Origin of the sequence: Sphingomonas radicis (genome assembly GCF_051400635.1) — a bacterium.
Taxonomy (GTDB): domain Bacteria; phylum Pseudomonadota; class Alphaproteobacteria; order Sphingomonadales; family Sphingomonadaceae; genus Sphingomonas.
This window is the reverse complement of record NZ_JBLFFG010000001.1, coordinates 784,698-1,011,225: the sequence shown is the minus strand read 5'-3', so window position 1 is coordinate 1,011,225 and position 226,528 is coordinate 784,698. Positions and strand designations below refer to the sequence as shown.

Genomic DNA, 226,528 nt, shown 5'->3' with positions numbered 1-226,528 from the left:
AGCCGCGAGCCACGCCTATTTCGGCAAGGAGCTCGATCAGCTGACCCTGCCGCAAATGGCCTATCTCGCGATCCTGCCCAAGGGCCCGGCCAACTATGCGCCGGAGCGCTACGAGGCGCGCGCGCTCGAAAGGCGCAACTGGGTGCTCGGGCAGATGCTCGAGAACGGCTTCATCACGCGTGCCGAGCATGACTCGGCGACCGCCGCGCCGCTGGGCACGATCCCGCGCCAGACTCCGCGCTACGAGCGGGTGGGCGGCTATTTCATCGAGGAAGTCCGCCGCCAGCTGCTCGACAAGTTCGGCGAGAACAGCGAGACCGGCCCCTACAGCGTCTATCAGGGCGGGCTGTGGGTGCGCACGTCGCTCGATCCCCGCCTCCAGAAATTCGCGCAGAAAGCGCTTCGCGACGGCCTGCTGCGCTACGATCGCGGCCGTGGGTGGAGCGGATCGCTGGTGCCCAAGCCGCTCGACATCTCGCGCGGCTGGCTCCAGCCTTTCCTCAACACCAACATCGGCGTCGATTACGAGGACTGGCGCGCCGCCGTCGCGATCGAGCGGCAGGGGAACAGCTGGGAAATTGGCTTCGACGACGGCAGCACCGGCACGCTGCCGCGCTCGGCGGCGACGATGCCGGTGCGCGGCAAGGGCGGCGAGGCGTTCGCCGCGATCGAGCCCGGCGACATCATCGTGGTGGCTCCCAACGGCGGCAGCTATGCGCTGCGCAGCATCCCGCGCGTCTCGGGCGGGATGGTGGTGGAGGATCCGCGCACCGGCCGCGTGCTCGCGATGCAGGGCGGGTTCGATTCGCGCATCCAGTCGTTCAACCGCGCCACCCAGGCGCAGCGCCAGCCGGGCTCGACGATCAAGCCGATCGTCTATGCGGCGGCGATGGAACAGGGGCTCAACCCTGCCTCGATCGTCGTCGACGGTCCTTTCTGCGTCTGGCAGGGCGCAGGTCTGGGCAACAAATGCTTCCGCAACTTCGGCAACCAGCGCGGCGCCGGCCCGAAGACGCTGCGCTGGGGCGTCGAGCAGTCGCGCAACCTGATGACGATTCAAGTCGCCAACCAGATCGGCATGGATCACGTCGTCGATCTGATCCAGCGGATCGGCGTGTCGCGCCAGAAATACCCGCCCTATCTCAGCTATGCGCTCGGCGCCGGCGAGACGACGGTGCTGCGCATGGTCAACGCCTATTCGATCCTGGTGAACCACGGACGCGCACTCAATCCCACGCTGATCGATTTCGTCCAGAACCGCCGCGGCCAGGTGATCTGGCCGGAGAACTGGAGCGCGTGCAACGGGTGCAACGCGCCCGATTGGAACGGCGGCCCCATGCCGCGCCCGGTCGCCCGCACGCGCCAGGTGATCGATCCGATCAGCGCCTATCAGATCGTCCACATCACCGAAGGCGTGATCCAGCGCGGTACCGCAACCGTGCTGCGCGATCTCGGCCGGCCGCTGATGGGCAAGACCGGCACGACCAACGGCCCCACCGACGTGTGGTTCGTCGGCGGTGCGCCGCAGATGATCGCGGGCCTCTACCTCGGCTATGACAGCCCCACCAATCTCGGCGGCTATGCGCAGGGCGGATCGATCGCCGCGCCGATCTTCAAGCAGTTCGCTGTTCCGGCGTTCGAAGGGATGGAGGTGCTGCCCTTCACGGCACCGCGAGGCACCCGCATGATTCGCGTCGATCGCGGCAGCGGGCGCCCGGTGACTGCCGGCTGGCCGAGCAACGAGCCGCTCGCGTCGGTGATCTGGGAAGCGTTCAAGCCCGCGGTCGAGCCGCGCCGCCAGCGCCGCACGCTCGAGGAAGAGAAGCGCGCCGAACAGGCCAAGCAGGTCGAGAAGAAGGCTGCTCCCCAGGCCGAAGGCCCGCGCGACAGCGACTTCTTGCAACGCGAGGGCGGAATCTACTAGCGCCGCACCTATATAGGCTCACCACCGCCAAGTCTGCGGGCCCGGGATCACTCTCTCCTTTCATCGGCGAGCATGCTTCCTGCCCGGGGGAACGGCGGCAGAACGAAGATCCGGAGTAATTTATGCGCGCCGAAGCGCAGGCATATGTGGACAAGATCAACGGCGCGCTGGCGCTGCTGCGGCGCTCGCTCGACTGGGACCGCGCGCTGCGGCGGCTCGACGAGCTCAACGCGCGCGTCGAGGACCCGGCGCTGTGGAACGACGCCAAGCAGGCGCAGGACGTGATGCGCGAGCGCCGCCGGCTGGACGAGGCGGTCTCGGCCACGCGCGCGATCGAATCCGAGCTCAACGACACCGCCGAGCTGATCGAGATGGCCGAGGCCGAGGGCGACGAGGAGATGGCGTCGGACGGCACCGCCGCGCTCGCCGCGCTGGCCGATCGCGCCGAGAAGGACAAGGTGATGGCGCTGCTCTCGGGCGAGGCCGACGCCAACGACACCTATATCGAGATCAACTCGGGCGCCGGCGGCACCGAGAGCCAGGACTGGGCGGGCATGCTCCAGCGCATGTACACCCGCTGGGCCGAGCGCCACGGCTACAAGGTCGAGCTGATCGACTATCACGCCGGCGAGCAGGCGGGCATCAAATCGGCGACGCTGCTCGTCAAGGGCGAGAACGCCTATGGCTATGCCAAGACCGAGAGCGGCGTGCACCGCCTGGTGCGCATCTCGCCCTATGACAGCGCGGCGCGGCGCCACACCAGCTTCTCTTCGGTATGGGTCTATCCGGTGATCGACGAGAATATCGACATCGAGATCAACGACAGCGAGCTGCGCATCGACACTTATCGCGCATCGGGCGCGGGCGGGCAGCACATCAACACCACCGATTCGGCGGTGCGCATCACCCACTTGCCCACCGGCATCGTCGTCCAGTGCCAGAACCAGCGTTCGCAGCACAAGAACAAGGCCGAGGCCTTTAACCAGCTCCGCGCGCGCCTGTACGAGCGCGAGCTGGCCGAGCGTGAAGCCGCGGCCAATGCCCAGAACGCCAGCAAGACCGACATCGGCTGGGGCCACCAGATCCGCTCCTACGTCCTCCAGCCGTACCAGCTGGTGAAGGACCTGCGCACCGGCGTGACTTCGACCGCGCCGGGTGACGTGCTCGACGGGGCTCTCGACCCGTTCATGGCAGCTGCGCTATCCCAGCGCGTGACCGGCGAAACGGTCGAGGTGGAGGACGTCGATTGAGGCAAGCCCGCGCTCGCGCCTGGATGTTGCTCCCGCTGCTGCTGCTCGCAGCATGCGAGGGTGGGACGCGGGCCGAGAACGCGGAAAAGCGCGAGCCGCAAACCGGTTTTCCGGCGGCCGACCGACCGGTGGCGACGATCGTCTCGTCGCGCTGGTCGACCGAGGAGGCGCGCGACCGGCTCAACGAAGCCGAGCAGGTGATGGACCTGGCCGGGATCAAGCCCGGCATGACCGTGGCCGACATCGGCGCAGGTGAGGGCTATTACACGATCCGCCTCGGCCAGCGCGTGGGCGAGGAAGGGCGCGTCGTCGCCGAGGACATCGTTCCCGAAGTGATCGAGACGCTCGGCAAGCGCGTGCTGCAGGAGCGGCTCGACAATGTCAGCGTCCGGCTTGGCCTCCCCGCCGATCCGCGGCTGCCCGAGGCGAGCTTCCACCGCGTGTTCATGGTCCACATGTACCACGAGATCGCGTCCCCTTACGAATTCCTCTGGCGCCTGCGCCCGTCGCTGACGCCGGACGGGCAAGTGATCGTGGTCGACGCCGATCGCCCGACGCAGAACCACGGCACCCCGCCCGATCTGCTCAAGTGCGAGTTCGGCGCGGTCGGTTATCAGCTCGTCTCGATGCGGCCGATGCCCTCCGCCGGCGGCTATTTCGCGGTTTTCGAAGCGCGCGGGCCCCGGCCCGAACCGGGCACGATCAAGACCTGCCGATCGGGCTCCACCGCGGTGCCCGCCCGAGTCGATCCGAGCAAGGGCTCAGAGCAGCCCTAGCCGCCGGAAGCTGGTGACGCCGCCCGCGGTGATCACCAGATGATCGAGCAGCCGCACCTCGAGGGTCGCCAGTGCGCGCGAGAGGAGCCGCGTCGCCTCGCGGTCTGCCGCGCTGGGCGTGGCATCGCCGCTCGGATGGTTGTGCGCCATCACCACCGCCGCGGCATCGAGCGCCAGCGCATGTGCGGCAACCTCACGGATGTGGAGCGCGACATGATCCTGCGCATGTGATCGCGTGTGCCGCAGCCCCAGCAACCGGTGGTCGCGCGCCAGATACGCATAAGCCACCGTCTCGGTGCGCTGCCGTGCCAGCGGCGCGAAGAACGCCCCGGCCGCCCCGGCGTCGGTGAGGTGTCGCGACCTCGCGCATGGCTGGAGCAGAGGCATGGCCGAACATGACTCGGGCAGCTTGTCGCACGAAGCGCATCCCGATCCGTTCCGGAGCAAAGCCTGCAGTGCTTGGCGCGGGGCCCGGTCACCGCTAGGCTCGCGCTATGCGTCAGTATCTCGACCTCATGCAGCGCGCGCTCGATCACGGCGCGGAGACGATGGACCGCACCGGCACGGGCACCCGATCGGTGTTCGGTCACCAGATGCGCTTCGATCTGGCCCAGGGCTTTCCGCTGCTCACCACCAAGAAGCTCCACCTGCGCTCGATCATCATCGAGCTGCTGTGGTTCCTGCGCGGCGACACCAACGTCCGCTGGCTGCAGGAGCGCAAGGTGAGCATCTGGGACGAATGGGCCGACGAAGCCGGCGAGCTCGGCCCCGTCTATGGCAAGCAGTGGCGCGACTGGGAGGCGCACGACGGCCGCCACATCGACCAGATCGCCGAGCTGATCGAGACGCTCACGACCAACCCCGCCTCGCGCCGGATGATCGTCTCGGCGTGGAACCCGGGCGACCTCCACGCGATGGCGCTGGCGCCGTGCCACTGCCTTTTCCAGTGCCATGTCGCCAACGGAAAGCTCTCGCTCCAGCTCTACCAGCGCTCGGCCGATATCTTCCTGGGCGTGCCGTTCAACATCGCCAGTTACGCGCTGCTCACCCATCTGCTCGCCGAGCAGACCGGACTCGAGCCCGGCGAGTTCGTCTGGACCGGGGGCGATTGCCACCTCTATTCGAACCATCTCGATCAGGCGCGCGAGCAGCTCGCCCGCGCGCCCGGACCGCTCCCCCGGATCGAGATCCTGCGCAAGCCGCCGTCGATCGATGCCTATGAATATGAGGATTTCGTGATCCACGACTATGCGGCCCAGCCGCACATCAAGGCACCGGTGGCGGTCTGAGGGGTGATGCGCAACAAGCTGCTCTGGCTCGCCCTCGCCGTGATCCTGCTCCTCATCGCCGGCTGGCTGTTCCTCGCGCGCGGCGAGGCTGACGCTCCGCCGCAGGTCCAGTCGGTCGAAGTGGTGCGCAGCTATCCGCACGATTCGCTCGCCTTCACCCAGGGGCTGTTCTTCGCGGACGGCGCGCTGTTCGAGGGCACGGGCGAGGAAGGCACCTCGGGCATCCGCAAGGTGACGCTCGAAACCGGCGAGGTCACCGCCCAGCGCGATCTGCCGCTGCCCTATTTCGGCGAGGGGATCACCGGCTGGAAGGATCGCATCTATCAGCTGAGCTGGAAGGACCAGAAGGGCTTCATCTACGCGCGCAAGGATTTCGCCCCGCTCGGCGAGTTCGCCTATCAGGGCGAAGGCTGGGGGATCACCCATGACGGCAAGTCGCTGATCATGAGCGACGGCACGCCCACGTTGCGCTTCCTCGATCCCGAGACTCAGGCGCAGCAGCGGACGCTCACCGTCACCGCCGCCGGCTGCCCGGTCGACGAGCTCAACGAGCTCGAATGGATCGACGGGGAAATCTGGGCGAACATCTGGCGCACCGATCTGATCGCGCGGATCGATCCCGCCACGGGCAAGGTAAAGGCCTTCGTCGACGTGGCGGCGCTTGGCCCGCCAGCGCCGAGCGTGGACGAAGTGCCCAACGGCATCGCCTATGATGCCGCCGCCAAGCGCATCTTCGTGACGGGCAAGATGTGGCCCCAGCTCTATCAGGTCCGCCTCTCGGACGCCCCGCCTGCCGGCGTCGCCACCGATCAGGCCGAGGCGCTGATGCGCTGCGACCATCGCTGATGGCGCAGCGCATCACCTTCCACCTCGCGCGTGCCGACAATGGCGTGATCGGCCGCGACGGCAAGCTGCCCTGGCACCTCCCCGCCGACCTCAGGCGGTTCAAGGCGCAGACGATGGGCAAGCCGATGGTGATGGGCCGAAAGACTTTCGAGAGCTTCCCATCGCCGCTTCCCGGCCGCCGGCACATCGTCCTCACGCGCGATCATAACTGGAGCGCGGACGGGGCCGAAGTCGCGCACAGCCCGGCCGAAGCGCTTGCGCTCGCGGGTGAAGGGGAAGTGGCGGTGATCGGCGGCGCCGAAGTGTTCGCGCTGTTCACGCCCGATCGGATCGAGCTCACCGAAGTCCATGCCGCACCCGAGGGAGACGCGGTCGTTCCGCCATTCGGGGTTGAATGGCGTGAAGTTGCGCGCGAGGATTTCGCGGAAGAAGCGGGGCGCCCTGCCTATAGCTTCGTGACGCTGGAGCGGGTGGGATGAAAGCGAAGATCGCCTGGGGTCTGGGGTTTCTGGTGGGCGCGGCGCTCGCCATCTTCTTCCTGATCGCCCCGGGGCTGGTCGAAAGCGGAATGAACAAGGTCGTGGCGAGCCCGATGCCGCGCGTGACCGATTCCACCCGCGCGCTCCACGCGTCGCTCCAGATCGCCGACATGCACGGCGACACGTTGCTCTGGAAGCGCAGCGTGCTCACAGCCTCCGACCGCGGCCAGATCGATCTGCCCCGGCTGATCGAGGGCAATGTCGCGCTCCAGATCTTCTCCTCGGTCACCAAGACGCCCAAGGACCAGAACTACGATTCGAACGATGCGGACAGCGACAACATCACGCTGCTCACGGTTGCCCAGCTCCAGCCGGTGCGCACCTGGAACTCGCTGCTCGAACGCTCGCTATGGCACGCGGCCAAGCTGGACCGCGCTGCGGCAGCGTCGGGCGGCCAGCTCCGCGTGATCCGCACGCCCGCGGTGCTCGATACGCTGCTCGCCGAGCGCACGGCCGGACGGAAGACCGTGGGCAGCATGCTCTCGATCGAGGGGCTGCAGAACCTCGAAGGCAAGCTCGAGAACCTCGATCGCCTTCACGCTGCGGGTTTCCGCATGGCGGGTCTCGCGCATTTCTTCGACAATGAAGTCGCCGGCTCGATGCACGGCGTGAAGAAGGGCGGGCTCACCCCGCTCGGCCGACAGGTGGTGCAGCGGATGGAAGCGCTCGGCATGATCGTCGACGTCGCGCATTCGAGCCACCAGTCGGTAGCCGAAGTGTTGGCGATGGCGCGCCGCCCGGTGGTATCCAGCCACGGCGGGGTGCAGGCCACCTGCAAGGTCAACCGCAACCTCACCGACGACGAGATACGCGGCATCGCGCGCACCGGCGGGCTGATCGGCATCGGCTATTGGGATGCCGCGATCTGCTCGACCGCACCCGCCGAGATCGCCCGCGCGATCGCGCATGTCCGCGATCTCGTCGGCGTCGATCACGTCGGGCTGGGATCGGACTTCGACGGTGCAGTCACCACCGGCTTCGACACGTCGCAACTCGTGGCGGTCACCCAGGCGCTGGTCGACCGCGGCTTCACGCCCGACGAAATCCGCAAGGTGATGGGCGGCAACCTGCTCCGCCTGCTCCGCGCCGGGATCGCGCCCGCGCGGCTTAGTCCCTACCCCGTTCGCCCTGAGCTTGTCGAAGGGCGCTAGCCGAACGCGGTTCGCCCGCGGATAGACGCCCTTCGACAAGCTCAGGGCGAACGGCAGTAGTATGCTTAGGATTGATCAGCCGAACTCGACCGCCTCGAACCGCAGCGGTATGCCCGCCGCAGCGCTGGCGAGCTCGGCTTCCCACATCACGCGGTTGCCGCGGATGATCGTTCCTACCGGCTTGCCGGTCAGCGCCATGCCCGTGAACGGCGACCAGCCGCAGCGCGACGCGAGCCAGCTTTCCTCGATCGTCCAGCGCACATTGAGATCGACGACCGTGAAATCGGCGTCATAGCCCACGGCGATCCGCCCCTTGCCGACCAGCCCGAACACGCGCTGCGGCCCCGCGCTCGTCATGTCGATCAGCCGCTGGAGCGTCATCCGCCCCTCGGCGACATGGTTGAGCATCAGCGGCAGCAGCGTCTGGACGCCGGGCATGCCGCTCGGGCTCGCGGGATATTCCCTGGCCTTTTCCTCGATCGTGTGCGGCGCATGATCCGATCCGATCACGTCGGGCACGCCCTGGCGCAGCCAGTTCCACAACCCTTCGCGATGCGCGCGCGATCGGATCGGCGGGTTCATCTGCGCATAGCTGCCGAGCGTCGGATAGGCTTCCTCGCCCGCCAGCGTCAGGTGTTGCGGGGTGACTTCGCAGGTGGCGATATCCTTGTGCTGCCCCAGCAGCTCGAGCTCGGCGGGGGTAGTCACGTGAAGCACATGGATCCGCCGCCGCGCCTCACGCGCCAGCCGCAGGATCCGCCGCGTCGCCAGGATCGCGCTCTCGTCGTCGCGCCACACCGGGTGCGAGGCGGGATCGCCCGCCACCCGCTCGCCCAGGCGCGCGTTCATCCGGGCTTCGTCCTCGGCGTGGATCGCGACGCGCCGCTTTCCCGACGCGAGCACGCGCGCCAGCTCGCCATCCTCGGCCACCAGCAGATCGCCGGTCGAGGCGCCCATGAAGATCTTGACTCCCGCGGTCCCCGGCAGGCGTTCGAGCTCGGCAAGTTTCTCGGCATTGGCCGCAGTCGCGCCGACGTAGAAGGCGTGGTCGCACCACATCCGGTCCTTCGCGCGCGCGAGCTTGTCAGCGATCGCCGCTTCGCTGTCGGTATTGGGCTTGGTGTTCGGCATCTCGAACACCGCGGTGACGCCGCCCAGCACCGCCGCGCGGCTGCCGCTCTCCAGGTCTTCCTTGGCCTCCAGCCCCGGCTCGCGGAAATGGACCTGGGTGTCGATCACGCCCGGCAGCACGTCGAGCCCGGTGCAGTCGATCGTCTCGCCTGCGTCGCCCACGTCGCCGATCGCGACGATGCGCCCCGCAGTGACACCCACTTCGACTTCGGCAGGACCGCCGGGCAGGTGCACGCGCCCGCCCTTCAGCTTCAGATCGACGCTCGCCATAATCGCCTCTTTCACCGGAACCGCCTGCCTCCTACCTGTTCGGCATGAGCGACACCAGCCCGGCCACCCGGCTTTCCGACCGAGCCCTGATCCGCATCGCCGGCGAAGACGTCCGCGGCTTCCTCCAGGGCCTCGTCACGCAGGACCTCGCTGCGGTGACCATGGAGACTCCACAATGGGCCGGCCTGCTCACCCCCCAGGGCAAGGCATTGTTCGACTTCATACTCTGGGCAGAGGACGACGCGATCCTGATCGACTGCGAGGCCGCGCAGCGCGACGTGCTGATCCGCCGCCTGTCGATCTACCGCCTCCGCCGCCCGATCACGATCGAGCCTGTCGAAGGCGGCGTCCACTGGTCGCCCGATGGCGATCGCGGCGTGCCCGACCCGCGCCTCGCCGCGCTCGGCCGGCGCTGGCTCGGGCCGGGCGAAGGCGCCCCGGCAACCGGCTGGCTCGCCCACCGCCTCGCGCTCGGCGTCACCGAAGGCGTCGCCGAGCTCGGCCAGGACAAGACGCTGTGGCTCGAATGCAATGCCGAGGAGCTCAACGGCGTCAGCTATTCCAAGGGCTGCTATGTCGGCCAGGAGAATACCGCGCGGATGCACTATCGCGCCAAGGTCAATCGCCGGCTGGTGGTCGCCCCGCTCGGCGAGCCCGGCGACCGCACTCGCACCACCTATCCCGAGCTCGGGCTGATGGTCGAGCTTCGCCGCACCGAATCGCTGGGCGACGCGCTCGTGCCGGAGTGGCTGCGCGATTCGCTCGACAGGCCCGAGGCGCCCGCCGAAGCGGCAAACTGAGCGCCCGCGAATCAGCGGATCGGCGTGACCTGGATATAGGTGACGCGCCACTTGCCCCCGCTCCGCACGAAGGTGTCGGCGAACCGGAACCGGCTCGAGAAGCGCTTTCCTCCCGACGTACCGCTGAGCGTCGCTTCGGCGCTGACCACTGCGGCATCGGGCCCGAGCGGCACCACCACGCGGTCGGTCAGCACCACCGGATCGAACCGGTCGCCGGGCGCGGACCAGCCGGCGATGAACGCCTGTTTGTCCTGCCGCTTGCCGCTCGAATCGACGAAGACCAGCGTGTCCGCGACCATCTCCTCCAGCGCCGCGACGTCCTTGGCGAGCTGCGCACGGTCGAAGGCGTCGGCGAAGGCCAGCACATCCTGCTCCGCCTGGGGCGCTGCCCACGCGAGCAGCATGGCCGCCAGTGGCGCTGCTGCGAACGGCATCAGAACACGCCCTGCGGTGGATCGGGCGGCGGCGTGCGGAACAGGCCGCGCGCGATGAAGCCGACCAGCCCGATCGCGGCCACTGCCGTGCTGCCTACCAGCGTCGCCAGGATCTCCACCGGCAGCGCGAAGCCGCCCCAGCCGAAGCCGGAGGCAAGCACCATCAGCCCCACCGCTCCCGAATAGAATTGGAGATAGAGCAGGATGCGGCCCGCATAGGTTTTGCGCATCTGCCGATCGGCCTCGACGTTCTTGATCTGCGAGCGCGCCAGGCGGTTGCGCAGCCGCACCGTCTCCAGCTCCTCGCTTTCGAGCAGATCGTTGAGGTCCGGCCTGGTCTTCGCCTCGACCAGCGCCGCACCGGCTGCGATCGCGTCGAGCGTCGGCTCAGGCGGCTTGGCGGGAGGCAAGGTCAAGGAAATACTGCCGGATCTGGTCAGGAGCGATCTCCCGGAAACGCCCGCCGCCATCGGCATAGACATGAGTCCAGGGCGTATCGGGTTCGTGGGTGAGCGCGGAGAGCTTGAAGGCGTGGAAGCTCCCGTAGTTCCGATAGACGCTGTCGATGATCGCGCGCTCGTCGTCGTCGAGCTGCGCGCGCGCTGGCAGCGCCGCGGTTTGGTCGTCCAGCATCTCGGGCAGATATTCGCCCTTGCGGATCTCGCGCGTCACCGGCCGGCGGCCATAGGCCTTCAGCGCTTCCCAAAGGTCGCGGTAGACCGGGCCATAGTCCCACGCTTGCGGATCGTCGTGCGTCAGCTTCTCGCCGTTGATCGCCAGGTTCCAGCCGTGCGCGATATAGACGAGCTTCTGGAGCTGCATCTGGGTGAGCGCACGCCCTTCCTCCGCCGCGCGGCGGATGAACTCGTTGGCGATTTCAGCCGACCAGGCCGTCATGCTCCCGCTCCTTGGTTGCCGACCGCTATATAGGAACTCGTTGCGAAACGGAAACGCACGCGCACTTCGCCCGGTCCGGAGAGGCAAGCGATCCTATCCCATCGATTGCAACCGGACCGTCCCCGCAGCAACCCAATCCTCCCCCGCCAGGGGGAGGTGTCGCCGAAGGCGACGGAGGGGGAGGAAGCACGCCGCTCATGTTCTGGCATCCGCCCCCTCCGTCACGCTGCGCGTGCCACCTCCCCCTGGCGGGGGAGGATTGGATGGAAAGCTGCAAACGCCCTCCGCGGTCGACATACCAAAGAAAAAGGGAGGCCGGTTTCCCGACCTCCCCAATTCCAGTTCCGAAGAACCTGCGCGGCTTACATGCCCGAGCCGGGCCCGTAAGTGATTTCCACGCGGCGGTTCTGGAGCTCGCGGACGCCGTCGGCGGTCTCGACGCGCGGACGGCTTTCGCCGAATGCCTGGGTCGTGATCACACCGTCGCCGATGCCACGCGAAGTCAGGTAAGCGCGGACCGAGTCGGCACGACGCTGCGAGAGCCCGACGTTGTAGCTAGCCGAACCCGAACGGTCGGCGTGGCCCGCCAGCATGACCTGCGAGTTACCGCAGTTCTGATAGTTGCTGATGGCGTTGTCGAGGATGCTCGCGGCCTCCGGCGTGATGTCCGACTTATCCCAGTCGAAGAACACGATGTACGGTCCGGGCGTGCAGACCACCGGCGGCGGGGTCGGCGTGGGCTCCGGAGTCGGAGTCCAGGTCGGCTCGGGTGCCGGCGGCGGGGGCGGAGGAGCTTCTTCCGGCGCACCGAAGTTGAAGATCACACCACCCAGAATGCTGTGCGACCGGAAACGGCCATACCATTCGCGGCCCGCGGTATCGACCAGCGTCACGCCCGGGGCGTTGAAGAAGCGATACTTGAGCGAGACGTCGATGTTGTCCGACAGCGGTGCACGCACACCGGCGATACCCTGCCATGCGACGACCGTGTCCGAGTCGTCCAGGAAGTCGCCAGCCGTGGTCAGGCCGATGCGGTTCTTTACGCGCGCAACGCCGAGGCCCGGGCCGATGAAGCCCTGGACGCCGTCGTCATCGCCGAAGTCCCACAGGCCGTTGACCATGAAGCTGAGCACAGACGACTTGCCACCGGCATAGTCGAATTCGCCCGGCCCGATCAGGCCGATGCCACCGCCCGTGGTCGGGGTGGTGGTGCCGCTGCGGAACGAGTCCACGTTGGCAGCGCGATAGCCGACTTCCGCTTCGAGACGGAACGGCCCCATGTCGTAGCCGACAACCGCATCGGCGTCGTAGCCATAGCGCTTGTGGTCCACGGTCGCGACGTCGATCAGACCGCCGACATCGAAATCGATATCTTCGACGATCATCACACCGCCTTCGACGCCCACGTACCACGCATTATCGCGGGCGAGGGCGGGCGTGCTCAGCGCGGTGGTCGCAAGCGCCAATGTAACGGCAAGCTTCCGCATCTTAATCCCCTTTCTTGGTTGTCACTACGGACAGCGACAAACTCACTACCGAAACGAAAGTTTCCGCGCAAGCGCACAAATCGGCCACTGTTGCATTAACGTCACAGTTTAATCACTCGCGATAAGCCCATGTGAACGCAATGCTTCCAGCAGCGCAACGATCGCCGTTCGCGCTTCGCCATCAACCACCATCCCTCCCGCGGGTTCCGGGATCGCCGGGCTCCGAATGCCAACCACTTGTTGTCCCTCGACAAATAATTTGCCGTGCGCTTCGCCGAGCCGCCACTCCCCGTCCGCGAACAGCGCGAAGCCGCGCGCGAGGCCGAGCCACAGCCGCATGCCCTCCTGCGGCGCGACGAAACGCCAGCCACCAGCCGTCCACCCCGCCACGCAGCGGGCACGCCCCGCCCATTCGCCGCTCGGCGCAGTGCCGACGATCCAGCAATCGCCCGGTTGGGGGTCGGCGGGTGGCGCGTCGAGCGGCCCGTCGGCCGATCCCTGCACGGCGATATCGAGCAGTGCCAGGGCCTCGTTGTGAAACATCTCTTTCTGCGCCTGGCCGGGTTCGAGCAGCGGCAGCGCCAGTCGCGGTGTAGGTTCGGTCATCAGCTTTCTCCCATCGGCGTCACGATCAGCGCGGCGGCGGGCGAGAGGCCGCGCGCGCCGATCTGGCGGACTTCGATCGCCGCACCGGCCGCGTGTTCGGCGGGCGTCAGCTCCAGCTGCGGCACGGCCGTCTCCACGATTCGGCTCGTTCCATCGGCAAGGATCGTCACGCGATAGCGCTCGGTCTCCTCGCCCAGCGGCGCGTCGACACCGTCGATCCAGTCCCAGCCGGTGCGGCTTCGCCGGACCCAGCGGATCGTGCCGCCGCCGTCCGCATGCGGCGCGAAGGCGAGCTGCGCGGGCGCCGGCGGCAGCACCGAAATCCCCGTGATCGCCGCCTCGGCCTCGGCGGCGCCACTGTCTCCGGAGCCCTGCCCCAGCAGGCGCACCGTCCCGCCGAGCGACGCCGCCGAAAGATCGAGCACCGCCATTGTCTCTGCGCGCAGGAGCACGAAACGGTCGCCCGCTGCCTGCGTCCCCGCTGCCGCCTCGGTTCCGCGGCGTCCGCGCCACAGCCCGCTCAGCTGCCAGTGATTGCCGCCGATCGGCGTGGCGCGCGCGAACTGGATCAGCTCGTCGCCGATCAGCGCCAGATTGGCTCCCGCGGCCATCGCCGCTTCGTCCGCGTCGCCCAGCATCATCTCGTCATGCGCCAGCTCGATCTCGATCCCGTGAATCCGGTCGACCAGCGTCGCAGGCGCGGGCCCTGGCGGCACGATCAGCGTGCCGAGCACCGCCGGAGCCGCGGTCATGCCCGCTTCGCTCCAGCTCTGCCCGCCGTCGCTGCTCAGTAGCAGCGCGGCGCTGCGCCACCCTGCCGCGCTCCCTGCCGCCGCCACGCCCAGCCGCGGCGTCGCCGCTGGCGTGTCGCCCAGCGGCGGCAGCTCGAAGGCATGAAGGATCGTCGTCCCGAGCAGCCGGTCGGGCGCCCCCAGCACGCGTCCCGGGCTCGCCGGCACGGGGGCGGGCGCCGGTGCAACGGGCACGCATTCGAGCGCGACCACCATCGCCTCCAGCGACCAGCGGTCGACGCGCCATACGCCCGGCGCGCCTGCGATCGTCACCCGCTCGCCCGGCCGCACCGCCATCGCGCGCCAGGGCAGCGTCACCGTCCGCCGCTCGCGTTCGAGCTCGAGCCGCGCCAGGGTGCCCTCGGCAATCGCCTTGGCGCCCGAAGCATCGACCGCCGCCGCCAGCTCGAGCCGCAGCTCGCGCATCCCGGCGCCCGACCGCGCTGCCCGCTGGATGCCTGCCTGATGATCGCGCGCCGGATCATAATGGCTGAGCGAAACCAGCGACGGCACGCTCTCCGCCGATGCGATCGAGCGTTCTTCGCGCGCACGCCCGCGCGTGCTGATCTTCTGGTCTTCCACCGCCACCGCCGCGCCGGTTCCCGCCAGCAGCGTCAGCCCCTCGCTGTCATTGCGGAACCAGCCGCCCGCCGCCCCGGCCAGCGTCTCGACGGCCGCGCGAACGCTCGTGCCCTGCGCGGCGAAGCCGGTGAGCGCGGGCCCTCCCGCAGCGGCCACCGCCCCGCCGGCAAGCGCCTCGATCACACTCCCCGCCGCCACCGCCCCGGCATCGGCGATCACTTCGAAGCTCAGCGAAGGGATGCGATTGCCGAAATCGGCAAGCTCCAGATTCTCGAACACGGCATAGGCGATCCCGCGATGCGCAGGCGCGAGCCCCGGTCCTTCCGCCGATGCGATCAGCGGATCGGGCATCTGCGCCTCGCCGCCCAAATGCAGCCGAAAGCCGGTGCGCACCTTGAAGTCCCCCGCCGCGCCGCGCAGCAGCTTGCCGTCCGCCCAGATCCGCCCCACGCGCAGGATCGGCCGGCCCGAGAGCGCAACTGCGAATGACGCCGTATAGCTATAGCTCGTGGTCGTAGGCCGGCCCTTGCCGCCCTGGCTGCTGCGGTGCTCGACCAGATCGGTCGCCCAGATCACCGAACCCGCGATGCGCATCGTCCCGAACACCTTCGGGATCTGCGTGCCATAGGAGGATGTCTGCACCCGCAGCTCGGCCAGCCGCGGCCCTTCGCGGCCCTTGGGCTTGAAGAACAATTCGCGGTCGATCGCATTGCCCGCCGCCGCGCCGATCGCAGCGCCCAGCGGACCGAACATCCCGCCGACCGCGGTCAGCACCAGAGTCGCCATCGTCAGTCCTCCCCCAGCCGCCAGCGCCCGATCACCGGCCAGGGCGGCTCCCCCGGCCGTTCGACCACGCGCCGCAGCATCGCGTCGGCGTGGATGATCCCGTTCCCCGTATCGACCGCGAAGTGGAGCTGCCCCGGCCCTGCCGCCAGCAGCAGCAGGTCCCCCGCCCTGGGCGCGCGCCCCTCCACCAGCCCCGCTGCCAGCAGTGCCGCCCGCACCCGCACCGCATCGCCGCTGCGCAGCGCATAGCCGCTCGGCACGAAACCTTCCCAACCCGCGGCCTGCAGCGCCAGCGCCGCCAGCCCCAGGCAGTCGAGCCCGCTCGTTCGCTCACGCCCATGCAGCCGGAACCGCACTCCCACCGCGCTCCGCGCTGCCGCCAGCGCGCGTGCTCCCGGCGTCATGCGCCCGGGTAGCGCGTCAACAGGTCGATGCCCGGCAGATAAGGCTCGCCGCGAAAATTGAGGGCGTTGCCGAACCGTCCCGCGCAGGTCGCCAGGCTCTTGTCGCATCCCTCGATCAGCTCGACGAGCGCGCCGGCGCCTTCGAAGCGCGGTGCCCGCCGCAGCGTCACGCTCGCCCCCTCGGACCGCGCGACGGCATCCTCCAGCCCCGAATTCGCCCCGCCGAACCAGCGCAGCCGTCCCCCGCCATAGGCATTCGCCACCGGCTCCGCCCGGTCGAGCGTCACCACCGCGTCGGCCACCGACACCACCCGCGCGAACCGCCGCCGCCCGGCCATCGCCACCCGGCACCGCCGGTCGCCCAGCTCGGCGCGGCATTCGGGCGAAGTCTCCTCCACCACCGGCCGCTCGAGCGCCGAGGCCGCGCCGCGCAGCTCGGCGGTCAGCATGCCCCCCGCCATCTCGACTGCGCCGATCGTCCCCTCGCTCAGCGCCGCCCGCTCCCCCGGCGCGCGCCAGTCGATCGCGAACAAGGTCACCCGCGCCCCGTCCCAGCGCCCCGCGAGCAAGTCGCGCTCGGAGATCGCCGCGCTGGTCAGCGCACCCGTCACATCCATGCTGTCGGCATCCAGCCCTGCGCCGCGCACGATCGCGCTCGGCGTCATCCCCGGCGCCGCGCGATAGACGAGCCCGTCGATCCCCAGGTCGCGGTCATGCGCCGTGAGCCCGATCGTCACCCCATCGCGCCGCTCCACCCGCCAGCACAGTGCGACCGTGGTGAGATCCCCGTCGAGGAAGCTCATTCCCGCACCTCCACCAGCGGCACGCTCGGCGCCGCCCCCGCCAGGAAGGTCGCGCGGCTCACGCTCAGCCGGTCCTCGGCGAAGCGCACCGGCACGTCGAAGGCGAAGCTCGCCGTCACCGCCGCCCCCGCCGCGGGCGGTGCATCGAGCGTCACCACGCCCCCTGCCCCCAGCGAAAACGCCACTTCCACGCCGTCCACTTCCACCCGCGCGGTCCTCGGCCAGCGCCGTCACTCGGTCGACATCCACCGCCAGCGCCGCGTCCGGAAACCACCCCGAAAGCCCCTGCGCCAGAGCGTCGAGGATCCGTGCCGCCAGCGGCAGGATCGCCAGCCGCCACAGCGCCCGGTTGGCCTCGCGGTAGTTGGCATAGGCAGCGTCGCCCGGCAGCCCCATCAGCGCCGGGGGCACGCCGAACGCCAGCGCGATCTCGCGCGCCGCCGCCGCCTTCAGCCCCACGAAATCCATGTCCGCCGGGCTCAGGCTCATCGCCTGCCATCTGAGCCCGCCCTCGAGCAGCATCGGCCGCCCGGCGTTGCCCGCGCCCGCGAACCCCGCCTCCATCTCGGCGCGCAACCGCTCGAACTGGTCGGGCGCCAGCGCACTCCCGTCGCCGGGGTCATAGACCAAAGCGCCCGAGGGCCGCGCCGCGTTGTCGAGCAGCGCCTTGTTCCAGCGCGTCGCGGCATTGTGAGTCGCGATCGCCCCGGCCGCCGCGGCCAGGCACCCCAGCCCATAATGATCGTCGAGCGGCGAAAAGGCCTTGATGTGCACCACCGCCGGCCGCCCGCCCGCATCCTCCGCCGCCAGCCGCGCCACATGCGCGCCCACCCGGTAGCGGTACGCCACCGGCCAGCCCGCCGCATCGGCCTCCACGCACACGCGGTCGGGCCGGAGCGCAAACAGCTCGCGCACCGCGCCGGCGCTGTCGGCCAGTATCTGCACATAGGCATTGCCGTGGAGCAGCAGCTGCGCCGCTACGCTCTCGACCAGCACCTGCCCGCCGCTGCGCGCGCGCACCAGCGCCACCAGCGCCGGATCGCTCCCCGTCAGCGGCGCCCCGCCCACCCCTTCGCTCACCAGCCTGACCGCGCGCTGCGCCACCGCATTGCGGCAATAGCCCTCGCGCACCTGCGCCTCATAGCTCAGCGGCCATTCGCCCTGCGCGAACAGCCCGCCGCCATGCGACAGCGCCGGCCGCGCCTGGCCGCGCCCCGCGGCCTTGCGTCCGAACCATTTCATCCATTTCCCTTTCGCTCAGAGATTCTCGGCGCAGCCGCGCACTCTCCCCTCCATGCTTGCAGGGAGGGGCCGGGGGTGGGTGCGCGCGTCTGCGCGCCCAAAAGACTCAAATGCTGTCCGGCAAAAAACAGCAGGGGCGAGGCATCGAGCCTCACCCCCGCTAACACCCTTTCAGGGAGGGGCGGTATTCAGGTCACCGCCCCGTAGCGAACCAGATCACGTGCCGCGGCCCCTTGCCGCTCTGCCGCGCGCGCACCGCGACTTCCTCGACCGCGAACCCGGCATCCTTCAGCCGCCGCGCGAAGCGCGCATCGGGCGCTGCCGACCACACCGCCAGCACGCCCCCGGGCCGCAGCGCCGCCTTCGCCGCCGCCAGCCCCGCCATCGCATAGAGCCCGTCGTTCGCCGCGCGGGTCAGCCCGTCGGGCCCGTTGTCCACATCGAGCAGGATCGCGTCATAGCCACCGCGCCCGTCACGGATCGCCGCGCCCACGTCGCCCAGCACCACCCGCACCCGCGGATCGTCGAGGCACCCCGCCGCCAGCTCGGCCATCGGCCCGCGCGCCCAGTCGATGATCTTGGGCACCAGCTCGGCGACGGTCACCCGCGCATCCGCCCCCAGGTCCTTCAGCGCCGCGCGCAGCGTGAACCCCATGCCGTATCCGCCGATCAGCAGGTGCGGCGCCCTGGCCGCGCCCAGCCGCGCGATCGTCATTTCGGCCAGCGCTTCCTCGGACCCGCTCATCCGGCTGTTCATCAGCTCGTTGCGCTCGAGCACGATCATGAAGTCGCCCCCGCGCCGAAACAGCCGCAGCGGCTCCCCGCCCGGCACCTCGGCCGTATCGATCAATTCGCGCGGGACCATCATGCCTCCTGGAGTCGCGTGCGGCCCTACACGAATGGCGCTGAACTGTCCCTCTCCCGCCTTCGGGCCCCTCCCCCAATCCTCCCCCGCCAGGGGGAGGTGGCACGCGCAGCGTGACGGAGGGGGAGGATGCCAGAACGCTTGCGGCGTGCTTCCGCCCCCTCCGTCGCCTACGGCGACACCTCCCCCTGGCGGGGGAGGATTAGGAGATCCGCTCTCCCCCCTCACAACCCCCTTACCCCCGGCTCCGCCTTCCGCCCCAGCATCAGCTCGCTCAGCGCCCACACCAGCGCATCCGCCCGGTCCGGCGAGCGGCCGGGACCTTCATAGCCCCCCGCCGCCTGCAGCCCGCACAATTCGTCCTCCAGCTCGGGCCAGGCGCCGACGTGCGCCACCTTGCCGCGTTCGTAGAGCGCCGCCACCGGCTCGGCGCGTGCGCTCTTGCCGCGGCTGGCGCTCACCAGCCCGATCGGCATCGCCTGGTCGGCGGCGCGCAGCACGCTCTCCACCATGTCGCCGCCCTGGTTTTTCTCGGCGATCACCCGGTCGGCGCGGTGCCGCGCAGCGCATGCTGTCACGGCGCGCGCCCAGCCCTCGGGCGAGCGCCCCGCGACGCTGGCATCCTCCAGCACATAGCCGCGGCCGTCCGCGCCCAGTCCCACTGCCACGATCCCGCAGGCGTCGCCGCCCGCGCTCGCCGGCGGATCGACGCCTATCACCACGCGCCGCAGCGCCGGCGCCTTGCGCACCCGCCCCGCCTCGATGGTCGCGCGCTGCCACAGCGCGTCCTCCACCGTGTCGATCAGCTCGCCGTCGAGCTCCTGGCGCCCCTGCAGCGTCCCGCCATATTCGGCCAGCATCGCTTCGAGGAAGCTCGCCGGCAGGTGCGGATTGTCCGCGGTCCGCCCGCGCGTCAGCGCATTGCCCGCGCGTGCCAGCGCCTCCACCCGCCGCACCAGCCGGTTGGCCCGCGGCGTCGTCGTCACCAGCACGCGCGGATGCGCCCCCTTGCGCATTCCCATCATCAGATTGTCCCAGGCGCGTGCCGAGCAATGCGGGCGCCATTTGCCCAGCTCGTCGCACCAGGCGGCGTGATGCTCGGGCCCGCGCAGCGCCTCCGCCGCCTCGGCCGAATAGGCATATGCCACCGCGCCCGATGCGAAATGCACTTCGCCCTTGCTCGCCACCCAGCGCACCGTCTCGCCGGTCCGCGCGACTGCGATCAGCCCGCTCGGCCCCTCGATCATCACCCGCTGCACTTCGCCGATCGTCGCCCCCACCAGCGCGAAGCGGCCGTCGGGCGTGCGCCGCGCCATCTCGCTCAGCCATTCGGCGCCCGCGCGGGTCTTGCCGAAGCCGCGCCCCGCCATCACCATCCACACCATCGGATCGCCGCCGGGCTCGATCTGCCCGTCGTGCGCCCACATCGGCCAGCGCTCGAGCAGCTCGCGCGCCTGGGCAAAGCTCAGCTTGCGCACCACGCGCGGCAGCTCGGCCTCGGGCAGCATCGCCAGCCGATAGAGCAGATCGCGGTCCTCGCGCAGCTCATCCGCGTCCATTGCCGCGCTCCGCCTCGCGCCCGATCCGCCGCCGGACGCCTTCGATCGCCTTGAGCAGAGCCGCGTTGGTTTCCTCACGCGTGGCGTTGCGCCGCGCGCCTCCGGTGGGCTTGCCCTCGCGGCGCGCCTGATATTGGCGCAGCAGCGTGAGCGCGCGATCGAAGTCGAACGGCCGGGGATCGGCATCCGCCGCGCGTTCGCCCTCCGGCGGATCGAGCGGCTGCGCCGCGCCGCTGTGCTCGAGCAGCAGCCCCTCCAGCCGGTCGTATCCGGCCGCGATCGCCTCTTGCCAGCGCGCACGGAACGCCGAATCGCGCAACCGGTGCTGATATACGGTGACCGTGCTCACATCGGCATGCTCGGCGGACACGGCGACGTTGCAGGTGTGCGCCAGCGCGTCGAGGAAACGCTGCTGCTTGTTGGCCGTGAACCGGTTGGTCGTCGGCCTGCGCTTTTGAACCCGCCCTCCGCGCTGCACCAATTCCAGCTCCAGCTCGTCCATTTCTCCCTCCTTCCGGAAACCAAGGAACGCGCCCTGCAGCGATCCAATCCTCCCCCGCCAGGGGAGGTGCCATGCGAAGCATGACGGAGGGGGAGGCAAGCGACCAACCAACGGCGTGCTTCCGCCCCCTCCGACGCCTTCGGCGCCACCTCCCCCTGGCGGGGAGGATCGAACGGCGCCCAGGCGCCCGCCCCTGCAGTCGACACGATCACCAACGAAAAGGACCGGCGCATCCCGCGATGCCCGGCCCGCAAAGAGCTCCCCTTCAGGAGGGTGGGCGGATCGACATTCAGGCCGAAGCGCACCGTATCCGCTCATACCACCCGTCACCCCGGACTTGTTCCGGGGCCCACTCCGCCTCACCGGCTGCCATGGAGCCTTTTGTCCAGCCCTTGTCTCCCGGCGGACCCCGGAACAAGTCCGGGGTGACGGTGTGCTTTGGGAGGCTCAACCCCTCGCCCGGCGCTGTGAGAGGGGACTTCGACCCCCCGACTCGCAATTCCTCAGCGTGCCTACCTAGTGCCACATCAGCGTGACGATGTCAAGCATTTTTATCCTATTTGGTTCGTAATCGTCAAATTTGCGTGAATGCGCGGCTACGCAGAATCCGGATATTCCCTCCGTTCCGCCCTCCCCCTAAGCCTGCGCTCCCCGGCAGGTTCCGCTGCCCCGTTTCTGCAGCTGGAGCAGCAAGACCGTCGATGCGCCTTCGTGAACTTTCCATGGCGAGCCGGCCGCTGCTCCTCCTCCTCTGGTCCGGCACCTTCCTGCTGCTCGCGCTGCTGGGCACGGTGGTGGTGCTCGAGCTGGGTTCCGAGCGCGACCGGGCCGAGACTTCGGCGATCCGCGAGAACCAGAACCGCGCGATCGCGTTCGAGCAGTTCGTCACCCGCACCTTCGAAGCCGCCGAGCTCGCCGCGACGCACCTCGGCCCGCATTACATCGGCCACGTGCCGCCGGGCAGCGCGCCGCGAGCGATCACCGATCCAGTCGCGCGCAACCCTCTCTTTGCGGGCGTCGTGATCGCAGACGCCGCGGGCAACATCGGCTGGACTACCTTCGGCCCCGCCGCCAGGCGCAACGTCGCCGATGGCGCCGCCTTCCGCGCGCTGCAGGGCGGCACCTCCCGCTATGCGATGGTCGTCGGCGATCCGCTGCACTCGCCTACGCTCGGCCGCGCGGTCATCCCGCTGACGCATGCGATCCGCGATCACGACGGCAGCTTCGGCGGGATCGTCACCATCCTGATCCCGGTGCAGGCGCTGACCGGGTTCAACCAGGGCGCGGATCTGCGCGCGCTCGATCTCATCTCGGTGCTCCGGCTCGACGGGATGACGCTCGCGCGCCGCACCGGCGGGCGCGTCACCTGGGGCGAGGACCTTGCCGGCCGGCTGGTGATGCAGCGCCAGCTCGCCGATCCCAACGCCTCCTATCTCGGCCCCAATTCGGTCGACGGCACGATGCGCTATTTCAGCCAGCGGCGGATCCCGCGCTACGGCATCTTCGCCACCGCCGGAGTCGGTCAGGCGGACGTGCTGCGCCCGGTGGAGCGCCGTGCGCGCATCTATTGGGGTGCTTTCGCGCTCCTAGCGCTCGCCGTGGTCGCCTTTTCGGGGGCGCTCAGCTGGGCGCTGCGTCGCCGCGATCGCGCGGTGGCGGCGATGGCCCAGTCCAACGCGCGGCTGCACGAGGCACAGCGGCTCGGGCGGATCGGCGACTGGACGTTCGAGATCGAGTCGGACCGGCTGATCTGGTCGGAGCATCTGTGCGAGATGTTCGGGCGCGATCCCGCCGACAATGTCCTCAGCCGCGACGAAGCGCTCGCCTATCTCGATCCCACCGGCCGCGCCGAGCTGCTCGCGATGATCGATGCCGTGTGCGAAACGCGCGAGGCGCGCGAATGCGAAGTCACCGTTCGCGAGAGCGGGTGCGAGGGAATCGGGTGCGAGGGCGGTGGGCGCGAGAGCTGCCACCGCATCCGCGTGATGCCGCTCCGCGCCGCCGGCGGCCCCGCCCCCGGCCTGTTCGCGACCGTGCAGGACATCACTGCCGAGAAGCGCCACGAGCGGCTGCGCGACGAAGTCGCCCAGATCGCCCGGGTCGAAGCGATGAACATGGTCGGCGCCACTGCGGTGCACGAGCTGTCGCAGCCGCTCACCGCCGCCTCCAACTATGTCGCCGCCGCGCACGCGCTCGCCGTCCGTCAGGCGCCGGGCGATGCCGTGCTGGTGGTCGGGCGGCTCGAGGAGGCGGGCCGGCACATCGGCTTCACTCGCAACATCGTCCAGCGCGTGCGCGACATGGTTTCGGATCGCACCGACATGGTTCCCGGCGCGAGCGTCCGCGACATCGTCCAGGATGCGATCGCGCTGGTCTGGCTCGCGGCGCCGGGGTGGAAGGGCGAGATCGCGCAGCGGCTGGGCGTCGTCGAATCGCGCGTCGCGGCAGACCAGATCCAGGTCCAGCAGGTGCTGCTCAATCTGCTGCGCAACGCCTGCCAGGCCGCCGCGCACACCGGCGCGCCGCAGATCGTCCTGTCGAGCGCGCTCCACTGCGGGGAGAGCATCCTGTTCGCCGTCGAGGACAACGGCCCGGGCATCGCGCCCGAGCTGGGGGACATCTTCTCCCCCTTCGCCTCGTCGAAGCGCGACGGATTGGGCCTCGGGCTGGCCGTGTCGCGCGCGATCGTCCAGTCCTACGGCGGCCGCATGTGGGTCGATCACGCCCACGCCCCCGGCGCGCGCATCTGCTTCACGCTGCCGCTGGAGAAATAAACCAATCCTCCCCCGCCAGGGGGAGGTGGCACGCGAAGCGTGACGGAGGGGGAGGAAGCACGCTGTGATGGCGCGGCCCGCCCCGAATCGAAACCGGCACGGAGCGGGGCGCTCCGTGCCGGCCCGGCTGGTTACTGCGAGCCTGCGTTCGCGTTGGCGAGCTTGTTCATCGCCGCCTCGAGCGCGACATGCACGCTCAGCGTGTCCGCGGCCTGGCGCGGCGGGTACTTCTTCAGGCTCTCGAGATGCTCCTTGATGATCGGCGCACCGGCGGTCGGCGCCCACATCTTGGCGGCGAAGAACTTGCGCCCGGCATAGCCCCATTCATGGCTTTCCGGATCGATCTTCTCCATCGGATCCATCAGCAGATTGAAGAGATAGGGGACGCTGGGATAGGATTTCTCATTCCACCAGCTCCCTTCCTTTTTAATCCCGATGTGCATCTTCCAAGTACCCACGCGCACCGCCATGAGATCTGTTTCGTCATAATAGAAATAGTGCTTGCGCGCGGACTGGTCGGTCTTGCCCGTCCAGACTTCCATCTGGTTGTAGCCGTCGAGGTGCACTTTATAGGTAGCGCCGTTCATCTTGTGGCCGTCGAGCAGCTTTTCCTTGATGTCCGGCACGCCCGCTGCCGCTGCCAGCGTCACGAACAGGTCTTCGTGGCTTTGCAGTGCGTTGGAGGAACTGCCGGCAGGGATCTTGCCCGGCCATTTGATCAGGCACGGAACGCGCACGCCGCCTTCCCAGGTGGTGCCCTTCTCGCCGCGGAACGGCGCATAGCCGCCGTCCGGCCAGAGCATCAGCTCGTTGCCGTTGTCGGTCGAGTAGATGACGATCGTGTCCTCCTCGACACCCATCTCCTTGAGCTTGGCGAGCAATTGCCCGACGTGCTCGTCATGCTCGAGCATCTTGGCGCGGACGACGTCTTCCTCGGCGCGACCCTCGGCCACGGCCGCTTTGACGTACTTCTCTTGCGGGTGGGAATAGATGTGGATCGCAGTGGTGTTGAACCAGCAGAACCAGGGCTTGTCGTCCTTGCCGACGCGGTCCATCCAGTCGAGCGTCTTTTCGAGTACTTCCCCGTCGAACGTCTCCATCCGCTTGCGGGTGAGCATGCCGGTATTCTCGATCTTCTGCTTGCCCCGCTTGCCGAAAACACCGTCCTCGGTGGAATCGTCCTCGTCGGTCGCCCAGGCGTGGAACGTCCCGCGCGGGCCATAGGTCTTGGTGTATTCGGGGTTCTTCTGCCCCGGATAGTCGAGCTCTTCGGGCTGCTCTTCCGCATTGAGGTGGTAAAGGTTCCCGAACCATTCGTCGAAGCCGTGAACGGTCGGGAAGAACTCGTTGCGGTCGCCCAGGTGGTTCTTGCCGAACTGTGCAGTGGCGTAGCCTTCGTTCTTCAGCACCTCGGCGAGCGTCGGATCCTCCTTCTGGATGCCGAGCTTCGAGCCGGGCTGCCCGATCGTGGTCATGCCGGTGCGGATGGGCAGCTGCCCCATGATGAAGGCGGCGCGGCCGGCGGTGCAGCTCGGCTGGCCATAGTGATCGGTGAAGATGCAGCCATCCTTGGCGATGCTGTCGATGTTGGGCGTGCGGCCCATCATGCCGTGCGTATAGGCACCGACATTCCACATTCCGATATCGTCACCCCATATGACGAGAATGTTTGGCTTTCCGTTGGGCATGTTGGACTCCTGATTCTCGATGCGCGCGGGTCGGGCCGCTGCGCAGGTTCAAGCACCGGGGGCTTTTCGAAGGTATCGGGAGAATCCACCGCACGCGGGGGGATACACCCTTAGATGCTGCGGCGAGCGGTTCCCGTTGCGCGAGAAGGCGCCGCCCGGTAGTTTCATACCCGCAGGGAGAATGCGGCAATGACACCGGCTGACGCTTCTTTCGATGACCGTCGCGGCGCGCACACGCTCGGCCGCAACTGGGGATGGTTCGTGCTGCGCGGCGTGCTCGCGCTCCTGCTCGCGGTGATCGCCTTCGTCTTCCCGCTCGGCACGCTGTTCGGCTTCACGCTCCTGTTCGCCGCCTGGGCAGGCGCGGACGGGATTCTGTCGATCGTCGCCGGCGTGCGCGGCGCCAGCCACGGTCAGGAACGCTGGTGGCTGCTGGTGCTGCGCGGCGCGCTCGGCGTCGCCTTCGCGGTGCTGTTCGCCCTCATGCCCGGAATCGCCACCCTCAGCTACGCGCTGCTCACCCTCACCGCAGTCATCATCTGGGCGATCGCCGTCGGCGTGCTCGAGATCGCGACGGCGATCCGGCTGCGCAAGGAGATCCGCGGCGAGTGGCTGATGGCGCTCTCCGGATTGCTCTCGATCCTGCTCGGCGTCGGCCTATGGGTGCTGTTGCTGGTCAGCCCGGTGACGAGCATCCTTTCGGTCGCCTGGGCGATAGGTGTCTGGGCGCTGATCGCGGGAATCGCCCTGATCGCGCTGGGTTTGCGGCTCCGGCGGCACGCCGCACGCGCCTGAGCGCCTTCAGGCGGCCTCAGGTTCGGCGAGCGCAGCCACCACGGCGTCCCACGCCCGCACCTCGTCCTCGCGCCGGGCATGGACCACCGGCACGCCTGCGGTCGCGGTCGCCGGGTCGACTTCCACCGCAGCGTCATAGAGGAAGGTCGCGTTGCCGCTGATCGTCACGACGCGGTCCCCGCCCGCGCGCGCGCGCACCAGCCCGCCCTTGTTGAACACGCGCACGTCCGCGCCGAACGGCACCCGCCCGGTCAGCGCCGCGGCGAGCACCGATGCCGCCATCGCGCTCCCGCAGCTGTCGGTCAGCCCCACGCCGCGCTCATAGGTGCGCACGTACAGCGCGTCCGGCCCGCGCGGCTCGACGAAGGAGACGTTGGCGCGCCCGGGGATCAGCGGCGGCGCCGATTCGCACCAGCTGCCCAGCGCCACCAGCGCGGCCTCGTCGATCCGCTCCTCGAAGGCGATCAAATGCGGGTTGGGCATCGCGATCGCCGTGAAGCGCCGCTCGCTGGGCAGCTCGGGAATCCGCGCGTCGATGAATTGCTCCGCTTCGGTCCGCAGCCCCACGTCCGCCGCATCGATCGAAGCCGGCCCCACGGTCGTGCGGATCGTCACCACCCCCGGCGCCACTGCCTGCTCGCGCGCGACTTCGGCGGTGCTGGTCTTGAGCTTCACGCGCGCCGCATCGATCCCAAGCGCCTCGAACCCCGCGCGCGCGACGCAGCGCAGCCCGTTGAGGCAGGTCTCGGCCTCCGATCCGTCCGAATTGAACATCCGCATCCCGAACGCGCACTCGGCATCGCCTTCGGTCAGCAGCAGCAGGCCATCGCCCCCCACCGGTCCCTCGCGGTCCGCAAGCGCACGCGCCACGCCCGCCCATTCGGCGTCGCTCAAGCTGAGCCCGCGTGCGTCGATCAGCGGGAAGTCGTTCCCGGAGCCATGGCATTTGACGAAGGCGAATTGCATGGCCGTGCATCTAGGGCCCACACACGGCACCCGCAACGGCCGAGGAGATCAGCGGAGTCCGCTGATCCAATCCTCCCCCGCCAGGGGGAGGTGGCGCCGAAGGCGACGGAGGGGGCGGAGGCACGGCGCCAAGTTCTGGCATCCTCCCCCTCCGTCAGGCTGCGCCTGACACCTCCCCCTTGCGGGGGAGGATGGGCGGCGGGCTCGCCCGCCCCCGGCAACGCCTCTCAGGCAGCCGCCGGAGTCGCGCGCACTGCGCCGCCCATCGCCGCCACCACTGCCTGGTCCCTTGCGACGATCGCCGCGAAGCTCGGGCGCGCCAGGATCGTCTCCAGCCAGGCGGCGGTGCGCGGATAGCGGTCGGCCGGCGCCTTGACTCCGATGCAGCCCAGCGTGGCGAAGGGGCTCGCCACCGCGATGTCGGCCAGCGTCAGCCGGTCCTCGACCAGATAACCGCTCTCCGGGATTACCTTCTCCAGATAGTCGAGCAGCGGCGGCAGCAGGTCGCGCTCGGCGGCGTCCGCGGCGGCATGGTCGCATTCCTGCTTGAGCACGCGCGGCCGCACGAAGCGCTGGCCGAAGATCGCGCCGCCCGCGGCCATGATCAGCGTGTCCGCCACTTCGTCGAACCAGATGGTCTGCGCCCGCGCGCGCGGCTCGGCGGGGATCAGGTTGGGCTCGGGATATTTGGCTTCGAGATAGGTGACGATCGCGCTCGAATCGGCGATCCGGAAGTCGCCGTCCTGGAAGCCCGGCATCTTGCCGAAGGGGCTCGCCGCGGCGAACTCGGGCCCGCCATGCCCCATTCCCGCTGGCCGAAGCTCCAGCTCCACGCCCTTTTCCGCCCCGAAAACCATCACTTTGCGGACATAGGGGGACAGGGTCGAACCAAATACGATCATCGGACATTCCTCTCCATCATGAAGCGAACGTCCCCGCCTGGCTCAACCAGACCGCACGTCCGCCGCGACAGCGCGAACCCGATGTGCCAAGGGTGAGCGAGTGACTGGATTCGTCCTTCTGCTCGCACTTGGCGGCGCCGCGGCCCTGTTTCTGATATGGCGGCGTCTCGCCTTTGTGGAACAGGAGCTTCGTCGCGTCGAGTCCGAGTTTGCCCGGCTCGAATCCCGGATTGGACAGGCCGCCCCGCCCGAGCGCCCAGCCGAGCCGCGGCCGGCAGCGGCGGCTCTGGTCGAAAGGGCGCGCACCCTCGCCGCCGAGCCTCGCGAACCGGCGCAGACAGCCGCCGAACCGCCACCTGCGCCGCCGCGCGAACCCGCTCCCGAACCCGCGCCCGATGCGCCCGGCCTCAGCCTCGAAACCCTGATCGGCAGCCGCCTTCCGATCTGGATCGGCGGCGCCGCGCTCGTCCTCGCCGGCTTCTTCCTCGTCCGCTATTCGATCGAAAGCGGGCTGCTCGGCCCCGCGACGCGCACCGTCCTCGCCGCGCTGTTCGGCCTGGCGCTGATCGCCGCGAGCGAAGCCGCGCGCCGCTTTCCCGCGACCGCGGACGATCCGCGCGTCGCCCAGGCGCTGTCGGGCGCCGGCATCGCCAGCCTCTACGGCACGCTCTACATGGCGGCGGCGCTCTATCATCTGATCAGCCCGCTCACGGCCTTCGTGCTGGTGGTGATCGTCACCGGGATCGCCATGGCGCTCGCACTTCGCCACGGCCCGCCCACTGCGGTGATGGCGCTCGTCGGCGGTTTCGCCGCTCCGCTCGTAGCCGGCTTCGACGCTGCCGGGATCGGCCCGCTGCTCGTCTATCTCGCCATCTTCATCGCCGCGCTGTTCGGGCTCGCGATCCGCCGCGGCTGGGGCTGGCTCGCGCTCGCCGCCGCCGTCGCGGGCTTCGCCTGGATCAACTTCCTGATCGCCGCGCTGGCAGGCCGCGAGCAGGATCTGTCCGCGGTCGGCGCCTTCACCATGCTCCTCGCCGCGGGTGCCAGCGCGGCGCTCCCCGCCGCCGGTGCGCGCAATCCCTGGCTCCGGCTCGCCCCGCTCGTCGCCGGCTTCGTCCAGCTCGTGGCGCTCGCGCCCGCGCTCGATTTCGGCCCGCTCGCCTGGAGCTTCTATCTGGTGCTCGCCGCCGCCGCGCTGTTCCTGTCGTGGCGCGATTCGCTTTACCTGCCCGCCGCCCTCGCCGCGCTGGCCTTCCTGCTCGTGCTCCAGGGGCTTGCGCTGCTCCAGCCCGAGCGGAGCGCGACGCCGGTCGCCGCGGTGCTCGCGACTCTGCTCTTCGCGATCCCCGGCCATCTGCTGGCGACCCGAGCGACGCGCTGGGCGCTGATCGCACTCGGCGGCAGCGCCGGCCCGCTGTTCGTCGCACATCTCTGCGCGCCTTCGCTGCTCCCCGACTTGGGCTGGGGCCTGCTCGAGCTGCTCGCCGCGGCCGCCTGCGCCCGGGTCGCCTGGCTCCTCCGCAGTCCCGAGAATTCGATCGCGCTCACCACCGCCACGCTCGCCACGGCGCTGCTCGCTGCGCTGGGCCTCGCGCAACTCGTCCCCGACAGCTGGCTGGCGCTCCCGCTCACGCTGGTGCTGCTCGGCCTCGCCGCCTGGGCGCGCACCGCTCGGGCACCGCAGCTCTACGAGCTCCCCGTGCTGCCCTTCCTCGCCGCGCTGCTCGCCGCGGCGCTGCCGATCATCGCGCTGCTCGAGCTCGTCTTCGCCTCGGCGACCGGCGATCGCCTGCCCTATCTGCGCCTGCCGGAGCTCGGCGACCTGCTGCCCGCGCTCGTGCTCCCCGTCGCGGCACTGCTCGTGCTGCTCCTCGATTCGCGCCAGCTCGGCCGCGCGCGCCGCGCCGCCGGCACCGCTGCGATCACGCTCGGCATCCTGCTGCTCTACGCACTCGCCAAGCAGCTCCTCGCGATCGGCACGCTGCCGCGCTTCGCCGCGCTGGGCTTCGTCGAACGCGCGCTGCTGACCCAGGCCTGCCTCGCCGCCGGATGGCTGCTGCTGCGCCGCGGCCGTTTCCTGAGCCTCGCCGGCGCGCTGCTCACGCTCGGCCTGTGCCGGCTCGTCTGGTTCGATCTGGTGGTGCTCAACCCGGTGATCGAGCCGCAGGCAGTCGGCGGCATCCCCCTGCTCAACGCCGCCGTGTTCCATCTCGGCCTCGCCGCCTTCTGGCTCTGGACCGTCGCGCCCACGCGCACCACCCGCGCGGGCGCCGCCGTGCTCACCATCGTCACGCTGCTCGCCGCGGTCCGCCAGGCGACCCACGGCAGCCTGCTCACCGGGCCGATCGGCACGCTGGAGAACACCGGCTATTCGGCCGTGCTGCTCGGGCTCGCGCTGTTCTGGCTGTGGCGCGGGATCACCGCGGGCGCGCGCGACCTGCGCCTCTACGGCCTCGCGCTGCTCACGCTCGTCACCTTCAAGGTCTTCCTGATCGACGCCGCCGCGCTCGAAGGCGTGCTGCGCATCCTCTCCTTCCTCGCGCTCGGCATCGCGCTGATCGGGATCAGCTGGGCGTACAATCGGTTCTTGGGAAGCGGCGCAGCGGAGCCGATGGCGGCGAACGAATAATCCTCCCCCGCCAGGGGGAGGATAAAAGGCCACGCCCTCCAAAATCAAAGGTCAGCGCTACTGACCTACTCGACACGGCCTTTGAAATTTTATAACAAGGTTCGGAAATCGATTCCGTGCGTTCTCCGGGGCGACACGGGCTGCAATCCGGAGAGACCATGGACGCCCCGCGCGCCAATCTGCCCCCACTTTCGCTCCATGTGCCGGAGCCCCGATTCCGCCCCGGCGACGAGGCGGACTTCAGCGACGTCGAGGTTCCGCCCGCGGGCTCGGCGCGCCGCCCCGACACTGCCGATGCCGCCGCCAGCTTCCACGAGCTCGCCTATACGCTGGTCCGCGTGCTCGACGAGCAGGGACAGGCGGTCGGCCCCTGGAACCCCCGGCTCGACGCCGATGCGCTGCGGCGGATGCTGCGCAGCATGGCGCTCACCCGCGCCTTCGACGAGCGCATGTTCCGCGCTCAGCGCCAGGGCAAGACCAGCTTCTACATGAAGTCCACCGGCGAGGAGGCCGTCTCGGTCGCCGCCGCGATGGCGCTCGCTGCCGACGATATGTGCTTCCCCTCCTATCGCCAGCAGGGGATCCTGATCACCCGCGGCTATCCGCTGGTTCAGATGATGAACCAGATCTATTCGAATAGGGGAGATCCGCTCCAGGGACGCCAGCTCCCGATCATGTATTCGGCCAAGGATCACGGCTTCTTCTCGATCTCGGGCAATCTCGCGACCCAATATCCCCAGGCGGTCGGCTGGGCGATGGCGAGCGCGGCCAAGGGCGACACGCGGATCGCCGCCACCTGGTGCGGCGAGGGCTCGACTGCCGAGGGCGACTTCCACTCGGCCATGACCTTCGCGACGGTCTACAAGGCGCCGGTCATCCTCAACGTCGTCAACAACCAATGGGCGATCAGCTCCTTCTCGGGCTTCGCGGGTGCCGAGGCGACGACCTTCGCAGCGCGCGCGATCGGCTATGGCATCGCGGGCCTCCGCGTCGACGGCAACGATGCGCTCGCGGTCTATGCCGCGACGCAATGGGCCGCGGAGCGCGCACGCACCAACCAGGGCCCGACGCTGATCGAGCATTTCACTTATCGCGCCGAGGGTCACTCCACGTCCGATGATCCTACTGCCTATCGCTCGGCCGGTGAGCCGACCGCCTGGCCGCTCGGCGACCCGATCCGCCGCCTCAAGGACCATCTCATTGGCTTGGGCGAATGGGACGAGGAGCGTCACGCCGCGATGGACCTCGAGCTCGCCGAGGAAGTGAAGCGCGCGCAGAAGGAAGCCGAGAAGAACGGTATCCTCGGCCACGGCATGCACCAGCCCTTCGAATCGATGTTCGAGGGCGTGTTCGAGGAAATCCCCTGGCACCTCAAGGAACAGCAGCAGCAGATGCTCGACGAGCGCAAGGCGGCGGGCCTGTGAGCGAGAGCGTCGAAGAACAGGGTGCCACCACCCGCATGAACATGATCCAGGCGATCAACTCCGCCATGGACGTGATGATGGCGCGCGACCCGAACGTCGTCGTGATGGGCGAGGACGTCGGCTATTTCGGCGGCGTGTTCCGCGCCACCGCGGGGCTCCAGGCGAAGTATGGCAAGACCCGCGCCTTCGACACGCCGATCACCGAGATCGGCATCGTCGGCGTCGCGATCGGCATGGGGGCCTATGGCCTGCGCCCCGTCCCCGAGATCCAGTTCGCCGACTATATCTACCCCGCGCTCGACCAGCTCGTGTCCGAGGCCGCGCGACTGCGCTATCGCTCGGCGGCGGACTTCATCGCGCCGATCACCGTCCGCTCGCCCTATGGCGGCGGCATCTTCGGCGGGCAGACGCACTCGCAGTCGCCCGAGGGCATCTTCACCCATGTCTCGGGCATCAAGACGGTGATTCCCTCGACACCCTATGACGCCAAAGGCCTGCTGATCGCCGCGATCGAGGACAACGACCCCGTCCTCTTCCTCGAGCCCAAGCGCATCTACAACGGCCCCTTCCACGGCCATTATGACCGACCGGCCAAGACCTGGGCGGGCCATCCCGGCGGCGAGGTGCCCGAGGATTATTACCGCGTCGAGCTCGGCAAGGCTGCGGTGGTCCGTCCCGGCGAGGCCGTGACGATCCTCTGCTACGGCACGATGGTACATGTCGTCGCGACCACGGTGGAGGAAATGGGCGTGGATGCCGAGATCATCGACCTGCGCACGCTCGTGCCGCTCGACATCAGGACGATCGAGGAATCGGTGAAGAAGACCGGCCGCTGCATGATCGTCCACGAGGCGACCCGCACCTCGGGCTTCGGCGCCGAGCTTTCGGCGCTCGTCCAAGAGCGCTGCTTCTACCATCTCGAAGCCCCGATCGAGCGCGTCACCGGCTTCGACACGCCTTATCCCCACAGCCTCGAATGGGCCTATTTCCCCGGCCCGGTCCGCATCGGCGAGGCGCTCAAGAAACTCCTCAAGGACTGATCCGAATGGCCCGCTTCACTTTCCGCCTCCCCGACATCGGCGAAGGCATCGCCGAGGCCGAGATCGTCGCCTGGCACGTCAAGGTCGGCGACCGCGTGTCGGAGGACCAGCAGGTCGCCGACATGATGACCGACAAAGCCACCGTCGAAATGGAATCCCCGGTCTCGGGCACCGTGATCGAGCTCGCCGGCGAAGTGGGCGAGCAGGTCGCGATCGGCTCGGCGCTGATGGTGATCGAAGTCGAGGGGGAGGCGGCAGAAACTCCCGTCGAGGAGCAGGTCGAAGCGGAGAATCCAGGCATCGAGGAAGTGGCAGAGCAAAAGCCCTCTCCCCTCCGGGGAGAGGGCTGGGAGAGGGGCAGTGAGGAACAGCCTGCGCTCCCGGCTCAGGCCCCTCTCCCCAGCCCTCTCCCCGATGGGGAGAGGGAGAATAGGCACATCCTCGCCTCCCCCGCAGTCCGCGGCCGCGCGAAGGATCTCGGCATCGACTTGGCCAGCGTAAAGTCCGACGGCCACCACATCCGCCACGCCGATCTCGACGCATACCTCCGCTACGGCAGCGCGCAGGGCTACCAGCCCCCGCACGCATCCCGCGCCCGCGACGACGAGCCCGTCAAGGTCATCGGCATGCGCCGCCGCATCGCCGAGAACATGGCCGCCTCGAAGCGCGCGATCCCGCACTTCACCTACGTAGAGGAGATCGACGTCACTGCGCTCGAAGCGATGCGTGGCGACTTGAACGCCAATCGCGGCAACCGCCCCAAGCTGACGATGCTCCCCTTCCTGATCGTCGCGATCTGCCGCACGATCCCCGATTTCCCGATGATCAACGCCCGCTACGACGACGAGGCCGGGGTGGTCACCCGCCACGGCCGCGTCCATCTCGGCATGGCGACGCAGACCGACGCCGGGCTGATGGTCCCGGTGATCCGCGACGCGCAGGACAAGAACGTCTGGCAGCTCGCCGCCGAGATCACGCGCCTCGCCGAAGCCGCGCGCACCGGCAAGGCGAAGTCCGAGGAACTGAGCGGCTCGACCCTCACCGTCACGTCGCTCGGTCCGCTCGGCGGCATCGCCACCACCCCGGTCATCAACCGGCCCGAAGTCGCGATCATCGGCCCCAACAAGATCGTCGAGCGCCCGATCTTCCAAGGCGACGACATCGTCCGCGCCAAATGCATGAACCTCTCGATCAGCTGCGACCACCGCGTCGTCGACGGCTGGGACGCGGCGAGCTACGTCCAGGCGCTCAAGAAGCTGCTCGAAACCCCCGTGCTGCTGTTCGCCGACTGATGCGCTGGCGGGCGATGCGCGCGGCCGACCTCGACGGAGTCGTCGCGGTCGCGCGCGTAGCCTTCCCCGATCACCCCGAGCGCCGCGCCTGCTTCGCCGAACGGCTCGCGCTCGCGCCCGACACCTGCTTCGTGCTGGCGGACACCGAACACGTCGCCGGCTATCTCATCGCCTATCCCTGGCCGATCGAGGCGATCCCGCCGCTCGACACGCTGCTCGGCGGCCTGCCCGAGCGCCGCGACGCCTGGTATCTCCACGATCTCGCGCTGCTCCCCGAAGCCCGCGGCGGCGGCCACGCCCGGGCCGGGCTGGCGCTGCTGTTCACCAGCGTCGACGCGCCGATCGCGCTCGTCTCGGTCAACGCATCCGCCGCCTTCTGGCAGGCGCAGGGCTTCGTAGCGCGCGACAGCCCGGCGCTACGCGCCAAGCTCGCCAGCTACGGCCCGCAGGCACGATACATGGTGCGGACTGTCACGAAACCGGTCTAGACGGGCGCCATGCATTTCGATCTGGTCCAGTCGCTCAGCCTCGCCGGCAACCCCGCAATCCCCAACGACGACCGCGCAGGCAGCCGCGACCGGCTCGCCTGGGTGATCGACGGCGCCACCGACCTCAACCCGCCCGGGCTGGTCGGCCCGCGCGGCGGCGCCGCCTGGCTCGCCGACGAGGCCGACGCTGCGCTCACCCACGCCGCCGACGCACCCGCCGACTCGCTCCTTCCCGCGCTCGCCGTCCGCATGGCCGAGCGCTTCGAAGCGGCGCGCACGCGCGACCCGATCGGCCGCTGGGAGCTGCCGATCGCCGCGATCCTGATCGCTTGCCTGGCGGACGACGCGCTCGAATGCGGCTGGCTCGGCGACTGCGCCGGGCTGCTCCGCCGCACCACCGGCGAAGTGGTCCGCCTCGGCCGCCCGCCGGTCGAGCGCGATCGCGAGACCGAGCTGGCGAAGAGCCTCGCCCAGCACGGCCTCGGCAGCATCAAGGGTCGCGACGATCCGGTCATCGACACCCTCCGCGCCTCGCGCGAGCGCCCCGGCCTGGTCGTGCTCGGCGTCGAAGGCTCGACCGAGGGCGCCGAATATCAGCGCATCCCCTGCGCCCCCGGCGACGAGCTGCTGCTGATGACCGACGGCTTCGCCGCGCTGATCGACAGCTACGATGCTTTCGATGCAGAGGCGCTGATGGCCGCGCTCCCCGGCGAGGGCCTCGCCGGCCTCGCCACGCGCCTCCGCGCGATCGAAGCCGAGGACGCCGCCTGCACGCGCTACGTGCGCTTCAAGACCTCCGACGACGCGACGGCGCTCTGGCTGCGGGTGGGGTAAGCTCGCCCAGGGCCTATCTCACCAAGACGGAAACTCCCGTTCGCCCCGAGCCTGTCGAAGGGCGCTTCCCAATCGCCTTCACTCGTGGATGGTTGCCCTTCGACAAGCTCAGGGCGAACGGGGATGGCTCGGCCTCCAGCCCCTCCCTTGCAGGGAAGGGAGAGTAGTTACCGCGGCGTCCGAAATCCGTTCGCCGCCAGCCAGCGCATCGCCAGCCCGCCCAGCACGGTCTTGATCGCCGCGCCGATCAGGAACGGCTGCACGCCGCTGGCCCAGGCGCGCGCCACGCCCGAATGCCACGCCATCCACCCCGCGCCGCCCCCCAGGCACACCGCATTGCCGATCGCCATCGCCGCGATCGCCAGCGGCCAGCTGCGCGCCCAGCCCGTCATCAGCGCACCGGTCGCCGCCGCCGCGAACGGAAAGGCATAGAGATAACCCGCGCTCGGCCCCCAGAATTTCGCCAGCCCCGCGCTGCCGCCCGCCAGCACCGGCAGCCCGGCGGCGCCGCACGCCAGCCAGATCGCCACGGCAATGGCGCCATGCCGCCAGCCGAGCAGCGCGCCCGCCATCGTCACGGCGAAGCTCTGCAGCGTGATCGGCACCGGCGTCATCGGGATCGTCACCCGCGCGGCGAGAGCGAGGAGAACCACCGCCGCGGCGGTGGTCAGCAGCCAGGTGAGAATGCGCATCGTCCGCCTCCTAGAGTCCCCGCCGGACAAGGCAATGGCTTGGCGCACCAACGCCGAAAGCCTAGCCTCGCGCCATGCCGCACTTCCTCCTCACCTATGATCTGGCGCCCGACTATCTCGAACGCCGCCCCGCCTTCCGCGACGCGCATCTCGCGCTTGCCTGGGCCGCTGCGGACCGCGGCGAGCTGCTCCTCGGCGGCGCCGCGGGCGACCCGGTCGACAGCGCCGTGCTGCTGTTCGAAGCTCCCGACGCCACCGCCGCCGAAGCCTTCGCCCGCGCCGATCCCTATGTGCTGAACGGCCTCGTCACGCACTGGCAGGTCCGGCCCTGGGCCACCGTGGTCGGCGCACGGGCCGCCGCACCGGTCCGCCCCGCCGGCTGAACTGCGCCCGCCGCGCGGCGTTGGAGTGAGCGATGGCCCAGGTCCACCACCGCCGCATCGACGTCGACGGAGTCGATATTTTCTACCGCGAAGCCGGCCCGCCGGACGCGCCCGTCCTGCTGCTGCCGCACGGCTATCCCTGCTCCTCGTTCGCCTACCGCAACCTGCTGCCGTTGCTCGCCGATCGCTGGCGGCTGCTCGCCCCCGATTTCCCCGGCAGCGGCCACAGCGCCACCGGCGAAGGCTTCGCGCATGATTTCGACGGCTATGCCCGCTTCCTCGCAGCCTTCGCGGCGCAGGCCGGGGCCGATCGCTACGCCCTCTACCTCCACGATTTCGGCTCGCAGATCGGCTTCCGCCTCGCGATCGCCGATCCCGCGCGCGTCACGGCGCTGATCATCCAGAACGGCGACATCTACGAAGACACGCTCGGTCCCGAATACGCGGGGCTCCAGGCCTATTGGGACGATCCGACGCCCCAAGCGAAGGCGAAGCTGGGCGAGGCGATCACCGAGGAGGGCTTCCGCAAGGAATTCCTCAACGGCGCGGACCGGGTCGCCGATCGATTGCCGCCGGACCTCTGGAAGCTCCACTGGGCGCTCACCGACGAGAAGCGCCGCGCCCTTTATCTCGAAGCCATCGCCGGCCTGCGCGAGAACCGCGACTGGTTCCCGCGCTACCAGGCCTATCTGCGCACGCATCGGCCCCCGGCGCTGATCCTCTGGGGCCCGCGCGACGGCTATATGCCCGCCGAAGCCGCGCGCGCCTATCTGCGCGACTTGCCCCACGCCGAGCTGCATCTGTTCGACGATGCCGGCCATTGGCTGCTCGAAACGCATCTCGACCGCGCGACGCTGCTGATCCGCGACTTTCTCACCCGCACGCTCGGCTGAGCTTTGTGCCGCGATAGCCGCGCTTGCTTGCGCTGGGCGCCCGCAACGGCAATGGCAGGTCGGTGACCAGCAGCTCCACTCCCGATCGGGCCGGCCTCATCTTCGGCGCCGGCTGCTACGCGCTCTGGGGCGTCCTCCCGCTCTACATCCATCTGCTTCAGGACGTGCCTGCGCTCCAGGTGCTCGCGCACCGCGTGCTCTGGTCGCTGCTGCTGCTGGTCGTCGTGATCGTGCTGCTCCGCCGCGCGCGCCCGATCCTTGCCGCGGCGCGCGGGCGCACGTTGCTCTATCTCGTCGCCAGCGCCGCGCTGATCGCGATCAACTGGCTCGTCTACATCTGGGCGGTCCAGCACCATCATGTGCTGGAGGCGAGCCTCGGCTATTTCATCAATCCGCTGGTCAACGTCGCGCTGGGCGTGGCGGTGCTCGGCGAGCGGCTGCGACGGCTCCAGGGTATCGCGATTGCGGTCGCCGCAGTCGGCGTCGCGATCCTCGCGATCAGCGGCGGCGGGGCGCTGTGGATCAGCCTCGCGCTCGCCGCCAGCTTCGGACTCTATGGGCTGGTGCGCAAGGTCGCCGCGATCGACGCGCTCGGCGGGCTCACCGTCGAGACGTTGCTGCTCGCGCCCGCCAGCCTCGTGCTGCTCTTCCATGCCGGCCAAGTCGGCGAAGGCGCGTTCGGCCAGTCGGCCAGGCTCGATTGGCTGCTGGTCCTCGCCGGCCCGGTCACTGCCGCGCCGCTCCTCCTGTTCGCCGCCGCCGCGCGCCGGCTGCCGCTCGCGACGCTCGGGCTGCTCCAATATATCGCGCCGTCGTTCCAGTTCGCCGAGGCCGTGCTGTTCTTCGGCGAACCCGTCCGGCTGGTCCACATCGTCACCTTCGCGCTGATCTGGACCGGCTGCGCCCTCTACGCGCTCGACGGCCTGCGCGCCGCCCGCGCAAAGCCGAAACCCGAACCGGCCTGACCCAACTATAATCCTCCCCCGCCAGGGGGAGGTGGCGCCGAAGGCGACGGAGGGGGAGGAAGCACGCCGATAGTTGGACGCATACCTCCCCCTCCGTCATGCTGCGCATGCCACCTCCCCCTGGCGGGGGAGGATTGAAGATGCCCTTAGATCCCCCACGAACCCGCTTCCAAAATAGGATTTCGCTTGCTCTGCTCGGGCCATGCCCGACTCGAAGCGCCCCCGCCCGGCCACCGTCACGCCCGCCGCCCTCGCCGAAGCCGAGCGCGCGCGAGATGCTTACTTCGCGAACAAAGCTGCGAATCGAGTCAAGCAAGTCAACCAGCCTCCAGCACCGGAACCTCAGAAAACCGCCAAAAATTATTCAACCGATCGGTTGACTATCGATTCAAGCAAGCCGATATTAAACCATATGGTTGAATATCGGCTCGACGCCACGTTCCACGCGCTTGCGGACCCCACCCGGCGCGGCATGCTCGCCAGCCTCGCGAGCGGCGAGAAGTCGGTGGGCGAGCTCGCCGAGCCCTTCTCGATCAGCTTCGCGGGCGCCGCCAAGCATGTGAAGGTGCTCGAGGGCGCTGGGCTGGTCGCGCGCCGCAAGGTCGGCCGCACCCAGATCTGCAGCCTCAACGCCGAGCCGCTCGCCCAGGCCGAGCAATGGCTGCGCCAGTGGGAGCGATTCTGGAACGTCCGCCTCGACGCGCTCGAAGCGCTGATCCGCGCGGACAAGGAGAGGAAGAGATGAGCTATATCGACGGCTATGTGCTGGCGGTGCCCAGCGCCAATCGCGAGCGTTTCCGCGCCATGGCCGCGCGCGTCGCCGAGGTCTTCGTCGCGCACGGCGCGTTGCGCGTGATGGAGAACTGGGGCGACGACGTGCCCGACGGCGAGCTGACCGATCTCAAGCGCGCAGTCCAGGCCAAGCCCGATGAGACGGTGGTCTTCTCCTGGGTCGAATGGCCCTCGAAGGAGGCGCGCGACAAGGGCAATGAAGCGGTGGCCGCCGATCCCCGGATGGCCGAGCCCCACCCCGACGAAACCGACATCATGGACCCCAAGCGCATGATCTACGGCGGCTTCACGCCGGTCGTCGATGTGCGCGGCAAGGAGTAGAGCCGATGACCAGCATGAAGCCCTTCCTGATGTTCCAGGGCGCCAAGGCAGAGGAGGCGCTGCGCTTCTACGTCGAGACCGTGCCCGACAGCCGCATCGACAATCTCGAGCTGTTCGGCCCCGAAGGCCCGGGTCCCGAAGGCACGGTGCTGCGCGCCTATGTGACGATCGCCGGCCAGCAGGTGATGGCGCACGACAGCTTCATCAAGCACGGCTTCGATTTCACCCCGTCCTTCTCCTTCTTCATCGACTGCGCCGACGAAGCCGAGTTCGACCGGCTGTTCGCAGCGCTCTCCGACAGCGGCGCGGTGCTGATGCCGCCCGACAACTACGGCTGGAGCCGCAAGTTCGCCTGGGCGAGCGATCGGTTCGGCGTGTCATGGCAGCTCAATCTCGAATGAGCGCGCCAGCCGGACGATGATCCTCGAAACCCTCACGCGAACCATGGAGAGAGAGACGATGGCTGATTTCGAACGCCTGGCCGCGGACACGCTCCGGATCGAACGGCTGCTCGACGCGCCTGTCGAGACGGTGTGGCGCTATTTGACCGATTCCGATCTGCGCAGGACCTGGTTCGCCGCGGGGCCGATCGAGCCCCGCGTCGGCGGCAAGGTCGAGCTCATGTTCGACCACGACAATCTCTCGGACGAGGATGTTCCCTATCCCGAGCCCTATGCGCAGTGGAAAGGCGCGACGAGCGAGGAACGGGTGGTCGAGATCGATCCGCCGAACCTGCTCGCCTTCACCTGGGACGGCGGCAACGAAGGCGTCGCGCGCTTCGAGCTGTTCGCGGAAGGAGAGCGCACCCGGCTCGTCCTCACCCACAGCGGCATCACCGGCCCCGCGCCGATGGCCAATTTCGGCGGCGGCTGGACCTCGCACCTCGATGTGCTCCAGGCGCGTCTGGCGGGCGGCGGCGTCCCGAACTTCTGGGCGCTCCACGCGCGTTCGGAGGCAGCGGTCAAGGCAGCGCTCGAACGTCTCCCCAACACCGGCTGAGGCGTGTAAGCAGGACGGCATGACCATTCGCAAGATCGACGACGCCATCAGCGTCGCCCCGCAGATCGCCCCCGAAGACATCCCCGGCCTCGCCGCCGCGGGCTTCAAGGCGATCGTCAACAACCGCCCCGACGGCGAAGATTTTTCGCAACCCGAGGGCGAGGATATCCGCCGCGCTGCCCAGGAGGCCGGGCTCGGCTATGCCGCGATCCCGGTGACGCACGCCGGCTTCTCCGCCGCCCAGGTCGAGGCGATGGTAGAGGCGCTCGACGCCGCGGGCGGGCCAGTGCTCGCCTATTGCCGCTCGGGCACGCGGTCGTGCAACCTCTGGGCGCTCGCCGAGGCGAGCCGCGGCGGCGATCCTGCCGAGCTCACCGCCAAGGCGGCGGGCGCAGGCTATGACATTTCGGGCATCCGCCCGCTGCTCGACCAGCTCGCCTCACGGCGATGAGCGTGGCGGGTGCCCGTCTCGCGGCCCTGCTGGCGCTCGCCACGCTGGCCGGATGCGCTGCCGGAGGGCCACCGCCAGGTCCTGCTCCTGCCGCCCCGGCGGAGCGGATCGAGATGGAAACCCGCTCCTGGGGCAAGCTGGTGTCGCGCTGGTCGGTCGGCGCCGACGGCAAGGGCAGCCAGACGACGCCCGAGCCGAACATATTCGATGCCCGCACGCTGGCCACCCGGCGCTTCGACGCCGGGCCCGTGGGTTTCTCCGAGCTGCAAGCCGAGCTCGCCGAGGCCGAACGCCACGCCGGACAGCAGCTCCCCTGCACCAACCGCATCACCGACCAGCATTATGGCGAAGTCCGCTGGCTGCGCGGCGCGACGCCGGCCAAGCTCAACTTCGATACAGGGTGCCGCGACACCTCCACCCAGGCAGTCGTGACCGTCCTCAGGGCAGCCGACGCCCGCGTCACCGGCTGGGCCAAGGCAGCACCGGTCGCCGAACGCCAGCCGGTCCAGGAATAGGGGGCTAGACCAGCTGCAGCCCGGCCCGCTTGATCGCCCCGATGTAGCCGCGCATCCCCTCCAGCCCCTTGGAGCTCAGCGCGATATAGGCGCGGCGGCGGTCGGCGGGGTCGGGCTGGCGCTCGAACAGCCCGGCGTCGTGGAGCGTGCCGATCCAGCGCAGCGCGGTGGTCGGCGGCACCGCAGCGGCGATGCACAGGCTCGATACCGAAACCCGCCGCCGCTCGAGGTCGGCGGCGAACAGGTCGAGCAGCATGTCCCAGGCGGGGTCGGCGAACAGCGCCCCATCGAAGAACTGCGCGCGCATCCGCCGGGCACGCAGCACCGCCCGCAGCTCGGCGCTCGTCACCCGCACCTCGTCCTCGTCCGGGCCGCGGAAATCGAGCCCCGGCGATCGCACCGGTCCGCTGGCGCGCGGCAACATTTCCTCGCCCCGCGTCATCCGCGCAATCGTATCGGCGATCCGCGCCACTTCCTCGTGAAGCCGCTCGAGCCGCGCCCGTTCGGCATCGCGCGACACGTCGTTGAGCCGCCCCGCCACCAATCCGGCAAACCCCAGCGCCAGCGCCCGCTCCCCCACATCCGGATCGCACAAGATCTGCCGGTTGCTCCCGAACAGCGTCGCCGCCGCGAGATCGATCTGGTCCTGATCCACGATGGCCACCACGCCGATCCGCGGATCGGCCGCCAGCGCATCCAGGCGCGTCAGCAGCGGTTCGAGCCGATCGGCGGCGATGCGCTCCGCTTCGATCACCACGATGTCGAGTGCGATCTGGCCAAGCGCTTCGGCTGCATGCGCGAAATCCACGCTCGCGGTGACCCGCAGCCCAGCCCGCTCCGCAGCGCGCTCGGTCTTGTGCGCACGCTCCGGATCGTCGGCGATCACCAGAAGATTGGGGGCCATCGAATAGTCTTCGCCCCACGCGTTCATGCCCTGCTCCGCCATTCCAGCCCCCTTGCAGTTCATCTTCTGTTCCAGAGTGCCGCATCACTCCGAAACGGTTGAGTCGAGCTTCCTCCATTCCGGAGGTTTCGGATCGGATGGGGCGGCCGGGCGGTTGGCAAATGCTCCATTCCGGAGCCTTCGCCCCGCGCGCCTCAATAATGTCCCTCTTCTTCAATCACCTGCGGCTCGTCCTCGGCCTCAGCCAGATCGCGCGCGGCAGTCGCCAATGCGCCTGACCAGAGCGCGAGCAGCAGCGTGTTGACCGCCACGCTCGCCGCCAACCCCAGCAGTGCGCCCGGCGCCAGCGCGGCCAGGCCGCGTATGTCGAACGGCTGCATCGTGCTCCACGATCGCATGCCGCCGCTCGCCATCTGCTGCACGTGCACCCCCGCGACCGGCAGCATCACCAGCATCACCAGCGCGAAGGAGATAAGCGCGAGCAGGATGTAGGTGCCGAGCAGCGACCAGAAATGGCCGCGCGTCGCCTCCCAGCTGTCGTCGATGGTGATCCGGCGTCGAAGCAGCACCAGCGGATAGACCAGCGAGAGGCGCACGAAGACGAATATGAGGGCGCCCAGCCCGGCGAGCACGAGCAGCGATGCCAGTGTCTGCGCGGCCGTCTGGCTGCCGGTGACGAACCCGATGAGGGCGACGAGAAAAGCGAAGCCCGCCGCGCCGACGATGCCCACGACGATGGTGATTACATAGAGCAGCAGCGTCAGCCCGATCATCCGCGCCTCGTCACGCCCCAGGCGCAGAAAGGCGAACCCGCCCGCCTGCGGCCTGAGTACCGCGCGAAAGGCGGCGGCGGAAAGCACGGTCGAGATGACGAGTGACAGCAAGCCGAGCAATGTCCCCAGCGCGCCGCGGCCGAGAAGGCTGGCGGCGCTCGCCTCGTCGGAAGCCGGCACGCCGAGCCGCCACTGTACCCAGCCGATCGCGACGCCGCTGACCGCCGAGATCGCGCCCCATACGAGCACGGGCCCGGGATGGCGGCGGATCAGCCCGAATCCACCGCCGATGATTGCGCCTATATTCGCCATTGCCGCCCCCTGTACTGTGGCGCGCGACGAAGCTTCCCCCTGCCTAGTCGAGCGCCTTCACGATTTCCTCGACCATCTTCTTCGCGTCGGCGAGGAGCATCATCGTGTTGTCGCGGTAGAAGAGCTCGTTGTCCACGCCCGCATAGCCGACGCCGCCCATCGATCGCTTGATGAAGAGCACGGTCTTGGCCTTCTCCACATCGAGCACGGGCATGCCATAGATCGGCGAGGACTTGTCGGTCTTGGCCGCGGGGTTGGTCACGTCGTTCGCGCCGATCACGAAGGCGACGTCGGTCTGCGCGAACTCGCTGTTGATGTCCTCGAGCTCGAACACTTCATCATAGGGCACGTTCGCCTCGGCCAGCAGCACGTTCATGTGCCCAGGCATGCGGCCGGCCACCGGATGGATCGCGTACTTCACCCGCACGCCATGCTCCTTGAGCTTGTCGCCCATCTCGCGGAGCACGTGCTGCGCCTGCGCGACAGCCATGCCGTAACCGGGCACGATGATCACCTGCTCGGCCTGCTGCATCAGGAACGCCGCGTCCTCGGCCGAACCGCGCTTCCACGGTCGATCGGTAGCCGCTGCCGCAGCGCCCCCGCCGCTGTCGCCACCGAAGCCGCCCGCGATCACGCTGATGAAGCTGCGGTTCATCGCCCGGCACATGATGTAGCTGAGAATCGCGCCCGAGCTGCCCACCAGCGCGCCGGTGATGATCATCGCGGTGTTGTGGAGCGTGAAGCCCATCGCCGCCGCCGCCCAGCCCGAATAGCTGTTGAGCATCGAGACGACCACCGGCATGTCCGCGCCGCCGATCGGGATGATCAGCAGGAAGCCGATCACGAAGCTCAGCGCCGTGATCGTCCAGAACACCCAGGGGCTCTGGTCGGTGAGGAAATAGCCGATCAGCCCTATGATGCCGGCAAGCACGGCGAGATTGATGACATGCCGGCCGGGCAGCATGATCGGCTTGCCGCTCATGTTGCCGTTGAGCTTCAGGAAGGCGATCACCGATCCGGAGAAGGTGATCGCGCCGATCGCGACGCCCAGCCCCATCTCGATCCGGCTCACCGGATTGATGCTGGCGAAGGGCTGGCCGATCATCGGGATCACGAGGTCGGCGATGCCGAACGCCTGCGGGTTGAGGAACGCCGCGGCCGCGACGAGCACCGCCGCCATGCCGACCAGCGAGTGGAAGGCCGCGACGAGCTGCGGCATCGCTGTCATCGCGATCCGCCGCGCCGTCACCCAGCCGACCGCGCCACCAAGTATGATCGCGGCGCCGAGCTCGATCGGGCTCGCGATCTCGTGGGTGATCAGCGTGGTGATCACCGCTATGGCCATGCCGATCATGCCGAGGCGATTGCCCCGCCGGCTGGTGGCCGGCGACGAGAGGCCGCGCAGCGCGAGGATGAAGCAGACGCCCGAGATCAGATAGGCGAGTGCCACCCAGGAATCGAAGGAGGAAGCCTCGTGCCCCAACTCAGCGCTCCTTCTTCTTGTACATGGCGAGCATCCGCTCGGTGACGGCGAACCCGCCGAAGATGTTGACGCTGGCAAAAGCGACCGCGACCAGTCCCAGCCATTTCGCGATCTCGGCCCCCGCCGCCATCGATGCGATCAGCGCACCGACGACGATCACCGAGGAAATCGCATTGGTCACCGCCATCAGCGGCGTGTGCAGCGCCGGCGTGACCGACCAGACCACGTAATAGCCGACGAAGCACGCCAGCACGAAGATCGAAAGGATCGAGATGAAGTCCATGAGTTACTCCTGATCGCGGAACCGCTGCGCGGCCCGATCGACGATCCCGCGAACGACGCCGTCGAGATCGCGAAGCACTTCGCGCGCCGGCACGCGCAGCACGTCGAGACCGCGGGCTTGAAACCAATTGTCCCTGATCGCATCGCGTCGAGGACGGTCACCAAAATTATGCCCGTCGCCATCGACTTCGACGATCATCCGGGCCTGATGACAGTAGAAATCCGCGAAATAGGGCCCAGACGGATGTTGCTTGCGGAACTTCAAGCCTTGCGGACGCGTCTTTAGTGCCCCCCAAAGCAAAACCTCGGGCAACGACAGCTCCTTGCGCGCCTCCTTCGCACGTCGGTTGTTTTCAGGCGTACCTTGCAGCATCGCTCAAATCCTCCCCTGCAAGGGGAGGGGGACCGCGCCGAAGGCGTGGTGGAGGGGTGTCCCGGTCGAAAGCGAAGTGCTCCAGCGCGAAGGGGGACACCCCTCCGTCGCGCTTGCGCGCGCCACCTCCCCTTCCAGGGGAGGATTGATCATGCCAACAACCTCTCGTTCACCACCTTGCCGCCCTGCGTCAGGCGGATCGCGTTGCCGATCTCGTCGTCGAGCACCGGTTTGCCGGCTTCCTTGTCCCAGAAGGCCGAGAGGAAGTTGAACAAGTTGCGCGCGAACAGCGCCGAGCTGTCCGCCGCCAGCCGCGACGGCACGTTGCGGTGGCCGACGATCTTGACGCCGTGCACGGTCACCACTTCGCCCGCGACTGCACCCTCGACATTGCCCCCGGCTTCCACCGCGAGATCGACGATCACGCTGCCGGGCTTCATGCTCGCGATCTGCGCGTCGCTGATCAGCCGCGGCGCCGGGCGCCCCGGGATCAGCGCCGTGGTGATGACGATGTCCTGCTTGGCGATGTGGCTCGAGACCAGCTCGGCCTGCGCCGCCTTGTACTCGTCGGACATCTCGGTGGCATAGCCGCCGGTGCCTTCGCCCTCGATGCCCTTCACATTCTCGACGAAAATGGGTTTCGCGCCGAGCGACAGGATCTGCTCCTTGGTCGCGGCGCGCACGTCTGTCGCCGAGACCTGCGCCCCCAGCCGCCGCGCGGTAGCGATCGCCTGGAGTCCTGCGACGCCGACGCCCATCACGAAGACCTTGGCGGCGCTTACCGTGCCCGCCGCAGTCATCATCATCGGGAAAGCGCGGCCATATTCGGCCGCCGCATCGAGCACTGCCTTGTAGCCGGCGAGGTTCGATTGCGAGGAAAGGATGTCCATCGATTGCGCACGGGTGATGCGCGGCATGAACTCCATCGCCAGCGCCTCGGCGCCGAGCGCGGCATAGCGGTCGACTCGCGCGCGCTCCCCGAAAGGATTCAGCCCCGCGACGATCCACGCGCCCTGCTTTAGCCCCGGCAGCGCATCGGGATCGGGGCCCTGCACTCCGAGCACGATGTCGGCGTCCTTTAGCACCTCGGCGCGCGACCCGAGCGTCGCGCCCGCATCGGCATAGCCCTGATCGGCGATCGACGCCGTCTCGCCCGCCCCGGCCTCGACCGCCACCGTGGCACCCAGCCCGATGAACTTCTTGACGGTCTCGGGAGTCGCGGAAACGCGCCGCTCGCCGGCGGCGGCCTCCTTGAGCACCGCGATCTTCACGTCAGCTTGCGATCGTGAGGACGACGAAGGCGGCGACGAGGAAGCACCCCACAGTGCCCCACAGCATCATCTTGGTGAAGCCGTGGTAGGTGCCCTCGTGCACGTTGAGCTCGGTGGTGTTCTCGCCGTTGTCGGCCATGCCTTCTGATCCCCTGGACGCAAGTTCTACGCAATGCTGGTCGACGTGTAGCCGCCGGGCCCATAGCTCTCAAGCCCAGGTGCACGTCGGAATTGTATAGACGCTTAAAAGGAATTTTACTGTTATCGTCTACTGGGGGAACGATCCGCTTGGGTCGTTGGGGACGGGAACATCTGAATGACGCGCACTGGGCAGCGCCTTTTGATGCTTATCGACGACGAGCCGGCGCAGCGCCGACTCGTCGCGGCGATCACTGCGCGCCGGGGCTGGCGCGCGCTTTTCGCAGACGCGGCCGAGGCTGCGTTCGACGCGCTGGACACGCCGGCGGGGATGGCGCTCGAAGCGGTCATCCTCGATCATCCGTCCACCGATGCCGACGCTACCGGGCTGATCGCCGAGCTGCGCGCGCGGCGGCCGCAGCTGCCGATCCTGGTGCTCACTGCCAATGGTTCGGTGTCCGCCGCGGTCAATGCGATGCGTGCCGGCGCCACCGATTTCCTGGTCAAGCCGGTCGCCGCCGAACGGCTCGTCGCTGCGCTCGAGGCGGCGGTGGGCGGCAAATCGGCCGGCGAGCTGCGCCCGCTCACCGAGAAGCTCTCCGCGCCGCTCGGCTTCGACGAGATCGTAGGCTCGGCGCCGCAGTTCCGCGCCGCACTGGCGGTCGCGGCCAAGGCGGCGCGCGCGCGCGTGCCCGTGCTGATCGAGGGCGAGAGCGGCGTCGGCAAGGAAGTGATCGCCGAGGCGATCCATGCCGCCTCGCCGCGTGCCCGCAAGCCGCTGATTTCGATCAATTGCGGCGCCATCCCTGCGAACCTGGTCGAATCGGAGCTGTTCGGGCACGAGAAGGGCGCCTTCACCGGCGCATTCGACCGCAAGATCGGCCGCTTCCAGGAAGCCGACACCGGCACGCTCTTCCTCGACGAGGTCGGCGAGATGCCGCTCGATGCGCAGGTGAAGCTGCTGCGCGTGCTCCAGTCGGGCGAGATCCAACCGCTCGGCGCCCGCCATGCCCGCGAAGTCGACGTGCGCGTGATCGCCGCAACCAACAAGAACTTGCTCGCGGAAGTCGAGGCGGGCCGGTTCCGCGAAGACCTTTATTACCGGCTCAACGTCGTCCAGGTGTCGATCCCGCCGTTGCGCGATCGCGCCGGCGACATCCCGGCTTTGGCTCGTCACCTGCTCGGCCGCATCGCCCAGCAGCCGGGCCTACGCGAGCTGGGCATCACCGACGACGCGCTCGCGCTGCTCGGCGGCTATGACTGGCCGGGCAACGTCCGCCAGCTCCAGAACGCATTGTTCCGCGCCGCGGTGCTGTGCGAGGGCGACGGCCTCACCCGCGCCGACTTTCCGCAGATCGCGCAGCTCGCCGCCGGCCGCTCGGGCGGCGAAGGCACCGCGCCGCAGGGGTTCGCGCACGCCGGCATCACCCTGTTCCGCCCCGACGGCCATCTACGCGCGCTCGACGAGATCGAAGCCGACGTCATCCGCCTCGCGATCGGCCATTATCGCGGCCGCATGACCGAAGTTGCGCGGCGCCTCGGCATCGGCCGCTCGACACTCTACCGCAAGCTCGGCGAGCTGGGGATCGACCAGAGCGCAGCCTGATCGCTCAATCGCGCCGGCGCAGCGGCGGGATCAGCGGCAGCATCCGGTGGAGCACCAGGTCGCGATTGAGGAAATGGTGCTTGAGCGCGCCCGCGACGTGGAGCGCGAGCACGAGATAGACTGCCTTCACCAGCAGCTTGTGCGTGTCGCCCAGGGTGTCGCCGAGATCGTCGGATCGCGGAACCGGCAGGTTGGGCGCCGGCACCAGCCCGAACCAGTCGACGGGGGGCGCACCGCCTGCCGAGGCCGCGGCCCAGCCAAGCAGCGGCACCGCCAGCAGGAGCAGGTAGAAGGCGATGTGCGTGCCCCGCGCGAGCACGCGCTCCCAGGTCGCCATATTGTCGGGGAACGCCGGCCAGGGATGGGCGATGCGCCAGCCGATCCGCACCAGCGTCAGCGCAGCCACCGTCATGCCGATCGATTTGTGGAACATGAAATAGCGCAGCTTCTCCGGCCCGTCCGCCTCCTCCATCCACCCGCCGACCGTCGCATTGGCCAGCACCAGCGCGAAGATCGTCCAGTGGAGCAGGATCGAAACGTTCGAATAGCGTCGCTCGGATTCGCGCATGCCCGCCTCCGTGGCTGTTCGCAGCCGCCGGGCTCGGATATCCCGGCGCGATGGGAAACAGATTCGACGGCAAAACGATCCTCGTGACCGGCGCGGCCTCCGGGATCGGGCTGGCGGTCGCGCGCATGCTCTGCGCCGAGGGAGCGGCACGGCTGGTGCTGGTGGACAGCGCGCCTCTGCCCGCCGATTTCGGCTGCGCGACAACGCCGGTCCGGGGAGACGTGCGCGATGAGGCGCTGTGGGATTCGCTCGACCTGGCCGGGCTCGATCATGCCGTAGTCAACGCCGGGGTGGCGGGCGCGGGAACGATTGCCGGCCTCAGCTTCGACGAATGGCGCCGCATCCTCTCGGTCAACCTCGACGGCGCCTTCCTCACGCTGCGCGCGGCGATGCGCGCCCTGCGCGGCCGCGGCGGGTCGATCGTGCTCACCGCCTCGGCTGCGGGCGTGAAGGCCGAGCCGGGAATCGCCGCCTATGCCGCGTCCAAAGCGGCGCTGATCCAGCTCGCGAAGGTAGCCGCCAAGGAAGGCGCACCCGACAATATCCGCGTGAACGCGATCGCACCCGCGGGCGTCGAGACGCCGGTGTGGGATGCCGTGCCGATGTTCGCCCAGCGCGCCGCCGAGATCGGCCGCGACGCCGCCTTCGCCGAAATGGCCAGGCTCGCCACACCGCTCGGTCGCTACGCCAAGCCCGAGGAGATCGCCGCGCAGATCACCTTCCTGCTTTCCGACGATTGCGCCTTCATGACCGGATCGACGCTGGTGAGCGACGGCGGCTATACGCTTTGAGGGCCCTCTCCCGCTTGCGGGAGAGGGCTTTTCGGTCGCCGCGAAGAGGTGTGCCATGTCGAAGCTCGAAGATGCTCTGGCCCAACTCGATGCGCTCGGCCGTCCCGGCGCCGTGGAAGCCATGGCGCGCTACGGCATCGTCACCCGCCAGCGCGCGCTGGGTGCTGGGGTCGGCGACATCCGCGCACTGGGGAAGCGCATCGGACGCGACCAGCCGCTCGCCGAGGCACTGTGGGGCGCCGGCATCTACGAAGCGCGGCTGCTCGCCTGATTCGTCGCCGACCCGAGGGCGATGACCCCGGCGCTGATGGACCGCTGGGCGGCGGGCTTCGACAATTGGGCGACCTGCGACACCGCCTGTTTCCACCTGTTCGACAAGACCCCGCATGCGCTCGCCAAGATACGCCAATGGGCTCCGGACGAGCGCGAGTTCGTCCGCCGTGCCGCCTTCGCGCTGCTCGCCAGCCTCGCCACCCATGCCAAGACGCTCGACGACCGCGAGCTCGCCGCGCTGCTGCCGCTGGTGGAACAGGCGGCCGTCGACCCGCGCAACTTCGTCAAGAAAGGCGTGAGCTGGGCACTGCGGGCGCTGGGCCACCGGCGCGGGCTCCATGCGGAGGCGCTGGCGATGGCGGAAGCACTCGCAGCCTCCGACGACCGCACCTGCCGCTGGATCGGCAAGGACGCGGTGCGCGACCTCACGCGACCGCTCGTCGCCCGGAAGCTGGGGCTATAGCGCCACCAGCGCGGCGTCGCGCATTCCGCGCCACACGCGCAGCGCCTGCGCTGTCTCGAACACGTCGTGGACGCGGATCAGCTGCGCGCCCAGCTCGGCGCCCTTGAGCGCGAGCGCGATCGAGCCACCGAGCCGCGCGTCGGCCGGCGCCTCGTTCGAAAGCGCGCCGATCATCCGCTTGCGGCTCGCGCCGAGCAGTATCGGGCAGCCGAGCCCGTGGAACAGCGCCAGCCCACCCAGCAGCGCAAGATTGTCTTGCAGCGACTTGCCGAAGCCGATCCCCGGATCGACCACGATCTTGGCGCGGTCCACGCCTGCGGCCGCCACTTCGCCGATGCGTCGTTCGAGCCAGTCGTAGACGTCGAGCAGCACATCGCCATAGTCGCCGGTGCCGTGGCCGCCCTTGGCCGGATCGGGCGAGTGCATCAGCACCACGGGGCAGCCCGCGCGCACCACCATTTCGAGCGCGCGGTCGTCGTAGAGCAGCGCCGCGACGTCGTTGACCAGATGCGCCCCCGCCGCGAGCGCCGCCTCCATCACCGCTGCCTTGCGGGTGTCGATCGAAACCGCGGTGCCGCTCCGCGCGAGCCGCTCGACCACCGGAACGGTGCGCGCGATCTCGTCGCCTTCCCACACCGGCTCCGCGCCGGGTCGAGTCGATTCGCCGCCGACGTCGATCACGCTCGCGCCCGCCGACGCCATCGCGATTCCGGCGGCGGCCGCACCTTCGGCGTCGGCGGCATGGCGGCCGCCGTCGGAGAAGCTGTCAGGCGTCACGTTGAGGATGCCCATCACCTGCGGCTGATCGAACCGCAGCACACGCTCGCCGAGCTGGAGCGGCGCGCGCGGCGCCGTGATCCGCGCTGCCAGCGCCTGGAGCCGTTCGTCGTCGGGAAGCTCGGCGACGGGAATCGTCCGCTGGAGCACCCGCCGGCCGTCCTCGACCGCGATCAGCTCATAGGCGCTGCACCAGCTCAGACCGCCGGCGATCCGCGCAACCTCGCCGTCGCGGCCGACTGGCGTGTCGGCGAACTGGACGGGGCGAAGATAGAGCCGGGCAGCGGCGGGAAGGTTCATGTGTCGGGCCCTACTCGATCCTCCTCGGCAAGGGGAGGGGGACCAGCCGTAGGCTGGTGGAGGGGGTTCTCCACCAGCGACGCCCCCTGCGACGAGCCCCCTCCACCACCGCCTTCGGCGGCGGTCCCCCTCCCCGTGCCGGGGAGGATCGGATCAGGGCTGCGTAGCAAGCAGATAGGTCTGGCGCAGAGCGTCGATCGGCTTGAGCCCGTCCTCGGCCTCGTAATGCCAGAAGGTCCAGCCGTTGCACGACGGCGCGCCTTGCAGCGTGGCGCCGACCTTGTGGATCGAGCCCGCCGCCGCGTCGCAGCGCAGCGACCCGTCGGCGCCCACCACCGCGCGCCAGCGGCGCTTGCTGTCCATCAGCACCGTGCCCGCCGCCAGATAGCCGTTCTCGACGAGCTGGCCGAAGGCGACGCGCGGCGCGGCCTTGGGCGCCTGCATCGTGGTCAGCGCCGATTCGTCGAGCGGCAGCGCCGCGTCGATGCGCGCCTGCGCCGCCTCGACATAGACGCCCTCGCGATCGATGCCGATCCAGCGCCGGCCGAGCCGCTTGGCGACTGCGCCGGTGGTGCCGGTGCCGAAGAAGGGATCGAGCACCACGTTGCCCTTCTTGGTGGTCGCCAGCAGGATCCGGTAGAGCAAAGCCTCGGGCTTCTGGGTCGGATGGATCTTGACGCCGTCCTTCTTGAGCCGCTCCGGGCCGCCGCAGATCGGGAACTCCCAGTCCGAGCGCATCTGCAGCTCGTCGTTGAGCGTCTTCATGCTGCGATAGTTGAAGGTGTAGCGCGCCTTCTCGCCCTTCGACGCCCAGATCAGCGTCTCGTGCGCGTTGGTGAAGCGCGTGCCCTTGAAATTGGGCATCGGATTGGCCTTGCGCCAGATGATGTCGTTGAGGATCCAGAAGCCCAGATCCTGGATCGCCGACCCGACCTTGAAGATGTTGTGGTAGCTGCCGATCACCCAGATCGAGCCGTCGTCCTTCAGGATGCGCCGCGCCTCGGCCAGCCATTCGCGGGTGAACTTGTCATAGGCCGCCAGGCTGTCGAACTTGTCCCAGTCGTCGGTGACTGCGTCGACATGGCTGCCGTCGGGGCGATTGAGGTCGCCGCCGAGCTGGAGGTTGTAGGGCGGATCGGCGAAGATCAGGTCGATCGACTTGGCCGGCAGCTCCCGCATCCGGGCGATGCAGTCGCCCCGCAGGATCTGGTCGAGCGGAAGCTCGGCGGGCGCCTTGGGGGCAGCCGAACGGCTCCGTTCATCGATCTTTACCAGCACGCCCATCAGCCTCAGCTCCCTTTTCGAGCGGCGGTAATCGTCGGCCGCGGACTCCGCCGTCAAGCAAACATTGGTTAACGAAAACGCCTGCCAAACGGTTAACGCCGCGGAACATTCCGGCACCCGCCCAGATGTTGAGTCCGAAACTTATCCACAGGCTCAAGCACTGGTGGTGTGACCCGAAAGACTCACCAAATGCCGATCCGGAATACGGCGGGCGTGGGCGTTGTCATCCCGCTCTTCCCGCTTCCCAGCCGGGAAGCTGGCGAAGGCATAGCCAACCAGAAGGTTGGCAAATGCGGACGCGCCAACCTTTTAGTTGGATTGGAAAAGCACGGATTTCTGCGGGTTTTTTGCGTTTTCGGCGGTCCGCCCGTTGACACTTGCTTGACACGTATGCGCATTTCCGAGCCGGTCAAGCGACCGGGATGAAGCGCCATGGCGCGGGGATTCTGCTGCTCGTCCATGCCTGAACGAAAGCAGAACAAATCCTATTTTGCCAGGCAATAATGTGGAGCTTCGATCCGGCTGCAGCCGCTTTATCCTCCCCCGCCAGGGGGAGGTGGCGCCGAAGGCGTCGGAGGAGGCGGATGCCAGAACATGACCGGCGTGCTTCCTCCCCCTCCGTCATGCTTCGCATGCCACCTCCCCCTGGCGGGGGAGGATTGCGGGTGGGTCCACTCGCAGACCCCCTACCGCGCGATCAGATAGTTGAGCTGCGCGCGGGCGATCGGGCGGTCTTCCTCGTCCTGCCAGGCGATCGCGTCGACATTGGCGATGCGCTTGCCGAGCCGCGTCACCGTGCCGCGCGCCCGCGTGGGCTTGTCGCGGCCGCCGCGCATATAGTCGACGGTCAGGTTGATCGGCTTGACGCGCCCGCCGCCTTCGGCCTCCAGCGCCTGGTGGAGCGCCGCAACCGCCGCCATCTCGAGCAGCCCGCCGATCGCGCCGCCGTGGAGAAACCCCGGCCGGCCGACCACATCGGTGCCGAAGGGCATGACGAGCGTCGGCGCGGGATCGCCCGGCTCGACGGTCAGGCCCAGCAGTTCGGCATAGGGCGGGATCGTCACCAATAGCCCTCCGTCGCCATGAAGGTGCCCGCGACATGCGCGATCGGATCCTCGGGATCGCCGTCGTGCGCCTGGCCGCGGACGAACGCGACCGAGCGTGCGATCCGATAGCATTCGCCGCGCCCGATCACCGTCTGCCCCGGCCGCGCGGGCCGCAGATAATCGATCCGCAGATCGAGCGTGGCATGCGCGCGGAAGCCCTCCAGCTTGAGCCACACCGCGACGCTGGTCGCCATGTCCATCAGCGCGAGGATCGGGCCCGATGCGAGCACGCCCGAGCCGGGATCGCCGACCAGATCGGGCTTGTAGGGGAGCGCCAGCGCGCACCAATCGTCGCCATGCGCATGATAGGCGATGCCCAGCCGCCCCCCGTGCCCGCCGAAGCGGCCGTTGAACAGGAGCCTGGGATCGAAGCCGCGGACGGGCGTTTCGCTCATGCAGCGCCCGTAGCGTGGCCGGTCCCCGCGCGCAAATCCGCCCACCGTCCGAGATTACAGAGATGTAAGGTGACGCCGCGCGTGCCCGAGCTAGCCTCGGCCGGTCACAACAAGGGGGGACCGACCGATGGAAATGTTCCGCATCGACGCTGCCGATATCGCCGAGCTCGAAATGCCGGTGGCGGTGCACGGCAGCTTCATCGATATCGAGGCGAGCGGCGTCGACGGGCTGTTCGAAATGATCATCGGCATCGTCGAGCTGATCTACGAGCTGGCCCCGGTCTGACGCGCGCGTGCCAGGCTTTCCCGAGGCTCTACGCGGGGCACTGGCCGACTCGCAGGCGCATTCGCGTGAAGTCGCGCGCCGCTGGCTCGCGCTTCCCGAGGCCCGGGCACTGCGCCGCGCCTTCGCCGATTGCCCGCTTGATGATGCCGAGCCCGCGGCCGAGCGCGCCGAGCAGCTGCTTGCCGACGGCCGCTGGATCGCGGCGCTGCTCGATCCGCTGCTCGCGGCGCTGGCCCGCGATCCGTTGTTCGAGCCGCCGTTTCGCCCCCGCCGCGATGCGGCCCGGACAGGATTCTCGATCCACGAGAGCCCGGCGGTGTCGCTGATCGCGAGCGTCACCCACGCCGCGGCGCTCGCGCGGCTGCCGGCACCGCGCACGATCGTGCTTTCCGGCCGGGTGACGGTGACGCGGGTGCTGCGTTCGGGCGGCGCGCACTGGCGCCGCTGGCGCGCGGACGATCGCGGCGAAGCTTGCACCGGCGCGCCGCCGGTCACGCTCGCCGAGGGGGCGGTCGAGCGGATCGACGGGCGGCGCGAGGCACGGCTGCTCGCGGGTGCCGGCAGCGACGTGGTCACGCTCACCGCCACGATCCGCGCGGGCGCCGCACCGCTGCTGCGCGAGTTCGATCTCGAGACCGGCCAGCTGGTCCGCGTCGCCGACGGCGACGATCGCAGCTCGCGCGCCCAGATGCTGCTCGCTTTCCTCCGCGCCTCGGGTCGCGCCGACGCGGAGCCCTGCTTCGACAAGGCCACGCGCGACGCCGCGCACCAGCTGCGCTGGGCAGCGATGCGCGAGTGGCTGATGCTCGATGCGGGGGCGGCGCTGCCGCGGCTCGCCCGGATGGCGGGGGACGACCCCCACCCTCAGGTGCGCGCCGCGGCGCGCCGGACGCTCGATACGCTCGCCGCGCATCCGGAGCGGATCGCGTGCCGCGCCTGATCGATCCGGGCGAGGGCGACACGATCGGGCTCGCCGAGCTGATCGAAGCGCTTACCGCCACCGATTGCGACGTGCGCGACGAGGATTCTTTCGCCGCGCTCGGCCCGCTGCTCGCCCGGCTGGGGCGCAACCGCAGCTTCCTGGCTGAGCTGGCGATCGACGAGCTCAAGTCGCGGTGCCAAGGCCAGCATGGCGGCAACGGCTATGGCGCGCAGGTCTTCCTGCTCCATCCGCCCGACGGGCGCTTCCTCGTCCGTGCGAACTTCTGGCCCACGCGCGCCGATCCGCTGGTGCGCGCGAGCGGCCCCGCGGCCTTCTTCTACGATCTGCCGCACGACCATAATTTCCCCTTCCTCACCTATGGCTATCTGGGGCCGGGCTATTGGAGCGATTATTTCGAGTATGACGTCGACGCGCTCGCCGGCCTTCCCGGCGAGGATGCGCGGCTTCGGTTCGTGGAGCGCGCGCAACTCGAGCCGGGGCGGCTGATGCTTTACCGGATGCGCCGCGACATCCACGTCCAGCTTCCGCCCGACGCTTTCTCGGTCTCGCTCAACATCCTCGGCGCCGATCCGGCCCAGCCCTGGCTCGATCAATATCGCTTCGACATCCGCCGCGGCGTGATCGCCGAGGGGCTGACCTGCACCGCCGCCGAGGCGCTGCTCACGGTTGCCGTCCACATCGGCAACGGGCGCGATCTCGCCGCCGCCTTCGCACGCGACCACCCGTGCGACCGGATGCGCGTGACCGCGCTCGACGCGCTCGCCGGGGCGGGGCCGGACGGAGAGACGCAGGCGCTGCTCGAGCGCGCGTGCGATTCGCCGAGTGCCTATGTCGCCGGTCATGTGCGCCGCCGCGTGGCGGAGATGGAACGCGCGCTTTCGCCTCCATAACGGAGCAGTTCGCAACCAATTCGGAGGTTTGCCGGACTAGCCTTTCTGCGTGACTGCGATCGTGGCCTCGTCTCTCCACATCCCGGGCCTGCGCGAGGCGGCGCAGGCGCGGGGTTTCGCGCTGCTGCCAGTGCCGCGGCCGCGCCTGGCCCGCAGCGGCGCGCAAGTGGCGGTGGTCGGGATCGGCCCGGGCGATCCCGCGCGCTGCGTCGCCGATCTGCGCAGCGAAGGCTGGCTGGGGCCGGTGATGCTCGTGCTCGGTCCGCGCAGCCGCACCAGCGTGGTGCAGGCGCTCGATTCGGGTGCAGACGACGCAGTCGCGCTCCCGGCGAGCCCGGCGGAGATCGCCGCGCGGCTCGCTGCACGGCTGCGCCACAGGCCCTCGCCGATCGCAGTCGGGGCGCTCCGCATCGATCCGATCGAGCGGCGCGTGACGCATGAAGGCCGCCCGCTCCGGCTGCTGCCGCGCGAATATGCACTGCTGCTTCATTTGGCGCGCGAGACCGATCGCTGCGTCAATCGCACCGAGCTGCTCGAAGCCGTCTGGGGCCTGCGCTTCGATCCGGGCACCAACGTGGTCGAGGTCCATGTCTCGCGGCTGCGCGCCCAGCTCGCGCACGCGGGCGCGGCGGCGATGCTCCGCACCGAGAAGGGCCGCGGCTATCGGCTCGCGCCCTGAGCGCTTCTATTCTATCCCATGCATCCGAAGGCGCGAGAGGAGGCGGCGATGGACGAGCAGCGGGTCAGGATCGACATCACCGAGGGCGTCGCCGATGTCCGGCTCGCGCGGCCGGACAAGCTCAATGCGCTCGACCCCGCGATGTTCGCCGCGATCATCGACGCGATCCGCCAGCTGGGCGAAATGCCCGGGCTGCGCGCGGTGGTGCTCTCGGGCGAGGGCCGTGCCTTCTCGGCCGGGCTCGACATGGCGAGCATGGCGGCGGGCGGCTCGGGAACCGACCTCGCCGCGCGCACCCACGGCCTCGCCAATGATTTCCAGCAGGTCGCCTGGGGCTGGCGCATGCTGCCGGTGCCGGTGATCGCGGCGGTGCACGGCATCGCCTTCGGCGGCGGGCTCCAGATCGCGAGCGGCGCCGACGTGCGGATCGCCGCGCCGGGCACGCGGCTGTCGGCGATGGAGATGAAATGGGGAATCGTGCCGGACATGGCCGGCTTCGCGCTGTGGCGCACAACGGTGCGCGACGACGTGCTGCGCGAGCTGGTCTACACCGCGCGCGAGTTCGACGCGGAGGAAGCGCAGGCGCTGGGCTTCGTCACCCGCATCGCCGAGGACCCGCACGCCGAAGCGCTGGCGCTCGCCCGCGCGATCGCCGGCCGCAACCCCCACGCGATCCGCGCCGCCAAGCGCCTCGCCAATCTGGAGGGCGATGCCGCCGCGACGCTCGCCGCGGAAAGCGCCGAGCAGGCGGCGCTGCTCCGCACGCCCAACCAGATCGAAGCGGTGATGGCCAACATGCAGAAGCGCGCGCCGGTGTTTCGGGATTGACGCGGCTCATCGAGAGCGGCAGCGATCACTCACTTGCAGACATTCGCACGATCTTGTTTGTTACGACTTTGGGGGATCAAGACGTGCGGCCACAGACCATCATTTATTTCGAGTGGATCATTTTCGCCACGCTCCTGCTCGGTTTTGTCCAGAGCTACCTCGCGTGGGATCACACGATTGCAGTCACCGGTGCTTCCCCGGCTTCCTTGAAACTGTCGCAGATCTTCACCGCCGCAATCATCGCCACGCTGACGCTTCTCGTGTCACGTCGCCGCAGCAAAATCGCGATGTGGGTGTCCATCGCCATGTTCGCTCTTGGGCTACCGGTGTTCATTTCCTTCTTTGCTAGCGGCCTTGTCGGTGGATCCGGGGTAATCTCGGCGGTGCAAGTCGCTGGACAGCTTGTCGCATATGGCCTGCTCTTCACCGCAAGTGCCCGACGCTGGATGAACAAGGGCGACCAACAGGTGGAGCAACATCTTTCCGCGGAATAACCGCGAACCGACCGCGCCGGACTTTCGGGATTAACGTCAACCGCAAGGCGGATTTCGGTGCAGCTGCGCCTATCCGCTCTTTCTTCTTCGTCACCCCTGAACTTGTTTCAGGGTCCAACTCGCCACAGGCGACGCCGCCGCTTGCGGCACGGTGGATGCTGAAACAAGTTCAGCATGACGCAGTGTTGGAACGTTCTCCTGACGCCCCCGGTAGCGAACGTCCGCAGGCGTCGCTAATCGTCGACCAATGCGACATCGTTGGCTCCGGCCCGACAGCTATTTGTATCTGGGACTGCTAGGAGCAGCGGGGGGCGGCATGCTCGCCACCGTGAGCGCAGGGCTATTCTTCTTCCGCGATCAATGTGAGCCAGTCTTGCGCTGGCTCTTGCCGTTGATCGCCGGAAGGCACTCGCATTTCAGGTACGATCCGGACAGCTATTACTTCTGGGCAGGATTGGCAGGCGTCCTTGCGCTTCTTTGGATTAGCCTTTTCAGTATGGCCGCCTTGCGAAAACCTGCTGATGATCGACGCATCGACGCTGCATTACGTGCGAGACAACACAGATCGGCACGGGGAGCGCCGTTGGAGCCGGACTGAGAGGGAAGCCAATTACCAGTTCCGGACTTCAATGGCCGGCCGTAAGTCACCTCGCGTAAGCGGAAAGCGTTGAAGCAGCCCCTCAATGCCCCCGGCAGCCGAGCGCTTCGAGGATTTCCTCCACGCGCGCCGGATCGCCCGCAGCGATCACTTCGCCGTTGCTGCCGGCGTGGAGCGGGTCGCCCTGCCAGTCGCACATGCGCCCGCCGGCGCCCTCGACCACCGGCACCAGCGCGGCGAAGTCGTGGAGCTTGAGGCCAGCCTCCACCACCACGTCCATCCAGCCGCTCGCCACGCAGCCATAGCTGTAGCAGTCGCCGCCCAGCACCGTGCTCATCACCTGCGCGTCGAGATGCTCGAAGGCGTGGAGCTGGCCATCGTCGAACAGCGCTGGCGAAGTAGTGCCGAGCACCGCCCCTTTGAGCTCGCGGCAGATGCGCGTCCGCGCGGGCGTGCCGTTGAACAGCGTCGGGCGGCCGGCGACACCCAGCCAGCGCTCGCCGATGATCGGCTGGTCGATGATCCCGAGCAGCGGCCAGCCATCCTCGACCAGCGCGATCAGCGTACCGAAGATCGGCCGGCCGGCGATGAAGGCGCGCGTGCCGTCGATCGGATCGAGCACCCATTGCCGTCCGCTCGTCCCCTCGCGCGTGCCGAACTCCTCGCCGATGATCCCGTCCATCGGCCGCTCCGCGACGATCAGGCGGCGCATCGCCTCTTCGGCCTCGCGATCGGCGAGCGTGACGGGCGACAGGTCCTCCTTGGCCTCCAGACCGTGCTCGGCGCGGAAACGGGGGCGGATCGCCGCGCCCGCGGCATCCGCGAGGCGTTCGGCAAGGGCGATGTCGGTTTCGGAAACGGGCATGCCCCCGGCCCTAGCGGGCGGATTTTGACTCGCCAAGGTCACAATCCGCTGCCACTCCGTGCGCCGATGCGCCGCCTGTTGCTGACCCTCGGATTCCTGATCGCCGTGCCCGCCGCCGCCCAGGTGCGCGCGGTGCCCGAGCAGCCCGCTTCCGAGCAGGAGGCATTGCGCGGCGTCGAGGTGTTCCTGGTCAACGAGGGCGAAGCGCCGGTCGCGGAGGCAGGGCCCCGCCAGATCGAAGTCACCGCTGCCGACGGCACGCGGATGCTGCTCGAGCGCGTGCCCGGGCCCACCCGCACGATCGCCCCGGGCGGCTTCGCCAAGGCGCGCTACGTGCCCGTCGGCGTGGCGCAGGTGACGGTGCCGCCATCGCGACAGCACCCGCCCGCGGACATCCCGGCGCAGGAGACCGTCGTCCAGAGCTCTACCGGCTCCTCCTCGGCGTTCGTCGACCGGTTCGAGCCGCACGAGCCGGTCTATGGCGCGTTCGGGCTCGGCGATTCGGGCGCCAAGCTGCAGATGAGCTTCGCCTTCCGTCCCTTTGCCGAGGATGCGCCGCTCCAGCTCGGCAATCTGCGCTTCGCCTATACCCAGACGATGTTCTGGGCGCTCGATCAGCCGTCCGGGCCGTTCCGGTCGACCATCTACAGCCCCGAAGTCTATGCGGACATTCCGTTCGATGAGACCACCAGGATCGCGCTGGGCTGGCGGCACGATTCGAACGGGCGCGGCGATCCCGACTCGATCGACGTCAACCGCATCTTCCTGCGCGCCGAGAAGAGCTTCGATCTCGGCAGCGACTGGCGGCTCGACGTCGCGCCCCAGGCGTGGTTCTACGTCGGCCGCGCCGGCAATGCGCCCGACGTGAAGGACTATTACGGCTACACGTCGCTCGCCGCGGCGATCCAGCAGAAGGACGGGCTCAAGCTCGCGCTAACCGGTCGCGGCAATTTCGAGACAGGCCGCGGCGGCGCCGAGCTGTTCGTCTCCTATCCGCTCGCGCCGATCGGCGGGGGCATCGGCTTCTATCTCTTCGGCCAGGCCTTCACCGGCTATGGCGAGGCGCTGGACGATTATCGCGTCAACGATACGCATGCGCGACTGGGCATCGCACTGACGCGCTAGGGCCTGCACCCTAGCGCCGCGCCTCCGCCCGGCGTAGGATGCACCCGTCCACGGAGAATTGCCGATGCGCGCACGCCTGCTCCTCGCCGCCCTTGCCCTTTCGCTGGGCGTCCCCGCCACCGCCGCGCTGGCGCCCGGCGCAGCCGCGCCCGACTTCACCGCCAGCGGCGCGATGGCCGGCAAGCCCCTGACGGTGAACCTCAAGGCCGCGCTCAAGAAGGGGCCGGTGGTGCTCTATTTCTTCCCCGCCGCCTTCACCAAGGGCTGCAATATCGAGGCCAAGGCCTTCGCCGACGCGCTTCCCGAGTTCCAGAAGGCCGGCGCGACGGTGATCGGCATGACCGCGGGCAACGTCGACCAGCTCCAGCGCTTCTCGGCCGAGCATTGCGCGGGCAAATTCGCGGTCGCCGCGGCGAGTGCCGCGGTGATCAAGGGCTATGACGTGCTGCTCAAGAAGGCGGACGGCACCGCGACCACCGTCACCAGCCGTACCAGTTTCGTGATCGCGCCCAACGGCCGCGTGATCTTCGCGCACACCGACATGAACCCCAACGATCATGTGCGGATGACGCTAGACGCGGTGCGGAGCTACCGGCCGCGCACCTGATCGTCTCAAACGCGACGAAATCCTGCCCGGCGGGGCTTTTGCTCACGCAATATTAGCAGTTGCCCCGCTAGTCCGATCCCGACGCAAGCATGCTGCGGAAGGGTCGACGGGGTAAGCGAATGGCGGGAACCAGTGCCGTCAGGGCGGGGACAGCAGGCGATCCCGCGCGCGACCTTTACGAGCGAATCGGCAGCTTCCTGTTCGAGCACGGACTCGATCCCGACCCCGCCAATTTCGCCTTCGCCCATCATCTGCTCGCCGATCCGGAGGGGCCGCTGGCGCGTGCGGTCCGGGCGTTCACGCAGGGCGGCGCGCGGCTCACCCGGCGCGACGTGGAGGCACTGGGCGGCGAAGCGCGGGCGATCGACAGCGATCATGGCGCGGACCGCCACGCCGAGGGGCTGGTGGCGCAGACCCAGGTCCATGTCGAAGGCTTCGCCGATATCGTGACCGCGATGCGCGCCGAGACCGAAGGCTTCGGCCGCGATCTCGCCGCCAGCGCCGCCGCCATTTCGCGCTCGGCCGACAAGAACACGCGGTCGATCATGATCGACGAAGTCGCGAGCATCACCGCGGCGATGCTCCAGCGCGTCCGCACCGCCGAAGCCCGGCTCGACTCGGCGACGCGCGAGGCGAACGAGCTGCGCAAGAAGCTCGAAGAGGCGCGCGACAACGCCCGGCGCGATCCACTGACCGGCCTCGCCAACCGCCGCGCCTTCGAGGAAGCCTATGCCGTGCGGGCGAGCGCGGGCGAGCAGCTGTGCATCGCGGTGTGCGACGTCGACCACTTCAAGTCGGTCAACGACCGGTTCGGCCACGCCGTCGGGGACCGCGTGCTCAAGGCGATCGGCGAAGCGCTCGCGGCCGCGTGCGACGGCCAGCTCGTCGCGCGCTACGGCGGCGAGGAATTCGCGGTGCTCTTCTCGGGGCTCTCGATCGACATGGCGCGCCGCACGCTCGACGGCGCCCGCGCCAGCGTCGCCACCAAGCGCTACCGGCTGCGCGAGAGCGACGAGCGGCTGGGCGAGATCACTTTCTCCGCCGGGCTCACCGCCGCGCGGGGCGAACCCTATCCGACCGTCTACCAGCGCGCCGACCGGCTGCTCTACGCGGCCAAGACCGCTGGGCGGAACTGCCTCCACGTCGGCTGATAAGTTCGCTGACCGATTCCGAACAGTCACTGTCCGCTTCTGTTGGTAATTTACGCCAACTCTGCGCGTAAATTTCACCAACCGAGAAATGTGTCACACGCCACCTGACGCAATTTCAATAACTTAGAAAACTGGCACGCTCCCTGCAAAACATCTGGCATCGGCTACCGGATGGTCCGGACGCCGATCTACAGGGAGTAACTGCAATGACCGCTCGTCTCGAATCGATCCAGCACTCGGTGGCCCTCTTCGGCGCAGTCGTCTTCACCGCCGCGATGGTCCTCTTCTCCACCACCGTGATCCCCGCCATCGCATGATGCGCGCGCGGGACAAGGAGAGGATAGGCATGGCGATAAGCATGCTCGCGGCGCTGGCGCTCACTGCGCTGGTGACCACCGCCGCCGGCGGCGCGCAGGGCTCGGCCTTCTTCGGCTGAACCTGCCGCCGCAGCGGCAAGATGCGGAACTCAGGGCGTTCCGCACCGGTTTCCCCGGCACACTCCATGGGAGCCAGCCGATGAGCGAGACCGAAACCATCGAAATGATCCACGAGGACGCGCTGCCCGGACACGAGAGCGCGCTCGAGCCCAAGCCCGATTGGGAACCCCGCTACCCCGGCTCCGGCCGATTGAAGGACAAGGTCGCGATCGTCACCGGCGGCGACAGCGGCATCGGCCGTGCCGTCGCCGCGCTCTACGCGCGCGAGGGCGCCGACGTCGCGGTCCTCTATCTGTGCGAGCACGACGACGCCGAGAAGACCGCCGAGATCGTCCGCCGCGAGGGGCGCGAGGCGCTCACCATCGCAGGCGACCTGGGCGACAAGGATTTCTGCGACCGCGCCGTCGCGCAGGTGATCGAGAAGTTCGGCCGGATCGACGTGCTGGTGAACAACGCCGGCGAGCAGCATCCCGACAAGGACATCACCGGCATCACCGAGCAGCAGCTCAAGCGCACCTTCCAGACCAACATCTTCTCGATGTTCTTCCTCGTGCAAGCCGCGATGCCGCACCTCAAGCAGGGCGCGTCGATCGTCAACTGCACCTCGGTCACCATGTACCAGGGATCGAAGGAGCTGCTCGATTATAGCGCGACCAAGGGCGCGATCACCGCCTTCACCCGCAGCCTTTCCGAAAATTTGATCGAGAAGGGCATCCGCGTGAACGCCGTCGCCCCGGGACCGATCTGGACTCCGCTCAACCCGATGGGGGGCGCGAGCCCGGAGAAGCTCAAGGATTTCGGCAAGAACACCCCGATGGGCCGCCCGGGCCAGCCCAACGAAGTCGCCCCCAGCTTCCTGTTCCTCGCCTGCGAGGACGCGAGCTACATGTCGGGCCAGGTGCTCCACCCCAATGGGGGAACGGTGATCAACGGGTGAGGGGCGGCTGATGAACCCGATCCTCCCTCGCCAGGGCGAGTGTCAGGTTGACCGTGCCCCGCACGGTCAACCTGACACTCGCCGAAGGCGTCGGAGGGGGAGGATTCCAGAACCCGACGGCGTGATTCCTCCCCCTCCGTCAGGCTACGCCTGACACCTCCCCCTTGCGGGGAAGGATTGGCGATAAGCTACCGCCGCAGCACCCAGTCGATTCCGCCCTCCAGATGCTTCACGAACCACGGCTCGGCGAAGCTCTCCGCCGTGTGCCCCATCGCCGTGTAGAAGACGCGCCCGCCTTCGAATTCGTGCGCCCAGGCCATGGGCTTGGGGTTGACCTGCTTCTCGCCGATCGACGCCGGATCGAGAGTGGCGATCAGTTGCGCGGTGGGGTCATAGTCCTCGAAAAAATACCATTCGTCGGTGCGCCGCTGGGGCGATGCGAGCCCGCGCGCCGACGGATGCCGCGGCTCGGCGAGCGTCACGACTCCGCTGGGCGTCCCCTTGGGGTGGCTGCGGAACCAGCCGCCGATCATCCGCCCGTACCAGGGCCAGTGATAGTGCGAGTCGGCCGCGGCATGGATGCCGACGATGCCGCCGCCGCCGCGCACGAAGGTCTGGAGCGCGTCGCGGCGCGGACCGACGAACCATTCGGATGCGGGATCGTCGGGTTTGGTGGTGGTGCTGACCAGCACGATCGCCTTCACGCCGCGCAGACCTTCCGGGCTGAACACCGCAGGATCCGCGCTCGCCACCACTTCGAAGCCGCGGCGCTTGCCCATCGCCTGGAGCGCCGCCACCCCCGGCTCGATCGAAGTGTGGCGAAAGCCGGTCGAGTGCGAGAAGACCAGCACCTTGGGCTTGGGTTCCGGCGCCGCGGTCGCCGCCGAGGCGGCAAGGCCGAGCAGCGCCGATAGCGCTAACAACAGACGCGCGACGAACTTCGGCATGGATGTGATCCTCCCCTCACTATGTCCTGCAGAGCCTAGGACGTATCGGCTTTCGCTCCCCGCTGGAAGGGAAGAAGACAATCGGCTGCCCCGGCACCACCCAATCCTCCCCCGCCAGGGGGAGGTGGCAGGCGTAGCCTGACGGAGGGGGAGGTAAGCGACCAACTATCGGCGTGCTTCCGCCCCCTCCGACGCCTTCGGCGCCACCTCCCCCTGGCGGGGGAGGATTGGGGCCAAACTACCCGCCGGCATCCTCAAGCCACCGCGCCCTCGCCCGTCGGGCCGACCATCGCTTCCTCGCCACGCGAATAGATGCCCGTCAGCAGCCCGGCGGCGAGCACGCGCCCTGCCATCGCCTTGAGCAGCGCGCCGCGTCCCGGCGAATCCGCCACGTCCGGGCCCGGGCCGAGCGCAAAGAGCTGGAAGGCATAATGGTGCGGGCCGTGGCCGGTCGGCGGATCGGGCGGCAGCCAGCCTTCGCCGAGGTACGAATTGCGCCCCACGTCGCTGCCGCTGATTTCGCCGGCGCCGTCGGGCCGGATCGCGCCTTCGGGCAACTCACCATCGTGCGGCGGCAGGTTCCACACCAGCGCATGGACCAGCGGCTGCGGCGTCGGCGCGTCGGGATCCTCGACGATCAGCGCGATGCGCTCGGTCCCCTCGGGCACGCCGGTCCAGAACAGCGGCGGCGACACGCCATCACCGTCCGCGGTGAAGCGTTCGGGCATGCGTGCACCATTTGCAAAGGCCGGACTGGCAATATGCAAAGCTTCGAAGGCGCCGAGCTCGGGATGCGCGATCGCCAGCTTGTCGGCGCCGGCGCGCAGCCCCTTGAGCGCGCTCCCCAGCCAGTGCGGGACATGTTCGAGCATCGGCTCCTCCCATGCGGACGGGCCTCGTGCCGCAGTCCGCCAGCACCGGAACCAGCCGGAGCGCGTCTCGTTCCGGCGGCGCGCAGCTTACCCGTTCATTCGCGCCGGTAGTCGATCCGGATGCTCACCCAGGCGCCCACCATCTCGCGCCCGCCCTTGCGCGGCGGCCGCACGCGGAACTGCCACGCCGCCTGGCGCACCGACCCGGCATAGCCCGATCCGCGCGGCGATTCGCCCAGCTCCTGGCAATCCTCGACGCGGTAGCCGGCAACCGTCCGACACGCGATCAGCCCCCAGCCGGGGCCCCGCGCACGCGCCGAGAGATAGCCGGCGAGCTGCGCGTTGGTCGGGCGGGTGTGCCATTCGGCCGCATAGAGCGGCTCGCCATTCGGACCCCGGCCCCCGGCGAGCGGACTGTCGCCCACGCTGGATCCCGCGCCCTCCGCCTCGCGGTTCGACTCGGCAGCCGGGCCCGGCGGCGCCGGCCGCAGCCGGGCGAGATCGGACGCCGCATAGTCGCGGCGCGTCATCGGGATGAAGGGCAGCGGAAGCTCGGGCTGCTCGACGACCGGCGGCGGCGGCTCGACCTTGGGCGGCTCGGGTGGTGCGGGCCGCTCGGCACCGCCGGCGGCGCGCCCGGCCTTGGGCTCGGCAGTGTCGCGCTCGGGCGCAGCCGGAGCATCGTCGCCCTTTACCTCGATCCCGAACACCGTCGGCACCGGCGCTTCCTTCTTGCCGGTCAGCACCGGCGCGAGGAACAGCAGCAGCAACAGCGCGAGCAGCAACTCCACCGCCAGCGCGAGCAGCAACGCCGCACCCCTGCGCCCGAGCGAGAGCCGCCGTCCATCCAGGCTCGAGCGTATCGCCAACCGTCAGCCCCTCCCGAGCACCGCGGACGCGGCGGTCCGAATCCTCGCCCGATGCCCCGGCCTTGGGGCGGCAGCGCGTCCGAAACATGTCCGGAAAATATCGCCCAGAATATAGCCTCGCACCGAAATCGGGTGGCAAAATAGGATTTCGCCTGCTCTACCCTGATCGATGCGAGATCCTTCCACCCTCGGCCATGCGCAGCCTGACTCGCTCCGCGCAAAAACGTGCAAACGAGTCAAGCAGGTCAAGCTGGATCGGCCATTTTTGGCGGAAATCCGTGCTTTTCATTCAACCATCCGGTTGAACGATGGGCAGCCGCAAAGCGGGAGTCAGCCGCACGTTCAACCATCTGGTCGAATATCTCGGGTCTCCGGCGGGCGCCGCGACTCAGGCTGCGGGTTCAGCCTCGGCGTCGAGCCCATAGGCCGTGTGCAGGATGCGCACCGCCAGCTCGGTCTCGTCCTCGTCGATCAGCACCGAGACCTTGATCTCGGAGGTGGTGATCGCCTGGACGTTGATCCCGCGATCGCCCAGCGTCTTGAACATCGTCGCGGCGACGCCCGCATGGCTGCGCATGCCGACGCCGACGATCGAGACCTTGGAGACGCGCGTGTCGTGCCGCACTTCGGCATAGCCGATGCTGTCCTTCTCGCGGTCGAGCACGTCGAGCGCGCGAGCGAGCTCGGCAGTGGGCACGGTGAAGGTCACGTCGGTCGAGCCCGTCGAGTGCGCGATGTTCTGCACGATCATGTCGACGTTGATCGAGGCATCGGCGAGCGGGGTGAAGATCGATGCCACCGCGCCGGGGCGATCGGGCACGTTGGTCAGCGTGACCTTGGCTTCGTTCTTGTCGTGGGCGATGCCCGTGATCAGCTGGCGTTCCATTTCGTCGATCTCCTCCTCGCCCACGATCATCGTTCCGGGCAGGCTGTCCGCACCGGGCCCGTCGATGAACGACGAAAGCACCTGGATGCGGACCTTCTCCTTCATTGCGAGCCCCACCGAGCGCGTCTGGAGCACCTTGGCGCCGACGCTCGCGAGCTCGAGCATTTCTTCATAGGTGACCCGCTTGAGCTTACGCGCCCTGGGCACGATGCGCGGGTCGGTGGTGTAGACGCCGTCGACGTCGGTATAGATGTCGCAGCGGTCGGCCTTCATCGCCGCGGCCATCGCGACTGCGCTGGTGTCCGATCCGCCGCGGCCGAGCGTGGTGATGCGCCCCTGTTCTCCTTCGGCGCCCTCGGCGAGTCCCTGGAAGCCGGGGATCACTGCGACTTCGCCCTTGGCCAGGCTCGCGTCGAGCGCTTTGGTGTCGATGTCCTCGATCCGCGCCGATGCGTGCGCGTCGCTGGTGCGGATCGGCAGCTGCCAGCCGAGCCACGAGCGCGCCGGCACGCCGATCGCCTGGAGCGCGATCGCCAGCAGCCCGCTCGTCACCTGCTCGCCGGATGCGACGACGACGTCATATTCGCGCGTATCGTACAGCGACGATGCCTCGCGGCAGAAGCCCACCAGCCGGTCGGTCTCGCCCGCCATCGCCGAGACGACGACTGCAACCTGGTTGCCCGCATCACGCTCGCGTTTGACGCGCGCCGCGACGTTCCGGATACGCTCGATGCCGGCCATCGAGGTGCCGCCGAACTTCATCACGATGCGTGCCATGGCTGGTTGCTTGTTTCCGGGCCTTGGGGGAGATGGGGCGCCCTGATAGGAGGCACGCATGGCTAGCGCAACCAAAGCAACGATTGACCCCGCCCAAGCTGAGCATTTCGGCAGGCTGGCGAAGGACTGGTGGGATCCCAGGGGTTCCTCGGCGATGCTTCACCGGCTGAACCCCGCCCGGTTGGCCTATGTGCGCGAGGCGGTGGACGCGCATTGGGACGGTGACGGCGCCTCCTTCGCCCCGCTCGCCGGGCGGACCGCGCTCGACGTCGGCTGCGGCGCGGGGCTGCTGACCGAACCGCTCGCCCGGCTCGGCGCGCGCGCGACGGGAATCGACGCCGCTCCCGAGAATATCGGCGCCGCCACTGCCCATGCCGCCGCGATGGGCCTCGACATCGAATATATCGCCGGAGGGATCGAGAATCTGGCCGGGCGCCAGTTCGACCTGGTCGTGTCGATGGAAGTGATCGAGCATGTCGCCAATCCGCCGAGCTTCGTCGCCGGACTGGCCGGCGCGCTCGCGCCCGGGGGGCTGATGATCCTCTCGACTCCCAACCGCACCGCGCTCTCGCGCCTGGCGATGATCACGATCGGCGAAGGCACCGGCGCGATCCCCAGGGGCACGCACGACTGGCAGGCCTTCCTGACCCCCGACGAACTGACCGAGCTGCTTCAAGGCGCGGGGCTCCAGGTCAGCGACCTCCGCGGACTGGGCTTCTCCCCCGCGCGCGGCTTCGTGCTGAGCGACGACACCAGCCTAGATTATCTGGTCACGGCGCGGCGTGCGGGGTCGTGAGCCGGCCTCTTATCCTCCCCCGCCAGGGGGAGGTGTCAGGCGCAGCCTGACGGAGGGGGCGGAAGCACTCGGGTTCGCCGAGAGGGCATCGCCGTCCTCCCCCTCCGTCGCCTTCGGCGCCACCTCCCCCTGGCGGGGGAGGATCAATGGGCACCTCTCACTGCCCCATGTTCAGCACCGCAACCGGGCCGAGGTCGATCACCTGCTTGCCGGTGTTGAGGTGGAAGGCGGCCGAGAGCGCGCCCGCGGCATAGTCCTTGTCGGCCCTGCCCGCCACCTGAAGGAACTGCCATTCGGGTGTGACCTCGAACGGCTGGGTGAAGAGCGCGGTATAGGGCGCGGCGGAAAGCTGGATCTGCGCCCCCGCAATCCTGGCGGTGGCGGCCCCGTCCGCGGGCTTGCTGACCCGGGCATAGAAGGCGAGCACGAGCCGGTCGCCTGCCTTCACCGGCTGGAGCAGCGGCACGTTGACCCCCATGCTCCACGGATCGCCCGTGCCGGTGACCGGCAGCCGCAGCGCCTTGCCGCCCTGGACGGCGCCGTCCTTCACCACCTTGGGCGGCGGCGTGAAGCCATAGGCCTGGAAACTCGCCGGGTTGGTGTTGGTGATCACCTTGTCGGCGAGCGCCTCGTCCGACTGCGTATCCTGCGCCAGCCCCGGAACGGCGAACGCCGCCGGCACCGCCGCGGCGAGCGCGAGCGCGACTCTCAACTGCATGAATCCCCTCCTGTTTTTATGCAGGGGAGACTATGCCGACGGGTGCCGCCGTCAACAGCCTGCGCTCAGAAGAGTCTGCCCCCGTTCGGGACAGGGCGGCTCGGGTGGAACAGCATTACCTTACCGTCGGCATCGGGGAAGCCGAGCGTCAGCACTTCGGACATCACCGGTCCGATCTGGCGCGGCGGGAAGTTGACGACTGCCGCGACCTGCATCCCCGGCAGGTCCTCGAGTGCGTAATTCTCGGTGATCTGCGCCGAGGATCGCTTGCGGCCGATCGCCGGGCCGAAATCGATCAGCAGGCGATAGGCGGGCTTGCGCGCCTCCGGGAAAGGCAGCGCCTCGACGATCGTCCCGACGCGGATGTCGACGCTAAGGAACTGGTCGAAGCCGATGGTCTCGGCGGCGGGGGCGGCGGGATCGTGCGTGACGTGCATGGACAAGCCTCTTCGGGGAACGGGAGCGGCACGATCCCGGTTGATGCCGTACAGTCAAGGAGCAACGAAATGCCTGCCAAATCCGCAGCCCAGCAAAAGGCGGCCGGCGCCGCCCTTTCGGCCAAGCGCGGCGACACACCCAAATCGAAGCTCAAGGGCGCATCGAAGCAGATGGTCGAATCGATGACCGAGAAGGAGCTCGAGGAACTCGCCCACACCAAGCGCAAGGGCAAGAAAGAGCATGTGAGCAAGAATTAGGGTCTGTACCCAATACCCGCAACGGCCGGGATCGCCCGGAGAAATGGGCAGGCAAGGAGCGACGCGCAGCGCGGACCGGTGCGTCCGTGCAAGCGGTGCGACGCAGTCCTGCGCGCTTCTCCGGGCGACCGCGAAGCGGCGGACGGATTTTGGCGCAGGGCAGCGTCGCGAGCCAAGGGTTCCTTGGGGTCACGATGGCACCGCATCGCTCCCTCCTCGTTCCTCCCCCTGCGCCAAAATCCGCTCCGTCACGGCCGTTGCGGGTGTTGGGTACAGACCCTAAGCGCTCATCCGAGTCCTCGATCGGGCGAACGGCCGCAGCGAGCCGGTTGCACGCGATTCGGTCCATGCTAAGGACCGGATATGCCCGCAGTCCGCATCGCCCCCTCGATCCTCTCCGCCGATTTCGCCAGGCTGGGCGAGGAGATCCGCGCGATCGACGCCGCCGGCGCCGACTGGATCCATGTCGACGTGATGGATGGGCATTTCGTGCCCAACATCACCATAGGCCCGGGAGTGATCAAGGCGCTGCGCCCGCACACCGCCAAGCCGTTCGACGTGCATCTGATGATCGCGCCGGTCGACCCGCTGCTCGCCGCCTTCGCCGATGCGGGTGCCGACACGATCTCGGTCCATCCCGAAGCCGGCCCGCACCTCCACCGCACGCTGCAGACGATCAAGGCGCTGGGCAAGCGCGCGGGCGTAGTGCTCAACCCCGCGACTCCGGTCGACGTGGTCGAGCATGTGATGGACCTGGTCGACCTGATCCTGGTGATGAGCGTCAACCCGGGCTTCGGCGGGCAGAAGTTCATCGAGAGCCAGCTCCCCAAGATCACCGAGCTACGCCGCCGCATCGACGCGAGCGGCCGGGCGATCGACCTGGAAGTCGATGGCGGCGTCGATCGCGAGACTGCGCCGCGTGTGATCGCCGCGGGCGCCGACGCGCTGGTCGCCGGCACCGCGACCTTCACCGGCGGCCCCAGCCAATACGCCGCGAACATCGCCGCGCTAAGGCGCGCGTGAACGACACCAGGCCTGGTCCCGGCGCCGACGGGATCGAGGAGGGCAAGCGGCTCATCCGGCTGGCCGGCGGTCACGGGCTGAGCCTGGGCGAGCGGATCGCCGAGTGGCTCCAGCGACTGACCTGGGGCACCCCGCTCCATTCGATGCGCCTCACCGGGCGCTATCCGCTCAAGCTGATCACCGTTCCCGACGATCCCTTCCTCGGCGATGCCGAGCGCGGCAAGGCACTGCTCGAAGGCATGATGCTCTTCCAGGGCGAATTGCGCGAGATCGAGGGGCTCGATTTCGCGCGGCCGGATTGGACGCGGCGCTTCGACGACTATCTCCAGAGCTTCGCCTGGCTGCGCGATCTGTCGAGCGTCGCGCTGCGCGTTCAGGGCGCGCCGATCGCCGAGGCGATCATGCAGCGCTGGATCGCCGTCCATGGCGAGAAGGTGAGCGACGCGGCGTGGCGACCCGATCTGTGGGGCCGCCGCATCCTCTTCTGGATCGCCCACGCGCCGCTGATCCTCTCGTCCACCGACCTGATCTATCGCTCGAGCGTGCTCCATGCGCTCGCGCGCGGCGCCCGGCACCTCGACCGCTCCGCGGAACGTGCACCGGCGGGCGTGGCGCGGATCGCGGCATGGTGCGGCGTGCTCGCGGCGGGGCTGGTGATGCCGGGTGGCGACCCGCGGCGCGCTTTCGGCGAGGCAGGTCTCCGCCGCGCGATCGGTCAGTCGATGTCCGACGACGGCGGCGTCGTCTCGCGCTCGCCCGCCGACCAGTTCGAGGCGATCCAGCTCCTCACCCTGCTGGTCGAAACCTACGACGCCCGCCGGCTGGAGGCACCCGACTTCGTGCTGGCAGCCCGCACCCGCGCGGTGGCGGCGCTGCTCGGCCTTTGCCACGGCGACGGCGGGCTCGGCAGCTGGCAGGGCTCCGCTCCCGTACCGAGTGAAGTGATCGAGCAGGCGATCGAAGCGACCGGCGTGCGCACGCGTCCGCTCAAGCAGGCGCGCGAATGGGGGTATCAGCGGCTCGCTGCCGGCGGTGCTGTGCTGATGATGGACGCCGCGCCGCCGCCGGTGACTCGCGTAGCGGCCACTGGCTGCGCTTCGACGCTTGCATTCGAGCTTTCCGACGGCCCCGACCGGATCATCGTCAATTGCGGCGGCGCGCGCGCGGGATTGCGCCAGCTTCCGCCTGCACTGGTCGAGGGGCTGCGCACCACTGCGGCGCACTCGACGCTGGTGGTCGGCGACAGCAACTCGACTGCGATCCTCCATGACGGCACGCTGGGCCGCGGCGTGGTGGAAGTCGAGCTCGCGCGGCAGGAGACCGAGAACGGCAGCCGGATCGAGGCGAGCCACGACGGCTATGTCCGCCGCTTCGGGCTGCTCCACCGCCGCGTGGTGACGCTGTCGCCCGACGGCCGCGACGTCCGCGGCGAAGACCTGCTGCTGCCCGCCGGCCGGGTGCGGCGCAAGGGCGAGACTCCGTTCGCGGTACGCTTTCACCTCCACCCGCAGATCGAAGTGACGCCCACCGCCGACGGCCAGGCAGCGATCCTGCGCACCCCGCGGGGCAGGCTGTGGCAGTTCCGCTGCAAGGGCGGCGCGCTCGCAGTAGAGGAAAGCGTCTGGATCGACGCACGCGGCCGCGCGCTTCCCTCTCGGCAACTGGTGATGGCCGCTCAGGCGCCCGCGGGCGGCGCAAACATGAGCTGGCTGTTCCACCGGGCCAAATAGGGGCTTGCCCCGGCGCGTCCGATCCGGAAGAGGGCGCGGCCATGGACCAGGTCAAGATCAAGCGCGCACTCCTTTCGGTCTCCGACAAGACCGGCATCGTCGAACTCGGCCAGGCATTGGCCGCGCAAGGAGTCGAGCTCGTCTCGACCGGCGGCACTGCCAAGGCGCTGCGCGATGCGGGGCTCGCGGTGCGCGACATCTCCGATCTCACCGGCTTTCCCGAGATGATGGACGGCCGAGTCAAGACGCTCCACCCCAAGGTGCACGGCGGGCTGCTCGCGGTGCGCGACAACCCCGAGCATGTCGCATCGATGGAAGCACATGGCATCGGCGCGATCGACCTGGTGGTGGTCAACCTCTATCCCTTCGCCCAGACCGTGGCGCGCGGCGCGGGGCGCGAGGAGATCATCGAGAATATCGACATCGGCGGGCCCTCGATGGTCCGCTCGGCCGCCAAGAACCACGAATCGGTCGCGATCCTGACCGATCCTGCCGACTATCCGCTGGTCCACGGCGGCAGCACCACGCTGGAGCAGCGCCGCCGCTTCGCGATGAAGGCCTATCAGGCGACCGCCGCCTATGACGCCGCGATCGCCGGCTGGTTCGCGCACGTCGACCAGGGCGAGCGCTTCCCCGAGAGCGTGAGCGTGCCGATGATCAAGCAGGCCGAGCTGCGCTATGGCGAGAACCCGCACCAGATCGCCGCGCTCTACACCCAGGCCGCGGGCGGGGTGAACGGCATCGCTCAGGCGAAGCAGGTGCAGGGCAAGGAGCTCAGCTACAACAACTACAACGACGCCGATGCGGCGCTGGAGCTGGTCAGCGAATTCCGCGACGGCCCGCCGACGGTGGTGATCGTCAAGCACGCCAATCCGTGCGGAGTCGCTTCGGCCGATACGCTGATCGAGGCGTATCAGGCGGCCTTCGCCTGCGACACGGTATCGGCGTTCGGCGGGATCATCGCCGTCAACCGGCCGCTCGACGGCCCGACCGCAGAAGCGATCTCGGGCATCTTCACCGAAGTCGTCGCGGCGCCCGACGCCGATGAAGCGGCGCGCGAAGTGTTCGCACGCAAGAAGAACCTGCGGCTGCTGCTCACCGGCGAGCTGCCCGACCCGGCACGGCGCGGCCGCGCGATGAAGTCGATCGCGGGCGGCTTCCTGATCCAGTCGCGCGACAACGGCATGATCACGCGCGAAGACCTCAAGATCGTCACCCGGCGCGCGCCGACCGAGCAGGAGCTCACCGACTGCCTGTTTGCCTGGACGGTGGCCAAGCACGTCAAGTCCAACGCGATCGTCTACGCCAGGGGCGGTAGCACCGCAGGCATCGGCGCGGGCCAGATGAACCGGCTGGAAAGCGCGCGGATCGCGGCGTGGAAAGCCAAGGATGCCGCCGACAAGGCGGGCTGGGCCGAGCCGCGGACTATCGGCAGCGCAGTCGCCTCCGACGCCTTCTTCCCCTTCGCCGACGGGCTGCTCGCAGCCGTCGAGGCGGGCGCGACCGCAGTGATCCAGCCGGGCGGTTCGATCCGCGACGAGGAAGTCATCGCCGCTGCCGACGCGGCCGGGCTGGCGATGGTCTTCACCGGAATGCGCCACTTCCGGCACTGATCTGCCTTTCGGGGCGCGCCCGCCTGTCCCGTTCGCCCTGAGCCTGTCGAAGGGCGGTTCTCCACTTGCCGGTGCTCGCCTGAGCACGCCCTTCGACAAGCTCAGGGCGAACGGAAGGAATCGACCGCAGGCCGGATTCGCAATAGAATAGCGCTTCCGCGTGACTGGCGACTGGATGGAGCGCCATCGGGAAGCGCGGATCGCGAAGCTGCATCGCCTGGGCGCACCCCGTCGATCCCGGAGGACCGTCATGCCCGAACTCGCGCCGCTCCATATTGCCTTCCTGCTCTATCCGAACGTCACCCAGCTGGACCTGACCGGCCCTGCGCAAGTGCTCTCGCGGCTCGGCAATGCGAAGCTCGACCTCGTCGCCCGCACGCGCGACCCGGTGCCAACCGATGCGCAGTTCGCACTGACGCCCACTGCCACCTTCAGTGAGGTGACGCGCACCGACATCCTCTGCGTGCCCGGCGGATTCGGCACCGTGGCGGCAATGGAGGACGAAGCGACGCTCGCCTGGCTGCAGCAGGTGGCGGCGAGCGCCCAATGGGTGACCAGCGTGTGCACCGGATCGCTGCTGCTCGCCGCCGCGGGACTGCTCGACGGTTATCGCGCCGCCTGCCACTGGGCTTCGCGCGACCAGCTCGCATGGTTCGGCGCCGAACCGGTGGCCGAGCGCGTGGTGTTCGATCGCAACCGAGTGACCGGCGGCGGAGTGACCGCGGGAATCGACTTCGCGCTGGCGCTCACCGCAGCGATCCGCGGCGAGGAGCATGCGCGCTTCGTCCAGCTGAGCCTCGAGTACGATCCGGCCCCGCCCTTCGACAGCGGCTCGCCCGAGCACGCCGACCCGGAGACGCTCGCGCGCTACCATGCGATGGTCGATCGCTTCGCGCCCGGCCGTGCGGAAAAGGTGCGCGCGATAGCCGCGGCGCGCGGCTTCGACTGAGTTGCGCGCGTCAGGCGATTGCCTTCGCCGCGCCCTTCAGGTCTTCGACGAAAGCGGCGAATTCCTCCTCGGCGCGGCTCCTGTCGGGCATGCGCAGCAGGAAGCTGGGGTGGATCGTCACCCAGCCAAGCCCACCCTCCGCGAGATCGAGCGCGTGGCCGCGAGTCGCGGTGATCGTCACGGCCTTGCTCAGCATCTGGCGCGCCGCGGTGGCCCCCAGCGCGACCGTCATAGGCGGGCGGATGAGTTCGCGCTCGTGCGTGTACCACCAGCGGCATGCCGAGATTTCGCCTGCATTGGGTTTCGAATGGATCCGCCGCTTGCCGCGCCGCTCGAATTTGAAGTGCTTGACCGCATTGGTGACATAGACCGAGGCGCGGTCGATCCCGGCGGCGGCGATCGCGCGATCGAACATCTGCCCCGCCGGGCCGACGAACGGGCGGCCGGCAAGGTCCTCCTGGTCGCCGGGCTGTTCGCCGACGAAGACCATGCGCGCATCGACCGGCCCTTCGCCGAACACGGTCTGGGTGCCGCATTTGTAGAGATCGCAGCGGGTACAGTCCCGCGCCTCGTCGCGCAGTGCCTGCCATGCCGCCGCGATATTGCCGCCCGAGCTCCCTCGCGCCATCTGCCGTCTCCTCGCAGAGCCCAACGCAGACGCGCGCCCAGCTTTCCCGCCGATCAGTGGAGCCCGTAATGATCGGCGACCCGATCGAGCGCGAAGCCGAGCACCAGCTTCCCGGCTCGGCTCGGCCAGCCGAGCGCCTTTTCGGCGACGGTGAGCCCTTCGCCCGCGCAGACGACGCGCCACAGCACATCGTCCAGCCCCGGCCCCGCTGCGCCGATCGCGGCGTGGAAGCGGCGCTTGGCGGATATCTGCGCCAGCGTCGGATCGAGCGCTTCGGGTGGGCCCTGCCGACCCTTGGCAGCCGGCGCTGGATCCCAGCGCATCGTCACGCGCGGGCCCAGCGCTGCGGTCTCATAATCGGTGCGCAGCCGCTCCCCCGCCTCGAACTGGCGGGGACTGACATGACCCCGCGCGCGCAGCCAGGAGAGCGGCGATTCGGCAAGATTCACCGTCACGCTGCGGCCGCCGGCTGGCCCGCCGGTATTGGGATCGATGACGCGTTCAACGAGCTGGCGCATTTTTGATCTCCTTTTGTTCACACGACTCGCTCTTGCCACAGCGGCTCAACTGTAGGAAAGAGGAAAACCGATTTGGTTCACCGGGAGGCACGCGATGATCACGGCGATCCGGGAAGTGCGGCGCGCGAAGGGGCTCACGCTTGAGGAAGTCGCGCAGCGCTGCGTACCCCCCACCACCGCGCAGACGATCGGTCGGCTCGAGACGGGCACGCGTACCGTGTCGGTCGGCTGGCTCAACCGGATCGCAGCGGCGCTGGAGGTGGATACCTCCGACCTCGTCCGCCTGCCCGAACGCCCCGAGATCGCAGTCGCCGCTGTTCTCGACGCGAGCGGCGCGCAGGCCCCGCGCCGCGCCGCGGCGGTGGTGCCGCCCCGCGCAGAGCCCGAGCTGGTGGCAGTTACGGTGAGCGGCGGGATCGGCGACTATCGCACCGGCGACGAGATCTGGTGCCGGCGGATCGCGCCGCAGGACTTCGCCCAGGCGCTCAACCGCGACGTGCTGGTGCCGCGTCCGGCCGGACGCTTCCTGTTCGCCCGGCTGATCGGGCGCGAGGCGCTGGCGGGCGAGGACATCCCTGGCAAGCTCCACCTGCTGCCGCTCGGCGCAGGCTCGCGCCAGCAAGTGGTGACCGATCCGCCGTGGATCGCCTTTGCCGTGCGGCTGGTGCGGGCACTCTAGAAAGGGCGCCGCGCGCCGTCAGACCGAGCCAAGCCTTGCCCCTTGCTCCGCGCCGACAACAGGCGCAGTCTCCCCGTCAGAAAAGGGGCGCGCAGGAGGGGAAATGCGATGAAATGGCTGGTTGCAGCAGCGGCGACGCTTGCCTTGGCAACGCCGGCGCTGGCCGAGGACTGGGACTTCATGCTCACCAACAACGCCGGCAAGACGATCACGACGATCGAGCTTGCGCCGGCGGGCAGCGGCACCTGGCAGCCCAACAAGGTGGATGCCGAGATGCGCAAGGACGCGACGATAAAGAACGGCGCCAAGACCACGATCCATTTCGACAAGGGCAGTGGCTGCAAATACGACCTCAAGGGCACGTTCGAGGACGGCACGAGCGCAGTGTGGAGCGGCTTCGACGTGTGCGCCAACTCGTACATCACGCTCACGTTGGCGAACGGCAAGCCGAGCTTCAAGGCGCAGTGAGGCCGACATCGGCGACCGATCAACGGCAACGCGCGATCGTGAAGCCGATACAAGCCCGGGCCGTCTTGTTGTGCGCAAAGACCGATACGCCATGCATGGGCGACAGCCATGGCGATGGCGACCCCAAGCCGTGCCGGTCATAGCCAAGGGATGGAGCTAGCGACGCCCCTCGGGCCCGACGCTGACTTCAGGATGACAACCGCCAGGGAACCGCTTGCTTCAACCGGGTGGAGCAAACTCCAGGAGGCGAGACGACTGCCCGCTTATTCGGGCACGTACACGAGATCGCCGCTCGGCAGTCGATAGGTCACGCCGGCCTTCACACCACCACCCTGCCCCATCTGCTCCGATGCCGTGTAGCGTTCCAGCTTCTCCCCGTCCTTGATCGTGATCGTCATGTCCTTTGCGCCCGGGTTCTCCACGACCACGACTCGCTTGGATTGAAAGGGGTTGAGCGGATTTCGGACGATCAGGACCATCAGCACCGCGGTGATCACCAGGAACAGGTCGACCAGATTGACCACCGACAAGATCGGATCGTCGCCCTCGTCGTCTTCGATGAACCGCATCAGACCGCTCCCGTCTCGATCGCGCGCAGCTCCTCGAGCAACCATCGGCGACGGATCGTGTAGACGAAGAAGGTGATCGAGGCCGCGACCAGCGCCAGGACTACCGAGGAGAAGGCGACGACGAGGTTCTCTCCCACCGCCTGCCCATTGTTGCTGCCTAACGCGAGCAGGGCCGGCCCCATCGGGATCATCGTTGCAACCAGTCCCAGCATCGGCGCGGCCCGCGAAACGATCCGAAGCCACTCCAGCCGACGCAGCACCACGAGCTCCAGATCGTCGACAGCGCAGCCGGTGCGCCGCTGATGCGCAAGCAGCCGCGATGCGCGCTGACCGCGGAAGCGCTGCATCGCTTCGACGGCGAAGCTGCCGAGACTGGCTGCCGCATAGGCCAGCGCCGCAAGTATCAGCACCATGACGGGGACAAGGAAAAGGCGCGACACGTCATACAGTGTCGCCTCTAGCGCAGGCATAATATCATCCTCTGGGGTAAGCGATGGCCCGGCCGGTCCGCCACTCGCGAGCGGCGCCGAACAGGAACAGGAGCAGCAGGGCCAGCAGCATGGGCACGACATTCTGCGTTCGCAGCGCCGGTGGCGGTGGCGGCACCACGCGCTTCAGCACAATTCCTTGCGGTGCCGGCCCTTGCCGTGCCGGAGCAATGGCCGCGGAGCGCCGCGCGGCCGGTGCAGCTGTGGCCGCCGACGCCATAGCGGGTGCTGCGCGCGTTCCGAAGCCCTGCTGGTCCGCTGCGCGCTCCCGCGCAGCGCCGGGCGCGCCGGCGGCCGAGAGCTCTGCCCGTTTCGCCGCCAGAGACCGGCGGGTGATCTCGTCCGCCTTCCAATAGCCGCGCGCGATCGCCTCGATCATCCGGTCCACGATCCGCGCCTGCGCGGTGGGGTGGACTTCCGCGAAGAAACGATCGAGGCCGAGATTTCGAACGTCGCGTATATAGGTGTCGTGCATGGCCTGCCACTGATCCTCGCGCACGCTCGCCGGATCGGTCACCTGCCAACCCCATAGGTTGTTGACGATGCCCAGGATCGCATTGGCCCCGGCATAGCCCTCTGCCTGCATCGCGCCGATCCACTGCGGATTGAGATAGCGGCCGCGCAGCTCGTTCGACAGGAATGCGCCGGTGGTCGCCACCTTGCTCTCTGCGCCGCGCAGATCTGCGACATAGAGGTCGGGCGTCTTCCCCGTCAGGCTCCGCACGGCGAGCGAAAGTCCGCCAAGATATTCGAAAGGGTGATCGGTCGAGAGCAACCCATGGAGATTGGAAGAACGCGAGAGCACCGCCGCATCCACCCCGCGCAGCTGTTCGGCGAACAGGTTTTCCCCTCGCGTGGCGGTACCCCATTCGCGCGCGCCATAGGCGTATTGCAGCCGCTGAAGGAAGGGATCGGCGAGTTCGGTCTCCGCCTTCCAGTCCTTTGAGCTGGTCACCTGTTCGGGCAGACCGCTGCCGTAATCGCCTGGCGCGTTGCTGAAGATGCGCAAGCGCGAAAGTGCCTCCGCACGTTCACGGACCATCCCGCGCGCAATCAGCTGCGTTTCGAGTGCTCGCGCGTTGGCTGCCGGGCCCGATGTTTCATCGAGCGCTGCCAGCCGGTCGATGCCCTCCGCGAGCTTGCGCATGAAACCGTCGAACTGGTCGCGATAGACGCTGCTCGCCTGCACCACGACATCGATGCGGGGACGACCCAGCTCGGCCAGTGGGACGATCTCGAGCCGCTCGAGCCGATCTCCCCGTCCCCACACCGGCCGCAGCCCCAAGGCGTGGAGGATCTGCGCCTCAGCCACGCCGAGTTGGCGGATCGTCTCACCCGAGAACATGACAAAGGCCAGCTTTTCAGGGGCCCTGCCGTGGTGCTTCGCCCGGTATGTAGCCACGAGCTGGTCGAGCATGATGCCGCCTTGCGCGTAAGCGGCCCTGGTCGGCACCTTGTCGGCCTCGAACGCGAAAAGATTGCGCCCGCTCACGATATCGGGATTGCGCACCGGGTCGCCGCCGGCGCCGGGCAGCACGAAGCCCCCGGCCAGGCCTGTGAGCAGTGCCTCCGTTTCTCCAGTGTCGGCCAGCCGCTTGTCCAGCACCGCCGCGCGCTCGATCTGCGCGCGAAGCGCGGGGTTTTCGGTATCGCTGATGTTACCGCCCTCGCGCAGATAGGCCGTCAGGGTGCGGAACGGCTGGCCGGCCCGAATGGCATCAAGATCTTCGGCGAACGCTTCGGCGGGATCGAGCCCGAGCGCCTTGAGATAATCGGGCCCGAGCTGCTGCATCACGGTCGTCAGCCGGTGCGCGGCCGACGCCGGTTCTCCGAAGCTGTGCAGCCCGAGCGGGATGCTCATACGGGCGACCTCGTGCAGATGGTCGTGCAGCGCCGCGTAGAAGGACGGGAAGTTCCGCTCCGCGGCCGCCGCATCCCAGCCGATATCGCGGTCGAGCTTCGCCGCCGCGGCCTTTGCCCGAATGTCGGCTGCCACGCGGGCGCGAACACCGCCGTCTTCGAGCTGCGCATATTCGTGGATCAACGCATGCAGGTCACGCAACTCGTCGTACAGCCCGGACGGGCCGAATGCCGGCGTCTGATGACTGATCGTGACTGCCCTGCCGCGCCGGCGCGCCTGGATCGCCTCGGCGACATTGTCCTGGATATAGGGATAGAAAACCGGCACGTCGCCGACGAGCACGAAGGGATAGTCGCTCGCCCAGAGTCCTCGGTTCTTGCCGGGCGTCCACTCCTGGGTCCCGTGCGTGCCGAAGTGCACGATCGCGTCGGCCTGGTTTCGTACCCACAGATAGGCCGCCAGATAGATGTGATCGGGCGGCATCTTCTGGTCATGGTAGCTCTTGCCCGGATCGCCGCCGCGCGGTGGCTGAGGCAGGATCGCGAGGCGGCCGGCCATCAGCCGGGGAATGACGAAGGCGCCGTTGCGCAGCCAGCGGCTGTCCTCCGGGCTTCCCCAGCGCGCCACGATCTCGTCGCGTCGCACCGGCGTCAGGCTATTCAGCCATGCCCGATAGTCGGCCAGCGGCAATGCCGCCGCCAGACCTTGCTCGCGCAGGCTGTCCAGCGTCTCCGGTCTGTAATAGCCGCCGAGCATCGCCTGCGCATCGGCGATGAAGCGCTTCTCTTCCTGCGGAGTGACGCGGTAGCCCGCCTTCGCCATCTCTGCGGTCAGCCTGGCGATGCTCCTGGGAAGGTTGAGGTTGGAGGCGGCCAGGTTCTTCTCGCCCGCCGGATAGTTCCAGAAGAACAGCGCCACGTTCTTCTCCGCGGCGGGTTTTGTCCGCAGCACCGCGAGCCGTTGCAGCTTGGCCGCCAGCAGCGCCACTTGCTCCGGGATCGGCACCGCACGCCCCTTCTCGACCGCACTCACGACCAGCGGGTCCGAGATGCCCCAGCTTTCCGGTACGCTGAGCGCCACCGCCGCGCTCTGCGGCGAGATGCCCGAACTGTCAGTGCGCCACCCGGCGAGGTCGTTGGTACGATCGGCCACTGCCTGCAGCACCGGGATGCCAAGCGCCGCAAACTCGGCGCGGCGCGCATCGGCATTCTGCATATGGGTCATGTTGACCAGCGCCACCGCGTCCAGCGGCGCGACAACTTTGGTGAGCGCCTCCGGGTCGGCTTCGTCGTACCAGAAGGGCGCGGCGAGCAATTCCTTGTCCTCGATGGCAGCGACAACCGCATCGAGGGTGTCGGTCTGCATGTCGCGGATCAGGCCCTCGGACATCGCGATCGCGACCACCGGCCGCCGCTGCTTCCCTTCGGACCTCGCCCAGCCCGCGAACGCTGCCGCATCGGGGAAAGGAGCGGAGGCCCGCGGATGATAGAGGCCGCTGGCTCCCAGTCGAGTGGGCAGGGGGAGCGCATCCAGACTTCTTCCCCGCAGCGCGAGCGGTACAGCGCTGGTGAAGGCGCGCAGGTTCGCGACACCCCCGCCGCCATAATAGCCGATCAATCGCCGTGCGGCCGCCTGATCCAGGCCGTCCGCCCGCGGCGCCCCCCCGCCCACCGCGATCCACGGCACCGGGAGCGCATCGCCGATACCCCCTACCGCCCGATCGATTGAAGCCATATCGCCCGGACGCGGCCCGTCGAATATGAGAAGATCAGCGCCACGCACCAACGCATCAGGCTCGGCCCTATCTTCGACATAGCGCCATTCGAGCCGATAGCCCGCGTCACGCGCCCAGCCCGCCAGCCGCTCGAACTTGGCCGGCAGGGTGAAACGCGTGGCGATGACGCGAACTGTCGGCGCACGGTCGGGCTGCGACTCGGTTGCCGCCAGGCCGAAGACAAGCGCCAGAAGCAGGAGGAGCAGCCGGTGCACGGTCAGAAGTTCGCGCCCATCCCGACGAAGAAGATACGACCGGGCTCGGCAAAGCTGTAAAGCGCCGAGGTTTCCGCCAGCCGTTGCTTGAACAAATTGTCGATCCCCGCCTTAAGCGTCAGCCGCTCGGTGAGATCGTGGCTGACGTCCACCGACCAGAGGCTATAGTCGTCGAGGCGGACCGGCACGTCTGTCTGATAGATCGTCTGCTGACCGACATAGCGCCCGCGCAGGTTGACCTCCGTCGTGTCGATCGGCTGCCAAGCCAGCTTCAGGCTGGCAGCGTGGTTCGGCCGTTCCGCCAGCTCGCGATCGGCGGCAAGGTCCCTGGGCTCGACATAGGTGTAGCTGGCGGCCAGCGACACCGTCGGGACGGGCGTGACCTGTCCCGAGATCTCGACGCCGCGCACCCGCGCTTCGTCCACATTGACATAGGCCCGGCGCTCGCGGCCGCGGATGCCGCAGAACTCGACGCAGGTCGTCTGCACCAGCCCCTCGAGGTCGTTCTGGAACAAGGTGGCGCCCAGGTTCCAATCGCGCCCGTAATAGGCGCCGCCAAACTCGAAGGCGGTATTGGTCTCCGGCTCGAGGTCGGGATTGCCGGTGATGATGAACCGGCCGCCGGCCGCGACGGTGATGTAGCCGAGCGACAGCTGCTTCAAGCTCGGCGCCTTGAACGCCCGCCCCACACCACCGCGCAGCCGCAATCCCTTCACCGGCTCGACGATCAGATAGGCGCGCGGCGAGGTTTCCCATCCATAGTTCGGATGATGGTCGAAACGGCTGCCGAGCGTCAGCGACACACCATCGCGGATCGACCATTCGTCCTGCACGAACAGCGCTGCGTGGTTGACGCCTGCCTCACCCTCGCTGTTGACCGTGGCATCCCGCAGCTTCTCGTGCCGATGCTCGGCACCAGCGGTCAGCCGGTTGCCCGCGAACAGGTTCACCGTGACGCGGCCGTCGAACACCGTGTCGGTCGCCTTCGTCGGCTGCGTGGGGGTCTGGTTCTGGTCGCGCTCGTTCACGCGCTCCAGCACCGAACGATAGGCACGCGCCTGCACCTCACCCCAGCCGAATTGGCCCGTATAGCTTCCGTGCGTCTGAGCGCGGGTGATATGGTCCTGATATTCATAGTAGATCGGCCGGGCGCCGGTCGTGATGGTATCGCGCGCACGATCGTCGTCGCTGGCTGCCTGCCCGATCTCGATGCGATGTCCCTCTGCCGGCTCCCACCAGCCGATGATGCTGCCGCTGATCGCCTCGCGCGCTTCCAGTTCGCTCTGCTTCGAATCGAGCAGGCTCTGCGTGCGATTGCGGACGCGGTATTCGCCCCAGACGACCAGACCGGCGCGCTCGGAGATCGGCCCGCCCACCAGCGCTGCAATCTGGGCGTTGTCGCCGCCGCTGCCGTCGCGAAGGCCGAGCATAGCCAGCCCGCTCGCCTCCAGCCGCTCTTCGGGGCGACGCGTGATGACGTTGACGACACCCGCCAGCGCCTCCGAACCATAGAGCGCCGAAAGCGGGCCGCGCACCACTTCGATCCGGTCAATGGCGATGCTCGGCACCCAGCCGAGATCGAAATCGGCATGCGCCATATTGGCAGCAGCATCGTTGATGCGCCGGCCATCCACCAGCGTCAGCAGATGCTCGTTGGACATGCCGCGGATCGAGATTCCGCGGCGAGTCATCCCGATGCCGTTGATCACGATGCCCGGCTCGTTCTCCAGCGCTTCGGCCAAATCTTGCACAGGCCTGCGCCGGAGCTCGGTCCCGGTCACGACCGACATGGTAGCCGGCGCATCGGCGATCTGCTGTTCGGTACGGGTGGCGGTGACGACGACTTCGTCGCCTCGCGCCGCAGCTTCGCGCTCCACGCGGGCGCGCTGCGCCTCTTGGCTCTCGGAGGCCCTTTCCTCGGCCTGCGCAGGGGCGCTCAGAGCAGCAGAGAAACAGGAAACCAGCAGAACCGCACGACGCCGCATCGGCATTAGCCCCAAAGATGATGTGAGATGCGCCGCCCTCCCCGCCGCGCAGATGCGACTGTCTAGGCAGGCTCGCATCCCAATGCAATGGTATATCGTCTCACGTTCTACACTTCGCGATTATCTAACCTTCTAGCCAGCGCCGTCAGCCTCCGGTGCCTCCTCGGCTCGGAAAGCGGGTGCCCGCGCGAAATCTTCCTTTCCGAACGGGCGGTCGAGGAAGAGATAGCCATAGTAGAACTCGCGCAACTCTCGATGATACGCTCGAATGCGGTCCTGATAGGCGAGCTGCGCCTGAAGGTCGGTTGCAGCCAGTCGTGTCAGCAGTGCCTGCACGCCGACGGAGGGAAGGACCCAGCCGAGCGCCCGGCCAGCCGCATCGCGCCTCTCCAGCCCGGAGCGATAGGCGCGCACCTTGTCCGCGACGCTTTCGTCACCGACCTGGTGAAAGGCAAAATACCATTTGTAGTGAAACTCGGGCGTCAGCGGTGGCGAGCCCGCCCAGTGGGGATGGCTGGCGTAGAAGCGCCGCATCGTCTCTTCGCGCGGGATCTCCCAGGCGCCGTTGACCCGCTCGCGCTGGGCAAGGGCAATCTCTGCCCCTTGGGCGACCGGGATCGCGCGATTGATCACGACATTGGAGAGGGTCGGCAGCACCAGCACGAGCACCAACCAGCACGCGGCCAGCGCGGCCGCGTTCGCCACCGCGCTCCACCGCAGCCGTTCTACCAGCGCGGCGAGCGCTATCCAGAAAAGAAGATAGCCTGCGATCACCGCGAGTACGATCAGGATCGAAGCACCGTCCACCGCGGAGGCTGTCGCCGCCACCGTAAAGGGCAGCGCGAGCGCGGCCCAGAGCAGCACGAAACGCAGCAAGCGGCGACGCATCATCAACGCCGCGCCGCCGCGCGGCAGTGCATCCAGCGTGCGCAGCCGCCCCGCCTCCCGCTCACCTGAGACAAGGTCGTGGAACAGGGCGATCACGAATAGCGGGGCCAGGAACACCAGCACGAAGGCGAAATCGAAGCGGCCCGGCAGCGCCAGCTCCGGATTGAACGTGTCACCATCATAGATCTGAGCTTCGAGGCCGAGCGCCCGGACGCGCAGAATATAGGGCGAAACATCGCGCATCCCCAGTGCGGCGAACGCAAGAGGCGTGGGCGGGTCCCAAGTCGGATGGAAGCTGTAATAGCCCGCGCTTCCGGCGTCCTTGCTGCGGTCGACATATTCGGCGACGGCAGCAATATCCTCGGCCTGCGCGGCAGGAATGGCTGCGATCGCGGCGCGCTGATGCGCCACCTCAGCCAGCCCCGCCGTGATTGCAGCCGCGCTCAGCCCCGCGAGCAGTGCGAGCGCAACCACGCTCAGCCGCGCGCGCAACAGCAGGCGCAGCTCGTGCATCCACAGCGTCATCAGCGTGCTCCCAGCCGGCGGGTGGTACGCGCAAGCAGCAGCGACGCGACCACAAACCAGGCGAGCACCGTGGCGAGCCCGGGCAGCGCACCTGCCGCGAGCTGCGCGCCGGAGGGTCCTCTATAAGCAAAGTCGGGCATCTTCCCCCAATTGCTTGCCGACACTCGCTTTCGCCGGTCGGCACCAGCACCTTCCGCGGTGTCGTCGCGATAGCTCACCGCCTCGGCTTGAAGGCGGTTCAGGCGCTGGACCAAAGCGTAGCGATACGCTTCCGCCTGATCGAGGAAGCGGCGATGGCCTTCGAAGTCGGTGCCGGCGGCGGCCATCGAGAGCGAGCGGAGCGCGATCGCCGGGCTCAAGATTCCCGCTGCCTCCACCATGGCGTTCTGCGCCTTCTGCGCGCCGTAGCTCTCGCCCGCATAGCGGTTGAACAGCTCGGAAGTCAGGCGCTCTCCTTCCATGCTGACCACGCCTTTGTAATTGACCGGCAGATCCTCGATCCGGGTCACGCCGTAGCGACGCAGGACCGACTGCTTGAAGGCAGCGAAATGCGGATCGTCGGGATTGTGGCTGTCGCCCATTTGCCGCAGATCGCGGGCGATCGCGACGTCCGTCTGGAGCCGGTTCTGGAGCGGTACTATCGTGCCCGCTACGTCCGGCATCACGCGCGGCAGCAGCACAACGGCGACTGCCCATAGCGCGATCAGGGCAAGCAGCGCATCGCGGCTGCGGCGCGCGAGCGTCGAGACGAGCACAATCAGCACCACCCAGAGTGCCAGGTAAGCCGCATAGCCGAACACGATCACTGCCATCGGCAGCGCAAGGGCGCCGGGTTGTCCCGCGATGGCGATAAAGCCGATCATTGCGGGCAAGGCCGTCAGCAGTGCCACGACGCCGAGCGCCAGCAGCTTGCCGCGGACCACTTCGCTGCGCGAGGCACCCTGCAGCATCAGCAGCCGAAGCGTGCCGCGCTCCGTCTCGCGGGCTATCCCGCCATAGCCGAGGAAAATCAGCAGCAGCGGCGCCACGACTTGCAGCACGAAGGCGGGGGTCAGCTGGCCGAAGCGTACGAGCAGCGAACTCTGCCGCACGTCACCAAAGTTGGCGGTGTTCTGACGGTGGCCTTCCAGGAACATGCTGTTGCCGGTGAAGGCATCCACACCAGGATCGAAGGCCGCGAGCGGCCCCAGCGGCCGGAAGATGAAGTGCCCATAGTGAACAACGCGGTGCGGATGCCGGTCCGGTTGCCCATCGAACGCGACCTCCGCGGCATGCTGGTGCCGGGCGCGCAGCTCCGCGATACCGCGCTGATGGGACCAGGAGCTGAGTACGGCGACGAGCGTCAGGAGAAGCAGAAGCGCAAAGGCAATCACTGCGACCCGGTTGCGCACCATCAGGCGCAGCTCGTCGCGCGCAACGAGGCGGATGGGAGTCATGCGGCGAGCGGCTCCGCGGCGCTGGCGAAGCGCGCGTGAAGGGCCCGCACGTCGAAACGGTCGGCGCCGCTGGCCTCCACCACCTCGACGATCTTGCCCGCCTCAAGGAAGCAGATGCGATCGGCGACATCTGCGGCCGACAGCAAGTCATGCGTCACCATCAGCACCGCCGTGCCGCGATCGCGCACGGAGCGCACCAGCGCATTGAAATCCGCAGTGGCGCGCGGGTCGAGACCGGAGGTCGGCTCGTCGAGCAAGAGGACCGGCACCTGACGCAGCAGCGCGACGGCGATCGCCACCTTCTGCCGCATGCCCTTCGAGAAACCGCCGAGCCGCTGGTCCCATGCCCGCTCCTGGAGCCCCGCGGCGGCGAGTGCGTCCGTGATCTCCGGCCGCGCCTTGCGCTCATCGGAAAGGGCGAGCAGATAATCGGCGTTCTCGACCGCACTCAAATGCTCATAGAGCGCAACGTTCTCCGGTAGGTACGCGATGCACCGCCGCGCCAGGTCGGGATCGACGCTGGGGTCGGTACCGGCCACGAGGATCGAGCCGGACTGCGCGCGCACGAACCCCAGCAGGACGGCCAAGGTCGTCGACTTGCCCGCACCATTTCCGCCGAGCAGGGCGGTGATGCTTCCGGCCGGAACGGACAAGGAGAGACCATCGAGAACGCGATGATCGCCATAGACGATCGTTAGTGCTTCGATTGAAATCGGCATCCGGACGTCGGCTGGCATGATACTCGTCCCCAGGTGAACGCCGACCGTCTGGCCATCCACGACCACGCAGTCAATAGATATGTTACATCATATCTGTCGTTGTGGCACTCAGCTGCCCGGTGATCTGCCGCGCAGGCGCCATTGCACCGTTCTGCGAAGCGGAATGTCGCCTGTCGGTCAGCCTCGCGCGACCCGCAGTAAATGATATTCTATCACATTGCGCTCTCGCCAACGTGCCGCTAGCCATGCGGCCATGCCAATAGATCTCGCCAGAGGTGCATTCGCCCTCGCCGCACCTTTGCTCCTCACCGCCACCACCGCCGTCGCGCAGCAGAATCGCGAGGCGCCGCTCCCCCCGACCCTGCCCTGGTCGGGCGCGAGCGAGCGGCTGATCGTGCCGCCGACCGATCCCTGGATCACGCCCGCGGAGCGGATGGGGTTCGCCGACACGCCCGACTATGCGGAGACCCGCGCGTGGCTGGACCGGCTGGTGTCCGCGTCTCCGCTGCTGTCGATCGAGTCGTTCGGCAAGACGGGCCAGGGCCGCGAGCTCTATTTCGTGCGTGCCAGCAAAGGCGGAAGCGGCAAGCCGGTGCTGCTCGTCCAGGCCGGCATTCATTCGGGCGAGATCGACGGCAAGGACGCCGGATTGATGCTGCTGCGCGATATCGCGCTCAGGGGAAAGGATCACCTGCTCGATCGCGCCGATCTCGTCTTCGTACCGGTCTTCAATGCCGATGGCCATGAGCGGGCATCCCCGTTCAATCGCCCGAATCAGCGCGGGCCACGCTCGCAGGGATGGCGGACCAACGCGCAGAACCTCAATCTCAATCGGGATTATCTCAAGGCCGACAGCCCCGAGATACGCGCGATGCTGGGGCTGATCGAGCGACTCGATCCCGCGCTCTATCTCGACCTGCACGTGACCGACGGCACCGATCATCAGTACGATATCACCTACGCCTTCTCCGGCTGGCGCGGCTATTACGCCCAGTCGCCCGCGATTGGCCGCTGGCTGGATACGCAGTTCCGTCCCGCCATCGATCGTGCGCTGCACGCGGGCGGGCACATTCCGGGCTATTATGTCAGCGCGCGCGACAATCGCGATCCGGACGCCGGCATCGTCCATGATGCGGATTCGCCGCGCTTTTCCACGGGTTATGGCGATCTGCGCCGCATGCCCACCGTGCTGCTCGAGACTCATTCGCTCAAACCGTATCGCCAGCGCGTGCTCGGCACCTATGTGTTCGTGGAGGCCGCGCTTCGCCTGCTCGGTGAGGAGGCGGCGACCGCGCGGAGCGCCATCGCGCGCGACCGGGCCGCGCGCCCGAAGCGTGCGGTAATGAGCTGGAAGATGCTCGACCGGCCGATCTATACCGTCGACTTCCTCGGTGTCGCGCACGATCGCTACCGGTCGCGCGCGTCGGGTCGTGACGAGGTTCGCTGGCTGGGCCGTCCGATCCGGCAGCGGATGCCGGTCTTCGGTCAGGAGCCGGATATCACCGTCCGCTTGCCCAGGGCCTGGTGGGTTCCTGCGAGCGAGCCGCAGGTCATCGAGCGGCTGAAGCTGCATGGCATCGCCTTCGAGACGATCGACGCCCCCCGTACGCTCAAACTCGATATGGTGCGTCTCGCCGACCCCAAGCTCGGCACGCCCAGCGAGGGCCATGTCCCCATGTCAGCGAAGTTTATCCACCAACCCCGCGAAGAAACAATGCCACCCGGCTCGGTGCGCGTTCCGGCGGCACAACCGCGCGCACTCCTCGCCGCGGCGCTGCTCGAGGCGGAGAGCCCGGATTCGATGCTGGCATGGAACTACTTCCCGGGCATGCTCCAACGTACCGAGTATATCGAAGGATACGCCATCGCACCGCTTGCCGATCGCATGCTTGCGGAAGATCCGGCACTGCGCGCCGAGTTCGAGAAGCGTCTCGCCGCGGACAAAGCTTTCGCGGAGGACGGCGACGCTCGGCTCGCCTGGTTCTACGAGCGCACGCCCTATTACGACCAGCGCTACCTGCTCTACCCGGTGGGGCGCGAGTTGCCCTAATTGCCCGACGACGAGCGGGGCGGTGTGTAGCGCCGGAGCGTGCACCTGTTGAGCGCGCGGCGCATTGGGGGGGAAGCAGTGGCCAACGACGCCACAACAGCGCCGCCGGAATATGGTGGGCGCTGACGGGCTCGAACCGCCGACCCTCTCGGTGTAAACGAGATGCTCTACCAACTGAGCTAAGCGCCCGGCGCGTGGCCGTGCGCGGTTTCTAGGCATTTCTGGCCGCGGGTCAATCGCCAGGGTTTCAGGCGCGCAAGCGCACCTGCATCGCGAAGCGGCGTGCCTCGCCGGGTGCGAGGCGGAGCATGCCGGGCTTGTCCCAGATCTCGCCTCCGAAGCCCGTGGGATCGGCATGCCCCTGCCAGGGCTCGACGCAGAGGAAACGCGCACCCGGCTTGGTCCACAGTGCGAGCGTGGGCATGTTGGGAAAGGCGATGTCGAGCTGCGGCCCACCTTCGACGCCATAGGAGAGCGCACGGCTACGCGGGGCTTCCCATACCAGCGCATCGGATTCGAACAGCGAATCGTCGAGACGGAGCAGGCGCCCCTCGACCGGGCTCGGTCGATCGGCGGGGCCGATCAGCCCGCCTTCGATGCGGTTGAGCGGCGCAGGCTCGTCTCCGGCGAAGACGATGCGGTGATCCTCCTTCGCGCCGCCATAGGGAAGCGGCCAGGCGAAGGCGGGGTGGAAGCCGAAGCTCGCGGGCATCGGCACGTCGCCGGTATTGGTGGCAGTGATCTCGATCGAGAGCGTCACGCCTTCGATCGCATAGGCAGCGTCGAGGGTGAATTCGAACGGATAGCAGGCGCGCGTCTCGTCGCTGCTCGCGAGACGGAGCACCGCGCGCGAGGCCGATCGCTCGATCGGCTCGAACGGCTGGCGCCGCGCGAAGCCATGCTGGGGCAGCGGATAGTCGCGCCCGTCGAGGCGGTAGCGATCACCGTTCAGGCGGCCGACGATCGGGAAGAGCAAAGGCGCGCGACCCGACCAGAAGGCCGGGTCCGCATCGGTCATCAGCTCGCGACCCTCGGCGTCGCGCAAATGGCTGAGCTCGGCGCCGAAGGGGTTGATCGACGTCGACAGCGTATCGCTCGCGATCTCGATCATCGGCGCGCCTCAGCCTTCGCGGTGGACGAGGAAAGGCGACCAGGCCTGGTTGACCGGCATCAGCTCGAGCGAATTGATGTTGAGGTGCGGCGGCTGCTCGGCGACCCAGAGGATCGTCTTCGCGATATCCTCCGCCGTCATCGGGTTCACGCCCGAATAGAGCTTGTCCGAAAATTCCTTGCTGCCGGTGCGCACCAGGGTGAACTCGGTCTCGACCATGCCGGGCTCGATCGAGCAGATGCGCACGCCGGTGCCGATCAGGTCCGAGCGCAGGTTGAGGCTGAACTGGCGGACGAAGGCCTTGGTCGCACCGTACACATTGCCGCCCGGATAGGGATAGTTGGCGGCAACCGACGACAGGTTGATGATCGCCCCCTTGCGCTCGATGAGCTGCGGCAGGAGCTTGTGCGTGATCGAGACCAGCGCAGTGATGTTGGTGTCGATCATCGTCGTCCAGTTGGCGAGATCGGCGTCCTGCGCCGGCTCGAGTCCCAACGCGAGACCGGCGTTGTTCACCAGCAGATCGATGCCGCGGAACGCTTCAGGCAATGAATCGAGCGCGGCGTCGCGCGCCGCATCGTCGCGGACGTCGAAGACGAGCGGGTGGACGCGGTTCTCGCTGATGATCGTCGCGAGCGCGTCGAGCCGATCCTTGCGCCGGCCGGTGGCGATCACGTGCCAGCCGGCAGCCGCGAAGGCGCGCACCGATGCTTCGCCGATTCCTGCGGTTGCACCCGTCACCAACACCGTGGGCATATGCGAGTCCTCCTTGCCGTGTGCCGTGCCTATGCGCACTCGGCCGCCACGGGGCAATGGTCTGGCGCGCGCTTGCGGCCGAGGGCCAAGCTGGTACGGCGGCCGCATGGAATTGAGCGTCGAGCTGCTGGCCCTGCTGATGGGCGCCGCCTTCATCGCCGGGACGATCGACTCGATCGCGGGCGGGGGCGGGCTCATCACCATCCCCGCGCTGCTCGCCGTAGGCGTGCCGCCGGTCTCGGCGATCGCCACCAACAAGCTGCAGAGCTGCTTCGGGACCGGCGGCGCCGTGATCGCCTTCGCGCGCAAGGGACATATCGACTTCCGCCGCTTCGCGCTGCCGGCACTGGGATCCTTCTTGGGCGCCGGGCTGGGCGCCTATATCCTGACCCGGATCGATCCGACTTTCCTGTCTGGATTCCTGCCGCTGCTGCTCGTCGCGATCACGCTCTACTTCGTCTTCGGGCCGCGCATGAGCGACGAGGACAGGCACAGCCTGCTGGGGCCGCGCGCGCTGGTGGGCGTCACCATGGTGATCGGCTGCTATGACGGCTTCTTCGGGCCCGGCACGGGTTCGTTCTTCACCACCGCGCTGGTCGCGGTGTTCGGGCTGGGGCTGATCCGTGCGGTCGCGCACACCAAGCTGCTCAACTTCGCGAGCAATCTGGCCGGGCTGGGCGTGATGATCCTGGGCGGCCATGTACTGTGGCTGATCGGCCTTGCCATGGCCGCTGCGAACATGGCGGGGGCGCAGCTCGGCGCGCATGTCGCGATGCGCTTCGGCGCCGGCGCCGCGCGCCCGCTGCTGATCCTCGTGTCGCTCTCGCTCACCGCCAAGCAGCTGGCGGACCCCGCCAACCCGCTGACCGCCACCGTGCTCGGCTGGTTCCGCTAGGGTTGGATCGGCACTCGGATCGTCCGCTCAAATCCTCTCCCCTGAGAGGGACAGAGCGGAGCAGAGCTCGGCGCACTGCCTGCGGCAGCGCACTCCCGTCCTCCGGCCAAAGTCTATTTGGGTGGAGGGGAACGGGGGAGGGTTCAACGTGAAGAGGACAGCGACCAGTTCCAAGTGAGCAGCGGGCCGCGCCGTTCAGGGCATGCTGGGGCATGGCCGACCGGGAACTCCCCTCTTACAGAGGGGCGAGGGAGAATGGCTTGCCGAATGCCGGTTGACCGAAGCGACGTGCTACACCGTCTCGGTCACCCCCTAAGCGTGGCCCCGAGCTTCGATGCCGCGGCCACGATCTTGTCGGCGATGGCCTTGAGGTCGGCGTCGGTGAAGCTCTTTTCGGCGGGCTGGAGCGTGACTTCGGCCGCGAGGCTCTTTTGTCCCTCGGGCACGCCCTGGCCGGTGAAGACGTCGAACAGTCGCGCATCGACGATCGCTATCTTGTCGGCGCTCCTGACCGTGCGAACGAGGTCGCCCGCGGCGAGTTCGGCGGGGACGAGGAAGGCGAAGTCGCGCGTCACCGGCTGGAGCGCGGGCGGCGCATAGGCGGGGCGCATAAAGCCCACGGTCTTGTCGGCGCGCTTGGCCGGGAGCGCATCGAGGTAGAGTTCGACCGCGGCGACATCGCCGTCGAGATCGAACGCCTTGAGCGTCTCCGGGTGCAGCATGCCGAAGGCGGCGAGCACGGTCTTGGGGCCCAGCCGCAGCGTTGCCGACTGGCCGGGATGATAGACGTCGCCCGCCTCCCCCAGCACCTGAAGGTTGCCGACCGGCGCGCCCGCGGCTTCGAGCAGCGCGAGTGCTTCGGCCTTGGCATCGAACGCACCGTAGATCTGCGCCTTGCCGCTCTGCCAGCCGCGCGGGCTGCGCGCACCGGCGAACACCACCGCGAGCGTCAGCCGCTCCTGATCGGCGAGATAGCGGCGGCCGATCTCGAACAGCCGGACGCCGGTAGCGCCGCGCTTGAGGTTACGTTCGGCAGCGGCGAGCAGGCCGGGGAGCAGCGAGGGGCGCATGACCTTCATGTCCTCGCTGATCGGGTTGGCGAGGGTCCAGGCACCGCCGCCGAAAGGCGCAGCTTCGGCTTCCGAGATGAAGCTCCACGTCACGGCCTCGTGCAGCCCGCGTGCGGCGGCGGTGCGGCGCAGGCGGCGTTCGAGCTTCTGCTCGGGCGTGGCGGTCGGGCGGGCGACGCCGGGTGCGCGGTCCAGCGGCACCGGCGGCACCTTGTCGATGCCTTCAATGCGTATCACTTCCTCGACCAGATCGGCGGGACCGTCGATGTCGCGGCGCCAGCTGGGCGGGGTGACGTTCCAGTCCGAATCGACGGTGAAGCCCAGGCTTTCGAGGATCGCCTTCTGCCGATCGGCCGGCACCGCGAGGCCGCCGAGCGTCTCGGCACGCGCCGGATCATAGGCATAGCTGCGCGTGCCCAGCGGCGGATCGCCCGCGCGGGTGACTTCGCTCGCGGTGCCGCCGCAATGATCGAGCACCAGCCGGGTCGCGATCGCGAGCCCGGTTTCGACGAATGCCGGGTCCACCCCGCGCTCGAAGCGCTGGCGCGCATCGCTGGTGAGGCCGAGCTTCTGGCCGGCGCGCGCGATATGGTCCGGATCGAAAAAGGCGCATTCGATCAGCACGTCGGTGGTAGCATCGGTGACTCCCGAATGCTCGCCGCCCATGATCCCGCCGATGTCGTGCACGCCGGCATCGTCGGCGATCACCGTCATGCTCGCGTCGAGCGTGTAGGTCTTGCCGTTGAGCGCGACCAACTGCTCGCCGTCCTTCGCCTTGCGGGCGACGAGCGGACCCGAGAGCTTGGCCCGGTCGTAGACGTGGAGCGGGCGGCCGAGATCGATCGAGACGAAGTTGGTGATGTCGACCAACATCGAGATCGGCTTCTGGCCGATCGCCGCGAGCTTGCGGCGCATCCATTCGGGCGACTCGCCGTTGGCGACGCCCGACACTGCCTGCGCGAAGAAGGCAGGGCAGCCAGCGGGGTCGTCGGTGCGCACTTCCGGCGCGGCGCCGCTGCCTTCGACTGGAGCGATGCCCGAACGATAGACCTGTTCGAGCGGCTTGAGCGTACCAAGTCCTGCCGCGGCGAGATCGCGCGCGATGCCGCGCACGCCCATGCAATCCTGCCGGTTGGGGGTGATCGAGACGTCGATCACCGGATCGTTGAGATCGGCATAGTCGGCAAAGGCGATGCCCACCGGCGCGTCGGCGGGAAGCTCGATGATCCCCTCGTGATCCTCGCCGAGCTCGAGTTCGCGTGTCGAGCACATCATGCCGTTGGACTCGACACCGCGCACTGCGGCGACCTTGAGCTGCATGCCGTTCGCGGGAACGACCGCGCCCGGAAGCCCGAGCACGCCGACCAGCCCTGCACGCGCGTTGGGCGCGCCGCAGACGACCTGGAGCGGAGCGCCTTCGCCGCTGTCGACGGTGAGGACCTGGAGCTTGTCCGCCTGCGGGTGACGCTCGGCGGTGAGCACGCGCGCCACGCGGAAACCGGCGAGCTTCTCGCCGGGGTTCTCGACGCCTTCGACTTCGAGCCCCACGCGTGTAAGCGCCTCCGCGACCTGATCGATCGTCGCGTCGGTCTCCAGATGCTCCTTGAGCCAGCTCAGCGTGAACTTCATGCGCCGACTCCCCCGCTCAGCGTGGGCACGTCGAGCGCCGAGAAGCCATAATGCCTGAGCCAGCGCAGATCGCCGTCGAAGAAGGCGCGCAAGTCATCCATTCCATATTTGAGCATCGCCAGCCGATCGACGCCGGTGCCGAAGGCGAAGCCCTGCCATTCCTCCGGATCGAGCCCGCAGGAGGCGATCACCTTGGGGTGCACCATCCCCGAGCCGAGCACTTCCATCCAGCCCTCGGACCCGCCGATCACGCGCTTGCCGTTCACCACCGAATAGCCGACGTCGACTTCGGCCGAAGGCTCGGTGAAGGGGAAGTAGCTCGGGCGCAGCCGAAGCACGATGTCGTCGCGCTCGAAGAACGCCTTGAGGAAGGTCTCGAGCGTCCATTTGAGGTGGCCGAGCGTGATCCCCTTATCGATCACCAGCCCTTCGATCTGGTGGAACATCGGGGTGTGGGTCGCATCCGAGTCCGAGCGATAGACGCGGCCCGGCGCGATGATCCGGATCGGCGGCTTGTTCGCCAGCATCGTGCGGATCTGCACCGGGCTGGTGTGCGTGCGCAGCACCATCGGCTTTTCATGCTCGCCGGCCAGATAGAAAGTGTCGTGCATCGCCCGCGCCGGGTGGCTCTCGGGAATGTTGAGCGCCGTGAAATTGTGCCAGTCGTCCTCGATCTCGGGGCCGCTCGCGACCGAAAAGCCCAGGTCGGCGAAGATTTCGGCGAGCTCGTCCATGACCTGGCTCACGGGATGGACCGAACCGGCGCCCAGCGAATCGACCGGCAGCGTCATGTCGAGCGTCTCGCTGGCGAGCCGGGCGTCGAGCGCAGCACGTTCGAGCACCGCCTTGCGCTCTACCAGCGCGGCGGTGACTGCTTCGCGCAACCCGTGAATGCGCGGCCCCTGTTCCTGGCGCGCTTCCGGGCTCATCCCGCCGAGCGTCTTGAGCAGGCCGGTGATCGTGCCCTGCTTGCCCAGCGCCTGAACCCGCAGCGCCTCGACGGCGTCGAGTTCCGTCGCGGCGTCGATCGAGGCGAGCAGATCGGTGCGCAGTTGTTCGAGATCGCTAGTCATGGAAAGGCCCGAACCCCAGAGTGCGGGCAAGGTCAAGCCTCGCCCGCAAGATTCGCATGCCCGAGCGTCCTGCCGCGAGCGCGGGGCGGCACGGCGCAGCCCGCTTCTCGCCTGTCCCGGATCATGAGACCAACCGTAAAGCCGAATGAATGCATGAGGCGAAGCCATGTTGATGCAGGCGAAGCTCGAAACGGTCGATTGCCCCTGCTGTGAGAGCGACGGGCACAAGCATTGGGCGTCGGAGAACGGCTATAACGCCGTCAAATGCACCGGCTGCGGCACCGTCTATATCCGTGAGCGCCCGCGATCGGAGGATATCTCGGCCGCCGCTCGGGACGGGGTGCACCCCACGGACGATGGCGTGCTCGATCAAAGGCTCCACCGCCAGGGCTGGAAAGTGCCCTTCTACGCAGGGATCGTGCGGCGCTTCTACGAAGGCGAGAAGGGGCTGAGCTGGCTGGATGTTGGCGCGGGCAATGGCGAGTTCGTCGAGGCAGTGCAGCGCGCGCTTCCCGACGTGCAGGCGCTTGGCATCGATCCGATGCAGGTGAAGGTCGAGCGCGCGCAGAAGCGCGGGGTTCCGATCACCGCGCAGACGCTGGAGGAAGTCACCGGCAGCTACGACGTGATCTCGATCATCAACGTCTTCTCGCACATTCCCGATTTCCAGCATTTCGGCGGGCTGATCCGCGCCCGGCTGAAACCCGGCGGCTCGCTGTTCATCGAGACGGGGAACGGCGGCGACCTGCCCACGCGCGCCGATTATCCGGGCGAGCTGCTGCTGCCCGACCACCTCGTCTTCTCGGGCGTCGAGCAAATGAAGCAGACGCTCGCCAGGCTGGGCTTCGGCCGGGTCGAGCACTGGAGCCGCCGCACCGACCATCCGCTCTGGGCGGCCAAGCAGATGGTGAAGTCCACGCTCAGGGGAAGGCCCAAGGTGGTGATCCCCTGGACGCGCAGCTTCCGCACGGTGTTCTATCGCGCCTGGCTCGACGGTTAGTCCCCCGTCTAGCCCCCCGTTCGCCCTGAGCTTGTCGAAGGGCGCCACCTGCCACCGCCCTTCGACAAGCTCAGGGCGAACGGTTTCGGGATTCGCTGCCCCGCTAGACCCGGCTGCCGAGCAGCGCGCCGCCGAAGCCGATGAACATCAGCCCGGTCGCGCGGTTGAACAGCCGCTGCCGGTTGGCGGGCGCGAGCCAGCGTGCGAGCGATCGCCCGCCGAGCGCATAGACCGAGTACCAGAAGGCCTCGATCACGACGAAACTCGCCACGAGGATGCCGAGCTGGGTCCAGAACGGCCGGGCCGTGTCGATGAACTGCGGGAAGAGCGCGGCGGCGAAGATGATCAGCTTGGGGTTGGAAAGCCCGGTGCCGAGCCCCGCGGCGTAGAGTGCGCGGGCCGAGGGTAGCGTGCGCGGATCGGCGGCATCACCCGTGCTCACCGGCGCGCGCCACGCCTTGATGCCCAGCCAGACGAGATAGGCGACCCCGGCATAGCGCAGCGCGTCGTAGAGCATCGGCGCCGCCTTGAGCAGCGCGCCCAGCCCCGCCGCGGATGCGAGCAGGCACAACAGCACCGCGCTCATCAGCCCGGCCATCGAGAAGAGCGCGCGCGGGCCATGATGGATGCTCTGCACCATGACATGGAGCATGTTCGGTCCCGGCGTCGCCGCGATCAGGAACACGGCGGTGACGTAGAGCCACCAAGTCTGCAGTGCCATCGAATCGCTTCCTTCCTTCGACTGGGGCCCGGTTGCGGTCTGGTACGATCTTTCTCACGCGGAGGCGCGAAGGCGCGAAGAAATTAATTCGCGCAGAGGCGCAGAGGACGCAGAGAGGAAAATCGTCGCTTTGAGATGCGCCGCGAGCGGGTCTAGCGGCGAGAGATTCTGAGGCTGGCGCCTCTAACGACATCTCTGCGTCCTCTGCGCCTCTGCGCGAAACTCCTGAATCCCCTCGCGCCTCCGCATGAGAAAAGAAAAAGGGCGCCGGTGTTGCCACCGACGCCCCTTTTGTTCGCTTGTGCTGGCAGGTCGCCTCAGGCGGCCTGGGGCAGCGCCGCCTTTGCCTGCGCGACGATGGCGCTGAACGCCTCCGCCTCGTGCATCGCGATGTCGGCCAGGACCTTCCGGTCGAGTTCGATGCCCGCGAGCTTCAGCCCGTGCATGAACTGCGAATAGGTCAGGCCCTCGGCGCGGACGCCGGCGTTGATGCGCTGGATCCACAGGCCGCGGAACGTGCGCTTCTTAACCTTGCGGTCGCGATAGGCATACTGACCGGCCTTCTCGACGGCCTGGCGCGCGATGCGGATCGTGTTCTTGCGACGGCCATAATAGCCCTTCGCCTGATCCAAAATGCGCTTGTGCTTCGCCTTCGTGGTCGTGCCACGCTTAACTCGTGCCATTGTCTAGGCCCTCCTTACTTCAGGCCGTACGGCGCCCACAGGCGCACGTGGGCAACATCGGCATCGGCGAGCACGGAGGTGCCGCGATTCTGGCGGATATACTTCGCGTTGTGCGAAATCAGGCGGTGGCGCTTGCCGGCGACTCCATGCTTCACCTTGCCAGTGGCGGTGAACTTGAAGCGCTTCTTCACGCCGCTCTTCGTCTTGAGCTTGGGCATTTTCGTCTCCTTGTAGTTCGACGATTGCGGATACGCGCGGCAGCCCATTCAGCCGGCGCATCCCTACGATCGCGGAAAGCGGGGCGCATAGCCGCTACCGCGCTGCAATGCAACCGCAGTCGGAACCCTCGGCGGCGACAGGCTTTTTCTCCCAATGGCCGACCGGGACTCGCCCATCGAAGCTGCGAAGGCCGCTTCCCCGCCAAGCGACTCGTCTGCGCGGCCCGCACGGGCGCTGGGCACGCCACTCGCCAGCGCGATCGCCGTCGTCACCACGATCATCGGGCTGATCGTGCTCGCCTGGGCGATATTGTTCGTCACCAAGGGCCGCTTCCTCAAGGGGCCGTTCGAGCGAATCGTCGCCGCACAGACGGGCCGTGAGGTGAAGGTCGCTGGGGACTTCCAGCTCTATTTCGCGCCGTTCAACGTCAAGTTCCTGGCCGAAGGGCTCACCGTTTCCAATCCCCAATGGGCAGGACGCGGCAATTTCTTCTCGGCGAAGAAGATCGACACCCGGATCTCCACCTGGAGCCTGATCACCGGCAACGAACGGGTCAACTGGCTGGGGCTGCAGGACGGGCATGTCGATCTGCAATGGGACAGGTCGGGCCAGCGCAACACCTGGACCTTCGGCGAGAAGAAGGGCGAGCCGCTCGACCTGCCGATCATCCGCCGCGCGATCGTCCAGGGCACGCAGATCCGCTACGTCCATCCGCAGATGCAGATCGAAGCTGCGCTTCGCGTCCACACGGTGGAGGCCCGCGATACGCGGTTCGCCAGCCGGATCGGCTTCGACGGCAACGGCACCGCGCGCGGCACCCGCTTCACCCTGTCGGGCGCGCTGCTGACCCCCAACGCCACGGTGGCGGGCGGGCGCAACCAGCTCCAGCTCCACATAGAGGGTGTCCGGACCCGGATCGACGTCGCGGGGACGCTGCCGGGCGCGACCGAGATCGAAGGCGCCGACCTGCGCATCGATGCGCGCGGGCAGAACCTTGCCGACGTCTTCACCGTCGCCGGGATCGCCGTGCCCGACACGCGCAGCTATCGCCTTCGCTCGGCCTTCACCAAGCAAGGCGCGGAATGGCGCTTCACCGGCCTGCGCGGCCGGTTCGGCGAGAGCGACCTTGCCGGGCGCTTCACTGTGACGATGCGCGAACCGCGGATGCTGCTGACCGCGAACCTGGCGACGCGCGTGCTCGACATCGTCGATGCCGGCCCGTTCATCGGCTATAACCCGGACAAGCTCGCCGCGCAGGGCAAGGCCGGCGCAGTCGAGCGGGTGGGCGGCACCCCGCGCGTGCTCCCCGACGCACCGCTCCGGATCGAGGCGCTCAGGAACTTCGACGCCAAAGTCGACTGGACCGTGCGCACGGTGCGCGCCGACAATTTCCCCGTCTCCAACATCAAGCTGGGGCTCGACCTGGAGGACCGGCTGCTCGAGCTCTCGCCGCTCAACTTCTCGATGGCGCGCGGCACGGTGAGCTCCGACATCACGATCAACGCGCGCCGCCAGCCGGTCTTCACCGAATATGACATCCGGCTGTCGCCCACCCCGATGGGAGTGCTGCTCGCGGGCTTCGGGGTTGAACAATCGGGCACCAGCGGCACGCTCAAGGCGCGCGTGCAGATGACCGGCGCCGGCAACAGCGTCCGCGATTCGCTGGCCAATTCGAACGGGCGGATCGCCGTCATCATGCCGCGCGGCACCTTCTGGACGCGCAATACCGAGCTTTCCGAGCTCGACATCGGCGTGTTCGTCCAGAAAATGTTCGAGGAGCGACTCAAGGAACCGGTGCAGATCAACTGCGGACTGATCGGATTCAGTGTCCGCAACGGCATCGCCGCGGCCGATCCGATCCTGATCGATACCGCCAAGAACGTGATGCTCGGCCGCGGCGGGTTCAGCTTCAAGAACGAGACGATCGATCTCGCCTTCCGCGCGGACAGCAAGAAATTCAGCCTGTTCTCGGGCCAGTCGCCGGTTGGGATCGGGGGCTATTTCGCGGCGCCCAGGATCGACGTGATCACCCCCGAGCTGCTGGGCCGCGCGGGCGCCGGGTTGGGGCTGGGCGCGCTGGTGAGCCCATTGGCGGCGGTGATCGCCTTCGTCGACGTAGGCGACGCCAAGGCGGCCGACTGCGGACCGGTGCTCGCCGGCGCATCGGCGCAGGCGCAGCGCGACGACAAAGGCCGGCCGCGCGACGACGTGGGCCGCGGGACGACGGCGAAATCGGAGAGCGGGAAGGCGTCAGGGGAAGAAAAGAAGAAGCAGCGCAAGAAGTTCCTGGGGATTTTCTAAGGGGCGCCACCGTTCACCACGAGAGCCGTTCGCCCTGAGCTTGTCGAAGGGCGGCTATCCGCATGCACGCCGGCTTGGGCCGGAGCCCTTCGACAAGCTCAGGGCGAACGGGGGCGGCCGCCTTGACACTCTCAGTTCGCCACCCGCTCTTTCGGCATCGTTGCGATCCACTCCCGCAGCAGAGCCACGCCTTCCTTGTGCACCGCCGCACGGCCGAGTTCGGGCATGGCGATGCCTGGATCGATGCTTTCCATCCGGTAGATGAGAATCGACGCGTCGGGGTCACCGGGCGCGATCGCGAAGTCGAGGTTACCGCTTCCCCGCCCGGCTGCGACCGGGCGCTTGCCGATGCCCAGCGTCACCGGGCTGGTCTCGCGCCAGCCGAGGAACAGCCCCGAGTTGGACGCGCCGCCCTGCGGATTGTGGCAGTGCGCGCAGTTGATCTCGAGATAGGCCCGCGCACGGGCGTCGAGCTGCGCGGCAGGATCGTCCCAGCGCGCGATCCGCGGCGCGTCGGCAGGAGCGCGGTCGAGCAGGCCAGCTTTCGCCAGCGTCTGAAGCTGGCCGCGATGGTTGAGATAACGCGCCTTGGTGCCGATCGGAACGATCGCGCCGCCGAGCGAATGGCAGTCCTTGCACTGGTTCTGGTTGGGCACCGCATAGCTGATGCGCTGGGTGGCGCCCGAAGGATCGGTGAAGGTCACCGGGATGCGGGTGCCCGCGCGCTTGAGCATCGCGTCGGTCCCCTCGGCGTTCCAAACATAGGGAAGCGCGACCCAGCCCGAGGCGCGGCGGAGCAGCAGCCGTGTCTCGATCGAGCGGAATGTGCCTTGTTGCCGATAGCCGAAGGTCTTGATCAGCGCGCTGCCGACGGGAAAGTCGAACGCCGCCTCGCCATCGTAGCGCACCTTGGTGCCAGCCGGGACGTAGAGGAAGCGGCGCTTGTCGGCATAGTCCGAGAAAAGCGGCGTCTCGAGATCATAGCCGACAACGCGGCCCGCTGGCGCCGCCGCGGCGAGAGCGGTGAAGAAACCATAGTCGGAAAGGCGCGGTGCATAGCCCTCCCCCGTGATGGCACTGTCGTTGACCTCCCCGGGCCGGGCGGCGAGCGCGGTCAGGAACAGCAGCGTCGCTGCGGCGAGCGCCTTCACCTGGCCGCAGCCTCCATCGCCGCGGGAAGCACCACCGCCGCAGGTGCAGGCACCGCCGGCCCCTCCAGCTTCACCGGCGCGGGCCTGGCCTGCTCGGGCGGCACGCCCGGCGCCATTCCCATGCTCAGCACCGTCACCTCGTCGGCAACGCGCAACCCCAGATCGGTGCCGCCGACCCCGTCCCACAGCACCGGCGGGATACTGCCTCCGAGCGCCGAGGCAAGCTGGTCGCCGCCGGGAATCTGAGGCGCGAAGCCGGCGCGGCCGTGCTTGTTGCCCGATACGATGATCCGCCGCGGCAGCGGGTTGTAGTTCGCGTCCTCGAACTTCTGCGGATAGGCGATGATCATCACGTTGCTGGTGGCGTTGTCGCGCAGCTCGTTGCCGAAGACGTGGACATTGTCGTTCGCCATCACGAGCACGCCCGTGCCCATCGGCACCATTGCGACGATATTGCCTTTGGGAGCAAAGTTGGGGGTGTCGTTGGCGAAGACGCGGTTGTCGAACACGCGCACTTGCCCGCCGCCCATCTTGGGGAGATTCGGCATGTCGAACACCAGGATCCCGCCCGTGTTGCCGGTGGCGGTGTTGCCGAACACATCGGCGTGTCGGCTGTTCTCGATCTCGATCCCCGCGACATTGGCGGAGACGGTGGAATTGCGCACCACGATCTGCTCGGACTGGCCGACATAGATGCCTGCGTCCGACGCGCCCTTCACGGTGACGCCATCGACCAGGATCGTGGTGCTCGACACCGGATAGACGCCGTACGCGCCGTTGGTCGGCTTGGGTCCGCCGGTCCATTCGACGCGGATGTCCTTGTAGACGATCCGATCGGCGCCCTTGGACTTGATCCCGTCGCCCTTGGTGTCCTCGACCGCGAAGCCGCGCAGCACGACATCGTCCGAAGTGACGAGCAGCCCCTCGCCCGCGCCGAGCTGGCCCTTGAAGCTCAATATGGTCTTGTCCGGTCCGGCGCCGCGAATCGTCACGCGATCGACCGCTAGCGAGAGCCCGTCGGTGAGCTCGAAGCGGCCGGCGCCGACTTGGACCGTGTCGCCCGGCTTGGCGTCGAGCAGCGCGGCCTGGAGGCGTTCCTGGGCGTCGGCGCCTGCCTCGACGCGGATCGTCTCCGCAGCCGCGGGGGCGGCGAGCAGCAGCAGCGCGGCGAGCGCAAGCGTCCGGTCCATGATCCTCTCCTGCATTTTTGTGCAGCATGCCGCGAAGCGGCACGCCGGTCCAGTCTTGTTGACATGAATGTAAGCTATTCGCGCGTGGACGCCCCGCGCGGGCCCCGCTAGTCAGGCACGCATGGGGTGGGCTCTGCCAAGAGATGCGGACTGGCGGCGGACGGCGCTGTGGCTGGCGCTGCTGCTCACCTGCAGCGCAGGCTGGCTGTTCAAGGGGCATTGCGTGCCCGGCGGCTGGACCGAGGGCGAGCAATATACCACCGGCTGCTACAACGACGTGATGCCGTTCTGGGAAGGGCGCGGGGTGGCGCAGGGCCGCATCCCCTATCTCGAGCAGCCGATCGAATATCCGGTGCTCACCGGCGCGCAGATCGGGATCGAGGGCGCAGTCACTCGGCTGCTGTTCGGCAAGCGAGCGCGGGACGGGCATTTCCTGGGCGTGGTGACGATCGCCAATGCGCTGATCGCCGGGCTGATCCTGTGGATGTTCCTACAGGCGGGGCTGGAGCATCGCCGGCTGTGGGCCTGGGCATTTGCGCCGCCTCTGGTGCTCTATCTGGGGCATAACTGGGATCTGGCGGCGGCTGCGCTGGCGGTCGCGGCGATGCTGCTGGCGCGGGAGAACCGGCTGGCACAGGCCGCGGCGGCTGCGGCGTTGGGGGCGGCTGCGAAGCTGTTCCCAGCGCTCCTGCTGCCGCCCATTGGGCTCGCCGCGCTGTTCGAGCGGGGGCGGAGCTGGCGGCAGCGGATCGTGCGGGCTGCCGGTGTGACCGCTGCGGCGATCGGGGCCTGGGCGCTGGTCAATGCGCCGATCGCGCTGCTCGCCCCGGACAATTGGCTCCAGTTCTACCGCTTCTCGCAGGAGCGGGCGGGCACCGCGGCGGCGAGCTGGGAAGTGCTCAACAACATGGGCTGGTGGTTCACCTGGATCGCCGAGCGCAACTTCTACGCCGCCGCGCTTTTCCTGGGCGGCGCGGCGCTGATCCTCGGGCTCGGCTGGCGGCAGCACCGCGAGCGGATGTGGGTGCTCGCCACGCCGATCCTCGCCTGGTTCATGCTCACCAACAAGGTTTACTCCCCCCAGTTCGACCTTTGGCTCTACCCACTGCTCTTACTGACGGCGCCGCGGCTGCTGCCGGTGGCGTTCTTCGTGGCGGGCGACGCCGCGGCCTATTTCGCCGAATTCTGGTGGTTCGCGGGCAATGACGGCAGGTGGCCGGCGACGACCTATACTCATATCGCCATCTCCGCAGGCTTTCGTGCCGCAGCGATGCTGTGGCTCATCTTCGACTGCACGCTGCTCAAGGCGCCTGGCTGGATCGACCGCCGGGAGCGCTGAGGCAGATCAGGGCAGCGGCAGGTCGGTCTGGGCTTCCTGCCGCTGGCGTGCTTCGGCCTTGGCGCGGGTCGCCTGCTTGACGAAGCAGCCGGTTCCGCCGCCGGCGCCGGTGGTCGAGCAACTTCCGGTGCCCATCTGGCCCGCCTCGAGCGCCGACTGCGAGCGCACCGCCCAGCTCTGGTTCGCCTGGGGCCGCCCCTCGGTCTCGCGCAGATTCGGGGGGATACGGAAGCGCTCGGCCTCGTCGAGACGCTGGCAGATGACGATCTCCTCGCCATTTTCGTTGGTGGGGCATTTGTCGTCGCCGTAGATCACCAGCACGCCATTCTGCGTCTGTGCCTGCGCCGCCGAGGGCACCAGCAGCGGAGCGGTGGCGAACGCCGTCGCAATCGCGATCCTCTTGAGCATCATGGCTTCTCCTCGAGCGACCTGTGCAGCGTCAACGCTGAACACGGCCTTTCATATCCGTTTCGATAGCGCAATGGCAGCACGGCAGCCCATCCGGATCAACCCGAACATCACCGGATAGCCGAAGGTATTCTCCGCGCCCGACGCGAGCGCGGTGTCGCGATGCTCGATCTCTTCCTCGCGGAACTGCGCCACCGCGGCGCCAAGCTCGGGATCGTCCTGCCCGAGCTGTTCGAGCTGCTGCTGATAATGGAGATCGATCTCGGTCTCGATCGCCGCGGTGCAGGCCATCGCGGCATCGGGGCCGATCGCCGCAGTCGCCGCGCCCAGCGCGAAGCCGGCGACGTCCCAGAAGGGCTGGAGCACGGTCGGCCGCACGCCGCGGCGCGCGATCATCGCATCGAAGAAGGCCCGGTGGCGCTCCTCCTGATTGGCCATGCCGTTGATCGTGCGCGCCGCGGGGGTGCGATCGCCCATCACTGCGAGCTGGCCGGCATAGATCCGCGTCGCGCCATATTCGCCGGCCTGATCCACCCGGATCATCGCGGCGCGGCTCTCGCGGCGGTCACCGGGCTTCCAGCTCATGCGCGCGCCCTCCGCGGTGCCAGTGCGAAGATCGCCACTGCGCCGCCGAGCGACAGGATCGCGTTGAACCCCGCGAGGCTGATTCCGAACATCGTCCATTGCGCAGCGTCACAACGCACGAAGGGCTTGCGAAGTGCCTCGGTGAGCATCGCCATCGGATCGGGGTTAGCCGCGAGGCCGGAGGTGCAGGCGGTCACCCCTTGCCACCAATGATATTCGACGCCCGCGTGGAACACCCCGATCGCGCCGCTGACGACGATCAGCACGCCCGCGAACAGCACGAAGAGCATCCGCGCGGGACGCGAGGGGACGACGAAGGAAAGCGCCGCGATCACGACTGCCGCATAATGCGGCCAACGCTGCCAATGGCACATCTCGCACGGATAGAGCCCGCCCAGATATTGCGAGCCGAGCGCACCGCCGAGGAGCGCGAGCGGAAGGAGCAGCGCGATCCAGCGCGCCGCGGCGAGCCCGTCGGTCCGCATCCGGATCAGCCGCCCTTCTTCGCGACCTGGGGCAGCTTGCCGCCCGAGCGGGCGATCGTCTGCAGTGCATAATGGAGCTGGAAGTCCTCGATGCCCTTCTTCTTGAGCTCGTCGGCCGTCGCGGCGAAGCGCGGATCGGTGCGCGCGTCTTCCTCGAGCGTCGCGTCGTCGACCTTCTCCGAATTGATCAGGTGGCGGCGCAGGTCCGCCTCGCGGATCACGGTGCGGTCCTTGTAATCGGGATCCGAGATCTGCGGCACGAGCAGATCGGGCTTGATCCCGCCTTCCTGCACCGAATGGCCCGAAGGTGTATAGTAGCGCGCGGTGGTGAGGCGCAGCGCCGAACGATCGCCCATCGGCAGGATCGTCTGCACCGATCCCTTGCCGAAGCTGCGCACGCCCATCACCAGCCCGCGGTGGTGATCCTGGATCGCGCCCGCGACGATCTCCGATGCCGAAGCGGTGCCCGCATCGACCAGCACGACCACCGGCAGCCCGCGCGCGAGATCGCCCGGGACCATCGATTCGGCATAATAGCGCTCGATATCGGCCTTCTCGCGACCACGCTGCGAGACGATCTCGCCGTGGCTGAGGAACACGTCGGACACGGCGATCGCCTCACCCAGCAGCCCGCCACCGTTGGCGCGCAGATCGACGACATAGCCGAGCGGCTTGCGGCCGAGCTGCTTCTCGATCCCCTGGATCGCCTTGATCGTGTCGGCGCCGGTCTGCGCGGTGAAGGTGTTGATGTTGATGATGCCGACGCCGTCCTTCACTTCCCACTTCACGGGCTTCTGGACGATGATCTCGCGCGTCAGCGTGAACTGGAGCGGCTTGTCGGCGCCGGGGCGGACGATCGTGAGGTTGATCTTGGTGCCGGGCTGGCCCCGCATCTGCTCGATCGCTTCGTCGAGCTCGCCGCCGACGATGAACTTGCCGTCGAGGTGGGTGATGAAATCGCCCGACTTGATCCCCGCGCGCGCGGCCGGCGTGTCCTCGGTGGGCGCGATCACCTTCACCGCGCCGTCTTCCTGCGTGACGGTGAGGCCCAGCCCGCCGTAATTGCCGTCGGTCTGGATCTTGAGATTGTCGAAATCGAGCCCGTCGGCGAAGCTCGAGTGCGGATCGAGCGCGGCGAGCATCCCCTGGATCGCGCCCTCGACTAGAGTCTTGTCGTCGACCTTCTCGACATAATTGGCCTTCACGGTGTTGTAGACTTCCATGAAGGTATCGAGCTGGCGATAGCTGTCGGTATCGACCCCCGCCATCGCACCCGAGGCGATGGGGACCAGAGCGAGCGCGCCGACCGCGGCGGTGACCTGAAGAAGCGAACGGTACATCAGAACTACTTTCCGAAAGGCGGCACGACCCGATCTGCTGGCCCTATCTAAGCGCTGAATAGCGGCATTTCCACGGCGCGAACAGCCTTGCGCCCCGCGGCGGCGGGGCGAGGCCGGTTGACTTGCTTGACTCGATAACGCGTTTTTTCGGCGAAGCAGCAGCAACGCGGCGGCGAAGCGACAGCGACGCGGCACTGAAGCGCCACCCACGCGCCAGTGATGCTACACCCACGCTCCACCAAGGCGACACCGACGCCACACCCGCGCGCCATCGAAGCGACACTGACGCGACACCGACGCCACAGCAACGCGACAGGCACGCGCCAACTCCGCGACACTTGCGCCACGCCGGCATGACGGAGAGAGAATCTGCCGCTCGACATGCCTGGAACGAAAGCAGGCCAAATCCTACTTTGCCAGCTTTTTAGATCCTCCCCCGCCAGGGGGAGGTGTCAGCCGCAGGCTGACGGAGGGGGCGGATGCCAGAACACATCGGCCGGCGTGCTTCCTCCCCCTCCGTCGCGCTGCGCGCGCCACCTCCCCCTGGCGGGGGAGGATTTGGGGCCCTACAGCAATTGCGCCAGATCGAACGGCACGCCGTGGCGGCGGAGTTCGACGGTGATGCGGGGTGCGTCGCCACTGCGCGCGCGGCCGATCGGGCTTCCCTGCGCGACGCGATCGCCTTCGCGGACGGCGACGCCGCCGAGGCCGGCGACGAGGGTGGTCCAGCCCTTTCCATGATCGAGGATCACGATGCCGCCATAGCCGCGGAACGGGCCCGAATAGAGGATTCGGCCCGCCGCGGGGGCGATGACCGGCGCGCGCGGCGCACAGGCGAGCGTGAGCCCGCGCGAGCGCACCCCGGTTTCGGATATTTCGCCGAGCCCGGTGACCACCTGCCCCACGACGGGGAGGCGATAGGCCGGGGCGAAGCGGGCGCCCGGCGTGGCGGCGCCGGACGGCGCCGGACGCGGTAGCGGGCCGGGGAGCGCGGCGAGATCGGCCTCGATCTCCGCAGCGGCGCCGAGCGTCTCCATCTGGTCGACGAGGTCGCGAGCGCGTTCGCCGAGCGCCAGCGCGCGATCCGATTCGACCAGCGCGCTGCGCCCCAGCGCCTGCGAGCGCGCACGATATTCGGCTTCGAGCCGGACGAGCGCGATCCGCTCCTGATCGTGGCGGGCACGGCTCTGGCGCAATCCGTTCGCCGCTGCCTGGGCGCCGGCGCGCAGCCGCCGGGTGCGATCGAGCTCGGCGCGGACGGCAGCGGTGCGCGCCTCGACCTGCGGCAAGGTGGTGGCGAGCACGGCACGGACATGGACCATGTCCGCGGTCGAGCCCGGCTGGACCAGCCCGAGCATTGCAGGACGACGCGCCATCGACTGGAGCGCCGCGATAAGGCGCAGCACCGGCGCCTGATCGCGCGCGAGCCGGCCGCGCTGGGCGGCGAGGATTCGGTCGACGATCGCGATGCGTGCCTGCGATGCGGCGATCTGGGCTTCGGCGGCGCGGATGCGCTCGGCGGCTGCGGCCTGCTTCGCCTGCGCCTGCGCCGCCTGGTCACGCGCACTCGCGGCGGCCCGTTCGAGCGCACGGGCGCGGGCCTCCGCGGCTGTCACCGCGGCATTCGCGGTGCGCAGGCGCGCCTGCTGCTCGCCAAGACTGGGCACCTGCGCGCCCGCGACCGCGCCGGCACCCAGCATCGCCAGCAATGCGGCGGTCAGCGTGATGCTTCGCGCAGGCCCCATGGTTCATCCCCCATGGCTCATCCTTCGCGATGATAGGGGTGATTGGCAAGGATCGAAGCGGCGCGCCAGAGCTGCTCGGCCAGCATTGCGCGGGCGAGCATGTGCGGCCAGGTCGCGCGGCCGAACGAAAGCAGCAGATCGGCGCCCGCGCGCGCCTCATCGTCGAAGCCGTCGGCGGCGCCGATCAGAAAGCGCGTCTCGCGGATGCCGTCGTCGCGCCATCGGCCGAGCTTTTCGGCGAGCGTGCGCGAGGGCAGGTTCTCGCCCTTCTCGTCGAGCATGACGACGCGCGTGGCGCCTTCGATCGCGGGCATGCGCCCGCCGCTGTCGGGAAGCTCGGTGACGCGCGTGGGCCAGGGGATGCGCTTCAAATAGCGCTCGACCAGTTCGGCCTCGGGACTGCGCCCAATCCGCCCGCGCGCGACGATGTGGAGCAGCATTATGCCGAAATCGCGGCGCGACTGCTCAACGAATGTTCACGCCTGGCCGGCGGGTTCGACGAACGACCACATGCGCTCGAGATTGTAGAAGCTACGCACTTCGGGGCGGAAGAGGTGGACGATCACGTCGCCTGCGTCGATCAGCACCCAATCGGCGTTGGGCAGACCCTCGACGCGTGGGCTGCGGCCGAACTCCGCCTTGATCTTCTCGGCGAGCTTCGTCGCCATCGACGCGACCTGCCGCGTCGACCTGCCCGAGGCGACGACCATGTAATCGGCGATGCTGCTCTTGCCCGCGAGCGGGATCGAGACGGTCTCCACCGCCTGATCGTCGTCCAGCGAAGTCAGCACGAGCCGATGCAGCGCCTCGACGCTTTCGGCGCCGGGGACATGCTGGACGTTGGGGGATGTGGCCAAGGTAACTCCTAAGGGTTGAGCGAGTCTGTGCGCGAAGGTGGAAACGGCACGGACGCGCCCGATATAGGCATGGTGGACGCGTTCATGAAGTGCCGGTGCCAGGCAGGGTCGGCGGCCCGAAGGCGCGTCGCCGAAGTAGGATCGGGGCGGAAGCGCAACAGCACCAGGGCCGGCAAACTCCACTTCGTCCAGTTCTTCGCCTGGCCTGCGGGCCGCACAGCGCGCCGCAGCCAACCCATCGCAACGCTTGCGTGAGCCTCGCGATTATATCCCGGGCGCGCGATCACCGCAATCGGAACCTGCCGGGCGATCCTCCGCCAGTCGCGCCAGCGGTGGAACTGGGCGAGATTGTCGGCGCCCATCAACCAGATGAAGCGGCGCCGGGGGTGGCGCCGCACGAGCTCTGCGAGCGTATCGGCGGTGTAGCGCGTCTTCATCCGCACCTCGACGTCGCTGGCGCGGATCGGCGCGTGCCGGGCCATGCGCCGGGCCGAGGCGAGCCGCGCGGCGAAGGGCGCCATGCCGGCATCGGGCTTGAGCGGGTTGCCCGGCGAGACCAGCCACCAGACCTCGTCGAGCCCCAGCGCGCGCATCGCGTGGAGCGAGAGGCGGCGGTGGCCGCGGTGCGCGGGGTTGAACGAGCCGCCGAGGAGGCCGATTCGCTTCAATCCGCCGATCCCGCGCGCCAATTTTCGTGCGCATGGTGCATGCGCAGTATCTCCACCCCATCCACGCTCAGGCGATAGAGGAGTACATAATCGAACGACCGGACGCGCCATTTTCTCACCGGTTCCTCGATGAGGGGACCGGCGTGCGGATTCTCCGCGAGGAAGCGCGCCGCGCGCAACGCGGCTATGCCCAGGCGATCCGCGAACTCAGGGGAAAGCCCCTGATAATATTTGTCGATTCGCTCAAAATCAGCCCGAGCGATCGCCGTCCATCGCGCGCGCCTCATTCGGCGGCGGCTCGATGCCGACGACCCTCAAACCACGCTTCCATCTCTTCCTGGCTGATCAGCTCGCCTCGATCAGCGGCGTCGATACCCTCCTGGACGAAGGCCCAAAATGCGGTCTCTTCTTCGACATAGCGCTCAATGGCCAGCTGCACGACCGAGGCGCGCGATCGGCGCATCCGTACGGCGAGCTTGTCCAGATTTTCCGAGAGCGCCTCGTCGATGCGCGACGTGATGACCACGCTTTTCGTCATGCATCAAATGTATACTTGTGCAGCGCGCTCTTCAAGGCCGCGTCTGGCCGCTCCCGCGGACGACCCATTTGTAGGTCGTCAGCCCTTCGAGCGCGACGGGGCCGCGGGCGTGGAGGCGGCCGGTGGAGATGCCGATCTCGGCGCCAAGGCCGAACTCGCCGCCATCGGCGAACTGAGTCGAGGCGTTCCACATCACGATCGCGCTGTCGACGGTGTTCAGGAAACGCTCGGCAGTGGGCGCATCGCCGGTGACGATCGCGTCGGTGTGGTGCGAGCCGTGGCGGGCGATGTGATCCATCGCGGCGTCGACGCCGTCGACGAGCTTCACCGAGAGGATCGCGTCGAGATATTCGGTGTCCCAATCCTCTTCGCTGGCGGGCTTCACGAAGGGATGGAGCGCCTGGACCTCGGCGTCGCCGCGCAGCTCGCAGCCGGCCTGGTGGAGCGCCTCGAGCATCGCGACCGGATCCGCGAAACCGCGATCGATCAGCAGCGTCTCGGTCGCGCCGCAGATGCCGGTGCGGCGCATCTTGGCGTTGACCGCGAGCGCTAGCGCCATCTCGGGATCGGCCGCGCGGTCGAGATAGGTGTGGTTGAGGCCGTCGAGGTGGGCGAGCACCGGCACGCGCGCCTCGGCCTGGACCCGCGCGACGAGGCTCTTGCCGCCGCGTGGCACGATCATGTCGATCGCACCCTCGGCGGTGAGCATCGCGCCCACCGCGGCGCGATCGGTGACGGGCACGAGCTGGATCGCATCGGCCGACGCCCCGCCCGCTTCGAGACCGCTGGCCAGCGCGGCGTGGATCGCGCGGTTGCTGTGGATCGCCTCCGAGCCGCCGCGCAGGATCGCGGCGTTGCCCGACATCGCGCAGAGCGCCCCGGCATCGGCAGTCACGTTCGGGCGGCTCTCGTAGATGATGCCGATCACGCCGATCGGCACGCGGACGCGCGTGAGCACCAGCCCATTGGGGCGCTCGACGCGATCGATCACGCGGCCGACCGGATCGTCGAGCCGGGCGACGGCCTCGATCCCGGCGGCCATCGCCTCGACGCGATCGACGTCGAGGCGCAGCCGATCGAGCAGCGCGCCGGTGAGGCCCGAGGCTTCGCCTGCGCGCATGTCCTGGGCATTGGCGGCGATGATCGTGTCGCGCGAGTCGCGGATCGCCCGGGCGGCAGCGAGCAGTGCGCGACTCTTCTGCGCGCTCGACATCGCTGCGAGCTGCTGCGAGGCGGCACGCGCCCGGGCAGCCATATCGGCGATCAGCATGGGAATGTCAGCGTCGGCCATGCTGCACCCGCTAGCACGGCTCGGCGCAAGCTGGTAGCCAGTTGCCATGGGGGAAATCGACGCAGCAGGCGAAATGGTGACAGGCGCGCTCATCGGCCGCGCAGTCGAGCCCAAGACGGGCGAGGCGCACGGGCCGGATCATTCGGACAATTGCCTCAATTGCGGAACCGCACTGATCGGGACGCACTGCCACCAATGCGGCCAGACCGGGCATGTCCACCGCTCGCTGGGCGCCGTGGCGCACGAGATCGTCCACGGCGTCCTCCATTTCGAAGGCAAGTTCTGGCGCACCCTGCCGCTGCTCGCCTGGCGGCCCGGCGATCTCACCCGCCGTTACATCGCGGGCGAGCGCGCCAAGTTCGTGTCGCCGATGGCGATCTACCTCTTCTCGATCTTCGCGATGTTCGCGGTCTTCTCCTTCGCGGGCATTTCCGCGCCGACCGACATTTCCGGCGTCACCGCCAAGCCCGCGGCGGCGATCCAGCAGGCCAGGAAGGACGCCGAGGAAAATCGCGCCGAAGCCACGGCGCGGCTGCGCGAGCTCGCCCCCGGTGACGCCAAGCGCGAAAAATACGAGCAGCGCATCGCCACTGCCAACAGCGATCTGGCGGAGCTGACCGAAGCCGCGAAGCATGTCGCGCCCGACAGGGTCGACCAGATCGCCAACATCCACACCGGATGGAAGGCGCTCGATTACGGCATCGACAAGTGGAACAAGAACCCCTCGCTGATGCTCTACAAGCTCCAGTCATCGAGCTATAAATTCTCGTGGCTGCTGATCCCGCTGTCGCTGCCGTTCGTGTGGCTGCTGTTCTTCTGGAAGCGCCAGTACAAGCTCTACGACCACGCGATCTTCGTCATCTATTCGATCGCGTTCATGTCGCTGCTGTTCATCGCGCTGACGCTGCTCGGCGCGATCGGCGTGCCCTCCGCAACGCTGGGGACGCTCGGGACATTCGTGCCGCTGATCCACATCACCCGCCAGCTCAAACAGGCCTATAGCCTGCGCTGGCGCAGCGCGATCCTGCGCGCGATCGTGCTGAGCTGGTTCATCGTGATCATCCTGACGCTGTACCTGCTGATCCTGCTGCTGCTGGGCATGTTCTGAGCGGCGGCTTTCTCGATCCTCCCTCGCCAGGGCAGGGCAATCGCTTATGGAAATTCCGTTTGCCCTGAGCTTGTCGAAGGGCCGCTTCTTCTTCGCTGCGAGCAACCAGCCCGAAGAAAAGGACGTCCTTCGACAAGCTCAGGACGAACGGAGATTTTGCCGAAACCCTTTCCGGACCCGCAACACATTCCATATGCAACCGCCCTGCCCGCCGGGGAGGATTGAATTGCTACCGAGGCGCCCGCGTTCGCAACCGACACGAACACCAAAGAAAAGGCCCTCCCCCGATCGTTCGGGAAAGGGCCTTTTGTTGGCTGGGGGCTGAACTCAGGCGCCTTGCGGTGCCGGGTTGCCGAAACCCTTGGGCTTGCGGATCTTCGGGATCGAGGTGCCTGCGACCGCGGCCGGCTTGGCGCCCGCGCCCGGATCGGGGCGGCCGATATCCTCGCCTGCGATCAGCCGCTTGATCTCCTCGCCGGTGAGCGTCTCATATTCGAGCAGCGCCAGCGCGATCGTGTGGAGCTGGTCGACATGATCGGTCAGGATCTGGCGCGCACGGGCCAGCCCCTGCTCGACGAAGCGCTTGACCTCGCTGTCGATCAGCCGCGCAGTCTCGTCCGACATCGGCTTGGAGCGCGACATGACATAGCCGTAGCTCTCCTCGCTCTCCGAGAAGTCGAGCGGCCCGACATTGTCCGACAGGCCCCATTTGGTGACCATCGCGCGGGCGAGACGCGTCGCCTGCATGATGTCGTTCGACGCGCCCGACGACACCTTGTCGTAACCGAAGATCAGCTCCTCGGCGACGCGGCCGCCGAACGCCACGGCGATGTCGGCGTGCATCTTGTCGCGGTGATAGCTGTACGAATCGCGCTCCGGCAGCGGCTGGACCATGCCCAGCGCGAAGCCGCGCGGAATGATCGTCGCCTTGTGGATCGGGTCCGCGGTCGGCTCGTGCGCGAAGACCAGCGCGTGGCCCGCCTCATGATAGGCCGTCATCCGCTTCTCGTCGTCGGTCATCACCATGCTGCGGCGCTCGGCGCCCATCAGCACCTTGTCACGCGCGTCATCGAACTCCTGCGCCGCGACCAGCCGCTTGCCGCGGCGGGCGGCGAGCAGCGCAGCCTCGTTGACCAGGTTGGCGAGATCGGCGCCCGAGAAGCCCGGGGTGCCGCGCGCGATGACTCGCGCGTCGACGTCGGGCGCCAGCGGCACCTTCTTCATATGGACCTGGAGGATCTTCACCCGGCCTTCGATGTCCGGGCGCGGAACCTGGACCTGACGATCGAAGCGGCCCGGGCGGAGCAGCGCCGGATCGAGCACGTCGGGGCGGTTGGTCGCCGCGATGATGATGATGCCTTCGTTGGATTCGAAGCCGTCCATCTCGACGAGCAGCTGGTTGAGCGTCTGCTCGCGCTCGTCGTTCTGGTTGCCGAGGCCGGCGCCGCGCGAGCGGCCGACGGCGTCGATCTCATCGATGAAGACGATGCACGGGGCCGATTTCTTGGCCTGTTCGAACATGTCCCTGACACGAGACGCGCCGACGCCGACGAACATCTCGACGAAGTCCGAGCCCGAGATGGAGAAGAACGGCACGCCCGCCTCCCCCGCGATCGCGCGGGCGAGCAGCGTCTTGCCGGTGCCGGGCGAGCCGACGAGCAGCGCGCCCTTGGGAATCTTGCCGCCGAGGCGCGCGAACTTGGTCGGGTCCCTCAGGAACTCGACGATCTCCTGCAGCTCCTCGCGTGCTTCGTCGATGCCGGCGACATCGTCGAAGGTGACCTTGCCTTCCTTCTGGGTGAGCAGGCGCGCGCGCGACTTGCCGAAGCCCATCGCGCCCGAGCCCGAGCCCTTCTGCATCTGGCGAAGCACGAAGAAGGCAATGCCGAGGAAAAGCAGGAACGGCAGCGACTGGACCAGGATATATTGCCAGATCGACGGGCCCTCCTCCGGACGCGCGTTGATCCGCACGCCCTTGTCGCGCAACGTCGAGATGAGCTGCGGATCATTGGGCACGTTGGTGCGGAACTTGGCGTCGCTGGAGAGGGTGCCGGTGACGACGCCCGAGCCCGTTGCGATGTTGACGTCCTTGACCTCGCCTGCCTCGACCTTGTCGAGGAAAGTCGAATAAGCGATCGTATCGCCTGTCGCAGTGGTGCTGCGGCCTTCGAACATCATCACGAAGAGCCCGAGTGCGGCAAACATGCCCACCCAGATCAGCAGGCTCTTCATCCAGGGATTGCCCCCGTTCTCGGGACCCTGCTGCTTGTCGTTGTCGTTCATGTGGCGATCGTACCTTTCCGCCCTGCAAGATAGGGACGGGCAAGTTAATGGCAATGGAACAACGCGGTTCTTTAGGTCGATCAGTGTGATCGCCGCGCCGGAGCCAGGCTGAAACGCCATTCACCATGTTTCGCGGCGGCTTTCACCCCCGCAATCGTACCGGTGCCGTCGCCATCGAGCGTGGTGACGAGGCGATCGAGTCCCTGCTCGTGCCAGGGCTCGTGAATCCCGCCTTGGTGCCGCACATGTTGGACGGCGAGCCGCACCAGCCGGCGGCGCAGCTCATAGGGCAGTTCAACCGGGTCGAACGTCGCTGCGGCGCCATCCGCGCGGAACCGCGCCGAGAGCTCGCGCTGCAACGCCCATTCGAGCGCGTCCTCCGCATGGCGCAGATTCTGCGCGGAAAGCGCCAGGCGCGAGGGGACGAGGTCCGGCGTCGACTGGATCAGCGCACGAATCCGGCTGCGGTCGTAGCGCGGATCACGGTTGGACCGGTCCTCGACGAAGGGCACGCGCTTGCAAACCGCGAGCCCTTCCAGCTCGGCGCGTGACCAGTCGAGCAGCGGCCGCACGAGCTCCAGCCCGGGAGCAAGCTGCCGCGAACGGCGCATCGCTGCGAGCCCGCCCACCCCGGATCCGCGGCGCGCGCGCATCAGGAAAGTCTCGGCGACGTCGTCGCGCTGGTGGGCGACGGCGATCCAGCCGGCGCCGGCGAGCGGCCCCCGGGGGGCCGCCCATTCGGCGAGCGCGGCATAGCGCAGCGTCCGCGCGCGCTCCTGCACATTGCCGGCGAAACTGTAATCGGCGGGAGGCGCAAGCGTCGTGTGAGGAACGCCCAATTGGGCGCAGACCGCGGCCACCAACGCCGCTTCGTCCGCGGCCTCTGGGCGCAGGCCATGGTTTACGGTGGCGGCCCGCACTGCGCCGGGATAGGCGGCGGCGGCGAGCAGCAGCAGCGCCATGCTGTCCGGCCCGCCCGAAACGCCGAGCCCGAGCATTCGCGCGGCAGTGGGAGCCTCCCCGGTCAGCGCTTCCAGATCGCGCCGGAAACGCTCGATCTGCTCCGCCGGGGGCGTCAGCTCATTTGCACTTGTTGTCGGCACGGCCCTGCGCGACCCCGGCTTTGATCCCGGCCGAGAGACGGTCGCCATAGAGCTGGGTCAGCTCGTCATAGACCTTGCAGACTTCGCTCGCCGGCTTCTTGAGCTTGGTGAGCGACTGGGCGAGATAATAGAGGCTGTCGGGCGCGCGCTCGCCGTTCGGGTTCTTCTTGAAATTCTCGTAGAACGCCACTGCGGCGAGGCTCGGCGCACCTGCATCCAGATAGGAGCGGCCCAGCAGATTCTGCGCATAGCTGGCGCGGCGATGCTCGGGATATTTGGTCACGACCGCCTCGAGCGCCTTGCGCGCCTCGGGGTAGAGCTTCGCGCTCCACAGGCGATAGCCGTAGAGATAGCCGTCCTCGGCAGGATCACCGCTCTTGGGCTTTTCGATCGCCGCGAGCTGCTGCGCGCGCGAGCCGCTCGGCTTGGCAGCGGGCTTCTCGGCGGCCGGGGCGGCGGCCTCGCCCAGATCGACCGGGGCGATCTCGGGGCCGCCGGTGCCGAGCTCCTCGGCGGGCGCCGCTGGCGCGGTGCGGTCCTCGATCGCCTTCAGCCGCGCATCCGTCGCCGCCTTGTAGGCGTTGAACGCTTCCTCGAGCTGGCGGAGGCGATATTCGCTCTGCTCGGCCTGGCCGGTGAGCGAGGTGAGCTGGCCTTCGAGCGCAGCGACGCGCTGGGTGAGATCGGTGAGCGGCGTGGAGGCAGGCACGCCGGGGACCGTCGTATCGAGCTGCGGCGTGATCTGGGGCTCGACCGTCTGGCCGGCGCCGCCCGGGAACACCTTGCGCTGCACCGCGCGCATCTCGCGCTCGAGCCGGTCGACCCGGCCCTCGACCGACGTCTGGGCGTGGGCGCTCCCTGCGGTTGCGATCGCGATCACGAGCGTCGCGGCGGCCATCAAATTTCGCATGTTCAATATACCAGGTGCAAAGCGGATCGGTTGAAGGGCTCGTCGCGCCATAGCTGACACGCCTTGCCTGTCGCCAGCCTTAAGGCCGGTCTTAAGGAACGCCGAGAGTGTTTGCATCAGGAGCGGCGGCGGCGGAACCGGCAGGCTCGGCGGGACGTGCCTTGAGCGCGGCGGCGCCCACTTCGGCGTCGATCGTGCGCTCGCCGGTGCCCAGCGGCGGCACGCTCGAACCATTGATCAGCACCTGAAGCCGATCGGGACGACCGGTGCGCAGGCGCGGGCGATCCACACCCGGTGGCACGTCGTAGCGCTCGCCCGGCGCCATTTCCTTCTCGTAGAGCCGCTGCCCGCTGGCATCGTTCACGCGGACCCACACGGTGTCGAGCGCGACCAGCGTCACCTGATCGCCGCCGATGGGGGCCGGGGCGGGCGCGGCGGTATTGGCCAGGGCTTCGGTCGCTTCGGGAGCAGCTTCGGTTTCGGCCGGCGCAGCGACTTCGGTCGGGGCTTCGCCGCGGAACAGGCTGGTGCCGTACCACAGGCCCGCGCCCACCAGCAGCAGCACCGCCACGATCACGCCGGCCCAGACGATGCCCCGGGAAGGAACGCGGGTGGGGTCCTCCATCGGGTAGGAAGGCACGGGCACGACGCGTTCGGGGCTGTTGCCCAGTTCCTGGCGCAGCTCGCGGCCGATCTCGACCTCGTCGACGCCCACCGCGCGGGCATAGGCCTTGGCGAAGCCGTACGCATAAGTGACCGAGGGAAGCCCGGCGTAATTGCCGTTCTCGATCGTCTCCAGATGACGCTGCGGAATACGGGTGCGGCTGGCGATTTCCGCGAGCTCCAGGCCCTGCGCCTCACGCGCGGCGCGCAGCTTCTCTCCCACGGTTGCGGGAAACAGCGTCGGCTCCTGGGCGATTTCGCCTTCCATGCCTAACCTCCGGCGGGAGGGTTGCGGCCCATTGGGCTCCCGCCTGTGCCCCGCGGTGTCCCTCAGGGCGCTGCGGCTGTCAACGGCGGGTGACCGAAATCTACGCTTTATCAGGCCAATTCGACGCGATGTTCAGCAGCCCAGGCAGTGAGCGTGTCGCGCAGCGGCAATTGCGGGGCGGCGAGCGCCGCTTCCAGCGTACAGCGAAGCGCGGCGCGATCGAGCGAGCGGATCATCGCCTTGACCGGGCCGACCGCGGCGGGGGTGATCGAGAGCCGGTCGATCCCCAGCCCGATCAGCGCCATCGCCTCCAGCGGGCGCCCGCCCATCTCGCCGCACACGCCCACCGGGACCCCGGCCGCATGCGCCTGATCGGCGACGCGCTTGATGAAGCGCAGGATCGAGGGACTGAGCCAGTCGTAACGCAGCGCGAGCTTGGGATGCGCGCGGTCCGCGGCGAAGAGGAACTGAGTCAGATCGTTGGTGCCGATCGACAGGAAATCGAGCCGCGGAAGCAGCATGTCGAGCACTTCGGCGAGCGCGGGCACTTCGAGCATCGCGCCGTAGCGGATCTCGGCGGGCATCTTGCGTCCGCGCGCGGCGAGCCAGGCGCGCTGCGCTTCGAACAGCGCGCGTGCCTCATCGAACTCCCAGGGCTCGGAAACCATCGGGAACATGATGTGGAGCGTACGCCCCGCCGCCGCCTCGATCAGCGCGCGCGCCTGCGCCTTCATCAGCCCGTCGCGCTCCAGCGCCAGCCGCAGCGCGCGCCAGCCCATCGCGGGATTCTCTTCGTCGCCCGCCTCGTCGTGGTTGAGATAGGGCAGCGCCTTGTCGCCGCCGATATCGACCGTGCGGAAGATGACCGGGCGCTCGCCGGCGGTGTCGAGCACGTCCTTATAGAGCCGGCGCTGCGCCTCGCGCTGGGGCAGGGTCGCCGAGACGAGGAACTGGAACTCGGTGCGGAACAGGCCGATCCCGTCCGCGCCGGTCAAATCGAGCGCGGACACGTCGTCGCGCAGCCCGGCATTGACCATCAGCGTGACGCGGTGCCCGTCGCGGGTCAGCGGCGGCTCGCCCTTCAGCCGCGCGAAGGCTGCGCGGCGCTTCTGGCTCAGCACGAGCTTGGCCGAGAAGGCCTCCTGCATCGCCGTGGTCGGGCGGACGAACAGGCTCTCCTCGCCCACGTCGAGCAGCAGCATGTCGCCCTCGGCGATGAGCTGGCGGACGTTGCGGACGCGGCCGAGCACCGGCACCCCCATCGCGCGCGCGACGATGGTGACGTGCGCGGTGAGCGAGCCTTCCTCGAGCACCACGCCCTTTAGGCGGCGGCGATCATATTCGAGCAGCTCGGCGGGCCCCAGGTTGCGCGCGATCAGGATCGAATCGTGCCGCAGCCCTAGCTGCGCCGCGGTGCCGAGCTGGCCCGAGACGATGCGCAGCAGCCGGTTGGACAGGTCCTCCAGATCGTGCATCCGATCGCGAAGCAGCGGATCGTCGATCTCGCGCATCCGCTGGCGGGTGCGCTGCTGGACGCGCTCGATCGCCGCCTCGGCAGTGAGGCCGGAGTCGATCGCTTCGTTGATGCGGCGGCTCCAGCCTTCGTCATAGGCGAACATCTTGTAGGTCTGGAGCACTTCGTCGTGCTCGCCGCCCACGCCGAACTCGGCCTGGCTGGCCATCCGGTCGATCTGCTCGCGCATCTTGTCGAACGCGGCATAGACGCGGTGGCGCTCGGCCTCGATGTCTTCGGCCACGGTGTGCTCGATCACGATGCGCGGCTGGTGGAACACGGCCAGGCCCTGCGCCATGCCCTCGACCAGCTTGAAGCCGCTCGCGCGCGTGGCCCCGGTCGCCTGGGGCCGCGTCGATGCCGCACCCGCGGCGTCGATCAGCCCCGCGTTGGCGATGAGCTCCGACAACACCATCGCGACCGTCTGGAGCGCTTCGATCTCGACTTCGTCGTAGCGTCGCGGCTCGGCATGCTGGACCGCGAGCACGCCGACCGCGCGCTCGCGCCGGATGATCGGGACGCCGGCGAAGCTGTGGAACCGGTCTTCGCCCGTCTCAGGCCGATAGGCGAAGTCGGGATGCGTCGCCGCCTCGGCCAGGTTGAGCGTCTCGACGTTGGCGGCGATCGTACCGACCAGGCCTTCGCCCAGGGCGAGCTTGGTGACGTGGACCGCCTCCTGCGCCAGTCCGCGGGTGGCGAACAGCTCGAGCACGCCTTCGCGCAGCAGGTAGATCGAGCAGACCTCGCTATCGAGCGCGGTGCCGATGATCTCGACCACGGCATTGAGCTTCGATTGCGCCGGCAGACGCTTCGCCATCACGTCGTGGAGGCGCGTGAGTATCTCGCGTGCGGAGGCGGCAGCAGCAAGGGCCATGACCCGGGGCTAACAGATTGCGCGAAGCGGCGCCATTCGGTCGGCACAAAATATACCTTGCGTCACACAGTACCATGTGACATACAGTGTATGTCACATACTATACGAGACACCGCATGCCGATCGAAGACGATCTATTCGAGAAGCTACGCGTCGAGCTGCGGCGCGGTTCGCTAGTGCTGGCGGTGCTCGGGGCGCTGCGCGAGGAGCGCTATGGCTACACGCTGCGCACCAGCCTGGAGGAAGCGGGCCTGCCGATCGACGAAGGCGCGCTCTACCCGCTGCTGCGCCGGCTCGAGGCACAGGGGCTGCTGACCAGCGAATGGCGCGAGGAAGCCAAGCGCAACAAGCGCTTCTACCGGCTCTCGCCCGACGGACTCGAGATACTCGCCCAGCTGCTCGGCGAATGGAACGCGATCTCGGAATCGATCCTGCGGCTTACCGGAAAGGACAAGTGATGGACCTGATCGAACGCTATCTCGCGGCCGTCCGGCAGAACCTGCCCGCGGACAAGGCCGACGACATCATCGCCGAACTCGCCGATGAGCTGGCGACCCGCAAGGAGATGCGCGAGGAGCGCAAGGGCCGGCCGCTCACGCGCGACGAAGTGACAGCGCTGCTGCGCGAGTTCGGCCATCCGCTGGTCATCGCGTCGCGCTATCGCAGCCAGCAATATCTGATCGGGCCCGAGATCTTTCCCTTCTATCTGTTTGCGCTGCGCGTGGTGCTCTCGATCGGTGCCATTTCGTTCGTCGCGATCGGCGTGATCTCGGCATTGCTCGGCGATCGCAATATCGTCGAGATGCTCGTGCGCATCACCGGCAACCTCTGGGAATTCTTCTTCATCGCGGTCGCAGTGGTGACGCTCGGCTTCGCGCTGTTCGAGCGCTATGGCGGCCCGGTCGATCAGCTGATCCGCTGGACGCCGGAGCACCTGCCCGTGCCGCTCGCCCGCCGCAAGGGACAGTGGGAGGCGGCGTTCGAAGTTGGATTGAGCATCGCCTTCCTGCTCTGGTGGATCGGCGCGGTCCGCTTCCCGTCGATCGCGGCGACCAGCACCGTCCGCATCGAGCCGGCTGCGATCTGGGACCAATATTATCTGCCCATCCTGATGCTCGCCTGCGCGCAGCTCGCGGTCAATCTGATCGAATGGCTGCTGCCGCGGCTGTGGCGGCTCGAGGCACCGCTGTCGATCGCGGTCTCGGTGGCGACCATCGCGGTGGCCACGGGGCTCTACGAGGCGGGTGCCTGGGTGACCGTGGTCGCGGCCGGCGGAGGCAGCGAGAACCTCGCCGGGCTCACCGAAAGCCTGAACCTGGCGATCCGCATCACGCTGATCGTGATGATGGTGATCATGGCGGCGCAGGCGCTGGGCGAGCTGTGGAAGCTCGCCCGCGGGCAGCGGATGGCCACAAGGGTGGTGGTCTGAGCCTTCAATCCTCCCCCGCCAGGGGGAGGTGTTGCCGAAGGCGGCGGAGGGGGAGGAATCACGCCGCTATCGTCGTGATTCCTCCCCCTCCGTCATACTGCGCACGCCACCTCCCCCTGGCGGGGGAGGATTGAAGGCTCCTAGGAGGCGCGTTTTTCCAGTGCGTGCGCGGCCTCGGCCATCAGCGAGGCGATGATGTCGGCGGTCGGCTCTTCCTTGCTGACCATGCCCACCGACTGGCCCGCCATGACGCTGCCGTGCTCGACATCGCCTTCGATCACTGCGCGGCGCAGCGCACCGGCCCAGTAATGCTCGATCTGGAGCTGCGCCTCGGCCATCTCGACCTTGCCCTCGTCGAGCAGCTGGGCGACTTCGCGCTGCTTGGCGGTGAACAGCTCGCCAGCCGCGTTCTTGAGCGCGCGGACGGGGATCACCGGCAACCGCGGATCGATCTGGACGCTGGCGGTGGCATCCCGTGCCGAGGCGCGGATGAAGGCCTTCTTGAAGTTGGCGTGCGCGATGCTCTCGGTCGCGCAGACGAAACGAGTGCCGAGCTGGACGCCTGCGGCGCCCATGTCGAGATAGCCGGCAATCGCCTCGCCGCGGCCGATTCCGCCGGCGACGAAGACGGGCACCTGGCTCGCGACCTCGGGCAGGATCTCCTGCGCGAGCACGCTGGTCGAGACCGGGCCGATATGGCCGCCGGCCTCCATTCCCTCGACCACCAGCGCGTCGACGCCCGAGCGGATCAGCTTCTTGGCGAGGCTGAGCGCAGGGGCGAAGCAGATCAGCCTGGCACCGTTGCCCTTGATCGCGTCGAGGCTCCCGGCAGGGGGCAGCCCGCCCGCGAGCACGACATGGCCGACCTTGTGCTTCGCGCACACTTCGATCAGCTCGAACAGCTGCGGGTGCATGGTGATCAGGTTTACGCCGAACGGCTTGTCGGTGAGCGCCTTCGTGCCCGCAATCTCCGCGTCGAGCTGCTCGGGATTCATCGCGCCGCACGCGATGACGCCGAAGCCGCCGGCGTTCGAGATCGCCGCGACCAGGTTGCGCTCCGAGACCCAGGACATGGCGCCGCCCAGGATCGCGACCTGCGAACCCAGGAATTCGCACCCGCGCGCCATGCGGCGGGCCAGGCGTTCTTCGCCGATCGTCATGCTGGCTCCTTCATAAGTCGCGCGGCCTTAGACCTGGCTTCAACGGAGTTCAACGGCGACCTCCGGCTAAGCCCCTCCCCTTCAGGGAGGGGTTGGGGGTGGGGGCTGTCCACACGCAGGTCGGCCTCGATGGAGATTTACATGCCCCACCCCAACCCCTCCCCTGAAGGGGAGGGGCTTCAGGTCGTTAGCTCAAAGATCCAGCTTCTCGTAATCCGCAGGCGGCGGGATGCCTTCCATCCGCTCCGACAGCAGCGGGCGGAAGCTCGGGCGGCTCTTCATGCCGATGTACCAGCGCTTGGCCTGCTCGTGGCTCTTCCAGTCGATCCCGCCGAGATAATCGGCGATCGAGATCTGCGCAGCGGCGGCGAGATCGGCGAGGCTCATCGTCGGTCCTGCGAGCCAGGTGCGGTGATCGAGCAGATAATCGATGTAATCGAGGTGCGCGACCGCGGACTTCATCGCCGTGCGCAGCGCCTGGCCGTCGGGCGCCTGCTTGTAGACCAGCCGCTTGAGCATCCGTTCGTGGAGCAGAGGCGCAGTGATCTCCCCGAAGAAGTGATTGTCGAACCACACCACCAGCCGGCGGATCTCGGCGCGATCCGTCGCGGTGCCGTTGATCAACGCATTCTTGCTGACCGTTTCCTCGAAGAATTCGCAGATCACGCTCGAATCGATCAGCGTGACGCCGCGTTCGGTGTCGACCATCACCGGCACCTGGCCGGTGGGGTTCAGATCAAGGAACTCGTCGCGCCGCTGCCAGGGCAGCTCGCGGACGGGCTCATAGCCGATGCCCTTCTCGCCCAGCAGCAGCCGGACTTTCCGCGAAAAGGGACAGAGGGGAAATTGATAGAGTTGCCACATGGCACCCTATCTACCGTGGGCGCGCAAGGCGTCCAGCGGATGCGTCAATAATCGTCGTCGTAGCCCTCTGCCTGCGACGCGAGCACGCCCGCCAGGGGCGCCATTGCTGCCTCCAGGCGTTCAGCAGTGCGCTGGAGCTCGCCGCTCATCGCCGCCGCGCCGACTGCGGCCGAGCCGGCGGTGGCGACCGCGCGGCGCGTGTCGTGCTGCAGCTTCGCTTCGAAATCGGGGTCCTTGCGGCGCTGGACGTCGCGCAGCGTGTCCGACGGGCGGATGTCGCTCTCCGGGCCGAGCACCTGCGCAAGCTGCCCCACGCGCGTATCGAGCACGATCGCCGCGATCGAGCTAACCGCCATGGCGATCGCTTCCTGCGCGATCGGATCCTGCAGCTGGCGCGCGGCATCTTCGACTTGCGACTGCGCCGCAGCGGGGGCCGCGACGGCGGACAGCATGAGGGCAGCGGGAACCAGACGCATGACATTCTCCCGAGTCGTCAGGATGCCATCATATATGCATTCCAGCGGCTTAGCCCAGGATGAATGGCCTGGCCCCAATCCTCCCCCGCCAGGGGGAGGTGGCATGCGAAGCATGACGGAGGGGGAGGAATCACGCCGCTCATGTTCTGGCATCCGCCCCCTCCGACGCCTTCGGCGCCACCTCCCCCTGGCGGGGGAGGATTAAGGAGTCACTCCGCCGCCACAAGCTCCGCGCTGTCGTCGAGCGGGTGCGAGAGCCGTGAGAGCATCTCCTTGGGTACCACCTGCCAGAATTTGCCGGCCTCGCGGTCCCAGTCATCGAGCAAGCCGCGCGACCATTTACTGTCGGTTGCGGCGGCATGCGCCTCGACCAGGCTGCGGAGCTTCGCCTCCCAATGTTCGGAAGCCAGCCGCTGCCAGACGATGCTCTCCGGATTGGCGCGGCGCGCGAAGCTGTCGTCGGCGTCGTAGACGAACGCCATGCCGCCGGTCATGCCCGCGCCGAAGTTCATGCCGACCGCGCCCAGCACCACCGCGGTGCCGCCGGTCATATACTCGCAGCCGTTGGCGCCGCAGCCCTCGACCACTACGTCAGCGCCCGAGTTGCGCACCGCGAAGCGCTCGCCCGCCTGCCCCGCCGCGAACAGCTTGCCCGAGGTCGCGCCGTAGAGCACGGTGTTGCCAATGATCGTGTTGCGCCAGCTCTCGATCGGCGAGCTGACCATCGGCCGCACGACGATCACGCCGCCCGACAGGCCCTTGCCGACATAGTCGTTGGCGTCGCCGAACACCTCCAAGGTGATGCCCTTGCACAGGAACGCGCCGAGCGACTGGCCGGCCGAGCCGCGCAGGCGGACATGGACGTGGCCATCGGCGAGCGTCGACATGCCGAACTTGCGCGTCACTTCGCTCGAAAGCCGGGTGCCGACCGCGCGGTGCGTGTTGCGCACCGTATAGGTGAGCTGCATCTTCTCGCCGCGCGAGAAGACCGGAGCCGCGTCCTTCACCATCTGCGCGTCGAGGCTGTCGGGCACTTCGTTGCGGAAGGTGTTCAGGCTGAAGCGGCGCTCGGCGTCGGTCGCGTCGACCTTGGCTAGCACCGGATTCAAGTCGAGATCGTCGAGATGCTCGGCGCCACGGCTGACCTGACGGAGCAGCTCGGTGCGGCCGATCACTTCGTCGAGGCTCGAGAAGCCGAGCCGGGCGAGGATCTCGCGTACTTCCTCGGCGATGAAGGTCATCAGGTTGATGACCTTCTCGGGCGTGCCGACGAACTTGGCGCGCAGCTTCTCGTCCTGGGTGCACACGCCGACGGGACAAGTGTTCGAATGGCACTGGCGCACCATGATGCAGCCCATCGCGACGAGGCTGAGGGTGCCGATGCCGAATTCCTCGGCACCGAGGATCGCGGCGATGACGATGTCGCGCCCGGTCTTGAGCCCGCCATCGGTGCGCAGGCGGACGCGCCCGCGCAGGCCGTTGAGCGTGAGTGTCTGGTTGACTTCGCTGAGGCCCATTTCCCAAGGCGTGCCGGCGTATTTCACCGACGTGACCGGCGAGGCACCGGTGCCGCCGACATGGCCAGCGACCAAGATCACGTCGGCATGCGCCTTGGCGACACCCGCCGCGACGGTGCCGATTCCCGCCGAGCTGACCAGCTTGACGCACACCCGCGCGCGCGGATTGATCTGCTTCAGATCGTAGATGAGCTGCGCCAGGTCCTCGATCGAATAGATGTCGTGGTGCGGCGGGGGCGAGATCAGCGTCACGCCCGGAGTCGCATGGCGGAGCTTGGCGATGAACTCGGTCACCTTGAAGCCGGGCAGCTGGCCGCCCTCGCCGGGCTTGGCACCCTGGGCGACCTTGATCTCGATCTCGTCGCAGGCGTTGAGATACTCCGCGGTGACGCCGAAGCGGCCCGAGGCGATCTGCTTGATCACCGAATTGGCGTTGTCGCCATTGTCATAGGGCTTGTAGCGCGACGAATCCTCGCCGCCCTCGCCCGACACCGCCTTGGCGCCGATCCGGTTCATCGCGATCGCGAGCGTCTCGTGCGCCTCGGGGCTGAGCGCGCCGAGCGACATGCCCGGCGTCACGAAGCGCTTGCGGATCTCAGTGATCGCCTCGACCTGGTCGATCGCGATCCCTTCGGCCGGGAAGTTGAATTCGAGCAGGTCGCGCAGATAGACCGGCGGCATATCGCGAACGCCGCGCGAGAAGGCGAGATAGCTCGAATAGCTGTCGGTCGAGACCGCGGTCTGCAACAGGTGCATCAGCTGCGCCGAATAGGCATGGGTCTCGCCGCCGAAGCGCTGCTTGTAGAAGCCGCCGATCGGCAGCGCCGCGACGCCGCGATCGAACGCCGCCTCGTGGCGCATCTTGGCGCTGAGATGGAGCGAGGCATAGCCTTCGCCCGAAATCTTGGCGGGCATGCCGGGGAACAGGTCGTTGACCAGCGCGCGGCTGAGACCGACCGCTTCGAAATTATACCCGCCGCGGTACGACGAGATCACTGCGATCCCCATCTTCGACAGGATCTTGAGCAGCCCCTCGTCGATCGCCTTGCGGTGGTTCTTGAGGCATTGCTCGAGGCTCAGCTCGCCGAACAGGCCGCGCGCCTGGCGATCGGCGATCGAGGCTTCGGCGAGATAGGCGTTCACCGTGGTCGCGCCGACACCGATCAGCACCGCATAATAATGCGTGTCAAGGCATTCGGCGGTGCGGACGTTGACGCTCGCATAGGAGCGCAGGCCGCGGCGGACGAGATGGGTGTGGACCGCCGCCACCGCGAGCACGCCCGCGATCGCGACGCGCTCGGTTCCGATATGCTCGTCGGTGAGGAACAATTCGGTGCAGCCCGCGCGGACTGCCTGCTCGGCCTCATAGCGGATGCGCGTGATCGCTGCGCGCAATGCGTCGGACCCCTCGTCCGCGGGGAAGGTGCAGTCGATCTCGGCCGCCTGGCTGCCGAAATGCGCGCGCAGACGGTGCCAGTCGGCATTGGTGAGCACCGGGCTTTCGAGCACGAGCACGCGGCCCTGCGTGCCTTCGGTGTCGAGGATGTTGGCGAGATTGCCGAAGCGCGTCTTGAGCGACATCACGTGGCGCTCACGCAGCGGATCGATCGGCGGGTTGGTGACCTGGCTGAAGTTCTGCCGGAAGAACTGGCTGATCAGCCGCGGCTTGTCCGAGATGACCGCGAGCGGCGTATCGTCGCCCATCGATCCGATAGCTTCCTTGGCGGTCTCGACCATCGGCGCGAGGACCATCTCCATGTCCTCGAGCGTCTGCCCGGCCGCGACCTGCCGCCGGGTGAGCTCGGCGCGCTCGAAATAGGCCGGCTCAGCGGGCGCGGCGGGAAGGTCCTTGATCGTGAGGAAATCGCCGATCATCGCGGCATAGTCGGCCTCGCCGGCGATGCGATCCTTGATCTCGGCATCGGTGAACAGCCGGCCCTGGTCCAGGTCGACGGCTATCATCTGCCCCGGGCCCATCCGCCCCTTGGCGACGACGGTCGATTCGGAGATCTGGACCATGCCCGTCTCGGAGCCGACGATCAGCAGGCCATCCGACGTCTGGGTGTAGCGCAGCGGGCGCAGCGCGTTGCGGTCGACGCCCGCGACCGCCCAGCGGCCGTCGGTCATCGCCAGCGCGGCGGGACCGTCCCACGGCTCCATCACCGAGGCGAGATATTTGTACATGTCGAGGTGCGCCTGGGGCGTGTCCTCAGCCTGCCATGCCTCGGGCACGAGCATCAGCTTAGCGGTCGGCGCGTCGCGGCCCGAACGGCAGATCGCCTCGAACACCGCGTCGAGCGCGGCGGTGTCCGACGCGCCCGCCGGGATCACCGGCTTGATGTCCTCGCTCTGCTCGCCGAACGCAATGCTCGCCATCTTGATCTCGTGGCTGAGCATCCAGTTCTTGTTGCCGCGGATCGTGTTGATCTCGCCATTGTGCGCAAGGCAGCGGAACGGCTGCGCCAGCCACCATTGCGGAAAGGTGTTGGTAGAATAGCGCTGGTGGAAGATCGCTACGCGGCTGGTGAAGCGCTCGTCGTTGAGATCGGGATAGAACTCGCTCAGGCTCTCGGCGAGGAACAGCCCCTTGTAGACGATCGAGCGGCACGACAGCGAGCAGATGTAGAATCCGCCCACCTGCGCCGCGATCACCCGCTTCTCGATCCGGCGGCGGATCAGATAGAGGTTCTTCTCGAACTCGGCGGCGTCGGCTTCGTCGGGCATCGGCCCGGCGATCATGATCTGCTCGATCTCGGGGCGCGTCGCCTGCGCCTTCATCCCGATCACCGAAACATCGACCGGCACCTGACGCCAGCCGTAGATGGTGTAGCCCGATTCGATGATCTCGCTTTCGACGATGGTGCGGCAGGTCTCCTGCGCCGCCAGATCGGTGCGCGGCAGGAAGATCATGCCGACCGCGAGCCGATTGGAAAGCACGCGGTGCCCGCTTGCGGAGATCGCGTCATCGAAGAAGCGCGCCGGCAGGTCGACATGGATGCCCGCGCCGTCGCCGGTCTTGCCGTCGGCATCTACCGCACCGCGGTGCCACACCGCCTTGAGCGCATCGATCGCCGACTGGACGACACGGCGCGACGGCTGGCCGTCGGTCGCGGCGACCATGCCCACGCCACAGGCATCGCCCTCGAACTCGGGACGGTACATGCCCTCACGGGCGAGGCGTTCGCGTTCGGAGTTATTCATCGGTTTCGGTCTCTGGCTTGGGCGGGGGCGGGAGATGCGCGGTTGCCTTCTCCGCCTTTTGCATGATCTCGGGCATGGCCTTCATGAGCTCAGGCGTGAAGCTCATCATTTCCTGCATCATCTCCGGGTCCATGAAGGTCATCAGATATTCGCGGGCGAATACCGATCCCGAAGGCGTCGCGAAGAAGATGTTGAAATCGTTGAGCTGCTCAAGCGTGAACTTGCGTGCGAAGGCGCGGGCGAGGCCGGCGCGGACACGCGGCTCCATCCGATCGAATACCTGGCCCATCTCTTCGAACATCACGCGCGAGGTGATGCGCATCCGCTCCTGAAAGGCCGGGTCCTTGCGCGCCGCGGCCTCGCCGAGCGTCTCGCCGCTTTCGCCGCCTTCCTCCGCGGGGAGGCCCATCTCGTCGGCCGTCTTCCGCATCATCTGGGTGACCATCGCGTCCATCATCTGCGGCATCTGATCGCGCATCATGGTCATGTAGATGCCCTTGGGGACCAGCGCGGCGACCGCCTTCTCGGCGGCGGCGAGCCGGGCGGGCTCGATCGCGACCGGGGCGGCCGGCGCGGCCGGGGCATCCTGCGCCGGTGCCGCCGCTGGCACGAACGACAAGAGCAACGCCGCACTAGCGGCCAGAGCGCGAACCCGCTTCATCCCTTTATCTCCCCCCGATATTCCACGATCGCCTGTTCCCCCACACGCTCGAGCCGCGCTTGATGCCGCGCCACGACACCTTCGCCCCAGCGGCGGCTGATCTCCGTGATCCGCGGCTTGAGTGTTTGAAACTTCTGCGCGGCACTGCTGGTGCCCAGGGTGAGCAGCGTCGAATAATCGTCGGGCGTCAGATCGCGCATCATCGCCGAGATGGCCGCCTTCTCTGCCTCCTCGGGCGAGGTCGCGCCCGAATCGCCAACGCCGCGATAGCCGCCAGCGAGCAGCTTGCGCCCGGTTCGCGTCGAGAAGAAGGTCAGCATGTCGCGGATCTCTTGCGGGGACATCCCGCCGCGCACCTCGCCCGCGAGCTGCGCGCGTAGCGACGGCAGCTCCTGGCGGAGAATAGGCGTCATCTCGCCGCGCAGTCGCCCCGCAACGTGCTCTTTCAATGCCGGATTTTGCGCGAACATCGTCTTTTGCGCTTCGGACATCCCGATCTCGTCACGGAGATAGGAATCGAGCATTTGGCGGCTGAGCTGACTGACCAGATCGTCCGAGGTGAGCAGAGCCACCAGCCGGTCGGCGTCCTGCGTCGGCGCAGCCTGCGCGGCGAGGCCGACCGGCGCAGCCTGCGCGGGAAGTGCGACTGCGGTCAGCAGAAGGGGAAGCAGCCGCCGCATCAGGCCGCAACCCCCTCGGCGGACTTGGCGGCCTTGGCGTGCGCCTTCATCCAGGCGTGCATGTGCGCTGCGACGTCGCGGCCATCGCGGATCGCCCAGACGACCAGGCTCGCGCCGCGCACGATATCGCCCGCCGCGAACACGCCCGGCACGCTCGTCATCATCGTCTTGCCGTCGGTGCGCAGCGTTCCCCAGCGCGTGACGCCCAGATCGTCGGCGCCGAACATCTTGGGCAGATCCTCGGGCTCGAAGCCCAGCGCCTTGATCACCAGATCGGCCTTGAGCTGGAAGGCGCCGCCAGGATCGAGCTCGGGCGTGCGGCGGCCCGAGGCATCGGGGGCGCCCAGCCGCATCCGCGCAGCGCGAACTCCCTCGACATGCTCGCCGCCATCGAACGCTTCGGGCGCGGAGAGCCAGACGAACTCGACGCCTTCCTCCTCAGCGTTCGCCACTTCGCGCTGCGATCCGGGCATGTTGGCGCGGTCGCGGCGGTAGAGGCACTTCACCGAAGCTGCGCCCTGGCGGATCGCAGTGCGCACGCAGTCCATTGCCGTGTCGCCGCCGCCGACGACGACCACATGCTTGCCCTCTGCATTGAGGCTGCCGTCGTCATAGGCCGGAACCGTGTCGCCGAAGCCCTTGCGGTTGGAGGCGGTGAGGTAATCGAGCGCCTCGACCACGCCCCTGGCGCCGACGCCGGGCGCCTTGATCTGTCGGGTCTTGTAGACGCCGGTGGCGATCAGGATCGAGCCGTGGCGCGCGCGAAGCTCCTCGAGGGTCGCGTCGCGACCGACTTCGAAACCCTGGTGGAAGACGATCCCGCCCGCCTCGAGCCGCTCGATACGGCGCATGACGACATGCTTCTCGAGCTTGAAGCCGGGGATGCCATAGGTGAGCAGCCCGCCGGCGCGATCGTGCCGATCATAGACATGCACCTCATAGCCATATTCGCGCAGATATTCGGCCGCCGCGAGGCCCGCGGGTCCTGCGCCGATGATGCCGACCGACTGGCCGCGCGCCGGGCCAACCTGAACCGGCTCGACCCAACCCTCGTCCCACGCCTTGTCGGTGATGAACTTCTCGACCGATCCGATGGTGACTGCGCCATGGCCCGAGAACTCGATGACGCAATTGCCTTCGCACAGCCGGTCCTGCGGGCAGATGCGGCCGCAGATCTCGGGCATCGTCGAAGTGCTGTTCGACAGCGCATAGGCTTCGCGCAGCCGGCCCTCGGCAGTGAGGCGCAGCCAGTCCGGGATGTGATTGTGAAGGGGGCAGTGCACCGAGCAATAGGGCACGCCGCACTGCGAGCAGCGGCCCGCCTGCGCCTCCGCATCGGGCACGGCATAGCGGTCTGCGATCTCGCGGAAATCCTCCGCACGCAGTTCAGCGGGGCGCTTGGCCGGATAGGCCTGCCCACGGTTCACGAATTTGAGCATCGCATCTTCGGACATGGCCGCGCGCCTATAGGAAAGCGATCGCCGAGTCACGTGAAAACACGCATTTAGGTCAATAACTATGACCTATTAAATCGAGAGAACTGTTCTTTCAGTCGAATGCACGAAAACTCTTCAGCTATTTAGTACCGCAACGGACCTTATCGCATCAGCAGCCATACCAGCGCGATCGATCCGATCACGATCCGGTACCAGGCGAAAGGCGCGAAACCATAGCGCCCGACGATCCGCACGAAGGCCTTCACGACCGCGAGCGCGGCAAGGAAGGCGCAAGCGAAACCGACGAGGATGATCTGGAGATCGTCGAGGCTCAGCAGCGCGCGATCCTTGAACAGCGCATAGGCAGTCGCGGCCGCCATGGTAGGCACGGCAAGGAAGAAGCTGAATTCGGCCGCCGTCTTGCGCTCGACGCCCATCAGCAGCGAGCCCATGATCGTGGCGCCCGAACGGCTGACGCCCGGGAGCATCGCCATGCACTGGACCACGCCGATCGAGACGGCAGTGCGGAGCGGCATCGCCTCGACGCTCTCGACGCGCACGCGCTTCACCATCCGCTCGATGACCAGGATCGCGATGCCGCCGACGACGAGCGCCACCGCGACGATCACCGGCGTCTGCATCGCCGCGCGCACAGCGTCATAGACCAGCACGCCGATCACCATCGCCGGCAGGAAGCCGAGCAGGATGTTGCGCGTGAACAGGATCGGCTCGCGCCGCCCGGCGAGGATGCCGCACCCGACCGTCCAGAAGCGCTGCCAATAGGCAACCACCACCGCGAGGATCGCGCCGAGCTGGATCGCGATCTTGAAGGTGATCGAGCTCTGGTCGGTGAAGCCGAGCAGCTCGCCGCCCAGGATCAGATGGCCGGTCGACGAAACGGGCAGGAACTCGGTGAGGCCTTCGACGATGCCGAGCAGGACGGCGACGAGCAGTTCGGACATTCGGCGATACGCCCCTTATCTTAGGCCTTGTCTAGGCAGCCGCGCCGCATGCCGGGCGCGCCGGTGGTGCGACGATGGCGGAGGAAGCCTCAAGCAGGTTCGCGGAGCCCCGCGAAACGGCCGTGACGCTGGAAGCGCACGAGCCAGTCGGGCGCCACCGCGGCGAGCGGCGTCGGCGTGATCCCGAAGGCGGCGAAGCCTTCGGCACCTGCGGGCACGACATTGTCGCGCTGGAGCATGCGCCACTGATCGCGCGTGATCGGCGCGCCCGGCATCGCGCCGAACATCGCGACCATGCCGCTCAGCGCGTCGGGAAGCTCGATGAGCGCCGGCTTGCGCCCGATCGCCTGCGCTATCCAGCGATAGAGCGCCGCCATGGTGAGCACGTCGGGCCCGCCGAGCGCATAGGTCTTGCCGCCGTGCGCGCGGGGATCGCGCAGCGCAGCCACCGCCGCCGCGGCAACGTCGGCGACATAGGCGGGCTGGAACTTCGCCTGCGGGCGCAGCACCGGCACCACCGGAAGCGCCGCGATCATACCGGCGAAGCGATTCACGAACTGGTCCTCGCGCCCGAACAGCGTCGCCGGGCGGAGCAGCGTGGCGTGCGGAAAGGCTTCGAGCACTGCCTGCTCGCCTTCGGCCTTGGTGCGGCCATAGGCCGAATCAGAGGCGAGGTCCGCGCCGAGGGCCGAGAAATGGACGAGCGATTCGACACCCGCCGCCTTTGCCGCTGCGGCGACGTTGCGCGCACCTTCGACGTGCACCGCCCGCATGTCGCGGCCGAACGTGCCGACGAGGTTCACGACGTGATCGGCGCCGTCCACGGCGCGCGCGATCGTCTCGGGACGCGTCACGTCGGCCGCGATGAACTGCGTCTGGCCTAGGCCGCCGAGCGGTTTCAGGAACCAGGCGTCGCGCGGCCGGCGCTGCGCGACACGAACGCGTGCGCCCGCGCGATACAGCTCCTGCGCCACATAGCGCCCGACGAATCCGCCGCCGCCGATCAGCGTTACCAGCCTGTCCTTCATGCCTGCCTCACGAACCTCAACTTGGCCGTCCCATGCCGCGTGACGGCGCTTTGGGCAAGGTGCGGATGCCGTACGGCCCCTTCCCTTCCGCCGTGCCGTTGCCGGCATGCGATCACGTCCGCCGCCGTCGATTCCGCCGTTGACAACCGCCTCGACCCTCCACTAGAGCGCCCCGCCTACCCCGTGCCCAGATGGCGGAATTGGTAGACGCACCAGCTTCAGGTGCTGGCGGTCGCAAGGCCGTGGAGGTTCGAGTCCTCTTCTGGGCACCAATACTGGCTCTGGATACGTCCAGCAGCGTCCAGTAAGCGGCTGGTTTCACAGCATTTTTAGGCCGAGAATCGCCAGACACCGTCCAGCGAAATCCGGCTAAGGGCATCAGCAGCGACCACAAAATGCTGCCCTTTTTGCTGCACTCGGATCGACCCGGCCTTGCTGGGAAAACGACCATGCTGACCTACATCCAGATCAATGCCGCCAAGCCGAGAGCGAAGGCTTGGAACCTTTCCGATTCCCAAAACCTCTATCTCGTCATCCAGCCCAACGGCTCGAAGCTGTGGCGCTTCAACTACCGTTTTCTGGACAAACAGAAGAAGCTTCATCTCGGTGGATGGCCAACCGTAAGCCTCGCAGAGGCGCGTGCCCGGCGCGACGAAGCCAAGAAGAAGATTGCCGAGGGGATCGATCCGGCGCTGGAGAAAAAGCGCGCCCGGATCGCCGCCAAATACGCCGCTGCCAACACCTTCGAGGCGGTCGCAGAGGAATGGCTCGTCAAATGCGAGCGGGACGGCCTCGCGCCAGTGACCGTCGACAAGATCCGCTGGCTTCTCGCCAAGGCCTATCCCTTGATCGGCACCATCCCGATCGCGCAGATCACGCCGCATGAGGCACTCGCCGTCCTTCGCAAGGTCGAGGCGACCGGCGCCTACGAGAGTGCGCGGCGCATGCGCAGCGTCCTGAGCCGCGTGTTCCGTTATGGAGTGGCGACGGTTCGCTGCGACAAGGATGTCGCCGCCGACCTACGCGGCGCGATCGCCGTGCCCAAGGTCAAGCATTTCGCGGCCATCACGCGGCCGTCCGAGGTCGGCGCTTTGCTCCGGGCCATTGACGGGTACAGCGGCCACAAGGTCACCGTCATGGCAATGCGGCTCTCCCCACATGTGCTGCTTCGGCCCGGCGAGCTGAGGCAGGCCGAATGGACCGATATCGATTTCGACGAGGCGATCTGGTTCATACCGGCGGAACGCATGAAGATGCGTCGGCCGCACCGCGTGCCCCTGTCACGGCAGGTGATCGCGATGCTCAAGGAGCTTCACGAGCACACGCACTGGTGGAAATACCTGTTCCCGTGCCTCGACAAGCCGCGCAAGGCGATGTCGGAGAACGCCGTAAACCAGGGCCTACGCAAGCTCGGCTACACGACCGACCAGATGACTGCGCATGGCTTCCGGGCGATGGCAGCGACGCTGCTCAACGAGATGGGCGAGTGGAATCCCGATGCAATCGAGCGCCAGCTTGCGCACGTGGACACCAACCAGGTCCGTCGCGCCTATGCGCGCGGCGAATATTGGGACGAACGCGTCGCGATGATGCAGCGCTGGTCCGACTACCTCGACGAGCTGCGGGACGGAGGGAAAATTCTCCGCCCGGATTTCGGCGCCAGGCGATCGCGGGGCTGACGCGCATACCCCGCAGGGGATGGCGCCGGATCATCCCCTGCAGGGTATATATCGCGAGACTCATCGCTTGGACGAGGGAACGGGTTGAGGGTCGGGCACGGTGCGACTGGCCGTGAGCGCCTTGAGACTCGCATATTGTACCAGCGTCGCCCTGCCGACCTTCACCGTGTCGAGATCGCCGGACGGGATCAGCTCATAGATGCGCGACCGGCTCAGACCCGTGATCCGGACCGCCGTCGAAATGCGAACCGTCAGCGGCTCGATCTTCTTTTCCCATGCCCGCTCGATCATTTTTGCCCTCGCAACGCAGCCTCGTGTGCTTTGACAAATCCGCGGTCACTTTCGAGGAACGCCGCGAGCATCGCCGGAACGAGATCGGCGACCGGTTCCTCGACACCATAGGTCGCGGCATAGATGGCTGCGTAGCTCTGGAGGGCGGCTTGGAGGTCGGGCGTGATCGTGATCGCCAGCTTGACCGGCGTGCGGTCGGGCAACTTGCCCAGCTTCAGCTCTGCCATGTCAGCCTGCCTTTCCGCGCCACGGCGCGAGGATGAGATCGCGGGTCACCAGCACGCGAACGGGCGCGCCCGGCCGGATCGTGATCGTCGACTGGATGTCGAGGTTGCGCTGGGTGATCTGGTCGCCGGCCCGCGCCGTGTTCGACTGAGCGGATTCACGGATCGCCTGCACGAGATCGCTCTCGCCGCTGATCGTGAGTTCCGAACCGACGCCGAGCACGGTTGCGATCGCCACGCCCTTGAGGAGCGCCCATGTATGAAAGTCGGCCTTGTCTGCGAGCCCGGCATAGCCGGACGGATCGGTCGCCGGCATGTTGTTGAGCGAGACCGAGCTGCCATCCGGCAGGATCAGCCGCTGCCAGACGACCAGCGCGCGTCGCTGCCCGAACGCAACCACACTATCATACTTGCCGATCAGCCGGGCGCCCTGCGGCACGAGCAGGATGCTGCCGGTGACCGTGTCGAAGACATTCTGCGTCACCTGTGCGGTGACCATACCCGGCAGGTCGGAATTGAGGCCGGTGATCAAGCTCGCCGCAATGACGCTGCCGGCGAGCAGACTGTTCGGCGAGACCGGTGCCGCCAGCCCGCCCGAGTTGAGATCGCCGCTCGTATCGCGAGCGGACGCAAATTGCTCCTTGCGTGTGCCGGCATCGGCCATCGCTGCGGCGGGCATGCCGGGCATTGCCGCCATCGCGTCCGACACCGATGGCGCAGCCGGGCTTTTGCCCGTCGCCACCTGGGCCATCAATCCGGACTCCCGGGCCGTCTTCAGCTCGGCAAGCCGCTGCTGCCGCGCTGCCTCGGCGCTATCAGCGTGCGCCGGCTCGGCCTGGACTTTGGCCTGCGCCTGGGCACGCAGGATCGGACGTCCAAGGTCGCCGGGAAGCGGTGGGCCGAGCTTTGGCACGTCGCCATAGCTGGCGGGCAGGCCGGCCAATGCGTCGGATGCCGGCTTCGCCATGGGCTGGGACAGCTCGCTGTCCTGGGTGACCTGCCGGAAGACCTGCGGCTTGAGCGCCATCCAGGCAATGCCCATCAGGCTCGCCGATCCCAGCGCCGCGGCTCCGATGATCGCACCGCGCTTGAAACGGATCGCCCGCGCCGGGCGCGACCGGATGCTGAGCGTTTCGAGATCGAGCTTCGCCGGAGAGATTTGGGCGGGCGGTTCGGTAGACGCGGTATCCGTCATGCACCCCTCCTGCGTTCACGCTGTGCCACCCGCTCGATCCGCACGACCTGCTGCTTCTCGAGCCCGAGGCGCAGCTCGGCGGCATCGAAGATCCGGTCGACCACATAGAAGCGGTCCCCCAGCCGGTAGTTGACCAGTTCGGCCTTCCCCTCGCCGTCGACAACGAAGAGCGGCGGTGCCTCGCCTTGGCCGAGCGATGCAGGGAATTCGATGCGTAACGTTGACAAATCCTTCGACAGAATCGGAAGCTCTCAGAGGATTTGTCGCATGGTGTCACGCTCAACACTCGTATGCCGAAGTCCGCTTGCGACGGGTAGTTGGAACTATGAAGGCTACCTTGGCGAGGATATTTCCGATCCTTGCCGTGCCGTCCGGTGACGCCTTCAGTCTTGCGAGGACGCCTCATTCAGCTTCGATTGCAGCGCCGCGACACTTTCAATCACGGCGTCAAAATCGGGTGCGGCGCCGAAGATCATGGCGCTCATCGCTGCATAGTCACGCCGCAGGTCGTCATACATCGCCCCTTCGGGGCGCAACGTGAAGCTGGGGGCTACCGCAGATGCCAAGTCGAAGTCGGGCCGGTTGAAGAACATGCGTGCGTGCGCGACGCAATCGGCGCCGAGGGCGGGGTTTGCTAGCGCCTTCTGGCCTAGGTCGGCCTCCATGAGCATGTGGATGTCGTAATAATGGCGCGACACGCGGTGGCCGCCGCCGCGCAGTTCGCCGCGGATATCGAACCAGCGGCGCAGCCCGTGCAGAATTACGACCTTGTCCCAGAAGGTTCGCTCGGCATCGACGATGGTGACGTTCGGTACGGTCAGGTCGAGGTCGGGGGCGTCGTCGTGGACATAGGGACGGATTGAATGGACTGCGTTGGGATCGAGCGCGGATTTGGCACCGGACTCGATCTTCACTGCCTTGTCGATATAGCCGTCGGCAGGTGTCGCGGTCGGATAGAGAACCAGCAGCGTCTGGCTGTCCCCATCATGCGGTGTGACGCGGAGCCAGTTGGCCGGTAGGCCGATCCGCCCGGCGGTCGCTGCGGCGATTGAGGACAACTGCTGCAGAAGTGGTCCGTTGATATAGGCTTCGCAGGCCGCCTTGATCGCATCGAGCGCAGCGTCGCGCTTCTTGCGGCTCAGCGCCTGCAGCTCCTCCACGCTCGCGGCTTCGCCGAGGTCGTCGCGGAAGACCGTTACATCGATATCCTCAGAGAAGCGGCGGATGAGGCCAAATCCCTTCGACAGAGAAGTGCCGCCCTTGAACAGCAGCCTCGGGCCTTCGGGAAGTCCGTTGAAGAGTGTATCGAGCGTCCAGCAGACCCAGAAGTCCTTCTCGGCATTCTGCGGCGTTGTGCCGAGGCGCTGCGCGGTCGCGGTAAACAGACCCGCGCGGGTGTCCTGATCGGCAGACAGGATCGCATCATAATTTGGGTTCATGCGGCTTTGGGCTCGGCGGTGAGGATGGTTCTCAGATAGTCCTGCATCCACGCCGGCAATGCCGACATGCCGTCGTGTAGATCCTTGCGTAGCCGCGCGCCATCCGGCTCGCACCAGAGGAGCTGCTGGAGCCGATGGCGGATAGAACCGTCCTCTTCGGCGTCGGCCGTAGAGTCGCGCAACCAGTGGAGAGCCTGGACGATCCGCATGGCCGGGCGACCGGCCCAAAAGAGTTTGCTGGCGGCCGTGGGCCGGAAAGTGATTTCGAGATTGCCAAGATGGACCGGCTTCAGTCGGGAATCGGTGTGAACGACGATCTTGGCGGGGACCGCGTTGGTGAGACCAAGGTCGTTGGCGGCAGTCATGCCGTCGACCAGGACGCGAATCTGATCGCGACGGGCGATCGCCTCGACCACTTGGCGAGGATCGGCGGGATTCGGCGCCTTGGTGAGGCTGTTGAAATCCGGCTTATCATATAGGCCTCTGTCGATCCTGCGGAGCGTGCCGGTGGCGACGAGACGCTGGAGGGCTTTGTCAATGGCATCGCGCGTAGCGAGGTCGAGAAAGTCCGCCGCCGTCCATACGCTGCGTGGCGCACCGGCGCTGATGCGCTGCAGGATGCGGGTCTTCAGATCAACGGGCTCATTCATTGTCCGAAATTTGTAGATGTTTTTCGGACAAAACGCAACCGTAATCCGTCCGAAATTTGTAGGCGTATTTCGGACACGAGCCCAACCAGCCTCTGCCCAGAAGGACTCGAACCGCCCTGTCCATTCACGTCCAGCCTTTTCCACGAATCCAGATCGTGCTATCGGTGCCCTTGGCGACTTCGCAAGTCTATGATTTGACTGCGAAATCAATCGCTTAGGCGCCCTGCGACAAAGCTCTCCTGGCACCATTTTCCCCATCCACAGACGTCCATCGGCGTCGCGTAAGTGACTGGGGAGGAAGCCTTTTTCAAATATCTTTCCGACGAGATTGGGCGAGTTCGCCGACATACCAACGCTTTTGTTGGTCTTTTTCGGCCGTGGATTCGGGGCCTGGCCAAACGCCGCTGTCGGAACCATCAGAGCCAGCGCCACCACCACATGAGACAATCCGATCATTTGCTCCTTCGCTTGAGACCCGTCTGAGGCTGCGCGAACGCCGGCCTTGCGCTTGGGTTTCTGCCGCGGCGCTCATAGTCAGCGCTATCCCGCGGATGAACCTCATCGCGCAATGCCGTTCAGCGCAAATCATGAAACCCGTCCACAAATTGTCTGATGATAGAGATCAACTCTGTTGCGCCGCGGTCAGATGGCCCCGTCCCCACCGAATTAGGCGACCGACCCGTTCTTCACCGGCCGACCAAAATCCGGCACCCCGCCGGCCGTATAAGATATCGGCTGCACACGCGTGTGTCGGTTGGGATCGAACAGCGGATCACCCTTGATCTCGCGATAGTCCCGGCCGTGATAGACCAGCAGGTCACGCCCGTCCTCGTCCACGACGAAGCTGTTGTGTCCAGGTCCGTAGACCTTGTTCTCCTCCGAGGAGGCGAACACAGGCATCGGCGACTTGGCCCAGGATTTCGGATCCATGATGTCTGCGTCGGCCTGCGCCGTCAGCATGCCCATGCAGTATCGGTCGTCGGTAGCGCTGGCCGAATAGGTGAGGAACAGCCGGCCGTTGCGCGCCAGCAGCGCCGGCGCTTCCGCGACCTTGTACTTCTGGATTTCCCAGTCGAGTTCGGGCACCGTCAGCCGCGCCGGCGCGGCGGCGAGCGTCGTCGGACTCGCCAGCGGCGCGAGATAGAGATTGCTGTTGGTCTCTATGCCGGGCTCGTGCTGCGCCCAGCAGATATAGCGCTGTCCCCGATGCTCGAAGATCGTGCTGTCGAGGGTGAAGCTGTCCCACGGCGTCCGCAGCTGGCCGAGCATAGCCCAGTCGGACGTCAGCGGATTGGACCCCCTCGCCTGCAACACATAGGTGCGGATACGGAACTTCTGGTCCGAGTCCCCTGCCGCAAAATAGATGTGCCACGCACCGTCGAAATAGTGGATTTCCGGGGCCCAGATATAGCCGCCCAGCCTGCCGCTCGCCGGCCGCCTCCAGATCACTGTCTCCGGCGCAGTCGCAAGCCCTGCGATCGTGCGCGCGCGGCGTAACGCCAATCGATCATATTCGGGCACGGAACCCATGAAATAATACCAACCGTCTGCACGAAGGATCTGCGGATCGGCGCGTTGCAGTATCAGCGGATTGCGTAGTGCACCGGGTCTGGCCGCCGCAGGGACCACGGTCAGCACAGGCAGTGCCGCTCCTGCCGCAACCAGGTCACGCCGACGGATCATAGATCTTCGCCCCTCCATTATCTCGTGCCGGTCGCGTTCCCGCGGCTCGCAATAAGCCTTTAGTCTGACTTTTCGTAGCAAAGGAAATCCGGCGAGGCTATCGTCGGCCCGTCTGCAATCGCATTCCCGCATTCACTGCGGTTGTGCGTCTCACGGGGCGGGCGAAAGCAGCGAGAATGTGAGCCGCGCCGCGTAACGTCCGTCAGCCAGCGCAGGCTCGCCAGACGGCCCCGACGCCTCCGCAGAGATGAACTTCGACCCCATCGCGGGGATCGCACTCAGGAAGGAGACGTCGCCGCCCGGGAACGCGGGCGAGGTGTTGGGAAGTCATTCAGGCGAGTGCCGATCCGAAAGTAAGCAGGCGTATCACTGGAAACCACCCAGTTCCCTCGCCGCGAAACGAACCGCGCCCAGCGCACGCCGGAATAATATCCCGCCTGATCGGGCGGCGGCAGCGTATCGCTGCCACGGGCCGCGAGCATGTGCACGCCCAGAGCATTCCGCGCAGCCGGTTCTGCCAGACCGGGCGAGGGCCGTCTGCCAGCACGCGCACGGCGTCGATCTCGCCCAACGGCGTATCGAAGGTGACCCCATGATAAATGAAGCGGCCAGACAAGGAGTAGCTATAGTCGAGCCACAGGGTGCCATCACTCGCCAGCGTCCAGCGCACCTTATCCAGCCGCCCCGCACCGTCGGCCTCGAGCCACGCGCGCTCCTTGCCAGTGACGGGATCACGTTCGGTTCCGTTTCGGATCGTGACCGGACCCGCTTCGGGTAGAGCGAAGCGGGCGGCCTCATAGCCCAGCCGTACCGAAGCGATCGAAACGGGCGCATTGTCGGACGCGGCGAGATCGGAGACCCGGACCGCTGCGATCCGCGTCGGCGCGACCATGTAGCGGCTAGGGTCTCGCGCGCCGCGTCTGCCTGAATAGATGGTGCGCCAGCGCTTGCCGTCCTCCGAAATCTCTAGCCTGAAACCCGCCCAGCCTTCGCGCCGGGGATCGTTGAGCCTCACCTCGACCAAGTTCGCCAAGGTCGGGCTGGCAGGCCGGTACTCCGCGCCCGATCCGTTCAGCTCGGTCCAGGCGGGCTCCGCCTCCATCCGCGCGCCCATGGCCACCAGGCGCGGACCATTGGCGATCGCAATCTGGCGGCCGCTGCTACTGACCCCCGAGAGCAGCCCCGTTCGGGAGTCGAACATGGCGGTTACGCCGCCGCCAGACAGACGCACCGAGCCGCCCTCGCGAAGCGTGGTCGCCGTTCCCGATCTCGACCGCGCCGGCACGGGCTTCGCGGAAGCTGCGGCGGCGATCGGCCGCGCGCTGCAATCGGTTTCGGCGACGGCCTTGTTCGCAGCGCTGCCGTTCAACATCGCCGAGCGTGAACTCGCCACGGCGCGCAAGCTTCTGCCCGACTGGCCGGAGGACGTCTTCGCCGTCCGTCAGCTTCCCGACGAGCAGGGACCGGGCAACGCGCTGCTGCTCAAGGCAGTGTTCGAGAATGCGACCGAGATCGTTACCGGTTTCGGCAAGCTTGGTGTCCGCTGAGACTCTCGCCAAGACTGCGGCTCATCGCATGTCCGGGTTCCTGGCATCCGATGCGTTCGCCGGCCCATATCTAGCGGACCAGCTCTTGCTTCCGCTCGCGCTGGCAGGTGGCGGCAGCTTCACGACCGTGAAGCCGAGTCAGCATTCGCGGACCGCGGCGGAAGTGATCGAACGTTTCACTGGCCAGCGCTGGGTATTCAGGCAACAGCTGACCGGGTGCCACCGTGCTCATCTGAATTCAGGTGCATGAGCTTCTGTTTTGGCAGCTACGCCCCCCAATAGTGATCGTTCAACCCGGTGACCGTCACGCCCGAAAGCCTTCGTTCGATATACATCCTCCTCGACCAAGTGCGAGCGGCGGGGAAATGCTGAGCTCGGCCTTCGGACGGGCCGCTTCTTCTCCTGTAGATCACTGCTCCTCGGCCGGCACCGAGCAATTTGTTCGCCGCTGCGCATCCGCAGCCGAGCGGCCAAGGCCCAGAAACCCTCGCAGGATCATGGCAGCGGTCAAGAGTGCCCGGTCATGGGAGCGAGGTACGATCCAACGGCGCGACCGCTTTGGTGTTGGGAGTCGTCTAGCAAAGGCCAGGCTCGGAAGGAGTTGCGCGACACCATCCCGGCTTCGCTGGAGAGTTTTTTTTCGAGGAAGCTGCGCACCACGTCATGCGCCGCAGGACTCGCGGACGATCAGATCGGTGGGCAGGCGCTCTGACGGGTGATCGTCGGCTGCATCGAGAATGCGCGCGACCAGCTTGCGTCCGGCCGCCTGTGTGTCCTGGCGGATGGTGGTGAGCGCTGGCGTGCTTAGTCGTGCGAGCAGCATGTCGTCATAGCCCACCACCGAAACGTCACGCGGCACCGAGAGGCCGGCCTGGCGCAGTGCTCGGATCGCGCCGAGCGCGATCAGGTCACTCGAGGCGATGATCCCGTCGAACGCCATTCGCTTGCGAAGAAGCCTGCTGACCGCGGTCTCGGCCGATTCATATTCGAACTCCACCGGCACCACGAGCTTGGGATCGGCCTCGATCCCGCTTTCGCGCAGCCCCTCCAGATAGCCGCGGCGGCGCTGCATCGCCTCAGGGTCGCTGCCGCCGAGGAACAGAATGTTGCGCCGCCCGAGCCGGACGAGGTGCAGTGTCGCGCGGCGTCCGCCGAGCAGATTGTCCGAGCCGATCGTGCAATAGCGCTGGCCCGGCATCTGCGCGCCCCAGACGACGAAGCGCGCGCTGGTCTCCGCGAGCCGATTGAGCGCTTCGTGGAGCATGCTCTGGCCAAGGAAGATCACTCCGCTCGCGCGGCTGGTGGTGGCGGCCGAGACGACGTCCTCATAAGTGACGGGCGCGGTGTGGCTCACGGTGAAGTCGCAGTCGCGGGCGCGCGCGGCCTCGCCGATGCTCGCGAGCAGCTCGAGGAAGAAGGGATGCGAGAGCGGCACCGGCCGCCCCTTGATGTGCGGCAGCACGACTGCGATCGAGCCCTCCGCCCCGATCGGCGCGGCCGGCATATAGGCGCGGAACGGATAGTCGTGATCGCGCGCGAGCGCCCAGATCTTCTGCTTGGTGCGCGTGCTGATCAGCGGGTGATCGTTGAGCGCGCGCGAGACGGTGGAGACCGACACCCCGGCCAGCCGCGCGAGGTCCTGCAGCGTGGTATTGCTGTTGCTAGTGCTGCCCATAAGCCTCAAGCTGGTTGGCCGCGAAGCGGCGGTGTTAGCGCATCGAAGGGGGGGACTTGCAAGCGAAGCGAACGGCGCGGGACCGGCCGCGGCTCACGCGCTTCCAGATCTGGAACATGTGCGTGGGCCTGTTCGGCGTGCAGATCGTCTGGGGGCTGCAGAACGTCAACACCAGCCGCATCTTCCAGACGCTGGGCGCGGACGTGGGCGAGTTGGCGATCCTGTGGATCGCGGGGCCGGCCGCCGGACTGCTGGTCCAGCCGATCATCGGCCATCTGAGCGACCGCACCCGCGGTCGATGGGGGCGGCGGCGCCCCTATATCTTCGCAGGTGCGATGCTCGCGGCGATCGCGCTCTTCGCGATGCCCAATGCCGGCGCGCTGTGGACCGCGAGCCTGATGCTGTGGCTGCTCACTGCCTCGATCAACATCGCGATGGAGCCGTTCCGCGCGCTGGTTGCCGATACGCTGCCCGAGGAGCAGCGGACCACCGGCTTCGCGATGCAGGTGTTCTTCATCGGCGCGGGCGCGGTGTTCGCATCGGCGCTGCCGTTCGCGCTCACCCAGTGGCTCGGCTTCAGCGGCCACGGAACGGCGGGGGCGCTGCCGCCGTCGGTGCGCATGGCCTTCTACATCGGGGCGATATGCCTGATCGCGGCGGTGGCCTGGACCGTGTTCACCACGCCCGAGCGGCCCCCTGCCCCGATCGAGCAGCATGAGGACGTGCACGAGGTGCCGAGCGCGCGCGGTGCGGCGCTGCTCACGCGCCAGGGGCTCGCCTGGGTGGCGGGCGGCGGCGCGCTGGCTGCCTTTGCGGCGAACGCGGGCTGGGAGCGCGAGATCCATGTCGTCGCGGGGCTCGCGCTGCTGTTCGGCGCGGCGCAGCTCACTTCGGTGTGGCTGCGGCGGCGCGGGCGGACGCGGCTGGGCATGTTCGAGATCGTCGAGGACATGCTCCACATGCCGCGCGTGCTGCGGCGCTTGGCAGTGGTGCAGTTCTTCACGTGGTTCGGGCTGTTCGCGATGTGGATCTACACGGTGCCCGCGGTGGCCGCTCGCCATTACGGCACCGCCGACGCTGCTTCCGCCGGCTACAATGCCGCGGCGGATTGGGTGGGGGTGTTGTTCGCCGGGTATAACGGCGTCGCGGCAATCGTGGCGCTGCTGCTGCCGGCGGTTGCGACGCGGCTGGGGCGGCGCTGGACTCACGCGCTCTGCCTGCTGACCGGCGCCGCGGGACTCACCGGCTTTCTCGCGATCCACGATCCGCATTGGCTGTGGCTGCCGGCGCTCGGCATCGGCGTCGCCTGGGCGTCGATCCTGTCGATGCCCTATGCCATGCTCGCGAGCGGCGTGCCGCCGCACAAGACCGGCGTGTTCATGGGCATCCACAACATGTTCCTGGTGCTGCCGCAGCTGGTCGCCGCGACGGTGCTCGGTCCGCTGATCGGCCGCGGATTCGGCGGCGAGGCGATCTGGGCGCTGGTGCTCGCCGGCGGCTCGCTCGCGCTGGCGGCGGCCTTCACCCTCGCTATCCCGCTGCGCGCGGACCTGCGCACCGGCTGAACCGGCCGCTCGATATCCGGAATCCTGTGCAGAACGTGCTCGCATTATGCAAAAGTTGCATAAATTCCGGGCTATCGCAAACGGAATGTTGCTCCCGTGCAACAGGGAGATCGCGTGTTAGCGATCTCAATTCAACAATATTTTGTTATATTACCGATATTTGTTAATCTCTCGCGTAGCACTCGCGTCAGAGCCTAGTTCTTGCTTGCTGCGTGCAAAGCATCATGCAATTTTACGCAAATCGAAGCCCTGCGTTGCAGAGTCGCATTTCCGTGCGGCCGGCAAAAGAGGCTCGATCACGATGCGGCGACGCCAAGTGGTGCGCTGCTGGAGAGGAGGGCAGACAGGGCGAAGGCGCGGCGAAAGCGGATTCCAGAGGCTATCTCAGCGACGCGGAGCGCGGCTGCGCTTCCGGAATCCAATGCGTCTTGCGCTTCTCCGAACAGGTGACGGGCCGCAAAGCCCAAGGAATGCGAACACGGTCCCGAAAACGGGGCGGAAAAGACGGGGAGGTCTTGATGAGGAAGATGAATTTGACGGCCGGCGTATCGCTGGCGGCAGTGGCGCTGATGGGGCTAACCGGCACCGCGCATGCGCAGGACGACTCGCCGGCGCCGCAGGAGCAGGCATCCGCCCAGGACGAGCCGCCTGCCGACGAAGTTCTGGTGGTCGGCGTCCGCCGGGCGCTCGCCACCGCGCAGGACCGCAAGCGCGATGCCGACACCGTGGTCGATTCGATCACCGCCACCGACATCGGCGCATTCCCCGACAATTCGGTCTCCGGCGCGCTGGCTCGCGTGCCCGGCGTCACCGTGTCTCGGCTCCAGTCCTCGGACGATTCGACCCACCCGTCGGGCGAACCCACGAGCGTGCTGATCCGCGGCCTCACCTGGGTCCGCACCGAGTTCAACGGGCGCGAGAGCTTCTCGGCGGATTCCTACCGTGGGCTCAATTTCAACGACATCTCGCCCGAGCTGATGGCGGGAGTCGACGCCTACAAGAACCAGACCGCCGACATGATCGAAGGCGGCATCGCCGGCACCGTCAACTTGCGCACGCGCCTGCCCTTCGACGCCGACGGGCTGGTCGTGGCGGGCACGGCCAAGGCAGTCTATGGCCACCGTTCGGACAAATGGACCGGCGAGTTCTCCGGCCTGATCAGCTATTCGGCCGACACCAACATCGGCAGGTTCGGCATCCTCGCCAACTATGCCCGCAGCCATGTCGTCACGCGAACCGAAAGCGTGATCATGGACAAGATCGACACCTATTGCTCGGCAGGCGCGACCAACCCGGACGGAAGCGGCATCGTCAATTCGGACGGAAGCGTCGCCTGCACCGGCAATCCGTTCGGCGGCACCGGCTGGGCGTTTGCGCCCGACGGCATCCGCTATTCGCAGGTCGATTACGACCGCACGCGCCAAGGCATCGCCGTGGCCGCGCAGTACGAGGATCCGACCGGCGCATTCCGCGCGACCTTCCAGTTCATGGACTCGCGCTACGACAACGCCTGGCTGGAACGCGCCTCGCATGTGGTGCTCGAGGGCAATTACTTCGGTCAGCCAGCCTTCCGCCCCCGCGCGACGACAGTGCTCGGGCCGGCCCCCGGCGGCTCGGCATTCGTGTTCGGTCCTGACGGCATGCTCCAGTCGGGCACGCTCACCCAGGGCCACGGCAGCTGGCGGGGAAGCTGGAGCAGCCTGCAGGAGGCGATCGACACCGGATCGGCGGTGCCCGGCCTGCCCTTCGTCAACTATTGCGGCGCGGGGGCATCCTGCTCGACGCTTCAGGACGGGCTCTATTTCCAGAACGAAGCGCGCAACTTCGACCATAGCGAAGGCACGCGCGACTATTCGGCCAACCTCCAGTGGGAGCTGACCGACAACGCCCGCTTCACGCTCGACATGCAGCGGATCGAAGCGTTCGCGAACAACGACGACATCCTGGTCGCCAGCGGATCGATGGCGAACGTCGAGTACAGCGTGAACGACGACGGCACGCCGCACGTCACGCTGCTGCCCGGATCGAACGTTAACTATGCGGCGGGCGGAATCGCCAACCCGCACAATTACTGGATCCCGTTCATCCAGTCGCACCTCGAGGACAATGACGCCCAGGCGACCGCACTGCGCGCGGACTTCGAATATGAGTTCGACAAGGGCGGGTGGCTCGATGCGATCAAGGTCGGCGGGCGCTATTCGGACCGCAACCAGGTGGTGCGCTATTCGACCTTCAACTGGTCACCGGTCGCGCCGAACTGGAACTGCAACGGGCCGGGCTTCAACCTCGACAACACCAGCCCTGCCCCCTACCCCGCCGGCTGCGGCGCGCGGCCCAATTTCCAGGGCTATGGCGAGGGCATGTGGGAGTCGGTCTCGCTCGGCGACGGCTTCTTCAACGGCAGCGTCTACGACAACGGCCCGCTGGTCTATCTCAACCGCGACACGCTGCGGGACCGTGCCCGGCTGGTGCAGGGGCTGAGCGGCCCGACCACCGGCTCGCCGCTCAGCTGGACACCGATCTGCGATCGGCCCGATGCGACCGTGCTCGGCTGCTACCTTCCGTCCGAAGTGATGGACGTGACCGAGAAGACCAACGCCGCCTATGCGATGCTGCGCTTCGGCGGCGACCGGACGATCTTCGGCGGCGTGACGGTGCGCGGCAATCTGGGGCTGCGCTATATCCGCACCGACATCCGCAGCGAGGGCAGCGTCGGCTATCCGCCCAGCACGACGTTCAGCAACATCACGCCGTGCGGGCAGCTGCCGCCCAATTGGGTGGTCAATCCGGCCTGCTTCCTGACGCCCGAAGTGCTTGCCTTCGCAAGTGGCGGCGGCACGCCGAACGTCTACAAGGCGTCCTATGACAACTGGCTGCCGAGCTTCAACGTCCGCTTCGGGCTCGACACCAAGAACTTCATCCGCTTCGGCTATTCGAAGGCGATCTCGCGGCCGGACTTCGGGCTGCTGCGCAACTTCGTGGCGATCCAGGGCCCGATCATTGACGGCAGCGCGAGCTCGCCATATCTGATCCGCAATTCGGCGGGCGCGGTCACCGGCTACAACTTCGTGTTCCGCGCGGAATCGGGCTATCCGGCATTGAAGCCGATCACTGCCGATCAGTTCGACCTCACCTTCGAAAGCTATTGGGGGCCGAGCAGCTCGTTCACGATCGGCGGCTTCTACAAGAAGCTCAACGGCAGCATCGCTTACGGCGAGTTCGCCCGCACCTTCACCACCAACGGATCGACCCAGGACGTGCTGATGCGCGGACCGCGCAACCAGGAGGACGGCGGCGAACTGATGGGCTTCGAAGCGGCGTTCCAGACGTTCTTCGACTTCCTGCCCGGCGTGCTGAGCGGGCTCGGGACGCAGCTCAACTACACCTATGTCCACCAATCGGGGATCAACAATTCGAACCTCGTCACGCAGGGGGCGCTCGACGCGGGCGGCACCGGCGGGTTCGGCGCCGGGCTCGACGTCTCGGGCGGGCGCGGCGTGGTGATCGACTCGCACCGGCTGGCGGGCATTTCCGACCATGTGTTCAATCTGGTCGGGCTGTACGAGAAGGGTCCGCTGGCGATGCGGCTCGCGTACAACTGGCGGTCGAGCTTCCTGACCAACAATCTCGATTGCTGCATCGGCCTGCCAGTGTTCCAGAAGGCGGCGGGCTTCCTCGACGGATCGATCCGCTTCTCGCTCAACGACAATATCGAGCTGTCGGTGGAAGCATCGAACCTGCTCGATACGACCCTGGTCTACCAGCAGCAGGTCTTCGGCGACTCTTCGGCCACGCCGGGCGCGAAGCCGGTCTTCATCGACTCCAACTGGAGCAAGACCGACCGGCGCTTCCAGTTCGGTGCGCGGTTCAAATTCTGAGTCCCTTCCCTGGCGTCGCCGCGCTGGTCGGCGACGCCATTTTTTCCTGTGAGCCGAGGCTTTCGCCTCCGCCTCCGGATGCCAACATCCCTCGAGCCAGAGAGTTTTCGATGACGCTCCGCACCCTTGCCCTGCTCGCACTTCTCGGCGCTCCTGCTGGCGCGCAGGCCGCGGATCGCGAATGCGCGCAATCGCCGGCAAAGGTGATCGAAGTCTGCGTATCGGTGGCGGACGGCAAGGCGCGCTACGAAGTCAGCCGCAAGGGGGTGACGGTACTCACGCCTTCCGAGATGGGCCTGAGCTTCGCCGGAGAACAGGCGGCGCGCTACACCGGGCTTTCCAATCCGCGGCGCGCGAGCGTCGACACGCAATGGGAGCAGCCCTGGGGCGAGCAGAGGCTGGTCCGCGACAACCACAACGAGCTGACCGTCACGCTGACCGGCGACACTGCACTCAACAAAACAGTCGAAGTCATCTTCCGGGTTTTCGACGACGGGCTGGGCTTTCGCTATGCCTATGGCGCGATCCCGGCGGGGCAGCCGGTCGCGGTGACCGCCGACCGCACCCAGTTCGCGCTGACGGGCCCCTATCAGGCCTGGTGGTACCAGGGGCTGGGCCAGGAGCGCGACGAATATCTCTACACCCAGACCGACGCGCGGCGGATCACGCTTGCCGAGACGCCGCTGACGATGAAGGGGGCGAATGGGCTTTATCTCTCATTCCACGAGGCGGCGCTGGTCGATTTCCCGTCGATGCTGCTGCAGGGCAACGGCAGCGGCACGCTCACCGCTTGGCTGATGCCTTGGCCCGACGGCGTGCTCGCGAAGAAGACCGGACCGTTCACCACCCCCTGGCGCACGCTGCTGATCGGCGAGAGCGCGGGGGCGCTCGCGGACAGCCGGATCGAGCTCAACCTCAATGCGCCGAGCAAGCTTCCCGACATCAAAAGCTGGTTTGAGCCGGGCAAATATGTCGGCGTCTGGTGGGAGATGCACCTCAACAAGACGACCTGGGGCAGCGGCCGCGCGCACGGCGCCACCACCGCCAACGTGCGGCAGTACATCGACTTCGCCGCCAAATACGGTTTCGACGGCGTGCTGGTGGAGGGCTGGAACCAGGGCTGGGACGGCGACTGGGTCGCCAATGGCGACAAGTTCAGCTTCACCCGGTCCTATCCCGATTTCGATCTTCCAGGCCTGACCGCCTATGGCCGGTCCAAGGGCGTCAAGCTGATCGGGCACCACGAAACCGCGGGCGCGGTGGTCAATTACGAGAACCAGCTCGAAGCGGCGATGAAGCTCTACCAGAGCGTCGGCGTCTCCGCGGTGAAGACAGGCTATGTCCGCCACAGCGGGACGATCGTCGATCGCGACGGCGGGCTCCAGTGGTTCGCGGGCCAATATATGGTCGATCACCACCTGAAGGTGGTCGAGACCGCCGCGCGGCACCGGATCGCGATCAACACGCACGAGCCGGTGAAGGACACCGGGCTACGCCGGACCTGGCCCAACTGGATCAGCCGCGAAGGCGCGCGCGGGCAGGAGTTCAACGCCTGGGGCAACCCCACCAACCCGCCCGAGCATGTCGCGATCCTGCCCTTCACGCGGATGCTCGCAGGACCGATGGACTATACGCCGGGCATCTTCGGTCTGGTGCACGGGCAGGAGGCGCTGAGCCGGCGCGTGCAATCGACGCTCGCCACGCAGCTTGCGCTGTACGTGGTGCTCTACAGTCCGATCCACATGGCCGCCGACCTGCCCGAGAATTACGAGGCGCGGCTCGATGCTTTCCAGTTCATCCGCGACGTGCCGACGGACTGGGAAGTCTCGAGGACGCTGGCCGCGGAGATAGGCGACTACGTCGTCGTCGCCCGCCAGCCGCGTGGCGGCAAGAACTGGTTCCTGGGCGCGGTCACCGACGAGAATGCCCGTAGGCTCACGCAGAAGCTGGACTTCCTGGCACCGGGCAGGCGCTATGAAGCGCAGATCTACCGCGACGGGCCGGGTGCCGACTATCGGACGAACCCGACCAGCCATGAGATTGTCAGGCAGGTGGTTACGGGTGCCGATATGCTGACGCTGGACCTAGCGCCCGGTGGCGGGACCGCGATCCGCTTCAGGGCGCTCAACTGAGGTACGGTCGGCGAGTCAGTACGAGCGCCATAATCGCGATCGCGAGACGACTTCGGGTGCTATGCCCCGTGTTCGCCCGAACTTGCCTGAGCATTCCTCCAGGCCGAGGCTGGGATAGACGGCATACTGATACTGTCGGAAAGAAGTTCATAAGTGTGTGCGAAGTTGATATGAAGTGGGAGTGGCCGGAAGCAGCCGATCATTGCGCCGCCTCATGAACATCCGCTCTCTGCCTTCGGTGCCACAAAGCCCCATTCAGCAATCGGTCCAAAAGCTGATCGGTTTAGGCGGCCTACCGCCATTGGCATAATAGACGTTTCCGTAGCGGGAGCTGAGATCGACATCACCGATGATCGTGCCAGCATTGGCGACGGCTCCCCCGGCGCGAATGGCGATCCCATTGCCGCCGCTGATTGTGCCGCCGGTGAGATTGGTGATGCGGCCGCGTTGAAGGCGTCCCGCCATTGGTCGCGGTATAGGCGGCCCGAATCGTTCCCTCATTCTGCAGCGTATTGCTCATGCCGAGCTGGACGACGCCGAACGCGTTGCTGAAATAGTCGGTTATGGTGCCCGACAGGGTGCCGCGGTTCACAATCGTCAACGCCTGCGTGCTCCCCTGGCCAGTGCCGGGGACCAGGGCCGCAGCAGTGACCGTCAGCGCCGCGCGGTTGGTCGTGGCGATGTCAGCCGTCAGATCCACGGTGCCGTCGCCGGCGAGCACCAGCGGCAGCGTCTGCGGCGCGCTGGCGGTGAGCGTGAGGCGTGCGCCGCCAGTCAGTTCATAGCCGGTGGTGGCGAACGGGCCCGACCGCGCCGATCACGGCGCTTGCGTCGGCGGACACGCGGTAGCGCAGCAGGCCGCCGGGGTGGTCACCGTGCCGTTAACGCCGGCGAACTGACCCGAGCCGCTGGCCACGAGATCAGTCACTAGCGTGTCGCCGTTGCCGAGCGTCAGATTGCCGTTCAGGATGCCGCCGGCGACGGCAACGAAGGTATTTCCACTGGTGTATCCGCTGCCCGCGCCCGCGACGAAATTGACGTCACCGTTGATCGTGCCGGCGTTGAAAACCTTGCCATTGTAGATACCACCGGGGCCCGCGCCCGCCACCGCATAAGCTCCGCCGGAGACAACTCCCCCGGCGAGGTTGTTCAATACGCCGTAGTCCGACAGCCCGACCGCGGTGCCGGAGCCGATCGCGCCGATCGTGCCGCTGTTGTTCAGCACATATCCGATTACTGCTCCGTAGGTGGCACCTTCGATCCTGCCGCTGTTGATCGCGGGGGTGTTATCGGTATTTCCGGTGAGGTAGACTCCGATGCAGGAGAAGGCATGTCCAGAGTGGCCGTATCATGCGGGCAATGCAGATACTCCCAGATCGTCGTGGGTTCCCTCACTTGTTGTCGAGAGTGCGCCCAGCCCGAATGCCGCCTGTCGGCAAGAACTCAGCATCCGACATCTGGATTGCACTGAGCCTCGAAGGGCCGGTTAGAGTCATCGGCGCTCTCAAAACCGCCATTCCGCTAACGGCCCACAAGCAGCCGAGGCGACAAAACTTGCCTTATGCGATCTGCGTTGAAAACGGATCAGGGCTGCGCAAATCTGAAGCAAAGATGCGCAGTTACCGGCTTTTCGCGGCTGCCGATTTGATCCTATCCTGGCCGACAAAGGGGGCGTCAAATGGGCATTTTCGACTTTCTCTCCAAGCAGTTTGTCGACGTCATCGACCAGGTCGACGAGCCTGGCGTGTTGGCGGTCCGCTATCCGATGAAGGATCGGGAGATCCAAAACGGCGCCCAGCTGACGGTGCGAAGCGGCCAGACGGCTCTTTTCTACAACGAGGGAGAACTCGCCGACGCATTCCTGCCCGGCCTCTACATGCTCAAGACGGCGAACCTGCCGGTTCTCACCCGCTGATGAACTGGGACAGCCCATGCTTCCCGAGGGGGCAAGATGCGGTGAACGGAAACGAGTTCTCCATTGCCGATACCACACGGCGGCTGGGCATGGATGAGATACTTCTGGTTCGATTGGAACGCCGAGCGCAGGGTCATCTGCCCTGCGCTCTTCCCCCTCGATCAATTGCGCGGTCAGGATCAGGCTCTCGGCTCCCAGGATGAATACCAGCAGCGTGAGGAGATGTTCGATCACGCAGGCCGAGCCTCAAAACTTGCCGATCAGGTTCACGAAGAAGCCGCGCTCGTCGTAGCTGAGATCGGTGAGGTCGTCGGAATAATCGGTAAAATTATAGCCCACACCGACCTTCACGTGATTCCCGAGGTGCCGGTAGACCCCGACCAGCGCACCCAGCCGGCTGTCGTCGGCCTCGTGGATCGAGAGCTGCCGGACCTCCGCCAGCAGATCCCACCGCGCGACCACGCGATAGTCGGCGCGCACCGCCCAGAAGGTCGCCGCGCTCGAGAACCACGGCGCGGTCTCGTCGCGCGACAGCCGGAGTTCACCGACCCGGTGAGCGACTTTGGCGCCAAGCGCGAAGCGCGGCGTCAGCTGATAGGTGCCGTCGACCGCCACGATGTGGCTGCGCTGGGCATAGTCGATGTTCAGGCCAAGCTGGTCGACCTGCCCCGGGGAGGGCAAGTCATAGAGGTAAGTGTATTTGGCGAGCAGGTTCAGCCGGTCGTTGTCGACCGGCCGGAACGCGGCCGCAGCAACCAGCTCATAATAGTCGGCATCGAGCGCACCGCCCGAGGCATCTCCTTCGGATACCGAGAGGTTCGCCTTGGCGAAGAGGCGCAGCGCATCGGTCGCCTGGAAGGTCGCCTGGTTGCGCGTGGCCCAGGTCTCGCGATCGCCGTAGATGTTGCTGCCGTCCTGGCGGAACTCGAGCGCGCTGCTCCAGCGCAGCCGCTCGCCGCCATAGTCGACGGTGCCGCCAATCACCTCGCGATCGATCCGGCGGCCGAGCGCGTCTGCGAGCGAGCCCGTCTCGTAGCGCGCTCCGAAGGTCCAACCCGGGATTGGGGTAAAATCGACACCATAAGCCTGGGTGAGCCCAGTTGGACCCGAACCATGCTCGTAGCGGCCTTCGGCAAACACCGAGACGGCGCTGCTGAAACGCCGCCGAGTGCCCGCAGTGAGACGGCCCAGCCTCCCGCTGGTGAAGGCATCGGGGTTCTCGGCGGCGAGCGCGTAGCCGAGATAGATCGAACCGCGTTCGCCCATTGCATAGTCGATCCGCGCGTCGGCGCCGAAGCCCAGATCGCCGTCGGAGACCTCAGCAGCCAGCTTCAGCCGTTCGGTGATCTGCGCGTCTCCCGCCACGCCGATCCGGTCGTTCTCGCGGCGGCCGCCTGAGCGATCGAAGGTCTTCTGGCCGAACAGCGAGAGCGCCCAGGGAATGCGGCGCTTTTGCGCCTGATCGTCCTGTGTCGGCGTTTCCGGCGCCGGGGTGCTACGATAGCCGATGCTCGCGGCGACCTCAGTGCGCGTTCCCTGGAAACCGGGATCGGCCGGATAGGGCGTATAGTTCGTCGCCTGTCCTTCCTGCTTCTCCGAGCGGACGCCGACGCTGCCGAACCAGCCGTCCGCCTTCTCATGGCGGACGCCCGCTTCAATGGCATGGCGGTTGGTGACCGTGCCGTCGGTGAGATCCGCCTTTGCCTGGATTTTGGTCCCCGGCGCTACCTCGATGTCGGCCGCGCCGCCGAACTGGTCGAGACCTTCGCCGAAGGTCAGCTCGCCCGGCCCCGAATAGCCCTGCTCGCGGCTTCGCCAATAGGCGGAGATCCTGCCGGCGCCGACTCCAATCTCGTCGAGATCGGCCGCACCCTCGACAAGATAGGCGTCGGACTGGCGGGCGACGGTGGTCAGCTGCGTGAAGTCATAGCCGCCCGTCGATGAATAGGAGACACCGTTGCCTGCCCCGTTGGACCGGGCGAACTCGGTCCGCAGATACGTCCCTGGCTTGTAGCGCAGCAGCATGTCGGCGCCGTAGAGGTCCTGCGACGCCTGATCCTCGCCCTGATGATAGCCGGTGGCGCCCACGCGCAGGTGATCGCCGATCCACTGCTGCGCCCGACCGCCGAGGGTGAGCGCGTCCGGACGCGTCAGGCCTGGCGAATATTCATAGGTCGCGACCAGCCACACCGGATTGCCGGCGAGCGACGAGTTGCGCACGAACAGATCGCTGTCGGCGGTGATCGGCAGCGCCTCGCGCAGCAGCACGCGGCCCTGGATATAGTTGATGTCGTAGTCGCGCGCCGCGATGAGTTCGCGCCGCTCGATCACGATGCCGGAATCGCGGTCACGCACTTCGACGAAGAGACGCTCCGAGCCTTGAGCCAGGTCCTGGTTGCGCAAATAATAGACCGAGCCCCCCGTGGAGGCGAAATCCTCGCGGCTGCCAATCGTGCCGGGATCTGCAGCAAAGCCGCTGATCTCGGTTCGCCGTTCCCCGCCCGCCGTACTCTCCGAATTACGCCACGATGCGAGCGCCCCGTAGAGGCCGCGCTGATACCGGATGAGCTCGGACCCGGTGAGCTGGGTATGGAAATTGCCCCACATCGCCTCGGCATTCTCGCTCTCGGCGCGCACATAGAAGCGACCGTAGGTCGGGGCATCCTCGACCGTGACGCTGTCGTCGCCATAGACCGGATAATGCCGGTCCGGATCGAGCCGGCGCAGCAGCGAGCGCGAATCCTTCTCGAGGAAACTGTCGAAGATGTCCTGCAGCGGATGCTCGCCCGTATCGGCCGAGGCGGTTATCCGCCAATCCTGCGAGATGCGCCCTTTGTAATAAAAGGCCATCCGGCCATCGATATAGTCCTTGCGCGGATCGGCCGCATCGCCCTGGAGCTCGAGCTTGGCGTCGTCGAAGCTGCGGTGGCCGGCAGTGAGGTCGGCGATCGCGACGAGGAAATGATCACCCTTGGGAAGGTTGAACGCCCGGCGGTGCTCGCGCGCCTCACCGCTTGCCGGCGCGACCCGCACGACGATATCCTTCGTGCTGCCAGACACGATCTGCTGAGACACGAAACGGCCCGTCGCATCCACAGGGATACGCATGCCGAAGGCGCTGACTCGACTCCCCGGCTCCTTCACGGTGCCGGCGACCGTCACTTCGGGGCCAGTTACTGCGATGTTGGCGGTGGTCCGCTGGTTCTCGAACAACGGCCCGTTGCGCGTGTCAGGTTCGCGCTCCTTGGGCGCGGAAGTGACAAGAAACGACTGGGGCGCCGTCTCGTCGTAGCGGCCGCCAGCGTCATAGACCCGCAGCACTACCCGATGTTGGCGCTGATCGTCGCCCGGCGTCCACATCGCCGACTCGCCAAGCGTCACGTTCACGATTGCAAGTGGCGTGCCCTCGATCGAGTCCTCGGGGCCGAAGATGCGGAGCTCGGCCTTGCGGATGAACGCCGCATAGTTGGTGAAGAGATGAAACGCGAGCGGCTGCCCCGGCGCCACTGCCGGGACCGCCGGCACGACGCTGAGCGCGGGCTTGCCGTCCAGCGCGGTCACTTTGACGTCGATCGCGTCGCTGCCGAGCGCGACATCGGTCGCGCGCTGGGCGTCCGCGCTGGTTGGCGTCTCAGCCTGACCGTCAACGCTCACCCGGAAAGCACCGGAGGCCGGGCCCTGCTCCAGGTTCGGGGCGAGTCCCCGCGTCTCGATCGAGCTGTCGTCGTGCCGCGGTCCGCACGGGCGGGCCTCGCTGCCGCAATGCCCTTCTGGCTCCTGAGCCGGCTTATAATCCTGGGCCTGGAGCGCCGTGCCGAGCGCCATGGTCGAGATGCCGAGTGACAGCAGGGCCACAGCCTTGATCGGGAACAGCTTCATTTCACGTCTCCCTGCGCAAGGGCAGCGGGAGTGGTGGTCTCCTCCTCGATCACCAGCCGGTATCGATCCCTTCTCTGCTCCCATCTCTCTTCGATTGCGTCGCGCAGCGCCGCGATCCGGCGACGGACGAGGTCCTTCTCTTCGCCGCTCGCGCCATAAGCGATGCGAAGGATCGAAGGCCGCTCCGCCAGCCTGGCAACAAGCTTGTCGACCTCTCCGAGGAAGGCTTGACCGACCTGCTCGCCCGTGAAGGCGGTGGCATTAACATCGACCCGGACAACCCGGCCGAGGGCGGCGCCGAAGTTCAGCGTGGCGAACTTGCCGCGCGTCAGACGCACCGTCTCGGGGTTGACCGTGGTCATGCGGTAACCCGTCGGCAGCGTCCGCTGGTCGAGCTTCAATATGAAGTTCGAGCCACGGTCTTCGTTCGGGATCATCGGGCAGGTGATGTGGTAGCGTCCCTGCGCATCGGTCGTGACGAGCAGGCCGCGCGCCGAGGCCAGGCGGACGCCGGGGATGCCCCGCTCGCCCTGATCCTGGACGCCGTTCATGTTCACGTCGTCGAAGGCCTTGCCCAGGATATCGGTGCAGTCGAAGTCCGGATCGGGCATGATCCTGACCGTCGCGTCGGCGACGTTCGAGACCACCGTGCCGACCAGCGGATTGACCGCATAGGCCTGGTTGACGTGCTCGCCCTCGCCGACACCTGCGCCGACCACGAGGATCAGCTTGATCGTCTTCTCTTCGGCCGCGGCGAAATTCTGCCCCGGCCAGGACAGGAGACGACCCGCCTGGACAGGCTCGGTGGGGACGCCGTTCACCGTGGCGCTGCCCTCGCGATACCGGAAGCCGGCAGGGACGCGGTCGGTGACGGTGATGCCGGTCAGCCCGCCGGCGAGCGTGTTGCGCGCCGTCACCGTGTAGGGGACCAAGCCGCCGCGCGTCACATTCACCATCGGCGTCGTCTTCGTCACCTCGATCGCGCCCTCGAGGATCGGGTCGATCGGAATGTTGTTGCTGAGGACGTTCGCCGACACGCCTGGAGTCAGCACGAAGCTCAGGAAGTAGGCCGTCGTGTCGCCCCCCGGGGCGCAGCCGCGAAGCGCGCTGGCGGGCGGTGCTCCATTATGGGCGGATACCAGCATCGGATCCGGAGCCGCGCCGACCGTCAGCGGTCCTGCGCACGGCGGGATGATCGTTGAAGGCTGGACCGGATTGTAGCTGCCGTTGGGCGGCGTGACCGCAAGCGAATAGGTGCCTGCCGGAGCGCCCGCCAACAGCAGGAACTGGTACATACCGTCGCCGCCCACGACCTGCGACACGTTTGACGTACCGCCGAGCAGGTGCAGCGCAGGATCGAAGCCCGCCGGCCCGGCGATCGCGACGATCGCGCCCGGCACCACGACGCGGCGCACCGAGTCATAGACCACCCCCGCTGGATCGAGCGGCAGCGACTGCTGTGCCACTTCCTGACCCGGCTTCAAGGTGAGGCCCGAAAGAACGCCCCCCTCGGTGCGCGCGCCGCCCGGGTTGGCCGGCGAGATCACGCCTTCGGTGATGTTGGCGCCCGTCTCGTTGGTGCGCGCACTTCCGAAGACTGCATTGTTCGCCGGGTTGCGGAAACGGACCTGATAGCCGGTGCCGGGCGCGATGCCGGTGAAGGCATAGGTGCCATCGGCACGGGTGGTGGTGGTCGCGGCCAGCTGGCCATTGAGCAGCAGCTCGACTGTCCAGTCCGCCTTCACATCCTCGCCGCTGTCGCGCGCACGGTCGTGATCGCGATCGAACCACACCGTGCCTGCAATGCGGGCACCTGCGCCGCGCTCGCCGAACAGATAGCCCGTGGCGTCCTCGTTCGCGCCGAGCGTGATGGCCGAGATGGTGTCGCCAGCCGCCGAGCCGCCGGCAGTGCCGGGGCTGTCCTTGCCGTCGTCATAACCTTCGGGCTGGGTCTCGACGATCTGATAGGTGCCGCCTGGGACGCCGGTGAAGACGTAGTTGCCGTCCTGCCCGGTGACTGCGGTGCGCGTGACCGGCTGACCATGCGCATCGGCACCGGTGAGCGTCACCGTGACTCCGACGATGACCGGCTCGTTCGGGTCGCGAACGCCGTTGTCGTTGCTGTCGTTGTAGACGCCGCCCGCGATCGATCCCACCGTCTCGCCGAAGTTGATCGGCGTGACCGGCCGTCCCACGCCCACGGTCAGCGGCACGCGGTTGCTCGGGTTCTCCGGCGCATTGCCGTAGCCGCCGGGCTGAGTCTCGACGATCAGATACTCGCCCGCCTCGACATCGGCGAAAGCATAGCCACCGTCGGGATCGGTAGTGGTGGTCGCAACGATGCTGCCATCCGGCTTCCGCAGCTCGACGGTGACGCCGGCTATGCCCGGCTCGCCGGGATCCTGAACGCCATTCTCGTTGAGGTCGACGTAAACGACGCCGCCCTGGCCTTGGCCGAGCTCGCCGAAGACATAGTCGGTCGCGTCGAGGCCCGGCGCGAGCGCAATCGCCGTGATCGCGTCGGCGCCGACGGTTCCGCCCGATGTGCCGGCGGTCTCGCTGCCGTCGCCGAAACCGGCGGGCTGCGTCTCCGCGACTGCATAAGTGCCGCCAAGCACGTTCTCGAAGCGGTAGTTGCCGCTTGCATCCGTCGTCAGCGTCCGGTCGACCGTGACGCCTGCACCATCGGTGCCGGTGAGACGCACGGTAACGCCTTCGATACCGCGCTCGCCGGGCTGGCGGATGCCGTCATTGTTGCTGTCGACGAAGACCGAGCCTGCCAGGGACGAGTCGGTCTCGCCGAAGTCGATTTCCTGATTTTGCCCGGCGGTGACGTTGATCGACTGGCTGTTCGGCGTGGAGGAGCCATAGCCGCCCGGCTGAGTTTCCTCGACGGTGTAGGTCCCGGCAGGCAGGTTCTCGAAGCGATAGCTGCCATCGGGAACGGTTGTAGCCGTTCCCGCCACGCTGCCATCCTGACGGCGAAGCGTGATGGTGACGCCGGGAATTCCCTGTTCGTTGTCGTCGACGCCGTCGCGTTCGGGATCGAGATAGACGCGGCCGGAGATGGTGATCGCACGCTCGCCGAAGTCGTAGCCCGTGCCGTCCTGCCCATTGCCGAGCGGAATCGCGACGATGCGATTGGTGGCGGGAGCGGCGCCGAAGCTGCCGTTGTCGACGGAGCCTGCGGGCGTGCCTGCCGATTCGCGGCCGTCGGCATAAAGCGAAGGCTGGGCCTCGGTGAGCGTGTAGTTGCCCCCGGGCAATGCATCGAAGCGATAGCTGCCGTCCGCAGCTGTCGTGGTGGTGCAAGTCATTGCCGGATCAAGCGCGGCACGCAGCACGCAAATGTCCTGCCCGCCCGCGGTGGTCCCGGAGAGCGTGACTTCGATTCCCGCCAGCACGGTTTCGCCGGGCTGACGGACACCATCGTCGTTGCCGTCGACATAGGCAGCGCCCGAAAGCGAGCCGCCGCGTTCGCCGAAAGCGTTGTTGAGGCCGAGGTCGCCCGCATTGAGGACAATGCCGGTGATGACATCGTTTCCTGCGGCGCCGCGCGGGTCGCCTGCGACGTCGCCCGCGGCATCAAGGCCGTCCGCGAAGACGTTGAGCGGCGCGCTGGCCTGAGCCTGTTCCCGCAGCGTGTAACCAGCAGGCGACGAACCCGGAACGTTGGAGAAGAGATAGTTGCCGGTCACGTCGGTAGTCGCGGTGCAATCCGCGATCAGCGTGCAGACATCCTGGCCGCCCGCAGTCTGGCCCGAGAGCGTGATGGTCACGCCTGCGATGCCGGGCTCCCCGTTGTCGCGCGCGCCATTGTTGTTGCGATCGACATAGACATAGCCTCCCAGGCCCTCGCCCGTGGCCCCGAAGTCGTAGTTCGAGGCGATGGTGCCGGCGGCGACCACGATGTTGCTGACGACCGTGTTGCCGGCGCCCGGAACCGGCGTGTTCGCGCCCGAAGTACCGCCCGCAGTGCCACTGGCGGTGCCGATGAACGCACCCGTATGGGTGAGGCCAGGCGGCGGCGTTTCGGTGAGCGTATAGGTGCCGGGACGCAGCACGCGGCAGGCCGGGTTGGGATCGGTATCGAGCGGGAAACCATATTCGCCGCTCGCGGTCGTGGTCACCGAGCAGTCGACTGTCTGACCCACGTCGTTGGTGCCGGTGAGGCGCAGGAGCGCGCCGGCCAGATAGCTGATCTCGGTCGGATCCCGCACGGCGTCCTGATCCGGATCGAAGAAGATCCGTCCCGACAGCGTCGAGCTCGGAATCTCGCCGAAATCGCGATTGGTCAGTGCCGCTGCCGGCGCAAGGACGCCGGCGCGAATGTCCTCAGGCGCGGTACGGCCGGCCGAGTTCGCTACGGTTACGCCCGTGCCATTGCTGTCGATGCCGTCGGAGAGGCCCGTCGGCTGGACTAGCTGGGTCACCGTATAGCCGGCGGCGTCCGATGGCGCGAGGTTGGTGAAGCTGTAGCGGCCCGCGCCATCGACGATGGTGGTAAGGTTGACCGGCTGGCCGGCGTAATCGGTGCCGGTGAGACGGATCTGTGGCGTCGAAGGGAATTCGCCCGCCGGTACGCCCTGCTCGCCCGCGTCGATCACGCCATTATTGTTGGCGTCCTTGAAGACGGTGCCCTCGATCGAGCCTGCACGGATCTCTTGGAAGAGGTAGCCCGTAGCGTCGGTATCGAGCGGGAGCGTGATCGCCCCGATCGTGTTGAAGGTCGCGCCGCTGCCGACCCCCGCATTGTTGACGGTGCCGCCCGCGGCGCCGGCAGTCTCGTTGAAGTCGAGGTAGCTGCCGGGCTGGGTTTCAATGAGCGTGTAGGTGCCCGCGGGCAGACGATCGAACAGGAAGCTGCCGGTCGCGGTGGTCTGCACGCTACGGGTGACGGCATTGCCGAAATTGTCAGTGCCGGTCAGCGTGACGGTGACCGAACCGATCCCCTCGCCTGGCTGGACGCTGTTGTTGAGATTGTCGTCCGCGAACACGGTACCCGCGATCGACGACTGGGCGATCTGCGCCACCGCCGTCTTGCTGTTGTTCGCGTCGACCGGGTCGCGCGCCAACGGCTGGCCGCCGGAATCCAGTCCGGGCGCGATGCTCGCGGTGTTGGTGCGATCCGAGTCGAACGGCCCTGCATAGGGATCGGTCGCACGCGCGGAGATGCGGATAGTGACGCGATCGCCGCTCGGCGGGAAGCTTCCGTCGATGATGCAGACGACGGTCTGGGTGCCGGTGCAGGCGATGTTGCCGACAGAAGCCGCACCTTCGCTCGATACCAGGCTCGGCGTTCCGACGAGCGTGAAGCCGCTCGGCAGCGTGTCGGTGACACGGACCTGGGCAATCGGCGAGATACCGTTGTTGCGGATCACGATGTCGTAGTCGATCGGCTGGCCGATCGAGGCCGGGCTGGCCGTGACGCGCGATTTGGAGACTACCTCGAGATCGACCGAGGGAATGACCGTCGTCTGCTGGGTAGCCGTATTGTTGGCGAGCTCGGCGTCGGCTTGGTTGACGGTAGTATTGTCCTGCTCGAGCGCGACAATGTTCGCGGAGTTGGTGAAGGTCAGATTGCCGGCGGGCGCTGGGCCAGTGGGCGTGAAGCGCAGGCGGAATACGACTTCGCGTTGCTCATCGAGGTAATTGGCGGCGCTGTCGGAACCGTGGAGCCGGCACTGCACGACCGCAGCGACGGTCACACAGTTGGGAGCGGGCGGAGTGTAGCGCGTGAAATTGGCGGGCACGTCGGCCGGGTTCACGCTGAATCCGGCAAGCGCCATGCCATAGCCGGCCGGCGGCTGCGGCGTGTCGGTTACCAACACGTTGGTCGCCCGCGAGGGGCCGAAGTTGGTTACTCGAATATCGTAAACCAGCTCCTCGCCGAAGCGCCGCGGATCATATTCTGGCCCCGGCTCGAGCTTGGTGATCGCCAGATCATAGTCGGGCGCAGAGACGCTGTGGGTCACCGAGAAGCTGTTGTTGAGGTGGTTGTTGGCGCTGTCGCTCTCTTCGGTGGTGGTAGTCACCGATGCCGTGTTGGTATGCGAGATCGGGAAGCCCGTAGTCGCGCCGCCGAACGGGAAACGCGGTCGCACCGCTTGCGTGATCTGGAAGTTCTCGGTGCGGCTGAATGTGCCGAGGCTGCACGTGACCACGCCGGTGGTGGTGTTGCTGCTGCACGAAGCGGGTGAGGGCTTTGTCGTTGCGGGGGAACCGACCAGCTCGAAGCGATCCGGATCGATGGTGTCGGTTAGCGTCACCGCCTGGGCCGGATTGGCGCCCAGGTTGCGAACCGAGATCGTGTAGGTGGAAAGCACCCCGACTCGCGCCGGGTTGGGAGAGATCGACTTGCCGGTTACCGAGATGTCGGCGAGCGGCGTAATCGCATAGCTCGCCGTCGCGCTGTTGTTCGCGTTGTTGACGTCAATCGCATTCGGCGAGCTGATCGTGGCGGTGTTGTTCACCGTTCCGCTGTTCACCGGCCGGCTGATGCGGAAGACCAGTTCCTCGGTGGCGCCGGGCGCCATGTCGTCGAGAGTCCAGGTGACGCGGCCCTGCCCCGCATTATAGGCGTAGCTGCCGTTTCCGTCGTCGATCAGGGCAACCGGCGTTACGAAGCCAGTCTCATTGAGACGCGCGATATTGTCCGTGACGACCGCTGTCGCACTGGCGGTGCCGACGTTGCGGGCAACGATCCGGATATAGACGTCGTTAGCGCTCGCGGGGACAGTCAGCGCCGACGACGCCGTCCACGGGCCCGCGGGGTTCAGCGACACATATTTCTCGATCGCCAGATCCGTCTCGGTAGTCGTCGCACGTACGCCCACGCCGCCGCTGCAGTCGTTCTGCTCGGTCGGATTGTCAGCGCTGGTCGGATCGAGCGGACTCGCCGCGGAACCTGCGGTCGAGCCTGTGCAGGCGGTATTGACGATGTTCGCGTTGGCGGTCGCGCTCGCGCGCGTCAGCAGGCGTAGCGCGATGTCGGCATTCACTGCGAGCGTGCCGGTGCCCGTGGTCTGGCAGGTGATGAGCAACGCTGCCTGGCTGCAGCTCCATCCTGGTGTTGCCGCATCCACGGCTTCATAGGTTTCGTCGGCCGAGACCTGGTCCGTGACGCGAAGCGGGGCGGCCGGATTGTAGCTCAGCACCGACGGCCCATAGTTGCGCACGGTGATGTTGCTGGTGACGAGCCCATTGGCCGCGACCGGGTTCGGGCTCTTCGTCTTGCTCTGGAGACGCAAGTCGGCGAACACCGGAACCACGCGATAGGTCTGGCTTGCGCTGTTGTTCGCGAGAACCGGATCGGCACCGCCCGCCGGCAGCGCGATCGTGGCTGTGTTGGTCTGAGTGCCGGTCCCTGGGGTCAGCGTCGTGGCGGTCACTGGAATCGCGAAGTTGCGCGATTGTCCCGCCGTGAGCGTGCCGCCGCTGCAGGTCACGGTCTGTCCTGCGACCGAACAGCCGGAGGGAAGCGGCGAGCCGATGGTGAAATAGCTGCCGATCGTGTCGCTGATCGTGGCCCCGCTGATACTGCGCGGACCGTCGTTGATGATGCCGATGGTAATCGTGCTGTTCGAACCCACCAGATTCTGCTGGGTCATGGTCTTGGTCGCCCGAAGGTCGCTCCCGGGCTGGATTTGAGTAACGACGGGCGGTGCAGCGTTGTTCGCCCCGTTAGGGTCAAGCACCAGCGCACTCGTCAGTGAGGCGAAGGCATTGTTGGTGATCGTGCCCGCGGTGGGCGCGACCACGCGACCGGTCACGGTCACAGGCGGTAGCGCGCCAATTACCGCCGCCCCGGTGTAGTTGCAGACGACCTGAACCCCACTCTGTGAGCAGGACCAGTTGGTACCCGATGCCGCCTGATAGACGAGGTCGGTGGCGGGAGGCAGATTGTCCGTGACCCGGATGGCGTTGGTCGCATCCGGACCATCATTGAAAACGTTCAGCGAGTAGTTGATCACGCCACCAGCCACGATCGTGCCGCCGGGCAGATTGTCGCTCTTGGTCGTGCGGAGGTTGGCGCCGATCTGGACTGCGGGCGTAACTGTAAGGCTGTTGTTCGCTGCGTTGGCGTCACCAGCAATCGCGCTCGAGATGGTCGCGACGGTGTTGGCGGACCCTATTGCGATGGCCGTGGCGGTATAATTGAAGTTGAAGTCGCCCTGCGCAAGATTGGGCAGATTGCAGGTCAGCGTCTGCGATCCTGTCGCACCGCTGACTGCGCAATAGCTCGGGAAATTCCCTGGATCGACGCGGAAGCGGCTCGACACTGCGATCGTGACCACCGCGTCGCCAACGCTTCCGGGACCATTGTTGGTCACGCGAACGGAGAACTGCGTCGTGGCGCCGTTAGGTACCGGATCCGGCGCCCACGTATACGTCGACACCTGCAGATCTGCAGCAAATGCAGGCGCAGCCGCGCACAGCGCGAGGACGACGAAAAGACGACGCAGAAATGCGTGGCTCGAGACGAGCGCGTCTACAATGATATTGGTCACGATTACCCCCGTGTGGCTCCGCCGAAACGGAACATCGACGTGAGTGCACGGTTCGCCGCAGGAAGGAAAGGCCGCGATTTTGGATTTTACTTTAGTTTACAATCACCTCCTTCCGCATGTCGCCAATCGATGGAAAACCGCGGTCAATTGTAAAGCAATGTGAATTCGACGGGGGCCGGGGTCAGCAAGCGCGAGGAGGACTGCTAGAGTCGTGACGTTATCGCAATGGCGAACGGATAAGATGCGGATCGGGATTCTCGAGGATGAGCCGGAACTCGCTACCTACCTAGCGCAGACGCTCGCCAAAGCTGGATACAGCTGCTTCGTTTTCCACAGTGGCCAGAAGATGATCAATCTTCTGACTCACGAGACGCTCGACCTTCTCTTGCTCGACTGGAACATACCGGATGTGTCCGGCCTCTCGGTGATCCGTTGGGTGAAGGAAAATCTCACCAAAGCCCCGCCGATCCTGATGCTGACGAGCCGAACCACCGAAGAGGATGTGGTAATGGCGCTTCAGGCCGGCGCCGACGACTTCGTCGTGAAACCCGTCCAGCCCGCGGTCCTGACCGCACGTATCGAAGCCATTCGTCGGCGCGCCTATCCGGAGCCCCCGCAAGGGCGGGTCGAGCAGTTCGGCGATTACCGCTTCGACAGCCGGACGGAGACGCTGACGGTCGCAGGCGAGCCCGTCCAACTGACCGCCAAGGAGTTCGCGCTGGCGCTCATGCTGTTCCGGAACATGCATCGCACCATGTCCCGCTCCTATCTCTTTGAGGCGCTATGGGGACGCAATCCCGACCTCCAGACGCGGACACTCGACTCCCACATCTCCAAGGTCCGATCCAAGCTAGGGCTGCGCTCCAGCCGAGGCTTCCGGCTTGTACCGGTCTACGCCTATGGCTATCGCTTGGAGACGATAGAATAGGCGGGGGCGATGCAGCTGCATAAGTTCTGGATTGCTGTTCTTATCGCGCTGCTTCCCGCCCATTTCACCTCCGCCGCGCCGGTTCGCGACGATCCCGTGGTCTATCACGCGAAAAAAGGCGACAATCTCTACACGCTTGCGGAGCGATATCTGGTCCGAAGGGCCGATTTCCGCGCCGTCCAGCGTCTCAACAAAATCACGGACCCTTACCGGCTGCCGGTCGGCAAGCCTTTGCTCTTCCCGAAGCCACTGCTCAGGTTCGAGCGCCTTCCCGCAAGGATCATCGCGTTCCGCGGTGCCGTTCGATTGATCCGTCAGGGACGGGAACTGCCCGCATCGCTCGGTGCAGAGGTCACAGAGGGAGATGCGCTGGCGACCTCTGGCAATTCTTTCGTGACCCTCCGTCTATCCGACGAGAGCGTGGTCGCGCTGCCGTCGCAAAGTCGCGTCGCCGTTCACCGGCTCCGTCGTTACACGCTGAATGGAAGCGTCGAGCGCTTGTTCGGACTGGTGAACGGGCGAGCGCACACGCGGGTCATCCCGATCACTGACAGAGACAAAAGTGACTTCCGCTTCTCGACGCCGGTCTCGGTTTCGGCGGTCCGAGGGACGGAATACCGCGTCACCTATGACACGGCGGCCCTACGCGGCACCACAGAGGTGCTCGAGGGAACCGTAGGCGTTGAGGGGACGGCCGTCACTCCCGAGCAAGAGCTCCGCCAGGGTTACGGCGCGCTTTCCAGCGACAAGGGCACGAGCGATCCGGTCGCGCTGCTGCCACCCCCGGCTTTGCGCAGGCCAGGGCGGGTACAGGACGAGGAGAAGCTGTTCTTCGAGCTCGAACCGCTGCCCGGTGCCAAAGCCTATCGCGTCCAGGTTGCTTACGACGCCGGTTTCCTGGATGTGCTTTCCGAGACCACCGTGTCCGGCACGGTCGCCGAGATGCCGGGAATCAGCGATGGCACATGGTTCGTCCGGGTATCGGCCATTGATGCGAATGGACTGGAGGGCTTGCCGGAAACCTTCTCGTTTCAGCGCAGGCTGAACCGGATCATGGTCGCGCTCGATCGACGGCAGATCGGTCGTTATCACGAGTATCTGTTCCGCTGGCAGGTGGCAGGCAGTGGCGAGCGCCAGTATCGCTTCGAGCTACGCCGGGCAGATCAGGAAGGGCCCTCGCTAGTCGACGAGCCAGGGCTCTCGACGCAACGCTTCGTCATCACCGACCTTCCGCCCGGCACCTATGAATGGCGTGTGCAGACGCTCCAGTTCGTCGATGGGGAGGTCTTCGCCAAATGGTCTCCGACGGAACGGCTCACTATTGCCGCTGACGAATGAGGCGGGCCTGGCGCTCGCTCCGCCTGGTCGCGGAATGGTGGATTCTCGCCGTCGTCTCGACTCTGCTAGGCTTGGCCATCGTCTACGACGGAACCACTGCACGTCTCGACCGGCTCACCTATGATCTGATGCTGCGTGCGGATGAAAGCTCTCCCGACCCACGCATCCTTCTGGTGACGATCGACGACGCCAGTCTCGAGCAGTTCGGCCCTTGGCCGTGGCCCCGCGACCTTCAGGCGCGGCTTGTCGCTGCCCTTGCCGATGCGGAACCTGCTGGCGCAGCCTATGACGTCCTCCTGCTCGAGCCGACGACGCCTGCGGCCGATGCAGCACTCGCAAAAGCCGTATCGAGCACTCGGATATTCCTGCCGCTTCTGATCAGTGCTCCCGGCCGCAATGGCGCGCTCTTCGAAACGATTGTACCCATGGAGCCGGTGAGGCGGGCGGCCACCGGCATCGGGCACGTCAGTTTGATCGCCGATGTCGACGGCATGTTCCGGCGGATCAGGCTGGTGGAGGGCAGCGTGCAAGCCCCGATCCCGCATCTCATGCTTGCGCTGGCGGGAACCGCGCCGGCGCGGGCGCCAAGCGACAGCGCGACGCCGAAGCTCCTTCCATTTGCCGGCGGCTCCGGCACCTTTCCCTCGATCTCGGCCTCCGCCGTACTGCGCGGCGAGATCCCGCGGGAACTGCTCGCGGGGCGGCTACTGGTTGTCGGAGCGACCGCAGCCGGGCTGGGCGACCGCCACCCCACTGCTCGGGGCGACGGCGAAGGCGTGATGACGGGGCTGGAGATTCAGGCCAATATCCTGGACGCTGTGCTGAGAGGGCGACTGATCTCCAATGGCTCGCTTGCAGAGGCCGGGCTGCTGACAATCGTCCCGCTATGGATGCTGCTTATCGGATTGCGCGTGGCGCCCGCTCGCCAAGTGCCCTGGGTGGTGGCGGGTGCCGGGGTGCTGGTGGCCGGCACGTCCGCTCTCCTGCTGCTGCAGTTGCGCGTCTGGATTTCCCCTGTGCCGGCCCTTGTCCTGCTCATCCTGGTATACCCGCTGTGGGCCTGGCGCCGCCTGGCAGCGGTAAGCGGCCATATGCTTCGCCGGCTCGAGGATTTGCGGCAAGAGCCGGACCTGCTCGGGCGGGCCCGCCCAGCGCCTGGAGGCGCCGACCCGATCACGCGCCAACTCCTCCTGCTCGACGACGCGATCACCGGACTGCGTGACATGCGCAAGTTCGTGGGCGAGAGCCTGCACCAGATCCCCGACGCCATTTTGATCCTTTCGCGCGAGGGGCAGCTTCTCCTCGCCAACGGGGCGGGCGCTGCACTGCTCGAGAGTTTCGGATTGTCCAAGACAGCGTCTGACCTGATGGAGTTGCTCGGTGCGCTCGATCCGATCGAGGAGGAAACCGGCGCGCCGCTGGACCGGGGAGGCCTCCCTCGCCCGCCAGACATTCAACCCTGGCAAGGCTGGCTCCTGAGCCGCGATCAGCGGGTGTTCGAGGGGCGCCTGACGGAGCGCCAGGGCGATCAGGATACCCCACTCGGGTGGATTCTGCGGCTAAGCGAAGTCACCGAGCTATGGCAGGGCCGGCAACAGCGCGAAGAGCTGATGCAGTTTCTCTCCCACGACATGCGCACGCCCCAGGCGTCGATCCTTGCGGCGATCGACGGGGCGGGACCCGGTCAGGTCGCAGCGTCGGTCGCCGATCGGGTGCGTACTTACGCCCGCCGGACGCTCAAGCTCGCCGACGACTTCGTCCAGCTCGCGCGCGCCGAGCGGATGACCTATCGCCTGGAACCCCTCGATCTCAGTGACATCTTGGCCGTAGCCGCCGACGAGATCTGGCCGCGGCTTGCGGAAAAGCGCGTGGAACTGGTCCTGGAGGGGCATGATCGGGAGTGGCTCGTCGAGGGAGAACGCTCGCTCCTGACCCGTGCCCTGCTCAATCTGTTCGACAACGCGGCCAAGTTCAGCCCGCATGACAGCGTAGTTAGGTGCCGCCTATCGGCAGAAGGGGATCGCGAAGTCCACGTCGAGATCAGCGACAGCGGGCCGGGAATGGCCGCGGATCAGATCTGCGCGCTCTTCGAGCGCTACCGTATCGGCGATCGCAGCGACGGGTCGGGGAAAGGTACTGGCCTGGGCCTCACGTTCGTGAACGTAGTCGTTCGCCGGCACGCGGGTTCGATCAGCTGCAAGAGCTCGCTTGGCCGTGGCACGATATTCCGGGTAAGCCTGCCGCTCGTCGCCTGATCGGCTCAAGAGCTCAAGGGACGGGCTGCGTCTGGCCGCCAAGCAACGCTTCCACGAGCTTCGCGTCCCGGCTCTCAGTCTTGCGGATACCGCGAACTGAGGCTGTGCCACGATAGACTTCTCGTCCGCTGCCCTTCTCGCTGAGCGTCACGACCAGCACCGGGGCAACACCCTTCCCTCCCCTGCGGCGAGGCGGGCGCGCCCAGGCGTCGGAGTTTGCATCCGGCACGAACAACCCCGATGCAACGGGCCGCTGCGCATAGGCAGCCTGGAGAACGTAATGGGCGTCGTCTCGCTCCTGCATCCCTGCGCGCGCTACACGATCGGCGACCAGCTTTACGAGAGCTGCGCGGGGTTCGTCCGCAGCCGATACCACCGAGAAGGTGCCGCTATCCGGAAGCTGCCCAACGGACGCAACAGCAACTTCCTCCCGGCTGCTGCAACCAGCCGCCAATGATCCTGCCATGAGGGCTAAGCAGCATAAGCGGAGAGCAGCGAGCATCCTGCAAGATTAGCAGCTCCCTTCGGCCGACAACAGGCGATGCCTCCGATCATTACGGGACACTTTCGTGCCCCGTAGCGCTTCATCCGGCCTAGCCAATCTTCCCGGACGGCGGGGCGCTGAAGAATAGGCTCTGGAGCATCGCACTCATCGCGCCCTCTCCCTTCGCGGTCAAGGTCACTACCACACGCCGGTGATCTCCTGAATCATGGGCGCGGCGGAGCAACTCGGCAGTTTCGAGACGATCGATACGTCGGAGGGCACTAGTCGACGTTTCACCGGAGATTAGGATCAACTCCTTGATGCAAACGGCTCGTTTTTCCTGACCTGCGACAAACAGTTCAAGCACCATGTCCCAGGCCGAATCCCGGAAGATATTTCTCGGGAAGAGTATCGCGATCTTTTGACGCGCCACCTGCATTCGCCGGGCAAGGTCGAGAAGTGAACGATCGTGAGTGATGCCACTCCGAACCGATGACGACCCGAGTAATCCATAGTCTACAGCAGCGCTGGACGCAGGATGATGTAATACTCCCACGTCACCAGTATAGTGCAAAAAGGCATGACGCTGTTAATGTTTATTCTAGATTTTACACTATTTTACAATTGTCCGTTTATCCCCTTTCGATTTATCGCAAGATAATCGACGATTGTAGAACGCGACGGCTGCAACCCATGTATCATGACGCCCGCTCCTTGAGGCGAGCTCCGCGCGCTCAAAAAGGAAGCGATGGATACTTGCGAACTGTCCCTCCCCGCCTTTTCGGCGGCAATCTCGGGATTTTCTTTGGCCATATATGCTCATGCACGATCCCCCTGGCGCTGGTGAGCGTCCGGGGATCTGCTGTCCGAATGCCGCGCCCGACCTACGGCCTAAGGCTGCGGCACCGTCGCGGGCACGCCGGCCTGCGCCAGCTGGCGCGCGCGGCTCGTGCGGCGGCTGAACAGCAAATAGACCAGGAGACCGATCAGGTTCCAGGCGGCGAACCGCACCAGGGTCGTGCTCGGAAGGCTGAACAGCAGGTACAGACACCCGAGGATCGCGCCGGTGCCGACCACATAAGGTGCCGGGCAGCGGAACAGGCGCACGGCGTCGGGCGCGGTTCGCCGCAGGACCATCAGGCACAGCCCGACCGAGACGAACGCGACCAGCGTGCCGGCATTGGCTAGCTCTGCGATCTCGTCGAGGCGGAAGAAGCCGGCGACGCCTGCGATCGAAAGGCCAGTGAGAATGGTGATCCGCGTCGGGGCGCCGGTGCGTGCGCTGACGGTGGCGAGCCTGCGCGGCAGCAGGCCGTCGCGTGCCATGACGAAGAAGATCCGGCTTTGGCCGTACATCATTACGAGAATCACCGACGGAAGCGCGATCACGGCCGCGAGCGCGATCAGATGCGCGGCCGTAGGCTGGCCGAGCGTGCGCAGCACGAGCGCGAGCGGTTCGGGCGAGTTGCCGAGCTGGAGATAGGGAATGGCGCCGATCGCGGCGATGGCGACGGCGATGTAGATCACCGTGCAGACCAGCATCGAGCCGATGATCCCGATGGTGAGATCGCGACCCGGATTCTTCGCTTCCTCCGCCGAGGTGGCGACCGCATCGAAGCCGTAGAAGGCAAAGAAGACGATCGCCGCGGCCGCCATCACGCCGCGCTGCACCCCGTCGATCTCGGCGCTGCCGAAGCCATAGGGCATGAACGGCTGGAGGTTGCCGGCATCGAAGGCGGGAAGCGCGAACAGCACGAACAACGACAGCGCAGCGAGCTTGATGATCACCAGGATGATGTTGAGCGTCGCGCTCTCGCGCGTGCCGGCCACGAGCATGCCCATTACGCCGAGCGCCACCAGCACCGCGGGCAAGTTGATGAGGCCCCCGTCGTGGGGGCCGACCAGCAGCGCGGGCGGAAGTGTCACACCCGCCGCCTGAATCCAGCCGACCAGATAGCCGGACCAGCCCACCGCCACGGTGGAGCAGGCGAGCGAATATTCGAGGATCAGCGACCAGCCGACCACCCAGGCGATCGTCTCACCCAAGGCGGTGTAGCTGAAAGTATAGGCGCTGCCCGCCGCCGGGATCATCGTGGCGAGCTCGGCATAGCAGAGCGCGGCGCAGGCGCAGACCAGCCCGGCGATGGCGAAGGCGAGGATGACCGCGGGGCCCGCCCGCTCGGCGCCGACCCCGGTGAGCGTGTAGATTCCGGTACCGACGATCGCACCGACGCCCAGTGCTATCAGGTGCGGCCAGCTGAGCGTCTTGGCCAGCGTCCGGCCGTCGGGCGCCTCGGCCCCAAGCATCTTGCGCGGTCCCATGATCGACATGCTTTCCCCTTCGTCATGTTCGATCGGCCGCGCGCACGTGGCCGATCAGTCCCCGCCGGCCGCGAACTGGGCCTGCAGGTCCTTGAGCGTTCCTTCGATGTGATCGTGCAGCAGCGTTTTCACGCGCGCAGCGTCGCGCGCCATCCAGGCATCGATCAGCTCGCGATGCTCGACATGCGCGCGCGCGTCGCGGCCGGCGGGCTCGAGATGCGCGATGACATAGCGTTCCGCCAGGATGGAGAGCCGCTCGACCAGCTCGGTAGTGAGCAGTCGTTTGCCGGGGCGCACCAACGCGGTGTGGAACTCGCGATTGCGCACGGCGACTTCGGGAAGGTTGGTCGAGGCTGCTTCGTCGAGCGCGTGAAACGCCGCGATCGCATCGGCACGTGCCCGCTCGTCCGCGACCATGGCCGCACGGGCGGCCGCGGCGGGCTCGATCGAGAGGCGCAGCGCGTAGATCTCCTCCGCCTGTTCCGCCGACATCGGCCGGACGGTATAGCCGCGGTTCGCCTGGCTCGACAGCAGGCCTTCCTGCTCGAGGCGCGCCAGCGCTTCGCGGAGGGGTATCTTGCTGATGCCGAGCTCGGCCGCCAGCGCATCCTGCCGGATCGGCATGTCGTGGCGCAGCGCGCCGGATACGATCCGCTCGCGGACTATTTCGAAGACGTGGTCGGAAAGGGTGCGGACGACGATGCTCACGGGTGGATCCCCCTGCCTGGACGGGCCTGACTGCAACGCGGCCATCATGTGACCTCGAAGCCTTTCCAGAAGCTGTCGGCGCGATCAATCCATATCGTGTTAAAGCCCGTGGCAATCGCCGAGCCCTCGATCGAGGGCACGATCGCAGGTGTGTCTCCGATGCGCGTCGCACGCTCGACCCGGCCGATGAAGCGGCTGCCGATGTAGCTTTCGTGGACGAACCGGTCTCCCGGAGCCAGCTCCCCGCGATCGGCGAGATGCGCTAGCCGGGCCGAAGTGCCCGTGCCGCAGGGGCTGCGATCGATCGCCCCGTCGCCATAGAAGACGGCGTTGCGCCCGTCCGCGCCCTCTGAACTGGGGGCATCCGCCCACAGGACGTGGCTCACTCCGCGGATCGTGGGATCGAGGGGGTGGACCGGCTCGACGGCCTTGCGCACCGCTGCACGCACCCGCCGCCCGTTCTCGATCAGCCAGGCCGCATCGACTGCGTCCAACCCCGGATAGCCGGCCTGGGGCTCGACGATCGCATAATAGTTGCCGCCATAGGCTACATCCAGCGTCAGCGGACCGAGCCCTTCGACGTCAATCGAGACGCCGCGTGCGGCGACATAGGCGGGCACGTTGACGATCCGCACTGCCATCACGCGATCGCCCTCGGTCTCATAGGCGATGTCGATGACGCCCGCGGGAACTTCGACGCGCAGCTGCCCGGGCCGGCGCGGCTGGATCAGGCCGTGCTCCAGCCCGAAGGTTACCATTCCGATCGTGCCGTGGCCGCACATCGGCAGGCAACCGCTGGTTTCGATGAACAGGATTCCGATGTCGGTGTCCGGAAGCGTGGGCGGGTAGAGGAACCCGCCGGACATCATCGCATGTCCGCGCGGCTCGAAGCAGAGGCCGGTCCGGATCCAGTCGAAGCGGGCGAGGAAGTCCTGCCGCCGCTCCGACATCGACGCGCCGCGCAGCAGCGGCGCGCCCCCGGCCACCAGCCGGACAGGATTGCCGGCGGTGTGACCGTCGATGCAGAAGAATGTGTGGCGCATGAACTGCTGCGTATCAGGCCGCTTGCGCGTCGCGAAGCACGGGCCGTGTGGCCGCAGCCTTCTCCACCATCGCAATCACTTCGGCGCGGCGCGCGCCTTCGAGCGGATAGCGCGGCGGCAGCACCCGCTCCGACCCGCGGCCCATCACTTGCTCGGCGAGCTTGATCGACTGGACCAGATCATGTTCGGCATCGAGATGGAGGAGCGGCATGAACCAGCGGTAGATCTCCATCGCCGTCGCATGATCGCCGCGCAGGAAAGCGCGCACCAGCTCGACCGATTCCTTGGGAAAGGCATTGGTGAGGCCGGATACCCAGCCCCGGGCGCCGAGATAGAGCCCTTCGAGGGCGACGTCGTCGAGCCCGGCGAAGAGGACGAAGCGATCGCCGAACGCATTGAGGAAATCGGTGAAGCGGCGCGTGTCGGGCGAGGATTCCTTGACCGCGACGATGTTGGGCACATCGACGAGCATCTGGAGCACTTCGACGTCGATCGTCGTCCGATAGGCCGGCGGATTATTGTAGAGCATGATCGGCAGCGCGGTGCTCGCCGCCACGCCCTTGAAGTGCGCCGCCAGCTCGTGCGGCTTGGGCACATAGACCATCGGCGGAAGGAGCATGAGCCCGTTCGCACCCGCGCGCTCCGCCGCCTGCGCATAGGCAGCCGCGCGCCGCGTGTCATATTCCGAAACGCCGGTGATCGTCGGAACGCGGCCGTCGACCACTTCGACGATCGCCGTAAGCACCTTCACCTTCTCTTCGAACGTGAGCGAGTTGTTCTCTCCCACGGTGCCCAGCGCAATCACGCCGGTGACACCATCCTTGATGAGCGCATCCACCACACGCTGGGTTTCGCCGAGATCGATCGATAAATCTTCCCGGATCTGAGTCGTCACTGCCGGGAATACGCCATGCCACTCGATCGTCATCTGTCTTCCTGCCTTGTTTGCGAATACCGTATACGATAATGCGATATAGGGCGCAACAGGCTGCGGGCGGCGAATGACGTTTTTGGTGATCGGCGGGGGGATCGTGGGGAGATCGATCGCGCTCGCCCTGGCCCGGCGAGGGCAGCGCGTGACGATCGTGGATGCCGCATCGGGCAACGAAGCTGCGTCCTGGGGAAATGCCGGGCACATCGCCACCGAACAGGTCGCGCCGCTCGCTTCGCCGGCCACGATCCGCAGCCTGCCGCGCAGGCTGTTCCGCTTCGGCGGCGCGGTGGACCTGCCCCCGGGAATGGCGCGCGACTGGCTTCCTTTTGCGGCGCGCCTGCTCGCGGCCTCGACACCGGTCAAGTTCGCGCAGGGAAGCGCGGCGCTGGGCGCCTTGCTCGCCGAGGCGATGCCGGCCTGGAGCCGGCTGGCGGAGGTGCTCGGGCGCCCCGACCTGCTCCGCGCCGACGGGCATTTCGTGACCTGGGAGAGCGCCGCCGGAGCGAAGGCGTGCCGCGCGGCGTGGCAGGCGGCCGATACCGGAACGGCCCGGATCGGCGACGTGGACGCCGCGACGCTGGCACAGTTGCGTACCCTCTCGCCCGGCATCGTCGACGCGATCCGCTTCGCCGGCAGCGGGCAGATCGCCGACCTCGACATGCTGGCCGAAGCGACGCGAGCCGCGCTCGCCGATGCCGGCGTGGCGATGCTGCTGGAATCGGTGCGCATCGAATGCGACGGCAGCCGGCTGCACGTGCCCGGCTTTCCCGCCGAGCGGATCATCGTCGCCGCGGGTGCGAGCTCGCGCGCGCTGATGGCGCCCGCAGGACACCGCGTGCCGCTGATCGCCGAGCGCGGCTATCACGTCCGCGCTTCGGCCGAGCGCTGGCCCGCGGACCTGCCGCCGGTGGTGTTCGAGGACCGTTCGATCATCGCCACCCGATTCGCGGACAGCGTCCAGATCGCGGGCTTCGTCGAGTTCGGCGCTTTGGACGCGCCGCCCGACCCGCGCAAATGGCAGCGGCTGGAGGCGCACGCCGCCGCGCTCGGCCTGCCGGTCACTGGTCCGTTCCGCCGCTGGATGGGTGCCCGCCCGACGCTGCCCGATTATCTTCCCGCGATCGGCCGCTCCACGCGCGCGGCGAACTTGTTCTACGCGTTCGGGCACCAGCACCTGGGCCTGACGCTCGCACCGGTGACCGCGGAGGCGGTTGCCGCGCTGGCGTGCGGCGATACGCCCGCGATCGACCTCGCGCCGTTCGACCTGGCGCGTTTCGGATGAGGGAGGCAGCATGACCATCGGAACTTCGGACGCGCAGACCGAGCTCGCGGGGATCCGCCCGCCCGCGAACCGGGTGCCCCCGATCGCCGCGAGCGAACATGCCGCCCGGATCGAAGCTGCGCGCGAGCTGACCGAAGCGCTCGGCGCGCAGGCGTTGCTCGTCCATGCCGGGCCGAGCCTGCGCTATTTCGCCGGAGTGCCCTGGGGACCGAGCGAGCGGATGGTGGCGCTGCTGCTGCCGGTGCGCGGTACGCCCGTCATGATCTGTCCGCGCTTCGAGCTCGGATCGCTCGAGGCCGATCTGCGCATTCCCGCGAGCATCCGGCTGTGGGAGGAGCATGAGGATCCCGTCGCGCTGGTCGCCCGCGCGCTGACCGGATCGGCGCCGCTGGCGGTGGACCCGCTGCTGCCGTTCGGCTGGGGCGAGCGACTCCGCGCCGCCGGGCTTACGCTCAGCGACGGTGCCGCGGCGATCGACCGGCTGCGGATGCGCAAGTCGCCCTCCGAGCTCGCCTGCCTTGCCGAGGCCAAGGCAATGACGCTGGAGGTGCACCGGCGCGCCGCCGCGATCCTGCGGCCGGGGATCGCCGCGAGCGAAGTCGCGCGCTTCATCGATGCGGCGCACCATGCGATCGGCGGCGGCGGCTCGTATTTCTGCGCCGTCCAGTTCGGCCGCGCGACTGCCTTTCCGCACGGCCTGCCGGGAGACCAGCAGCTGGAAGAGGACCAGCTGGTCCTGATCGACACCGGCTGCCGGGTTCACGGCTATCATTCCGACATCACCAGGACCTATGCCTTCGGGAACGTGGATGACGAGGTGCGGGAGCTCTGGGAGCTGGAGCACGAGGCGCAGGCAGCGGCGTTCGCCGCAGTGGAGCCGGGCGTTCCGTGCGAGGAGATCGACGCCGCGGCGCGCCGGGTGCTCGAGCGCGCCGGGCTGGGACCGGACTATCGGCTTCCCGGGCTTCCGCACCGCACCGGGCACGGGATCGGCCTGGCCATCCATGAGCCCGCCTATCTGGTGAAGGGCGACCGCACGCCGCTGACGCCGGGCATGTGCTTCTCCAACGAGCCGATGATCGTCGTGCCCGAACGGTTCGGCATCCGGCTGGAGGATCATTTCCACGTAACCGAGGACGGCGCGGCCTGGTTCACCGAGCCGCAGCCTTCGATCGACCGGCCCTTCGGCTGACCGCCGCTACTTCAGCGGATAGGGGCCCTTGCCGCCCTCGGCAATGAACTGGTCGACGCGCGCATCGACCAGCGGGAGCGGCACCGATCCGAGCGCGAGCATCGCGTCGTGGAAGGCGCGGATGTCGAACCTGGCGCCGAGCGCCTTCTCCGCCCTGGCGCGGCCGGCCAGGAACGCGAGCTCGCCCATGTAATAGCTCAGCGCCTGGCCCGGCCAGGCGATGTAGCGGTCGACCTCGGTAGTGACTTCGTGATTCGAGAGTGCCGTGTTGTCGCGCAGGAAGGCTTGCGCCTGCTCGCGCGTCCAGCCCTTCGCGTGGAGCCCGGTGTCGACCACCAGCCGCGCGGCGCGCCACATCTGGTAGCTCAGCATGCCGAAGCGATCATAGGGCGTCTCGTACATGCCCATGTCTTCGCCGAGCGCTTCGGAATAGAGCGCCCAGCCCTCGCCATAGGCCGAGATATAGGTCTCGCGGCGATAGGCGGGCAGGTCTTCCAGCTCGGCGGCGAGCGACATCTGGAGGGCGTGGCCGGGCGCGCTTTCGTGCAGCGTCAGCGCGGCCAGCGAATAGAGCGGGCGCGCGGGAAGATTGTAGGTATTGACCAGGTAGATGCCCGGCCCGCCGCGCCCGCTGGTGTAGAAGGGCGCCAGATCGTCCGGCACCGGCTTGATCGCGAACCGCGCCCGCGGGAGCCGGCCGAACCAGTCGTCGGCCTTGCCGTCGAAGGTCTTCGCGATCCACGCGGCGCGATCGAGCAGCTCCTGCGGAGTCTTGGCATAGAAGCGCGGATCGGTGCGCAGGAAGGCGAGGAACGCGGCGAGGTCGCCCTCATACTTCAGCTCGCGCATCACCGCATGCATCCGCGCCTTGATCTTGGCGACTTCGGACAGGCCGATGGCGTGGACCTCGTCGGCGCTCATGTCGCGCGTCACGAACTCGCGAATCTTCGAGCGGTAATAGGCGTCGCCGTCGGGGAAGGCATAGGCGGCAAGCGTGGTGCGGGCGCCGGGGACATATTCTTCGCGCAGGAAAGCGAGCAGCTTCGCATGCGCCGGCACGACCGCGGCAGCGATCACGCGCCTGGCTTCCACACGAAGCTCGGTTTGCGTGGTCGCGGGGATCGTCGCCGGCATGGTCTTGAACGACGCGTAGAAGGGAGAGGCTTCGGTGCCCCCCGCCTTGACCACCTCGGCTACACCGATGTCGCGTCCTTCGAGCGTGATCCGGGGCGGCGTGAAACCGCGCTTCAGGCCGGCGCGCATGTTGGCAATCTGCTGGTCGAAATAGCGGGGGACTTCGCCCAGGATCCGCAGATAATGGCGATAATCGTCCGCGGTGCGATAGCTTTCGCGCCCGGCCCCGGCGACGTCTCCCCAGAAGCTCGAATCGGCGTTGAGCGGCTTTTCATATTCGCGGTAGCGCTGCTCCGCGAGCAAGGCATCGATCTGCGCCTTGTAGACTAGATAATCGGTGCGAACCCGCGGCGAGAGCCCGGCGGGATCGATCGCATCCAGCGCGGCGGCGGTCTCGGTCCAGCGCGCGAGCTTGGCAGCCTGCATCTCGGGCCCCACGTCGGGAAGGCCGCGGCGCTCGTTCTTGGGCGTGTTCTCGTCCGACGGCCACAGCGTCTTGCGCCAGGCATATTCGGCTTCGGACAGTGCCTTGAAGCGCGCATCCGCCGCAGCGGTGGCGTCTTCCGACAAAGCCAGGGCGAAGGCCGATGGTGCCGTGCCCGTGATCGCCGTGGTCGCGACGATCGCCGTCACCAGCGTGCGCATGATCATGCTGCCTCCCTCACTATGTCCTGAATGTCTTCGATCAGCCGGCGGGACACCCACACCCCGTCGCGCAGGCTGGCCTCACGCGCGGCGTGGCGGCGCGCGCCCGGCAGCCGTGCGCCCTGCCCTTCGATCTCCGCGAACATCGCCTCGGCGCGCGCGAGATGCTCGGCCGCGGCGGTACCCAGGAACCCGGCGGGATCGATCGCGAGGATCAGCTCGCCACCGATCGGCGAGCCGCCCCGTCCCCCATCGAGCGCAATCGATTCGCGGCTTGTGAGATCGCCGATCAACGGCCCGGCGAGCAGCTCGACCATCGCAGCGAGCGCGGACCCCTTGTGGCCGCCGAAGGTCCGCATCGCCCCGGCGAGCACTTCTTCGGCAACCGTCGTCGGGTTGCCGGCAGCATCATAGCCCCAGTCGCCCGGAACGGCCTTGCCCGCACGCCGATGCAGCTCGATCTCGCCGCGCGCGACGACGCTGGTCGCGAAATCGAACACGAAAGGCGTGCGGTCGGGACGCGGCCAGCCGAACGCGATCGGATTGGTGCCGAACACGGGCCGGGTGCCGCCGGCGGGTGCGACCCAGGCGTGGCTCGGCGTGCAGGCGAACGCCACCAGCCCATCGGCGACCAGCGCCTCGACCTCGGGCCAGAGTGCAGCGAAATGCGCCACATGGTTGAGCGCCAGCGCGGCGATCCCGTTGGTCCGCGCCGCCTCCACCAGCGCCGGCCGGCCGGTCTCGAATGCAAGCTGCGCGAAGCCGCCGCCGCCGTCGACCCGCACCACCGCGGGCAAGGGCTGCGTAAGACGGGGAACCGCGTCACGGACAACCACGCCGCTCGCGACGCTGTGCGCCGCCACCAGTAGCCGGTAGAGCCCGTGCGCCCCGCACCCGTCGCGCTCGCCCGCGACCATCGTCTCGGCCACGGCCTCGGCATGCGCTGGCGGCAGGCCCACGGCGGCGAGCGTGGCGCGGGCGAACGCGCGCACCTCCTCCAGCGTCATATGCACCTCGTCGCCGCCGCTCATGTCGTCGGCAGTGGCTTCGCGGTGAACAGCCGCACGCCGAAGACCGGCCCCGCGGTGTTCTTGTCGTGCGGCACGAAGCGGACCCTGACGCTGTCCTTGCCCCGGGTGAGCGCTTCGGGCAGCGGATAATCGACGTCGAAGAAGCTGCCCGGCTTGTCGGCTTCGAGCGTCTGGGTCGCGGCGCGCTGGTTGTCGACGAGGATGTCGAAGCTGCGCTTGCGCTCGTCGCCCCAATAGGTCGCCTGAAGGATCAGCGGCCCCGGCTTCACTTTCATCGTGAACTCGAAGAATCCGCCGGTGCGGGCGTCGCGCCCGTTCCGGCCGCGATAGACCAGCGGATAGGATATCTCGGAGGTCAGCCCATGGTCGCGCTCGGGCTGCATCTCGCCCAGATGCATCACGTCGACCGATCGGGCGGCGATGTCCTTCTGGCGCGCCTGTTCGGCGAGGAACGCAGCTTCTTCCGCCTGCCATTGCGAGTCGGTGAAGCGGCGGAAATACACTGCGCTGCGCCGATCGTGCTGGCGATAGAAGGGAACGAAGACCAGGTCCGCGGGCCGGATCAGCCCGTCGGTCTCATATTGCGCCGCGCCTGTAGCCACTGGTCTGAAGCGCGCGAGCAGATCGTCGCCGACCATCGCGGGATCGGGCTTGTCCCATTCGCCGTCGGCGCGGCCGAGGTCGGCCGCCAGCACCAACGGTCCGCGCAGCACGGCGATCGTCTGCGGATCGCCGGGCGTCTCTTCCAGCCGCAGATCGAGCGGCAGGCGGATCGTCACTGCGTCGCCCGGCTGCCAGCGGCGTTCGACGATCGTATAGCCCCCGGCCAGCACCGGAGCGAAGGGTTTGCCGTTCACCAGCACTTCAGCGTGCTTCGCCCAGCCAGGGACGCGCAGCGCGACCGGAAAGGCGCCCGCGCGGCCCAGCTCCGCGAAGGTCAGCGTCGCTTCGCCTTCGAACGGGTAGCCGGTCTCGAGTCCGAGCCGCGCGTCGCGCCGGGCCCAGCGCGCATCGGAGGGGATGTAGAGATTGACGAAGAGCGTCTCGCCGCCCTCCCAATAAATCGATTCCCCATGCTTGGCGTGGCTCTCCATTCCGGTGCCGACGCAGCACCAGAACTCCTCGCCATCGAGCGCCGAATATTCGCGCTTCGCCCCGGTCATCAGCGGAGTCATGTAGGTGAAGCCGCCGTTGACGGGCTCCTGCTGCGCCATGACGTGGTTGAGATGCGCGCGCTCGTAAAAGTCGAACAGCGATCCGTCGGGCGCCCAGCTGAACAGGTGCCGCGTCAGCTTCAGCATGTTGTAGGTATTGCAATGCTCGCAGGTCTGCTCGGTGATGTGCCGGGCCACCGTATCGGGCTCGAAGAAATATTCGCGATCGGCATTGCCGCCGATCACATAGCTGTGGTGCTTGGTGACGCGTTCCCAGAAGAAGCGCGGGGCGGTGGCCTGCGCTTCCTTGCCCGTGATCTCGTGCAGCCGCGCGAGGCCGATCAGCTTGGGCACCTGCGTGTTGGCGTGGAAGTTGGCGAGCTGATCGCGCTTCTGCGTCAGCGGATCGAGGTTGCGCCGGTCGTAGATGCGCTCGGCAAGGCGCAGCCAGCGCGGATCGCCGGTCCGCGCGTGCAGTTCGGCAAAACTCTCGTTGAGTCCGCCATATTCGCAGGCGAGCATCGTCTCGACCTGCTCGTCGCTGAGCGCAGCGAATAGCTTGTCGATATAGCCGCCGAGCCCGGTCGCGATCGCCATGGCCTTGTCGCTGGGGCCGATGTGGTCGATCGCGTCGAACAGGCCCGTGTAGAGCTTGTGCCAATTGTAGAAGGGCACCCAGCAGCCGTTGAGATCGAAGCCCGCCGAACGGATTTCGCCGCGCATGATCTCCGGGAATATCTCCTTCCCGTCGGCGATCGTCCCGTCCTTGCGCTTGCGCGTGAACCCCGCGACATATCCATCGCCGTTCGCCGCCTGACATTCCGCGAGCTGATCGATGATATAGGCGGCGCGGCGGGCGCACTCGGTACAGCCGGTCTGCGCATGGGTGAGCGCCAGACCCGAGAGATAATGACCCAGCGTGTGGCCGGCGATGGTGTCGCTTTCCCACCCACCATAGATCTTCGCCTTCGGCGCCAGCCCCGCGAACTTGCGGAAATTATGAAGCAGCCGATCGGGCTCCAGGCGCAGCAGATAGGCGCGGTTGACCTCCACCGCATGCGCATAATCGGAAGGCCGCAGGCGCACCGCCGAGAGCGGAAAGGGAGTCGCCTTCGCCGGGAGCGCAGAGGCTGCGGCGCGCGCGGGGGGCAGAGCGAAGAGAGGGAAGATCGCGCCCGACATCAGCAATTCCCTGCGACCCATCGACATTTCCATCTCCTCGAATACCGTATACGATACGGCGAACAGGCGGGCTGTCAACTGCTGGCGGACGGATCGAAGGGAGGTTTGGTGCATGAGGGATTGGCGCGTTTCGGCGGGTCTGGCGGCGGGATTGACGTTGATGGCAATGCTGCTGTCGTCTGCCGCGCCGGCGCGCGAACCTGCGGCAGCGGCGACGGATCAGGTCCACCGGATCGGCAGCTTCACGGTCGCGTTCCGACCTGACACGCAGACGCTGGCGCGCCTCTCGCCGATGGCGGGGTTCGACTTCGTCCCCTCCGGGCGAGGGGCCGAACGGCGGGGCGACGGCTATGTGCACATCGGCGACGTCCACCTCCGCCTGCGCGTGGGCGGGGGAGGCTGGCGAGACTTCGCTTCCGCAAATGCGCGCCGGCCGATCCGCCCGCTGGCGCCGCGCGGCGACGAGCTCGCACGGGCCGATATTTCGGGCACTATGGGAGAGGGCTTCCCGCTCGCGATCGAGCGCGCCTGGCTGCGGCAGGGCGACGCGCTGGTGATGCGAGTCACCCTCGCCAACGCGGGTACCGCCCCGGTGGAGGTCGGCGGAATGGGGCTGCCGATGGTGTTCGACAACATCATCACCGATCGCAATCTGGAACAGGCGCATGCGCAGGCGAACTTCGTCGATCCCTATATCGGCCAGGACGCCGGCTATCTTCAGGTCACGCGGCTCAACGGACAGGGCCCGGCGCTGCTGGTGCTGCCGGACGGACGCACCCCGCTGGAGGCGTATCGGATCATCCGCGAGAAAGGGAACGCCGGACCCGGCGACCTCTTCACCGACCGAACCAGGCGGCTCCAGACCGCAGAGGGCTTCTACGACTGGATGATTGCCTCGAAGGCGATGGCGGAGCCCGGTGCCGGCGAGCCGTGGAACCCGCCGACCGGCTTCACCCTGGCCCCGGGCGAGCGGCGGAGCTTCGGGGTGCGCTTCGTCGCGGCCCCGGCGATCCGCGCGGTCGAGCCGACGCTGATGGCGCAGCGGCGTCCGGTGGTGATCGGCATCCCGGGCTATGTCGTCCCGAGCGATGCGCCCGCGGACCTGTTCGTCAAGGCGCCACAGCCGATCCGCGAGGTGGCGATATTCCCGGCCGGCGCGATGCGGCTGGAGCGCGTACCGGGGCCGGCGGGCTGGGCACGCTACCGCGTCGAGGCCAAAGGCTGGGGCCGCGCGCGCGTGGCGATCACCTATGCCGACGGCAGCATCCAGACCGTGCATTACTACCTCACCAAACCGCTCGCGCAGGTCTCCGCCGACATCGGCCGCTTTACCACCACGCGCCAGTGGTTCGACGATCCGCGCGACCCGTTCCGGCGCGCCCCCGCGATCCTGAGCTACGACCGCGAGGCAGACCGGGTCGTGACGCAGGACCAGCGCGTCTGGATCGCCGGGCTCAGCGACGAAGGCGGCGCGGGAGCCTGGCTCGCCGCGGCGATGAAGCAGCTCGACCACCCCGATCGTGCGGAGATCGCCAAGCTCGAGCGGATGATCGACGAGACCATCGTCGGCAAGCTGCAGGTAGCCGAGGGCCCGCAGGCGGGTGGCGTGCGCAAGAGCCTGTTCTGGTATGATCCCAAGACCTTCGCCCGCTATTACGACAAGTCGATCGACTGGAGCAGCTGGGCATCCTGGGATGCCAAGCAGGCCGCCGACCTAGGGCGATCGTACAACTATCCCCATGTCGCCGCCGCGCATTGGGTGATGTACCGCCTCGCGCGGAACCATGCCGGCCTGGTCCGGCGCCACGATTGGCGCTGGTATCTGGAATGGGCATATCGAACCACCGTCGCGATGATGCGCGACGCCCCCCATTATGCACAGTTCGGGCAAATGGAGGGCGAGGTGTTCCTGGAGATCCTGCTCGATCTGCAGCGCGAGGGGATGACGCGCGAAGCAGCCGAAGTCGAGCGGCTGATGCGCGCGCGGGCCGATCATTGGCGCACGCTGCGCTATCCCTTCGGCAGCGAGATGGCATGGGATTCGACCGGACAGCCCGAAGTCTATGCCTGGATGCGCCATTTCGGCCATTCGCGGGAGGCGGAGATCACGCGCGAGGTGATCCTAGGCTATGATCCCGCGATCCCGCACTGGGGCTATAACGGCAATGCGCGCCGCTATTGGGACTTCCTCTACGGCGGCAAGGTCAAACGCATCGAACGGCAGATCCACCATTATGGGTCCGCGCTCAACGCTGTGCCGCTGTTCGATGCCTTCCGCCGCGATCCCGCCGACTTCCATTTGCTCCGGGTCGCCTATGGCGGGTTCATGGGCGGCATCACCAACGTCGATCGCGAGGGCTTCGCATCGGCGGCGTTCCACTCGGAGCCGGACATGATGCGCTGGGACCCGTACAGTGGCGACTATGGCATGGGCTATTTCGGCCATGCCTATGCCGCCGCCACCTATCTGGTCCGCCACCCGGAGCTCGGCTGGCTCGGCTTCGGGGGCACGGTGCGCGATGCGAACGGAGCGATCGAGATCGTGCCGCACGACGGCGCCCGCAGGCGCCTGTTCGTCGCCCCGGCCGGCCAGTGGATCACGCTGGCGGCGGGCCGCATACGCAGCGCGCGCTGGCTGCCCGCAGCGCGCCGCATCGAGCTCCTGCTCGATCCGGCGGACGCGACGACGCCGGCTGCCCGGCTATCGGTCGAAGCGCCGGCCGGAGGACCCGCCTTCGTGCCGGATCGCGGCGTGCCCGAACGCGGCTTCCACAGCGTGCCGCTCTCGGCCGAAGTCACGCGCTTAGTGCTGGCGCCCCGCTGAACCCAAGAAAAAGCCGGCGGATACTCGCGTATCCGCCGGCAGCTGGGGCAAGGGATATCAGAACTCGGCGGACAGGCCCACGAAGAGCGTGCGGCCGGCGACGTCGTACACGCCGGGATAGGTGTTGCCGTTGCCGAACACCGCCAGCAGGCCCTGCACGATCGCCGGGGGATCCTTGTCGAGCAGGTTGTTGATGCCTGCCCGGAAGACGAGTCCCTCGGCAGCCTTCGCCGTCATCGCGAGATCGAAATAGCTGTACGCCGGGATGCTGGCGTTCAGTGTGTAAGCGGGCCCGGTAAGGAACGGATCGTCGGTGTTGTTGGTCAGGCTGGTCGGGCCGATGTAGCGCCAGTTGAGCGATACCGCCGCGAAGTCGCCCGGATCGCGCCAGGTCAGGCGCGCCTGATGCCGCCATTCGGGGCTCGGCTGCCCGCAGGTGGGGCCGAACAGCCCCTTGCAGTCATAGGAGCCGAGGCCCGGAAGCGGCTCGGTGACGAGTTCGTTGAGCCAGGTGCCGACCATCGAGACTTCGAACCGGCCGATGCCGGTCGGCACCGCATAGTTGAGCCCGACGTCGACACCCGAGGTCTTGAGCGATCCGGTGTTCTGCGTGGTCGAGACCACATAGCCCTGCTCGCCGAACAGCACGCCCGAACGCGGATCGCGGTGGAACAGGCTGCAGAAGAAGGGATCGCCGGTCGCGATGCACTGGCTGATCGTCAGCGACGCGGGGATCGAGCTGATATAGTCGCGGACCTTGATGTTGAAATAATCGACCGACAACGACAGGCCGCGAACAAAGCTGGGAGAGAAGACCAGCCCGGCCGTGTAGGTATCCGCCTCCTCCGGCCGCAGCGCCGCGTTGCCGCCGCCCTGCGCGCTGCACACTTCGCTCGGGCACTCGATGATGCTGCCGTACTGCGCTGCGCTGACACCGGTTAGCGCGCATTGGGCGGCCGTCGCCGACGGCGAGGGTCCGGAGCACGGATCCTGCGCGGAGACGTTGCCGATCTGCTGGGCGGCGAACAGCTCCCCGATGTTCGCCGCACGGATCGCGCGATTGTAGCTCGCACGCAACCGCAGGTCTTTCACCGGCGCATAGGCGATCTCGCCCTTGTAGGTGGAGATGCCCCGGTCGCGCGTGCTGTATTGCGAATAGCGGTAGCCTCCGGTGAGCGACAGCTCCTCCGCGAAGGGGCGGCCCTCCAGGATGGGCAATCGCATCTCGGTGAAGAATTCGGTGACGTGGAAGCTACCTTCCGATTCCCGCGTGCCCTTTTGCTGCGCGAGCGCATCGGCGCGGAACTCGAGGCTTTCGCGGCGATGCTCCACGCCGAGCACGACGCCCAGGCCCTGATCGGCCCAGGGCAGCTTCACGCCATAGGAAGTCAGGTCCGCGCTCACCGTGGCGTTGAGCACCGATTCCTTGTCGACGCCGCGCGTGAAAGTGGGGGCGTAGATATAGTCGAATGCTTCGTCGCTGATGCCGTTGTAGCGGAACACGTCCAGCGGCACGCAACTGGGATCGGTGCCGTCGATCACCGATTTGCAGGTCGGCACGCCCGCGACACTGACGACCTGGAGCCCACGGTTGGCACGCTGCGGATCGATATCGTTTTGGTAGTTCTCGTTGAACAGCACGCGAGAGAGAAGCACGTTGGCGTCGTAGCGGATGCCCTCTGCCAGCTCGCCGCGGACGCCGCCGGTGACGCGATAGGTGGTGTGACGCAGGTCATCGCGGCGCGGACGCGCGTTGCCCGCGACCGGCCGATAGCCGATGAACAGGTTCTGCGAGACAGTCGGGCTGCCCAGATCGCCTCCGCACAGCAGCTGGCCCTGCTGCGCGCTCAGGAACGGATTGTCGCAATTGACCGTGAAGGTCGTGCCCTGGAACAGTGCGGACGGGGCGACCTGCGAGAAGGTCTGGTCGTCCATGAACATGAAGCTGCCGTAGAGCTCCGCCGCCGGATCGACCTCGTAGCGCGCGAAGGCGCCGGCCGTGTAGCGCACGTCCGATCGCTGGAAATAGTTCAGCGGCGCGTAATTGTAGCGGAAGCTGGCGTCATACGGCACCCACGTCTTCGCTCCGTCGCGGGTGTTGTTGAAGCGCAGCCCGGCGCTGGGGCCGGTGAGCGGCTGGAACAGCCCGAACTCGTTGTTGCTCGATCCGCCGCAGGTGAAGGCGCTATTGTTGTCGGCGGGGTCCAGCGCGCAGGCGGAGACGTCGCGGTCGGCCTGGGTGATGGGCTTGACGTCGCGATAGCCGAAATAGGCCATCACATTGCCGCGGCCCTCCGCGAAATTGGTACCGAAGGCGATATTGGCGTCGAACCGGTGCCCGTCGACCGGAGACGGAGGTGCCGCCTGATAGCCGTTCGCGCGAATGAGATCGCGCAGCCCGCGATTGTCGTTGTCGTGAATCGAGAAGCCATATTGGACGTCGGCCCGGACGCCTTCGAGATCGTCGCGCAGGATGAAGTTGACGACGCCGGAGATCGCGTCGGAGCCGTACACTGCCGAAGCGCCGCCGGTGACCACGTCCACGCGCTCGACGAGGAAGGCCGGGATCAGGTTCACGTCGTTCGCCTGAATCGGCAACAGCCGCTGGCCGTTGACCAGGACGAGGTTCCGGTTGCTGCCCAGGTTGCGCAAGTTGATGCGGGCGGTGCCGTCCGAGCCGTTCGAGACATTCTCGTTGGCGTCAGGAGTGACCTGGGGAAGCCGGTTGATGACATTCTCGATATTGACGGCGCCCTGGAGGCGGATTTCCTCCGGCATCACCGTGGTGATGGGGCTGTTGCTCTGGAGCCCCGGCTGCTGGAGCCGGGTTCCGGTGACGGTGACTTCCTCCTGAGCGGCGGGCGTCTCATTTTCCGTGGCGGCGCTCGTGGCTGTCTGGGCGAACGCCGGGGCCGCCGAGGCGATCAATACCGCCGTCGCGGAGGTGCCGAGCAGGCCGATCCGAACTTCTCTGAGCATCGATTTCCCCTTTTTGTTTTGCAGACCACCCCGAAGAATACCGTATACGATATCAGAATCAAATATTTTATACGATCACAGTGTAAGGCTGCTTTCCGGCGGCGGCGGCATGGGGAAAGAATGTGTCGTCGCGCATGATATAAAGAATTCTTTATATGAGACTTGACGCGACGCTCTGCAGGCGGGATGCTTGGCGCGTCGAGGTTCTCCAGCAGGGCGTTTCCTGCTGGAGCTAAGACGGGAAGCCGGTGCGAATCCGGCGCTGCCCCCGCAACTGTGAGCGGCGAGCGGCTGGTCGATATGAGTCACTGGCGGCGTTCGCGCTGCCGGGAAGGCCGGACCAGCAGCGTTGACCCGTGAGCCAGGAGACCTGCCTCCGACGCGATAACGTCCACCGGCGGGGTGCCCGGTCTGGCCGCTTGCATGCTGCGGCCGGGCTGATCCGCCGCGCGTGCCGGTGCCCGGCCTGTTTCCCCGCCCTCTTCGGGGTTGAAGAACATGACCGTCACTGTTGCAACGCTCGGCTTCCCGCGCATCGGCCCGCGCCGCGAGCTCAAATTCGCGCTCGAGAAATTCTGGTCGGGCAAATCGTCCGAAGCCGATCTGCTCGAGACCGCCGCGGGACTGCGCACCGCTGCCTGGGCGCGGCAGAAAGGGCTGGGGGCCGACTGGATCCCGTCTAACGACTTCTCGCTTTACGACCATGTGCTCGATACCAGCGTGATGCTGGGTGCAGTGCCCGCACGCTACGGCGCCGCCGACGGGCAGGCCGACCTCGCGACCTATTTCGCGATGGCGCGCGGCACCACGGGGGCGGAGGACGGCTGCGGCCACGCGCACGCCAGCCTCACCGCCTGCGAGATGACCAAGTGGTTCGACACCAACTACCACTTCATGGTCCCCGAACTGGCTGTGGGGGACCGGCTCGCGCTCAACGGGCTCAAGATCGTCGACGAATATCGCGAGGCCAAGGCGCAGGGCTTTGAGACGCGGCCGGTGCTGCTGGGTCCCGTCACCTGGCTGAGCCTCGCCAAGGGGCGCGGAGTCGACCCGTTCGACTATCTCGACGAAGTGCTGGGCCTTTACGGCGTCATCCTGGGCCATCTCGGCGAAGCCGGCGCCGAATGGGTGCAGATCGACGAGCCGGTGCTCACGACCGACCTCAGCGAGACGCAGCGGCGCGCCTTCACGCGCGCCTATGCCCGGCTCGCTCGCCCCGGCGTCAAGCTGATGCTCGCTACCTATTTCGGCGGGCTCGAAGACAACCTCACCCTTGCCGCGTCGCTGCCGGTCGCGGGGCTGCATGTCGATCTCGTCCGCGCGCCCGGCCAGCTCGACCCATTGCTCAAGGCCGCGCCCAAATCGCTGCTGCTCTCGCTGGGCGTGATCGACGGCCGCAACGTCTGGCGCGCCGACTTGAACGCGCTGCTCGATCGGCTCGAGCCGCTCGCCGCGACGCGCGACCTGGTGCTGGCGCCGTCCTGCTCGCTGCTCCACGTGCCCGTCGACCTCGCGCTCGAAACCAAACTCGAACCCGAGGTGAAGCAATGGCTCGCCTTCGCAGTGCAGAAGGTCGAGGAGCTGAGCATCCTCAAGCAAGCGCTCAACGAAGGCCGCGCCAGCGTGGCGGCCGAGCTTGCCGAAGCTGCTGCCGCCGCCGCCAACCGCAAGACTTCGCCGCGCATCCACGACGCGGCGGTGGCAAGTCGGATCGCGGCGATCACGCCCGAGATGCGCGAGCGCCACTCCGCCTATCCCGATCGTGCGCGCGCCCAGGCCGAAGCGTTGGCGCTCCCCGCCTTTCCGACGACGACGATCGGCTCCTTCCCGCAGACCGCCGAGGTGCGCCACGCGCGCGCCGAATATAATCGCGGGCAGCTGGACGAAGCCGCCTATCAGCAATTCCTGCGCGAGGAGACCGGGCGCGCGATCCGCTGGCAGGAGGAAGTGGGGCTCGACATGCTCGTCCACGGCGAGTTCGAGCGCAACGACATGGTCCAGTATTTCGGCGAGCAGCTCGCCGGCTTCGCCTTTACGGTGAACGGCTGGGTGCAGAGCTATGGCTCGCGCTGCGTCCGCCCGCCGATCCTCTATGGCGATGTGTCGCGGCCCAAACCGATGACGGTCGAATGGTGGCGCTATGCGCAGAGCCTCACCGACAAGCCGGTGAAAGGCATGCTCACCGGCCCGGTGACGATCCTCAACTGGAGCTTCGTGCGCGACGACCAGCCGCGTGCCGCATCGTGCCGGCAGATCGCGCTGGCGATCCGCGACGAAGTGCAGGACCTGGAGGCGGCTGGCTGCAAGGCGATCCAGATCGACGAAGCCGCGCTGCGCGAAGGCTTGCCGCTGCGTAAGCGCGACTGGCAAGCCTATCTCGACTGGGCGGTCGACTGCTTCCGGCTCTCCGCCGCGGGCGTGGAGGACACCACCCAGATCCACACGCACATGTGCTATTCGGAGTTCAACGACATCCTGCCGGCGATCGGCGCGATGGACACCGACGTGATCTCGATCGAGACCGCGCGATCGCAGATGGAGCTGCTCGAAGGTTTCGCGCGCTATCGCTATCCGAGCGCGATCGGGCCGGGGGTGTACGACATCCACGCGCCACGCGTGCCCGGCGAGGAGGAGATGGTGGCGCTGATGCGCCTCGCTCAGCAGCATCTCGCCCCCGAGCAGCTGTGGGTGAACCCCGATTGCGGGCTCAAGACCCGAAAATGGGAGGAAGTGAAGCCGGCGATCGAAGCGATGGTCGCCGCCGCCCGGACGCTTCGCGCCGAGCAGCTGGTGGCCTGATACCGTGCTGCGCCGCCGGCTCAGCCCGGCGGCGCAGCACGCTACCGGCCGCGATCAGCGCTTGGGGATCGTCCAGAGATAGATGGTGCGCCCGTCGATCTCCTGCTGCACCTCGGGCTTCCAGTCGCCCATGTTGAAGGCGTGGCTCACCACCCGCGTGCCGGGCTTGAGCTCGGCCAGCAGCTTGGGGCGCAGCTTCAGGTTGAGCGTGTCGAGCAGGTAGAGCGTGACCACCGTCGCTTCGCTGATGTCGGTGGTGAATAGATCCGCCTGGCGGAACGTGACGAGATGTTCGACGCCGGCCGCCTTGGCGTTGGCCCGCGCCTCGGCGATGCGCTCCGGATCGATGTCGATGCCCACGGCGCGGATGCCGTGCGCCTTGGCGGCCGTGATCGGGATGCGGCCGTCGCCCGAACCCAGATCGTAGAGCACGTCCTTGGGCCCGACCTTGGCAAGCGCGAGCATCTGCGCGACCACGCGCTCGGGGGTGGGTACATAGATCACATCGGGCGTGCGGCTGGCGTTGCCCTCCTGCGCCTGTGCCTGGGGCGCTTCCTGCGCGCAGGCCGGCACGGCAAACGCGAGCGCGGCGATCATCGGGAACGCAATCCTCATCACGGTGACTCCTCGGCTGGTGGGCTACGCAAGAACAGGAGCAGCAGCGCGCCGACCGCAAGCACCGCAACGCCGACCAGCGCGCTCGGCCCGGTGTAGGCAACGCTAGAGTAGAGGAGATAGCCGCTGGTCGCACAGAACAGCGCCGGGACGAGCGGGTAGAGCGGCACGCGGAAGCTGCCTGGGGGCGGCGGCGCCCCCCTGCGCAGCACGAACAGCGCGATACCGACGAGCAGCAGGAAGAACCAGAAGACCGGCGCCGTATATTCCACGACTGCGCCGAACGCGTCGCGCCCGAAGGCAGCGCCCGCCACCAGCAGCAGCGCGATCGCGCCTTGGAGGAGCAGCGCGTTTCCGGGCGTGTCACGCTCCGAATCCCACCGGCCGAGCCAGCCGAGCCGCGGGAAAGCGCGGCCGAGCGCATAAGAGGTGCGGGCGCCGGTGATCGCAGTCGCGTTCGCCGACGTGAGCGCAGCCACCGCGACCATCAGGCTGATCGCAGTCGTGCCCGCCGGGCCGAACGCGCGCGCCATCACTTCCGCCGCCACGGTCTCGGAGCCCGCTATGCCGTCGAGACCCAGCGCGCGCAGATAGGCCCAGTTGACCAGCAGGTAGAGCAAAGTGACGATGCCCAGGCTCGCGATCATCACCGGCGCGATGCGGCGGCGCGAATTCCGGAGCTCGGCCGAGACATAGACCACTTCGCTCCACCCGCCATAGGTGAGCAGCACGAAGACCAGCACCAGCCCGAGCGCGCCTTCGCGTTCGCCCCGCACGGCGGGCACCGCTTCGGGAGCGACGAGCAGCCCCGCGACGATCACCGCGCCGATCCCCAGCACCTCGACACACGTCATCCAGAATTGCGTGCCCGCACCCTGGCGGATGCCGAGCCAGTTGAGCATGGTGAGCGCAGCGACGAGCGCGGCGGCATAGATCGTGCTCGCGAACGGCCCGATCGGCCACAGCGCCGCGAGATAGTCGCCGAACACATAGGCGAGCAGCGCCAGCGACCCGGTCTGGATCACGGCGAGCCGCGCCCAGCCGTAGAGGAAGGCGAGCCGGTGCCCGAAGGCGCGCTCGAGGAAATGATAGTCGCCGCCCGCGCTGGGATAGGCCGAGGCGAGCTCGGCATAGCAGAGCGCGCCGAGGATCGAGAGCACGCCGCCCGCGAGCCAGGTCGCGAGGAACACCGCTTCGCTGGACGATGCCCCAGCTACCATCGCGGGGGCGCGGAAAATGCCCGCCCCGATCACGATTCCCACGCACAGCGCGATCGCATGGCGCGCTCCGATCGTCGGCCGCGGGCCTTCGACGAGCGCCGGCCGGGAAAGCGGGGCGTGGTTCATCCGGGACTTTCGCAGCGCCGAGTCGCTTGCCTGCGACCCGGCATGCGAGAAGATGCGCGATTGCGCCGATATGGCAAGCGCGGCTTGTGTTCCGATCGAGCGCCGGGCGCGTCAGTCGGAAAGCGCATAGGCAATCAAGGCATCGCCGATCGGCGTTTCCATGAAGTGATGGCCGCCCGCCATGATCACCACATATTGCCTGCCATCGACCTCATACGTCATCGGCGTCGCCTGGCCTCCCGCCGGCAGTGCGTCCTGCCACACGGTCTTGCCGGTGCGGATGTCGATCGCGCGGATCAGATCGTCGGTCGCCGCCGCGATGAACACCAGCCCGCCCGCAGTGACCACCGCGCCGCCGTTGTTGGGCGTGCCGATCGTGACCGGGAGCCCAGAGGGGATGCCCCAGGGACCGTTGCGCCGGGCCGTGCCGAACGGGCGGTCCCAGATCGTGCGGCCGGTCCTGAGATCGATCGCGCGAATGCCCCCATAGGGCGGCTGCTTGCAGAGCAGGCCGGTCAGCGGCAGGCGCCAGCCGGGGTTGACCGCGATAGCATAAGGCGTGCCTGCCTGCGGGTCCTCCGAGCCGTGGCCGCCCTCGCTCATGCTCCCGCCACGCGATTCCCCGCGCGGCACCCAGCCCTGGCGGTCGGCCTCGGCGCGCGGGACCAACCGGTTGTAATTGGGCATGTTGTTGTAATTGGCGACGATCACGCCGCGCACCGGATCGATCGCGATCCCGCCCCAGTCGGTGCCGCCGTTGTAGCCGGGATATTGGATGTAGCGGCGATCGGCGACCGGCGGTGTGTACGGCCCGCGATATTCGGCGCGGCGGAACTGGATGCGGCACACCATCTGGTCGATCGGCGACATGCCCCACATGTCGCGCTCCACCAGCGGCGGGAAGGCGAGCGTGTGATAGCTCGAGAAGGGCTGGGCGGGGCTGCGCTGCTCCGGCTCGACGCCGCTGCGCGGAACGCTGCGCTCCTGCACCGGGAACAGCGGCCGGCCGGTGCGCCGGTCGAGCACATAGATGTCGCCCTGCTTGCTCGGCAGCAGCAACGCCGGGACCGCCCCCGCACCGATCGGGAAATCGATCAGCGTCGCCTGGGCGCCGAAGTCATAGTCCCACACGTCGTTATGCACCGCCTGGAAACGCCAGCGCGGCCGGCCGGTGTTCACGTCGAGCGCCACCAGCGAGGTGGCGAACGCCTTCTCCTGCGGGGTGCGGCTGCCGCTCCAGTAGTCCACCGCCGAATTGCCCATCGGCAGATAGACGAGGCCGAGCGCTTCGTCGCCGCTCGCGATCGTCCACATATTGGGGGTGCCGCGGGCATATTCCTGCCCTGCCGGCGGGTCGCCCTGCCACTGCGGGTTGACCATGTCCCACGCCCAGCGCTTGGCGCCGGTGACCGCGTCGAAGCCCTGGATCACCCCTGAGGGCGCGTCGCGCCTCTGCCCGTCGAGCACTTGGTGCCCGGTGACGATCACGCCCTGGACGATCGTTGGCGGCGACGTGATCGAGACCATGCCGGGCACCACTGCGCCCATGCCGCGCTTGATGTCGACCTGGCCGTTGGTTCCGAAGCCGGGGCACGGCCGGCCGGTGCGCGCGTCGACCGCGATGATCCGCCCGTCGAGCGTGCCTTCGATGATCCGCGCGGCGCAGAGGGTGTCAGGCGTCGCACCGGGAACCGCGAAATAGGCGACGCCGCGGCAGGCGGCAGTATAGGGAATCCAGTCGTGCGGCACCTGCGGGTCGTAGCGCCAGCGCTGCTTGCCGGTGGCGGGGTCGAGCGCGATCAGGATGTTGGTCGCCGAGCAGAGATAGAGCGTGTCGCCCACCTTGAGCGGCGTCGTCTCGGCACCGTATTTGCTTTTCTTCGGATCGCCCTCGGGCATGTCGCCGGTGTTGTAGAGCCACACGCGCTTGAGCTTCTCGACGTTCGCGGGCGTGATCTGCTGGAGCGGCGAGAAACGCTGCGCGGCATAGCTGCCGCCATAGGCCGGCCAGTCGGTCCCGGGCTTGAGCGGCGAGGGATCGGCGACGGTTGAGGCGATGACAGCGGGAAGCGCGCCGACCGGCGGCTGGTTGATCCGCGAGATCGTGAAGCCTGCGATCGCCACCACCAGCACCACGCCCGCGACCGCCCCGATCGCCGTTCCCCAGCGCGCGCGGGCGGGCAGGAGCAACGGCAGCGCAAGCAGCACCAGGACGAGCAGCACCGTGGGGGCGATCACGCGCGGGACGAGCGCCCAGCCGTTGAGCCCCACTTCCCACAACGCCCAGACGAGGGTGAGCAGCCAGACGAGCGCATAGATTCCGGCGCCGAGCGGGCGCCCGCGGAAGATCAGCAAGCCCGAGGCGATCAGGCCAAGGCCGGCGAGGAAATAATAGACCGAGCCGCCGAGCAGCGAGAGCCACGCGCCGCCGATCGCCAGCACGAGCCCTATCAAGCCGAGGGTCGCCCCCAGAACCATCAGCACGATGGAAGCGGAACGCGCGCGAGTCTGCGGCATCGATCTACCCTCCTGTTCCAGAGGGGAACCGAGTGGGCGTAGATCGGTTCCGAAACCATCGGGTGAAATCAGGAGGGCTTCCGAGGGGAAACGATGGCCGCGCCGCGCATCTGGATGCCCTATTGCGGAGCGGCGCCCGCGCCGGGCGAACTGCTCGCGCGCTGGAACCTCGACCCGGCCGTGCTCGGAATCCTCCTATTGTTCGCGGGCTTTTGCCTGGTGTCGCGCAGGCTCGATCCCGCGGAGCGCCGCTGGAGTCTCGGTGCCGCCGGGCTGCTCGCGCTGCTGTTCGTCTCGCCTTTCTGCGCGCTGACCTCGGCGCTCTTCTCGGCGCGCGTGGTGCACCATATCGCCCTCACCGCGATGGCCGCGCCGATGCTCGCCCGCGCCTTCGCCTGGCGCGCGCCGGGCGGCGTGGCGGCCTGGGCCGGGGGCCATGCGCTGGTCTTCTGGTTCTGGCATTCGCCGCCGGCCTATGCCCAGGCGCTGTCGAGCGACCTGGTCTATTGGGCGATGCAGGCGAGCCTGCTCGGCAGCGCGGCGGGGCTATGGACGGCCATCCGCCGCGGGCCCACGCCCGCCGGTATCGCGGCGCTTCTCGCGACGATGGTCCAGATGGGGCTGCTCGGCGCGCTGATCACCTTTGCCGGCGCGCCGCTCTACGTCCCGCATTTGCTCTCCACTCTCGCCTGGGGTTTGAGCCCGCTGGAGGACCAGCAACTCGCCGGGCTGATCATGTGGGCGCCCGCGAGCGCAATCTATCTCGGCGCGGCGCTGCTGCTGCTCGGCCGCTGGTTCGCACGAGAAGGCCGGGCAGTGCCGGCGCCATGATCGAGGGGCTGCGCGCATGGGCCCGCAGGCACACCGAGCGGAGCCGCTATTCGCCGGTCGGCATCGCTTTCCACTGGGTCATGGCCTTCCTTGTCCTGTTCCAGCTCGGCTGGGGCTATTACACGAGTTGGCTGCCCGCGGGCGGCGACAAGCTCCATGCATTCGAGGTGCACAGCGCCGCGGGGCTGCCGATCCTGGTGCTGGGGATCGCGCGCTTCGGCTGGCGGCTGCTGATCCCCGGGCCGGTCAACGACGCCGATCGGCAGGGGTGGCAGACCCAGTTCGCCTACGCGATCCACTATGTCTTCTACATATGCTTCTTCGGCCTGCCGCTGTCGGGCTGGGCGATGTGGTCTTCGATCGCCGAACCGGGCCCGCTCTACCTTGCCGGATTGATGCCCTGGCCGCAGCTCCCGTTCGACAGCCTTTCGCTCACGCTGCGCTGGCGGATCATGGACTTTGCGGAAGACGTGCATCTGCTGCTCGTCTGGGTGCTGCTGCTCGTCATCCCCCTGCACGTGGGTGCGGCGTTGAAGCATCATTTCTGGGATCGTCACGACGTGCTTCGCGGGATGCTTCCGGAGATTCCGGATGAGGAGGACCCCCGGGCAGTTCGGCAGCGTAGGCCGCGAGAGCCGCGGACTCCTGTGGCGTGAGCTGGCGCGCGATCTCTAGCATGATGTTCGCCGGATCGTTGCGCCGCCGCCCCTGGCGCCACTGGTCGAGCTGCTCGGCCAGATACATCGCGGGTTGTCCGCCGAGCGGCGGATTGGCAGGCCCCAGCCCCTCACCCGCCTCGCCATGACACGAAGCGCAGGAGGGAAGCCCGCGGGCCGGGTCGCCGCCGTTGTAGAGCGCCGCGGCCGCTCCCGCCGCCGGCCTTGCCGTCTCAGGCGTGAAGGGAAGCGCGGCATAGTGCGTCGCGACGGCCTGGCGCTGGCCGGCGTCGAGCTTGCGGGCGATCGCCTCCATCGCGGCGTGGTGCCGGCGCCCGTCCGCATAGGCTGCGAGCTGCGCCTCCATATAGCCCCGGTCCAGCCCGGCGAGCCGCGGCGTACCCCCGCCATCGCCGAGCCCGTCGACTCCGTGGCATTCGATGCAGGCGTTTGCCGCTCCCGCATCGCCGCCGCTCAGCGCGATCAGCTCGCCGTTCGCAGTGAAACGATCGGCTGCGGTCCGGTCGACGGCGCCGCAGCCTATAACAGCGAGCAGCAGGACGAGCGCGGCGGCGGGAAGGGGAAAGCTGGGCGATAGCATCGTGATCCGGGGAACCTGCGCCGTTGGGGATGGTTCCGGAAGCGGAACGCTGCACGTCCACGGCAAATATGCGAAAGGGGGATGCTTGCCCAGAGCCTGCGCCATTCTGCCCCTGCTGCTGGTCGCCTGCAAGCCACCGCCCGACGAGCAGCACTTCATGCCCCAGGCGAGTCCCGCGCGCGGCAAGGCGGCGATCGCCCGGGTGGGCTGCGCTGCCTGCCACACCATCCCCGGGATCGCCTGGCCCGAAGGCGCCGTGGGCCCGGCGCTCGGCGAGTTCGCCGACCAGGCATTGATCGCGGGGAAGCTCCCCAATCGCCCCGACGTGCTCGCCGCCTTCGTCCGCAATGCCCCCGCGGTGCTGCCGGGAACGACGATGCCGGCGATGCCGCTCAGCGAAGGAGAGGCGCGCGATGTCGCCGCCTATCTCTATGCGCTCGGCGATCGCTGAGGCGCTCTCCGGCTGGCCGCCGCCGGTGCTCGATCCGGCGGGCCCTTATGCGGGGTCGATCGCGCTGCTGAGCTGGGTGCTGATCGGCATGGTCGTGGCGGTGCTCGGAATCGTCCTCGCTGCACTCTGGATCGCGCTGAGGGGCGACTACCGGCTCAAGGCGCGGCTCGGCGGGACCAGGACGATCTGGATCGGCGGCATCGCGTTCCCGATCGTCGTGCTGAGCCTGCTGCTCGTCTACGGCCTCAGCCTCACGCGGCACCTCAACACGCCCGCTGGGCCGGATGCGATGCGCGTGCGGATCACCGGCGAGATGTGGTGGTGGCGCGTCGCCTATCTCGACGGGCAGGGCCGGACGGTGGATCTCGACGCCAACGAGCTCCACATTCCCGCGGGCCGGCCGATTGCGATCGAGCTCGAATCGAGCGACGTGATCCACAGCTTCTGGGTGCCGCGCCTCTCGGGCAAGCTCGACATGATCCCCGGACGCCGCAACGTGATGCGCATCCAGGCCGACGCGCCCGGAGTCTATGGCGCGCAATGCGCCGAATATTGCGGCGGGCCGCATGCGCTGATGGGCTTCGTGGTCGTGGCGCACGCGCCGCAGGACTTCGCCCGGCTGATGGTGGCGCGCCGCGCACCGCGCCAGCCCGCCCCGGCGGCGCTCGCGCACGGCGTCGAGCTGTTCCGCTCGACCGGCTGCGCGGCGTGCCACCGGATCGCCGGCACCCCCGCCAACGGCACCGCCGGCCCCGATCTTACGCATGTCGGCACCCGCCGCTCGCTGGGAGCGGGAATCCTGCCCAACAACCGCGGCACGCTGATGGGCTGGGTCGGCGACAGCCAGGCGATCAAGCCGGGCAACCGCATGCCGCCCTACACGATGCTGAGCGGGGCCGAGCTGCAGGCGCTCGCCGCCTATCTCGAGGCGCAGAAGTGAGGTCCGAAACGGGGTTCGATCCCGCGCTCTATCGCCGCTTCCCGACCAAAGGCGAACGCCCCCCGCACGAACTGGAGGAGCTCGAGCAGATCTGGTGCGCGCCCAGGGGCTGGGAGCTGCTCGCCGCGGTCAACAACAATTATGTCGGGACCTTCTACGTCGCGACCGCCTTCCTGTTCTTCCTGCTCGCCGGGTTGCTTGCGCTGGCGATGCGCGTCCAGCTCGCGTTGCCGCTGGTCGGGCTGCTGCCCCAGGAGACGTACAACCAGTTCTTCACGATGCACGGCACGGTGATGATGTTCCTCTTCGCGGTGCCGGCGATGGAGGCGCTGGGGATATTGCTGCTGCCGCAGATGCTCGCCGCACGCGATCTGCCCTTCCCGCGCCTTTCCGCATATGCCTTTTGGGCGTACTTCGTCGGCGGGCTGTGCTTCTTCGCCTCGCTGTTCGTCGGGCTCGCGCCCAATGGCGGCTGGTTCATGTACCCGCCGCTCACCGGCATGGCCTATTCGCCCGGGATCAACGCCGATTTCTGGCTGCTCGGGATCGGCTTCATCGAGATCAGCGCGATCGCCGGCGCCGTCGAGATCATCGTCGGCGTGCTCAGGACCCGCGCGCCCGGCATGACGCTCGACAAGATGCCCGTCTACGCCTGGGCGATGCTGGTCTTTGCGGTGATGATCGTCATCGGCTTCCCCTCGGTGATCCTCGGCACCTTGCTGCTGGAGATCGAGCGGGCGTTCAACTGGCCGTTCTTCGACCCCACCCGCGGGGGCGACGCGCTGCTGTGGCAGCACCTCTTCTGGTTCTTCGGCCACCCCGAGGTCTACATCATCTTCTTGCCCGCATCGGGGCTCGTCTCGATGATGGTGGCGACGATGGCACGCACGCCGCTCGTCGGGCACAACCTCATCGTCCTCGCCTTCCTCGCGACCGGCTTCATCAGCTTCGGCGTCTGGTCGCATCATATGTTCACCACCGGAATGCCGGCGCTTTCGATCGGCTTCTTCTCGGCGGCGAGCATGGCAGTGAGCGTCCCCGCGGGCGTCCAGGTCTTCTCGTGGATCGCCACCCTCGCGCTCGGCAGGCCGCGCTACAACACCCCCACGCTCTTCCTGCTCGGCGGGCTGATCACCTTCGTGATCGGCGGGCTTACCGGAGTGATGGTGGCGATGGTCCCGTTCGACTGGCAGGCGCACGACAGCTATTTCATCGTCGCGCACCTCCACTACGTCCTGATCGGAGGGATGGTCTTCCCGCTCTTCGCCGCCTTCTACTACTGGACGCCGATGATGAGCCGGCGCGCGCTTTCGGAAGCGTTGGGCAAATGGATCTTCTGGCTGATGTTCATCGGCATGCAGGTGACCTTCCTGCCGATGCACCTCACCGGGCTGATGGGGATGCCCCGGCGCGTCTACACCTATCTGCCCGGACGCGACTGGGAAGTGACCAACCTGATCTCGACGATCGGCGCGTTCATGCTCGGGCTCGGCGTGCTGCTGTTCGTAATCGACCTCGCGCGCAACTTCCGCTTCGCAGTCTCCGAAAACGCGGGCAACGTCTATGGCGGCGGCACGCTCGAATGGCTGCCTACCGGGCTCTATTCGTCGCGCAGCATCCCGGTGGTGAAGAGCCGCGAGCCTTTATGGGACCAGCCCGGGCTCGCCGAGGATGTCGAGCAGGGCCGCTATTTCCTCCCCGGCGCGCCCACCGGACGCCGCGAGACGCTGATCACCAGTCCCGTCCGCGCCGAGCCGCAATATCTCCAGATCATGCCCGGCCCCTCGGCCTGGCCCTTCCTGGGCGCGGTGTTCACCGCCGGCTTCTTCCTGCTGTTGACGGTGCAGGCATACACGCCGTCCTTCGTCAGCGGCGTGCTGGCGCTGTTCTGCATCCTGCGCTGGCTGTGGGAGACCGACCGGCTGATCCCCGAGGAAACCGTCGACGCGGGCGGCGGAATCCGCGTCGCCACCTATGTCACCGGCCCGTCGAGCCATGGCTGGTGGGCGATGGTGATCCTGCTGACCGTGATCTTCATGATCTTCGTGATGGCGGTGTTCAGCTATCTCTACCTCTACGGCGTCCACCCGCAGTTCTGGGTCGCGCCGGCGGGGCTCGACTGGCTCGCGACGATCCTGCCGGCCTATGCCGCCGCGGCGGGCCTCGCGGTCCACGCCCGGCGCATGCTCGCCCGCGAGAAGACCGAGCTCTGGACCCCCGGCGTGCTGATCGTCTGCGCGGCGGCCGCGCTCGCGCTGGCTTTCTCGCTGGATCTGTGGGCCTGGATCGCCTCCGGGCTGCGGCCAGACGCGAGCGGCCAGGGCGCCACCGTCTATGCCCTGCTCGCGCTCGAGGGCATTCTCGTCGCGATCGGCCTACTGATGGCGGCCTATCTTTCCGCGCGCAACGCCCGCGGGCTGATCGTGCGCCCGCGCAACAACAGCATGGACCTGATCGTGCTGTTCCTCGTCTATGCAGCCGGGGAAGGCGCGCTCACCGCGATCCTCACCCGCCTCTTCCCCGGAGTCGTCTGAGCATGCGCGCCTGGGCCTTCATGCTCGGCGGGCTGATCGTCTGGACGGTGCATTTCTTCGCGCTCTATGCGATCGGCAGCATCTTTCTCACCACCACCTTCGGGCGCGTGCTGGTGCTGCTCGTCTCGGCGGGATGCGTAGCGGCCGACGGGCTGCTCCTCGCCCAGGCAGTGCGCACGCCGCCCGGCGACGCTGCCGACAGCTGGATGCGGCGGCTGGCGCTGCTTTCGGCCATGCTCTCCCTCGTCGCCGTGATCTGGCAGGCGCTGCCGGCACTGCTGGTATAGCCGGGAACCCGGCGGCCCATGCGATCGTCTCTAGGCCGGAACGATTTGCGGAGAGCCGATTGAGCATCGCCGAATTTGCCCGCCGCTGTGCGCTCGTGCTGCTGTTCGTGGCACTGGCGCTGCTCGCCTATGCGCTGGCGCATGTGCTGCTGCTGATCTTCGGGGCGGCGCTGATCGCCGTGATGCTGCGCGCGATCGCCGCTCCGATCCGCCGCTGGAGCCGTCTGCCCGATCGCATCGCGGTGATGCTCGCGCTGGTGGTGCTGGTCATGCTCGTCGGCATGACGCTGACGCTGTTCGGAACGAGCATCACCCAGGATTTCGCGACCCTTCAGTCGCAGCTCACCGCCGGCTGGGCCTCGCTCCAGGCGAAGCTCGACGAAAGCGTGTTCGGGCGGCAGCTGCTCGAATGGCTCCGCGAGGCGACGCCGAGCGCGCGCGACGTGGCTTCGCGCTTCGGCAGCTTCGTCGGCACGCTCGGCAGCGCCATCGCCAACCTGATCATCGCGCTGTTCGCAGGCGTCTACCTCGCGCTCGCTCCGACAATGTACGTCGAGGGCATGGCGCTGCTCGTGCCCAGGGAGCGGCACGACCAGGTGATCGGCGCATTGCGCAACGCCGGCCGCGCGCTGCGGCTCTGGCTGGTGGGCCAGCTCGTCGCGATGCTGCTGGTCGGCGTGCTCACCGGAATCGGCCTGTGGCTCGTCGGCGTGCCCTCCGCGCTCGCGCTCGGGCTGATCGCCGGGCTCACCGAGTTCGTGCCGCTGGTGGGTCCGATCGCCGCCGCGGTGCCCGGGCTGCTGATCGCGCTCACCGTGAGCCCGGAGACGGTGCTCTACGCGCTGCTGGTCTATCTGCTGGTCCAGCAGGCCGAGGGCAATCTGATCACGCCGCTGATCGTGCGCCGCACGGTGGCGATTCCGCCCGCGCTGACGCTGCTCGGGGTGCTCGCCGCCGGAGTGTTGTTCGGGCCGGTGGGCGTGCTGCTCGCCGCGCCGCTGGTGGTGGTGGCCTTCGTGCTGGTCAAGCGGCTCTATGTCCGCGAGACTCTCGGCCACAGGGTCGAGATTCCCGGCGAATGAGCTCGGTTTCAGCAAGCTGAAACAGACCAAAGTTAACGCCGTCGCCGCGGGCTGAAGTTGAGCCGCCTAGTCACGCGATAGTCGAGCACCGCCATCACGAAATAGGCGGCGAGCTGCTTGAGCCGCGTGACCGGACCGGTCCGCGCCTTGTGCAGCTCGGACGTGATCCGCTCCGAAAGCGCCGCCTCGCCATCGACATAGCCGCGAACATGCGCCGCGAAGGCGCGGTCCTCGATCCGCAGCATCAGCTCGAGGTTGAGGAACATCGATCGGATGTCGAAATTGGCTGAGCCGATGTGAACGACGTCATCGATCACGAACAGTTTGGTGTGCAGCTTGGTCGGCTGATATTCGTAGATCTCCACCTTCTTGCGGAGCAGCCCGGCATAGGTGAAGCGCGCCGCCCAGATCGCAGCGCCATGATCGAGCTTCGATGGCAGCACCAGCCGCACGCGCCCCCGCCGCCCAACCTTGTCGAGCCGGCGCAGCATGCCGGGGCTGGGAGCGAAATAGGCGGCGATGAGATCGATCGTTCGGGCACGTTCCATGTCGCGCTTGACTACCCGCGCCCAGGGCGAGAGCCGTCGCATCGGCCCGCCGAGCAGCCAGCGCGTCGTCCCCTCGGGCTCGCTCCAGCTCTTGAGCAGCCGGCCGAGCTGGCGGAGCGGCGCGCGGCTCTGGTGCGTCCAGCGCACGAGCGCGTCGAAATAGCCGGTCAGCCGGCCCGCCGCGGGCCCCTCGACCATCAGCCCCAGGTCGCGCCACGCCGCCTGCTCGGCAGTGCCGAAATAGCTGTCCTCGATGTTGAACCCTCCGATGATCACGCGATCGTCGTCGGCCAGCGTGAGCTTCTGATGGTTGCGCAGCAGGTAGCGGCGCCCCCAGCGCGGCACGAAGCGGCACAGATCAATCCCCGCCGCGGCAAGCGGCTCGAAGAAATGGTGGCTCGCCGCCGCTTCGCTGCCGAGCCCGTCGACGATCACATGGACGTCGACGCCGCGCGCCGCCGCATCGATCAGCGCCTGACGGACGGCGCGGCCGGCATCGTCGTCGACATAGATGTAATAGAGGACGCGGAGCGTGCGCCGGGCGGAGCCGATCAGTTCGAGCAGCTTCGCGAGCCGTTCGGGGCCGTCGGTCAGCAGCGTCAGCCGGTTGCCGTCGACCGTGAAGCTGGGCTGGGACGGAGCGGCCATGGCGGCGGTGATGGGCAAAGCCGCGCCAAAGGGCAAGCCGGGGCATTTCCTTGACATTGCGGACACCTCTCCCTAAGTCCGCGCCTTTCCGGCACATTTGATTCCAAGGAAGCGTAAATGGCGCGCGTCACAGTCGAGGATTGCGTCGACAAGATTCCCAACCGGTTCGATCTGGTGCTGTTCGCAGCGCAGCGGGCACGGCAGATCTCGGGCGGTGCCGATCTGACGATCGATCGCGATCGCGACAAGAACCCGGTCGTCGCGCTGCGCGAGATCGCCGAAGAGACGGTCCGTCCGGACAATCTTGAGGAAGCGGTGGTGTCGAGCCTCCAGCGCGTCCAGATCGACGACGAGGAAGCGCCCGACGAAGTCGGCTCGCTCGCGGCTTCGGCCGAGGCGCTGCGCCTCACCGCCGCCGCTCCGCCGCGCAACCAGAACCTGGGCGCCGATTACGAAGGCTGATCGGCAGCCGGTTCGAGCGACGAAAAATGAAGGCCGGGGAGCGATCCCCGGCCTTTTCGTTTAGTGATCATGCAGATTGCAAACTTAAGCGAATGAGCGGCAGTTCAATCCTCCCCCACCAGGGGGAGGTGGCACGCGCAGCGTGACGGAGGGGGCGGTCCGCGATCAACTATCGCTGTGCTTCCTCCCCCTCCGTGGCCTTCGGCGACACCTCCCCCTGGCGGGGGAGGATTTAGAAAGCTGACGAAGTCTTTTGCGTTTGCAATCGACCCGCTCGCCTTGTTTGCGGAGTCCCTATTCGCCGCCGCGACGCTCCATCATCCGTTGGCGCGCGGCTTCGCGTTCGGCCGTATCGACCTTGCCGTCGCGGTTCGCGTCGAGCCGATCGAAGCGCGTGCTCGCGGCCGCGCGCATCTCGGCCTGGTTGACCTGCCCGTCTCCGTCGGTATCGGCACGCCCCAGCATCCGCGTTCCCGGGCCGGTGCCGATCTCGGTGCCGGCGAGCTTGCCGTCCTTGTTCGCATCGAGGCTGGCGAAGCGGGCATCGCTCGCCGCGAGCATCTCTTCCTTGCTCGTCGCGCCGTCCCCGTCGGGATCGGGGAACATCGCGGCCATCGCCGCGGCACGGCGATCCTGCTCGCCGGCATGGAGGGGCCCTGCAAACATGGTCGCGCCCAGCATCGCGGCGGCTAGCAATGGCTTCTTCATCGGATTCGCTCCTGCGACTCGCCCAATAAGTGGGCGGACGGCGCGCATGCTGCGCCTTAGCTGTCGCAAAAGTTTGTCAGTCCCCCGGGGTTTCGTCCCCGCCGCGCCCCTTGAAGCCCTGCGCCACCACGAACCATTCGACCGAGCCTTTGCGGCTCGCCGGCGGCTTGGCGTGCTTCACGGTGGTGAAGTTGCGCTTCATCTCGGCGACCAGCGTCGAATCGGCGCCGCCCGCGAACACCTTGGCGACGAAGGCGCCACCGGGCTCGAGCGTCTGGATCGCGAAGTCGAGCGCAGTCTCGACCAGCCCCATCGTCCGCAGCGCATCGGTCTGCGGATGGCCGACGGTGTTCGCCGCCATGTCCGACACGATCAGGTCCGGCGCGCCGCCCAGCGATTCGATCAGCAGGTCGGGCGCGTGATCGTCCATGAAATCCATCTGGAGGATCATCGCGCCTTCGATCGGATCGACGGGCAGCAAATCGATCCCCACCACCGCGGCCTTGGGCAGCCGCTTGCGCACCACCTGCGTCCAGCCGCCCGGTGCCATTCCCAGGTCAACGACGCGCTTCGATCCTTTCAGGAAATCGAACTTCTCGTCGAGCTCGAGCAGCTTGTAGGCCGCACGGCTGCGATAGCCCTCGGCCTTGGCGCGCTTGACATAGGGGTCGTTGAGCTGGCGTTCGAGCCAGCGCGTCGACTGTGCGGTGCGTCCGCGCGCGGTGCGCACGCGGACATGCCCCCGGCCGCCGCCGCGGCTCACAGCACGGCTCCGTTCATCAGTCTGCGCAAGATTCCCTCACGAATGCCGCGGTCGGCGATGCCGATCCGTTCGGCGGGCCAGAAGTCCAAGATCGTCTCCAATATTGCGCAGCCCGCCACCACCAGGTCGGCGCGCTCGCTGCCGATGCACGGCACCTGGCTGCGCTCGGCCATGCTCATCCCCGCGATGCGGCGGCTCACGTCGCGCATCGCGGGCGCGGGCACGATCAGTCCGTCGACCACGGAGCGGTCATAGGCGGGAAGCCCCAGATGCACGCTCGCGAGCGTCGTCACGGTGCCGCTGGTGCCGAGCAGCCGCGGCGTGCCCTTGGGCTGGCGGAGCCGCGCGACGAAAGGCGCAAAGGCATCGGCGACGCGCGCGCGCATCTCGGCATAGGCCGCTTCGCGCGCGCCGGCGTCCTCGCTGGTGAGGCCGACTGCCTCGGTTAGCGACACCACACCCCAGGGTGCGCTGTGCCAGTCGAGGATGCGCGGCACCTCGGCGCGCGAATCGACCAGCACCAGCTCGGTCGATCCGCCGCCGATGTCGAACACCAGCGCAGGCCCGTCACCGGGCTCGAGCAGCGCGTGGCAGCCGAGCACCGCCAGCCGCGCCTCCTCCTCGGCGGTGATGATGTCGAGCGCAATTCCCGTCTCGCGATAGACGCGCTCGATGAACTCGGAGCCGTTCGCGGCGCGGCGGCACGCCTCGGTCGCGACCGAGCGCGCCAGCGCGACGTTCCGGCGCCGGAGCTTGTCCGCGCAGATGCGCAGCGCCGCGAGCGTCCGTTCGATCGCCGCGTCGGAAAGCCGCCCGGTGGTGGCGAGGCCCTCGCCGAGCCGGACGATCCGCGAAAAGGCATCGACCACAGCGAACCCTGCACCCTGGGGCCGCGCGATCAGCAACCTACAGTTGTTGGTGCCCAGATCGAGCGCGGCATAGTGGCGCGCCTCGGGCCAGCGCGGATGCCCCGGCTTCGGCTCGGGCGGCTTCGAAACTGGCCGGGCGGAGCCGCTGCTCCGGCCGCGGGGTAGTCTGGCAGGGCCATCCCCCATGATATCACTCACTTATGTTCTGTCCGTCGCGGCTCCGGATCGGCGCCGTCGGTGCTTGGGAGCGAGGCTAGCGCAGGCGCATCCACAGGGCAAGGCGGCCACCGAAGCGCGTTGACAGCCCCGGATCGCCGCCTTATTTGCCGCGCCTCACGTTGCCCCGTCGTCTAAAGGTAAGACTACGGACTCTGACTCCGTCAATTGAGGTTCGAATCCTCACGGGGCATCCATTTTCCCGATCTTTTGCCGTCGCGACGCGCGACAGGCAGCACCGTGTGCGGAGGTATTGCGCGGTGCGGCGCATCGGAATGCGAGGGAACCCGGGCGGAAGGCGCGGCTAGGCCCGCGCGCCGCCGTCCGGGTTCTGCCGATGACGATCGAGCAGCTGCTGCGAGCGCTGCGTCAGCTGCTTGCTCTGCTCGATGCTTTCCTGAAGCCTCTCCTGCGACCTCTGGACCTCCGCAAGGAGATCACGACTTTCGCTGGACACTGTACCAACCCCGCGTGGAATCACTCTGAAAACGGAAACGGCGGTAACCAGTGCTTGTTTCCCCCAAATGGCCGGGGTTCGGTCAGCCGCCCCGCCTGCGGGACCGGGCGAGTCAGCTCGCCTGGGAAATCAGCTGCGCGGCTTCCGGGCCGAACCAGTCCATTTCGCCGGCGACCCGCCACAGCTCGCGCCCCTGCGAATCGTAGAGGATCGTGGTCGGCAGGTTGAGCCCCAGCCCGAGGCTGAACCCCGCTTCGGTGTCGAGATAGGGCTTGAGCGCCTTGAACTGCGCCTTGGCGAAATAGGGCGCGACCTTTTCCTTGCCCTCGAAGTCCTGGCTGATCGTCACAACCTGAAGCGCGTCCCCCTTCGCCACGGCGAGCGCGTCGAGCGTCGGCATTTCCTTGACGCACGGCGCGCACCAGGTCGCCCAGAGGTTGAGCAGCACCGGCTTACCGCGGAAGTCGGCGAGCGTCAGCTTCGCGCCGTCCGACCCCTGAAAGGCGATGTCGGGCGCCGCCTCGCCCTTGTGGCTCGTGTCGACTTTCACAGCCGAAGGCCCCGATTCGTTCGCGGCAGGTACGGCGGCGCTTTCGTTCGCTTGCTGGTTGGTCGCGGATTGCCTATCGCAGCCCGCGATTGCCGGCAGCGCCAAGAGGAGAAAGACGATCGCCGAGCGCAAGCAGAGCTCCAATGCCGAAGGTGGCAACAAAATGTGGGGCGGGCGCTTCGCCGAAGGCCCGTCCGCTGTCATGCGCGAGATAAACGCGTCGATACCCTTCGACAAGCGCATGTGGCGACAGGACATAGCGGGATCGAAGGCGCATGTCGCGATGCTCGGCAAGCAGGGCATCGTCGCCGCCGAAGACGCCGCGCAGATCGCCGCCGGGCTCGATCAGGTCGCTGCGGAGTTCGAGGCGGAAGGCGTCCCCGACGACCTGACGCTCGAAGACATCCACATGCTCACCGAGGCGCGACTCGCCGACAAGATCGGGCCCACCGCCGGCCGGCTCCACACCGCACGTTCGCGCAACGATCAGGTCGCGACCGACTTCCGCCTGTGGGTGCGCGACGCGATCGACCAAGCCGAGGCAGCGCTGGGCACGCTCCAGGATGCGCTGCTCGCCCGCGCCGAAGAACATGCCGACAGCGTGATGCCCGGCTTCACCCATCTCCAGAGCGCGCAGCCGGTGACGCTCGGCCATCATCTGATGGCCTATTTCGAGATGCTCGACCGCGATCGGTCGCGCTTCCGCGATGCCCGCGCGCGGATGAACCTGTGCCCGCTCGGATCGGCCGCGCTCGCGGGCACCGGCTTCGCGCTCGACCGTGACGCCACCGCCGCGGCGCTCGGCTTCGACGGCCCGACGCGCAATTCGCTCGATTCGGTTTCCGATCGCGACTTCGCGCTCGAATATCTCACCGCCGCCGCGCAGTGCAGCCTGCACCTCAGCCGGCTCGCCGAGGAATTCGTGATCTGGGCGAGCCAGCCCTTCGGCTTCGTCAGCCTGTCCGATCAATGGTCGACCGGCAGCTCGATCATGCCGCAGAAGCGCAACCCCGACGCCGCCGAGCTCGTCCGCGGCCATTCAGGGCGGATCACCGGCGCGCTCGTCAGCCTGATGATGACGATGAAGGGGCTGCCGCTCGCCTATTCGAAGGACATGCAGGACGACAAGCCGCCGGTGTTCGAGACGCACGACCTGCTGGGCCTCTGCATCGCGGCGATGACCGGGATGGTCGAGAGCGCGACCTTCCGCACCGATCGGATGCGCGGCCTCGCCGAAAGCGGCTTCGCGACCGCGACCGACCTGGCCGACTGGCTGGTGCGCGAGGCGGGCGTGCCGTTCCGCGAGGCGCATCACATCACCGGCCGCGCCGTCGCCGCTGCCGAGGCGCGCGGAATCCGGCTCGACCAGCTTCCAATCGACGCGCTCGCGGAAATCGACGCACGGATCGACGATCGCGTATATGGTGTCCTGAGCGTCGATGCCTCGGTGAACAGCCGGACGAGCTTCGGCGGCACGGCGCCGGCGCGGGTGCGCGAGGCGATCCGGGCGGCGCGGGCGCAGAGGGAAGCCGAAGGGCGCGAGGAGGAAGGGCGATGAAGCGATTGCTGCCGGCGGGCATCCTTGCCACACTCCTGCTTACGGGCTGCGGCGCGCGCGAACCGCTCGCCCCCGCGCCGGGCGCGTCGCTTCCGGTCGCCCCCTATGGCGCGACGGCGACGCCTACGCCCGAGGACCTGCTCAAACCGACACCACAGACGCGCCCCGCGCGGGGCGACGACCTCATCCAAAGCTCCGAACCGCGCCGCAGCGACAAGTTCGACGTGCCGCCTTCCAACTGACGGAATTCCATGGACCATTTTTCCCTGATCGGCGGTACGATGCACGCCGAGAACTTGCCGCTCGTTAGAATCGCCGAGGAAGTCGGCACGCCCGTCTACGTCTATTCCACTGCCACGCTGCGCCGCCACGCGCAGGTGTTCCGCGACGGCCTCGCCGCGGTGCCGCGCAAGCATCTGGCGTTCGCGGTCAAGGCCAATCCCAATCTCGCGGTGCTACGCCTGCTCGCCAACGAGGGCTTCGGCGCGGATGTCGTCTCGGGCGGCGAGATGGCGCGCGCGCTCGCCGCCGGAATGCCGGCCAGGGACATCGTCTTCTCGGGCGTGGGCAAGAGCCGCGCCGAGCTCGCCCAGGGGCTCGACGCTGGGATCGGCCAGTTCAACCTCGAGATCGAGGAAGAGGGCGTCGTGCTCTCCGAGATCGCCGCCGCGAAAGGCATGCGCGCCCCCGCGACGATCCGCGTCAACCCGGATGTCGATGCCGGCACCCACGAGAAGATCTCGACCGGCAAGGCCGAGAACAAGTTCGGCCTGCCGATCAGCGAGGCTCGAGCGATCTTCGATCGGCTCGCCCCGCTCCCCGGGCTCGATCTGCGCGGCGTCGCGGTGCACATCGGCAGCCAGCTCCAGAGCCTCGAACCGCTCGAGCGCGCGTTCGAGCGCGTCGGCGAGCTGGTGCGCGAGCTGCGCGCCGCCGGCCACAGGATCACCCATGTCGATCTCGGCGGCGGGCTGGGGGTGCCCTATCGCGCCAGCGAGAATCCTCCTTCTCCCGCGGAATTCGGCGAAATGGTCGCGCGCGTGACGAAGGATTGGGACGTCGAGCTGATGTTCGAGCCCGGCCGCGTGATCTGCGCCAATGCCGGGGTGCTCGTCACCGAAGTGCTGTGGGTGAAGCCCGGCCCGGTCCACCCCTGGGTGATCGTCGACGCCGCGATGAACGATCTTGCGCGCGTCGCCCTCTACGATGCCTATCACGACGTCGCCGCGGTCCGCCCGACCGGCGAGCGGATGACCGCCAACATCGCGGGGCCGGTGTGCGAGAGCAGCGACGTCTTCGCCAAGGGCCGCGAGATGGACGCGGTTCGATCGGGCGACCTGATCGTGCTGCGCAGCGCCGGTGCCTATGGCGCGACGATGGCGAGCACCTACAACAGCCGCCCGCTGGTCCCCGAAGTGCTCGTCTCGGGCGGCCGGTTCGAAGTGGTGGCGCAGCGCATCTCGGCCGAGACGATCATGGCCGAGGAGCATGTGCCGGATTGGCTCTGAGATGACGCTGCCCGCCCTGCCGATCTTCGTGAAGCTGGCGGGGCGGCCGGTGATTCTGGTCGGCGAGGGTGAGGCGGCCGATGCCAAGCGCCGGCTGCTCGAACGCGCCGGCGCCCGAATCCTGGGCGAGCAGGACGATGCCCGGCTGGCGATCGTCGCGCTCGCCGATCCCGAGCCGGCGGTGACGCGGCTGCGCGCGCGCGGCGTGCTGGTCAACGCCGTCGACCGGCCCGATCTGTGCGACTTCACTCTTCCCGCGATCGTCGACCGCAGCCCGGTGCTCGTCGCGATCGGCACGGCGGGCGCTTCGGCCGGGCTGGCGGCGGCGCTCCGCCAGCGGATCGAGGCCCTGCTTCCCGCGACGCTCGGCGCGCTGGCCGAAGGGCTCCACGCCGCGCGTGGCGCGATCCGCGCGCGGTGGCCCGACAGCGGCGAACGGCGGCGCACGATCGGCGCGGCGCTCGCAGGCCCGCTCGATCCGCTGATGGATCAGCCGGCCGACGCAGTGACGCGCTGGCTGGCAAGCGGCGATGCTCCCCCGGCGATGCTGCTGCGTTTCCGGCTGGCCTCGGTCGAGCCCGACGATCTCACGCTGCGCCAGGCACGTGCGCTCGCCCAGGCCGAGCGCATCTTCCACCGCCCCGACGTTCCCGCCGCGATCCTCGATCGCGCGCGCGCCGACGCGATCCGCATCGCCTGCCAGCAGGCACCGGACGACCCCGGCACGGGGCTTTCGATCGATCTGGAGATGGCCCGATGAGCGGCTTCGCCTATCTGGTGCGCGGCGGTAAGGCCGAGGACGTCCCGCTCAAGGCGGCGCTCGACCAGCATGCCGATCTCGCCTGGACGCACCTCACCACCAACGACGATCGCGCCACTGCCTGGCTGAGCGGCGCCGCGCAGCTCTCGCCCTATGTCGTCGAGGCGCTGACCGCCGCCGAGACGCGTCCGCGCTGCGACGCGGTGGGCGAGGGCGCCGTGATCAACCTGCGCGGGCTCTCGTCCGAGCAGCTCGCGACATCGGACCTGCTCGCCTCGATCCGCGTCTATGCGCACGGGGGCTGCGTCTTCTCGGTGACGCGCAAGCCGCTGAGCGCGCTCGATGCGGTGCGCGCCGCAGTGGAGGCGGGCCGAATCCTCGACCCCGGCGACCTGATCGCGGCGATCGCGCAGCAGATCACCGAGGAACTTGATCCGATGGTGGCCGATCTCGGCGATTCGCTCGACGATTGCGAGGAGCAGATCACCACCGGTCATGCCTTCGAGCTGCGCCACCGCGTCAACCGCGCGCGCAGCCAGGCGATCGGCTATCGCCGCTTCATGGTGCCGCAGCGCATCGCGCTCGAAAAGCTGGCTACGCTCCCCGGCGACTGGCTCCGCGACGATGACCGGCTGCACCTCTCTGCCGCCGCCGACCGCGCCGCGCGCATGGCCGAGGAGCTCGAAAGCATCCGCGAGCGCGCCGCGCTGGTCCACGAGACGCTCACCGATCTTCGCGCCGAGCAGATCGACCAGCGCTCGCTGATCATCGCAGTCGCGGCGCTGGTGTTCCTGCCGCTCACCTTCATCACCGGGCTGTTCGGAATGAACGTGCCCCTGCCGGTGCCCGAGGTGCCGGCGACCTTCTGGTGGGTAACGGCGACTTGCCTAGCCGTGTCCGCGGCGATCACGGTCTATTTCGTGCGCCGCCACTGGCTCGATCACTAGCGGGCTCGCGGCCTCGGCTTGGCGCCGAGGTTCTTCAATCTTCCTCCTAACGGGGGAAGATCGAGATCCCTGCGGGTATCCAAGCCTGCGCACCCCTGCTTTCGCCGAGCGCGAGATTTCAGCCCCGCGGAGTCGCGCGCTCGGCGATGTAGCCGGTCACTGCTTCGAAGGTGGCGGGAAGCACGTCGTAGCGCTCCTGGCGCTGGTAGAGGTCGCCGACGCGGGGCGGGACGCCGGGGCGGACGCCGGTGGCGCGCTCGACGGCATCGGCGAACTTGGCGGAATGCGCCGTCGCCAGCGTCACCACCGGCACGTCCACGGCGATATCGGCGCGGCGCGCGGCGGCGAGGCCGATCGCGCTGTGCGGATCGATCACCTGCCCCGCCTCGGCATGCGCCCAGCGCATCGCCTGGTTCATGCCCTCGGCGTCGATCCGGTCGCTCGCGAACAGCGCCGCGGCGCCGGTGCGCTGCGCATTGGTGAGCTGCATCGCACGGCTCGCCTCGAACCCGCGCATCTGATCGGCGATCGGCGCGCCGGCGAGATCGAACAGCAGCCGCTCGAAGTTCGAGCTCACCTGGATGTCCATCGACGGCGCATCGGTCGGCGTGACGGTGCCGGTGGAATAATCGCCGGAGGAAAGCGCACGGTGGAGGATGTCGTTGACGTTGGTCGCCACCACCAGCTTCGCCACCGGAAGCCCCATCTTCGCCGCGCCATAGCCCGCGAACACGTCGCCGAAATTGCCGGTGGGCACCGCGAAGGCGACCGGGCGACCCGGCGCGCCGAGGCGAACCGCCGCGTAGAAATAATAGACCACCTGCGCCATCAGCCGGGCCCAGTTGATCGAATTGACCGCAGTCACCTGGAAGCGGCTAGCGAAGTTCGCGTCGTTGAACATCGCCTTCACCAGCGCCTGGGCATCGTCGAAGCTGCCTTCGATCGCGATGTTGTGGACGTTGGGCGCGAGCACCGTCGTCATCTGGCGGCGCTGGACCTCCGAGACGCGGCCCCTGGGGTGGAGCATGAAGATGTCCACGCCGATCCGCCCGGCGACTGCATCGATCGCCGCCGATCCGGTGTCGCCGGAGGTGGCGCCCACGATGGTGAGGTGCTGGCTGCTCCCGGTCAGGAACTTCTCGAAAAGCAGGCCTAGCAGCTGGAGCGCGACGTCCTTGAAGGCGAGCGTCGGCCCATGGAACAGTTCGAGCAGCCACTGGCGTTCGTCGAGCTGGACGAGCGGAGTCACCGCGGCGTGCGCGAAGCGGCCATAGGCACGCGTGCACAGGTCGCGCAGCTCGTCTTCGTTCAGGTCCGGGCCGACGAAGGGCAGCATCACCCGCACTGCCGTCTCGACATAGGAGAGGCCGGCCATCGCCGCGATCTCGTCGCGGGTGAAGCTCGGCCAGCTCTGGGGAACGTACAGTCCGCCGTCGCTCGCGAGGCCCGCAAGCGTCACGTCGCGGAAGCCGAGCGAGGGCGCGGCGCCTCGGGTGCTGTGATAACGCATGGCGGCGGGTTAGCGGCGCCGGCGCGCGCCCGCAAGCAAGCCGATCTTTACGCGGGCGAAACCCGGCGGCGCCGCAGCGCGAGCACATAGATCACGGCCGCCACGATCGCGAAGAAGAACCATTGCCCCGCATAGGCGAGATGGTTGTTCGGCACCGACGAGAGATCGGGCCTGCCGTTGGGCGCGAGGCCCGCCGGGGGCGCGTCCGCAACCAGCAGCAGCCGCTGCGGCGTGCGATCGAACAGCGAGGCCAGCATCGATCGGCCGTCGGGCGCATGGCTCAGGAAGCCGCGGACTTCGCCGCCCTTCCACTGCGGCCTGGCGTTGGGATCGCGCGTGGTGCCGAGCTGGACGAGCATGCCCGGCCCCTCGGCGCCGGTGCGGCACTCGGCGATCGCGCGATACCCGGCGCCGCCCGCGCCCACCAGCCGGATCGCGACCGGCTCGACGCAGAAGCCGTGCGCGCGGCGGAACAGGAGGCTTTCGTCCGGCGTGCGGGGAAAGGCGATCTCGGGCTTGGAGGGATTGGCAGCGAGCTGCTCGAGCTGCGCGAGCTTCTTCGGCCGCCGATCGAGCAATTGCCAGAAGCCGAGCCCGATCATCGCCGCGACGGCGAGCGCGACGATCACGGTGGGGATGACGGGAATGCCCCGGGTCATAGGTCCCCCGCGATCCTGCCTTCGCCGGCGCGGCTGCGATATTCGAGCGCGAGCAGCCAGCCCTTGCCGATGCGCAGGAATCCCACCGTGAGTGCCGCCGTCAGCGGGACCCAGAGCAGGACGTGGATCAGCAAGCCGGGCTCGAATGTGAACTCGACCCACAAGGCCAGCGCCGTGACCAGCGCGCCGATGCCGAGCGTCAGGAACACCACCGGCCCGTCGCCGACGTTGAACTGGCGATAGTCGAGTCCGCAGCCGGGGCAGCGGTCGGCGAAGGCGACGAAGTTGCGGAACAAGGTCTTCGCACCGCAGCGCGGACAGCAGCCGTGGAGCCCCGAATCGAAAGCGGGACGTTCGCTCACGCCGTGCCGACGCACCATGGATCGGGCTGCATGTCGGCGGGCAGGCCGGCCTCGCCCGGGGCCGGGAAGCGGGCCTTGAACGTGAAGGCCTGCGGGCTCGGCCCGAAGCGATCAAGCAGCCACAGCCTGGAAAGGCCCTCGGCTACGGTGGGAAGATGCCCTGCCTCGATCCACCATAGCGCCTGATAGGCGCCCTCGAAAGGCGCGAACCATTGGCGGCGCTGCGCCATCACCGGCGTGTGCGCGCTGCGATAGACGAAGGCGAACAGCGCGTCGGCATCCTCCCACACGCTCATGTTGGGGATCAGCAACGGGTCCGGCGTCGCCTGGATATCGGTGGCGTTATTGCCTTCGCCCTTCAATCGCCAGACGAAGCCCGGGCTCGCCTCGGCGAGCGCATTGATGCGGTCGAGCGCTGCGAAGAAGCCGGCGACCTGCGGATCGTCGGCCGGCGCTACGAGCCGGCCGATATTGATCTGCGCAAGATGCCAGCGGCGCATGTCCGCCAATCAGCCGCCGTGCACCGGTGCACCCCAGCCGCCCCAGACGTAGATCGAGGCGAAGAGGAACAGCCACACGACGTCGACGAAGTGCCAGTACCAGGCGGCGGCTTCGAAGCCGAAGTGCTGCCGCGGGGTGAAGTGGCCCTTGTAGAGGCGCACGAGGTTCACGATCAGGAAGATCGTGCCGACGATCACGTGGAAGCCGTGGAAGCCGGTCGCCATGAAGAAGGCGCCTCCATAGCTCGATCCGCCTTCGCTGCCCGCCTTGAAGGGGAAGGGCGCGTGGGCATATTCATAGGCCTGGATCGCAGTGAAGATCAGGCCGAGGATGATCGTGAGCCACAGGCCCTTCTTGACGTTGTCGTCCTCGCCCACGCCGAGCGGGCCCCACACGCCCTTGAGTGCGCCGCCGCGCTGGTTGTGGATCAGCGCGTGGTGCGACCAGGTGAGGGTGCAGCCCGAGCAGAGCAGGATCAGCGTGTTGAGGAGCGGGAACTCCCAGGCGCTGATCACTTCGGTGCCCTTGGGCGGCCATTGCCCGCCGACCGCCTCGACCGCCGAGGGGAAGAGCGCGAAATCGAACCAGGCCCAGAACCAGCCGACGAAGAACATGACTTCGGAGGCGATGAACAGGATCATGCCGTAGCGCAGGTGAAGCTGGACCACCGGGGTATGATCGCCGGCATGCGCCTCTGCGATCACGTTGGACCACCAGCCGAAGAAGGTGATCAGGATGAGCGCGAGCCCGGCGAAGAACACCAGGTTGCCGCTCGGCATGTCGTGCATCCACATGATGCCGCCCGACGCGAGCACCAGCGCCGCCATCGAGCCGAAGAGCGGCCAGATGCTGGGCGGGAGAATATGATAGGGGTGGTTCTTGGCTCCGGCCATCGGCTCGTCCCTGTATCCTTGGTTTGGCGCTGCTTTAGGGCTCGAATCCGCATCCCGCAACGGGGGGATTAGAGAGGTCCTAACTCGCGGGCTTTTCGTCCGTCGAGGGGTAGAAGGTGTACGACAGCGTGATCTCCTCGACGTCCTTGGTGTCGGGATCGTTGAGGATCCCGGGATCGACGTAGAAGAGCACGGGCATGCGCACCGTCTCGCCCGGCTCCAGCGTCTGCTGGGTGAAGCAGAAGCACTGGATCTTGGTGAAATATTTGCCCGCGACTGCCGGGGTGACGTTGTAGGTCGCGGTGCCAGTGACGGGTTTGTCCGAAAGATTGGTGGCGGTGTAGAACGCCATGTCGCGCCCGCCGATGTCGATCACGTCCTCGCGGCGCTCGGGCGCGAATTTCCACGGCAGCTTGGCGCTGACATTGCTGTCGAACGCGACGGTGATCTTCTGCCCCGTCGCGCCCGGCGCGCGGTCGCCGCGCTGGGTGGTGCCGTTGAGCCCGGTCACTTCGCAGAACATGCGATAGAGCGGCACGCTCGCGAAGCCGACGCCGGTCATCGTGCAGACGCCGAGCCCGGCGAGCAGCGCGGTGCGCAGGTTGCGGGTCATCCGCCGTGCCCCAGCTGGATCTTCACGATCGAGATCGCGAAGATCAGGATCACGAACACGCCGAGCAGCACCGCCATGAGCCGCGCGCGATCGCGCTGGCGCTTGCGGATGAGAGCGGTGGGATCGACATGGCCCGCCGAGGAAACCGCGCCATTGCGGCCGCGCATCAGATCATCGTCACGCTTGTTCACACCAGCCACCGGTCGACGACCAGCGCGCCGAAAACGAGGAAGAGATAGAGGATCGAGTATTTGAACAGCCGCTTCTCGGGCACCATTCGGTCGTCCTCGGCCGAGCGGCGGAACGCCACCTGCGCGGCGAACAGCGCGAACACGCCGCTCAGCGCGATCGCGGCGATTCCGTAGATCGCGCCGGTGAGGCCCAGCGGCCAGGGCGCGATCGTCGCGAGGACCATCGGAATCGTGTAGAGCCCGATCTGGTGGCGCGTGACGCGCTCGCCCGCCACCACCGGCAGCATCGGCACCCCGGCATTGGCGTAATCGGTCTTCACGAACAGCGCGAGCGCCCAGAAGTGCGGCGGCGTCCACAGGAAGATCAGCGCGAACAGCAGCACCGGCAGCAGCACGACGTCGCCCGTCGCCGCGGCCCAGCCGATTACGGGCGGGAAAGCGCCTGCCGCGCCGCCGATCACGATGTTCTGCGGCGTGCGGCGCTTGAGCCAGATCGTGTAGACGAAGACGTAGAAGAGGATCGAGACGGTGAGGATCACCGTCGCGGTCAGGTTGATCGCGAAATACATGAGCGCGAGGCTGAAACCGGCCAGCCCGACTCCGAAATGGAGCGCCGACTGGCGGTCCATCCGGCCCGCCGGGAGCGGCCGGCCCTGGGTGCGGCGCATCTTCGCGTCGAGATCGGCTTCGTACCATTGGTTGAGCGCACCCGCCGCGCCTGCACCGAGCGCGATGCACAGGATCGCCGTGAAGCCCAGCACCGGATGGATCGGCACCGGCGCCGCGAGCATCCCGCACAGCGCCGTGAAGACCACGAGCGTCATCACCCGCGGCTTGGTGAGCGCGAGGAAGTCCCGCCAGTCGGCAGGCAGCGTGGTCGGAGTCGCGGTGGTCGTGGTCATGGCTTGGCGGCGCTATAGGCGCGTGCGCGGTGCGGGAAAAGGCCCAGCATCTGCATGGCTTGGCATTCGTCGCAGGGATGCGGGCGATATATGGTCCCTTTGCACGCGCCGCCGGGGCACGATAGGAGCATCCGCGTGACTCGGCGGCTCCGCCTCGATTTTCTCGCGACTCGCCGGATCGTGCGCGTGCTGCCGCTGGCGCTGCTCGCGTCGATCCTGCTCCACGCGCTCGCGCCGGCCTCGGCTGCGCCCGCTTTCCCCCAGGGCTCGACCTTCCGGGCGGACACCGCGAACGTCTGCGTCGCGGCGGCTTCGGGGCCGCAATTCGCCCAGATCCCGATCAAGCGGACGCCGGCGCCGCTTCCGATCGACGGTCCTGCGGTCTGCAGCATCGCAACCGCCGCGGTTCGTCCGCTCGCGATCGCGCCTGTCGAGCCAGTGCCGCCGATCCCTGCCGCGGCACCGTCGCATCATCGCGGCGGAACCGCTCCGCGCGCACCGCCGCAAGGCTGATTCTCCCAATCGCTGATCGGATGGCTCCCCGGCGGAGCCAAAGCTGCGCCCGTGCGGCGCAACGGCCGCACGCGCGGCCGAAGGAGATATTCTCATGGACATCGAAAACCCCCGCCTGCCGGGGCAGGCGGACAATGAACTGATCGAGCACATGGCGGGCCTGCTGGCGCGCTATCCGGCGGTCTCGGACGAGGAGCGCGATACGCTGGTGGCGTTCCTGACGCGCGGGCCGCTGATCGAGCGCGGAACGCTGATGGGGCGATCCGGGATGCGCGAGCAGTTCGACTTGCTGAAACGCAGCCATCGGCGCGAGTTCGGAATGTCCCTTCAGGGGCTGCTGGTGGTCCTGGGCCTGATCGCCGCGCTTATCGGCGCGGGCGTCCTGCTCTGGGATTTCGGTCTCTGAGGGAAGGTGCAGGGCGGCGGCACGACGCGCCGCCCTGCGTCATAGCCGTACCCAAAAGCAAAGCGCCCCGGAGTTTCCCCCGGGGCGCTTCGTTCAGCCTTGCGGCCGGTCTCAGTGGTGGCTGCCGCCATCGATCACCGGCAGGGTTTCGAACTGGTGGAACGGCGGCGGGCTCGACAGCGTCCATTCGAGCGTCGTCGCGCCTTCGCCCCACGGATTGGCTTCCGCCTTCTTGCCCGCGATCAGCGACCAGATCACGTTGACGAAGAAGAACACCATGCCGAGCAGCATGATCGCATAGCCGGCGCTCGAAATGTGGTTCCAATAGGCATAGGCGTCCGGATAGTCCGGATAGCGGCGCGGCATGCCCTGCAGGCCCAGGAAGTGCTGCGGGAAGAACAGCACGTTCACGCCGATGAAGAATACCCAGAAATGCAGCTGGCCCAGCACTTCGCTGTACATCCGGCCAGACATCTTCGGGAACCAGTAGTAGAAGCCCGCGAACAGCCCGAACACCGCGCCTAGCGACAGCACATAGTGGAAGTGCGCCACCACATAATAGGTGTCGTGCATGTAATCGTCGACGCCGCCGTTGGCGAGCACGACGCCGGTCACGCCGCCGACGGTGAACATGAAGATGAAGCCCAGCGCCCACACCATCGGCGTGCGGAAGCTGATCGAGCCGCCCCACATGGTGGCGATCCACGAGAAGATCTTCACGCCGGTGGGCACCGCGATCACCATCGTCGCCGCAGTGAAGTACATCTTCACCGTCACCGACAGGCCGGTGGTGAACATGTGGTGCGCCCAGACGACGAAACCGATCAGGCCGATCGCGACCATGGCATAGGCCATGCCGAGATAGCCGAACACCGGCTTGCGGCTGAAGGTGGCGACGATCTGGCTGACGATGCCGAAGCCCGGCAGGATCATGATGTACACTTCGGGGTGGCCGAAGAACCAGAAGAGGTGCTGGTAGAGCACCGGATCGCCGCCGCCGGCCGCGTCGTAGAAGGCCGTGCCGAAGTTGCGATCGGTGAGCAGCATCGTGATCGCCGCGGCGAGCACCGGAAGCGCGAGCAGCAGCAGGAAGGCAGTGATCAGCACCGACCACACGAACAGCGGCATCTTGTGCAGGGTCATGCCCGGCGCGCGCATGTTGAAGATGGTGGTGATGAAGTTGATCGCACCCAGAATCGAGCTGGCGCCCGCGATGTGGAGCGAGAGGATCGCCATATCCACGCTCGGCCCCGGCTCGCCATAGGTCGAGAGCGGCGCATAGACCGTCCAGCCGGTGCCGGCGCCCGAGCCCACGAAGGGCGAGGCGAGCAGCAGCAGGAAGGCCGGGATCAGCAGCCAGAACGAGATGTTGTTCATGCGCGGGAACGCCATGTCCGGCGCGCCGATCATGATCGGCACGAACCAGTTGCCGAAGCCGCCGATCATCGCCGGCATGACCATGAAGAACACCATGATCAGGCCGTGCGCAGTGATCAGCACGTTCCAGAAGTGCAGCGCCTGATCGAAGCTCTGCTCGCCGCCGTGGAGCAGCGAGGCCATCCACTGCAGATGCTGGATGCCCGGCTCGGCGAGCTCCCAGCGCATCAGACCCGAGATGCCGCCGCCGATGATCCCGGCGACGATCGCGAAGATCAGATAGAGCGTGCCGATGTCCTTGTGGTTCGTCGACATGAACCACCGGGCGAAGAAGCCCGGCTTGTGATCGGCGTCATGGTGCGCGTGGTCATGCTCGCCATGCGCTGCGTAGGGAACGGCGGTGTCAGTCATTCGTGTGGTCCGCTTGTCCGAGGCCGGCGGGATTCTGAGTCGCAGGCTGGTTGGTGACCGCCGGGGCGGCGGTGGCGTTGACGGTGGGGGCGCCTTCGTCGGCCGTGCCGTTCGCCGTGTCGTCGGCAGTGTCGTTGGCGAGCGCGCCGGCAGGCTCGGCTGCCGCGGCCGGCATCGTGCCGCCCTTCGAGGCGACCCACTGCGCGAACACTTCGGGGCTCACTGCCTCGACCGCGATCGGCATATAGGCGTGGCGTGCGCCGCAAAGCTCCGAGCACTGGCCGAAATAGAGGCCCGGCTTCTCGATCGTGAAGCTCAGCTCGTTGATCTTGCCCGGCACCGCGTCGAGCTTGAGCGCGAAGGCGGGGATCGCCCAGCTGTGGATCACGTCCTGCGCAGTGGTCTGGAGCCGGATCGGAACGCCGACAGGAAGCACCACGCGCTGATCGACCGCGAGCAGGCGCGGGCCGTCCGCATCGGTGCGGAAACGCTGGCCGGCGGCGACTTCGGTCTGCTCCTTGAGCATGTTCGAAGTCAGCTGGACGCCGTGATCGGGATATTCATAGGTCCAGAACCACTGATTGCCGATCGCCTTGAGCGTCACCGCTTCCTTCGGCGCCGGCTTGAACTGCGCGGCGAGCAGACGGATCGACGGGACCGCGATCGCGATCAGGATCAGGACCGGGACGAGCGTCCAGACGATCTCGATGAAGGTGTTGTGGCTGGTGCGCGACGGCTCAGGATTGGCGGCGCGGCGATAGCGGATGATCACCCAGATCAGCAGTGCCAGCACGAACAGCGAGATGGCGACGATCAGCGGCAGCAGCACCTTGTTGTGGAACCAGTGCAGCTCGCGACCCGTGGGGGTCACCTGATCGAGCATGGTGATGCCGCCCGGCGCAGCATAGCCGACGCCCGGCTCGGCCTTGAGCAACGGCTGGCCGCTGGCGTCGAGCGTCGGGTCGGCAACCGCGGGCGTTGCGGCTGCCGCGGGCGTCGTCGCCTCGGCACCGGCCGGCTGCGGCGCGGCGGCAGCGGCGGGCGCGGCCTCGGGCGCCGCCACATTCTGGGCGTGGCCCGGCGCCGCCAGCGCCAGTCCCGCTGCCAGGACAATCGAAGTCAACCCAAGCATGCGCATCGTCTGTAATCACCCTGTTCGCGAAAGGCGCCGTAGGCGTGAGATAAGGAAGTTACCCAATGGCAGGCGCCTATACGCGGCTCAAGTCCATTCTCAACCCCTTTTGCGCGCGGTTGC

199 protein-coding genes, 3 tRNA genes, 5 pseudogenes and 2 riboswitches (1 of these 209 running past the window's edge) are annotated in these 226,528 nt (G+C 67.6%); of the genes and pseudogenes, 85 read left to right on the top strand and 122 right to left on the bottom strand.

Annotation, left to right across the window (positions count from 1 at the left end; translation table 11 throughout):
- The 3 genes from ACMGDH_RS04645 to ACMGDH_RS04635 form a co-directional block, all read left to right on the top strand.
- On the top strand, positions 1–1,924 hold the 3' portion of the coding sequence (locus ACMGDH_RS04645) for a penicillin-binding protein 1A (protein WP_436826735.1). 605 nt of this gene lie to the left of the window's left edge; the window shows 1,924 of its 2,529 coding nt (coding positions 606–2,529); its start codon lies off the left edge, out of view; it ends in the stop codon at positions 1,922–1,924.
- Positions 1,925–2,046: 122 nt separating this feature from the next.
- Complete coding sequence (prfB, locus tag ACMGDH_RS04640; protein WP_436826734.1) at positions 2,047–3,174, top strand: peptide chain release factor 2; 1,128 nt, start codon at positions 2,047–2,049, stop codon at positions 3,172–3,174.
- 23 nt (positions 3,175–3,197) lie between these two features.
- The gene (locus ACMGDH_RS04635) at positions 3,198–3,950 is read left to right on the top strand and encodes a class I SAM-dependent methyltransferase (RefSeq protein ID WP_436827223.1); all 753 of its coding nucleotides are present in this window, start codon (positions 3,198–3,200) and stop codon (positions 3,948–3,950) included.
- Here ACMGDH_RS04635 and ACMGDH_RS04630 read toward each other — a convergent pair.
- Positions 3,936–4,337: a JAB domain-containing protein gene (locus tag ACMGDH_RS04630; RefSeq protein WP_436826733.1), complete on the bottom strand. Its 402-nt coding sequence runs from the start codon at positions 4,335–4,337 to the stop codon at positions 3,936–3,938. The genes ACMGDH_RS04635 and ACMGDH_RS04630 overlap by 15 nt on opposite strands.
- Before the next feature lie 107 nt (positions 4,338–4,444).
- On the opposite strand from ACMGDH_RS04630, the gene ACMGDH_RS04625 reads away from it, so the two are divergent.
- The 4 genes from ACMGDH_RS04625 to ACMGDH_RS04610 are packed head-to-tail and all read left to right on the top strand — an operon-like array spanning position 4,445 to position 7,775.
- Complete coding sequence (locus ACMGDH_RS04625; protein ID WP_436826732.1) at positions 4,445–5,239, top strand: thymidylate synthase; 795 nt, start codon at positions 4,445–4,447, stop codon at positions 5,237–5,239.
- 6 nt (positions 5,240–5,245) lie between these two features.
- Positions 5,246–6,085 (top strand): glutaminyl-peptide cyclotransferase, encoded by an 840-nt coding sequence (locus ACMGDH_RS04620; protein ID WP_436826731.1) that lies wholly within the window; start codon positions 5,246–5,248, stop codon positions 6,083–6,085.
- A complete protein-coding gene (locus tag ACMGDH_RS04615) occupies positions 6,085–6,564 on the top strand; it encodes a dihydrofolate reductase (RefSeq protein WP_436826730.1) in 480 nt (159 codons plus the stop codon). Before ACMGDH_RS04620 ends, ACMGDH_RS04615 begins: the two co-directional genes overlap by 1 nt.
- Positions 6,561–7,775 carry a dipeptidase gene (locus tag ACMGDH_RS04610; RefSeq protein ID WP_436826729.1) on the top strand — a complete coding sequence of 405 codons (1,215 nt, stop codon included), beginning with the start codon at positions 6,561–6,563 and terminating at the stop codon, positions 7,773–7,775. Before ACMGDH_RS04615 ends, ACMGDH_RS04610 begins: the two co-directional genes overlap by 4 nt.
- A gap of 75 nt (positions 7,776–7,850) precedes the next feature.
- Here the strand turns inward: ACMGDH_RS04610 and ACMGDH_RS04605 are convergent, their stop codons facing one another.
- Complete coding sequence (locus ACMGDH_RS04605; RefSeq protein ID WP_436827222.1) at positions 7,851–9,176, bottom strand: dihydroorotase; 1,326 nt, start codon at positions 9,174–9,176, stop codon at positions 7,851–7,853.
- A gap of 44 nt (positions 9,177–9,220) precedes the next feature.
- Between ACMGDH_RS04605 and ygfZ the strand changes: the two genes are divergently transcribed.
- Positions 9,221–9,976, top strand: a complete 756-nt coding sequence (gene ygfZ, locus ACMGDH_RS04600) for a CAF17-like 4Fe-4S cluster assembly/insertion protein YgfZ (protein ID WP_436826728.1) — start codon at positions 9,221–9,223, stop codon at positions 9,974–9,976.
- Positions 9,977–9,987: 11 nt separating this feature from the next.
- Here the strand turns inward: ygfZ and ACMGDH_RS04595 are convergent, their stop codons facing one another.
- The 13 genes and pseudogenes from ACMGDH_RS04595 to ACMGDH_RS04535 all read right to left on the bottom strand — a co-directional run bounded on the left by ACMGDH_RS04595 (position 9,988) and on the right by ACMGDH_RS04535 (position 20,934).
- The gene (locus tag ACMGDH_RS04595; protein WP_436826727.1) at positions 9,988–10,410 is read right to left on the bottom strand and encodes a nuclear transport factor 2 family protein; all 423 of its coding nucleotides are present in this window, start codon (positions 10,408–10,410) and stop codon (positions 9,988–9,990) included.
- Positions 10,410–10,826, bottom strand: a complete 417-nt coding sequence (locus tag ACMGDH_RS04590) for a hypothetical protein (protein WP_436826726.1) — start codon at positions 10,824–10,826, stop codon at positions 10,410–10,412. Before ACMGDH_RS04590 ends, ACMGDH_RS04595 begins: the two co-directional genes overlap by 1 nt.
- Complete coding sequence (locus tag ACMGDH_RS04585; RefSeq protein ID WP_436826725.1) at positions 10,798–11,307, bottom strand: Panacea domain-containing protein; 510 nt, start codon at positions 11,305–11,307, stop codon at positions 10,798–10,800. Before ACMGDH_RS04585 ends, ACMGDH_RS04590 begins: the two co-directional genes overlap by 29 nt.
- A gap of 362 nt (positions 11,308–11,669) precedes the next feature.
- A complete protein-coding gene (locus tag ACMGDH_RS04580; protein WP_436826724.1) occupies positions 11,670–12,794 on the bottom strand; it encodes an OmpA family protein in 1,125 nt (374 codons plus the stop codon).
- A gap of 108 nt (positions 12,795–12,902) precedes the next feature.
- Positions 12,903–13,400 carry a DUF2793 domain-containing protein gene (locus ACMGDH_RS04575; RefSeq protein WP_436826723.1) on the bottom strand — a complete coding sequence of 166 codons (498 nt, stop codon included), beginning with the start codon at positions 13,398–13,400 and terminating at the stop codon, positions 12,903–12,905.
- Positions 13,400–15,559, bottom strand: a complete 2,160-nt coding sequence (locus ACMGDH_RS04570) for a phage tail protein (protein WP_436826722.1) — start codon at positions 15,557–15,559, stop codon at positions 13,400–13,402. Before ACMGDH_RS04570 ends, ACMGDH_RS04575 begins: the two co-directional genes overlap by 1 nt.
- A gap of 2 nt (positions 15,560–15,561) precedes the next feature.
- Positions 15,562–15,963, bottom strand: coding sequence for a peptidoglycan endopeptidase (locus ACMGDH_RS04565; RefSeq protein WP_436826721.1), 402 nt, complete (start codon positions 15,961–15,963; stop codon positions 15,562–15,564).
- Positions 15,960–16,766 (bottom strand): phage/gene transfer agent baseplate hub protein, encoded by an 807-nt coding sequence (locus tag ACMGDH_RS04560; protein ID WP_436827221.1) that lies wholly within the window; start codon positions 16,764–16,766, stop codon positions 15,960–15,962. The genes ACMGDH_RS04565 and ACMGDH_RS04560 overlap by 4 nt, the downstream gene beginning before the upstream one ends.
- Positions 16,763–16,981, bottom strand: a pseudogene (locus tag ACMGDH_RS04555) (DUF2460 domain-containing protein); the annotation flags it as partial. The gene ACMGDH_RS04560 and the pseudogene ACMGDH_RS04555, both read right to left, overlap by 4 nt.
- Positions 16,977–18,008 (bottom strand): annotated as a pseudogene (locus ACMGDH_RS04550) (phage portal protein); the annotation flags it as partial. The pseudogenes ACMGDH_RS04550 and ACMGDH_RS04555, both read right to left, overlap by 5 nt.
- Before the next feature lie 193 nt (positions 18,009–18,201).
- Positions 18,202–18,873: a spermidine synthase gene (locus ACMGDH_RS04545; protein WP_436826720.1), complete on the bottom strand. Its 672-nt coding sequence runs from the start codon at positions 18,871–18,873 to the stop codon at positions 18,202–18,204.
- Between the two features lie 224 nt (positions 18,874–19,097).
- Positions 19,098–20,432: a DNA-packaging protein gene (locus ACMGDH_RS04540; protein WP_436826719.1), complete on the bottom strand. Its 1,335-nt coding sequence runs from the start codon at positions 20,430–20,432 to the stop codon at positions 19,098–19,100.
- The gene (locus ACMGDH_RS04535; RefSeq protein WP_436826718.1) at positions 20,419–20,934 is read right to left on the bottom strand and encodes a hypothetical protein; all 516 of its coding nucleotides are present in this window, start codon (positions 20,932–20,934) and stop codon (positions 20,419–20,421) included. Before ACMGDH_RS04535 ends, ACMGDH_RS04540 begins: the two co-directional genes overlap by 14 nt.
- Before the next feature lie 701 nt (positions 20,935–21,635).
- Here ACMGDH_RS04535 and ACMGDH_RS04530 point away from each other — a divergent pair.
- The gene (locus ACMGDH_RS04530) at positions 21,636–23,708 is read left to right on the top strand and encodes an ATP-binding protein (RefSeq protein ID WP_436826717.1); all 2,073 of its coding nucleotides are present in this window, start codon (positions 21,636–21,638) and stop codon (positions 23,706–23,708) included.
- A gap of 131 nt (positions 23,709–23,839) precedes the next feature.
- Here the strand turns inward: ACMGDH_RS04530 and ACMGDH_RS04525 are convergent, their stop codons facing one another.
- Entirely contained in the window at positions 23,840–25,396 is a 1,557-nt protein-coding gene (locus ACMGDH_RS04525; protein WP_436826716.1) for an arylsulfatase, read from the bottom strand.
- A gap of 189 nt (positions 25,397–25,585) precedes the next feature.
- On the opposite strand from ACMGDH_RS04525, the gene ACMGDH_RS04520 reads away from it, so the two are divergent.
- On the top strand, positions 25,586–26,191 hold the full coding sequence (locus tag ACMGDH_RS04520; RefSeq protein WP_436826715.1) for an HdeD family acid-resistance protein: 606 nt from the start codon (positions 25,586–25,588) through the stop codon (positions 26,189–26,191).
- 6 nt (positions 26,192–26,197) lie between these two features.
- Here the strand turns inward: ACMGDH_RS04520 and dapF are convergent, their stop codons facing one another.
- Together dapF and ACMGDH_RS04510 are read right to left on the bottom strand one after the other, a co-directional pair.
- Positions 26,198–27,157 carry a diaminopimelate epimerase gene (dapF, locus tag ACMGDH_RS04515; RefSeq protein WP_436826714.1) on the bottom strand — a complete coding sequence of 320 codons (960 nt, stop codon included), beginning with the start codon at positions 27,155–27,157 and terminating at the stop codon, positions 26,198–26,200.
- Positions 27,158–27,384: 227 nt separating this feature from the next.
- The gene (locus ACMGDH_RS04510; protein WP_436826713.1) at positions 27,385–28,059 is read right to left on the bottom strand and encodes a glutathione S-transferase family protein; all 675 of its coding nucleotides are present in this window, start codon (positions 28,057–28,059) and stop codon (positions 27,385–27,387) included.
- Positions 28,060–28,159: 100 nt separating this feature from the next.
- Between ACMGDH_RS04510 and ACMGDH_RS04505 the strand changes: the two genes are divergently transcribed.
- The 6 genes from ACMGDH_RS04505 (at position 28,160) to ACMGDH_RS04480 (ending at position 35,766) form a co-directional block, all read left to right on the top strand.
- Positions 28,160–30,688 carry a DUF2339 domain-containing protein gene (locus ACMGDH_RS04505; RefSeq protein WP_436826712.1) on the top strand — a complete coding sequence of 843 codons (2,529 nt, stop codon included), beginning with the start codon at positions 28,160–28,162 and terminating at the stop codon, positions 30,686–30,688.
- Between the two features lie 158 nt (positions 30,689–30,846).
- Positions 30,847–32,112, top strand: a complete 1,266-nt coding sequence (locus tag ACMGDH_RS04500) for a 3-methyl-2-oxobutanoate dehydrogenase (2-methylpropanoyl-transferring) subunit alpha (RefSeq protein ID WP_436826711.1) — start codon at positions 30,847–30,849, stop codon at positions 32,110–32,112.
- 35 nt (positions 32,113–32,147) lie between these two features.
- Positions 32,148–33,152, top strand: a complete 1,005-nt coding sequence (locus tag ACMGDH_RS04495) for an alpha-ketoacid dehydrogenase subunit beta (protein ID WP_436827220.1) — start codon at positions 32,148–32,150, stop codon at positions 33,150–33,152.
- A 5-nt stretch (positions 33,153–33,157) separates the two neighbouring features.
- Positions 33,158–34,444, top strand: a complete 1,287-nt coding sequence (locus ACMGDH_RS04490; RefSeq protein ID WP_436826710.1) for a dihydrolipoamide acetyltransferase family protein — start codon at positions 33,158–33,160, stop codon at positions 34,442–34,444.
- Between the two features lie 14 nt (positions 34,445–34,458).
- Positions 34,459–34,932 (top strand): GNAT family N-acetyltransferase, encoded by a 474-nt coding sequence (locus ACMGDH_RS04485; protein WP_436826709.1) that lies wholly within the window; start codon positions 34,459–34,461, stop codon positions 34,930–34,932.
- Between the two features lie 9 nt (positions 34,933–34,941).
- Complete coding sequence (locus ACMGDH_RS04480) at positions 34,942–35,766, top strand: protein phosphatase 2C domain-containing protein (protein ID WP_436826708.1); 825 nt, start codon at positions 34,942–34,944, stop codon at positions 35,764–35,766.
- A gap of 167 nt (positions 35,767–35,933) precedes the next feature.
- On the opposite strand, the gene ACMGDH_RS04475 is transcribed toward ACMGDH_RS04480, so the two are convergent.
- Complete coding sequence (locus tag ACMGDH_RS04475; RefSeq protein WP_436826707.1) at positions 35,934–36,458, bottom strand: biotin transporter BioY; 525 nt, start codon at positions 36,456–36,458, stop codon at positions 35,934–35,936.
- Positions 36,459–36,532: 74 nt separating this feature from the next.
- Here ACMGDH_RS04475 and ACMGDH_RS04470 point away from each other — a divergent pair, with 74 nt between their 5' ends.
- The 9 genes from ACMGDH_RS04470 (at position 36,533) to ACMGDH_RS04430 (ending at position 41,777) form a co-directional block, all read left to right on the top strand.
- Positions 36,533–36,841, top strand: coding sequence for a YciI-like protein (locus ACMGDH_RS04470; protein ID WP_436826706.1), 309 nt, complete (start codon positions 36,533–36,535; stop codon positions 36,839–36,841).
- Between the two features lie 32 nt (positions 36,842–36,873).
- The gene (locus ACMGDH_RS04465; RefSeq protein ID WP_436826705.1) at positions 36,874–37,734 is read left to right on the top strand and encodes an alpha/beta fold hydrolase; all 861 of its coding nucleotides are present in this window, start codon (positions 36,874–36,876) and stop codon (positions 37,732–37,734) included.
- A 62-nt stretch (positions 37,735–37,796) separates the two neighbouring features.
- Positions 37,797–38,699, top strand: a complete 903-nt coding sequence (rarD, locus tag ACMGDH_RS04460; RefSeq protein WP_436826704.1) for an EamA family transporter RarD — start codon at positions 37,797–37,799, stop codon at positions 38,697–38,699.
- Positions 38,700–39,111: 412 nt separating this feature from the next.
- Positions 39,112–39,444, top strand: coding sequence for an ArsR/SmtB family transcription factor (locus ACMGDH_RS04455; protein ID WP_436826703.1), 333 nt, complete (start codon positions 39,112–39,114; stop codon positions 39,442–39,444).
- Positions 39,441–39,812, top strand: a complete 372-nt coding sequence (locus ACMGDH_RS04450; RefSeq protein ID WP_436826702.1) for a DUF1428 domain-containing protein — start codon at positions 39,441–39,443, stop codon at positions 39,810–39,812. The genes ACMGDH_RS04455 and ACMGDH_RS04450 overlap by 4 nt, the downstream gene beginning before the upstream one ends.
- A gap of 5 nt (positions 39,813–39,817) precedes the next feature.
- A complete protein-coding gene (locus tag ACMGDH_RS04445; protein WP_436826701.1) occupies positions 39,818–40,213 on the top strand; it encodes a VOC family protein in 396 nt (131 codons plus the stop codon).
- A gap of 58 nt (positions 40,214–40,271) precedes the next feature.
- Positions 40,272–40,811, top strand: a complete 540-nt coding sequence (locus tag ACMGDH_RS04440) for an SRPBCC family protein (protein WP_436826700.1) — start codon at positions 40,272–40,274, stop codon at positions 40,809–40,811.
- Between the two features lie 19 nt (positions 40,812–40,830).
- On the top strand, positions 40,831–41,262 hold the full coding sequence (locus tag ACMGDH_RS04435) for a protein tyrosine phosphatase family protein (RefSeq protein ID WP_436826699.1): 432 nt from the start codon (positions 40,831–40,833) through the stop codon (positions 41,260–41,262).
- Positions 41,263–41,264: 2 nt separating this feature from the next.
- On the top strand, positions 41,265–41,777 hold the full coding sequence (locus ACMGDH_RS04430) for a hypothetical protein (protein ID WP_436826698.1): 513 nt from the start codon (positions 41,265–41,267) through the stop codon (positions 41,775–41,777).
- Positions 41,778–41,781: 4 nt separating this feature from the next.
- On the opposite strand, the gene ACMGDH_RS04425 is transcribed toward ACMGDH_RS04430, so the two are convergent.
- The 7 genes from ACMGDH_RS04425 to ACMGDH_RS04395 form a co-directional block, all read right to left on the bottom strand.
- Complete coding sequence (locus ACMGDH_RS04425; RefSeq protein ID WP_436826697.1) at positions 41,782–42,708, bottom strand: hypothetical protein; 927 nt, start codon at positions 42,706–42,708, stop codon at positions 41,782–41,784.
- 167 nt (positions 42,709–42,875) lie between these two features.
- Positions 42,876–43,766, bottom strand: a complete 891-nt coding sequence (locus ACMGDH_RS04420; protein ID WP_436826696.1) for a hypothetical protein — start codon at positions 43,764–43,766, stop codon at positions 42,876–42,878.
- A 43-nt stretch (positions 43,767–43,809) separates the two neighbouring features.
- On the bottom strand, positions 43,810–45,249 hold the full coding sequence (locus ACMGDH_RS04415; RefSeq protein ID WP_436826695.1) for an NAD(P)(+) transhydrogenase (Re/Si-specific) subunit beta: 1,440 nt from the start codon (positions 45,247–45,249) through the stop codon (positions 43,810–43,812).
- A 1-nt stretch (position 45,250) separates the two neighbouring features.
- Complete coding sequence (locus ACMGDH_RS04410; protein WP_436826694.1) at positions 45,251–45,532, bottom strand: NAD(P) transhydrogenase subunit alpha part 2; 282 nt, start codon at positions 45,530–45,532, stop codon at positions 45,251–45,253.
- Between the two features lie 3 nt (positions 45,533–45,535).
- Positions 45,536–45,904: an endonuclease domain-containing protein gene (locus ACMGDH_RS04405; protein WP_436826693.1), complete on the bottom strand. Its 369-nt coding sequence runs from the start codon at positions 45,902–45,904 to the stop codon at positions 45,536–45,538.
- 149 nt (positions 45,905–46,053) lie between these two features.
- Entirely contained in the window at positions 46,054–47,175 is a 1,122-nt protein-coding gene (locus ACMGDH_RS04400; RefSeq protein ID WP_436826692.1) for a Re/Si-specific NAD(P)(+) transhydrogenase subunit alpha, read from the bottom strand.
- A gap of 1 nt (position 47,176) precedes the next feature.
- Positions 47,177–47,314, bottom strand: coding sequence for an aa3-type cytochrome c oxidase subunit IV (locus ACMGDH_RS04395; RefSeq protein WP_436826691.1), 138 nt, complete (start codon positions 47,312–47,314; stop codon positions 47,177–47,179).
- A 177-nt stretch (positions 47,315–47,491) separates the two neighbouring features.
- Between ACMGDH_RS04395 and ACMGDH_RS04390 the strand changes: the two genes are divergently transcribed.
- Entirely contained in the window at positions 47,492–48,919 is a 1,428-nt protein-coding gene (locus tag ACMGDH_RS04390) for a sigma-54-dependent transcriptional regulator (RefSeq protein WP_436826690.1), read from the top strand.
- A 4-nt stretch (positions 48,920–48,923) separates the two neighbouring features.
- Here ACMGDH_RS04390 and ACMGDH_RS04385 read toward each other — a convergent pair whose 3' ends face one another.
- Positions 48,924–49,487 carry a cytochrome b gene (locus tag ACMGDH_RS04385; RefSeq protein ID WP_436826689.1) on the bottom strand — a complete coding sequence of 188 codons (564 nt, stop codon included), beginning with the start codon at positions 49,485–49,487 and terminating at the stop codon, positions 48,924–48,926.
- Positions 49,488–49,537: 50 nt separating this feature from the next.
- On the opposite strand from ACMGDH_RS04385, the gene ACMGDH_RS04380 reads away from it, so the two are divergent.
- On the top strand, positions 49,538–50,278 hold the full coding sequence (locus ACMGDH_RS04380; protein WP_436826688.1) for an SDR family NAD(P)-dependent oxidoreductase: 741 nt from the start codon (positions 49,538–49,540) through the stop codon (positions 50,276–50,278).
- Positions 50,279–50,333: 55 nt separating this feature from the next.
- Positions 50,334–51,014 (top strand): annotated as a pseudogene (locus ACMGDH_RS04375) (DNA alkylation repair protein).
- On the opposite strand, the gene folP reads toward ACMGDH_RS04375, so the two are convergent.
- From folP to ACMGDH_RS04355, 4 genes are all read right to left on the bottom strand, one after another.
- Positions 51,009–52,091, bottom strand: coding sequence for a dihydropteroate synthase (gene folP, locus ACMGDH_RS04370; protein WP_436826687.1), 1,083 nt, complete (start codon positions 52,089–52,091; stop codon positions 51,009–51,011). The pseudogene ACMGDH_RS04375 and the gene folP sit on opposite strands and share 6 nt — an antisense overlap.
- A gap of 153 nt (positions 52,092–52,244) precedes the next feature.
- On the bottom strand, positions 52,245–53,375 hold the full coding sequence (locus tag ACMGDH_RS04365; protein WP_436826686.1) for a site-specific DNA-methyltransferase: 1,131 nt from the start codon (positions 53,373–53,375) through the stop codon (positions 52,245–52,247).
- A gap of 686 nt (positions 53,376–54,061) precedes the next feature.
- A complete protein-coding gene (locus ACMGDH_RS04360; protein ID WP_436826685.1) occupies positions 54,062–54,439 on the bottom strand; it encodes a PaaI family thioesterase in 378 nt (125 codons plus the stop codon).
- Entirely contained in the window at positions 54,436–54,876 is a 441-nt protein-coding gene (locus ACMGDH_RS04355; RefSeq protein ID WP_436826684.1) for a PaaI family thioesterase, read from the bottom strand. Before ACMGDH_RS04355 ends, ACMGDH_RS04360 begins: the two co-directional genes overlap by 4 nt.
- A 127-nt stretch (positions 54,877–55,003) precedes the next feature.
- Between ACMGDH_RS04355 and ACMGDH_RS04350 the strand changes: the two genes are divergently transcribed.
- Genes ACMGDH_RS04350 through ACMGDH_RS04325 form a run of 6 tightly spaced genes read left to right on the top strand, consistent with a single transcriptional unit; the run spans position 55,004 to position 58,996 of the window.
- On the top strand, positions 55,004–55,162 hold the full coding sequence (locus tag ACMGDH_RS04350) for a hypothetical protein (RefSeq protein WP_436826683.1): 159 nt from the start codon (positions 55,004–55,006) through the stop codon (positions 55,160–55,162).
- 7 nt (positions 55,163–55,169) lie between these two features.
- Entirely contained in the window at positions 55,170–56,102 is a 933-nt protein-coding gene (locus ACMGDH_RS04345) for a hypothetical protein (RefSeq protein WP_436826682.1), read from the top strand.
- The gene (locus ACMGDH_RS04340) at positions 56,090–56,995 is read left to right on the top strand and encodes a transposase (protein ID WP_436826681.1); all 906 of its coding nucleotides are present in this window, start codon (positions 56,090–56,092) and stop codon (positions 56,993–56,995) included. The genes ACMGDH_RS04345 and ACMGDH_RS04340 overlap by 13 nt, the downstream gene beginning before the upstream one ends.
- A gap of 49 nt (positions 56,996–57,044) precedes the next feature.
- Positions 57,045–57,674 (top strand): response regulator transcription factor, encoded by a 630-nt coding sequence (locus ACMGDH_RS04335; protein WP_436826680.1) that lies wholly within the window; start codon positions 57,045–57,047, stop codon positions 57,672–57,674.
- 48 nt (positions 57,675–57,722) lie between these two features.
- A complete protein-coding gene (locus ACMGDH_RS04330; protein WP_436826679.1) occupies positions 57,723–58,502 on the top strand; it encodes a crotonase/enoyl-CoA hydratase family protein in 780 nt (259 codons plus the stop codon).
- A complete protein-coding gene (locus ACMGDH_RS04325) occupies positions 58,499–58,996 on the top strand; it encodes a hypothetical protein (protein WP_436826678.1) in 498 nt (165 codons plus the stop codon). Before ACMGDH_RS04330 ends, ACMGDH_RS04325 begins: the two co-directional genes overlap by 4 nt.
- 680 nt (positions 58,997–59,676) lie before the next feature.
- Here the strand turns inward: ACMGDH_RS04325 and hisN are convergent.
- Complete coding sequence (gene hisN, locus ACMGDH_RS04320) at positions 59,677–60,459, bottom strand: histidinol-phosphatase (RefSeq protein WP_436826677.1); 783 nt, start codon at positions 60,457–60,459, stop codon at positions 59,677–59,679.
- 78 nt (positions 60,460–60,537) lie between these two features.
- On the opposite strand from hisN, the gene ACMGDH_RS04315 reads away from it, so the two are divergent.
- The 4 genes from ACMGDH_RS04315 to ACMGDH_RS04300 all read left to right on the top strand — a co-directional run bounded on the left by ACMGDH_RS04315 (position 60,538) and on the right by ACMGDH_RS04300 (position 64,716).
- Complete coding sequence (locus ACMGDH_RS04315; RefSeq protein WP_436826676.1) at positions 60,538–61,584, top strand: phospholipase A; 1,047 nt, start codon at positions 60,538–60,540, stop codon at positions 61,582–61,584.
- 64 nt (positions 61,585–61,648) lie between these two features.
- Positions 61,649–62,191, top strand: coding sequence for a peroxiredoxin (locus ACMGDH_RS04310; RefSeq protein WP_436826675.1), 543 nt, complete (start codon positions 61,649–61,651; stop codon positions 62,189–62,191).
- 119 nt (positions 62,192–62,310) lie between these two features.
- Entirely contained in the window at positions 62,311–63,342 is a 1,032-nt protein-coding gene (locus ACMGDH_RS04305; protein ID WP_436826674.1) for a GGDEF domain-containing protein, read from the top strand.
- A 516-nt stretch (positions 63,343–63,858) separates the two neighbouring features.
- Positions 63,859–64,716 (top strand): SDR family oxidoreductase, encoded by an 858-nt coding sequence (locus ACMGDH_RS04300; protein ID WP_436826673.1) that lies wholly within the window; start codon positions 63,859–63,861, stop codon positions 64,714–64,716.
- Between the two features lie 188 nt (positions 64,717–64,904).
- On the opposite strand, the gene ACMGDH_RS04295 is transcribed toward ACMGDH_RS04300, so the two are convergent.
- The 4 genes from ACMGDH_RS04295 to ACMGDH_RS04280 all read right to left on the bottom strand — a co-directional run bounded on the left by ACMGDH_RS04295 (position 64,905) and on the right by ACMGDH_RS04280 (position 69,067).
- Complete coding sequence (locus ACMGDH_RS04295) at positions 64,905–65,663, bottom strand: ThuA domain-containing protein (protein ID WP_436826672.1); 759 nt, start codon at positions 65,661–65,663, stop codon at positions 64,905–64,907.
- A 254-nt stretch (positions 65,664–65,917) separates the two neighbouring features.
- The gene (locus ACMGDH_RS04290) at positions 65,918–66,535 is read right to left on the bottom strand and encodes a YbhB/YbcL family Raf kinase inhibitor-like protein (RefSeq protein WP_436826671.1); all 618 of its coding nucleotides are present in this window, start codon (positions 66,533–66,535) and stop codon (positions 65,918–65,920) included.
- A 95-nt stretch (positions 66,536–66,630) separates the two neighbouring features.
- On the bottom strand, positions 66,631–67,404 hold the full coding sequence (locus ACMGDH_RS04285; protein ID WP_436826670.1) for a hypothetical protein: 774 nt from the start codon (positions 67,402–67,404) through the stop codon (positions 66,631–66,633).
- A gap of 388 nt (positions 67,405–67,792) precedes the next feature.
- Positions 67,793–69,067 carry an aspartate kinase gene (locus ACMGDH_RS04280; protein ID WP_436826669.1) on the bottom strand — a complete coding sequence of 425 codons (1,275 nt, stop codon included), beginning with the start codon at positions 69,065–69,067 and terminating at the stop codon, positions 67,793–67,795.
- A 58-nt stretch (positions 69,068–69,125) separates the two neighbouring features.
- Here ACMGDH_RS04280 and ubiG point away from each other — a divergent pair, with 58 nt between their 5' ends.
- Positions 69,126–69,863: a bifunctional 2-polyprenyl-6-hydroxyphenol methylase/3-demethylubiquinol 3-O-methyltransferase UbiG gene (ubiG, locus tag ACMGDH_RS04275; RefSeq protein WP_436826668.1), complete on the top strand. Its 738-nt coding sequence runs from the start codon at positions 69,126–69,128 to the stop codon at positions 69,861–69,863.
- 157 nt (positions 69,864–70,020) lie between these two features.
- Here the strand turns inward: ubiG and ACMGDH_RS04270 are convergent, their stop codons facing one another.
- Positions 70,021–70,581: a carbohydrate binding domain-containing protein gene (locus ACMGDH_RS04270; protein WP_436826667.1), complete on the bottom strand. Its 561-nt coding sequence runs from the start codon at positions 70,579–70,581 to the stop codon at positions 70,021–70,023.
- A 65-nt stretch (positions 70,582–70,646) separates the two neighbouring features.
- Positions 70,647–71,018, bottom strand: coding sequence for a tRNA-binding protein (locus ACMGDH_RS04265; RefSeq protein ID WP_436826666.1), 372 nt, complete (start codon positions 71,016–71,018; stop codon positions 70,647–70,649).
- A gap of 69 nt (positions 71,019–71,087) precedes the next feature.
- Here ACMGDH_RS04265 and ACMGDH_RS04260 point away from each other — a divergent pair, with 69 nt between their 5' ends.
- From ACMGDH_RS04260 to ACMGDH_RS04240, 5 genes are all read left to right on the top strand, one after another.
- Positions 71,088–71,276 carry a DUF3008 family protein gene (locus ACMGDH_RS04260; protein ID WP_436826665.1) on the top strand — a complete coding sequence of 63 codons (189 nt, stop codon included), beginning with the start codon at positions 71,088–71,090 and terminating at the stop codon, positions 71,274–71,276.
- Between the two features lie 363 nt (positions 71,277–71,639).
- On the top strand, positions 71,640–72,299 hold the full coding sequence (rpe, locus tag ACMGDH_RS04255) for a ribulose-phosphate 3-epimerase (protein WP_436826664.1): 660 nt from the start codon (positions 71,640–71,642) through the stop codon (positions 72,297–72,299).
- Positions 72,296–74,029 (top strand): heparinase II/III family protein, encoded by a 1,734-nt coding sequence (locus tag ACMGDH_RS04250; RefSeq protein WP_436826663.1) that lies wholly within the window; start codon positions 72,296–72,298, stop codon positions 74,027–74,029. The genes rpe and ACMGDH_RS04250 overlap by 4 nt, the downstream gene beginning before the upstream one ends.
- 41 nt (positions 74,030–74,070) lie before the next feature.
- Positions 74,071–75,642 (top strand): bifunctional phosphoribosylaminoimidazolecarboxamide formyltransferase/IMP cyclohydrolase, encoded by a 1,572-nt coding sequence (gene purH / locus ACMGDH_RS04245; RefSeq protein ID WP_436826662.1) that lies wholly within the window; start codon positions 74,071–74,073, stop codon positions 75,640–75,642.
- Between the two features lie 150 nt (positions 75,643–75,792).
- Positions 75,793–75,872, top strand: a riboswitch (ZMP/ZTP riboswitch).
- 20 nt (positions 75,873–75,892) lie between these two features.
- Positions 75,893–76,591: a DJ-1/PfpI family protein gene (locus ACMGDH_RS04240; RefSeq protein WP_436826661.1), complete on the top strand. Its 699-nt coding sequence runs from the start codon at positions 75,893–75,895 to the stop codon at positions 76,589–76,591.
- A gap of 10 nt (positions 76,592–76,601) precedes the next feature.
- On the opposite strand, the pseudogene ACMGDH_RS04235 reads toward ACMGDH_RS04240, so the two are convergent.
- Positions 76,602–77,216 (bottom strand): annotated as a pseudogene (locus tag ACMGDH_RS04235) (UdgX family uracil-DNA binding protein); the annotation flags it as partial.
- Between the two features lie 56 nt (positions 77,217–77,272).
- The gene (locus ACMGDH_RS04230) at positions 77,273–77,737 is read right to left on the bottom strand and encodes a DUF6456 domain-containing protein (protein WP_436826660.1); all 465 of its coding nucleotides are present in this window, start codon (positions 77,735–77,737) and stop codon (positions 77,273–77,275) included.
- A 94-nt stretch (positions 77,738–77,831) separates the two neighbouring features.
- Between ACMGDH_RS04230 and ACMGDH_RS04225 the strand changes: the two genes are divergently transcribed.
- Both ACMGDH_RS04225 and ACMGDH_RS04220 read left to right on the top strand, forming a co-directional pair.
- The gene (locus ACMGDH_RS04225) at positions 77,832–78,416 is read left to right on the top strand and encodes a helix-turn-helix domain-containing protein (RefSeq protein WP_436826659.1); all 585 of its coding nucleotides are present in this window, start codon (positions 77,832–77,834) and stop codon (positions 78,414–78,416) included.
- Positions 78,417–78,524: 108 nt separating this feature from the next.
- Positions 78,525–78,884: a hypothetical protein gene (locus ACMGDH_RS04220; RefSeq protein ID WP_436826658.1), complete on the top strand. Its 360-nt coding sequence runs from the start codon at positions 78,525–78,527 to the stop codon at positions 78,882–78,884.
- Positions 78,885–79,147: 263 nt separating this feature from the next.
- Here the strand turns inward: ACMGDH_RS04220 and ACMGDH_RS04215 are convergent, their stop codons facing one another.
- From ACMGDH_RS04215 to ACMGDH_RS04185, 7 genes are all read right to left on the bottom strand, one after another.
- Complete coding sequence (locus ACMGDH_RS04215; RefSeq protein ID WP_436826657.1) at positions 79,148–79,453, bottom strand: DUF2149 domain-containing protein; 306 nt, start codon at positions 79,451–79,453, stop codon at positions 79,148–79,150.
- Complete coding sequence (locus tag ACMGDH_RS04210; protein ID WP_436826656.1) at positions 79,453–79,923, bottom strand: MotA/TolQ/ExbB proton channel family protein; 471 nt, start codon at positions 79,921–79,923, stop codon at positions 79,453–79,455. Before ACMGDH_RS04210 ends, ACMGDH_RS04215 begins: the two co-directional genes overlap by 1 nt.
- Before the next feature lie 4 nt (positions 79,924–79,927).
- Positions 79,928–83,791 (bottom strand): cobaltochelatase subunit CobN, encoded by a 3,864-nt coding sequence (gene cobN, locus ACMGDH_RS04205; protein WP_436826655.1) that lies wholly within the window; start codon positions 83,789–83,791, stop codon positions 79,928–79,930.
- A 2-nt stretch (positions 83,792–83,793) separates the two neighbouring features.
- Entirely contained in the window at positions 83,794–85,668 is a 1,875-nt protein-coding gene (locus ACMGDH_RS04200; RefSeq protein ID WP_436826654.1) for a TonB-dependent receptor domain-containing protein, read from the bottom strand.
- Positions 85,669–85,908: 240 nt separating this feature from the next.
- Positions 85,909–87,189 carry a DUF3526 domain-containing protein gene (locus tag ACMGDH_RS04195; RefSeq protein WP_436826653.1) on the bottom strand — a complete coding sequence of 427 codons (1,281 nt, stop codon included), beginning with the start codon at positions 87,187–87,189 and terminating at the stop codon, positions 85,909–85,911.
- Complete coding sequence (locus ACMGDH_RS04190; RefSeq protein WP_436826652.1) at positions 87,189–88,625, bottom strand: ABC transporter permease; 1,437 nt, start codon at positions 88,623–88,625, stop codon at positions 87,189–87,191. Before ACMGDH_RS04190 ends, ACMGDH_RS04195 begins: the two co-directional genes overlap by 1 nt.
- Entirely contained in the window at positions 88,622–89,344 is a 723-nt protein-coding gene (locus ACMGDH_RS04185) for an ABC transporter ATP-binding protein (protein WP_436827219.1), read from the bottom strand. Before ACMGDH_RS04185 ends, ACMGDH_RS04190 begins: the two co-directional genes overlap by 4 nt.
- 253 nt (positions 89,345–89,597) lie before the next feature.
- Between ACMGDH_RS04185 and ACMGDH_RS04180 the strand changes: the two genes are divergently transcribed.
- Positions 89,598–91,394, top strand: a complete 1,797-nt coding sequence (locus ACMGDH_RS04180; protein WP_436826651.1) for a M14 family metallopeptidase — start codon at positions 89,598–89,600, stop codon at positions 91,392–91,394.
- 113 nt (positions 91,395–91,507) lie between these two features.
- Here ACMGDH_RS04180 and ACMGDH_RS04175 read toward each other — a convergent pair.
- From ACMGDH_RS04175 to ACMGDH_RS04165, 3 genes are all read right to left on the bottom strand, one after another.
- Positions 91,508–91,583, bottom strand: a tRNA-Val gene (locus ACMGDH_RS04175).
- A 58-nt stretch (positions 91,584–91,641) separates the two neighbouring features.
- Positions 91,642–92,505: an aldose 1-epimerase family protein gene (locus tag ACMGDH_RS04170; protein ID WP_436826650.1), complete on the bottom strand. Its 864-nt coding sequence runs from the start codon at positions 92,503–92,505 to the stop codon at positions 91,642–91,644.
- A gap of 9 nt (positions 92,506–92,514) precedes the next feature.
- Positions 92,515–93,261 (bottom strand): SDR family NAD(P)-dependent oxidoreductase, encoded by a 747-nt coding sequence (locus ACMGDH_RS04165; protein WP_436826649.1) that lies wholly within the window; start codon positions 93,259–93,261, stop codon positions 92,515–92,517.
- Between the two features lie 106 nt (positions 93,262–93,367).
- Between ACMGDH_RS04165 and ACMGDH_RS04160 the strand changes: the two genes are divergently transcribed.
- Positions 93,368–94,156 (top strand): TSUP family transporter, encoded by a 789-nt coding sequence (locus ACMGDH_RS04160; RefSeq protein ID WP_436826648.1) that lies wholly within the window; start codon positions 93,368–93,370, stop codon positions 94,154–94,156.
- 305 nt (positions 94,157–94,461) lie between these two features.
- On the opposite strand, the gene pheT is transcribed toward ACMGDH_RS04160, so the two are convergent.
- Both pheT and pheS read right to left on the bottom strand, forming a co-directional pair.
- The gene (gene pheT, locus ACMGDH_RS04155; RefSeq protein ID WP_436826647.1) at positions 94,462–96,855 is read right to left on the bottom strand and encodes a phenylalanine--tRNA ligase subunit beta; all 2,394 of its coding nucleotides are present in this window, start codon (positions 96,853–96,855) and stop codon (positions 94,462–94,464) included.
- Positions 96,852–97,928, bottom strand: coding sequence for a phenylalanine--tRNA ligase subunit alpha (gene pheS, locus ACMGDH_RS04150; protein ID WP_436826646.1), 1,077 nt, complete (start codon positions 97,926–97,928; stop codon positions 96,852–96,854). The genes pheT and pheS overlap by 4 nt, the downstream gene beginning before the upstream one ends.
- 166 nt (positions 97,929–98,094) lie before the next feature.
- Between pheS and ACMGDH_RS04145 the strand changes: the two genes are divergently transcribed.
- The gene (locus ACMGDH_RS04145; protein ID WP_436826645.1) at positions 98,095–98,928 is read left to right on the top strand and encodes a class I SAM-dependent methyltransferase; all 834 of its coding nucleotides are present in this window, start codon (positions 98,095–98,097) and stop codon (positions 98,926–98,928) included.
- Positions 98,929–99,031: 103 nt separating this feature from the next.
- On the opposite strand, the gene ACMGDH_RS04140 is transcribed toward ACMGDH_RS04145, so the two are convergent.
- The 3 genes from ACMGDH_RS04140 to rpmI form a co-directional block, all read right to left on the bottom strand.
- On the bottom strand, positions 99,032–99,649 hold the full coding sequence (locus tag ACMGDH_RS04140) for a LysE family translocator (RefSeq protein WP_436826644.1): 618 nt from the start codon (positions 99,647–99,649) through the stop codon (positions 99,032–99,034).
- 317 nt (positions 99,650–99,966) lie between these two features.
- Positions 99,967–100,332 carry a 50S ribosomal protein L20 gene (rplT, locus tag ACMGDH_RS04135; protein WP_135985601.1) on the bottom strand — a complete coding sequence of 122 codons (366 nt, stop codon included), beginning with the start codon at positions 100,330–100,332 and terminating at the stop codon, positions 99,967–99,969.
- A 14-nt stretch (positions 100,333–100,346) separates the two neighbouring features.
- On the bottom strand, positions 100,347–100,550 hold the full coding sequence (gene rpmI / locus ACMGDH_RS04130; protein ID WP_129404793.1) for a 50S ribosomal protein L35: 204 nt from the start codon (positions 100,548–100,550) through the stop codon (positions 100,347–100,349).
- Positions 100,551–100,704: 154 nt separating this feature from the next.
- Here rpmI and ACMGDH_RS04125 point away from each other — a divergent pair, with 154 nt between their 5' ends.
- Positions 100,705–102,852: an AsmA family protein gene (locus tag ACMGDH_RS04125; protein WP_436826643.1), complete on the top strand. Its 2,148-nt coding sequence runs from the start codon at positions 100,705–100,707 to the stop codon at positions 102,850–102,852.
- Between the two features lie 131 nt (positions 102,853–102,983).
- Here ACMGDH_RS04125 and ACMGDH_RS04120 read toward each other — a convergent pair whose 3' ends face one another.
- Positions 102,984–104,003 (bottom strand): SO2930 family diheme c-type cytochrome, encoded by a 1,020-nt coding sequence (locus ACMGDH_RS04120; protein ID WP_436826642.1) that lies wholly within the window; start codon positions 104,001–104,003, stop codon positions 102,984–102,986.
- A complete protein-coding gene (locus ACMGDH_RS04115) occupies positions 104,000–105,193 on the bottom strand; it encodes a parallel beta-helix domain-containing protein (protein WP_436826641.1) in 1,194 nt (397 codons plus the stop codon). Before ACMGDH_RS04115 ends, ACMGDH_RS04120 begins: the two co-directional genes overlap by 4 nt.
- A 121-nt stretch (positions 105,194–105,314) precedes the next feature.
- Here ACMGDH_RS04115 and ACMGDH_RS04110 point away from each other — a divergent pair, with 121 nt between their 5' ends.
- Complete coding sequence (locus tag ACMGDH_RS04110) at positions 105,315–106,532, top strand: hypothetical protein (RefSeq protein ID WP_436826640.1); 1,218 nt, start codon at positions 105,315–105,317, stop codon at positions 106,530–106,532.
- A 6-nt stretch (positions 106,533–106,538) separates the two neighbouring features.
- Here the strand turns inward: ACMGDH_RS04110 and ACMGDH_RS04105 are convergent, their stop codons facing one another.
- From ACMGDH_RS04105 to ACMGDH_RS04055, 11 genes are all read right to left on the bottom strand, one after another.
- Positions 106,539–106,943: a hypothetical protein gene (locus tag ACMGDH_RS04105; RefSeq protein WP_436826639.1), complete on the bottom strand. Its 405-nt coding sequence runs from the start codon at positions 106,941–106,943 to the stop codon at positions 106,539–106,541.
- Positions 106,944–106,991: 48 nt separating this feature from the next.
- Positions 106,992–107,525, bottom strand: a complete 534-nt coding sequence (locus ACMGDH_RS04100) for a demethoxyubiquinone hydroxylase family protein (protein ID WP_436826638.1) — start codon at positions 107,523–107,525, stop codon at positions 106,992–106,994.
- The gene (locus ACMGDH_RS04095; RefSeq protein WP_436826637.1) at positions 107,522–108,010 is read right to left on the bottom strand and encodes a disulfide bond formation protein B; all 489 of its coding nucleotides are present in this window, start codon (positions 108,008–108,010) and stop codon (positions 107,522–107,524) included. Before ACMGDH_RS04095 ends, ACMGDH_RS04100 begins: the two co-directional genes overlap by 4 nt.
- A 5-nt stretch (positions 108,011–108,015) precedes the next feature.
- Positions 108,016–109,350 carry a S41 family peptidase gene (locus ACMGDH_RS04090; RefSeq protein WP_436826636.1) on the bottom strand — a complete coding sequence of 445 codons (1,335 nt, stop codon included), beginning with the start codon at positions 109,348–109,350 and terminating at the stop codon, positions 108,016–108,018.
- A 566-nt stretch (positions 109,351–109,916) separates the two neighbouring features.
- Complete coding sequence (locus ACMGDH_RS04085) at positions 109,917–111,095, bottom strand: murein hydrolase activator EnvC family protein (protein WP_436826635.1); 1,179 nt, start codon at positions 111,093–111,095, stop codon at positions 109,917–109,919.
- A 17-nt stretch (positions 111,096–111,112) separates the two neighbouring features.
- Entirely contained in the window at positions 111,113–111,535 is a 423-nt protein-coding gene (locus ACMGDH_RS04080) for a 23S rRNA (pseudouridine(1915)-N(3))-methyltransferase RlmH (RefSeq protein ID WP_436826634.1), read from the bottom strand.
- Positions 111,536–111,571: 36 nt separating this feature from the next.
- The gene (gene rsfS, locus ACMGDH_RS04075) at positions 111,572–111,952 is read right to left on the bottom strand and encodes a ribosome silencing factor (RefSeq protein WP_436826633.1); all 381 of its coding nucleotides are present in this window, start codon (positions 111,950–111,952) and stop codon (positions 111,572–111,574) included.
- 8 nt (positions 111,953–111,960) lie between these two features.
- Entirely contained in the window at positions 111,961–112,620 is a 660-nt protein-coding gene (locus ACMGDH_RS04070; protein ID WP_436826632.1) for a nicotinate-nucleotide adenylyltransferase, read from the bottom strand.
- Positions 112,617–112,907, bottom strand: a complete 291-nt coding sequence (locus tag ACMGDH_RS04065; RefSeq protein ID WP_436826631.1) for a type II toxin-antitoxin system RelE/ParE family toxin — start codon at positions 112,905–112,907, stop codon at positions 112,617–112,619. The genes ACMGDH_RS04070 and ACMGDH_RS04065 overlap by 4 nt, the downstream gene beginning before the upstream one ends.
- Entirely contained in the window at positions 112,904–113,158 is a 255-nt protein-coding gene (locus tag ACMGDH_RS04060) for a CopG family ribbon-helix-helix protein (RefSeq protein ID WP_436826630.1), read from the bottom strand. Before ACMGDH_RS04060 ends, ACMGDH_RS04065 begins: the two co-directional genes overlap by 4 nt.
- Positions 113,159–113,189: 31 nt before the next feature.
- The gene (locus ACMGDH_RS04055; protein ID WP_436826629.1) at positions 113,190–114,449 is read right to left on the bottom strand and encodes a glutamate-5-semialdehyde dehydrogenase; all 1,260 of its coding nucleotides are present in this window, start codon (positions 114,447–114,449) and stop codon (positions 113,190–113,192) included.
- 46 nt (positions 114,450–114,495) lie between these two features.
- On the opposite strand from ACMGDH_RS04055, the gene ACMGDH_RS04050 reads away from it, so the two are divergent.
- The gene (locus ACMGDH_RS04050) at positions 114,496–115,557 is read left to right on the top strand and encodes a DUF3667 domain-containing protein (protein WP_436826628.1); all 1,062 of its coding nucleotides are present in this window, start codon (positions 114,496–114,498) and stop codon (positions 115,555–115,557) included.
- Between the two features lie 327 nt (positions 115,558–115,884).
- On the opposite strand, the gene ftsH is transcribed toward ACMGDH_RS04050, so the two are convergent.
- The 5 genes from ftsH to ptsP all read right to left on the bottom strand — a co-directional run bounded on the left by ftsH (position 115,885) and on the right by ptsP (position 123,171).
- Positions 115,885–117,840, bottom strand: coding sequence for an ATP-dependent zinc metalloprotease FtsH (gene ftsH, locus ACMGDH_RS04045; RefSeq protein WP_436826627.1), 1,956 nt, complete (start codon positions 117,838–117,840; stop codon positions 115,885–115,887).
- A gap of 80 nt (positions 117,841–117,920) precedes the next feature.
- Complete coding sequence (tilS, locus tag ACMGDH_RS04040; RefSeq protein WP_436826626.1) at positions 117,921–118,943, bottom strand: tRNA lysidine(34) synthetase TilS; 1,023 nt, start codon at positions 118,941–118,943, stop codon at positions 117,921–117,923.
- Positions 118,921–119,853, bottom strand: a complete 933-nt coding sequence (locus tag ACMGDH_RS04035; RefSeq protein WP_436826625.1) for a tetratricopeptide repeat protein — start codon at positions 119,851–119,853, stop codon at positions 118,921–118,923. The genes tilS and ACMGDH_RS04035 overlap by 23 nt, the downstream gene beginning before the upstream one ends.
- A gap of 91 nt (positions 119,854–119,944) precedes the next feature.
- Complete coding sequence (locus tag ACMGDH_RS04030; protein ID WP_436826624.1) at positions 119,945–120,784, bottom strand: helix-turn-helix domain-containing protein; 840 nt, start codon at positions 120,782–120,784, stop codon at positions 119,945–119,947.
- A gap of 110 nt (positions 120,785–120,894) precedes the next feature.
- Complete coding sequence (gene ptsP / locus ACMGDH_RS04025; RefSeq protein ID WP_436826623.1) at positions 120,895–123,171, bottom strand: phosphoenolpyruvate--protein phosphotransferase; 2,277 nt, start codon at positions 123,169–123,171, stop codon at positions 120,895–120,897.
- Positions 123,172–123,287: 116 nt separating this feature from the next.
- Between ptsP and ACMGDH_RS04020 the strand changes: the two genes are divergently transcribed.
- Together ACMGDH_RS04020 and ACMGDH_RS04015 are read left to right on the top strand one after the other, a co-directional pair.
- Complete coding sequence (locus ACMGDH_RS04020; RefSeq protein WP_436826622.1) at positions 123,288–123,629, top strand: PadR family transcriptional regulator; 342 nt, start codon at positions 123,288–123,290, stop codon at positions 123,627–123,629.
- Positions 123,629–124,600, top strand: coding sequence for a hypothetical protein (locus ACMGDH_RS04015; protein WP_436826621.1), 972 nt, complete (start codon positions 123,629–123,631; stop codon positions 124,598–124,600). Before ACMGDH_RS04020 ends, ACMGDH_RS04015 begins: the two co-directional genes overlap by 1 nt.
- Positions 124,601–124,740: 140 nt before the next feature.
- On the opposite strand, the gene ACMGDH_RS04010 is transcribed toward ACMGDH_RS04015, so the two are convergent.
- The 9 genes from ACMGDH_RS04010 to ACMGDH_RS03970 all read right to left on the bottom strand — a co-directional run bounded on the left by ACMGDH_RS04010 (position 124,741) and on the right by ACMGDH_RS03970 (position 136,585).
- Positions 124,741–125,760: an NAD(P)H-dependent flavin oxidoreductase gene (locus ACMGDH_RS04010; protein ID WP_436826620.1), complete on the bottom strand. Its 1,020-nt coding sequence runs from the start codon at positions 125,758–125,760 to the stop codon at positions 124,741–124,743.
- Between the two features lie 192 nt (positions 125,761–125,952).
- Positions 125,953–126,624: a glutathione S-transferase family protein gene (locus ACMGDH_RS04005; RefSeq protein ID WP_436826619.1), complete on the bottom strand. Its 672-nt coding sequence runs from the start codon at positions 126,622–126,624 to the stop codon at positions 125,953–125,955.
- Between the two features lie 44 nt (positions 126,625–126,668).
- Positions 126,669–127,100, bottom strand: a complete 432-nt coding sequence (locus ACMGDH_RS04000; RefSeq protein WP_436826618.1) for a hypothetical protein — start codon at positions 127,098–127,100, stop codon at positions 126,669–126,671.
- A gap of 209 nt (positions 127,101–127,309) precedes the next feature.
- Positions 127,310–131,818 (bottom strand): glutamate synthase large subunit, encoded by a 4,509-nt coding sequence (gltB, locus tag ACMGDH_RS03995; RefSeq protein WP_436826617.1) that lies wholly within the window; start codon positions 131,816–131,818, stop codon positions 127,310–127,312.
- Positions 131,811–132,479 carry a DUF2059 domain-containing protein gene (locus ACMGDH_RS03990; RefSeq protein WP_436826616.1) on the bottom strand — a complete coding sequence of 223 codons (669 nt, stop codon included), beginning with the start codon at positions 132,477–132,479 and terminating at the stop codon, positions 131,811–131,813. Before ACMGDH_RS03990 ends, gltB begins: the two co-directional genes overlap by 8 nt.
- Positions 132,476–133,159, bottom strand: a complete 684-nt coding sequence (locus ACMGDH_RS03985; RefSeq protein WP_436826615.1) for a DUF2059 domain-containing protein — start codon at positions 133,157–133,159, stop codon at positions 132,476–132,478. Before ACMGDH_RS03985 ends, ACMGDH_RS03990 begins: the two co-directional genes overlap by 4 nt.
- Positions 133,159–134,613: an NAD(P)-dependent oxidoreductase gene (locus ACMGDH_RS03980; protein ID WP_436826614.1), complete on the bottom strand. Its 1,455-nt coding sequence runs from the start codon at positions 134,611–134,613 to the stop codon at positions 133,159–133,161. The genes ACMGDH_RS03985 and ACMGDH_RS03980 overlap by 1 nt, the downstream gene beginning before the upstream one ends.
- A 143-nt stretch (positions 134,614–134,756) precedes the next feature.
- On the bottom strand, positions 134,757–135,557 hold the full coding sequence (locus ACMGDH_RS03975; protein WP_436826613.1) for an undecaprenyl-diphosphate phosphatase: 801 nt from the start codon (positions 135,555–135,557) through the stop codon (positions 134,757–134,759).
- An 89-nt stretch (positions 135,558–135,646) separates the two neighbouring features.
- Positions 135,647–136,585, bottom strand: coding sequence for a complex I NDUFA9 subunit family protein (locus tag ACMGDH_RS03970; RefSeq protein WP_436826612.1), 939 nt, complete (start codon positions 136,583–136,585; stop codon positions 135,647–135,649).
- A gap of 185 nt (positions 136,586–136,770) precedes the next feature.
- Between ACMGDH_RS03970 and ACMGDH_RS03965 the strand changes: the two genes are divergently transcribed.
- Together ACMGDH_RS03965 and ACMGDH_RS03960 are read left to right on the top strand one after the other, a co-directional pair.
- Positions 136,771–136,857 (top strand) — tRNA-Leu (locus tag ACMGDH_RS03965).
- 177 nt (positions 136,858–137,034) lie between these two features.
- Entirely contained in the window at positions 137,035–138,264 is a 1,230-nt protein-coding gene (locus ACMGDH_RS03960; protein WP_436826611.1) for a tyrosine-type recombinase/integrase, read from the top strand.
- Between the two features lie 60 nt (positions 138,265–138,324).
- On the opposite strand, the gene ACMGDH_RS03955 is transcribed toward ACMGDH_RS03960, so the two are convergent.
- The 8 genes from ACMGDH_RS03955 to ACMGDH_RS03920 all read right to left on the bottom strand — a co-directional run bounded on the left by ACMGDH_RS03955 (position 138,325) and on the right by ACMGDH_RS03920 (position 144,947).
- Entirely contained in the window at positions 138,325–138,555 is a 231-nt protein-coding gene (locus ACMGDH_RS03955; RefSeq protein ID WP_436826610.1) for a DNA-binding protein, read from the bottom strand.
- Positions 138,552–138,782 (bottom strand): DUF2274 domain-containing protein, encoded by a 231-nt coding sequence (locus ACMGDH_RS03950; protein ID WP_436826609.1) that lies wholly within the window; start codon positions 138,780–138,782, stop codon positions 138,552–138,554. Before ACMGDH_RS03950 ends, ACMGDH_RS03955 begins: the two co-directional genes overlap by 4 nt.
- A 1-nt stretch (position 138,783) precedes the next feature.
- Positions 138,784–139,974, bottom strand: a complete 1,191-nt coding sequence (locus ACMGDH_RS03945; RefSeq protein ID WP_436826608.1) for a TraB/TrbI/VirB10 family type IV secretion system protein — start codon at positions 139,972–139,974, stop codon at positions 138,784–138,786.
- Positions 139,971–140,201: a TrbG/VirB9 family P-type conjugative transfer protein gene (locus tag ACMGDH_RS03940; RefSeq protein ID WP_436826607.1), complete on the bottom strand. Its 231-nt coding sequence runs from the start codon at positions 140,199–140,201 to the stop codon at positions 139,971–139,973. The genes ACMGDH_RS03945 and ACMGDH_RS03940 overlap by 4 nt, the downstream gene beginning before the upstream one ends.
- 156 nt (positions 140,202–140,357) lie before the next feature.
- Positions 140,358–141,464 carry a nucleotidyl transferase AbiEii/AbiGii toxin family protein gene (locus ACMGDH_RS03935; RefSeq protein WP_436826606.1) on the bottom strand — a complete coding sequence of 369 codons (1,107 nt, stop codon included), beginning with the start codon at positions 141,462–141,464 and terminating at the stop codon, positions 140,358–140,360.
- On the bottom strand, positions 141,410–142,519 hold the full coding sequence (locus tag ACMGDH_RS03930) for a DUF6088 family protein (RefSeq protein WP_436826605.1): 1,110 nt from the start codon (positions 142,517–142,519) through the stop codon (positions 141,410–141,412). The genes ACMGDH_RS03935 and ACMGDH_RS03930 overlap by 55 nt, the downstream gene beginning before the upstream one ends.
- A gap of 210 nt (positions 142,520–142,729) precedes the next feature.
- On the bottom strand, positions 142,730–143,746 hold the full coding sequence (locus ACMGDH_RS03925) for a glycoside hydrolase family 43 protein (RefSeq protein WP_436826604.1): 1,017 nt from the start codon (positions 143,744–143,746) through the stop codon (positions 142,730–142,732).
- A gap of 331 nt (positions 143,747–144,077) precedes the next feature.
- Positions 144,078–144,947, bottom strand: a complete 870-nt coding sequence (locus ACMGDH_RS03920) for a hypothetical protein (protein ID WP_436826603.1) — start codon at positions 144,945–144,947, stop codon at positions 144,078–144,080.
- On the opposite strand from ACMGDH_RS03920, the gene ACMGDH_RS03915 reads away from it, so the two are divergent.
- Positions 144,946–145,293, top strand: coding sequence for a hypothetical protein (locus ACMGDH_RS03915; protein ID WP_436826602.1), 348 nt, complete (start codon positions 144,946–144,948; stop codon positions 145,291–145,293). The two genes, ACMGDH_RS03920 and ACMGDH_RS03915, sit on opposite strands and share 2 nt — an antisense overlap.
- Positions 145,247–145,543 carry an RNA 3'-terminal phosphate cyclase gene (locus tag ACMGDH_RS03910; RefSeq protein ID WP_436826601.1) on the top strand — a complete coding sequence of 99 codons (297 nt, stop codon included), beginning with the start codon at positions 145,247–145,249 and terminating at the stop codon, positions 145,541–145,543. The genes ACMGDH_RS03915 and ACMGDH_RS03910 overlap by 47 nt, the downstream gene beginning before the upstream one ends.
- Before the next feature lie 411 nt (positions 145,544–145,954).
- On the opposite strand, the gene ACMGDH_RS03905 is transcribed toward ACMGDH_RS03910, so the two are convergent.
- A complete protein-coding gene (locus tag ACMGDH_RS03905) occupies positions 145,955–146,968 on the bottom strand; it encodes a LacI family DNA-binding transcriptional regulator (RefSeq protein ID WP_436826600.1) in 1,014 nt (337 codons plus the stop codon).
- 56 nt (positions 146,969–147,024) lie between these two features.
- Here ACMGDH_RS03905 and ACMGDH_RS03900 point away from each other — a divergent pair, with 56 nt between their 5' ends.
- The 3 genes from ACMGDH_RS03900 to ACMGDH_RS03890 all read left to right on the top strand — a co-directional run bounded on the left by ACMGDH_RS03900 (position 147,025) and on the right by ACMGDH_RS03890 (position 154,543).
- The gene (locus ACMGDH_RS03900; protein ID WP_436826599.1) at positions 147,025–148,533 is read left to right on the top strand and encodes an MFS transporter; all 1,509 of its coding nucleotides are present in this window, start codon (positions 147,025–147,027) and stop codon (positions 148,531–148,533) included.
- Between the two features lie 518 nt (positions 148,534–149,051).
- Positions 149,052–152,411, top strand: a complete 3,360-nt coding sequence (locus ACMGDH_RS03895; RefSeq protein ID WP_436826598.1) for a TonB-dependent receptor — start codon at positions 149,052–149,054, stop codon at positions 152,409–152,411.
- Positions 152,412–152,521: 110 nt separating this feature from the next.
- On the top strand, positions 152,522–154,543 hold the full coding sequence (locus tag ACMGDH_RS03890; protein WP_436826597.1) for a glycoside hydrolase family 97 protein: 2,022 nt from the start codon (positions 152,522–152,524) through the stop codon (positions 154,541–154,543).
- A 343-nt stretch (positions 154,544–154,886) separates the two neighbouring features.
- On the opposite strand, the gene ACMGDH_RS03885 is transcribed toward ACMGDH_RS03890, so the two are convergent.
- Both ACMGDH_RS03885 and ACMGDH_RS03880 read right to left on the bottom strand, forming a co-directional pair.
- Positions 154,887–155,264 (bottom strand): hypothetical protein, encoded by a 378-nt coding sequence (locus ACMGDH_RS03885; RefSeq protein ID WP_436826596.1) that lies wholly within the window; start codon positions 155,262–155,264, stop codon positions 154,887–154,889.
- Positions 155,265–155,360: 96 nt separating this feature from the next.
- The gene (locus ACMGDH_RS03880; protein WP_436826595.1) at positions 155,361–155,768 is read right to left on the bottom strand and encodes a hypothetical protein; all 408 of its coding nucleotides are present in this window, start codon (positions 155,766–155,768) and stop codon (positions 155,361–155,363) included.
- Positions 155,769–156,221: 453 nt separating this feature from the next.
- Between ACMGDH_RS03880 and ACMGDH_RS03875 the strand changes: the two genes are divergently transcribed.
- Positions 156,222–156,458, top strand: coding sequence for an SPFH domain-containing protein (locus ACMGDH_RS03875; RefSeq protein ID WP_436826594.1), 237 nt, complete (start codon positions 156,222–156,224; stop codon positions 156,456–156,458).
- Between the two features lie 246 nt (positions 156,459–156,704).
- Here the strand turns inward: ACMGDH_RS03875 and ACMGDH_RS03870 are convergent, their stop codons facing one another.
- Together ACMGDH_RS03870 and ACMGDH_RS03865 are read right to left on the bottom strand one after the other, a co-directional pair.
- Positions 156,705–160,337, bottom strand: a complete 3,633-nt coding sequence (locus ACMGDH_RS03870) for a hypothetical protein (protein WP_436826593.1) — start codon at positions 160,335–160,337, stop codon at positions 156,705–156,707.
- Positions 160,334–168,847 (bottom strand): SdrD B-like domain-containing protein, encoded by an 8,514-nt coding sequence (locus ACMGDH_RS03865; RefSeq protein WP_436826592.1) that lies wholly within the window; start codon positions 168,845–168,847, stop codon positions 160,334–160,336. Before ACMGDH_RS03865 ends, ACMGDH_RS03870 begins: the two co-directional genes overlap by 4 nt.
- Positions 168,848–169,088: 241 nt before the next feature.
- Between ACMGDH_RS03865 and ACMGDH_RS03860 the strand changes: the two genes are divergently transcribed.
- From ACMGDH_RS03860 to ACMGDH_RS03850, 3 genes are all read left to right on the top strand, one after another.
- Positions 169,089–169,775: a response regulator transcription factor gene (locus tag ACMGDH_RS03860; protein WP_436826591.1), complete on the top strand. Its 687-nt coding sequence runs from the start codon at positions 169,089–169,091 to the stop codon at positions 169,773–169,775.
- Between the two features lie 9 nt (positions 169,776–169,784).
- Complete coding sequence (locus tag ACMGDH_RS03855; RefSeq protein ID WP_436826590.1) at positions 169,785–171,113, top strand: FecR family protein; 1,329 nt, start codon at positions 169,785–169,787, stop codon at positions 171,111–171,113.
- A 71-nt stretch (positions 171,114–171,184) separates the two neighbouring features.
- Positions 171,185–173,368 carry a CHASE2 domain-containing protein gene (locus ACMGDH_RS03850; protein WP_436826589.1) on the top strand — a complete coding sequence of 728 codons (2,184 nt, stop codon included), beginning with the start codon at positions 171,185–171,187 and terminating at the stop codon, positions 173,366–173,368.
- A gap of 1,375 nt (positions 173,369–174,743) precedes the next feature.
- Here the strand turns inward: ACMGDH_RS03850 and ACMGDH_RS03840 are convergent.
- From ACMGDH_RS03840 to ACMGDH_RS03825, 4 genes are read right to left on the bottom strand one after another with little or no spacing between them, the layout of a single operon-like run.
- Positions 174,744–176,183 (bottom strand): amino acid permease, encoded by a 1,440-nt coding sequence (locus ACMGDH_RS03840; protein WP_436826588.1) that lies wholly within the window; start codon positions 176,181–176,183, stop codon positions 174,744–174,746.
- Between the two features lie 45 nt (positions 176,184–176,228).
- Positions 176,229–176,882 carry a GntR family transcriptional regulator gene (locus ACMGDH_RS03835; RefSeq protein ID WP_436826587.1) on the bottom strand — a complete coding sequence of 218 codons (654 nt, stop codon included), beginning with the start codon at positions 176,880–176,882 and terminating at the stop codon, positions 176,229–176,231.
- A 44-nt stretch (positions 176,883–176,926) separates the two neighbouring features.
- Positions 176,927–177,925: a 4-hydroxyproline epimerase gene (locus ACMGDH_RS03830; protein WP_436826586.1), complete on the bottom strand. Its 999-nt coding sequence runs from the start codon at positions 177,923–177,925 to the stop codon at positions 176,927–176,929.
- Positions 177,926–177,938: 13 nt separating this feature from the next.
- A complete protein-coding gene (locus ACMGDH_RS03825; protein ID WP_436826585.1) occupies positions 177,939–178,853 on the bottom strand; it encodes a dihydrodipicolinate synthase family protein in 915 nt (304 codons plus the stop codon).
- Positions 178,854–178,926: 73 nt separating this feature from the next.
- Between ACMGDH_RS03825 and ACMGDH_RS03820 the strand changes: the two genes are divergently transcribed.
- Positions 178,927–180,141, top strand: coding sequence for an NAD(P)/FAD-dependent oxidoreductase (locus tag ACMGDH_RS03820; RefSeq protein ID WP_436826584.1), 1,215 nt, complete (start codon positions 178,927–178,929; stop codon positions 180,139–180,141).
- Between the two features lie 10 nt (positions 180,142–180,151).
- Positions 180,152–181,333, top strand: coding sequence for a M24 family metallopeptidase (locus ACMGDH_RS03815; protein ID WP_436826583.1), 1,182 nt, complete (start codon positions 180,152–180,154; stop codon positions 181,331–181,333).
- Positions 181,334–181,339: 6 nt separating this feature from the next.
- Here the strand turns inward: ACMGDH_RS03815 and ACMGDH_RS03810 are convergent, their stop codons facing one another.
- The 3 genes from ACMGDH_RS03810 to ACMGDH_RS03800 are packed head-to-tail and all read right to left on the bottom strand — an operon-like array spanning position 181,340 to position 186,506.
- Complete coding sequence (locus tag ACMGDH_RS03810; RefSeq protein WP_436826582.1) at positions 181,340–183,118, bottom strand: DUF885 domain-containing protein; 1,779 nt, start codon at positions 183,116–183,118, stop codon at positions 181,340–181,342.
- Complete coding sequence (locus tag ACMGDH_RS03805) at positions 183,115–184,143, bottom strand: Ldh family oxidoreductase (protein ID WP_436826581.1); 1,029 nt, start codon at positions 184,141–184,143, stop codon at positions 183,115–183,117. The genes ACMGDH_RS03810 and ACMGDH_RS03805 overlap by 4 nt, the downstream gene beginning before the upstream one ends.
- Complete coding sequence (locus ACMGDH_RS03800) at positions 184,140–186,506, bottom strand: beta-L-arabinofuranosidase domain-containing protein (RefSeq protein WP_436826580.1); 2,367 nt, start codon at positions 186,504–186,506, stop codon at positions 184,140–184,142. The genes ACMGDH_RS03805 and ACMGDH_RS03800 overlap by 4 nt, the downstream gene beginning before the upstream one ends.
- Positions 186,507–186,591: 85 nt before the next feature.
- Between ACMGDH_RS03800 and ACMGDH_RS03795 the strand changes: the two genes are divergently transcribed.
- Positions 186,592–189,303 (top strand): DUF5695 domain-containing protein, encoded by a 2,712-nt coding sequence (locus ACMGDH_RS03795; protein ID WP_436826579.1) that lies wholly within the window; start codon positions 186,592–186,594, stop codon positions 189,301–189,303.
- 57 nt (positions 189,304–189,360) lie between these two features.
- On the opposite strand, the gene ACMGDH_RS03790 is transcribed toward ACMGDH_RS03795, so the two are convergent.
- Positions 189,361–192,282, bottom strand: a complete 2,922-nt coding sequence (locus tag ACMGDH_RS03790) for a TonB-dependent receptor domain-containing protein (protein ID WP_436826578.1) — start codon at positions 192,280–192,282, stop codon at positions 189,361–189,363.
- A gap of 185 nt (positions 192,283–192,467) precedes the next feature.
- Positions 192,468–192,674: riboswitch (cobalamin riboswitch) on the top strand.
- A 106-nt stretch (positions 192,675–192,780) separates the two neighbouring features.
- Here ACMGDH_RS03790 and metE point away from each other — a divergent pair.
- Positions 192,781–195,081, top strand: coding sequence for a 5-methyltetrahydropteroyltriglutamate--homocysteine S-methyltransferase (gene metE, locus ACMGDH_RS03785; RefSeq protein WP_436826577.1), 2,301 nt, complete (start codon positions 192,781–192,783; stop codon positions 195,079–195,081).
- Positions 195,082–195,135: 54 nt separating this feature from the next.
- On the opposite strand, the gene ACMGDH_RS03780 is transcribed toward metE, so the two are convergent.
- The 3 genes from ACMGDH_RS03780 to ACMGDH_RS03770 all read right to left on the bottom strand — a co-directional run bounded on the left by ACMGDH_RS03780 (position 195,136) and on the right by ACMGDH_RS03770 (position 199,559).
- Entirely contained in the window at positions 195,136–195,696 is a 561-nt protein-coding gene (locus ACMGDH_RS03780; RefSeq protein WP_436826576.1) for an SAM-dependent methyltransferase, read from the bottom strand.
- Complete coding sequence (locus tag ACMGDH_RS03775) at positions 195,696–197,042, bottom strand: APC family permease (protein WP_436826575.1); 1,347 nt, start codon at positions 197,040–197,042, stop codon at positions 195,696–195,698. Before ACMGDH_RS03775 ends, ACMGDH_RS03780 begins: the two co-directional genes overlap by 1 nt.
- A 111-nt stretch (positions 197,043–197,153) precedes the next feature.
- A complete protein-coding gene (locus tag ACMGDH_RS03770) occupies positions 197,154–199,559 on the bottom strand; it encodes a membrane-bound PQQ-dependent dehydrogenase, glucose/quinate/shikimate family (RefSeq protein WP_436826574.1) in 2,406 nt (801 codons plus the stop codon).
- A gap of 93 nt (positions 199,560–199,652) precedes the next feature.
- Between ACMGDH_RS03770 and ACMGDH_RS03765 the strand changes: the two genes are divergently transcribed.
- Together ACMGDH_RS03765 and ACMGDH_RS03760 are read left to right on the top strand one after the other, a co-directional pair.
- Entirely contained in the window at positions 199,653–200,390 is a 738-nt protein-coding gene (locus ACMGDH_RS03765) for a cytochrome c oxidase assembly protein (RefSeq protein WP_436826573.1), read from the top strand.
- On the top strand, positions 200,387–201,046 hold the full coding sequence (locus tag ACMGDH_RS03760) for a cytochrome b (protein WP_436826572.1): 660 nt from the start codon (positions 200,387–200,389) through the stop codon (positions 201,044–201,046). Before ACMGDH_RS03765 ends, ACMGDH_RS03760 begins: the two co-directional genes overlap by 4 nt.
- 25 nt (positions 201,047–201,071) lie before the next feature.
- Here ACMGDH_RS03760 and ACMGDH_RS03755 read toward each other — a convergent pair.
- Positions 201,072–201,647, bottom strand: a pseudogene (locus ACMGDH_RS03755) (c-type cytochrome); the annotation flags it as partial.
- An 85-nt stretch (positions 201,648–201,732) separates the two neighbouring features.
- Here ACMGDH_RS03755 and ACMGDH_RS03750 point away from each other — a divergent pair.
- From ACMGDH_RS03750 to ACMGDH_RS03730, 5 genes are read left to right on the top strand one after another with little or no spacing between them, the layout of a single operon-like run.
- Complete coding sequence (locus tag ACMGDH_RS03750) at positions 201,733–202,098, top strand: c-type cytochrome (RefSeq protein ID WP_436826571.1); 366 nt, start codon at positions 201,733–201,735, stop codon at positions 202,096–202,098.
- Positions 202,061–203,038 (top strand): cytochrome c oxidase subunit II, encoded by a 978-nt coding sequence (gene coxB, locus ACMGDH_RS03745; RefSeq protein WP_436826570.1) that lies wholly within the window; start codon positions 202,061–202,063, stop codon positions 203,036–203,038. Before ACMGDH_RS03750 ends, coxB (ACMGDH_RS03745) begins: the two co-directional genes overlap by 38 nt.
- Complete coding sequence (locus ACMGDH_RS03740; protein ID WP_436826569.1) at positions 203,035–205,572, top strand: cbb3-type cytochrome c oxidase subunit I; 2,538 nt, start codon at positions 203,035–203,037, stop codon at positions 205,570–205,572. Before coxB (ACMGDH_RS03745) ends, ACMGDH_RS03740 begins: the two co-directional genes overlap by 4 nt.
- A gap of 2 nt (positions 205,573–205,574) precedes the next feature.
- A complete protein-coding gene (locus tag ACMGDH_RS03735; protein WP_436826568.1) occupies positions 205,575–205,859 on the top strand; it encodes a hypothetical protein in 285 nt (94 codons plus the stop codon).
- 59 nt (positions 205,860–205,918) lie between these two features.
- Positions 205,919–206,941: an AI-2E family transporter gene (locus ACMGDH_RS03730; protein ID WP_436826567.1), complete on the top strand. Its 1,023-nt coding sequence runs from the start codon at positions 205,919–205,921 to the stop codon at positions 206,939–206,941.
- Between the two features lie 32 nt (positions 206,942–206,973).
- Here the strand turns inward: ACMGDH_RS03730 and ACMGDH_RS03725 are convergent, their stop codons facing one another.
- The gene (locus ACMGDH_RS03725) at positions 206,974–208,137 is read right to left on the bottom strand and encodes a phospholipase D-like domain-containing protein (protein ID WP_436827217.1); all 1,164 of its coding nucleotides are present in this window, start codon (positions 208,135–208,137) and stop codon (positions 206,974–206,976) included.
- A 117-nt stretch (positions 208,138–208,254) separates the two neighbouring features.
- Here ACMGDH_RS03725 and rpoZ point away from each other — a divergent pair, with 117 nt between their 5' ends.
- On the top strand, positions 208,255–208,599 hold the full coding sequence (gene rpoZ / locus ACMGDH_RS03720; protein ID WP_436826566.1) for a DNA-directed RNA polymerase subunit omega: 345 nt from the start codon (positions 208,255–208,257) through the stop codon (positions 208,597–208,599).
- A 294-nt stretch (positions 208,600–208,893) separates the two neighbouring features.
- Here the strand turns inward: rpoZ and ACMGDH_RS03715 are convergent, their stop codons facing one another.
- The 3 genes from ACMGDH_RS03715 to ACMGDH_RS03705 form a co-directional block, all read right to left on the bottom strand.
- Positions 208,894–209,307: a hypothetical protein gene (locus ACMGDH_RS03715; protein WP_436826565.1), complete on the bottom strand. Its 414-nt coding sequence runs from the start codon at positions 209,305–209,307 to the stop codon at positions 208,894–208,896.
- A 76-nt stretch (positions 209,308–209,383) separates the two neighbouring features.
- Positions 209,384–210,070, bottom strand: coding sequence for an RlmE family RNA methyltransferase (locus tag ACMGDH_RS03710; protein ID WP_436826564.1), 687 nt, complete (start codon positions 210,068–210,070; stop codon positions 209,384–209,386).
- Entirely contained in the window at positions 210,067–211,125 is a 1,059-nt protein-coding gene (locus ACMGDH_RS03705) for a Ppx/GppA phosphatase family protein (protein ID WP_436827216.1), read from the bottom strand. The genes ACMGDH_RS03710 and ACMGDH_RS03705 overlap by 4 nt, the downstream gene beginning before the upstream one ends.
- Before the next feature lie 153 nt (positions 211,126–211,278).
- Here ACMGDH_RS03705 and ACMGDH_RS03700 point away from each other — a divergent pair.
- A tRNA-Gln gene (locus ACMGDH_RS03700) sits at positions 211,279–211,352 on the top strand.
- Positions 211,353–211,724: 372 nt separating this feature from the next.
- Here ACMGDH_RS03700 and ACMGDH_RS03695 read toward each other — a convergent pair.
- Entirely contained in the window at positions 211,725–212,162 is a 438-nt protein-coding gene (locus tag ACMGDH_RS03695) for a TlpA family protein disulfide reductase (protein WP_436826563.1), read from the bottom strand.
- Between the two features lie 163 nt (positions 212,163–212,325).
- On the opposite strand from ACMGDH_RS03695, the gene argH reads away from it, so the two are divergent.
- From argH to ACMGDH_RS03670, 5 genes are read left to right on the top strand one after another with little or no spacing between them, the layout of a single operon-like run.
- The gene (gene argH, locus ACMGDH_RS03690; RefSeq protein WP_436826562.1) at positions 212,326–213,720 is read left to right on the top strand and encodes an argininosuccinate lyase; all 1,395 of its coding nucleotides are present in this window, start codon (positions 212,326–212,328) and stop codon (positions 213,718–213,720) included.
- On the top strand, positions 213,717–213,962 hold the full coding sequence (locus tag ACMGDH_RS03685) for a hypothetical protein (protein WP_436826561.1): 246 nt from the start codon (positions 213,717–213,719) through the stop codon (positions 213,960–213,962). The genes argH and ACMGDH_RS03685 overlap by 4 nt, the downstream gene beginning before the upstream one ends.
- Before the next feature lie 9 nt (positions 213,963–213,971).
- On the top strand, positions 213,972–215,228 hold the full coding sequence (lysA, locus tag ACMGDH_RS03680) for a diaminopimelate decarboxylase (RefSeq protein WP_436826560.1): 1,257 nt from the start codon (positions 213,972–213,974) through the stop codon (positions 215,226–215,228).
- 1 nt (position 215,229) lies between these two features.
- Positions 215,230–215,988, top strand: coding sequence for a precorrin-2 dehydrogenase/sirohydrochlorin ferrochelatase family protein (locus tag ACMGDH_RS03675; protein WP_436826559.1), 759 nt, complete (start codon positions 215,230–215,232; stop codon positions 215,986–215,988).
- Entirely contained in the window at positions 215,985–216,935 is a 951-nt protein-coding gene (locus ACMGDH_RS03670; protein WP_436826558.1) for a CorA family divalent cation transporter, read from the top strand. The genes ACMGDH_RS03675 and ACMGDH_RS03670 overlap by 4 nt, the downstream gene beginning before the upstream one ends.
- A 118-nt stretch (positions 216,936–217,053) precedes the next feature.
- On the opposite strand, the gene thrC is transcribed toward ACMGDH_RS03670, so the two are convergent.
- From thrC to ACMGDH_RS03630, 8 genes are all read right to left on the bottom strand, one after another.
- Positions 217,054–218,445 (bottom strand): threonine synthase, encoded by a 1,392-nt coding sequence (gene thrC / locus ACMGDH_RS03665; RefSeq protein WP_436826557.1) that lies wholly within the window; start codon positions 218,443–218,445, stop codon positions 217,054–217,056.
- A 47-nt stretch (positions 218,446–218,492) separates the two neighbouring features.
- Positions 218,493–219,104, bottom strand: a complete 612-nt coding sequence (locus ACMGDH_RS03660) for an SURF1 family cytochrome oxidase biogenesis protein (protein ID WP_436826556.1) — start codon at positions 219,102–219,104, stop codon at positions 218,493–218,495.
- The gene (locus ACMGDH_RS03655; protein WP_436826555.1) at positions 219,101–219,484 is read right to left on the bottom strand and encodes a DUF983 domain-containing protein; all 384 of its coding nucleotides are present in this window, start codon (positions 219,482–219,484) and stop codon (positions 219,101–219,103) included. The genes ACMGDH_RS03660 and ACMGDH_RS03655 overlap by 4 nt, the downstream gene beginning before the upstream one ends.
- Positions 219,463–219,966, bottom strand: a complete 504-nt coding sequence (locus ACMGDH_RS03650; protein WP_436826554.1) for a DUF3291 domain-containing protein — start codon at positions 219,964–219,966, stop codon at positions 219,463–219,465. The genes ACMGDH_RS03655 and ACMGDH_RS03650 overlap by 22 nt, the downstream gene beginning before the upstream one ends.
- A gap of 9 nt (positions 219,967–219,975) precedes the next feature.
- Positions 219,976–220,860 carry a cytochrome c oxidase subunit 3 gene (locus ACMGDH_RS03645; protein WP_436826553.1) on the bottom strand — a complete coding sequence of 295 codons (885 nt, stop codon included), beginning with the start codon at positions 220,858–220,860 and terminating at the stop codon, positions 219,976–219,978.
- Positions 220,861–220,939: 79 nt separating this feature from the next.
- Positions 220,940–221,473 (bottom strand): cytochrome c oxidase assembly protein, encoded by a 534-nt coding sequence (locus ACMGDH_RS03640; protein ID WP_436826552.1) that lies wholly within the window; start codon positions 221,471–221,473, stop codon positions 220,940–220,942.
- The gene (locus ACMGDH_RS03635; RefSeq protein ID WP_436826551.1) at positions 221,470–221,640 is read right to left on the bottom strand and encodes a cytochrome c oxidase system small membrane protein; all 171 of its coding nucleotides are present in this window, start codon (positions 221,638–221,640) and stop codon (positions 221,470–221,472) included. Before ACMGDH_RS03635 ends, ACMGDH_RS03640 begins: the two co-directional genes overlap by 4 nt.
- 20 nt (positions 221,641–221,660) lie before the next feature.
- A complete protein-coding gene (locus ACMGDH_RS03630; protein ID WP_436826550.1) occupies positions 221,661–222,566 on the bottom strand; it encodes a heme o synthase in 906 nt (301 codons plus the stop codon).
- Positions 222,567–222,701: 135 nt separating this feature from the next.
- Between ACMGDH_RS03630 and ACMGDH_RS03625 the strand changes: the two genes are divergently transcribed.
- Positions 222,702–223,079 carry a hypothetical protein gene (locus ACMGDH_RS03625; protein ID WP_436826549.1) on the top strand — a complete coding sequence of 126 codons (378 nt, stop codon included), beginning with the start codon at positions 222,702–222,704 and terminating at the stop codon, positions 223,077–223,079.
- Positions 223,080–223,173: 94 nt separating this feature from the next.
- Positions 223,174–223,485 carry a hypothetical protein gene (locus ACMGDH_RS03620; protein ID WP_436826548.1) on the top strand — a complete coding sequence of 104 codons (312 nt, stop codon included), beginning with the start codon at positions 223,174–223,176 and terminating at the stop codon, positions 223,483–223,485.
- 111 nt (positions 223,486–223,596) lie between these two features.
- On the opposite strand, the gene ctaD is transcribed toward ACMGDH_RS03620, so the two are convergent.
- Together ctaD and coxB (ACMGDH_RS03610) are read right to left on the bottom strand one after the other, a co-directional pair.
- Positions 223,597–225,273, bottom strand: coding sequence for a cytochrome c oxidase subunit I (gene ctaD, locus ACMGDH_RS03615; RefSeq protein ID WP_436826547.1), 1,677 nt, complete (start codon positions 225,271–225,273; stop codon positions 223,597–223,599).
- Entirely contained in the window at positions 225,266–226,405 is a 1,140-nt protein-coding gene (coxB, locus tag ACMGDH_RS03610) for a cytochrome c oxidase subunit II (RefSeq protein ID WP_436826546.1), read from the bottom strand. The genes ctaD and coxB (ACMGDH_RS03610) overlap by 8 nt, the downstream gene beginning before the upstream one ends.
- Positions 226,406–226,528 lie beyond the last annotated feature (123 nt).

Coding starts and splice junctions, on each gene's coding strand:
- ACMGDH_RS04535 (WP_436826718.1), bottom strand. CDS start 20,934: ATGGACGAGCTGGAGCTGGAATTGGTGCAGCGCGGAGGGCGGGTTCAA.
- ACMGDH_RS04455 (WP_436826703.1), top strand. CDS start 39,112: ATGGTTGAATATCGGCTCGACGCCACGTTCCACGCGCTTGCGGACCCC.
- ACMGDH_RS04510 (WP_436826713.1), bottom strand. CDS start 28,059: ATGATCGTATTTGGTTCGACCCTGTCCCCCTATGTCCGCAAAGTGATG.
- ACMGDH_RS04190 (WP_436826652.1), bottom strand. CDS start 88,625: ATGACTCCCATCCGCCTCGTTGCGCGCGACGAGCTGCGCCTGATGGTG.
- ACMGDH_RS03895 (WP_436826598.1), top strand. CDS start 149,052: ATGAGGAAGATGAATTTGACGGCCGGCGTATCGCTGGCGGCAGTGGCG.
- ACMGDH_RS03970 (WP_436826612.1), bottom strand. CDS start 136,585: ATGAAGGACAGGCTGGTAACGCTGATCGGCGGCGGCGGATTCGTCGGG.
- ACMGDH_RS04565 (WP_436826721.1), bottom strand. CDS start 15,963: ATGACGCCGGGAGCACGCGCGCTGGCGGCAGCGCGGAGCGCGGTGGGA.
- ACMGDH_RS04185 (WP_436827219.1), bottom strand. CDS start 89,344: ATGCCGATTTCAATCGAAGCACTAACGATCGTCTATGGCGATCATCGC.
- ACMGDH_RS04215 (WP_436826657.1), bottom strand. CDS start 79,453: ATGCGGTTCATCGAAGACGACGAGGGCGACGATCCGATCTTGTCGGTG.
- ACMGDH_RS04035 (WP_436826625.1), bottom strand. CDS start 119,853: ATGCGAAATTTGATGGCCGCCGCGACGCTCGTGATCGCGATCGCAACC.
- rplT (WP_135985601.1), bottom strand. CDS start 100,332: ATGGCACGAGTTAAGCGTGGCACGACCACGAAGGCGAAGCACAAGCGC.
- ACMGDH_RS03675 (WP_436826559.1), top strand. CDS start 215,230: ATGACGCTGCCCGCCCTGCCGATCTTCGTGAAGCTGGCGGGGCGGCCG.
- ACMGDH_RS04580 (WP_436826724.1), bottom strand. CDS start 12,794: ATGCGGAAGCTTGCCGTTACATTGGCGCTTGCGACCACCGCGCTGAGC.
- ACMGDH_RS04195 (WP_436826653.1), bottom strand. CDS start 87,189: ATGACGCTGTGGATGCACGAGCTGCGCCTGCTGTTGCGCGCGCGGCTG.
- ygfZ (WP_436826728.1), top strand. CDS start 9,221: ATGAGCGACACCAGCCCGGCCACCCGGCTTTCCGACCGAGCCCTGATC.
- ACMGDH_RS03765 (WP_436826573.1), top strand. CDS start 199,653: ATGGCCGCGCCGCGCATCTGGATGCCCTATTGCGGAGCGGCGCCCGCG.
- ACMGDH_RS04545 (WP_436826720.1), bottom strand. CDS start 18,873: ATGGTCCCGCGCGAATTGATCGATACGGCCGAGGTGCCGGGCGGGGAG.
- ACMGDH_RS04620 (WP_436826731.1), top strand. CDS start 5,246: ATGCGCAACAAGCTGCTCTGGCTCGCCCTCGCCGTGATCCTGCTCCTC.
- ACMGDH_RS04475 (WP_436826707.1), bottom strand. CDS start 36,458: ATGCGCATTCTCACCTGGCTGCTGACCACCGCCGCGGCGGTGGTTCTC.
- pheT (WP_436826647.1), bottom strand. CDS start 96,855: ATGAAGTTCACGCTGAGCTGGCTCAAGGAGCATCTGGAGACCGACGCG.
- ACMGDH_RS03915 (WP_436826602.1), top strand. CDS start 144,946: ATGGCGGTTACGCCGCCGCCAGACAGACGCACCGAGCCGCCCTCGCGA.
- ACMGDH_RS04435 (WP_436826699.1), top strand. CDS start 40,831: ATGACCATTCGCAAGATCGACGACGCCATCAGCGTCGCCCCGCAGATC.
- ACMGDH_RS03805 (WP_436826581.1), bottom strand. CDS start 184,143: ATGAGCGGCGGCGACGAGGTGCATATGACGCTGGAGGAGGTGCGCGCG.
- ACMGDH_RS04305 (WP_436826674.1), top strand. CDS start 62,311: ATGGCGGGAACCAGTGCCGTCAGGGCGGGGACAGCAGGCGATCCCGCG.
- ACMGDH_RS04520 (WP_436826715.1), top strand. CDS start 25,586: ATGACACCGGCTGACGCTTCTTTCGATGACCGTCGCGGCGCGCACACG.
- coxB (WP_436826546.1), bottom strand. CDS start 226,405: ATGCTTGGGTTGACTTCGATTGTCCTGGCAGCGGGACTGGCGCTGGCG.
- ACMGDH_RS03825 (WP_436826585.1), bottom strand. CDS start 178,853: ATGACGATCGAGTGGCATGGCGTATTCCCGGCAGTGACGACTCAGATC.
- ACMGDH_RS04065 (WP_436826631.1), bottom strand. CDS start 112,907: ATGAGGCGCGCGCGATGGACGGCGATCGCTCGGGCTGATTTTGAGCGA.
- ACMGDH_RS04385 (WP_436826689.1), bottom strand. CDS start 49,487: ATGCGCGAATCCGAGCGACGCTATTCGAACGTTTCGATCCTGCTCCAC.
- ptsP (WP_436826623.1), bottom strand. CDS start 123,171: ATGGCCCTTGCTGCTGCCGCCTCCGCACGCGAGATACTCACGCGCCTC.
- coxB (WP_436826570.1), top strand. CDS start 202,061: ATGTCGCCGCCTATCTCTATGCGCTCGGCGATCGCTGAGGCGCTCTCC.
- ACMGDH_RS04625 (WP_436826732.1), top strand. CDS start 4,445: ATGCGTCAGTATCTCGACCTCATGCAGCGCGCGCTCGATCACGGCGCG.
- hisN (WP_436826677.1), bottom strand. CDS start 60,459: ATGCCCGTTTCCGAAACCGACATCGCCCTTGCCGAACGCCTCGCGGAT.
- ACMGDH_RS04160 (WP_436826648.1), top strand. CDS start 93,368: ATGGAATTGAGCGTCGAGCTGCTGGCCCTGCTGATGGGCGCCGCCTTC.
- ACMGDH_RS04615 (WP_436826730.1), top strand. CDS start 6,085: ATGGCGCAGCGCATCACCTTCCACCTCGCGCGTGCCGACAATGGCGTG.
- gltB (WP_436826617.1), bottom strand. CDS start 131,818: ATGAATAACTCCGAACGCGAACGCCTCGCCCGTGAGGGCATGTACCGT.
- ACMGDH_RS04105 (WP_436826639.1), bottom strand. CDS start 106,943: ATGATGCTCAAGAGGATCGCGATTGCGACGGCGTTCGCCACCGCTCCG.
- ACMGDH_RS03705 (WP_436827216.1), bottom strand. CDS start 211,125: ATGGGGGATGGCCCTGCCAGACTACCCCGCGGCCGGAGCAGCGGCTCC.
- ACMGDH_RS04365 (WP_436826686.1), bottom strand. CDS start 53,375: ATGGGCGTGCTGGTAAAGATCGATGAACGGAGCCGTTCGGCTGCCCCC.
- ACMGDH_RS03870 (WP_436826593.1), bottom strand. CDS start 160,337: ATGAAGCTGTTCCCGATCAAGGCTGTGGCCCTGCTGTCACTCGGCATC.
- ACMGDH_RS04410 (WP_436826694.1), bottom strand. CDS start 45,532: ATGGACTTCATCTCGATCCTTTCGATCTTCGTGCTGGCGTGCTTCGTC.
- ACMGDH_RS04630 (WP_436826733.1), bottom strand. CDS start 4,337: ATGCCTCTGCTCCAGCCATGCGCGAGGTCGCGACACCTCACCGACGCC.
- ACMGDH_RS04295 (WP_436826672.1), bottom strand. CDS start 65,663: ATGCCGAAGTTCGTCGCGCGTCTGTTGTTAGCGCTATCGGCGCTGCTC.
- ACMGDH_RS03790 (WP_436826578.1), bottom strand. CDS start 192,282: ATGCTCAGAGAAGTTCGGATCGGCCTGCTCGGCACCTCCGCGACGGCG.
- ACMGDH_RS04300 (WP_436826673.1), top strand. CDS start 63,859: ATGAGCGAGACCGAAACCATCGAAATGATCCACGAGGACGCGCTGCCC.
- ACMGDH_RS03670 (WP_436826558.1), top strand. CDS start 215,985: ATGAGCGGCTTCGCCTATCTGGTGCGCGGCGGTAAGGCCGAGGACGTC.
- ACMGDH_RS03650 (WP_436826554.1), bottom strand. CDS start 219,966: ATGCGCCGCTGGCATCTTGCGCAGATCAATATCGGCCGGCTCGTAGCG.
- ACMGDH_RS04350 (WP_436826683.1), top strand. CDS start 55,004: ATGGAAATGTTCCGCATCGACGCTGCCGATATCGCCGAGCTCGAAATG.
- ACMGDH_RS04005 (WP_436826619.1), bottom strand. CDS start 126,624: ATGTGGCAACTCTATCAATTTCCCCTCTGTCCCTTTTCGCGGAAAGTC.
- purH (WP_436826662.1), top strand. CDS start 74,071: ATGGACCAGGTCAAGATCAAGCGCGCACTCCTTTCGGTCTCCGACAAG.
- ACMGDH_RS04635 (WP_436827223.1), top strand. CDS start 3,198: ATGTTGCTCCCGCTGCTGCTGCTCGCAGCATGCGAGGGTGGGACGCGG.
- ACMGDH_RS04610 (WP_436826729.1), top strand. CDS start 6,561: ATGAAAGCGAAGATCGCCTGGGGTCTGGGGTTTCTGGTGGGCGCGGCG.
- ACMGDH_RS04465 (WP_436826705.1), top strand. CDS start 36,874: ATGGCCCAGGTCCACCACCGCCGCATCGACGTCGACGGAGTCGATATT.
- ACMGDH_RS03635 (WP_436826551.1), bottom strand. CDS start 221,640: ATGCGCGGCCGCAATGGCGCGGTTTCCTCGGCGGGCCATGTCGATCCC.
- ACMGDH_RS04490 (WP_436826710.1), top strand. CDS start 33,158: ATGGCCCGCTTCACTTTCCGCCTCCCCGACATCGGCGAAGGCATCGCC.
- ACMGDH_RS03890 (WP_436826597.1), top strand. CDS start 152,522: ATGACGCTCCGCACCCTTGCCCTGCTCGCACTTCTCGGCGCTCCTGCT.
- ACMGDH_RS04100 (WP_436826638.1), bottom strand. CDS start 107,525: ATGAGCTGGAAGCCCGGTGACCGCCGCGAGAGCCGCGCCGCGATGATC.
- ACMGDH_RS04480 (WP_436826708.1), top strand. CDS start 34,942: ATGCATTTCGATCTGGTCCAGTCGCTCAGCCTCGCCGGCAACCCCGCA.
- ACMGDH_RS03855 (WP_436826590.1), top strand. CDS start 169,785: ATGCAGCTGCATAAGTTCTGGATTGCTGTTCTTATCGCGCTGCTTCCC.
- ACMGDH_RS04570 (WP_436826722.1), bottom strand. CDS start 15,559: ATGGCGACTCTGGTGCTGACCGCGGTCGGCGGGATGTTCGGTCCGCTG.
- ACMGDH_RS04165 (WP_436826649.1), bottom strand. CDS start 93,261: ATGCCCACGGTGTTGGTGACGGGTGCAACCGCAGGAATCGGCGAAGCA.
- ACMGDH_RS04290 (WP_436826671.1), bottom strand. CDS start 66,535: ATGCTCGAACATGTCCCGCACTGGCTGGGGAGCGCGCTCAAGGGGCTG.
- ACMGDH_RS03770 (WP_436826574.1), bottom strand. CDS start 199,559: ATGCCGCAGACTCGCGCGCGTTCCGCTTCCATCGTGCTGATGGTTCTG.
- ACMGDH_RS03945 (WP_436826608.1), bottom strand. CDS start 139,974: ATGACGGATACCGCGTCTACCGAACCGCCCGCCCAAATCTCTCCGGCG.
- ACMGDH_RS03780 (WP_436826576.1), bottom strand. CDS start 195,696: ATGAGGATTGCGTTCCCGATGATCGCCGCGCTCGCGTTTGCCGTGCCG.
- argH (WP_436826562.1), top strand. CDS start 212,326: ATGTGGGGCGGGCGCTTCGCCGAAGGCCCGTCCGCTGTCATGCGCGAG.
- ACMGDH_RS04355 (WP_436826684.1), bottom strand. CDS start 54,876: ATGAGCGAAACGCCCGTCCGCGGCTTCGATCCCAGGCTCCTGTTCAAC.
- ACMGDH_RS04060 (WP_436826630.1), bottom strand. CDS start 113,158: ATGACGAAAAGCGTGGTCATCACGTCGCGCATCGACGAGGCGCTCTCG.
- ACMGDH_RS03990 (WP_436826616.1), bottom strand. CDS start 132,479: ATGAAGCGGGTTCGCGCTCTGGCCGCTAGTGCGGCGTTGCTCTTGTCG.
- ACMGDH_RS04575 (WP_436826723.1), bottom strand. CDS start 13,400: ATGACCGAACCTACACCGCGACTGGCGCTGCCGCTGCTCGAACCCGGC.
- ACMGDH_RS04115 (WP_436826641.1), bottom strand. CDS start 105,193: ATGGACCGGACGCTTGCGCTCGCCGCGCTGCTGCTGCTCGCCGCCCCC.
- ACMGDH_RS04090 (WP_436826636.1), bottom strand. CDS start 109,350: ATGTACCGTTCGCTTCTTCAGGTCACCGCCGCGGTCGGCGCGCTCGCT.
- thrC (WP_436826557.1), bottom strand. CDS start 218,445: ATGCGTTATCACAGCACCCGAGGCGCCGCGCCCTCGCTCGGCTTCCGC.
- ACMGDH_RS03980 (WP_436826614.1), bottom strand. CDS start 134,613: ATGTCCGAAGATGCGATGCTCAAATTCGTGAACCGTGGGCAGGCCTAT.
- ACMGDH_RS04450 (WP_436826702.1), top strand. CDS start 39,441: ATGAGCTATATCGACGGCTATGTGCTGGCGGTGCCCAGCGCCAATCGC.
- ACMGDH_RS04395 (WP_436826691.1), bottom strand. CDS start 47,314: ATGGCCGACAACGGCGAGAACACCACCGAGCTCAACGTGCACGAGGGC.
- ACMGDH_RS04330 (WP_436826679.1), top strand. CDS start 57,723: ATGGACGAGCAGCGGGTCAGGATCGACATCACCGAGGGCGTCGCCGAT.
- ACMGDH_RS04540 (WP_436826719.1), bottom strand. CDS start 20,432: ATGGACGCGGATGAGCTGCGCGAGGACCGCGATCTGCTCTATCGGCTG.
- ACMGDH_RS03815 (WP_436826583.1), top strand. CDS start 180,152: ATGACCATCGGAACTTCGGACGCGCAGACCGAGCTCGCGGGGATCCGC.
- ACMGDH_RS03840 (WP_436826588.1), bottom strand. CDS start 176,183: ATGTCGATCATGGGACCGCGCAAGATGCTTGGGGCCGAGGCGCCCGAC.
- ACMGDH_RS03640 (WP_436826552.1), bottom strand. CDS start 221,473: ATGACCCGCAACCTGCGCACCGCGCTGCTCGCCGGGCTCGGCGTCTGC.
- ACMGDH_RS04225 (WP_436826659.1), top strand. CDS start 77,832: ATGATCACGGCGATCCGGGAAGTGCGGCGCGCGAAGGGGCTCACGCTT.
- ACMGDH_RS04220 (WP_436826658.1), top strand. CDS start 78,525: ATGAAATGGCTGGTTGCAGCAGCGGCGACGCTTGCCTTGGCAACGCCG.
- ftsH (WP_436826627.1), bottom strand. CDS start 117,840: ATGAACGACAACGACAAGCAGCAGGGTCCCGAGAACGGGGGCAATCCC.
- ACMGDH_RS04050 (WP_436826628.1), top strand. CDS start 114,496: ATGGGGGAAATCGACGCAGCAGGCGAAATGGTGACAGGCGCGCTCATC.
- ACMGDH_RS03795 (WP_436826579.1), top strand. CDS start 186,592: ATGAGGGATTGGCGCGTTTCGGCGGGTCTGGCGGCGGGATTGACGTTG.
- ACMGDH_RS03775 (WP_436826575.1), bottom strand. CDS start 197,042: ATGAACCACGCCCCGCTTTCCCGGCCGGCGCTCGTCGAAGGCCCGCGG.
- metE (WP_436826577.1), top strand. CDS start 192,781: ATGACCGTCACTGTTGCAACGCTCGGCTTCCCGCGCATCGGCCCGCGC.
- ACMGDH_RS03810 (WP_436826582.1), bottom strand. CDS start 183,118: ATGATCATGCGCACGCTGGTGACGGCGATCGTCGCGACCACGGCGATC.
- dapF (WP_436826714.1), bottom strand. CDS start 27,157: ATGCAATTCGCCTTCGTCAAATGCCATGGCTCCGGGAACGACTTCCCG.
- ACMGDH_RS03760 (WP_436826572.1), top strand. CDS start 200,387: ATGATCGAGGGGCTGCGCGCATGGGCCCGCAGGCACACCGAGCGGAGC.
- ACMGDH_RS04030 (WP_436826624.1), bottom strand. CDS start 120,784: ATGGAAGGCGAAATCGCCCAGGAGCCGACGCTGTTTCCCGCAACCGTG.
- rpe (WP_436826664.1), top strand. CDS start 71,640: ATGCCCGCAGTCCGCATCGCCCCCTCGATCCTCTCCGCCGATTTCGCC.
- ACMGDH_RS03985 (WP_436826615.1), bottom strand. CDS start 133,159: ATGCGGCGGCTGCTTCCCCTTCTGCTGACCGCAGTCGCACTTCCCGCG.
- ACMGDH_RS04085 (WP_436826635.1), bottom strand. CDS start 111,095: ATGGGGCCTGCGCGAAGCATCACGCTGACCGCCGCATTGCTGGCGATG.
- ACMGDH_RS03875 (WP_436826594.1), top strand. CDS start 156,222: ATGGGCATTTTCGACTTTCTCTCCAAGCAGTTTGTCGACGTCATCGAC.
- ACMGDH_RS03860 (WP_436826591.1), top strand. CDS start 169,089: ATGCGGATCGGGATTCTCGAGGATGAGCCGGAACTCGCTACCTACCTA.
- ACMGDH_RS03800 (WP_436826580.1), bottom strand. CDS start 186,506: ATGTCGATGGGTCGCAGGGAATTGCTGATGTCGGGCGCGATCTTCCCT.
- ACMGDH_RS03630 (WP_436826550.1), bottom strand. CDS start 222,566: ATGACCACGACCACCGCGACTCCGACCACGCTGCCTGCCGACTGGCGG.
- ACMGDH_RS03830 (WP_436826586.1), bottom strand. CDS start 177,925: ATGCGCCACACATTCTTCTGCATCGACGGTCACACCGCCGGCAATCCT.
- ACMGDH_RS04015 (WP_436826621.1), top strand. CDS start 123,629: ATGGACCTGATCGAACGCTATCTCGCGGCCGTCCGGCAGAACCTGCCC.
- ACMGDH_RS04265 (WP_436826666.1), bottom strand. CDS start 71,018: ATGCACGTCACGCACGATCCCGCCGCCCCCGCCGCCGAGACCATCGGC.
- ACMGDH_RS03820 (WP_436826584.1), top strand. CDS start 178,927: ATGACGTTTTTGGTGATCGGCGGGGGGATCGTGGGGAGATCGATCGCG.
- ACMGDH_RS04270 (WP_436826667.1), bottom strand. CDS start 70,581: ATGCAGTTGAGAGTCGCGCTCGCGCTCGCCGCGGCGGTGCCGGCGGCG.
- ACMGDH_RS04525 (WP_436826716.1), bottom strand. CDS start 25,396: ATGCCCAACGGAAAGCCAAACATTCTCGTCATATGGGGTGACGATATC.
- ACMGDH_RS04390 (WP_436826690.1), top strand. CDS start 47,492: ATGACGCGCACTGGGCAGCGCCTTTTGATGCTTATCGACGACGAGCCG.
- ACMGDH_RS04170 (WP_436826650.1), bottom strand. CDS start 92,505: ATGATCGAGATCGCGAGCGATACGCTGTCGACGTCGATCAACCCCTTC.
- ACMGDH_RS04585 (WP_436826725.1), bottom strand. CDS start 11,307: ATGACGGCCTGGTCGGCTGAAATCGCCAACGAGTTCATCCGCCGCGCG.
- ACMGDH_RS04405 (WP_436826693.1), bottom strand. CDS start 45,904: ATGCTGCAAGGTACGCCTGAAAACAACCGACGTGCGAAGGAGGCGCGC.
- ACMGDH_RS04095 (WP_436826637.1), bottom strand. CDS start 108,010: ATGCGGACCGACGGGCTCGCCGCGGCGCGCTGGATCGCGCTGCTCCTT.
- ACMGDH_RS04010 (WP_436826620.1), bottom strand. CDS start 125,760: ATGACGATCGGCGAAGAACGCCTGGCCCGCCGCATGGCGCGCGGGTGC.
- ACMGDH_RS03905 (WP_436826600.1), bottom strand. CDS start 146,968: ATGGGCAGCACTAGCAACAGCAATACCACGCTGCAGGACCTCGCGCGG.
- ACMGDH_RS04180 (WP_436826651.1), top strand. CDS start 89,598: ATGCCAATAGATCTCGCCAGAGGTGCATTCGCCCTCGCCGCACCTTTG.
- ACMGDH_RS04445 (WP_436826701.1), top strand. CDS start 39,818: ATGACCAGCATGAAGCCCTTCCTGATGTTCCAGGGCGCCAAGGCAGAG.
- ACMGDH_RS04530 (WP_436826717.1), top strand. CDS start 21,636: ATGCGCCTTCGTGAACTTTCCATGGCGAGCCGGCCGCTGCTCCTCCTC.
- ACMGDH_RS03975 (WP_436826613.1), bottom strand. CDS start 135,557: ATGTCCGAACTGCTCGTCGCCGTCCTGCTCGGCATCGTCGAAGGCCTC.
- ACMGDH_RS04380 (WP_436826688.1), top strand. CDS start 49,538: ATGGGAAACAGATTCGACGGCAAAACGATCCTCGTGACCGGCGCGGCC.
- ACMGDH_RS03735 (WP_436826568.1), top strand. CDS start 205,575: ATGCGCGCCTGGGCCTTCATGCTCGGCGGGCTGATCGTCTGGACGGTG.
- ACMGDH_RS04500 (WP_436826711.1), top strand. CDS start 30,847: ATGGACGCCCCGCGCGCCAATCTGCCCCCACTTTCGCTCCATGTGCCG.
- ACMGDH_RS04560 (WP_436827221.1), bottom strand. CDS start 16,766: ATGAGCTTCCTCGACGGGGATCTCACCACGGTCGCACTGTGCTGGCGG.
- ACMGDH_RS03910 (WP_436826601.1), top strand. CDS start 145,247: ATGCGACCGAGATCGTTACCGGTTTCGGCAAGCTTGGTGTCCGCTGAG.
- ACMGDH_RS04240 (WP_436826661.1), top strand. CDS start 75,893: ATGCCCGAACTCGCGCCGCTCCATATTGCCTTCCTGCTCTATCCGAAC.
- ACMGDH_RS03645 (WP_436826553.1), bottom strand. CDS start 220,860: ATGGCCGGAGCCAAGAACCACCCCTATCATATTCTCCCGCCCAGCATC.
- ACMGDH_RS03685 (WP_436826561.1), top strand. CDS start 213,717: ATGAAGCGATTGCTGCCGGCGGGCATCCTTGCCACACTCCTGCTTACG.
- ubiG (WP_436826668.1), top strand. CDS start 69,126: ATGGCTAGCGCAACCAAAGCAACGATTGACCCCGCCCAAGCTGAGCAT.
- ACMGDH_RS03955 (WP_436826610.1), bottom strand. CDS start 138,555: ATGATCGAGCGGGCATGGGAAAAGAAGATCGAGCCGCTGACGGTTCGC.
- ACMGDH_RS03920 (WP_436826603.1), bottom strand. CDS start 144,947: ATGTTCGACTCCCGAACGGGGCTGCTCTCGGGGGTCAGTAGCAGCGGC.
- ACMGDH_RS04495 (WP_436827220.1), top strand. CDS start 32,148: ATGAACATGATCCAGGCGATCAACTCCGCCATGGACGTGATGATGGCG.
- ACMGDH_RS04485 (WP_436826709.1), top strand. CDS start 34,459: ATGCGCGCGGCCGACCTCGACGGAGTCGTCGCGGTCGCGCGCGTAGCC.
- ACMGDH_RS03960 (WP_436826611.1), top strand. CDS start 137,035: ATGCTGACCTACATCCAGATCAATGCCGCCAAGCCGAGAGCGAAGGCT.
- ACMGDH_RS04230 (WP_436826660.1), bottom strand. CDS start 77,737: ATGCGCCAGCTCGTTGAACGCGTCATCGATCCCAATACCGGCGGGCCA.
- pheS (WP_436826646.1), bottom strand. CDS start 97,928: ATGACTAGCGATCTCGAACAACTGCGCACCGATCTGCTCGCCTCGATC.
- ACMGDH_RS04420 (WP_436826696.1), bottom strand. CDS start 43,766: ATGGCGAATATAGGCGCAATCATCGGCGGTGGATTCGGGCTGATCCGC.
- rpmI (WP_129404793.1), bottom strand. CDS start 100,550: ATGCCCAAGCTCAAGACGAAGAGCGGCGTGAAGAAGCGCTTCAAGTTC.
- ACMGDH_RS03930 (WP_436826605.1), bottom strand. CDS start 142,519: ATGATCGGATTGTCTCATGTGGTGGTGGCGCTGGCTCTGATGGTTCCG.
- ACMGDH_RS04440 (WP_436826700.1), top strand. CDS start 40,272: ATGGCTGATTTCGAACGCCTGGCCGCGGACACGCTCCGGATCGAACGG.
- ACMGDH_RS04260 (WP_436826665.1), top strand. CDS start 71,088: ATGCCTGCCAAATCCGCAGCCCAGCAAAAGGCGGCCGGCGCCGCCCTT.
- ctaD (WP_436826547.1), bottom strand. CDS start 225,273: ATGACTGACACCGCCGTTCCCTACGCAGCGCATGGCGAGCATGACCAC.
- ACMGDH_RS04280 (WP_436826669.1), bottom strand. CDS start 69,067: ATGGCACGCATCGTGATGAAGTTCGGCGGCACCTCGATGGCCGGCATC.
- ACMGDH_RS04310 (WP_436826675.1), top strand. CDS start 61,649: ATGCGCGCACGCCTGCTCCTCGCCGCCCTTGCCCTTTCGCTGGGCGTC.
- rpoZ (WP_436826566.1), top strand. CDS start 208,255: ATGGCGCGCGTCACAGTCGAGGATTGCGTCGACAAGATTCCCAACCGG.
- lysA (WP_436826560.1), top strand. CDS start 213,972: ATGGACCATTTTTCCCTGATCGGCGGTACGATGCACGCCGAGAACTTG.
- ACMGDH_RS03655 (WP_436826555.1), bottom strand. CDS start 219,484: ATGGTGCGTCGGCACGGCGTGAGCGAACGTCCCGCTTTCGATTCGGGG.
- ACMGDH_RS04145 (WP_436826645.1), top strand. CDS start 98,095: ATGTTGATGCAGGCGAAGCTCGAAACGGTCGATTGCCCCTGCTGTGAG.
- ACMGDH_RS04000 (WP_436826618.1), bottom strand. CDS start 127,100: ATGCGTCTGGTTCCCGCTGCCCTCATGCTGTCCGCCGTCGCGGCCCCC.
- ACMGDH_RS03715 (WP_436826565.1), bottom strand. CDS start 209,307: ATGAAGAAGCCATTGCTAGCCGCCGCGATGCTGGGCGCGACCATGTTT.
- ACMGDH_RS04210 (WP_436826656.1), bottom strand. CDS start 79,923: ATGCCTGCGCTAGAGGCGACACTGTATGACGTGTCGCGCCTTTTCCTT.
- ACMGDH_RS04140 (WP_436826644.1), bottom strand. CDS start 99,649: ATGGCACTGCAGACTTGGTGGCTCTACGTCACCGCCGTGTTCCTGATC.
- folP (WP_436826687.1), bottom strand. CDS start 52,091: ATGAACCTTCCCGCCGCTGCCCGGCTCTATCTTCGCCCCGTCCAGTTC.
- ACMGDH_RS03660 (WP_436826556.1), bottom strand. CDS start 219,104: ATGACCCGGGGCATTCCCGTCATCCCCACCGTGATCGTCGCGCTCGCC.
- ACMGDH_RS04595 (WP_436826727.1), bottom strand. CDS start 10,410: ATGCCGTTCGCAGCAGCGCCACTGGCGGCCATGCTGCTCGCGTGGGCA.
- prfB (WP_436826734.1), top strand. CDS start 2,047: ATGCGCGCCGAAGCGCAGGCATATGTGGACAAGATCAACGGCGCGCTG.
- ACMGDH_RS04425 (WP_436826697.1), bottom strand. CDS start 42,708: ATGAACGCGTGGGGCGAAGACTATTCGATGGCCCCCAATCTTCTGGTG.
- ACMGDH_RS03620 (WP_436826548.1), top strand. CDS start 223,174: ATGGACATCGAAAACCCCCGCCTGCCGGGGCAGGCGGACAATGAACTG.
- ACMGDH_RS04055 (WP_436826629.1), bottom strand. CDS start 114,449: ATGGCCGACGCTGACATTCCCATGCTGATCGCCGATATGGCTGCCCGG.
- ACMGDH_RS04080 (WP_436826634.1), bottom strand. CDS start 111,535: ATGCTGCTCCACATCGTCGCGCGCGGGCGGATTGGGCGCAGTCCCGAG.
- ACMGDH_RS03725 (WP_436827217.1), bottom strand. CDS start 208,137: ATGGCCGCTCCGTCCCAGCCCAGCTTCACGGTCGACGGCAACCGGCTG.
- ACMGDH_RS04110 (WP_436826640.1), top strand. CDS start 105,315: ATGGGGTGGGCTCTGCCAAGAGATGCGGACTGGCGGCGGACGGCGCTG.
- ACMGDH_RS04470 (WP_436826706.1), top strand. CDS start 36,533: ATGCCGCACTTCCTCCTCACCTATGATCTGGCGCCCGACTATCTCGAA.
- ACMGDH_RS03925 (WP_436826604.1), bottom strand. CDS start 143,746: ATGATCCGTCGGCGTGACCTGGTTGCGGCAGGAGCGGCACTGCCTGTG.
- ACMGDH_RS04125 (WP_436826643.1), top strand. CDS start 100,705: ATGGCCGACCGGGACTCGCCCATCGAAGCTGCGAAGGCCGCTTCCCCG.
- ACMGDH_RS04020 (WP_436826622.1), top strand. CDS start 123,288: ATGCCGATCGAAGACGATCTATTCGAGAAGCTACGCGTCGAGCTGCGG.
- ACMGDH_RS03950 (WP_436826609.1), bottom strand. CDS start 138,782: ATGGCAGAGCTGAAGCTGGGCAAGTTGCCCGACCGCACGCCGGTCAAG.
- ACMGDH_RS04605 (WP_436827222.1), bottom strand. CDS start 9,176: ATGGCGAGCGTCGATCTGAAGCTGAAGGGCGGGCGCGTGCACCTGCCC.